The sequence below is a fragment of the Myxococcus sp. CA051A genome, assembly GCF_013336705.1.
In the GTDB taxonomy this organism is placed as follows: Bacteria; Myxococcota; Myxococcia; order Myxococcales; family Myxococcaceae; genus Myxococcus; species Myxococcus llanfairpwllgwyngyllgogerychwyrndrobwllllantysiliogogogochensis.
Genome location: NZ_JABUMS010000007.1, coordinates 115,107 through 345,792 on the forward strand (window position 1 = coordinate 115,107; position 230,686 = coordinate 345,792).

Here is a 230,686-nt window from a genome sequence, read left to right on the forward strand (position 1 = left end):
CCTCCCCGAGGGAGATTTCACGCTCTGGGCCATCGGCCCGCGAGGAGCACACCTGCAACCGGGAATCCCGGCGGGAACACAGGGGCTCCTGCTCCGGCTCGAGGAGGGCGTGTTCCTGGAGGGACAGGTCATCGACGAGGACCTCGCGCCCCTGCCCCAGGTCCAGGTGACCGTCGTGAATAAAGGGTCCACGCGCTTCTTCGACGGGGAAACGGACGCGGGCGGGCGCTATCGCATCGGGCCCCTCCTCGTCGGAGACGATCATGTCCTCGCCTTCGCCAAGGACGGGTGGCTTCCCTCCCTCCGAGCCGATGGGATGGAACAGCCCGTGAAGCTCGTGCGGCCCCGGCGCATCGTCGGCCGAGTGATGCTCCAAGGCACCCCCGTCCCCAACGCGACAGTCCACCTGTGGGACCTCACCCTCAAGGGGGAGAGTCTGGCCCCCCGTGGTCCCGGGACAACTGACACCACGGATGAACAAGGACGCTTCGCCTTCGAGGCGCTCCCCTCGCATCTGCTTCATCTCGAGGCCAGCCAGGGCGAGTCCCAAGCCAGGACCCTGGTCGACATGGCAACCCATGTCCCCGCATCCGAGGTCATCCTGGAGTTGAGTCGTGCGACCTTCCTGGAGGGAACCGTGCGCGACGAGTCCGGAGCCTCCATCGAAGGCGCCACCATCACCCTCCTGGAGCTTGTTGAACCCAAGTGGCGCACGGAGTTCTCCACGGATGCCATGGGCCACTACCGGCTCGGCCCGCTGCCCCCCATCCCCCACAACATCGCAGCCACCACGCCTCGGCATTTTCCGGCCAGCTCATCACTCAAGAAGCTGGGCCCCGGCACGAAGCGGCTCGACTTCGTGCTCCGCTTCCCCCGCTGGGTTGATGGCGTCCTCGTCGATGAAACAGGGCACCCCGTGCCAGACGTCCTCATCGATGTCGACACCGCCGCCATGTCCGACACCTATGACTCACATCTCCTCGCACCCTACGAGACCCGGTCGGATGAGCAGGGCCGGTTCCACCTGAACCTCCCCGAGCCCGGAACCTTCCTCCTCAAAATCAAGGACGACCCTCGCTTCAGTATGGAAGAGCTCCAGGTCCGAGCCCCGGATGCGAAGGTCCGCTGGGTCTTGAAACGGGGAGCGACGGTCTCCGGCACGGTCTTCAATGAGCTGGACACGCCCATGGCCGGGCTTCTCGTGCGCTTGTCGACCGTGCCTCCCGAAGGCACGACGAGTGAGCCGTGGATGGACTACACACTGGGAGAGACCCGGACGGACGCGCGGGGCCACTATGCGTTCGGCGGAATGCGGCAGGGACGCTTCGTGCTCGAAGCCGCCCACGAATCCGGAGCCGTGCAGCGCTTCGCCACCCAGCACGTGGAGCTGCGCGACCAGCAAGCGGCCCACGTGGATCTGCGCCTCGCGGCCGGCTGGACGTTGTCAGGCCGGGTCGAGGACGGCGGCGGACAACCTCTCTCCGGTGCGGGGGTCTTCATCCATGGGACTCCGGACTCCGCTCCCGCGTGGCGAGAGGGCCATCACCGCTCCACGGAGCCCTTCACTCAAACCCAGGTGGATGGTCGCTTCACGCTGCGGAACCTGCCGAGCCAGGAAGTGGAGTTGAGAGTGATGAAGGAGTCCTTCCACCTCGCCCCCCACCTGTCCACTGGAGGCAAGCCTGGCCTCGACTCAGTTCATGCCCGAGAGGGTGGACCGCCCGTCCGCCTCGTCATGTCGCGACAGGGACGCATCCACGGACGACTGGTGGGCCCAGACGGTCAACCGCTCACCCGATTCCAGCTCCTGCATCACACAGTGGAACATCCCCGCGGCGAGTTCTCCCTCGACGTGGAGGGCGCGGGCTCGTGGACTGTCGTGCTCCAGGCGAAAGACCTGGCGCCCGTGGTCCGCGAGGTCGAGGTGCATCATGACACGGAGGTGGTGAACCTGGGCGAGGTCCGGATGAGCCCAGGGCGCAGGGTGGCCGGACATGTGCTGGATGCGGAAACCTCCGCTCCGCTGGAGGGCGCCATGTTCTCAATCAACCCGGAGACACTGCGAGGCGAACCGCTGGAGCCGCACTGGACCGAGCAGCACACCCTTAAGGATGGTTCGTTCTCAATCCCTCACGTGGACGAGCGCTCCACCTCGCTGGACGTCTGGGCCCATGGGTACCCCACGAAGCGGTTGATGCTCGCCCCGGGTCCCCAGGAAAACCTCACGGTGCTCCTTGAGAAAGGCGCGCGCGTGGAGATCTCCGTCATGGACTCACGAGGTCAGCCCGCCGAGGCTTCCGTCTTCATGGACCGCGAAGGCGGGAGACTGTCCCGTACGAGGGTCGATGTCTCACCAAACGGCCCGCGCGTCGTGCGAGACCTCCCTCCAGGCCACTACCAGGCGCGAGCCAGCCCCCCTGAAGGGAGTTTCGAAACCTACGCGCCCCAACACGTCCAGATTCCCTCGAGCGGTGACGTTTCCGTCACCTTGAAGGCCCGCTCCGCGGGAGCCACCCTGGAGCTGCGCGTGAACGGCCCTTCTCGCCGCGTGACGGCCCTGCTCGCGGGCGAGGTCCCTCTCCTGGTCTTCACCCACGACATCGTCGAACTGCGTGAACGCTCGCTACCTCACGAAGGCAGCAAGAAGGGAACGATGACCTTCCGGAACCTTCCGCCCGGCAAGGCGACACTCTTCCTGGTGACCGACGACTGGCGGGGCGTCTATCGCGAGGTCATCGACCTCCCCGAGACGGGCATGGTGGTGCGCGAGGTGACACCCGTCTGGCAGCCCATCAAGCAGTAAGGCCCGGCCCACGCTCACCCTCACGTGGACGCGAACAAGACCTTCGTACAAGGGCTCGCATCATCTTCGAACGCGCGCGCGTGCCCTGAAACGCGGTCGACGTTGAGGACTCGGCATCCACCCCTGGTGGGCATCCTCGCTCGGTGGGTCCGGACTTATTCCGCACAGGTCCGACGCCGAAGAACGGAGAGCCACCCCACCATGTCCCGCATTGCGAGCACCGAGGTCGTCATCCCCCAGTCCCTGTCCGCCGAGCAGCGACGACACCTGACGGACGCGCTCTACGCCGTGCATCAAGAAATCTTTGAGGGCGTCACGAAAGAGGGCTTCGCCAGGTACGTGGTCGAGTCCACCGCCGAGCACACCTGGATTCAGCTCCACCGCAACGAAGAGGGCGCGCTCGTCGGCTACTTCGCGTTGCACGTCTTCGAGAAGCAGTTGGGCGGCGTGACGACGGCGGTGTTCCGCGCGGAAGCCGGCTCGCTGCGCGCGTACCGGGGCGGCAACACCAACACGCGCTTCGGGCTGTTCCACATGCTGAAGTATCTGCTGCGTCACCCGGGCCGCCCCGCGTACTACCTGGGCGCGCTGGTCCACCCCTCCAGCTACGCCCTGTTCGCCAAGTACTGCACCGAGCTGTGGCCTCGCCGCGAGCAGCCCATTCCCTCCCCACTGCGCGCCTTCCTCGACGAGCTCGGCTCGGAGTTCGGGCTCGCCCGCGTGGACCCGACGAACCCGCTCTTGCGCCAGGTGGGCTGGTGCACCCGCGACTCCGAGGTGGAGCGCGACTACTGGCGACAGTGCGACAAGCTCTCCGCGCGCTACTTCATCGAAGCCAACCCCGGCTACGCGCAGGGGCACGGGCTGTTGACGCTCGCTCCGGTGACTCGGGCCAACATCGTCGGTGTGCTGCGCGTCATGTGCGGGCGCGGCCTGCGCAAGCCCGTGGAGACGGCGATGAAGTGGGCGTACCGGCTGCCAGGAGGCTCCCGCCTGCTGCGCGGGAAGGTGGCGCGGCAGCTCAAGTCGTCGCCGCTGTTCGCCCACTTCGACACGCGCGCACTGAAGGCGCTCGCCGCTCGGGCCCAGATACAGGAACTGCCCGCGGGCCACGATGTCTTCCGCCAGGGAGAAGTGAGCGACGAACTGTACCTGCTCGCACGGGGCGCGGCGTACGTGCTCGCCCGGAACGGCACCGATGAAGACCTGGTGAATCAGCTCGGCAGCGGCACGGTGTTCGGGGAGCTCTCCACGCTCGTGGGAGGTCGGCGCTCGGCGACGGTGCGCACGGCGGCGACCTCCACCGTGGTGCGGATTCCAGGCGCCGCGCTGCGTCTGCTGTTGGAGCAGGACGCGGGCCTGAGCAGGAAGGTCTGGGGCACCCTGGCGGAGCGCCTCTTCGACGACATGCTGCGGGGGCAGCGCCGCTATGCGCACCTGGCCCGGAAGGAGCGACGCGCGTGGCTGCTGCGCGGAGAGGAGCATGTCCTCGCGCCAGGACAGGAGCTGCTGATGGCGCCGGGCTCCCATCTGTTCATGGTGGCGGGCGCGGTGGAGTTGACCCACGCGCCACCCCGGCTGACGGCGCGAGGCGTCCTGTTCCTGGAAGTGGAGCGGCCGCTGCCCCTGGTGGCGCTCGAAGCCACGCGGCTCGTCGTGCTGCCACGACTGGCGTCATCGGAGTATCAGCTCGCTTCTGATTTTCCGACGCACCTGCCGCTCCCCGCCGCGCCAGTGGCCATCCACGTGCGGGCGTGACACCTCTCCCAACTCCCTTGCCCTCCGCTCGCGGGCCTGTGGCACACTGCGGGCGCCATTCGACTCCTGTTCTCCATCCTCTTCTGGACGTTCCTCGCGCTCTCCAGCCTGGTGCTCTTCCTGGGTGCCATCGTGGTGTGGGCTGTCACCACGCCGTTCGACCGCAACGGCCGGGTGCTGCACCTGTACTCGTGCTTCTGGGCGCAGCTGTATTTCTACGTCAACCCGCTGTGGCACCTGCGGGTGGACGGCCGCGAGCACCTGCCGTGGCACGGGCCCGCCGTGCTCGTGTCCAACCACGAGTCGCTCGGCGACATCCTCGTCCTCTTCGGCCTGTACCGCCCCTTCAAGTGGGTCTCCAAGCAGGCCAACTTCCGGCTGCCGCTCATCGGCTGGAACATGAGCCTCAACCGCTACGTGCCCCTGGTGCGCGGCGACAAGCCGAGCATCATCAAGATGATGCGGCTGAGTGAGCGCTGGCTGGAGCGCGGCGTCCCCATCCTCATGTTCCCGGAGGGCACGCGCTCCGCGGACGGCCAGCTCAAGCCCTTCAAGGATGGCGCCTTCGCGCTCGCCCTGAAGATGCGCTGCCCCATCATCCCCATCGTCCTCACCGGCACGGCGCGCGTCCTGCCCAAGCATGGACTGGTGATGCAGACCTCCGCCCACTGCCACGTCCAGGTCATGCCCCCGGTGGACGTCAGCGGGTTCGACGACGTCGCCGTCCTGCGCGACCACGTCCGGGACCTCATCGTCGCGGAGAAGGCCCGCCTGGAGTCGCTCCCCGCCCGCGCCTGAGCCCCCGGCGACTTCGCCCCGAGCGCCCTGCTAGCGTGGGCCCCCGACGGGAGGGGACCATGCGAAGGCCAGCCGTGGTGGCGCTCATGCTCGGGGTGATTGGCCTGAGCTCGGTCATCGCCGTCGTCACCTTCCGCGCCCCCGACGACGGCGACGCCACGCCCACCGTCTCCAGGCCCTCCTCCCGGGAGCTGCCCGGCCCCAGCGAACCCACGCCTCCGCCGCGCGGCTCGCTGTCCCTCCGAGGCCGCGTGCTCACCGAGGACGGAGCGCCCGCCCAGGGGGTGGAGGTCTCCGCGTCGCGGGCCCTGCCCGGCGAGTCCCTGTCCGGCCTCCCCTGCGGCAAGGATGTCGAGACGCCCCTGTCCTCCTCCGCCTGCGAGGACCCGAGGGCCCTGCATGACTTGCGAGGACTCATCGACGAAGGCCGGGGCACGGCCCCCCTGCTGACGCGCGCCACCACGGCCCAGGACGGCACCTTCGTGCTGGAGGGACTGCCCGAGGGCAGCGTCGCGCTGTGGGCCGTGGGGCCCCAGGGCTCCGCGCTGGAGCTGGACGTGGAGACCCACGCGCAGGACGTGGAGTTGGTCCTCCAGCCGAGCGCCGTGTTCTCCAGCCGCGTCGTGGACGAGGCCGTGAGGCCCGTGGTGGATGCGAGCGTGACGCTCTTCCACGCCGAGCACTCGCGCTACTTCGAGACCCGCACCGACTCGGAGGGCCGCTTCCGCATCGGACCGCTGCCCGAGGGCGACTACGCGCTGGTCGTCTCCAGTCCGGGGTTCTTGACCGCGCACCAGACGAACCTCGTTCCGGAGGAGCTTTCGGCCGAGGACCTGGTGCTGCACCGGCCCCGGCGCATCCTGGGTCAGGTGCTCCTGGACGAACGTCCCGTCCCGGGGGTCCAGGTCCGCGCCCACGATTCCGACTACGAGCCCGAGAGCGACTCCGAGGACCCCCTCACTTCCATCACCGACGCGGACGGGCGCTTCATCCTGGAGGACATGGCGCCGGGCAGCTACGTGCTGCGGGCGCGGCGGGGCGACCAGCAGGGAGAGACGGAGACCACGCTCGCGGAGGAGCAGGCCGACGTGGAGGTGACGCTGCATCTGGGCACCGTCGTCAAGGTGGTGGGCCAGGTGCGCGACGAGGCGGGACAGCCCATCCCGGACGCGCTGGTGACGCTGAACACCCACGGCGACGTGTCCACGAGCACCGATGTCACCACGGAGGCGGATGGGCGCTTCGTGTTCAATTCGGCGACGCTGGGCCACAACGACTTCACGGTGTCCGCCGTGGGCCACCAGTTCCTCTCGGTGAGCGACGTGGTGGTGACGGCGACGCCGGCGCCCCTGGACTTCACCCTGAAGCGCGCGTTCGTCATGGAGGGGCTCGTCACCGACACGGAGGGCAACCCGCTGACGGAGGCGGAGGTCATCGCCATGCCGTCGCGCCACGACTCGAAGCTCCGGCGCGACGGCACGCCCGCCTCCTTCGAGGCAGGGGACGTGGACGACCCCTTCAACAACGCGGAGAGCGTCTACACGTCGACTGACGAGAATGGGCGCTTCGTGCACAACCTGGCCGAGCCGGGACTCCACCGCCTCAAGGCGCAGGCCCTGGGCTTCCTGGACACGGAGTGGCAGCAGGCCCAGGTGCCCTCCCAGGACGTGCGCCTGGTCATGAAACGCGGCGCGAGCGTGGAGGGCACCGTGGAGACCACCGACGGCGCTCCGCTGCCCGCCATCCAGGTCTCCCTGGTGGAAGACGGCAAGGACTCCGCCGGCACCACCGAGGCCGTGACCGACGCGCGCGGCTCCTTCAGCCTGCGGGGAATCGCTCCGGGCCGGTACTCCCTCCGCGCCATCCGCAACCGGGGCGGCCCGCCCCGCGCCTCGCTCTCCGTCGTGCTCGTGGGCGCGGAGACGAAGACGGTGACGCTGCGCCTGGAGCCGGGGCTGTCGCTGTCAGGGCTCGTCGTGGACGAAGCCGGCAAGCCGATGCCCGGCGCGGAGATTCACGCCTACGTCCCCAGCGAGGATGGCGCTCGCCCGCGATTCTTCCACCACGGCCGCTCTCCCTTCCATGACGCCTCCAGCGCCATCACGGATGAGCAGGGCCGCTTCACGCTCGAACACCTGTCGCCGGCCCCGTGCAGGCTCAGCGTCAGGAAGGAGGGCTATCAGCTGATAGCGGAGCCGCTTCAGGGAGACGAGTCGGCCCGCTCGCGAACTCCCCAGGTCATCGCGGCGGCCGGGTCGACGAACGTGAAGCTGGTGCTGCGCTATCAGGGGGGCATCCGGGGCCGGCTGGTGCGCGAGGACCGCACGCCCATCACCCGCTTCGAGGTCAACGAGGAGTTCTTTCGCGAGCCGGACGGCACCTTCCACATCCCCGTGGAGGAGCCGGGCCGCACGTGGTTGACGCTGGAGGCGCCGGGCCTCGCGCGCGTGCTGCGGGAGGTCCACGTGGAGCCGGGCCAGGACACGGACCTGGGTGACGTGGTCCTCAAGGCGGGGCGTCGGCTGCGCGGCCGGGTGCTGGACGCGGCGACGTCCGCGCCGGTGGTCGGCGTGGAAGTGCAGGCGTACCTCCCCCTCACCCCGTCCGCGGGGGAGGAGGACCCCGAGGAGCAATCCCTGGCGCACGCGCGCACCGCCGCCGATGGCGCCTTCGAGCTGCCTCCCATGGAGTCGGGCGCATCCTTCCGCCTGGAGGCCTCCCATCCGGACTACCTGCCACTGAGCCGGCAGGTGGGCCCGGGAGAGACGACGCTGGAGCTGCGCGTGTCCACGGGCGCCCGGCTGGACGGCACGGTGAAGGACCGCGAGGGCCGGCCCGTGAGCACCTTCCTCTACCTGCATCCCCTGTCTCCGGCTGGCGCGGAGGCCGTCATGTTGGAGGAGGACAGCGGCGACTTCCACGCGACGGGACTGGCGCCCGGGGAATACACCCTCATCGCCCGGGAGACGACGACGCAGCAGGGAGACACCGTCCGCTTCATGCCCCTGCGCGTGAAGCTGGGGCCAGGCGAGCGCAAGGTGCTCCACCTCCAGGAGCTGGACGGCGGCGCCACGCTGAAGCTGCGACCTTCGCCCCTCGCCACGAACCCGACGCATGCCGTGACGGTCATCCGCTACCACCTGTTCGCCGGCACCGTGCCGGCGCCAGGCAGTTGGGAAGAGCTGGAGCACCTCGCGGAGACGCTGGGGATTCCCACCGCGTCGGACACCACCTCCACGTTCGAGCACCTGCCCGCGGGCCGCTACACCTACGTCCTGATGGGCAGGAACCACCTGACCCCGCACTGGGTGATACACCGCGCGGAGGTGGACCTCCCCGCGCAGGGGGTTGTCACTCCGGACATCCAGCCCACCTGGCTTCCCCTGTCGAGCAGCGACCCCTGAGGTCCGACGCGCCCCGTTTGCATCCCGCGAGGGTGCCACTTAAGGCTCCGCGACATGGGCAACAAGCCTTGGGCGGGAAACGACGCGGAGCTGGAGCTGGACTGGGGCGCGCGCGCGCCGCGTCCCACGGCCGACGAGCAGGGTGTTCCCCAGGAAGACCCGCCCCAGGAGATGCTCGCCGGAAAGGGCCCTCCGGGAGACCCGCGCTACATGAGCGTGGAGCTGCGCCTGTCGTTGGAGGCCGTGCTGACGGCGGCCCAGGTGCGCATGCGCCAGTTCCGGGAGGCGCTCGAAATCCTCATCGGCTGGGAGGGGAAGAACCGCTACGAGGTCTGCGACGCGGAGGGCCGCGACACCGTGTACGTGGGCGAGACGGGCGATGGCTGGGCGTCACAGCTCCTGCGCAACTTCTGGCCCTTCTACCGCGCGCGGCTGGAGTGCATGACGGTGGGCGGCACGCTGGCCCTGGCGGTGGAGCTACCCTGGCACATCTTCTTCGCGCGAGCGGAGGTGATGGCGTGGGACGACCGGCCCATGGGCACCATCGTCCAGCGCTTCCGCTTCTTCAGCCGCCGGTTCGACATCCTCTCGCCCGCGGGCGTGGTGATGGCCACCGTGGAGGGGCCCTTCTTCAAACCCTGGACGTTCCGCATCCTCCAGCGGGGTGAAGAGGTCGCCGTCATCCGCAAGAGGTGGAGCGGACTCTTGCAGGAGACCTTCAGCGACGCGGACAACTTCAGCCTCGACTTCCAGCCCGCGTGCAACGACGGCAGGCTGCGTCAAATGGTGCTGGCCGCCGCGCTGCTCGTGGACCTGACGTACTTCGACAACCGGAAGAACAGCTCCGGCGGGGGCGTGGACCTGGGCTCGTAACCGGGCGCCAGGCTCGGTGGCCTCGCGGAACAGCCGAAACCGAGAACTCCCGGACCCCATCGCTCCCCCGCTGTCCAGGCAGTCGGCTTGTGGTAAGTCCCCAGGCCCATGTCGACGAGCGATGCGCTGAACGCAGCAGACCTCGAGCGGTTGGCCCAGGCGGAGTCGCCGGACCTGGCCGATGCCGTGCTCGCCCTCCTCGAGCAGTCGGAGCCGGAGCCCGAGGAAGGCAAGGCCCCGCCCAAGGACGCCTTCACCTTCGAGAAGCTGCTGCGCTCGCTCTCCCAGGCACAGGCCCGGTACAGCTCCGAGAGCCGCCGCGAGGCCTCCTCCGAGGCGTGGCAGCGCTTCAAGGCGCAGAAGGACGTGCCCCAGCCCGCGCGGCTCGCGCTGGCGGACCTGCTCGTCTCGCTCTACGCGAAGAACACCGACGCCTCCCGCGCCATCATCCTGGAGCTGGCGCGCAAGGCGGACTTGAAGTTCGGCCTGTGGGGCGGCCTCAAGCGCATCTACAAGCTGGCCGAGGCCAACCACGACGCGGAGCTGTTCGGCGTGCTCGCCTGGCGCTTCGACGTGGAGCGCCGCCAGTCGTACCGGCACGAGGTCTCCGGCGGCACGCTCCAGTACCTGCGCCGCCGCGCGTGGCGCTACCTGCGCCACCTGGGCGCCGCCGTCCCGGAGCTGTACCCGCAGTTCGCCGTGGAGGTGCTGCGTCACTACGACGAGGACACGTCCTGGCACTCCGTCTGGGTGGCCCACCACATCTGGGCCACTGAAAGCGGCAACTACACCGCCAGCGCCTTCCCCATCCAGCCACCGAACGACACGCTGAAGCACCGCGCGTTCCCCGACGCGTGGAAGCGCTCGCCGGACGCGCTGATGCGGCTGTTGGACACGTGCCTGTCGGACCCGGCCGCGCGTTTCGCCATCCAGGGCCTGCGCAAGGACTTCCCGGAGGCGCTGCGCAAGGTGACGCCCGCCTGGTTGGACAGGCTCGCCCGCCGGCCGCTGGGCAGCGCGCACGACTTCCTCGTGGAAACGCTGCAGGGCTCGCCGGAGTTCCACCAGGGCAAGCTGCGCGCGCTCGGCCTGCACGAAGCGGTGCTCGCGTTGCTCTTGTCTCCCAGTGGCAAGGCGCGCACGTACGCGATTGAGTACGCGCGGGCGCACGCGCAGGACCTGGCGGCGGACCGGCTGGCGGAGCTGGTGGCCCAGGGCGAAAGCGACGTGAAGTCGTTCGCCGCGGCGGTGCTGGAGAAGCGCAACCCACGCGAGCTGGGGCTGGAGCTGCTGGGGCGGCTGTTGTCGTACAAGTCCACGGCGGCCTTCGCGGCCAAGTCCCTGGAGCAGTCGTTCGACCGCGCGGAGCTGACGTCGGGCTTCCTGCGGGACATGTACCTGGGCACCTCCGAGCAGCTCAACTGGGCCAAGGGCTTCGTCTCCTCCAAGTACGCCGCTGGCGAGATGCCGGTGGCCTTCTGGAAGGAGCTGCTCGAGGACCCGCGCCTGAAGAAGAAGCGCTACCCGGTGGAGGGGTTGGTGGTGAAGGCGCTGTCGGCCTACACGCCCGCGGTCATCGGTCCGGAGTGGATGCTGGACAAGGCGGCGAACCCGAACTTCGGCGACCAGATGGCGACGTGGCTGAAGCGCGCGGACAGCCTGCCCGGGCTGGACGTGGAGAAGGTGAAGGGGCTGGTCTTCAGCGCGAAGCACCGGGAAGTGGCGCTGGCCATCCTGGGCAACCGCAAGCTGTTCACCGCGCGGCAGCTCACGGTGCCCTGGCTGCTGGCGCTCGCGCGCCGGGCGGACCCGACGCTGCACGACTTCGCCCACCGCTACCTGCTGGAGTACGTGGTGCCGGCGGACTTCAGCGACACGGGTGACGCGGCGGCGGGCCTGGAGCGCCTGTTCGAGCTGGCGCTGGGGGCCAGGCAGCCGGTGCCCGTGCGCACGTTCGCCCAGACGTACCTGCGCTGCCACCACCCCGTCATCGGCCCGGAGCAGCCGGAGTCGAAGTCGTACGAGCTCAAGCCGAAGGCGCCTCGCAAGGCGTACACGCCGGAGAAGCTGTGGCCCGCGCTGTTCGACGCGCGCGACGACGTGCGCCGCTTCGCCCTGGCCATCACCCGCGCGGAGCTGCGCGCCTGGGGCTGGCACACGCGGGTGTACGAGCTGGCCGAGGCCGAGGCGAAGGAGATTCGCAACCTGGCCTATGACGCGCTGTTGCGCGCGGGCGAGGACGGCGCGGACGCTCGCTACGTGCTGCACCCGGAGGAACTGGACGCCGTGAAGGTCTTCTCCCTCACGGAGAGCACCAAGCGCAGCACGCGCGAGGTCGCCGTGGAGCTCATCCGCCGGCACTACGCGCGGCTGGGCGGCGCGGAGCGGCTCGCGTGGCTGATGCAGAGCGCGGACCGTGAAGTGGGCCTGTTCGCAGTGCGTCTGCTCTGGGAGAAGCACCGTCCCACGCACCTGCCGGAGGGCTGGAAGCCGGCGGGCGCGAAGGAGGCTCCGTCGGCGGGTGGCGGCGAGCGCTTCGCGGATGTCGCGGCGCTGCGGGACTTCCTGCGCAAGATGCTCTTCGGTCTGCCTCCGGGCCGGGCGAAGGAAGCGCGCGAGGGCGAGGTGCAGAAGCGCCTGTCGGCCAGCGTCGCCAAGCGCCGCGTGATTGAGCTGGTGAGGGACCTGGGCCTGGATGACGAGAACTTCGCCCGCGTCGTGTCGCCCGTGCTGGGGGAGTTCACCGGCTCGATGGCGAAGGGTGAATGGCAGAGCTGTCTCGCATCCCTGGTCCAGCTGCGCACGGCGCATCCGAGCGCGCAGCTCGGGGGCCTCTGAGCCTCGCGTCACTCGCCTCCAACGAGTTTCGAAAGAACACCATGTCCGTCCTTTCCATCGGCAACATCGAGAAGCTCCGGGCCCTCGCGGCCAGCCCCCGGGTGCTGCTGCTCGGCGGCGCTCGCGCTTCCGTCTCCAGCCGCGTCACCGCGTATGAGCCGGGCACCAACAAGGTGCTGTGGAGCACCGAGCTCCCCTCCGCGGTGAATGCCCTGGCCCTGTCGGGCGAGCGCTTCGCCGCCGCCTGCGCGGACGGCACGCTGCGCTTCGGCACCCACGCCGACGGCAACGTGCAGTGGCAGCTCGAGGGCGCGCACCCCGGCGGTGTCACCGCGCTCGCCTCCAGCCCGGACGGCAAGGTCCTCTTCAGCGCGGGCGCGGACGGCATCGTGCGCGGCTGGGAGTGGGACTCCACGCGCAAGCTGCACGAGTGGAAGGCGTCGCCCCAGTCGCTGCGCGCCGTGGCGGTGGACCCGTCCGGGACGTATGTCGCGACCGCGGGTGACGACGGCGTGGTGCGCTCCTTCACGCGCGCCTCCGGTGAGCGCCGGGACATGGTGGGCCATGAGGGCGCGGTGCGCGCGCTGGCCTTCACGCCTCGGGACGGTCGGCTCGTGTCCGGCGGCGACGACGGCAAGCTGCGCCTCTGGTACCTGGTGGGCGCGGTGGAGTTCGAGGTGCGCGGCGACAAGGACTCCGGCCATGCCGGCTCCGTGCTCGCCCTGCTCTTCCCGCCCACGCCCGCCGCGAAGGATGACGAGGAGCCGTCGGACCGCGTCTGGTCCGCGGGCAGCGACGGCAAGGTGAAGGCGTGGCGACTGGACGAGCGCCGCAAGCCGCGCACGTTCGACTGCGGCAGCAAGCCCACGAACGCGCTGGTCTTCCTGCCGCCCGCGAACCCGCGCGCGGCGCGCACGGCGCTCGGCTCCGTCTTCACCGCGAGCGACGACCGGCGCGTGCTGCGCTTCGGCATCGAACTGGACGGCAAGCCGGGCAATGACCAGGACACCTCGCAGCACGGCCTGGACCTCCTGACGGAGTCGGTGAAGGCGGGCCGCCCCAAGCGCGAGGCCGCCGTGCGCGAGGCCGCCGCGCTGGACGAGCCGGAGGCGCTGGAGTTCGTGCTCCAGGTGCTCGGCACGGACAAGGAGGCGGAGGTGCGTCGCCTCGCCGCCCGCGAACTGGGCGCCAGGGGTCGCATCGCCGCGCGGCCGAAGCTGCGCGAGCGGCTCAATGACGACCATCCGCAGGTGCGCGAGGACGCCCTCAAGGCGCTCGACGTGCTGGAGACGGAGTCGCCCCTGGCCGCGCCCCGCGCCGCGCTGGATTCGCGCTTCGTGGACATGCGCGTGGCGGGTCTGCGCCGGCTCGCGAAGCTGGGGGGCACGTCCCCGCTGGTGCCCGGTCTCATCGCCGGCAAGCTGAGCGAGACCGAGGCCGCGGTGGGCCTGGCCGCGCTGGACGCGCTCTGCGAGGTGACGCCGGGCGGTGACACCGAGCCCCTGCGCGCCGCCTTCGAGCGCGGCCCCGCGCGTCTGCGCGCGGAGGTGCTCATCCGCGCGGCCGGAGCGGGTCTGTTGGGTCATGCGCAGCTCCAGCCGCTGGTGGCGCGGGCGCTGGACGACGCGGATGCTGACGTGCGCCGCGTGGCCTTCACCATCCGCGTGATGGAGCGCCGGGCCCTGGCCCACGCCCTGGAAGCCCGCGACGAGGACTTCGCCCGCTCCGTCAAGGACGTGGCCCGACGACTGGTCGCGCGCACGCGCGGCCCGAGCGGCGCCGCCCTGGCCATCACTGACGCGGACCTCCAGGCCGCTCGCGACACCATGCCCGCGCAGGGCGCCGTCAGTGGCGCGCTGGCGGAGAGTGACTTGGAGCCGCTGCTGGCCGCCATGGCCTGCCGCACGCCGGACACCGCCGTGCGCGGTGCTCGCGGCCTCGCGCAACTGGGTGACGCGCGGGCGCTGGGCGCGCTGCTCCAGCTCTCCCGCGAGCCGGAAGCCCCCATCCGCCGTCAGGCCGCCGCCGCCCTCCAGGCGCTCCAGGATGCCCGCGCCCGCGAGCGACTGGTGTGGATGCTGGACGACGAGGATGCGGACGTGCGCGCCGCCGCGCTGGACGCGGTGGTGACGCTGGACGTGGAGGCGCCCCTGTCCTCCGCCGAGGCGGCGCTGCGCTCCGGCCACGAGGACGTGCGCGTGCGCGGCCTGGACCGGCTGGTGAAGCTGGGCGCGGCGACGCAGGGCGCGGAGCCGCTGCTCGGCGACGCGCTGGAGGACGAATCCGCCAAGGTGCGCGGCGAGGCGTTCCGCACACTGTGGGCGTGGAACGAGAAGGTGCCGGAGAAGGCGTTGGACCGCGCGCTCGCCGGCCGCTTCCCGGACCTGCGCAACCGCGCGGTGGAAGTCCTCTCTCAGCGCGGCACCGAGGGCTGGGCGCAGGAGCGCCTGAAGAAGTCCGTGGAGGACCGCGACGCGGGCGTGGCCACCGCCGCGTACGAGGCGTGGGTGAAGCTGGTCGGCAAGGAGAAGCCGGAGCCGCACCTGGCGGCCCTCGCGTCCACGCATCCGTCGGTGCGCGTGCTGGGCGCCAAGGGCTCCGTGCATGCCCCGGTGGAGACGCTGCGCTCGCCGCTGCTCAAGCGCGTGCAGGACGAGGAAGTCGTCGTGGCCGTCGCCGCGCTGGAGGCGCTGGACAAGCTGGTGCCCGGGGAGAACGGGCCGTTGCTCGCGGGCATCGCCGCTGGCGAGTTGCAGGTGCGCGTGCGCGCCGCGGAGCTGCTCGCCCCGCGCGGCGCCGAGGACATCATCGAGCCGATGCGCGGGCTCATCACCGACAAGGACCTGGAGCGGCTCTACACTCCGGCGTACCTCATCCCGCTGCGCATCCGCGCCGCTCGCGCGCTGGCGTCGCTGGGCTCGCGGCGGCTGCTGTCGTTCTTCGCCACCGTGCTGGTGCCCAGCGAGCTGGGCGACCTCCAGGAGCAGGGCGCGCGCGGCCTCGCCACCGCGGGCCGTCGGGGCGACGAGGGCTACCTGCTGGACACCCTGGGCCACGCCAACGTGGCGGTACGCTCGTGGGGCGCGGACGGCCTGTCGCGCCTGGGTGACGCGCGCGCGCTGCCCGTGCTCACCGGCAACCTGCGCAATGACCACCTGCCCATCCGCCTGGGCGCCATCCTCTCCTTCGCGGCCCTGGGCCCCGAGGGCGACGGTGGCCTCTTGCACGGCCTGGAAGACCGCGCCCGCGAGGTGCAGGAGATGGTGTTCGCCATCGTCCTCGCCCGTGACTTGCGCGCCAGCCGTCGGGGCGAGCCGCCCGACCTGCTCGCCAGCGCCCTGTCCAGCGGCAGGCCGGAGGTGCGCTACGCGGCGGCCCGCGCGCTGGAGCTGCGCACGGAGACGGACGCGTACCGCACAAACCTCGTCGAAGGCCTGTTGCCGCCGCGTCCGGAGAAGGTCGGCGACATGAAGGAGTGGCCCGCCGAGGACGAGCGCGCCCGGCGCATGGTGGGACTCGCCGAGGCCCTCTCCAGCGAGCAGCCCGAGCAGCGCTACGCGGCGGCCCAGGTGCTGCTGCTGCGCAACAAGCCGCTCGACTACTTCCGCGAGGCCCAGAAGGTCGCCCGCCCGCGCACGCTGGAGGCCCCGTGGAAGCCGGAGACGGCCCCTGGCACCTCGCCCGTGCAGGCCACGCCCGCCAAGAGCTGGCTGCGGCGGCTCTTCTCGGCGGTGAAGCCGGGGACGCCGGGCACTTCGCCGGAGGCCAGCGCCAGCGCGGAGCGACAGCACCTGCGCCGGCTCGCCTTCGGCGCGTACGTGGGCCTGCTGCGACAGGTGTCCGCGGGTGACGATGAGAGCCACCGCGTCCGCCGCGATGCCGTGGACCGCGTGGTGAAGCTCACGCTGGAGGGCTTCGCCGGGACTCCCGCCGCCGTCGCCGCGCTGCTGCGCGCGCTGGAAGATCCGCACCAACTGGTGCGCAAGGCGGCCCTCACCGGCCTCAAGGAGCTGTTCCCCGCGGGCAGCGATGAGCCGTTGTCGTTGGCCCTCGCGTCGCTGGCGCCGGACGTGGCTCGCGCCGCGCTGGACGAACTGGCGGAGCGCGGTGACGCCGCGAAGCCGCGCATCACCGCCGCGCTCAACTCGCCCCTGGCGGACGTGCGTCGCTACGCCTTCGAGCTGCTGGAGAAGCTCAGCCCGGCCGGAAGCCTGGAGCCGCTGCTGGCCGCGCTCGGCAGCGAGCACGCGGACCTGCGCGTGGGAGTGATTGAGCGGCTGGCCGGTGCCAACGACTCGCGCGTCACCGAGGCGCTCGGTCGGGCCATGGCCAGCGAGCACGAGGACCTGCGCCTGCGCGCCTCGGAGCTCCTGGCGTGGCGCGGAGATGACCGGGCGGTGGAGGTGCTGGCCTCCTTCCTGCGCTCGGAGACGTCCGCCGTGGCGAAGCGCGCCTCGGAGGCGCTGGCCCGGCTGGCCACGCCCTCCGCGGTGAGTGCCCTGGCCGCGCGCGTGGCCGTCGCCACGGAGGCGAACGAGCGGCTGCGATTGGTGGCCGCGCTCGGACAGACGAAGCGCGCGGAGGCGCTGGACGTGCTCGCGCGACGAAGCACGGAGGACGACGCGAGCGCGGTGCGCGTCGCGTGTGTCGCCGCCGCGATGAACATCGCGGGCACGGACGTGAAGAAGCGGGACGCGGCGCTCGCGGTGCGCTTCCTCCGCTCGCCGGTGAAGTCCAACGACGTGGCGGTGCGACTGGCGGCCCTGAAGGAGCTGGAGCACGGCGCGGAGGCCGGTCAGGCCGAGCTGCTGGTGGGCCTGTTCTCTGACCGGGACCTGGCGGTGCGCGCGGAGGCGGTGGCGCTGTACTCCAAGCGCGTCATCGAGCACGGCATCCCCGTGGGTCCGCTGGAGGACGTGCTGCGCGGTGGGGCGCGTGAGCTGATGCTCCCGGCCGCCGAGGGCGTGGCGCACCTGCGCGGCATCAGCGCGCTGCGGCCCCTCTTGCTGTACTCCCGCGCGGGTGAGGATGGACAGCGCGAGCGCGCCCTGCTCGCCCTGGGCACGCTGGGTGACCCGCGCGCCTTGAGCGAGCTGGAGACGGTGGCCGCGGGTGGCACGCCCGAGGCTCCCACGGAGCCGTCCATGGTGTGGGCGGCGCTGGAGGGCCTGGGCCGCCTCGCCGGTCGCCTGCCCGAGGGCGAGGAGCGCCGTCGCGTCGAGGAGAAGGTGGAGGCCGCCGCGGTGGAGGGCTCCACCACGGAGCTGCAGCAGGCGGGCGTGAAGGGCCTGCGCGCCATCGGCGGCGAGCGCGCCCGAGTGAAGCTGGAGGCGCTGCTGCTCGACACGGGCACCCGCGACGAGGTGCGCATCACCACGGCGCAGGAGCTGGGCAAGCTCAAGGACGTGGAGGCGGAGGCCACGCTGGCCACCATCCTCGACGACGGCGACGACGACCTGCGCCAGGAAGCGCGCAAGGCGCTGGACGCGCTCTTCCCGAAGGAGCGCACCCGCGTCGAGTTCCTCGCCGTGGCCAGCATCAACGAGGACATCTCCGAGCCCGCCGCGGCGTACCTGTCGCGCGAGGGTGACCCGGTGCTGCTCGTGCCCCGCCTGGCCACGCTGACCAACGAGGAGCTGCGGCTGCGACTGCGCCGGGGACTCGCCCGTCGTGGCGCGCTGCCCGTGACGGAGACGGTGGCCCTGCTGGCCCACGACAAGCCGGAGGCGCGACAGGAAGCCGCGCTGCTGGTGGGCACGTGGACCGGTGAGGCGCGTCAGGCCGATCAGGTGGATGTCGCGGCGCTGGCTCGCGCGCTGGTGTCGGCCGAGCGGAAGACGGCGGCCGACTGGACGGCCTCGCCCCCGGGCAAGAAGCGCGAGTCACTGGCCACCGCGTGGGAGCGGCTCTTGTGGGCGGGCTCTCGACTGGGCGCGGCCAGCCTCGCGGACTCCGCGCGCGCCATCCTCCAGGGTGGCGAGTTGGCGTCTCCGGCCACCGTGCGACAGGAGGCGGCGCGCGTGTTGTCGCGACTGGGCACGGCGGGTGCGACGCTCAAGCTCGTGGGCCAGGACACCGGTCCCGTGCTGACCAACGCCAAGGAACTCGCGGCGTCGGCGGAGGCGCTGAAGGGCGCGCTGGTGGACCCGGACGCGCAGGTGCGCTCGGCGGCGGCGGACGCGCTGGCGCGACTGGCGCCCGAGAAGGCCTCGGCGTGGGCGCTGGAGGTGAAGCCCTTCGACCCGGTGGCCCTGGGCCCCACGGGCGCGAAGGTGCCGGCGGAGGCATTCACGACGTCCGAGGGCCGTCGCCTCGCCGAGCCCGCGCTGCTGGCCCACGGGAACATCGCTCCGCTGAAGGCCCTGGCGGAGAATGCGAAGCCGGAATTGAAGCAGGAAGCGTGGGCCGGTCTGGGTAGGCTCGGCGGTGAAGAGGCGGCGAAGCTGCTGCACGAGGCCGCCTTCGACAAGTCTCAGTCCGTGGAGCTGCGCAAGGCCGCGTGGCGCGCCCACAAACGTGCACGTCGCGCCGTGGAGCGCGCGCGCAACCGGAAGGAAGGAACCCCGTCGTGACGACCGCCACCCGACACCCCGTCGAGCTTCGCTACGCCACCGCGAGCGACGTGGAGTCCACGTCGGACGCCTCCCGCGTGCTGCTGGCCCTGGAGGGCTCGCGCGGCACCGTGGGCGTGCGTGGACGGCTGAAGGACCCCGCCCTCTTCCGCGACGCGCTCACCGCCGCCTTCGGCATCCTCTCCAGCGACTTGCGCTACCGGGGCAAGGACCGCACCGCGTACCTCGCCTACCTCATGTCGAAGGGGAAGCGGGCGAGCGCGCAAATCTGGGAGGCGCAGAAGGCGTTCCTCGACAACGCGCTCGACGGTGAGGAGAAGCAGGACGAGGTGCTCGACCCCGTCCTCACCGTGGACCCGGACAGCGTGTCCCTGGAGGTCTTCTCCCGCGACGAGAGCGCCTACGCGCGCCTGTCCTTCGACAACAGCCTCTTCGAGGGCCGCGAGGCCGCGCACGGCTCCACCTTCCTGGACGTCCCCGCGAACCTCTCCTCGCGGATGGACCGGCTGCGCACCTACCTGCCCGTGTCGCTGGAGGCCCACGTCGCCCTGCCCGCGAAGGCAACCCGCGAGCCTCGCAACGTGGAGGTGCCTCACGCCTGGCTGCGCGGCTTCCTCCAGGTGCAGTCCGCCGCCACGCTGCCGGCGAACTCCTGCGTGCTGGCGCCCATCGACCTCTACAACCTCCTCTTCGCGCTGCGCACCCGCAAGGCGAAGAAGGCCCCGCGCGCGCTGCGCTTCGAGCTGGTCCCCGGCGCCCCGCCGCGTCTGGTGCTGGAGCCGTGGGAGCTGGTGCTGGAGTGCCATGGCGGCACGTACACCGGCACCGCGCCCGCCGTGGTGCGGACGTTCGGCCGTCAGCGTCTGGTGGCGCTCGCCCGACTGTTGCCCCACGCGAAGTCGGTGCGCCTGCAGCTCATGGGCCCCGGGCTGCCGGTGTTCTGGGTCATCGACATGGGCGCGGCCACGCTGACGTTGGGCCTCACGGGCTGGACGGAGAGCGGCTGGTCCTCCGCGGCGGCCTTCGATGTCCTCATGCCCCGCGCGGTGCCGGACGGGCTCGCGGAGAAGCTGCGCGGCAAGCTGCGCGCGGACGGGCCCCTGCCCTTCGACACCCTCGTCGCCGCGGCGGGTGGCGCGTCGAAGGAGCACGTGCGCGCCGCGCTCCAACTGGAGTGCCTGCGCGGCAGAATCCTCTTCGACGTCGCCAAGGGCCAGTACCGCCCCCGCGAGCTGATGGCCACGCCGGTGGACGAGTCCGTCATCCGCTTCGGCAGCGAGCGCGAGGCGCGGGCCCACCGCCTGCTGGGTGATGGCGGCCCGGGCGCGGGCGAGGTGAAGCTGACGAAGGTTCACGACATCGTCGGAGAGGGCACCCGCATCCACGGCGAAGTCGTGGACCGCGAGGCGGTGCGCAGCTTCTTCCCGAGCTTCACGTTGGACCTGGAAGGCCGCGTGAAGGACGCGTCCTGCGGGTGTCCGCACTTCCGCCGCTCCGGCATGCGCGAAGGCCCCTGCGAGCACCAGCTCGCGCTGCGCCTGGCCTACGCGCGCCGCCGCACCGAGGAAGAGGCCCTGCGCAAGACGCCCGAGGGGCGAAAGCTCATCCGCGCGGAGACGCGCTCGTACGTGCGGCGCGACGCGGAGAGCGGACAGGAGATGGTGTATCGCGTGTCTCTGGACGGTCAGGTCGTCGCCGTGGAATGGGGCCCTCGCACTGGCGAGGCGCGTCATCAGCGGCTCTGGTTCGACACGGACACGGAGGCGCGGACCGCGTATTTCACGCGCCTGGAGAAGCTTTCGGCTGAAGGCTACATCGACGCGGCGTCAGCCTTGGTGTAAACCCCCATTCACGGCTCGGCCGCTCACGCAGCGGCCAAAAGGGCAGGTGCGACGGAAGACACGATGAGACGCGCTTCACGCGCGAGCAGCCGAGAGAGGTCTGGAGTGCATCAGCCTGAGCGCCTCGAGCGCGGGAGCGGCGTTGCGCCGCTCCGGTTGGAATGCAGGACACTCTCCGCAAGGTAGCCTGTTCTTGGCTCTCTCCCTCCTAGGCACTACGGCCTGCGGGGGCAGCTGAGCCAACGACGCGATCGCCGTTTGCCCCCGCAGGCCGTAGTGCCTAGGAGGGGAGAGCCGGTGAGGCTACCGTGCACCAGGTAAGATGGTGGTGCTTTCCTGGCCTCCCTCGACTGCTCGTGATGATTGCCCGCCTCGTCCGACGCCGACGCGCCCCCTCGAGGTTCTGACATGACCGCCAGGCTGGAGTCGTTCGTCCCCGCAGCAGCGCCGCAGGCCGTTGCCACCCCTGCGCCCCAGGCTCCCGCCGCCAACGCGGTCGCCCAGCGCGAGGCCCGCCGCGCCGCGCATGAAGCCCTGCTCATCCGCTGGAAGGCCATCGTCGAAGCAGGCGGCGCCGAGTCGTGGGCCCAGGGCCAGCTCGTCTCGCGCGGCCTCGCCGTGGCGGACCTGGACTTCTCCGGCGCCTCCGAGAAGGAGAAGACCGCCTGGAAGGAGAAGAAGAAGGCCGAGGCCGCCGAGCTCCGCGCCCTGGGCCGCCAGGCCCATGAGGCCTGGAAGGCCACGCACATCAGCCATCTGGGCGCTGGCGTGCACTGGAAGGAAGACGCCGGCTCCGACAAGTTCGACGTCGCCCACCGCGAGGAGCGCGCGAAGTCCAACGGTCTGCCGGAGCTGGGCACCGTGGACGCGCTCGCCAAGGCGCTCGGACTCAGCGTCTCCAAGCTGCGCTGGTTCGCGTTCCACCGCGAGGTGGACACCGGCTCGCACTACATCAGCTGGGGCATCCCCAAGCGCGACGGCGGCACGCGCACGATTACGTCCCCCAAGCCGGAGCTGAAGCAGGCCCAGCGCTGGGTGCTGTCCAACGTGGTGGAGCGGCTGCCCGTGCACGGCGCGGCGCACGGCTTCGTCGCGGGACGCTCCATCCTCACCAACGCGCTCGCCCACCACGGCGCGGACGTGGTGGTGAAGGTGGACTTGAAGGACTTCTTCCCCACCGTGACGTGGCGGCGGGTGAAGGGCCTGCTGCGCAAGGGCGGCTTGCAGGAGAACACCGCCACGCTGCTGTCGCTGATGGCCACCGAGGCGCCTCGCGAGACGGTGCAGTTCCGCGGCAAGACGCTCTACGTCGCCAAGGGTCCCCGCGCGCTGCCGCAGGGCGCGCCCACGTCTCCCGGCATCACCAACGCGCTGTGCCTCAAGCTGGACAAGCGCCTGTCCGCGCTGTCGAAGCGCCTGGGCTTCATCTACACGCGCTACGCGGACGACCTCACCTTCTCCTGGACGAAGACGAAGCAGCCCAAGGCGAAGCGGGCGCAGGGCCCCGCGGTGTCGGTGCTGCTCGCGCGCGTGAAGGAAGTCGTCGAGGACGAGGGCTTCCATGTTCACCCGAACAAGACGCGGGTGAGCCGCAAGGGCACGCGTCAGCAAGTCACGGGGCTGGTGGTGAACAAGGCCCGGGACGGCGTGGCGTCCGCGCGAGTCCCGCGCGACGTGGTGCGCCGCCTGCGCGCCGCCATCCACAACCGCCAGAAGGGCAAGCCCGGCCGAGAGGGCGAGTCCCTGGAGCAGCTCAAGGGCATGGCCGCCTTCGTCTACATGACGGACGCGGACAAGGGCCGCGCCTTCCTCAAGGACGTGGAAGCGCTCGAGGCCCGCGAGAAGGAAACCCCGAAGGTCGCCTGACCGTCGTCGTCAGGGCACCGCCGGGGCCGCGCTTCCGGCGGCACCCTCCCCGCCCGACAGCAGCGCCGCATCGAAGAAGGCGCGCAGTCGGCGGGGATACTCCTGGGGCTCCACGTCGCTGAAGCCTCCATGACTCGCGCCCTGGATGCGCCATGTCTGGGCGTACTCGCGCACGTGGGCGAACAGCTCGTCCGCGAGCGGCTGGCCGGACTCCTCCGTGCCCATGACGATGAGCAGCGGCCGGGGACGGATGTGGTCCACCGCGTCGATGGTGCGCACCTCGTCGAGCGCGATTCCCCGGCGCCAGAAGGGCACCAGCGCGCCGGACTGGGACACGAAGCCGAAGCGGCGAAAGTCATACGCCGCCGCCAGCCACAACGTGTTGAACGGAGACAGCAGCACCACCGCGCGCACGCCCGTGTCCTTCGCGGCGACCTCCGCCACGGCGGCCGAGCCAATTGAAAAACCGAGGGCCGCCACCTTCCCGGGGTCCACGTCAGGGCGAGCTCGCACGAAGGCCAGCGCGGCGCGCACGTCCAGCCGCTCCTTGTCACCCCACGTGGATGTCTCACCCTGGCTCTCGCCATGGGCGCGCAAATCGAACAGCAGCACGCCGTAGCCCGCGTCGCGCAGGATGCGCGCCTCTGGCAACAGGTCCGCGCGTGTCTGGGATAACCCATGCGCCATCACCACGGCGGCGCGGTTGCGCGAGGGCACATACCAGCCACGCAATTCCAGCCCATCCTCGGTGAACAAACGCACGTCTTGCGCCTGCGCGAAATCAGCGGGCCGCGTGGGAGGCGTGCGGGGATAGTGGAAGTACGCCTCCGAGTGGCGCAGGGCCCGTCCGAAGAGGGCCAGGGCGACGAGCACCCCCAACACCAGCACGCCCGCGACAACCCTCCAGCCCTTCATGAAACACCTTCCCCGGGTCATGCCCGGCTGCCCGTCCAGCTTCACGCGAGTCACCCGCGACACAGGGGGGCGTCCATGGTCAACCTCGCGCGTGCCAGCTTACACTGGCGTGATTCAACTCGCGGTGACGCATACCGCGCATCACCTTTGCACTCGCAGGGATGCTGTGAGCACGTCCAAGAAGACTTTCGATGCGGTGGTGGTGGGCTCCGGAGCGTGTGGCGGCTGGGCAGCCAAGCAGCTCACGGAAGCAGGGTTGAACGTGCTGGTGCTGGAGGCCGGGCGGAGCGACCGGGCGGACCGCCTGCTCTGGGTGTGGCACCGCCTCCGTCAGAAGCTGCTCGGCTACCAGGCGGAGACGGACACCACGCGCAAGCAGCGCCAGTCGGTGCAGTCCACCACCTTCGCGTGGCCCTTCCATCCGCACGCGTTCGTGGATGACGTCGACAATCCCTACACGACGCCGGGCGACGCGCCCTTCACGTGGATTCGCGCACGGCAGGTCGGCGGGCGCACGTCGGTGAAGGCGCACGGCCGCCAGTTCTACCGGCTGTCTGACTTCAACTTCAAGGCAGGCGGGCTCGACGGCCAGGGTCCGGACTGGCCCCTGACGCTGGCGGAGCTGGCGCCGCACTACGAGACGGTGGAGCGGTGGATGGGCCTCTCCGGCAACACGGACGGGCTGGACACGCTGCCCGACTCCGTCTTCGCCTCCTCCATCGCGATGAACCCCGCCGAGCAGCACCTCAAGCAACACGTGGAGCGCCGCTGGCCCGAGCGCCGCGTCGTCGTCCGTCGTACCGCGGGCGCCCCCATCACCCTCCCCGCCGCGATGAAGACGGGCCGCCTCACCCTGCGCACCCACGCCGTGGTGAACCAGGTGCTGCACGACGCGAAGACGGGCCGAGTCACCGGCGTCACCTACGTCGACACCGAATCCGGCAAGACGCACGAGGCGCACGGCCGCGTGGTGATTCTGGCTGCGGGGACCATCGAGACGACGCGGCTGCTGTTGCACTCGAAGAGCGCGGCGTTCCCGGACGGGCTGGGCAACTCCTCGGGGCAGCTCGGCCGCAACCTGATGGACCACACGTACCTGCTCGGCATCGAAGCGAAGATGAACCTGCCGCCCGAGCAGCAGCGCGCCGAGCAGAGCTGGGCGTACATTCCGCAGTTCCGCAACGTCACGTCCCGCGAGGAGGGCTTCGCGCGAGGCTATGGCGTGCAGGTCTTCACCTTCGCGGACAGCTGTCACTTCGTCCCCTTCGGGGAGATGGTGCCGCGCGCGGGCAACCGCGTGACGTTGAGCGCCACGGTGAAGGACCGCTGGGGGATTCCGGCGGCGCACATCGACTGCCGTCACTCGGAGAACGAGCTGCGGATGTGCAAGGACGCCGTGGCGGCGTGTCAGGAGATGATGAAGGAAGCGGGCTTCACGGTGGAGAAGGTGAACGACACCCTGTCCACGCCGGGCATGGCCATCCACGAGGTGGGCACCGCCCGCATGGGCACTGACGCGAAGACGTCCGTGCTCAATCCGTGGAGCCAGAGCTGGGACGTACCCAACCTCCTCGTCATGGACGGCGCGAGCTTCCCCTCGCAGGGGCCGCAGAACCCCACGCTGACGATGATGGCCCTCGCCGTGCGAGCCAGCGCGCACCTGGTCGACGAGCTGAAGGCCGGCAAGCTCTAGGGCCCTGACGCGAGGGACGCGGCCACTTCGCTCCACGTGGCCGCGTCCTCGAAGCAAGCCTCACGCGTCGGGCTTGGTGTGCTTCTCGTGCTCCTTGGGCTTCTCGCGCAGGCTGATTCTCGAGCTCCACATCGCGGGCGTCATCACCACGATGAGCAGCGTCAACAGCACGGTGCCAATCATCAACTCCCAAATCATGTCCATGGTCTCGCTCTACTGAAGGCGGGCTGACGGCATGCCGGAGCGACAGACCTCTCGCACACGGCTCCTGAATGCATTCCGGAGGCGAGGGCGCGCTTGCCCCAAGACACGGGGACGCGACCTCGCCCAGGGCACGGAGCCGCAAGTCGTGGGCCTCGACAGGAACCGAGGACACACCACGAGCCAGCCCCGTGCGCCGGAGCGCTCAGAGGAGCAGCGTGCGGATGCGGAGGAAGACAGGAGGCCCCTGTGACGGGGGCACGTTCCAGAGAGACAGGGAGCGTTGCGAGCCCCACTCGGGCGCCTTGAGCGGCAGCCAGGCGACCGGCGGCACGGCGACGGGCGGCGCGACGAAGGGACTGGCACTGGAGAGACTGCCCTCGGTGGGAGCAGGCAGGTCCCAGTGCGGCTCCTCGCAGCAGTCCCACTGGAGCGTCGGCTGACCGTGGGAGTCCGCGTGGGAGGAGTCCGCTTTCGAGTGCTCATGGCAGCGGCACTTGGAAGCGCGCGTCTGGACCTGCTTCTCGCAGTAGTGCCCCAGCCCCGCCACACCGCTGGCGGCGACCTGCCAGCCGAGGAGCAGCACGAGCGTGAGGAGACGCGACAGTCCAGACACGATGCCTCGGGTATACGCCCCGCCAGCACCCTCCGCAACGCGCGCACCCGGAGCGGACCGCGCCACACTGACAGGGCCCATTCGAGAAGCTCGCGGCCTCAGTAGAGCAGTCCGTCCTTGGGTTGCACGGGCTGGGGAAGCTCCGTCTCCCCGAGCATCTGTCTCAGGTTGATTTCGATGGTCCGACTGAGGGCCGTCATCGGCGTGTCGCTGAGGTCGTCCTCGAACGGTGTCTCGATATCCCGCCCGACGGCGTCCAGGCCGATGAACAGGAACGCGATGATGGCGGTGACGGCCGGAGTGAGCCAGCCCAGCTCCTCCACGACACCGAGCGGCAGCAGCACCAGGTAGGCGCGCGTCATCGCGAACAGCAGGCTGTCGTACTGGCGCGGCAGCGGCGTGTTCTTGATGCGCTCACAGGCGCCCAGCAGGTTGGTCATCTCGGTCAGTGTCCGGTCCATCGTCACGTGGAGGAACAGCACCTTCTGCGGGTCTGACACCTGGCCGTAGATGCGGCGCAGGCGCGTCGCCATCCACAGCAGAATCGCGGAGGGGACGTTGTGCTCCTCGCGCAGGGCGTCGATGACGTCGGGCCGGAAGAAGGCGACAATCTCCGGCAGCGGGTCCTGACGGCGCAGATGACAGCGCAGCGCGTGTACGAAGCCCATCTGCGCGTAGACCAGCTCGCGTGCGTCCTCGGTGATGTCTTCGACCATCCGGGTGATGACGCCGCGCGGCTCGCCCTGGGCCTGAAGCGGAGTACCGAGCACCGCGACCTCGCCCGACGTGTCGCGCGCGCCGGAGGGCACCCGTGCCTGACCGAACCTGTCTCGGACCGCGCCGTCGCTCGCCCGAGTGCCGCGCACCGTCAGCAGGGCACTGGGGCGGTCCACCGCGCTGCGCAGCAGGCGCGAGGGCACCGCGGCCAGCTCCAGCTCCGTGAGTTCGTCACCCGGCTGGCGTCCGGGACGGGGGAGCAGCGTGAGCACCTGACGAGCGAAGGTCCGAGACCAGTTCACCACGCCGCCCCACAGCGTGCGGGCCTCCCACCAACGGTCGTAGGCGGAGTTGTTGCGGAAGGCGAGCAGCACACCCAGCGCCGCGGCGAGCACGGAGATGGGCATCGTGGGCACCGCCATCCAGGACGCGCCGAACACGCGATAGCCCACGACGATGGCCAGGGCGAAGAAGACATGCACGGCCACGGGGATGCCCGTGTAGCGGAGGATGATGTGCCAGGAGAGCCTCCGGCCGACAATCATTGCGCGAGCGCTCCAGGGTGAGAACTGCCTGCCCGGAGCGTCTAATTCCGGAGGTGCGGGCCGACAACGGCCAGCCGCGCACCGCCGCGAGGATGTGTCACGCAGACGCGCTGTCGGGTGGCGCACTGTCCTGGAGCGAGCAGAGCCGCTTCGGCGGTGGCCCCTCTCCGCGACGTCCTCACCCCGTCACGGCCCGCGATGGGCACCCATGCAGTCCGCGAGCGTCGTCGCGAGCAACACCTCCGATGACCCGCGCGCCGCCGCGTCAGTACCGCTCGCCCCGTCCACCGAGCACCGCGCCGCCGCGTCAGTACCGCTCGCCCCGTCCACCGAGCACCGCACCACCGCGTCAGTACCGCTCGCCCCGTCCACCGAGCACCGCGCCGCCGAGCAGCGCCACCGCCATCACCAGCGCCACGGGCCCCAGCCAGTTGCCCCACCTCCGCGCCAGGAAATAACCCGCGGTGTGCCAGGGCACGCGCATGACGGCGGTGCCGCGCTGGCCATCGCCAATCTCCGTCAGGATTTCGCCCGTGTCGTCGATGAGCGCGGAGACGCCCGAGTTCGTCACCCGCACCTGGGGCCGGCGCGTCTCGATGCTGCGGAAGACCGCGTGCGTGAGGTGCAGCCTGGGCCCGGGCGTGCCCCCGAACCACGAGTCATTCGACAGCGTGAGCAGCAGGTCCGCGGTGGCAGTCGCCTCATCCGCGACATAGGAGGGGAAGAGGGTGTCGTAGCAGATGAGCGGCGCCACCCTGAGTATCCGCCCGTCGCGCCGCTTCAGCAGCACCGTTCGCGGCCCCGAGCCCGGCGACCAGCGCCCCGTCCACGGCAGCCACTCGCGCAGGCCCGGAGAGTCGATGAGCTCCGGCACCCACTCCGTCAACGGGAAGAGCTTCGACTTGCGGTACACCTTGCGCGTCGGTGCCTCTCCTTCTTTGTCTCCCGGTGACAGGAACATGGCGGCGTTGAACTCCTTTCCGCCCTCCACGTCATACGAGCCGAAGATGAGCGGCACGTTCCGCGCGGCGACATAGGCGGAAATCTCGGCGTCTAGCTCCGCGCCCGCCTCGCTCTTGGGCACGCCGAAGGGCGTCGGGTACACCGTCTCCGGCCAGATGAGCACATCCAGAGGAGCCTCGCGCAGCAGCGAGTCCGACAGCGCGTAGTGCGTGTCGAGAATCATCCGCACCACTTCGTAGGTGCCGTGCTCCGCCTTGAGCTTCTCGTAGTTGATGATGTTGGCCTGCACCGCGCCCACCACCAGCGCCGTCTGTGTGCTCCGCTCCACCACATACTGGGCGAGGCGGAAGGAGCCATAGCCCAGCATCACCACCACCAGCGCCACCGCCGCCACCAGGGGCTTCAGCGCGCCCGGAGCCCCGCGCGTCCTGAACGCGCGCCCCATCGCGAACACACACTCATTGACGAACAGCAGCGCCAGCGTGAGCCCGGGCGCGCCCGCGACGTCCGCGAACTGCCGCAGTCGCTCCGAGTAGACGAAGCCCTGCCCCAGCGTGTCCGCGAAGGGCTTGGGCGCGAGCCACTCCACGCCCACGTACACCAGCACGCTCACCATGGGCGGCAACCACCCGGCCCGATTCCCCACCGCGCGCCGCGCCAACTGCCGCGCCAGCGCCGTGACAGGGAACTGGAGCTGGAACACCGGCGCCAGGAGCAGCATCAACAGCCAGCACAGCCACAGCGGCGCGCCCGAATACGACTGCAGCGCGCCCGGAAACCACCCGAGGACGGCGGCGCTGAAGGTGACGCTGAGCCCCGCGCCCAGCAACAGGGCCTCGCGCGAGGAGCGGGCCCGGTCCACCACCACCAGCCACGGCACCAGCGCCACCCAGCCGAGCAGGGTCCACGGCATCCGGAGCAGCGAGAACACCCACAACGCCAGGGTGGTGGCGAGGACGGCGCCCAGGCCCCCGGAGAAGCGCCGGCCGGACGACGCCTCCTCTCGCCCCAGCAGCGTCAAGGCGCGTCCTTGGACTCGTCGGACTTCGGCAGCTCCAGCATGCGCACGGGCATGCCTGGGGGCGCCAGCTCCGCGGGCACCACGCGATTCTCTGGAATCTCCAGCGGCTGCCCGTTCGCATCCACGGGTTGGTGGTCCGGATGGAACATCAGGATGGCCTCCACGCGCTCACCCTCGTCCGTGGACTGGTAGTGGCGCACGTAGCCGGGAGGCAGCTCGAAGCCCTCGGGCACGACGAGGCCGCGCTTGAGCGGCTTGGTGCCAGGGCGATAGAGCTGAATCCCCGTGGGGCCGGAAGTGGGCACGTCGGGCTCCGTGGCGGGCGCGGGCGGGGCGGTGGGCTCCCCCATGACGGGCGTGGCATCCCCCAGCAGCGGCTCCTTCGCCGGCGGCCTGCGCACGGGCGCGCGCGCCACCACGGGCTCAGGCGCGGTGACGGGCGGCGGCGGGGCTTCGACATAGGGCGTGTCCTCCACCTCCACCTCCACGTCGGAGGCGCTCAGCCACGCGCTCAGCGCGATGCACAGCACGGTGAAGACGAGCGCGCCGCCCACCAGCCACCGCGCGACACCGCCTCCAGGGGAAGCGCGAGTCGGGGCGACATGGGTGACGCCGTCACGGTCGACACGCCGTTCAGGGGATGGTTGCTGCGGCCGCATGCTCGCCGTGAGACCTCCGCGCTGCGTATGCTACGGACACCCTCTCGCCGAGGCAATGTGGCCACTCCCGGCGACCACTCCCCGCCCCTCGCGCCATGAGCTCCCCTTCCGTCGACACCCTCCCTGTCAGCGCGCCGCCGCCCACGGCCTCGCCCACCGTCGAGCCCGAGCGCTTCACGCTCCATGCCTGGACCTCCGCGCGACGCGGCGTGGCGATGTCGGCCCGCTTCGTCACCGTGGGCAGCCTGCTCTTCTTCACCGCCTGGTTGCTGTGGGACATCCTCGAGGGCGCGGAGACGCTCAAGGCCGAGCCCCTCGTCTGGAGCCTCGTCCTGGGCGGAGGCCTGCCCGTGGCCCTGGTGGCCGCGCTGCGCTCGCGCGCCCGCGCCACGCTGGAGGTGGGCGCCAGCACCCTGACGCTCACGCTGCGCGACGGCGCCCGGCTGGAGATTCCGCTCGACGCCGTGGAGTCCGTGCGTCCCTGGCGCCTGCCACTCCCTGGGCCCGGGCTGACGCTGCGCCTGAAGTCAGGACGCGCGCTCGGCTACGGCCTGGAGGCCGAGGACGCGGTGCCGCTCCTGGAGGCGCTCGCTCGACGCGAGGGCTCGCTGGGCGCGGCGGTGACACATCCGCTGGTCCGCTATGGGCGGGCGCGCCGGGAGCTGTGGCGCAAGCGCTGGTATCACCTGGTGCTCAAGCTCGTCGTCTTCCCGCTCGTGCCCGCGGGCATCTTCTTCCGGGCGCACCAGTACATCGCCTTCGGCGGTCCGTTCGGCGAGTACCAGCTCAACGGGCTGAAGGCCTATCTGCTCTCGTTCGGTCGCTACTACGCGCCGGTGACGCTGAGCCTGCTGCTCATCGCGTGCTTCTGGCGGGGCGTGGCGGAGCTGGTGTCGTTGGCCGCGGCGCGCTTCACGCCGTCGTGGACGCGGGGCGTGCGCAGGGGCGTCGAGTGGCTCTGCCGGCTCGGGTACTACGCGGGCATCATGGCCTTCACCGCGTCGCGCTTCCTGATGTGACATGAGCGGCGCCGGAAACGACGAAGCCCCCGACTCTTCGCGAGAGTCGGAGGCCTCGAGGTGAAGCTCACCCGCCCGACGCGGGTGCGAGCATCAGGGAGCGGTGGGGTTGAAGCGCGCGCTCTCCCAGCCCATGCGCTCGTGGCCCGTCTTGTTCCACTCGGGGTTCTTGCCGTCGACCACCTGCGCGTCCGTGAACTGGGGCGCGCCCGTGCCGGAGCCCGAGCCGGAGAAGATGCTCACGCTGATGGTGGTGCCGAAGTACGTCGGGTGGGTGTTGTCCGACTGGATGTAGTCGTAGCTGGTGCTGGCGTTGACGAAGTGCGTGTTCGCGTCGCGCAGCGTGGAGCGCAGCGCGCCGGTGATGCGAGCGACATACGCATCCTCCGTCTCACCCGCGACGTAGCGCAGGGCGGCCGAGTCCACCTGGCCGTCGCCGTTCGAGTCGTAGTCCGCGCCCATCATCTCCGCGAAGGAGTCCGCGCACTGGAAGCCGTACCGCGCCGCCAGGTTGCAGGTGCGCCAGTTGCTGCGGGCCAGCAGGGGGAGGAACTTCACCTGCTTGTTGATGGTGGCACCCGTCGCCGAGTCCTTGCAGGCCGTCTGGACGTTGTCCGCGGCGAAGCCCGGGTAGTAGATGTTGGAGACAATCTTGACCTTGGCGGAGGTCGCGTACTGGTTGATGGCCTGCATGGCCCTCTCCGTGTACGTGGTGCAGGCCGCCAGCGCCGCCTCCAGGCCGCTGTAGTTACAGGTGCCCGTCTGGTCCGTGAAGGCGCTGCGCGCCTGCAGGTAGTCGTTGCCGCACATCTCGAACATCACGGCGCGCGTGTTGGCCGTCTGCATGTACGAGCGCTCGGAGACAATCTTGTTGTTGTAGATGTCGTCGGCCCGCGCGCCGGACTTCGTGCGGCGGATGACCTCGATGTCCGTGTTCCACAGCTTCGCCAGGTACTCGCCCTGGACGACGGGGGCCGCGCGGCGCGCAACGCCACCGATGCCACCGTTGTAGCCCGCATAGATGGAGTCGCCGTAAGCCACGACGCGATACTTCGTCGTGGACGTGGACCGGTCGATGGTCCACGACGTGTTCTGGTTGATGGTGCTCGCCATCGCGCTACCACTCACCGTGGCGGCCGCGACAACGGCGACGAAGGACAGCCCATTGCGACGGAAGGACATGCCCGCTCTCTTTTCTTCCCGCTGGGGGAATGTAGGGGGAAACCGAACGCTACACGCCGTCGATTCGCGAATCACCCGCAAACTGGAATAACGCGAGCAGTCAGAATTCGCGGATTGCATGGAACCCAAAGTGTCGCGCCCTTGGGTTGTCTGATTCCTGACGCGCCGCGACGTATGACGCGGTGTTTCACGATGTTTCAACAGTCTCGGAGGGAGGCGCGGTGAGGTGGACGGGAGGAGCGCGAGTGCTGGGGCAGTGGTTGGTGCTCGGGGCGTTGGTGGGGGTGGTGTGCGGCGTGGCGTCTGCGGGGTTCCTGTGGCTGCTGGACGCGGCGACACAGCTGCGTGAGCGACAGGGCGCGCTGGTGTACGCGCTGCCGTTGGCGGGGTGGGTGTTGGGGGCGGTGTACGCGAAGTGGGGCGGGCCGGTGCGCGGGGGGAACAACCTGGTGCTCGACACGGTGCACACGGGGGATGCGCAGGTGCCGCTGCGGATGGCGCCGATGGTGTTGGTGGGGACGGTGCTGACGCACCTGTTTGGCGGCAGTGCGGGGCGCGAGGGCACCGCGGTGCAGATGGGCGGGAGCCTGGCGGACTGGGTGGCGCACCGGTTCCGGGCGGGGGCGGATTTGCGGCGGGAGCTCTTGGCGGCGGGAATCGCGGGGGGATTCGGGTCGGTGTTCGGGACGCCGGTGGCGGGGGCGGTGTTCGGGTTGGAGGTCGTGGTGGTGGGGCGGCTCGGCTACGAGGCGCTGCTGCCGGCGCTGGTGGCTTCGGTGGTGGGTGATTTGGTGACGCGGGGGTTGGGCATCCACCACACGGTGTATCCGGTGCCGGGGGTGTTGCCGCTGACGGCGCAGGTGTTGGGAAAGTGGTTGGTGTTCGCGGTGGGGGTGGCGGCGGTAGCGGTGGTGTTCGTGGAGGGGCTGCACCGGCTGAAGGCGTTGTTGGAGCGGCGGGTGCGGTGGTTGCCTTTGCGGATGGCGATGGGTGGGACGGCGGTGGTGTTGCTTTGGTTGTGGGTGGGGACGGATGAGTATCTGGGGTTGGGGGTGCCGGGAATCATCCGAGCGTTCGAGGACCCGGCGCTGCCGGTGTCCGCGTTCGCGTGGAAGCTTGCGTTCACGGTGGTGACGCTGGGCTCGGGGTTCCTGGGCGGAGAGGTGACGCCGCTGTTCTTCATTGGCGCGAGCCTGGGGAACGTGCTGGCGCGGGTGCTGGGATTGCCAGTGGACCTGGGGGCCGCGGTGGGGATGGCGGCGCTGTTCGCGGCGGCGGCGAATACACCGCTGGCGTTGTCCATCATGGCGGTGGAGCTGGTGGGCGCGGGGGTGCTGCCGCACGTGATGATTGTGTCGACGGTGGCGTATCTGCTGACGGGCCACCGGGGGATTTATCCGTCGCAGCGGATTGGACGGAGGAAGCACGGCGGGCCGCTGCTGGAGCGGTGGGTGCCGCTGCGGGAGCTGGAGGCCCCCGGGCCACATGGGCCCGGGGATTCAGGACCGGGAGGTCACGGCTCCGGGTAGTGGAACACGCGGCCGTCCTCACCGACGATCCACAGGTCTCCGGCTGCTGTGATGGCAATGTCGTTCAACGGCACGTTCGCCAGGCTCCCGGTCAGGTCCGGGCCCTTGGCCCAGCCATACGGTGTCAGCCGGTGCAGCTTGCCGCCCGTTCCGCCCGTGCGCTTGTCCACCATGTAGCACTGCTCGTTCAGCGGGTTCTGTGGGCTCTGCGCGTCGTACCGCATCACCACGCTGGTGAAGTCGAACGCCGATGGGGCGTCTGTCTTGTCCCACGTCGTCGCGCCGTCCCAACGCCACGCAGCCCCGCCATCTCCCACCGCGCAGGCCTTGTCCGCGTCCCCCATCCACACCGCCTTGGCATAACCGCCCACGTTGTTGGGAATGAGCGTGTGCGTGCTAGGAGTGGCAGGCCCCCCAGCCGTCACGGCGTAAGACACGATCTTCTGCCCACTGCCCCCTCCCGTTCCTCCCCCCACCGCGAGCAGGAACTCCTCACGCAGAGCATGGAAGCCGTAGTAGTTGAGATTGTTGTTATGCAACTCGGTGAACGGATTCGGACCCGGCACCCACCTGTACAAGTGCCCGCCCGAGTTGCTGACATAGAGAGTCGTCACCCCACCAGACTCGAAGCCCACCATTCCCGTGATGTTATCCGTGGTGGGCAAAGTCCCAGGAGCGCAGACCACACTCGTCCCAGAATGCTTGGTCACCCATCCTCCCTCCCCGCCCAAGTACACACTGCCTGCGGAGTCCACCCAGGAGACCGTCCAGTTGTGGTCCCCGCAGTGGTTCGTGTTGAGCGGAGGGCTCCCGTCAGGGGGCGACGGATTCGCGGTGTCCCCGTAGCTGAAGCTCTCGAACTTCAGATTGGGCGCCTTGCGCACCGCCAGCTTGCCGGCTCGGCCCGCCACCCAGACGGGATATCCCCCCTGCCCCACCGCCACCGTCCTCCAGTCCTGGCTGTCTGAACTCAGGTGATAGCTGACCACATCCCTCAGCGTGCCACCACATGACAGCGGCTCGTCGCTCACGCCCGCGTTGCAGTTGTTGTCGATGGCGTCACACACCTCCGCGAGTCCCGACCTCGCCGCAGGGTCCACGTCATCGCAGTCTCCGTGGACGTTCTCCACGTGGCCGACTTGGGGCGTCTCGTTCGCGCAGACTTCGTCCACCGTCGCGTTCTGGTCTCCGTCTCCGTCTCCGTCACGGTCGGGATAGAACAACCTCGGCGCCCTCGCGTTGCACTCGACGGCCACCTGGTCCCCCGTGCAGGCCCACGTCCCAGCGCAGCTCACGCTGGGGAGGTTGCACGACGTGCCCTTCGTTGGAAACACCTCATCCGCATTCCCGTCGCAGTTGTTGTCGGCGTTGTCGCACGACTCCACCCTGCCCGGCGTGTTGTTGCCGTCATGGTCATTGCAATCGAAGGCCTCGCTCTGAAACCGTTGACGATAGGAGGCGTCAGGCTGACCACACTGGACCTTGACCGTGGCCACACTAAGCGAACCATCCTGGTCGCCGTCTTGGTACCAGTTCTTGTCGCTGCCCTCGTCAGTGGCCCCGTCGCAGTTGTTGTCCTTGTCATCGCAAACATCTGTCTTGCCTGGGATTACGGCCGGATCATCGTCCCTGCAGTCCCCGCCAGTGGTCGCGTACCCCCACACACCGCTCGTCGGCACGCAGTGCTGAATGGCCTCCCCACCAACCCCGTCGCCGTCTGCATCACGGAACATGGCAATTCGGGTCAGGCCCTCATCAGCCCCACCGACGCAGTTGTTATCCTTGTCGTCGCAGATCTCCGGCAGTGAGGGGTTCGTCCTGACGTCGCCGTCATCACAGTCCGTCCCCCCTCTACTCCCCCCCAGCGTGGCAACGTACCCGTCACCGTCCACATCAGGAGTGGCGAGCACCGCCGCGAGTGACCTGCCGACCTCCCCCACCAGTTCCACCCGGTCCACTGCCTTGCCCGCGCAGGTCTGCTCGTGCGCGGTGAGGGTCACCCGCACCTTCTTGCTCCAATCCCCCCTGCGGAGTGCCCTCAGCTCCAATGGCGGCGTCTGACGAGAGAGCGCGCTGCTCTCGACGGTCTGCTCCGTGAAGTTCGCCGGATTCGCTTCATCCTGGGTTCGCATCACGATGCACCCGGTCTTGAAGCTCGGCGAGTAGTCGACCGTGATGCGAACGCCCCTCTCGGCCTCGAGGTCCTCGAGGCTCGGCACGGAACAGCCTCCGAGCACCAGCAGGCTCACGACGACCAGTCTTCCCATGCGGCTCATCGCGCACCTCCCTCGGCCACGGTCGCTTCGGAGGAGTCCATCAAGAGCCACGTCGCCAGCGCGCCCACCGCTGCAGCCGTCGCCGCGCCGAAGAGGATGTTCGCTGTCTGCGCACTGCTCTGTGCCCGTGAATGGTGGGACTCAAGGTCCTCCTGGAGTTGAGCAGACCGCGCATCGTCGATCTGACTGCGCGATGACAGGCCGAACACCGTGCCCACTCCACCCGCCGCGACTCCCGCGCCCAACAACGCCCAGCTCACCACTGGCACCCGTCGTCCTGCGACGCGCACACCTTGGGAGGCTCGCGCCAACTCTTCTTCCACGACGCCTGGTGCCCACGCTTCCGGGACTCCGTCCTCCTTGCTGGGAGGCATCAGGTGAGTCACGGCGACCTCGGTCTCCTTGGTCGGGGGCTTCGCGTCCACTGGCGCGACCTCCACCGCCGCTGCCGTGGGCGCTGTCGGCGAATCCGCGCGTCGACCGGCCACTGACGCGCGGACCTTCGTGCGCTGCGTCTCGAACTCGCGACTCACCTTGGGAGAGACTTGCAAGGGAAGCTGGATCTCAAGCTGGCGTTGGAGCGCCTCGCGGAAGTCCTTGCGCGCGGCCTCCCACCTTCCCATGTCCGCTTGGACAATTCCTCGCAGCAGGGAGAGGGAGACCGCTTCGTCAGGGCCATGCGGCAGGCGACTGGCGTGCTTCAGTCGCTCCAGCGCTCGCTCGTATTCGAGGTCCTCGTAGAGACGGATGGCCTCTGTGATTTGACGTTGGACCTCGCCTTCGGCCCCGTACGCGCTCAGCGGCATCGCCACTGACACGCAAACGAAGACCGCCAGGCATTCCCCCCACAGGCATGACTTGGACATGCCTGGATTCTAAGTCCAAACACAGGCCTCCAGAAAATCCAGACAGGACTTTCCTGTCCAGGTCACCACGCTCCGGCCATTCAGGCCCGAAGCGTGGCGGAGGCCGACAGCGACAGTTACGGCTACGGCTCCGGGTAGTGGAACACCCGGCCGTCCTCACCGACGATCCACAGGTGTCCGGCTTCCGTGATGGCGATGTCGTTCAGCGGCACGTTCGCTAAGCTCCCGGTCAGGTCCGGCCCCTTGGCCCAGCCATACTTCGTCAGCCGGTGCAGCTTGCCGCCATTTGTGGCCGTGCGCTTGTCCACCATGTAGCACTGCTCGTTCAGCGGGTTCTGTGAGTTCTGCGCGTCGTACCGCATCACCACGCTGGTGAAGTCGAACGCCGATGGGGCGTCTGTCTTGGTCCACGTCGTCGCGCCGTTCCAACGCCACACAGCCCCGCCCTCACCCACTGCACAGGCTTTGTCCGCGTCTCCCATCCACACCGCGGTGGCCTTGCCATCCACGTTGGCGGGGTTGGACGTGTGCAGTGTCGGTGTCCCGGTCGGGGTCGTCCCTGTCGTCACGGCGTAGGACACGAACCGCTGCCTATCCGCCCCCCCGCCCGTGCTGTGTCCCACCGCGAGCATGAAGTCCTCTCGCAGGGCGTGCAGGCCGTAGAGGTTGTTGGTGTTGTCGTTCAGCTCCGTGAATGGGGTACCGGCTCCCACCGCCCACCTGTACAGACGCCCATTCGTGTCAGACAGGTAGATGGTCGTCATCCCGCTGGACTCGAAGCCCACCATTCCTGTGATGTTCTGCGTGGTGGGTATCTGCCCTGGCCCACAGGCGGCACTCGTCCCTGCGTGCTTGGCCACCCATCCTCCCTCGCCCCCCAAGAACACACTGCCTTGAGAGTCCACCCAAGAAACCGCCCAATCGTGATTGCCACAATGGTTCGTGTTGAGCGGAGGGCTCCCATCAGGAGGCGACGGATTCGGGGTGTCTCCGAAGCTGAAGCTCTCGAACTTCGCGTTGGCCGCCTTGCGCACCGCCAGCTTGCCGCCTTGGCCCGCGACCCAGACCGGATATCCTCCCTGCCCCACCGCCACCGTCTTCCAGTCCTGGCTGCCTGAAGTCAGGTGATAGCTGACTACGTCCCTCAGCGTGCCACCGCACGACAGCGGCTCGTCGCTCACGCCCGCGTTGCAGTTGTTGTCGATGGCGTCACACACCTCCGCGAGGCCCGAGTTGGCCGCGGGGTCCACGTCATCGCAGTCTCCGTGGAGGTTCTCCACGTGGCCCAGTTGGGGCGTCTCGTTCGCGCAGACTTCGTCCACCGTCGCGTTCTGGTCTCCGTCTCCGTCACCGTCACGGTCGGGGTAGAACAACCTCGGCGCCCTCGCGTTGCACTCCACGGCCGACTGGGCCGCATTGCAGACCCACGTCCCAGCGCAGCTCACACCGGAGAGATTGCACGCCGTATTCTTCGTCGGAAACGCCTCATCCGGGTTCCCGTCGCAGTTGTTGTCCGCGCCATCGCACAACTCCGTCTTGCCCGGCGTGTTGTTGCCGTTGGCGTCGTTGCAGTCGAAGTCCTCGTTCTGAATCCGTTGACGATAGGAGGCGTCAGGCCGACCGCACTGGACCTTGACTGTGAGCGCGCCAAGCGAACCATCCTGGTCGCCGTCTTGGTACCAGTTCTTGTCATTGCCCTCGTCCACGACCAGGTCGCAGTTGTTGTCCTTGTCATCGCAAACGTCCGGCTTACCCGGGGCGATGGCAGTATCTCCGTCCCCGCAGTCACCGCCAACAGTTGCATAACCAGTGACACCGGCTGCCGGCACGCAGTGACTAATCGATGCGTTACCAAACCCATCTCCATCCCCATCAAGGAACATGGGCACTTTGGCGAGCCCCTCATCAGCCTCTTGACCGACGCAGTTGTTGTCCTTGTTGTCGCAGATCTCCGCCTGCCCGGGGTTCCTCATGGCGTCGGCGTCGTCGCAGTCCGTTCCCTTCTTGTCGCCGGCCATGGAAACGAAACCGTCGTCGTCCGCATCGACGGTCACAAGCGTCAACGCGGCCATGTCCTTGACGTCTTCGCTGGGGAATTCGAACACCCTCTCAGCGATATCGACCTGCTGGCCAACAACGGCCAACGGCTCTTCGGTTCCAGCACACGGTCTCTCGTACGCGGTGACCGTCACCTTGAACTTGTTGCTCCAGCCGTCCTTCTTGACCACGGCCACCGTCAAGATGGGGGACGGAACTTCCGAAGTGGGCGTCGCCCGCTGCTTCGGAGCAACGACCTCCTCCAGCTTCAAGTCCGGGTTCGCATCATCCTGGACGACGACTTTGAAACACCCCTTCTGAAATCCAGAGGTGTACTCAACGGGGATTCGGACCGCCGCCTGCTCCTTCGACTTGGAGCACGCGAGGACCAGCAAAGGGAGCAGGCACAAGGCAAGGCGACGCATGGGGCGCACTCTACCGCAGCCTCCCCCCCGCTCGCGCTCCCCTCTTGCTTCCCGCCTCCTCGCCCTCACCCCTCTCGGAAAACTCCGGCCCGGCCGTCCAGGCACACGGGCCCCTGCCCCCCTCTCCCAGCATTCCAAGATTCCGAGCCCACCCACCCGCACCCGGGACGCCAGGGGCTCCTCGCCCCCGGCATCCCCAAGGCTGACGCCTACTTACAGGTGAAGGACCAGCGACACGTCCCCGACTGGCACTCGCGCCCGGAGCCGCACGCCGCCCCTCGGCCCTTCTTGTTCTGGCACTTGCCGGAGTTCAACCCCCAGCCACAGTACTGGCTCGCACCACAGTGCGAGTCGCTGTCACACAGGCAACTCCCCGTCGGATTCAGATAGCAGTCCGCGCTGCACCGGTCCGTCGTGCACTCGTTATCCGACTTGCACGTCTGCCCGTACGCCTTCGACCTCGGCGTGAAGCACCACCCCACCGCGTCCGCGCACCCACCACACGACCCCGACTGGCACTGCCCATCCCGACTGCACGACGTCCAGTCCGTCTTCTTCGGCACGCAGTCGTTGTCCGCCGGATTCCCCGGCGTGTCCTTCTGGCAGTACCCCACCCCGCCGCAGTCCTCGTCCCCGTTGCACACGCACCGTCCATCGAACGTGCTGCACAACACCGACGTGCACTGCTCGCTCAAGCACTCGTCGTCGAACCGGCACTCCTGGTTCATCTCCTTGCTGTCCGGCGAATAGGCCTTCCCACACACCGTCGGGTACGCCGCCTCCCGGTCCTCCGGCTTCACCCACGCCGCCACACCCGTCGTGTCGATATCCAGCGCCGCGTCCGCCATCCCCGTGCGAGTCACCGCCGTGCGCTCCCACATCCGGATGAACGTCTCCGCCGAGCCCGTCAGCCCCGCCGTGTTCACCCCCAGGTTGCTCAAGTCACGCACCATGTCCGGCAACAGGCCCACGTGCGCCAGGCCCTGCTCGTCGAACGCCGTCCCCAACCGCCCCGGCCCCTGCAAGGTCTGTTGCCGCGCCTGCGCGTCCGCCTCCGCCTGGAACCCCGCCGAACACGCCCCGTCATCTCCAAACCGCGGCCGCGTCTGCTGGATGAACCCGTTGAAGTCCGCACCAAACGCCATCGGAACCTTGAGGCCCTGACGACCGAACTCGTACGCCTGCGCGAATGAACGCGTGGACCCCTGGCAGTTGTTCGCCACGCCGGACTTCGTATACGTCCGCGTCTCGTCGTGCGCCGTGCGCAGACCGAACATGCCGCCCGTGCGCCGCAACATCTGCACCACCCACGCCGGCGTCGTCTTCTCGTTCTCCGCCAGCTTCCCGTTCATCACCTCGCGGAAGTGCCCGTGGCTCACATAGAGCGGGTAGTACTTGTTGCGCTCCGCCACCGAGTACGCATCCCGCACGCTCTTCTCCGACAGGTGCGCCAGGTCGATGAGCATCCCCTTGTCCATCATCGCCTGCATCAGCGACTGCCCCTCCGCCGTCAGGCCCTTCACGTTGCGGCAGCTGCCGTCCACGTCGAAGCCCAGCGTCATCCCGCCCACCGTCAGCCCACAGTCCGTGTCGATGTGACAGTTCTCGAGGAACTGCGCCGCCTGGAAGATGGCGTTGTGCGGCGCCGCGCCACCAAACCGGTTGTCCAACTGGTGCACCGGCTGCAACGTGCGCACGCCCAGCCCGTGGAAGCGCTCCAGCTCCGCGCGCCAGTCCTTCGCTCCAAAGAGCTTGCTCGTCTCGATGGAGAGCACCATCGCCAGCTTGCCCTCGGAGATGATGCGCCGCGCGTCCGCCGGAGTCAGCGCCAGGTCCACCCAGTCGCGAGTCGCCGCGAACTCGCGCGCCTTCTGCAACTGCACCTCCACGTCCATCATCTCGTCACACGGCCGCGTGCGGTTCTGCGGCGGCAGCGCCTCACACAAGAAGCCGTTGCTCACCGCCGACACCACCACCAGCGACATGCCGCCCTGGTGCGCCTGCCGCAGCCACCCCTCCCACGACTGCTGGTGCGCAATCGTGTCCCAGCGCGGCCACTCCGTGTTCGGGTTGCGCCGCCCGTCATGCAGGCCCGTGTCGCCCTGAGTGCCTTCAATCTTCCCCAGGAACTCCGAACCCACCGCGCCCGCGACGCCGAACAACTGCGACAACACCGGCACCCCGCGCAGGTCGATGTTGCTCGAATTCGGACACAGGTTGAGCAGATGGCTCAGGTCCATCCGCACCCGAGCGTGGTCGCTCTCCGGCCACCCGCCGTCACACCGCGTGAGCGCGTCCGTGACGGTGCCGTGGAACCAGCCCCCGCCAAACGCCTCCTCCGCGAACATGTGGTGATGCAGCTCCGCGAAGCCCGGCACGCCCAGCTCCTGCTGCTGGGTGCCCACGGGCTCGGCGGGCGCTTGCCCCTCCTCCACCGGCACGCACGACAACGCCATGGCCAGTACCCAGGTGGAACACCATCGAAGACGACGCGAAAGGGACATGGGGGACTCCCTGCAAGTGGAAACCCCCACTTAGCGCCAGCCCACACCCCAAGTTCAAGCCGGACGTCGCCATGCCGTGACTGACGCAACGGTGCTGCACCGCGTCGCGAAGTCCAGGGGCTACGGCGGCGTCTGGGTCGCCAGGCTCCGAGTCCCAGGAGCGGGCGGTACGAAGGCCGTGCGCTGGCGCAGCTCGGAGGAGGCCACGGCGAAGCCCTCGGGCAGCATGCGGAGGATTCGCTCCCGCCGGTGCTGGGAGCCGACGAGACGCTTCTCCAGAAGTGCCTTCTCCGCGAGCGTCGCCTTGTCCAACGGCGCGGGCCGAGCCGCCAGCGCCGCGAGTCGCTCCCTCACCGCCTCCAGCTCCCGGTCGATGAGCACCGGCTGGATGTTTCGTCGCTCCCGGGCCTTGCGCCCCACCGCGTTGTTCTCAATCCACACCGGCAGCACCGCCACGTCTCCCAGCACCACGGGCGCCCCGGGCACGGAGCGCGCCAGTGAGACTCGCAGCAGCATGGAATCCCGCTTGTCCCCCGCCTCGCCCTTCTTCCCCGGCGCGTGGCGGTAGAAGCGGTCCTGGTTCGCCACCAGGTTGCCCAGGGAGAAGGCGATGAGCCCTCGCCGCCCGTCCGCCGTCGTGTAGCCCTCCAGCGGCTGGAGCACGTGCGGATGGTGCCCGATGACGGCCAGCGCCCCGGCGTCCAGCAGCGCGCGGCCCAGCTCGCGGTCCTGGGGGTTCGGGGTGTCGGCGTACTCTGTTCCCCAGTGCACCAGGACCACGAGCGCGTCACAGCGCGCGGCCACGGCTCGGACCTGTTCCACGGCCTCGTCGGTGGTGAGCCCCCGGTGCAGGCGATGAATGGGATACGGCACGAAGGCCACGTGCGGCGCCTGCGCGTCCTTGGGATTGCTGAAGCCATTGAGCAGGCGCGTGAAGGACAGGAAGCCCACCTTCATCCCGCGCACGTCCATGAAGACAGGCTCCCAGGCCGCGGCCTTCGTCGCGCCCGTGCCCGTGTGGCGCAGCCCTGTCGCATCCAGGTGCCGCAGCGTCTCCACCAGCCCCGTGGGGAGCTGGTCCCTCGCGTGGTTGTTGCCGGTGGAGACGAGCTTCACGCCCGAGGCGGCGAGCGCTCGAGCCATGGCCGACGGCGCGTTGAAGAGCAGCTCCCGCGTCACCGCCTTCTTGTTGTCCGTGACGGGCGTCTCCAGATTGATGACGCCCACGTCCGCGGTGCGCAGCACGTCCGCGATGGGACCGAAGACATGGTCCCATCCTTCGTTGTTGAGCGACGGCGCCACGCCGCCCGTCGGTGGCACCGGCCCGGTGCGCGCGTGCAGCTTCGCCACCGTCTTCACTTCGCCGTGCGGAATCACATCCCCGCCGAACACGAGCTCGACATGAGTGGCGGGCGCGGCGGCGAACAACAGCGGGATGAGCAACAGCGCGGGCGAAGGCACGCCCGCCACCTTAGTCCACCCTCTCCACGGACGCGGAATCCCTGGCCGTTGACCCGGGTGCTACAGGCCCCGCTCCGTGGAATCCACTCCGGCACGGTGACGTCTCGACACCACCACGCACCGCGTCTCGCGCTCGTCGCATGCAGCGCGCCCCATCCAGGGGAAGCGCCGTGCCTTCGCGCACGGCGCCATCCTCCGGTCAGCGTGCGCGTGGGCTGGCGTTCACCTCGACGAGCAGCTCACCGGGCGCCTTGCAGTAGACCATCGTGCCCCGGTTGTTGCGGATGACGTCACTGACCTCGAGCCCCTCGGCGCGAGCCCGCTCCTGGAACCCGAGCACGGTGGCTTCGTCGTCGACGAGGAAGCCGATGTGGAAGCCCTCCGGGTACTTCTCCGTGGGCGACTTGAGGCGCTGGAGCACGAGCACCAGACCCTCGCGGTCCGTGAGGATGGCGATGGCCGGGGAGGCGCGGTTGCTGGTGTGCTCGAAGTCGAAGAAGTGCTCGAAGAACGTCGCGGTGCACTGGACGTCGGGGACCTGCAGGTCGATGTGGTTCAGCTTCATGGTGAGACCCTCGGGGCATGGCGATGCCCACAAGGCCGGGGGTTCTCATCCGTGAAGGAGGAACAAGCGCTCCCACCATGGGAGTGACCGGGGCTCACCGAACCGGTCCGCCGTTTTTCGACCGGGCGCGAGTATAGGACAGGACCGCGCACCAAGGCGAGGCAAGCCTCACCACCCGCCCCGGCACGCACCCCGTCGGTCAGAGCACCAGCGAGACGACGCCCGCGACGTCCGTGACGCCCTCCGCCGTGAAACACCCCAACACGTCCGTGTTGAGCAGCGTCAGCGTGCGCACCACCGTCGCGCCACGAACCGACCGCTCACCACCGTCCCGGTGAGGACGACAACGACCTCACCCGCCGGCTTCACGTTCATCGCGGTGGTGCCCGACGCGACGCTCACGGTGTCATCACTCCACTGGGTGTGAATCGTGGAAGTTCCCTGGCCGAACCCACAGCCGAGGATGCCATCCCCCTCCGTGGTGACGATGGCGGAGGGCAGACTCAGCGGCAACCCCGCGCACCCGTCGGTGCCGAGGGCGGAGACATGGGTCTGCCTGGCATCGTTGGTCAGACCCGGCTCGAATTCGGTGACTTCCGAACCCAGACACGCGAGGAGGGCGGTCTGCGCTTGCGCCTCCATCGTGGCGAACAGGGACAACACCACGAACAACCCAGACACGGACTTGAAGAGGATGGTGGACTTCCTGACGACTGCTCCCGCTCGAGGTGACGAACCCCCACGGACGTGAGGATGGCGCCAGTCATCACGGAGTCCGTTGCCGAGCCCACCTGCCGACAAGCGTGTTTGCCTTCACAGCCCCGAGAGAAAATTGGACTTGAAGCGTTCCCGGAAATGTCAGACCGACCCGGTATGAATCTCCCCGCGCGGCGCCATTCAGGGCGTCGCCAGAAGGATTGCCTTCGCCATGAATATGTCATTGATTTCCCTCGGGCTTCTGGTCGGAATGACAGGGGTCGGCTGCGCGGGTCTCGACGATGCCGAGGCGGTGGACTCCTCCGTGTCGACGGACGAGACCTCCCAGGTCACCCATGCCCTGGTCACCCATGTCACCGGCACCAGCCCGGTCACCTTCGTCACCATGTCGGGCAACGAGACGAAGCCATACAACCAGTCCGCCACGTCGGTGGTGGCATACATGCGGGACTCGACGACCGGGGCGTTCACGGCCTATCCGGGCACGGGCTCCGCGGACGGCACCATCTCCGTGCCGAACGTCCCTTCCGGCCGCATCTACCTGAAGCTGGGCTCGCGCTACCTGGTGAGCACCGGCCGCGCGTTCGACCTGGGCTCCACGGAGTGGGGCCGCGATGGCACCTTCGTCTCGCTGCCCACTCCCGTGATGGTGTCCGCCACCGGCCTGTCTCCCTGGCAGCCAGCGGACTTCCTGGACATGTATTCGTTGAACCCGGGGGCGTTCGGCCACATCAACGGCAACGCCACGGGGTTCCCCCTGTCGGGCGCCACGTCGCTCTCCGGGCTGAGCTTCGATTACGCCAACATGATCAACCCGGTGCTGCTCGACAGCGGCCAGGGGGATGTGTTCTCGCTGGCGCAGATGCGGTTGCAGTCGAGCGCGAATGGAGTGCCCTACCGCGCGATGCACAAGGTGCTCGACGCGAGCGTGACGCAGGTGGAGGGCCAGCCCGTCACCGTCAGCGGAACCTTCACCCAGCCCGTCGCGACAGGCACCTTCGCGGTGGACTGGAGACGCTCGGCCTTCGAAGCCATGCGCACCCAGGTGAACCCGGGCGCGGTCAGCACGTACAGCGAGATCTGGATGTCCGCCCGGCCGGCCGCGCTGAGCTCGGCGCTCGGGTCCATCAGCGGGTCGCCCGTGCTCGTGAAGCTCAATCCTGACTCGCAGCGGACCGACATCGTCACGGGGAGCATGACCTACAACAACCCGCTCCCGGCGACGTGGCAGAAGGTGGCGCTCGCCGCCGCGGGCTTCACGAAGAGCTACGCGCTGGGGACCGCGACGCCCTACACCATGAGCGTGGACATCCGCATGGACCAGGAGGCGAGCGCGTTCACCGCCGCGCCCGTGCAGCCCCTTGTCGGGCCGGTGCAGGCACCCCTGGTGAACACGCGCGGCGCGTTCCAGAACCTCACGGGCGTGGGGACTGACGCCTCGCTGCGCTGGTCGAAGCCGCTGGTCGGCACGGCCACGAACTACGTGGTGAACATCTACCGGCTGGGCACGAGCAACGGCTCCACCACCGCGACGCGCGTGGCGGTGCTGCACACGGATCTCCAGAGCGTGTACCTGCCCCCGGACGTGCTGCAGGCAGGCCAGACGTACTTCGCGGAGATCCAGAGCTGGCACCAGCCCGGCTCGGACCTCGCGACGAGCCCGTACAAGCGCTCGCTGCCTCGAGGCCGCGCCAGCGTGCTCACCGGCATGTTCAGCCCGTAGACGCTGAAGTTCTGGGGAGAAAGGGAGCCCGCTCAAATCCATCGAGCGAGCGTTCGACTCCGCGGGTTTCGAGTACGACTGACCACGGTGGGCGCGAAGCACTGCCCTTCGCGCCCACCGTGAAACCACCGTCAGCTCACAGCGGGCAGTTCGGCTCGCCGCCGCCGCTGACACCGGACGGGTACGTGATGGACCCGACGTACGACGGGTGGCACGGGTAGCACGCGGCCCCCACGTCGGCGCTGGTGGCAGCGCCCGTGAAGACCTGGTCCGACTGCCCCGCGCGCTTCACCGTCACCGAGTAGGGCACGGGGTTCTCCGACGACGCGGTCGGCGAGAAGCCCGCCGCCTTGAGGCAGATGTCATACGTGCCGTTCGGCGGCGTGAAGCCCGGGTTCCAGACGACGTTCTCCGGCCCCCGCCCACTCGACGCGTCCTGGTCCAGCTCGCCCCCATCCGTGCTCGGCCCAGGCCCGCGGTTGTCGTAGAAGATGATCTTCCCCGTCGGCGTCCGGACCACCAGGTCCGCATCCCCGTCACGGCCCCACATCGCGGTGACCTGCAGCGCGATGCCCCCACCACCGCCCGTGCACACCCCCGCGTTGCAGGTCTTCCCCGCCGCGCAGACGTTGCCGCAAGAGCCGCAGTTTTGCTCGTCCGACCACACGTCCACGCACTGCGAGCCACACTGGACCCGAGGCGGCGCGCAGGTCGCCGGCTGGCAGTAGTAGCTCCCCGGCGTGTTCACGCACTGCTGGCCCGGCGGGCAGTGGGCCGTCCCGTTGGTGCACTCGTTGATGTCATTGCACGTCCAGCCATCCCCCGAGTAGCCCGGCTTGCACGTGCAGGTGTAGCTGCCCGGCGTGTTCGTGCAGTAGGCATTCGGCGAGCACTGCGCCGTGCCGTTGGTGCACTCGTTCACGTCGTGGCAGACGCTGGGCTGGCCCTGACAGGTGTAACCCGGCTCCACCGCGCAGTTGGCGCTACAGCCGTCCCCCGCCCCGCGGTTGCCGTCGTCACATCCTTCGCCGGTGCCCACCATGCCATCACCACAGACCACCGTGTTCACGATGCTCGTCGCCTCCACCGCGTCCACCTGGAAGATGGCGAGCAACCCGGCGCGCAGCCTCACGTAGCGGTAGGGCGTGGGGTTGTTGAAGGACACCACCGTCGAGTGCGTCCCCAGCCCCAGGTCCAGCAACTGCGCCTGTCCCGTGGAGATGACCTGCATGTTCGTCCCCAGGAACTCCACCTGCGCGATGACCGCCAGGTTCAGCCCCCGGTAATAGATGCGCAGCGGCCCGGTCCCCTCTTCACCCGCGCCCATGTCCAGCGTGAGCGAGGCCCCCAGCAGCCCCAGGAAGCTGGCCGTGGTCCCATTCGGCGCGCCCACCGCGTTCTGGGGGTTGTTCACACCGAGCAGCCCGTCCTGCACCACCGCATCGGCATACGGGTCGCCCGCGAACGCGGACACCTCGCTCGAACTCTCAGCATCGAAGAGCACTTCTTCATCGGAGCTGGCGCCACACGCACCGAACGCACCGACAACGACGAACGCCAGGGCCGCGCTCAACCAGCGCGTCATAGACATACCGCGACTGACTTTCATGTTCTGCTCCATTCCATCCGGCTGAAGGGACGAAGCGCTCCGGTGAAACCATCCACCTCGAGCACCCGCCTTGCGTATGGAACGCATGAAAGGTTTTTCCGTGAGTTCCGCCCCCTAATTTACCTGCTTTACCCGTGTTCCACTCGACAAGCCAGACGGAGAATGGCCGCGCGGAGCAAGCCAGGCGACACCCTTCCCGCCCAAAGCATGACACGAAGTACGTGGGTGTCCTTAGCGCCCCGGGGCCTGGACAAGCCATGCGTCGGTCTCCACCCAGCACTGCGAGACAGGGTTCCCGTTGGACTCTCCACCAGCCCGCGCGGGGCGACACCCTCTCGCGGGCCGGTGTCTGTCATTTCTCGTGTCTCAAGGATAGGTAATGGAGCCGACGTAGCTGGCGAGGCCAGGCGCGCAATCTTCCTCAAACGAGCGCGCCGTGAACGTGCCAGTGAAGTCGACATCCGGCTGGCCCGGGCGCCGCACCTTGATGGCGTAGCCCAGGGGGGCCGCAGGCGAGGGTCCGGGGAAGAAAAACTGCGTCAGCAGGCAGACGTCGTAGGTGCCGCTCGGCGGTGTCCGGCCCGTGGCCCAGAAGATGTTCTCGGGTCCCCTCCCTCTTGAATCCACGTCCAGTCGTCCAAAGTCCGTCCCCGCGTTGGGGCCTATGTTGAGATAGTAGATGACCTTGCCCGTGGGCGTCCTCACGGCGATGTCCGCGTCTCCGTCCCGGCTCCAGGTCGCGGTGAACTGGAGATTGCCCGAGCCCACGCACACGCCCGCGGCACAGGCATTCCCCTCGCCACAGACGTTGCCGCAAGCGCCGCAGTTGTTGTTGTCCGTGCGCGGGTCGACGCAGACCTCGCCGCAGACGATACGGGGCGGCTCGCAAACGGGCTCCTCACACTCGAAGCCTCCGGGCGTGTTGACGCACACCTCTCCCGGCGCGCACGTGTCCGTGCCCAGCGCGCACTCGTCGATGTCCGTGCACACGCTCGGCTGCCCCGCGCAGGTGTAGCCCGGCTCCACCTGACAGACGATGCTACAGCCGTCTCCGGAGAGCTGATTGCCGTCATCACAGACTTCGACGCCTCCCAGCACCCCGTCACCACAGAAGGGACGGATGGACGTCTCCACCGCGTCCACCAGGTAGAGCGCGAGCAGCGCGCCCCTCAGGCGCACGTACCGGTAGGGCTCACTCCCAGGGTACGTCGCCACCGCCACATGTGTCCCCACGCCCAGCTCCACCAGGTGCACCGGGCTGGAGCCAATGAGCGTCCCATTCGCCCTCAGGAAGTCCACCTGCGCCACCAGCGCCAGCGACAGGCCCTGGTAATACACTCGCAAGTCTCCCGTACCTTCCTCACCCGCCCCCAAATCCAGCACCAGCGCCGTGTTCAGCAGGCTCAGCAGCGTCGCCGCCTGCCCGTCCGGCGCTCCCACCGCCGCGCTCGCGTTGAGCACCGTCCCCGTCGTGCCAGACGCCACCGCGTCCGCGTACGGGTCCCACGCCAACTCCTGGCTCGTTTGCGTCACCTCCCCATCACCTCCGGGACGCTCCGCTCCATCGAGAGATTCCACGCCGCAAGAACCCAGCAACAACGCCAACGTCGCGCTCAGTCCCCACGACCACAGCGCGCTTGTACGGATACTCATGGGATGACTCCCCGAGGAACTGAATGAGACCCGGAATGGGCCACTCTTCCTCGCGGAATGAATCTCATGACCGCTCGCGCCCCACAGCTCACACACGCGACATGCTGGCTGGCAACGTCCTCCGGCCAGCAGCAGACATGTGCGAAGGGACAATGGACGGGAACCCAACCCCGTGTGTTTCATGATTCATGCATCAGCGGTGCGGGGCACGTCGCCAGCCTCCGAGCAGCGCCAGCGAGCCCGCAGGCGCGACTTCTCGCCAGCGCCTGCCTCCAGCAGCTCAATGGCTCCGCGAGACGAGCGATGCTCCGTCCATCCACCACCGGCCCGCGCGGGACACCATTCCCTCGCGGACCGGCGTCTGTCATTTCTCGGGTCTCATGGATAGGCAACCGAGCCGACGTAGGTGGGGTCTCCTGGGATGCACTCCTCGATGAACACCGCTTGGGTGATTGAGCCGGAGAAGTCGACGTCCGGCTGACCGGGGCGCCGCACCCGGACATTGTAGTGCACGGGAGCCTCTGGAGTGGGCTCCGGGCTGAAGAGGAACGCCATCAGGCAGACATGGTAGGTGCCGCTCGGCGGCGTCCGGTTCGGAGCCCAGAAGACGTTCTCGGGCCCATCCCCACCTGTGTCATCCACGTCCAGCGCGCCGAAGTCTGTCCCTACGTTGGGACCTCGGTTTTCGACGTAGATCATCCGCCCGGTGGGCGTCTTCACATAGATGTCCGCATCCCCATCCCGGCTCCAGGTCGCGGTGAACTGGAGGTTGCCCGTTCCCACGCACACGCCCGCGGCGCATGCCTTCTCCTCGCCGCAGACGTTGCCGCAGCCGCCACAGTGGTTGTTGTCGGTGTTCGGGTCCACGCAGGCCTCGCCACAGACGAGGCGCGGCGGATTGCACGAGGGCTCCTCGCACTCGAAGCCTCCGGGCGTGTTGACGCACACCTCCTCCGGCGCGCACGTGTCCGTCCCCAGGGCGCACTCGTCAATGTCCGTGCAGACGCTCGGCGCTCCCGCGCAGGTGTAGCCCGTCTCCACCTGACAGACGCTGTTGCAGCCGTCCCCGGAGAGCGGATTGCCGTCGTCACAGACCTCCACGCCACCCGGCACGCCGTCACCACAGATGGGCCGCAGCGACGTCTCCACCGCGTCCACCAGGTAGAGCGCGAGCACCGCGCCCCGCAGGCGCACGTAGCGGTAGGGCACGCTCCCCGGGTACGTCGCCACCGCCACATGCGTCCCCAGGCCCAGCTCCACCAGGTGCAGTGAACTGGAGCCGATGAACGTCCCATCCGCCTTCAGGAAGTCCACCTGCGCCACCAGCGCCAGCGACAGGCCCTGGTAGTAGACGCGCAGGTCGCCGGTGCCTTCCTCACCCTGACCCAAGTCCAGCACCAGCGCCGTGTTCAGCAGGCTCAGCAGCGTCGCCGCCTGCCCGTCCGGCGCACCCACCGCCGCCTGCGCGTTGAGCACCGTCCCCGTGGTGCCCGATGCCACCGCGTCCGCGTACGGGTCCCACGTCAGCGAGGACTCCTCGCTCGTGTACGTCAACGCACCGTCACTTCCCCCGGCATCGAGGGACTCCACACCGCAAGAGCCCAGCAACAACGCCAACGTCGCACCCAAGCCCCACGACAACAGCGCACCTGTACGGCTTCTCATTAAATGTCTCCCCAGAGGGATGGGATGAAACCCGGAATGGGCCATCCCCCTCATGGAATGAATCGCACCACTGCTGACGACTTGCTGCTGCTCACGACGCGGGGCCTTCAATCCGGCCCCGCGCCAGTCCTGGGCCTATTGGCAGACGTAGCTGCCCGGCGTATTCACACACACAGTGTTCGCGGGGCACGCGTGAGTCCCCAGCGCGCACTCGTCGCGGTCCACACAGACACTCGGTTCTCCCGAGCAGGTGTAGCCCGTCTCCACCCGGCAGATGCTGTTGCAGCCATCCCCGGAGAGCTGGTTGCCGTCGTCACACAGCTCCCCGGTGCCGTAAATCACGCCGTCACCGCAGATGGCCCGGCGGCGTGCCACCACGGCGTCCACGTTGAAGGGCTTTCCGGCCACGCTCCGGATGACGACGTAGCGATAGGGAATGGTCTGCGAATACCAGACATACTGCATGTCCACCCCCTCCCACCGGCTCCGCAGGTACAGCACGCCGCTCGAGAAGTAGCCCCCGTCCGCCGTCAGGAATTGCACCGTCGCCTGGGCGGACGAGCCCACGGGGCCCTGGGTGTAGACTTCCAGGATGCCGCTGGACTCCTGCCCTTCACCCAGGTCCAGCATCAACCCTTCGCCGGCCTCGCTCGGGAGCGTCGCGAAGACGCCGTCCGGCGCGCCCACCGCCGCCTGCGGATTGAGCACCAGCGCCGTCGTGCCCTCACCCACCGCGTTCGCGTAGTTCGGGTCCTCCAACGAAGACGTCACCGTGCCCGTGACGTCTTCCTCCGCGACCTGCTCGACGCCACACGCGCCCAACAGCAGACACGAAAGCACCACCCACGCAGAGCCACTTCCCATGCGCATCATTGAAGCCCCCCATCCCCGAGGCGGGAGAGAGCTCGGCATGAGCCCTCACTCCCCCGGCGAAGTGGGGCGGCAGACTATTCCTGGATTTCCTGCTCTCGTCTGTTCAAGCCCGCATGTCCAAGCCAGTGTTGGCCCGCCAACAGTCAGCGGTGTCTGGAGCGGCGCCAGCCTCCCAGGAGCGCCAGCACGCCCGCGAGCGCAATCCCTCCCGGAGACGAGGAACAGCCCTTCGCGGAGGCGTCCTTCGTCACACACGACACGGTGGCGGAGAGGACCAGGTCGCGCTCCTCTCCATCGACGGAGACGATGAAGGTCTCCTCCTCGAAGCGCTCCTCCGGCTGCACCTTCATGGGCAGGGACAACCCGCGCCCGTCGGAGAAGTAGAAGGAGGCCTCCTCCTCCGGCAGCAGCTCCTCGTCACACCGCCCGCCTTCGCACTGGACGAGCGGCCAGCCCTTCAGCGTCACGGGCTCGTCACAGGCATTGCGGACGGTGCTCGCGCCACAGGTCGCACGAGAGGAGATGACGAGGCACGGCATCTCCGACACCACGCTCTGGCGCTCGGTGATGCACTCACACTGCTCGCTCCTGGCGTGGGCCACCAGCGAGCCACCCACTCCCGCCAGCAGCATCCATCCGAACCACGCGGCCCCAACGCGGGGCCTGAAAGTCCTCGCTCGCATCCTGTCTACCTCCGTCTCGAAGTCCTGGCCCCCCCTGAGGCGCGCATCCTGCCGCTCGACGGGAATCAACGCCAAGTCATCGTTGCCGGAGGCAACTACCCGGGGCGGCTACTTGGTGCCGAAGAGGCGGTCCCCCGCGTCACCCAGTCCAGGCAGGATGTAGCCGTGCTCGTTGAGGCGCTCGTCCACCGCGCCGGTATAGACATGCACGTCCGGGTGGTGCTCCCTCAGGTTGGCCAGGCCCTCCGGACACGCCAATAGACAGACGAAGCGCAGCGAGCCGGGCTTGCTCTTCTTCACCCGCTGGAGCGCCGCCACCGCGGAGTTGCCCGTGGCGAGCATCGGGTCACACACCACCACGTCGCGGTCCGCGAGCTGCCCCGGCACCCGGTAGTAGTACTCCACCGGCGTGAGCGTCTCCGGGTCCCGATACAGGCCGATGTGGCCCACGCGCGCGGAGGGCACCAGCTGGAGCATCCCGTCCAGGATGCCCTGGCCCGCGCGCATGATGGCCACCAGCACCAGCTTCTTGCCCTCCAGCACCGGCGCCGTCATGGGCGCCATGGGCGTCTGGATTTCCTCGTCACGGACCTTCAAGTCCCGCAGCGCCTCGTAGGCCAGCAGCAGGGAGATTTCCTGGAGCAGGGCCCGGAAGGAGGCGGTGCTCGTCTCCGCGCGGCGCATCAACGTCAGCTTGTGCTTCACCAGCGGATGGTCCACCACGGTGCAGTTGGGGAACTCCATTGCGTCCTCCCTCTTGGTCAGCGGTTGTCAGAACACCGTTCCGTCGCTCTCCACGCGAATCGGCGGCACGCCTCCGGGGCGTCGCTCGGCGGCCACCTTGCGCCCCGCCGTCCACGTCCCGCCCTGCAGCACCTTCGCCAGCGGCAGCTCCTCCGCGCTCATCCCCAGCCGGCCACGCACCAGCGCCGCCACGCGGTCCAGCAGCGCCACCGTCAGCGCGCGCCACTCGACGATGGGCTCCTCGCTCGGGTGCAGCGCCTCCTGGGTGAGCCGCGCGTCCTTGGGCACCAGCACGCCCAGGTCCACGAAGAGGCCGCCGTTGCGGTACTCGGGCAGGCCGGTGAGGCCGTCCAGCTCCACCACCCGGAGTCCCGCCTCCGCCAGCGGCTCCACCAGCGAGTACGTCAGCCACTGCGACAGCTTGTGGAAGGGCACCAGCGCGTCCACGCTCTCCACCGGGCCCAGCGCCGAGTGGGGCCACACGTCGCCCAGGTTCACCGCGTCCACCATGACGCGGCCCGGCCAGATGGGGCCCAGCGACTCCAGCACCACGCCCAACAGCTCCGAGCCGCGCACGCTCCTGCCCTGCGCGGCGACGATGTCGTGTATCGCGCCGGGTCGGGGCAGCACGCGCGACAGGCCGTGCATCAGGTGCAGCCGTCCCTCCAGCCCGTCCAGGGGATTCGTGTCGGAGACCTGGAGCCCGCGCGCCAGCGACTCGCGCGACAGCCGGCCCAGCGCCTCTGCGTCCGCGCGCAGCGGCCGGTCCGGGTCCGAGGAGAACACGCCGTCCATGAACATGCGGAAGCTGGCCACGGCCAGCCCCTCCGAGCGCGCCCACGTCGTGCCGCCCTGCTCGCGGTAGCTCCACTTGGGGCCGCTGCCCGCGTCCAGCAGCACGCTCACCACGGCGAGGTCCAGCTTCGCCCGCGCGCGCTCCTGGGGCGTGACGTCCTTCAGCCGCGCCTCCAGCTCCGCCACGCGCTGGACGCCGCCCGCGTCGAAGTGGCGCCAGCGGCTGTGCAGCGGGATGTCCAGCGTGGGGTACGCCTCGCGCGTCACCTCCAGCACCGTGTCCACCACCGTCGGCAGCCGCGAGGGCTCCACCCGGAAGTGGGACAGCTTGCCGGCCAGTCCCAGGTCCAGCAGTTGATGGCAGCGCTCGCGGATGGCGGCCGGCGTGCGCAACCACGCCACCGCCGGGGACACGTCCGCCCTCGCCAACGGCCGCTCAGACATCGAGGCCCCGTCCCTTCACCTGGGTCAGCGCCGCGGCGTCCGCCACGGGCCCCTTCGTGAAGTAGCCCGCCGCCTTCTTCGCCTCCATCTCCACCTTCGCGTCGGCGGGGACCAGCTCCTCGGGGATGGGCACGCGCTCCAGGATTTCAATGCCCGAGCGGACAATCGCGTCGTGCTTCATGTCGCTCATCGACACGAAGCGGTGGATGCGGGTGATGCCCAGCCAGTGCAGCACGTCCGGCATCAGCTCCTGGAAGCGCATGTCCTGCACGCCCGCCACGCACTCGGTGCGCTGGAAGTAGGTGGCCGCGGAGTCGCCGCCCTCCTGCCGCTTGCGCGCATTGTAGACGAGGAACTTCGTCACCTCGCCCAGCGCGCGGCCCTCCTTGCGCAGGTAGACGATGACGCCCGCGCCGCCCGCCTGCGCCGTGCGCACGCACTCCTCGATGCCGTGGGCCAGGTACGGACGACAGGTGCAGATGTCGCTGCCGAACACGTCGGAGCCGTTGCACTCGTCGTGCACGCGCACGGCCAGGGGGATGTCCTTGTTGGACACCGAGTTGATGTCCCCGAAGGCGTACAGCGTGAGCCCGCCGATGGGCGGCAGGAAGACGTGCAGGTCCGGGCGCGTAATCAGCTCCGGGAACATGCCACCGGTCTGCTCGAAGAGGCCCCGGCGCAGCGCGTTCTCCGTCATGCCGAAGCGCTTGGCGATGCCCGGCAGGTGCCACACCGGGTCCACCGCGGCCTTCACCACCTTGATGTCGCCGTTGGCGGTGAGCAGGTCCCCGTCCGGCTTGAGGCGGCCAGCCACCACCGCGTCGCGCAGCTCCGGCAGGTTGATGTGCGCGCGCGTGACGGCGATGGTGGGACGGAAGTCGATGCCCTGCTCGGACTGCGCGCTGAACGCCTGCGGCGCGACGGCGCCCCACGGGTCCAACGACACAATCCGGTCCGGGTTGCTCCAGGACGGGTGCGGGCCAATCCGCGCGGCCGGCGAGGTGTCCTTCAGGTCCGCGCGGTGGTCCTGCGGCAACATGCCGGCGGCCACGGCGAGCGCGCGATACACGGCGTAGGAGCCGGCGTGCGTGCCGATGACGTTGCGATGCGCGGGCTCGGTGAGCGTGGCCACCACGGGGCCGCGGCGCGTCGGGTCCGGGTCACCCCAACGGATGGAGACGGCGTCCCCATCTGGATGCGAGGTGAGGCGGATGTGATTGACGGGCTTCTTGTCTGCCATGGGAGCGCCCTCCTTGCGGGCGCGTTTTGGAGCTCGAGCGAAGCGGACGAGAGGGGCGCGCGACTCAGCTCATCCAGGAGCCGTCGGTGCGCGCCGACCACTTGCGGGTGACCTTCTTGAGCTGCGTCCAGAAGTCGAGGCCGGACGGCCCGGTGATATCCCCGTGGCCGAAGCGCGACTCGCCGGTGCCGCCGAAGGAGAACGGCTCACGCGGGACGGGGACGCCCACGTTGACGCCCACCATGCCCGCGCGCACGCCCTCCACCACCGTCTGCGCCACCACGCCGCTGGTGGTGAAGATGGACGCCGCGTTGCCGTAGGACGACGCGTTCTCCACCGCGAGCGCCGCGGACAGCGTGGGCACGCGGATGATGGACAGCACCGGGCCGAACAGCTCGCGCCGCGCGGCCTCCATGTCCGGCCGCACGTGGTCCAGGATGGACGGCCCCAGCCAGTTGCCCTGGGCCCACGCGTCGCCCTTGGGACGACGACCGCGCCCGTCGAGCACCAGCTTCGCGCCCTCCGACGAGGCCTGGTCGATGGCCGTCTCCAGCCGCTCCACCGCGCCCTTGTCGATGATGGCGCCCATGCCCGGGCCCATCTCGATGCCGCCCGCGCGGCGGACGATATCCGCCAGCAGCGACTCCACGTTGCCCACCGCGAGCACCACGCTGCCGGCCATGCAGCGCTGCCCCGCGCAGCCGGTGAACGAGTCCACCACGGCCTGCGCGGTGAGCTCCGGGTCCGCGTCCGGCGCGACGATGAGGTGGTTCTTCGCGCCACCCAGCGCGAGCACGCGCTTGCCGCGCTTGCTGCCCTCCGCATAGAGGTGCCGCGCCACCGCGGACGAGCCGACGAAGGCCAGCGCCTTCACGTCCGGGTGCGCCACCAGCGCGTCCACCGCCTCCTTGCCACCGTGCACGATGGAGAAGACCCCGGCGGGATAACCCGCCTCGCGCATCAATTCGCCGAGCGCGCACGCGGTGAGGGGGACCTTCTCCGACGGCTTGTGGATGAAGACGTTGCCCAGCGTCACCGCGATGGGGAACATCCACATGGGCACCATCGCCGGGAAGTTGAAGGGCGTGATTCCCGCGACGACGCCCAGCGGCTCGCGGCGCAGCTCACACGTGACGCCCCGGCTGACCTCCATGTGCGCGCCGCTGTCCAGGTTCTGCAGCGACAGCGCGAACTCGCACACCTCGATGCCCTTGAGCAGCCCGGCGCGCGCCTCCGCCACCGTCTTGCCCGCCTCGCTCGCGGCCAGGTTCGCCAGCCGCGCGAGGTTCTGCTCCAGCAGGTGCCGGAAGCGGAAGAGCAGTTGGGTGCGCTCGCGCAGCGGCGTGGCGGCCCACGAATCGGCGGCGGAACGCGCGGCCTCCACCACCTGGGATACACCCGCGGCGGAGGTGAGTGGAACTCGGCCAATGACGGTGCCGGTGTACGGACTGCGTACGTCCAGCAGCGGCGAGCCTTGAGGCAGCTGCCACTCGCCTCCCACCAGGTTTCGACACGGAACGACGCTCTCGGGAAGCTCTACGAACGACAAGCGCACCCCCAAAAAATTCAGGTGAGGACGTGCACCTCATCGTATCCGGGAATGCAGACAGATCGGCAACCCACCCCCCAGAAAGCCTGTCAGCGCGGCGGCCGAGTGTCCGGCACCCCAGCACTTCTCCTGTCGGAAACAGGACCGGCTCCCGCGAGGCTTCACCGGACTTCAATGCATGGCGTCATGAAGGCCGCGACGCGTCATGAATTGAACGAGGGTGAGAGTGGACTCAGGTGGGAGGGCTGTCTTTCAAGCGCGCGCCGAGGGCCCGAGCCAGGCGCGCAACCGGGTGAGGACGGCGGTGTCCTCGTCGTCGTGGGGACGTCCCAGGGCGCGTGATTCGGCATACAGCGCGAGCGCGTAGTGGAAGCGCGCGGTGGCGGTCCGCGTGTCGCCCTGGTCCTGGTGCAGTTCGCCGTCCTCGGCCACGAGCCGGGCCAGCACCTTCACTCGCAAGGGGTCTCCGAGCATCCGCGAGGTGGAGGCGGCATCCACCATCAGCAGCGCGTCGTACTCCATGCCCAGTGTGTCGAGCGCGGTGGAGCGCATGAGTTGGGCCGCGTCCGCGAAACGCTTCTCCTGACGGGCCTTGAGGAGCCGGGCCAGGGCGGCGGCGAACTGCTCGACGAGGCGCTCGATGTAGTCCTTGCGGATGGACATGGGAGGTGAAGGCTGAGGCCTGGGTGGAGGCGACGCAAGCGGTATGGGAGCGCCCTCTCGGCGGGGCCCGTCGCCGACGGGAGCGCCCCACCCGGGAGGTCGTGGCGAAGCCCACATGCCCCGAGGACCGATGCGGCACGGCCTCGTGACGCGGGCCCCATGACAGGGAAGCCCCGCAACCAGCCCCCGGGTCCGAAGACCTCGCATAAGCCCGTGCCCCGCCGGGCCTTCGCGAAGAACACCTGCCTCGCGCTAACGTGCGGCGCCTTACTCACGGATGGGGCGGTGCATGAGTCAGAGCGGAAGCAGTGCAGAGGGTGCGCGCGTGCGGTGGCTGGTGGCCGGGGCCTTCTCCTCCACGCCCTCGGGTCGTCGCTTCCACGTGACCTCGGACACCTTCGCCAGCGAGCTCGCCAAGGCCTCCAGCCACGTGCGCTTCATCGTCCCGGACCGGCTCGGCGCCGAGGACACCTGCGCCCTGGAGCTGTCGTTCGAGCGGCTGCGCGACTTCGGCGTCGCCGACGTGCTCACCCGCATCCCCGCGCTTCGTGACTTGCACGCGCTGCGCGACAAGCTCACCCCCGCCCTGTCGCCCGAGGAGGCGGCGAAGCGCGTGGAGGCCATCACCGGCCCGGGCCGCCTGCCCGAAGCCGTCGCCGCGGCCCTGCGTGACGCCGCGCCTCCGCCCCCTCCCGCCCCCGTGCCCACGCCCACGCCCGATGACGTGGCCCTGATGGAGACGCTGCTCACCGCGTCCGAGCCTGGCTCGCCGGCCACCGCGTCCCGCGCCGTCGATGCGTTCTTGAAGGCCCTCAACCCGCGCGCGCCGGCCTCCGCGTCGTCGACGTCCACCCCCGCCACCGCCGCGCGCAAGTCCGTGAGGGATTTGCTGGACGAGACGGTGCTGCGCTGCGCGACGGACGTGCTCATCGCGGAGCCCGTGGCCCGGTTGGAGTCCGCGTGGCGCGGCCTCAAGTGGCTGGTGGACCAGTGCCCCACGGCCGCGGGCATGGCGGTGGAGGTGCTGGACGTGAGCCGCGGCGACCTGCTCGGAGTCCTGGACGGCGCGCTCGCCAGCGAGCCCTTCGACCGGCCCGACGCCGTCTTCGTGGTGGACACGAACGATGACGTGGCGGTGCTGGCCCGGCTGGCCGCGATGGGCGAGCGCGCGCAGTTGCCCATCGTCGTCGCCGTGGCGCCGTCGCTGTTGGGCCTGTCTCCGGACGAGCTGTCCCTGGGCCTGGAGGAGGGTCGGGAGCAGGTCTCCGAGTCGTGGACGGAGCTGCGTCAGGACGAGTCCTCGCGGTGGCTGTGCGCCGTCGTCAACCGCGTCGTCGTGGCCAGCGAGGCCCGGGCGAAGCGCGCGGCCTTCACCAGCCCCGCGCTCGCGGTGGCGGCGATGCTCGCGTCCAGCTTCCGCGACACCAGCGCCTTCGCGCGCATCTTCGGCCAGGCCGGAGGCGTGCGCGCCCCGACGACGTGGGAGATTCCCTCCGGTCGCGAGAAGGGCCTGTCCATCCCCACCGAGGTCTTCCTGCCCATCCGCGCGCAGGCGAAGCTGGAGGAGCACGGCGTGCTCGGCCTGGGCAGCGGGCGCAACGCGGACGCGGTGCTGCTGGCCGCGGCCCCCACGGTGTTCGGCGGCGGCTACGCGGTGCCCCTGCCCGCGCAGGTGCTCACCGGCCGAATCGTCCGCTTCGCGACATGGGTAAGGGACCAGCTCCCGCCCGGCTCCGGCAGCGCGGAGGTCTCCTCCATCTTCTCGCAGGCCGCGGAGGTCTTCCTCTTCCGGGGCGCCACCGAGGACGGCCAGCTCAAGGGCGAGGTCGTCTCCACCGGCAACGGCCACGGCGTCCACGTCACCGCCACCGTCCGGCCCGAGCACGCCGGCACCCGCTTCCAGCTCGCCTTCACCCTGCCGCTGCGAGCCTGAGCGTTCAGGCAGCCAGGCGGCGCTGACGCATGGCGGCGGAGAACTCGGGTTGTAGCGAGAGCTTCGCTACACTCCGCCCCGAGGTGCGCCAGACATGACGAGGAAAGACACAGGCGGGCGGGACGCGGGCACGGGGCCGGGGGAGGACCTCTCCGGTACGGGGCCCGACGAGGCGCGCCGCGCCGCGCCGCCCTTCTCCCAGATTGGGCGGTATCTGCTGCTGCGGCGGCTGGGCCAGGGCGGCATGGGCGTGGTGTACGCCGCCTATGACCCGGACCTGGACCGCAAGGTGGCGCTCAAGCTGCTGCATCCGGACGGTCGCCATGACCACTCGGAGGAGGCGCGCTCCCGGCTCTTGCGCGAGGCGCAGGCCATGGCGCGCGTCTCCCACCCCAACGTCATCCCCGTCTTCGACGTGGGCATGTGGGGCGACCAGGTCTTCGTGGCCATGGAGCTGGTGGATGGCGGCACGCTGGCCTCGTGGCTGAAGGCGTCGCCGCGCTCCTGGCGCGAAATCGTGACGCGTTATGTGGAGGCGGGCCGGGGCCTGGAGGCCGCGCACGCCGCGGGGCTGGTGCACCGCGACTTCAAGCCGGCCAACGTGCTGGTGAGCCGCGCGGGCCGCGTCTACGTGACGGACTTCGGCCTCGCGCGGACGATGGGAGACCTCCCCCAGGAAGAGGAGCCCCTGACCGAGGAGACGCGGGAGGCGCTGGCGTCCTCGGCCGGTCGTCGCATGCTGGAGACGACGCTCACCGAGGACGGCCTGCTGGTGGGCACGCCCAACTACATGTCCCCGGAGCAGTTCCGGGGCACGACGTTGGACGGACGCACGGACCAGTTCAGCTTCTGCGCCGCGCTCTATGGCGCCCTCTTCGGCGCGCGCCCCTTCGAGCCCGGCAGCCTGCGGGCGTATGCCTTCTCCAGCACCAGCGTCAGCGCCGAGTCGGAGCGCACGGAGTCGCTGGGCGCACAGCGGCCCTCGGCGGTGCCCTCCTCGCCCGCGACGATTCCGGTCCCCGCCGTGCGCGAGCCACCGCGCGACTCCAAGGTGCCCGGCTGGGTGCGCGACGCCGTGCTGCGCGGACTGTCGCTGGAGCCGGACGCGCGCTTCGCCTCCATGGCCGTGCTGCTGGAGGCGCTGTCGCAGGAGCATCGCCGGACGCTGCGGCGTCGGTGGGTGACGGCCGCCAGCGCGCTGGGCGCGACGCTCGCGCTGACGGGCGGCGCGGCGTGGCAGCAGTCGCGCGTGTGCGTGGATGCCGGGGCGCGGATGGACGACGTGTGGTCACCCACGACGCAAGCGAAGCTCTCCACCGCGTTCCAGGCCACGGGCAGGCCCTTCGCGGAAGGCATGGCCCAGAGCGTGTCACGGGCGCTCGGCGACTACGCGGACATGTGGAAGCGCCAGCGCGTGCAGGCGTGCGAGGCCACGCGCGTGCAGGGCGTCAAACCCGAGGAGCAGTTGGACCGGCAGCTCGTGTGTCTGGAGCGCCGCCGCAAGGACTTCAGCGCCACGGTGGAGCTGCTGTCGAGCGCGGACGCGGCCCTGGTGGAGAAGTCCCTGGACGCCGCGCTCGCCCTGCCCTCGTTGTGGGAATGCGAGGACACGGAGGCCCTGGCCGAGCGGCAGCGCATGCCCACCGACCCGCTGCGCCGCGCGGATATCGAACTGCTGGAGGAGAAGCTCTCCCACGTCCGCGCGCGGATGGATGCCGGCAAGCATCCGCAGGCGCTGGAGGCGGTGAAGGCGCTCGTCGCGCCGGTGGAGGCCACGGGCTATCTGCCGCTGCGCGCGGAGACGCGCTTCTTGAATGGCTGGCTGCTGGAGCAGGTGGGCGAGTCGCCCGAGGCCGCCAAGCTCCTGTCGAGCGCCGTGTTCGACGCGGAGGCAGGGCACGCGGACCGGCTGAAAGTCACCGCCCTCAACAAGCTGCTCTTCGTGGAGGACGGGCTGAAGCACTACGAGCCCGCGGCCCGCTGGGGCTCCCTCGCGGAGGCCACGCTGGAGCGGATGGGCGGAGACCCGGTGCTGCTGGGCGACGTGCGCGTCAACCAGGCCAACCTCGCCATCTCCCAGGACTTGTACGAGGAGGCGAAGACCCGCGTGGAGGAGGCCCAGGTCCTCTACGAGAAGTCCCTGCCCGCCGAGCACCCCAAGCGCGCGCGGACGACGTTCCTCCTCGCGCACGTGGTGCACTCGCTCGGAGACTCCACGCGCGCGCTGGCGCTGATGGAGGACGCGCTCCAGAAGACCACCGCCGCCATGGGCCCGCAGCACCCGGACGTGGCCCGGCGCCATGGCCTCTTGTCCATGACGCTGCGCGAGCTGAAGCAGGACGCCCAGGCGCTGCCACATGCTCAGTCTGTGGCGGACATCTTCCAGGCCATCTACGGCGCGGACAGCCCGAAGTTCGCGGAGGCGCTCGACGAGGTGGGCATGTGCCAGCTCGGCATGGGCCGCTTCGAGGACGCGCTGAAGACCTATGAGCGTTCGCTCGCGCTCAAGCGCAAGACACTGCCCGCGGACGACGAGAAGCTCCAGCCGTCCTACGACGGCGTGGGGCAGGCCCTGCTGGGCCTGGGCCGCGTGGGTGAGTCGGTGGAGCCCCTGCGTCTGGCGGTGACGTTCGCTTCCGCGCCGCCAGATGCGCTGGCGGAGTCCGGCTTCGCGCTGGCGAAGGCCCTGGTCCAATCGGGTCAGTCCCCGGAGGCACGGGGCGAGGCCACGCGCGCCCGGGGCTGGTTCACGGAAGCGGGCCTGGACACACGCGTGGGGGACGTGGACACCTTCCTCGCGGCCCTGCCCGTGCCCGCACCCGTGAAGCCCGCCCGTGTGAAGCCCGCCCGTGTGAAGCCTGCTCGCCCTCGCGGGAAATGAGGCACGCGACTGACGGGTGGCGGCCTTTCCGGGCCGTGCTACCGTCCATGGGGTGTCAGTGCCGCCGGATGACGACGAGATGAACCTGGATGCCACGGCCACGTTGACGCGGGGCCGGGCCGGCCAGGTGAAGATGGTTCTCAAGGTCCTCTCGGGCCCTGACTCCGGCAAGGTGCATCCGCTCAAACAGGGCGTGTACACCGTGGGCAAGGCCCCCACGTGCGACATCGTCCTGGATGACAAGGCTGTGTCACGCCAGCACCTCCGCCTGGAGGTGCATGACGAGCACGTGGTGGCCACGGACCTGGACTCGCACAACGGCTCCTTCTGCGAGCGGCTGCGCTTCACGTCCCTGGAGCTGCGCCCCGGCATCGTCATCACCCTGGGCACCACCGAGCTGAAGCTGATTCCGGAGGACACCCGCGAGCGCTCGGTGCTGCTGTCCTCGAAGGACCGCTTCGGCGCGCTGGTGGGCAACAGCCGGAAGATGCGCGAGGCCTTCACGCTGCTGGAGCGGCTGGCCCCCGGCGGCGCGGACGTGCTCATCCAGGGCGAGACGGGCACGGGCAAGGACTTGTGCGCGGAGGCCATCCACCAGCAGAGCCCGCGCAAGAAGGGCCCCTTCGTCATCGTGGACCTGGCGGGTGTGCCGCCCACGCTCATCGAGAGCGAGCTGTTCGGCCACGTGAAGGGCGCCTTCACCAGCGCGCAGGGAGACCGCGCGGGCGCCTTCGAGCGCGCGCAGAATGGCACCGTCTTCCTGGACGAAGTGGGCGAGCTGCCGCTGGAGCTTCAGCCTCGCCTGTTGCGCGTGCTGGAGCGCCGGCAGGTGAAGCGCGTGGGCGCCAACGACTACCAGACGGTGAACATGCGCGTGGTGGCCGCCACGCACGTGAATCTGGAGCAGGCGGTGACGCAGGGGAAGTTCCGCCGGGACTTGTTCCACCGGCTCGCCGTGCTGCGCGTGAGCCTGCCGCCCCTGCGCGAGCGCCCGGAGGACATCCCGGTGCTCATCGACCACATGCTCCAGACGACGGGCCGTCCGCCCAGCGCGCTGTCGGACCAGACGCGCGCGCTGCTCGCCCAGTACCCCTGGCCCGGCAACGTGCGCGAGCTGCGCAACGTGGTGGAGCAGGTGATGAACCTGGGCGAGGAGGCCCTGCCGGATTTGGAGTCCTCCGGCGAGGGGAGCACCAAGGTCGAGCTGGACCTGCCCTTCAAGGAGGCCAAGGAGCGGCTCATCGAGGGGTTCGAGCGCGACTACCTGAAGAACCTCCTGGAGCGCTGCGAGGGCAATATCTCCCGCGCTTCCCGCGAGGCGGACATCGACCGTGTCTACTTGAAGAAACTGCTGCGCAAACACGAGCTGGATGCGGGGCGGGAGACTTAACGCCCGGCCGGTTTCCGGGTAGGTTGGCCTTCCACGCTCTCCCTGTGCCCAGGAGCCCCCCGTGAGTGTCACCCTGCCCCCGAACCTGGCGAGGACCCCCGTCGAGCAGTCGCGCACCGGAGTCGTGCGCGTGCCCGTCGCCGGCCCCTCGGCGGAGACAGAGACACAGCCCGCCGCCCCCGTCGCGAAGCTGGAAGAGCAGCCCGCTGACGCGTACGGCGCGCAGGAAGCCTCCCGGCAGGCCTGGTCCCAGCGCTTCACCGCTCCCGCCGCCGCGGGCGAGGTCTCCCCCGCAACGGCCCGGATTGTCAGCTGCGTGAAGGACATGGCCGAGGCCGCGCCGGCGCTGGGCGGCTGGGATGAGGACAAGGACCCGTCGGTCCTGGAGCAGACCAAGGACGCCAACTGCGGCTCCGCGGTGGCGGTGATGCTGGGCAAGGCGAAGGGCACCGGGACGACGGCCGCCGCGTCGGACCAGCAGACCATGGACGCCCTGGAGTCGCGCTTCACCGACGGCAACGGGACGACGGCGCACGAGCTGTCGAACATGATTGCCCACGAGGGCGCGCAGGTGACGCAGAGCGCCTCCACGTTCGACCGGGGGCTGATGGACGAGGCCCTGAAGCGCGACGGCAAGGCCGCCGTGCTGGTGGACTCCAACAAGGTGGACCCGTCGCTGAAGGACGCCGGCAAGGGCCGCGCGCACTGGGTCACCGTGGATGGCAAGGACGACCAGGGCAAGTACAAGGTGAAGGACCCTGGCACCGGCAAGACTGTCTCCCTGGATGCGGGCGAGCTGGAAGACGCGGTGGGCACCAGCTGGCGCGAGCACCAGGGCGGCGGAATGCTCGTCATCGACAAGGCCGAGGGCACCACCGAAGCGCAGCGCGCGGAGCAGGGTGGCCACAAGGTCGCGGCGCTCGGCAACACCGAGGGCGGTGGCTCCCGGTCCAAGTCGAACTTCGCCCGCGAATCCTCCTGACGGAGAGGTCGCGAGCGGAGGCCGAGACGCTGTTCACCTCCGTGCGGTTCGACCCGGTGGCGGACCTGGCACTGCGTCCCTCGTCGTTCCGCGCCTGAGCGCGGGAGTCGCTTCAGACGTGGAGCATCGCCACGGCCTGGAGGCGCAGGAGCTGTTTCGCCAGCTCCTGCACGCGCTCCACTTCCGCGTCACCCAACGGCTTGCGCAGCGCGTTCTTGAGGTCCGTGGCGGCGCGCAAGAGGAACTGCCGCACCTGCGCGTTGCCGAGCATCGGATTGAGGCGGCGCAGGTGGCCCACCAGCGCGCCGAGCTGCGTCAGCGTCAGGCCGGCGACCATGACCTGCGTCGCGGTGCCCTCCTCGGGAGACAGCGCGACGGCGAGCTGCAGCGGCGACAGCAGGAGCGAGCGGGTGAACTCCGGCTCGCAGGGAAGCTGGAGGCGGGCGCACTCGGCCGCGAGCGGTCCGGTGTCGTGGCCGGAGATGACGGGCTGGATTCGCGCGGCCTCGTAGCGGGTCAGCACCTCTTCGTAGCGCGCGCGGGCCTGCTTGCCGGAAGGTGAGCGCTGGAACTCATCGAAGGCCGCGTGGATTTCCTGGCGGAGCGTCTGGAGCAGCAGCGCGTCGTCGGCGGTGACGGGCAAGCCGAGCGATTGGGCCAGGAAGTTCCGGTCATCGGACTGGACGCTGACGAGCCTCCAGAACTCGTACGTGACGGAGCTCTCGCTGAGGACCACCGGGAGGGTGACGACGCCCTGGCGGCCGGGGTTCTCCAGGAACGTGGCCAGCTTCTGTTCGACCTCGGTGAGTCCTCGGACCAGCCGTTCCAGCACGGCGCCGCGGAGCATGGCGCGGCCTTCGAGCGCGCCGCGTGCGTCCTCGCGGGTTCCTTCTTCCGCGACGTCTCGCTCGCGCGGGGACTCGGTGGGGACAGCGGGGGCCTGACGCGCGAGCTTCTCTTCCGGGAGTCGCGGCGCCTGTGAGGGATTCGAAAGGGACTGGGGGTTGGGCGCGGAGGGGGTGGTGCCTCGGGTGGTGCCGGGTGCCAGCCCTTCCGGAGTCCCTCGAGGAGAACCCCCGGCCAGTCCCTCCGCGGAGCCGCGCTGGGTGCCGGACTCCATCCCATCGCGATGGACGCCACCCTGCGCGCTGTCCTTGTCGCCCTCGGTGGGGCGGGCACCGACGCGTCCTCCGGTGGCAGGCTTCCCGGTGGGTCCCTTCGCGGCGGGCTTGTTCGAGGACCTGGCTTCAGCGGGCTTGGACTGCTCGCGAGCGGCCTCTTCCCTGGCCTGCCGGGCGGGGACCCCGGGTCGGGGGACATTCTGGGGCCAGCGGACACTCATGAGGGCGAGGGGGCTGACGCGGGGGCGTCGAGGTGGCTCAGGTCAGGTTCTTCAGGTGGACAACGAGGTTGCTGTCACCACTTCCCAGCGTGCTCGCGTCGTCCTTGGGGATGACGTAGCCCTGGTCCGCGCCGACGTGCTTGCGGAAGAAGTCTACCACCGACGAGTCCTGCACATCCGAGGTGGTGGTCTTCTTGATGCCGTACGCGGAGCCGTCCGGTCCCTTGGCCTTCACGGCGTCGGGGGCGGAGGAGAGCAGGTTGTCGAGGGTTCCCGACTTCCGGCCACCGCTCTCCGGCTGCATCGTCATGGCGGTGTTGTGGCCCTCGATGTAGCTGACGTCGTAGTAGGTCTGACCCATTCCGCCGTTGAACTTCACCTCACCGAGCGTGGCGTTCTTGCCGTCACCGGCGTCGCTGCGGAAGTTGCCGGACCAGCCCTCGGGGAACTTCACGGTGCGGCTCTCGCCGGGCTGGAGGGTGACGGAGTCGACGGCCTTCTCGCCCGCGTTGGGGGTGAAGTTCACGGTCATCGGCTTGTCGCCGTCGTTGTTGAGCGTGAGCGTGTTGCCGTCCTTCTTCACGCCGTTGGGCTGCGCGGCCTTCTGGCTCGCGTCGACCGGCGTGGCGCCCGCTGCGGGCTGCTCGGTGGGCGTGCTGGCGAGGGCCTTCTGCTGGGGGACGGGCGCGCCCGGCATCGGGGGCAGCATGCTGTCCGGAATGCCCGTCTCCGCGCCCAGGTCGGGCACACCGCCGAACTGCGAGCCCTCACCACCGAGGTCCGGCACACCGCCGAACTGCGAGCCTTCACCACCGAGGTCGGGCACGCCGCCGAACTGCGAGCCTTCACCACCGAGGTCGGGCACGCCGCCGAACTGCGAGCCCTCACCACCGAGGTCCGGGATGCCGCCGAAGGAATCGAGCCCGGCCGGCTGAGCGCCCGCGACAGCCTGATCCGCCAGCCCGCCCATGCGCGGCGCGCCCTCACCCATCGAGCCAGGGTTGCGCACTCCGCCCACCCGGCCCAGGGGAGCGGAGTCGCCGAGCTTGCCCGGGCCGCCCTTGTCGCCACCGAGCGCCTGCGCCAGCTCGCCCAGGGACTGCACCTGCGCGGCGAGCATCTTCACGAGCTGCTGGAGACCCTCGGCGCTCTTGAGGCCACCCGAAGACTCGAAGCCATCCTTCTGGAAGAGCGACTGGACCGAGGACTCCTTCGCGCGCGGGGGAATCGCCTGCGACGACAGCTCCGTGCGGGCGGGGAGCGAAGGAGCGGAGAGGGAACCAACGGGGCGGGAGATGGGGGAGAGCGCCATGACGATGTTCCTCGGGGGATGGGTGGCGAAGGGACCGGGTGAGGTCAGCCGATGCAGGACCCTTGAGCACATGGTGTGCCAGGGTCTCCACGCAGGGCCTCGGAGGCCAAGCCCCTGGAAACACGGAGGAAGTACGAGACGCCGAGCCCGAAACAGGGGCGGGCCTGATGACAGACGTCGGGGGGCTGATGACCGTGGTCATCAGGGCGGCGACTCAACGGGGCTCGGGCGAACGCGCTCCAGCAGTGAGCGCGGCACGAGACCCGGAGTCGATACAGCGAGGAGCAGGCTCCCTCGGGCGCGAAGCAGCGAGCGCGCGGCTCCGAGCCCGAAGGTGCGCTCGCTAGTGCGTGGTCTCCTTGAAGCGCATCACATACGCCTCCAGGTACACGCTGGGCAGGTCGAGGTCGCCCGAGGGCTCACGCAGATAGCCACGGGCCATGTACATACGAACAACCCCGGTCGCGCCGCGACGGACATGCAGGCACACGGCGTCGACATCCCAGCGTCGAGCCATCGCCTCGGCGGAGTCGAGCAGGAGCTGCGCCAGCCCGGAGCCATGGAACTTCACGGCGGTGGCCAGTCCTCGCAGGTCCACTGCGCGAGGCAGCCAGGCTTCGGAGCCAGGAGCATCCGGGGGGAAGAGGGCCACGGTGCCCACGATTTCGCCCTCCACCTCGGCCACCAGCAACGTGGCGATCTTCCGACGGGCGGCCACGTCCCGCAGCTCCCGCTTTCGCTCGTCGGTGTAGACGACGTCGGGGAGCTTCTTCGCGTACTGCGAGGTGAAGGCTTCAATCAACAAGTCACCCACCGCCACGTCATCCTCGGGCCGTGCCTCGCGGATGACGGCCCTACCCACCAAGTCCCGGATGCTCATGCGAGCAGCCATTACCACGCGCACGTGTGACGTGCCTCCGCCCCGCGTCCCGCTCCAGGCCGCCCCTTAAGCGGAGGTTGGGGCGCACGTGAGCGAGTCATGCGACACCGACGACGCGGCTTCACGCTGAGCGAAGACTCGGGTGGGGCCGTGCCTGCCACCGGGCCAGCGCGGCAGGGCGAGGAGGCTTTCGCGCTTGTGCAGAGCACTGCGCAATCCGCGCACCCCTGGTGTTGTCATCTCGCGCGGTTTCATCCGGCACACCGCTTGCCTGGGGGCGGCACCATGATTTTCCACACCCGTCGACTCGTCATCCTCACCGCGCTCTTCGTCATCCCGGGCCTGGCCTTCGCCCAGGAGGACGACACCTCCCGTGAGCCTCTGCTCATCGAAGACACGAGACAGGACACCGCGTCGTGGGGCACGGCGCTCCACTTCGGGTTTCACGGCCACTCCTTCGAAATGGACGAGGGCCCCACGCGAACGCCCGTGTTCATGGTGAACATGGAGCAGCAGTTGCAGCCAGCCTTGACGGTGTTCGGCGGCACGCACCTGGGGCTGGACATCAAAGCCGTGGGCCTTCAGCTCGGCAGCCGCATCTACTTCAGTCAGCAGTCCTTCCTGGGTGTCTTCGTGTCGGCGCAGGCGAGCCACACCCTCTTCGACCTGGACGAAAACACGGAGGGGACCCGCACCTCGCTGAGTGGCCTCGTGGGCTACGCCCATCCATTCGGGGACCGGTGGCACTTGTCGGTCAGCGCGGGAGCCCAGACCACGCATACCCGGACGGAGACCACGCGCGAGGTCACCCGCTGCTTCCTCATGATCTGCGAGACCACGGACGTGCTGGAGAAGGTCGAGGAGCAGGAAGCAGTGGAGCCCCTCGTCCAGATGGCGGCCACCTTCCGCTTCTGACCGGAGCACACTCGCGCGCCGCTCACCCTGGGTTCGTCAGAGATAGTCGCCGATGAACCCCGGGAGTTGTTCGCCCAGGCGCTGCAGCAGGCCGCGGCGGCGCCACCCATCCCAGTGAATCTCCCGCGAGTGACGCAGGTCCTTCTCGAACGCGGCGGCGAGCCGTGCCGCCAGCGCCTCGTCCTCCACCACCAGCGAGCACTCGTCCGACGTACTCAGCGCCAGCGGGTCCAGGTTCGTCGAGCCCACCACGGACAGGTCCTCGTCCACGAGCATCGTCTTCGAGTGCATCATCGACAGCTCGTACTCCCAGATGCGCACGCCGCCCTCCAGGAGCCGCGCATACGTCGCGCGCTGCGCCGCGTGCACGGGCGCGATGTCGTGATGACGCCCGGGAACCACCACGCGCACGTCCACGCCCTGCTTCACCTTCTCCAGCAGCATGTCGCTGATGGCCTCGGACGGGATGAAGTACGAGTTGGCGATCCACAGCCGCCGCCGCGCCGCCGCGATGGTGAGCAACGTCATCCGCCGCGCGTCGGAGAGGAACCGGTTCTGCGTGCTCGCGACGAAGCCCGCGCGAGCCCCACCGCGCACGGCGAGCTCCGGAAACGCCTCCACCGGAAGGAAGTCCCCACCCGCCTCCTGCCAGTTCTGGGCGAAGGCCACCTGCATGTCCCGCACGACAGGCCCTTCGACACGCACGCTCATGTCCCGCCAGAACTCCTCCCCCTCCGCATCACCGAGCCAGCTCTTCCAGATGCCAAAGCCCCCGGTGATACCCACCTCGCCATCACGCACCACCAGCTTGCGGTGCATGCGCGTCTTGATGCGCGCCGCATCGAGTGACGGCAGCGCTCCCTGCATCGGCCGGAAGACGCGCACCTCGCAGCCCGCGTTCGACAGCTCCATCCCCACGGGCTCGAAGTTGACGCTGCCCAGCGGGTCCACCAACACGCGACACGCCACGCCGGGATGCCGCTCGCGAATCGCGCGCACCAACTGCTCCGACGGCTCTCCCGGACGCCAGATGTAGCTGGCGATGTGGATGCTGGAGCGCGCGGCGCGAATCTCCGCTTCGAGCACGTCGAACACGTGCCCGTTCTCCACCAGCTCCACGCCATGCCCGGGGGCCAGCGGAACACCGAGCGACTGGAAGAACGCGAGCGAGCGCGTCTCTCCCGCTCCGGTGGGCAGAGAGCGCAGCCGGAGGTCATGCCGGTGGTTCGGAGCAGGGCACCCGGCGACGAGCAACGCGAAGAGCACGGAGCAGGCCAGCTTCACCGTCCGAAGCTAGTGGCTCCCCGCCCGGTCGGCACCTGCCACCGGACACACCCCGGGCCGTCCAGCCGCCAACACCTCGGGACGAGCACAGTGTGCGACGCAGGGCACTCGGGCCATGTGCCCGGTGGAGCCAGGGCCCGCGAGTGAGCACCCTCCTCGTCCGCACCCGGCCCGCGAGCCCCATGCCAAGACCGCCTCCGAGAGCACGTTTCCTCCTGAGCACCTGGCTCCTCGCGCTCCTGCTCGGAACCCCCTCCGCGTCCGCGTCACCAGGCCACTTCGCCGCGGACGCACCGCTGCGACGAACGGATCCGCGCGATACGAACGCCGAGGGGCCGCGCGCGCCGCACGACCCACGAAGCGCCCTCTCCCTCCGCGACGACACCACCTCCGCGGCAAGCCCCGACGGAACGCGCCTGCCCGGCATGAGCGGTGTCCCCGTCCCCTCGGCCCCGGAAGACCTCCCGCTGTCCACGGGCGCATGGGTCGCCCACGGAGGACTGGCCCTGCTGCCACTCGGTGGCGTGTGGGGCGCGACGCGCGTCGGCGGTGACACACGCCTGGGCGCCACCGCGTCGGAGACCGCCGCTGGAATGCTCGCGGGCTACCTGCCCTCACGCCTGCTCTTCCTCCGACCCACCACGCCGGGCGGAGGACGCTGGGCGGACCTGGAAGTCGCCGCATTCGGCGGAGGACTCCTGTTCACCCCGCCCCTCGCCGCGCTCGGCACCTGGGGAATGGGCGAGCTCGCCTTCGGACGCAGCCAGGACCAGACCGACGCCTACCTCGGAGCACTCGGCGGCGCGGCCGCGGGCACCCTGCTCGCCGCCGCTGTCGACGGCCTGCTGTCCAAGCTGGCCGAGCCCAGCACCCGCCTCAAGAGCGCACGCGCCCTCATCGGCCTCGCCCTCATCGGCGCGGGTGCGACCCTCGGCTACCAATGGGCCGGCGGTGGGCCTCGCTCCAACCAACACACTCGATAGTTACAAGCGCGCCACACCACCGCTTTGAGCAGCGATGTCTCACCGGCTCGCTGCGTGCGAGTCTTTCCGGCAAAGCCACACGCCCAGAGCTATTCTTGATTTCTTAGTTGTTATCAATTGCGTTCAATACCATGCTTGCCGGGCCGTACAGACACGCAGTCTGGAGACACACCCCCATGTCGGCTCTCAAGAACCTCCGTGTTGCTGCCGCCCTCACCGCGCTCGTCGCTGTCTTTGGTGTGACCACCGGTTTCACGACCGAGGCCCCCAAGTCCGAGTGCGCTCCGTTCTGTTACAAGCACCCCATCACCGGCCAGCTCATCTGCACCGGCCCCTGCCCGTAATTCCCGGGGTCTAGACGTTCAAAGGGGCCCTGTCCGCTGTACGCGGGCGGGGCCCCTTTTCGTGGGACACGGCGGGACTGCGGGTGGCGCATTACTCCGTGCGCATCGCCTCCACGGGGTCCAGCTTCGCGGCGCGAGCGGCCGGATAGATTCCGAACCCCAGCCCCACGCCGCTGCTCATCGCCAGGGCCACGCCCACCGCCCAACCCGGCACCTCGGTGGGCAGGCCGAGCACCCAGCGCGCCAGGTGCGCCAGCCCCACACCCAGGGCGACTCCCAGCACTCCGCCGGTCAGCGACAGCACCACCGCCTCCGTGGCGAACTGCGCGAGGATGCGCCGCTTCTTCGCGCCCAGCGCCTTGCGGATTCCAATCTCCCGGGTCCGCTCCGTCACCGCCACCAACATGATGTTCAGGATGCCGATGCCGCCCACCAGGAGCGACAGCAGGCACACGCCGAAGCTGGCCACGGAAATCACCTGGGAGATGTTGTTGAACATCTCCGTGGAGCTCTCGTTGGAGAACACGAAGAAGTCGTCCGCCTCCAGCGGCTTCAGCCCGTGACGCCGCCGCATCAGCACCGTCACCTCGTCCTGCGCCCGCTTCAGCACCTCCGCCGAGTGCGCCTGCACGCTCACCCGGAAGTTGTTCAGGCCGTACAGCGGACGGAACGCCGTCAGCGGCATCATCACCGTGTTGTCCTGGCCGCCACCGCCCAGGAAGCTGCCCTTGCGCTTCGTCGTCCCCACCACCGTGAAGTTGCGGCCCTGCAGGCGGAACGTCTGCCCCAACGGCTCCATCCCCGGCCACAGCGTGTCCGCCAAATCCGGCCCGATGACCGCGACGCGCCGGCCATCCAGGTACTCGGTGTCCGTGAAGGCGCGGCCGGTGGCCACCACCACGGAGTTCGTCTGGAAGTACTCCGGCGTCCCGGACCACACGCCGATGTTGGCGCGCGTCTCGCGCTGCTGCGTGGACAGCTTCTGTCCACCCTTGGAGTCCTCCCCCGCCGCCGTCAGCACCGAGGGCAGCTCGCGGATGGCGTCCAGGTCCTCGAAGGTGAACCGGGGCCGGCGCGACAGCTCCGCCAGGGACAGGTTGCCCGCGCCGAAGGGCAGCCGCTGCACCTGGAAGCAGTTGGCGCCCAGCTCGGACAGGTTCTCGTTCACCTGGTTCCGCAGGCCCTCGATGAGCCCCATCATCGCCACCACCGTGGTGGCGCCGATGACGATGCCCAAGAGCGTCAGGAAGGAGCGCAGCGGGTTGGAGACGAACGTCCCGAACGCCAGCCGCAACGTGTCCAGCAAGGCCATCATCGCGGTGTCTCCTCAGTCATGGCGGAGCGCTTCCACGGGGTCCAGATTCGCCGCGCGCGCCGCGGGCCAGATGCCGAACAGCAGGCCCACCGTGGCGGCGAAGCCCACGCCCGCCACCACCGTCAGCGGCTCCACCGCCGCCGCCAGCGGCGTGATGAACGACACCGTCTTCGCCAGCCCCAGCCCCACCAGCGTCCCCAGGGTGCCGCCCACGGCGGACACGCTGGAGGCCTCCAGCAGGAACTGGATGATGATGGTGCGCTTCTTCGCCCCCAGCGCGCGGCGCACGCCAATCTCCCGCGTCCGCTCGCGCACCGACACCAGCATGATGTTCATGATGCCGATGCCACCCACCAGCAGCGTGATGAGCCCCACGCCCGTCGCCGCGCCGTACAGCGCACCGGTGAGCTTGGCGTACATGTTGGCGAGCTGCTCGGGCCGGTTGATGGCGAAGTCGTCCTTCACCCCGGGCGGCGTCCCGCGTGCGCGACGCAGCGCCGCGGTCATATCGTCCACCACGTCGAGCGTGTTTTCGGGCGAGTCCACCGACACCATGATGTTGGGCGAGTTGCGCTTGCCGAAGTGCTCCTGGAAGGTGCGGTACGGAATCAGCACCGTCATGTCCTGATTCTCACCGAGCACGGTGCCCTTGGGCTCCAGCGTGCCCACCACGCGGTAGGGCCTGCCCGCCAGGAGGATGCGGTGGCCCACGGGGTCCAGCCCGGGGAACAGCGTGCGCGTCAGCTCCGCGCCAATGACGACCACCGGCGAGCGCGTGTTCACATCCGCGTCGGTGAGGAAGCGACCCTTGTCCACGGTGTAGGAGGAGATGATGGAGTAGTCCGCCGTGGTGCCCGCGGCCAGCACGCCCGTCATGCGCCGGTCCAGGAAGCGCACCTCCGCCCTGTCGTAGAAGATGGGCGCCGCCGCCACCACGTGCTCCGAGGACTGGAGGATGGCGGGTATCATGTCCACGGTCAGGTTCTTCCGGTTGCGGTACTCCCACCAGTCACCGCCCATGGCCCAGGGGAACTTGGACACCTGGATGGTGTTGGCGCCGATTTGCGCGAGCTGGTCCGCGAAGGACTGGTTGATGCCCTGGATGATGCCGACGATGGCCAGCAACGTGCAGACACCCACGCCAATCCCCACCGTCGTCAGCACCGTTCGCAGGCGGTTGGCTCGCAGCGAAAACAGCGCGATGCGCCCGCCCTCCCACACGTCGACCCTGATGCTCACGTGAAACACCCTCTCGCGTCGGCGGTGGCGCCGCACCGGCGGCACGCTCCGGTACCACGCCCTACGCCGGAAGCGGGGCGATGATTGCACGGAGATTTCAGCCCGCCACCTGTCTCCACCCGCGCGCCAGTACAACCACCGCCTGATCCACTTCTTCCGGGGAAGTGTCGGGCCCCAGGGAAAGGCGCACCGCGCCCAGGGCGTCCGCTTCCGGGATTCCCATCGCCCGCAAGACAGGCGAGGCGGACTCACCCCCGTCGTGACACGCCGACCCCGTCGACGCGGCCACCTCCGGCGTCGCCGCCAGCACCGCTCCACCCCGCACCCCTGGGAAGCGCACATGGAGCGTGTTGGGCAGCCGCTCGGCCCCCTGCCCGCTCAAGACGATGCCCGGCACCGCCTCGCGAAGCCCCGTCCACAGCCGCTCCCGCAGGGCCCCGAGCGCCGCGCTCCCACCCCGCGCCAGCCGCCTGCCCGCCAGCTCACATGCGACGCCCAGCCCCACCGCGTACGGCACGTTCTGGGTCCCCGGCCGCAGCCCGCGCTCCTGTCCTCCGCCGAGCGTCACCGCGCGCAGCGGCGTGCCCTCGCGCACGTACAGCGCGCCCACGCCCTTGGGGGCTCGCAGCTTGTGCCCCACCAGCGTGAGCAGGTCCACGCCGAGCGCATTGACGTCCACCGGCACCTTCCCCACCGACTGCGCCGCGTCCGTGTGCACGGTGGCGCCGTGACGGTGGGCCCGCGCGGCGACATCCGCCACCGGCTGCAACACGCCCGTTTCGTTATTGGCATACATCAGTGACACGAGTGCGGTCTCTTCGCCCTCGGCGGCGAGCGCGCGCTCGGCGTCCTCCACGCGCACGCGGCCCTCGGCGTCCACCGGCAGCCAGGTCACGCGCCAGCCGCGCCATTCCAGCGCGTCGCAGGGCAGCGTCGTGGCCGGGTGTTCGATGGTGGAGGTGAGCAGGTGGCGCCGCTCCGCGCGGGCCTCGGCGGTGCCCCGGATGGCCAGGTTGTTGGCCTCCGTGCCGCCGGAGGTGAAGAGGATTTCGGAGGGCTTCGCGCCGATGAGCGCGGCCACCTGCGCGCGCGCCATCTCCAGTGCCTCATGGGCGCGGCGTCCATACGGGTGCGCGCTGGACGGGTTGCCGAAGTGCTCGCGGAGGTACGGCAGCATGGCGTCCACCACCTCCGGGTCCACGGGGGTGGTGGCGTTGTGGTCCAGGTACAGCGGGCGCTCGGGGCTCATGGCCCCGCAGGATTACGGCAGCACCGTGACGGTGTCTCCCTCCAACCGCACCGGGAAGGCCACGGTGTTGGGGTGGACCGTTCCCTCCTCGACGATGTCCCGGGTGTCCACGCTGACCTGGAACGAGTACGTGCCGTCCGCCACGTCGGTGATGTCCACCCACTGGCACGGGGTGTCGAGCGTGTAGATGTCCGACCAGCCCGCGGAGATGCCCATGGGCTCGTGGAAGGTCGAGGCCGCCGCGTCCGAGCAGTAGCTCTGGACGTCCACCAGATAGTAACCCTGCTTGCGCCCCGTCATCACCGCGTTGCCCGCCGAGTCGCGCAGCTCGTACGCGGCGAAGTTGGTGAGGTGGTCATGCCCGTGGCACTCGTCGAAGACGTAAAGGTCCGGGTTCTCCTCGATGGGCGGGAGGACCGCGGCCTTGTTGCCCAGGTTCTGGATGGAGGTGCTGAAGCGCAGGAGCTTGCGGCGACCCGGCGCGAGCACGCACTGCTCCTTCACCTCGCAATCCTCCTCCTCGAAGTTCCTCCACACCACATGCACCGTGCGCTCGAGCACGTCCTGGTCCACGGTGAGGTCCGGCTTGCCGTTCACCTCGTCCACCTGGAGTCCACAGGCCTGGGGCGACGGCAGGTGCGGTGGCGTGGCGGGCGTCGCGGGCACCTGCCCTCCGGCATGGATGGACACCTCTCCCATGGGCACGTCGAGGATGTCCCCGAACTCGGTGGTGGCCACCACCAGGTCATCGTAACCGTCGCCGTTCAGGTCCCCGGGCACCGCGATGGAGTAGCGCCGGTAGGTCCCATAGCCGCTGGGGACCGCGTCCGCGCGCGGCCAGGCCCAGACGGGGTGCATCGACTGGGAGATGCCGTCCTTCGGTGAGAAGAGGTACAGCCGTCCCGAGGAGTGCAGCACGAAGTCGTTGCGCACGCCGTCCCCATCCATGTCCCCCACGGAGGCCAGACCGGCGAAGCTGCTGACGTAGGGGAACGCGGGGTCGCCCTGGGTGGACCAGGCGGGCGTGGGGGAGAAGGTGCCGTCCGGCTGGGAGAAGTGGAACTGGAACGGGCCCGACTCCGAGAACGCGAAGGTCTCCGGATGTCCGTCGCCATTCAGGTCCGGGTGGAGGTTGCCGCGTCCGACCAGGGTCTCGATTCGCCAGGGTTCGGCGGAGATGGGGCCGTCGCACGCGAAGGCGCTCCCGGGCTTGCAGCCCAGGAAGTAGCCCAGGTTGCCACCGCCAAACCCCAGCGACACGTCCTCGGCCCCGTCTTTGTTCAGGTCTCCCACGAACGAGGCCCTCAAGTACCCCGTGCGCGTGCGAGAGAGAGTGAACAGACCGCCCTCTCCTCCCGCCCCTGGCGTGGACAGGTAGAAGCGCTGCGAGGCGCTGTGATTGGCGACGAGGTCGTCGAGCCCGTCGCCATTCAGGTCCACGAACAAGCTGTTCTGGAAGGTGCCATTGCCTGGCACGCGAAAGGACGGCGCGGACAGCATCGCCGCCAGGTCCGCCTGGCCCAGGAAGACGGAGACGCCGTAGCGGCCATACACGAGCAGGTCCGCGTAGGCATCTCCATTCACTTCGCCGGCCTCCACGCGGAGCTGTTGTCCGGAGGCGTTCGGGTGCGTGTTCTGCCAGCTCAGCGCGGCGGACACGGCCTGCGTGGAGAAGAACTTCTCCTGCCCCACGAAGATGGACAGGCGTCCCGGGTTGCGTGAGCTGACGAGCAGCTCCTGACAAGCCTGCGAGCTCACCGCCAGATCCTTGCGACCATCTCCATCGAAGTCCGCGAGGGCCACGGAGCTGCCGAAGCACTCGTCGGGGAAGCTTGGGTCCGCCTTCACCTGCCACAGCGGCGTCTCGGAGAGCGTGGGCTTCGGCACAGGAGGCGGCTCCTCGTCCTTGCAACCCACCAGCGACGACAGCAGGCACACGACGACCAGCGACCTCGAGGACACACGCATGAGCGACTCCTCTGTGACCAGGAACAGGATTGAAGGCCGACGCATCGCGGGCGTTCCTCTCGAGCGCCGGGGAGTAGAGGGGCCCAAGGCTATTCCCGCAGCTCCGCGACTGCTGCCAGATGCTTGTCCCATGACCAGCATCTCTCCACGCGCCAGGCGTCTGTCATCTCGCCAACGCGACCTGTGGGAGCGCTGGCACATCACGCGGACAGCGCCCAAGTTCGCGCGAACCCTTCGCACCGAAGGGCCTGCTCGCGAACATGGCTCCGTCCGCCGCGCCCACGTCTCCGGATGCAGCGCCCGCCGCGTTCCCCGCGTTCACCCGCGCACAGAAGGTCTTCACGATGCTGGGCGCGCTGCTCGGGCTGCTGCTCGCGGCGCTGGACCAGACGATTGTCGCCACCGCGGGCCCGGCCATCCAGGCGGACCTGGGGATTTCTCCGGCGCTCTACCCGTGGCTCACCACGTCGTACCTCGTCGCCTCGACGATGATGGTGCCCGTGTGGGGGAAGCTGTCTGACCTGCTCGGCCGCCGCGCGGTGCTGGCCGCGGGCATCGTCGTCTTCCTGCTCGGCAGCTTCCTGTGTGGCGTGTCGCGCTCCACGGTGTCGCTCGTCCTGTTCCGCGCGGTGCAGGGGCTGGGCAGCGCGGCGCTGTTCACCGGCGCACTGTCGGTCGTCGCCGACCTCTTCCCGCCCCGCGAGCGCGGCAAGTACCAGGGCCTGTTCGGCGCGATGTTCGGCCTGTCGAGCGTGGTGGGCCCGCTCGCCGGTGGCTTCATCACGGACCGGCTGGGCTGGCACTGGGTGTTCTTCATCAACCTGCCGGTGGGCACGGTGGCGCTCGCGCTCGTGCTGCTGCGCATGCCGAAGCTGCGTCCGGAGGGCGTGTCCCGGGGGAAGCTCGACGTGACAGGCGCGGTGCTGCTCGCGCTGGCGGTGGTGCCGCTGCTGCTCGCGCTCAGCCTGGGACGGGGCTCGGACCAGGTGGCTCATGGGGGCGGCTGGGCGTGGGGCTCCTGGCAGGTGCTGGGGATGTTCGCGCTGGCGGCGGCGGGCACGGCGCTCTTCATCCGCGAGGAGCGACGCGCGCGGGAACCCCTGTTGGACTTGAAGCTGTTCCGGCAGAGGACGTTCGGCCTGGGGAACGCGGCCGTGTTCATCATCGGCGCGGTGTTCCTTTCGGGCGTCGTGTTCCTTCCGCTGTTCATGGTGAACGTGGTGGGGCTGTCGGCGACACACTCGGGGCTGACGCTGACGCCGCTGACGTTGGGCGTGGTGGCGGGCAACGTGCTGAGTGGACAACTCGTGTCGCGCCTCGGCCGTTACAAGGGACTGATGCTCGGCTCGCTCGTGTTGCTGATGGTGGGCTTCACGGTGATGGGCTTCACGCTGACGCCGGACTCCACGCAGGCGGAAGTCACGGTGAAGATGGTCCTCGTGGGCGTGGGCCTGGGGCCGTCGATTCCGCTCTACACCCTGGCCATCCAGAACTCGGTGTCACCGCAACAGATTGGCGTGGCTACGTCGGCGGCGACGTTCTTCCGACAGCTCGGGATGACGCTGGGCGTGGCGCTGATGGGCGCGGTGTTCGCGACGACGCTGTCCCATGAACTGGGGACCCGCGTGGCCAGCGCCACCGAGGGACTTCCACCCCATCTCCGCGCGGAGCTGGTGTCCGAGGTGCCTGGCGCGGGAGGCGAAGGGGGCTCGGCGCGAACGGCCTTCCACGCGGAGGAGGTGAAGCAGCGGGTGCGCGCGGAGCTGGAAGCCGAGCGTCAGCGGGTGAAGGCGTCGGACAGCGCGGTGGCGGGTGTGGATGCCCAGGAAAAGCGCGCGCTGGAGGCCGTGGACCGGACGGACCGGGCGCTGAAGGAGTCCTTCACGCGCGCGGTGAAGGCGGTGTACCGCTGCGCCATCCTCGTCGCGTTGCTCGCCTTCCTGGTGACGCTGCGACTGCCGGAGCAGCCGCTGCAACGCGGGAGGGTGCGGACACCGGCGAAGTGAAGCGCGTTCACGCGAAGGTGCGCGCGGAGGACTCCGATTCGAGCGTGTAGATGTGCACGGGGTGGGGCACGCCCTTGACGGGGTGGTGGCCCAGGTCCTTCACGCCGCCGCGGTAGTGGGCGACGAAGGACTCGGAGAGCAGCACGGGCACGTTGTGCCCCGCGCACAGGCCAGCGATGCGGCTGGCCAGGTTCACCGCAGGGCCAATAACGGTGAAGTCGAGCCGGTCCGAGGCGCCAATGTTCCCGTACATCACGTCGCCCACGTGGAGCGACGCGCCGAACTCGTAGGGCGTCAGGCCCTCGCGGCGGCGGTTGGCGTTGTCGCGCGCGCAGACGGCCACCGCCTGGTGGATGGTGCGCGCGGCGGCCTCGCACCGCTCCTCCACCGGCGAGTTCTCGTCGATGCGGTAGATGGCCAGCACCGCGTCGCCCATGAACTTGAGCACCTCCGCGCCGTGCGAATGGAAGGCGCTGACCATCGTCTCGAAGTAGGCGTTGAGCAGCTCCAGCAGCGCCTCGCGAGGCAGCGCGTCCGACAGCGCGGTGAAGCTGCGCAAGTCGCTCAGACAGATGACGGCGGACGTGGTCTCTCCGTCACCGCGTCGAATCTGTCCCTGGAGGATGCGTCGGCCGGTGTCGCGGCCCAGGTACGTGTCGAGCAGCACGCCCGTCATGTCCCTGCGAGCGATGACCTCCAGCACCAGTTCGAGCAGCGGATGCAGCGCCTGGAGCATGACCCGGTGTGCGTCGGTGAAGCCTCCGGGCGCGGACGTGGACCAGGAGACCGCGTGGCGCGAGCCGTCGCTGAAGCAGACGGGCAGCGCGAGGTACTCGGTGAGGCCCTCCGCGCGCAGCTCGGCGAACATGGGGAAGTCGTCCTCGCCCAGAGGCGCCTCCAGCCGACGGTCGATGATGGGCAGACCTTCTTGCAGGGCCTTGAAGGGGCTGCGCGAGAAGGCGGGCAGGTGCTGGAGGCCGTGGGGGTGGACCTCCGTGGTGCCGTGTTGACCGGGGCGCCAGCGGAAGCTCTTCGCGTGGAGGAGGGGGTGCAGCGTGAAGAGGACGATGGACACCCGGGACAGCGGCACGCCGAGCGCGAACAGGCGCTCGCACAGACCTTCGAGCAGCGGGGCGGGACTGGCCAGCCGCCTCGCCTCCGAGGTGAGCCAGGCCATCACTTCCCCGGCAGGGGTATCGCGGCGAGGCCGCGAGTCTCCAGCAGTCACAGTCACGAAGCACTCACCACTTCCCCGGCGGGGCCGTGTCGGGAGAAGCGTCACGGAACCATGACGTCACCAGGGCGTCAACGACGTGCCAGGGGAGCGGGCAGCCAGGTGCCCGCCCTCGCCCCATCCCGGACTCAGGGAGGAAGGGGCCTCGATTCGAGCCACACGTCGAAGGCGGTCGTCGCGAAGAGATGCCCTTCCGCGAGGTGCTCCAGGTACTTCGCATCCGTCACCTCGACGGCCAGGTCGAAGCGGTGCATGCGCGCCCAGGCGGCCTCCAGGAACAGCCACCGCCCCTGGTCCTGGAGGGGAGAGATTTCCTCGAAGGTCTCCCGGAGCTTCTCCTCGCCGACGTCGTTGTACCGCTCCAGGACGGAGGTGCGCTCCACGAAGCGGGGCGTATGCCGAGCATGCCACTTCGCCTCGAAGACGTTGGCGTTGCCCGCGTCCTTGTGGAGCGACGAGGGCGCGTTGGCGGCCTTCTCCGCCAACGCGAGGTGCGCGTCAGCCACGGCGGGTGGCGCGCTCCTCACGAGATAGCGGGTGTCGCCCGCGCGCTCCTTCGCATCGAGGAGCAGCATCAGCGCGAAGGACCGGGTGTTGGCGTAGTCCGCCAGACCTCCCGCGAACCCCGTCAGACACTGGAACGTGACCTTCCGCTCCTCGACCTTCCCCACTCGAACGTAGAACGCCTCGGACATGAGCCCCTTCTGGGATGAGTCAGCAGGGGCGGCATCCTAGGTCATGATTGCCACCAGGATACAAAAGCAAGTGGCACAGCATTCGAGAGAGCCCGCGCGAACGAGCCTCAGTGCCCCGCGCTGGCCTTCTGGGGAGCGGCCACGGGCGCCGAGCCGGGCGGCGCGGCGGGCGCCTCCGGGCGGACGAGCGTGTCCGGGGACTCGGCCAGGGCGTACGTCACCCACGCGGTGGCGGCGGTGCTGCGCGCCAGGTCCTGCGGGTCCACCTTGTCCAGCGTGTCCGCATGCGTGTGGTGCACGTCGAAGTAGCGGCTGGAGTCCACCTCCACGCCGAAGAACGGCACCCGCGCCGGCAAGAGCGGGCTGATGTCCGCGCCCCCCGCCTCACGTGCGGAGAAGTTGGCCGCGCCCAGCGCCACTAGCGGCGACAGCCAGGGCTTGAGCAATTCCTGCCCACCCGCGCCCGCGCGCAGGCTCACGCCCACCGGACGCCCACCGCCCGCGTCCATCTCCATGGCCGCCACGTGCCGGGACAGCTCCGCCGCGTGCGCCTCCGCGTACGCGCGCCCACCGCGCAGCCCGTTCTCCTCGTTCATGTAGAGCACCACCCGCACCGTGCGCCGAGGCGCCTGCGGCAGCTTCGCGATGAGCCGCGCGGCCTCCATCACCATCACCACCCCCGCGCCATCGTCATGCGCACCCGTGCCCACGTCCCACGAGTCCAGGTGCGCGCTGATGAGCACGATTTCCTGCGGCTTCTCCCGGCCCCGAATCTCCGCGACGACGTTGTGCGAGTCCGCGTCCGGCAGCTCCGAGCACCCCAGCACCAGCTTCACGCGCACCGCTCCCTTCTCGAGCTGGCGGTGCAGCAGATCCGCGTCCTCCGTCGTGATGGACGCCGCGGGGATGCGCGGGCCCTCGTCCTCGAAGCGCGTGGACCCCGTGTGCGGCGTACGCAGGGACGCCGTCGCCAGCGAGCGCACCAGCGCGCCGGCCGCGCCCGCCTTCGCCGCCAGCGCGGGGCCTCGGCCACGCAACCCGGCGAAGCGGCCGTAGTCCGCGGCCACCGCCATCGTGTGATTGAAGAAGACAATCTTCCCCTTCACCCCGTCGCCCAGCGCGGCGAGCGACTCCAGCGACGTCACCTCCACCACCTCCGCCGTGAGCCCCTCCGGCGCGGTGGGAGGACTGCCGCCCAGCGCGAGCAGGAACAGCGGATGGCCACGCGTGCGCTCGGACGCGAGCACCTCGCCGCGCTCCTCCCCTCGCACCCAGCGCGGCACCTTCACGGGCTCCGTCCACGCCTTCACGCCGTCCGCCTTGAAGCTCCGCAGCGCCCACTGCACCGCGGCCGCCGCGCCCTCGGAGCCCGACAGGCGCGGTCCAATCCCATCCGTCAGCTCCGCGAGCCGCGCATAGGAATGGCCTTCCGTCAGCGCGGGCCCCACCAGCTTCTCCGCGACGGCCAGGGGCGGCGTGAAAGCCTTCGCCGTCTGGGCGGGCTTCGTGGGCGCGGACTTCGTGGCAACCGGCGCGGCCCCCGAGACGAGTTGCAACGCGAGGGATGAAGACAGGATGAACGTGGAGACGGGCAAGAGGACCTCCGAAAGAGGCGCCCACTCTCCGCCCGGCCCTGGGGGCTCGCAAGCGAGATGCACTCCACGCGGGGTGCGAGCGAGGCGTGCCTGCCTGGTGATTTCGAGGAGCTTGCCGGGAATCCCAGGGGCCACCGCGCGCCGAGAGGGGGAACGCGGCGCGCGGGGCTCAACTGGGACTTCATACGGCGATATCGCTTTTGGGGGAGGCGATTACCGCCGCTGCGTCTCACTCTTTGGGAGGAAACGTGGCGGGCATGTTGAAGATCATTCTCAACGACGTCAAGCCCGGTACCTCACTCAGCGTACAAGCGGACATAATTTCCCGGATGAAGGTTCACTTTTACAGCACCGCTGACAAAAAGCGGGTGTGGAAGTGTGTTCTAGGCTGGCGGGGGAGATCAAAGCCTGCCATCCGGACGCGCGCCTCCGCCCCACGACGTCTGCCCAAACCTCCACCCTTCCCTGACGTGGTGGATATGGGTTGCCGTCCTGGAAGACAGACGTGGTGCGCACTGAAGCCCTGCGCACCCAGCCTGCGGTGGATTCGCACCCCCCTTGGCAACCTGAACAGCGCTTCGACAATGCGACAGGAATTGGCACGCGCCGTCACCGCTCGGCTCCGTGGTTGCCCAGCACCCGGGCACACGTCCGCGCGCCCGGTCCAACGAATTACGGACATGCATTTTTTCCTGAAATGGTGTCTATGTCCGTGAAGACTCGTTTATCCCCGTCATGCACCAAGCGACGTACGGCCCCCTCCCCCCCAGGGCCGTGGCGTCTCGCGCCCCTGGGCGTTGAAGGAACGCAATGTTGATGGAGCAGTGGGCTCACCGCTTCTTCGAGCTCTCCACCGAGTTGTTCGTGGTGCTGGGCGCGCAGGGTCGGATTCTGGAAGCCAATCCGGCCTGGAACGTGACGGTGGGTTGGTCTCCCACGGAGCTGCGACTCGAAGGCGCCCGGGGCTTCATCCACCCGGAGGACCTCTCGGCGGTGGAGGCGCGGCTGGAGTCGCTGGCGCGGACCACGGGCACCATGCGCTTCTCCTGTCGGTGGCGGTGTCGGGACGGCACGTGGGCCTGGCTCGTGTGGAGCGCGGCCTGCTCCGCGGCGGGTGGGCCGCTGTACTGCACGGTGAGAAGGCTGGAGTCGCCTCCCGCGCTCGACAAGGAGCGCGGCGCCGTCGCGGAGGCGACTGGCCCGGTGCCGCCGTGGGCGATGAGCGACAGCCTGCCGCTGGGGCTGTACGTGGTGGAGGTCCGCTCCGGCACCGTCCTCTACGCCAACCACCGCTTCTGCCAGCTGTGGGGCATCGAGTCGCTCGAAGGCGCGATGCGCAAGGGCCAGGTCTCCCACGAGGACGTGCTGGGCCACTGCCTGCGCGCGGGTGAGGCCGCGGCCTTCCTGCGCCTCAACCCCACCACCACGGAGTCGGACGCCCCGCCGCCGCTGCACGGGGACGAGGCGGTGCTCGCCAACGGCCGGATGCTGCGTCGGCTCTCCACGCCCATGGGCGCCAGCGGCGACGAGTCGCGCTACCGGTTGTTCGCCTTCGAGGACGTCACCGAGCGCAAGCGCACGGAGGAGGCGTTGCACCGCTCCGAGCAGAGCTTCCGCAAGCTCATCGAGACGGCGCCCGAGGCCATCTTCGTCCACCGGGACCAGCGCTTCATCTACGTCAACCCGACGCTGCTGCGCGCGTTGAGGTACGACCACGCCAGCGAGCTGATGGGCCGGCCCATCTGGACCATCGTCCATCCGGATGACCTGGACGTGGTGCGCCAGCGCGTGCACGCCGTGGTGGCCCGGGGCGAGCTGGCCCCGCTGCGCGAGATTCGGTACATGCGCCGCGACGGCACCTGGTTCGACGCGGAGAGCGCGGGCCTGCCCGTCGACTTCGACGGCGTGGGCGCGGTGGTCGTCATGGCGCGCGACATCACCGAGCGCAAGCGCATGCAGGCCCAGCTCCTCCAGTCGGACCGCATGGTGCTCGCCGGCACGCTGGCGGCGGGCGTGGGGCACGAAATCAACAACCCGCTCACCTACGTCATGGCCAATCTGGAGTCGGCCATGGAGTCCATGGTGCGGCTGGGCGGGGAGCTGGGGCGGATGCTGCCGGATGGGGCGCTCGCGCCGAGCTGGTCCGTGTCCCTGAAGGACACCGGGGAGCTGCTCAAGGAGGCGCTCGAGGGCGCCACGCGCGTGCGCAACATCGTCCGGGACTTGAAGTACATCTCCCGCCAGGAGGAGGAGCGGCGGGAGCTGCTGGACGTGAGGGAGTCGCTGGAGTTCTCCCTCAAGCTGGCCTCCAGCGAGCTGAAGCCCCGAGCCCAAATCGTCAAGCGCTACGAGGACGTGCCGCTCGTCCACGCGGATGCGTCCCGGCTGGGGCAGGTCTTCCTCAACCTCGTCGTGAACGCGGCGCAGGCCATCCCCGAGGGAGACCCGGCGAACCAGCAGGTGACGCTCTGGGTTCGCCCCGGCGTGAATGGCGGCGTGGCGGTGGACGTGAGCGACACCGGCTCCGGCATGCCACCCAGCGTGCTCGCGCGCATCTTCGACCCGTTCTTCACGACGAAGGCGGTGGGCTCGGGCACGGGGCTGGGGCTGTCCATCTGCCACGGCATCATCCAGGGGCTGGGCGGTGAAATCACCGTGCGCAGCGAGCCGGGGCGGGGAACCACGTTCACGGTGCAGCTGCCACCCGCGCCCGCGGACGCGACGCCTCGCGAGGTGCCTTCCGTGGCCGCGCCGTCCTCGGAGCGCAGCGGCCGGCTGCTGGTGATTGACGACGAGCCCGCGGTGGGCCGCTCACTGGCGCGCATCATCGGAAAGCGGCACCAGGTGACGGTGGTGGGAAGTGGCGAGGAGGCGCTGACGAAGCTGACCTCCGGCGGCCCGTTCGACGCCATCTTCTGTGACCTGATGATGCCGGGCATCACCGGCATGGATGTCTACGAGCGGGTGCGGGAGCGGGAGCCCGGGCTGAGCCTGCGCTTCATCTTCATCACCGGTGGCTCGTACACCACCCGGGCGCGCCAGTTCCTGGAGCGCATTCCGAACCCGCGCATCGAGAAGCCCTTCGATGCGCAGATGATTCAACAAATCGTCGGAGAAGTGCTGGCGGTCGACGCCTGACGTCGCCGGGCTTGCCACGAATGAGTGAGACTTCACCGCGCCGGATTTCCCGGTGCGCATCCGAAGGGAGTTCCTGGTGATTGGCGGCGGTTTCGTCATCGATGCGGTTACGCATGCGTACAACCTGCACCCGTCCAACTGGCGCGCGGGGAAGTACGCCGAGTCCCTGGCACAGCTCATCTTCGGACTGCACAGCGGGTTGTCCAACGACTCGCACCGCGTCCCGCAGGCCGACCAGTTCATGAAGGACTGGTCCGTGGACGAGCTGGCGCACATCCTCTTCGTGGAGAGCGACATCGACCTGGCGGTGCACCACGTGCTGCCGCTCCAGACGCTCTACACGGATGGGCTGTGCTCGTACGAGAAGACGGTGGACATCAAGCGGCGCTTCCCGGACCGATTCCTCGTCTACGCGGGCGTGGACCCGCTGCGGGGCACGGCGGCGCTGGAGGACCTGGAGCGGCAGGCGGAGGAGCTCAAGCCCACGGGCCTGAAGCTCTATCCGGCCGCGTGGCTGGGAGACTCGTTCAAGCACACCGGCTGGCGGATGGATGACCCGAGCATCGCGTTCCCTCTGTTCGAGCGGGCGCGCAAGCTGGGCATCAAGAACATCGCGGTGCACAAGGGCCTGCCGATGGGGGCGGTGCCGCTGGAGCCGTACAAGGTCGACGACATCGGCGGCGCGGCGGATGCGTTCCCGGACCTGAACTTCGAAATCGTCCACGGCGGCATGGCGTTCCTGGACGAGACGGGCATGCAGCTGTCGCTGTTCCCCAACGTGTACGTCAACCTGGAGGTGACGGGCGCGTTGCTGGTGAAGCGGGAGCGCTGGTTCGCGGAGTCGCTGGCCGCGCTGCTCAAGTGGGCGGGCCCGTCGAAAATCATGTGGGGCTCCGGGACGGTTTTCAGCCACCCGCAGCCGGCGCTGCACAAGTTCTGGCACGACTTCCAACTGCCCGAGGAGCTGGTGCAGATGGCGGGCATGCAGGTGACGCCGGAGGTGAAGCGGATGATTCTCTGCGACAACTACGCGCGCTACGCCGGGGTGGACATCGAGGCGGTGAAGAAGCGCATCGAGAACGATGAGTTCTCGCGCAAGCGCGCCAGGGGCGACATCAAGCCCTACAGCTACCAGCAGGAGGCGCGGCCGTGACGATGGAAGCGGCGCTGCGCGAGCGCATCCAGTCGATTCCGGACCCGTGCAGCCTGGCGACGGGGGTGCCGCTGGGCATTGGAGAGATGGGGCTCATCCAGAGCGTGGAGCACCGCGACGGCAAGGTGACGGTGCGGCTGCACATCACGTCTCCCATGTGCATGATGGCGGCGTACTTCATGCGGGAAATCGAGCAGCGTCTCACGGGCCAGGAGGGCGTCGAGTCGGTCCACGTGGAGTTCGACCACGACCTGAAGTGGACGCCGCAGGACATCCAGCCCGAGGCGCGTGAGCGACTGGCGGCTCGGCGCATCACCATGCTGGGTGGTCGTCTGTTGCCGCGCACGGAAGCACCGGCGACAAGCGGGAGCTGAGCGACGCGGACGCGCGGCGGGCCCGAGGGTCCGCTCGTCGCGGCGCGCGGTGAGGTCGAGGCGAGGGGCTTTCGCCTCGACGCCACGCGTGAACTACAACACCCGCCGCACGAGCTGCGGGAACACCTTCGACACCTTCCCCAGCAGATAGTCCCCGTAGGTGCCCTCGAACGCGTGGACGCTCGCTCCGTCCCAACGCCGAGCCCGGTCCTCGTCCACATCCGCCGAAGCCACATTCGGCAGCGGCTGGACCTCCGCCGCGAAGTCCGGGTCGAAGAAGAGCGGGAACGAGAGCCTGTCTCGCCCACTCACGTTCTTCACCCGATGCGGCGTGGAGCGATACCAACCACCCGTCAGCCGGTCGAGCATGTCGCCGATGTTGCACACCAGCGTCCCCTGCAGCGGCGGCGCCTCCACCCACCCGCGTCGCGACTTCACCTGCAGCCCACCATTCGAGTCCTGCGCGAGCAACGTCAGCAACCCATAGTCCGTGTGCTCCCCCACGCCCCAGCGCTCTTCGCCATCCGCGGGCTCCGGCTCCGCGGGGTAGTGGAAGACACGGAACAACACCGTGGGGTCCGCCGTGTACGTCCGGTGGAAGTAGTCCCGCTCCAGTCCCAGGCTCTCCGCCACGCCCTCCATCAACGCATGCGCCGCGCGCGTCACACTGGCCATGTAGTCGAGCACCACCGCGCGCAGCCCCGGCACCTCCGGCGGCCACAGATTCGCACCATGCAGCGGCCAGCCCGCCCTCACTCGAGGATGCTCGGGCCCCAGCTCCGTGCCCAGATAGAGCCCTTCCTTGCGGTCCGGCTTCCCCGACGTCAGCTCGCCTCCCAGCGGGAACCAGCCACGCCACGCAGGCCCGCCATGCGCCATGGCGATGGCCTCCTTCGCCTCACGCGGCAGCGCGAAGAAACGGTGACTCTCATCCTCCAGCCGCGCGAGAACCTCGTCCGAGACCCCGTGGCCGGAGACATAGAAGAAGCCGGTGTCACGACACGCCTGCTCGATTTCACGCGCCACCCGCTTCCGTGCCTCGGAAGGGGACGCGTCGAACAGCGGGGACATGTCGATGACGGGCAGACGCTCCGGCGCGGTGGTGACTCCAGCCATACCCGGAAGCCTACACCGACCCGCACTCGTGGAGCCCGACCTCACACCTGTCCTCCACGAGAACCCCTGCGCACTCCCTTGCCCGGCGTTACTTCCCTCACACCCATCGACCTCGCGGCTTCCACGCGCGCGGTGCTCCCACGCGCCCCCCGACCACCAGGACTAACAGGCGCGATGAGAGCCTCACGCGCTGTTGAACCCGGGCGCACACCTCACAGCCTCCACACGCGCAGTGCTCCCACGCACTCCGCACCCAGCAAGCAGGCGTGACGCGCCTCACACGCCGCTGGACCTGAGCGCACTCCAGGAAGAGAGTGCGCCGCGCCTCCCATGTCGACACGAGCACCCTCGGAACCGTCTCACACCACCCTCAGCTCCGGGCTGGTGTGGCTCATGGCCGCCGCCTCCGGCGCCACCGCCGCGAACCTCTATTACAACCAGCCCCTGCTCGGAGACATCGGCCGGGAGCTGAACGCCTCTGGCAGCTCGCTCGGCCTCGTGCCCACGCTGACCCAGGTCGGCTATGCGGCGGGCATGCTGCTCATCGTCCCGCTCGGTGACAGCCTGGAGCGACGGCGCGTCATCGTCACCATGTCCGCGCTGGTGAGCCTGGCCCTCGTCGGCGTCGCGCTCGCGCCCACCCTTCCGTGGCTCGTGCTCGCCAGCTTCATCGTGGGCGCCACCACCATCGTCCCGCAGCTCCTCGTGCCCTTCGCCGCGCACCTGGCCCCCGCCGCACAGCGCGGCCGTGTCGTCGGAACCGTCATGAGCGGCCTGCTCATCGGCATCCTCCTGTCGCGCACCGCCGCCGGCTTCGTGGGCACCCACCTGGGCTGGCGCGCCATGTTCTGGATCGCCGCCGGGATGATGCTCCTGCTCGCGCTGCTGCTGCGCTTCACCCTGCCCTCGCAGCCGGCCGTGGCCGCCATGCCCTACCCGGAGCTGATGCGCTCGCTGGTCCATCTGGCTCGCACCGAGCCCGTGCTGCGCATCCACTCCGTCCTCGGCGCGCTCACCTTCGGCGCCTTCAGCGTCTTCTGGTCCACGCTCGCCCTGTACCTCCAGAGTCTCCCCCAACACTACGGCCCCCAGGTCGCCGGCCTCTTCGGAGTCGTCGGCGTCGTCGGCGCGTTGATCGCCCCCCTCGTGGGCCGCTACGCGGACTCGCACGGTGGACGGCGCATCAACATGCTGGCCATCGCCGTGTTGCTCCTGTCCTTCGTGCTGATGTGGCCGCTGGGCCAATGGCTGTGGGGCATCGCGCTGGGCGTCGTGCTGCTCGACCTGGGCGCCCAGGGCAACCACATCTCCAACCAGACGCGCGTCTACGCCCTGCGCCCGGAGGCTCGCAGCCGCCTCAACACCCTCTACATGGTGACGTACTTCGCGGGCGGCGCGGGCGGCTCCTGGCTGGGCACCACCGCGTGGACCCACTGGGGCTGGGCGGGCGTATGCGCGTCGGGCGCGGCCCTGTGCCTCGTGGGACTCGCCGTGCTCGGACTGAGCCGAAACAGCGCTCAGCCCTCCGACGACACACAGCCCCACCACCACTGAATCGAGCGAACGGGCAGCGGCGCCAGCGTCGTGATGTCCACGAAAGGAATCTCGAGCGCCACGACGTCATCCCTGGAGGAGCACACGAAGTGCCCCAGCCCCTTCAGGTACAGGTGGGAGTCCCGCCACTGTCATTCCACTCCCGGACAAGGGACGTCCGGGGCCTGATTTGCCCGCACCGTCGCTCGACTCAGGCCGGCGGCTCCTTCGGCTTCGCCTCCGGCGTGAGCACCACGAGCAACTGCTTCGCGGACACCTGTCCACCCGCCGAGGCATTCACCGCCTCGACGACACCGGGAATGTCCGCCGCGAGCTGGAACTCCATCTTCATCGCCTCCAGCACGAGGAGGACGTCACCCGGCTTCACCACGTCGCCCGGCTTCGCATCCACGCGCAGGATGCGTCCGTCCATCGGCGCGAGCAGTCGGCCTGTGCCCGCCCCCTCCGACGACTTCGCCGGACGAAACGTCACGTCCGTGAGGCGGCGTGCCCCGACGCCCAAATCCAACCAGAGCGAGTCCCCGCTCCGGAGATAGCGCGCACGGCCTCGCGCCCCGGCAACGGAGTAGTCGAACACGCTGTCCGCCAACCCCAACACGCCGACTTCGAACGACTCGCCGCCCGCGCTCACCTCGTACCGCGACGGAGACACCGGCCGCACGGAGACCTTCGACTCACCGTTCCGGTCCTCCAGCGTCATCGCCACCGGATGCGTGTACGCGGTGTTCCAGTTCACCAGCGAGCCGTCCAGCCCGCTCCTCTTCGCGAGGACCTGCGCCTCATCGTGGAAGAGGGCCGTCGCCGCCAGCGCCCGCTCACGGGGAGTCGTCTCGTACAGCCGCGTCAGCGTCGCGCCGTCCGCATGCTTCCCGATGAAGCCCGTGTCGTAGACGCCGGAGCGGAATGTGCCGTCCTCCAGTACGTGGAGCAGCAGGGCCTTGTTCGTGGTGACACCGAATACGGTGAGCTCGTGCAGCGCCTCCACCAACCGCCGCCGCGCCTGCTCCCGGTCCGAGCCGTACGCAATCACCTTCGCCTGCATGGAGTCGTAGAAGGGCGGAATGTCCTGCCCCTCGCGCACGCCATGGTCGATTCGCACGCCCTCGCGCGAGGGCAGCCGCCACGTCAACAGCCTCCCCGCCTGCGGTGCGTATTGTTTCGCCGGGTCCTCGGCGCACAGGCGCACCTCGATGGCGTGCCCCTTCCACGTGATGTCCTTCTGCTCGCGCGGCAGCACCTCGCCCGAGGCCACTCGAAGCTGCCACTCCACCAGGTCCAGGCCGGTAATCTCCTCCGTGACGGGGTGCTCCACCTGGAGACGGGTGTTCATCTCCATGAAGTAGAACTCGCCGCTCGGCGCGAGGAGGAACTCGATGGTGCCCGCGCCCTTGTAGGCAATCGCCTGGGCCGCGGTGACGGCCACCTGTCCCATCCGCTCTCGCAGCTCCGCGCTGACGGCGGGGGACGGGCTCTCCTCGACAATCTTCTGGTGACGGCGCTGCACCGAGCAGTCGCGCTCACCCAGGTGCACCACGTTGCCGTGCTCGTCCGCGAAGACCTGAATCTCCACGTGCCGCGCGTTGATGACGGCCCGCTCCAGGATGAGCTCACCGCTGCCGAAGGCGTTGGTGGACTCCGAGCGTGCCCCGCGCAGCGCGGCGCGGAGCTGCGACGCCTCGTGCACCAGTCGCATACCGCGCCCACCACCACCGGCCGCCGCCTTCACCATCAGCGGGAAGCCGATGCGCTCGCCCTCCACCGCCAGCGCCTCGTCGTCCGCATCCGATGCCTCGTAGCCGGGAATGCACGGCACGCCGGCGGCAATCATCCGCAGCTTCGCCTGACGCTTGTTGCCCATCAGGGTGATGGCCTCGGCGTCCGGGCCGATGAAGACGAGCCCCGCCTCCTTGCACGCGCGAGAGAAGGCCGCGTTTTCGGAGAGGAAGCCGTAGCCCGGATGAATCGCCTGTGCCCCCGACGCCTTCGCCGCGCCGATGAGCTTGTCGATGACGAGGTAGGACTCCTTCGCGGGCGACGCTCCAATCGGCACCGCCTCGTCCGCCGCGAGCACGTGCGGCGCGCCCTGGTCCGCCTCGGAGAACACCGCCACCGTCCGATAGCCCAGCCGCTTGCACGTGCGAATCACCCGCACGGCGATTTCGCCCCGGTTCGCGACGAGGACCTTGCTGAAACGCTCCATCCCGTTCGCTCCTCTCACAGGCGTGCGACTCCGAAGCTGTTGGGATTGACCTCGCGTCGCCCCGCCTCGCGGCAGATGGACAGGACGAACCCGAGCACCCGTCGCGTATCGCGCGGGTCGATGATGCCGTCGTCGAACAGCCGCGCCGAGGCGTTGAAGGGGTGCGACTCCTTGTCGAACTGGTCGACGATGGGCTGGGTGAAGGCGCGGATGGCCTCCTCGTCCACCACCTCACCGCCACGCGCGAGCTTCTCGCCGAAGACAATCGACATCACCTTCGCCGCCTGCTCGCCGCCCATGACGGCCGTGCGCGCGTTGGGCCACGCGAAGATGAAGCGCGGATGGAACGGACGGCCGCACATTCCATAGTTGCCCGCGCCGAACGAGCCACCCACCAGCAACGTCACCTGCGGCACCGTGGCGTTCGCCACCGCCTGAATCATCTTCGAGCCGTGCTTGACGATGCCGCCCTGCTCCGGCTGCGTCCCCACCAGATACCCCGTGGTGTTCTGGAGGTAGACGATGGGCGTGCCCGACTGGCAGCAGAGCTGGATGAACTGCGCCGCCTTCGTCGCGCCCTTCGGGCTGATGGGGCCGTTGTTGCCGATGATGCCAATGGGCGCGCCGAAGAGGTTCGCCCACCCGCAGACGGTGTGCGCGTCATAGGCGTCCTTGAAGCCCGTGAAGTCGGAGCCGTCCACGAAGCGCGCGATGATTTCGCGGCAGTCGTAGGGCTTGCGGTAGTCCGCCGGGATGGCGCCACACAGCTCGTCCGGCGAGTAGCGCGGCTCCTCGTAGAGCGTGGGCGCGGCCGCCGCCAGTCGCTCGTTCCAGCCGAGCTTGGACACGATTTCCCGCGCCATGCGGATGGCGTCGGCGTCGTCCTCGGCCAGGTAGTCCGCGGTGCCCGCGACGGTGGCGTGCATCTCCGCGCCACCCAGGTCCTCGTCGGTGGCGACCTCGCCCGTCGCCGCCTTGAGCAGCGGCGGGCCCGCGAGGAACACCTTCGCCTTCTTCTTCACCATCACCACGTAGTCGGACAGGCCCGGCAGGTACGCGCCGCCCGCCGTGCTGGAGCCGTGGACCACGGTGATTTGCGGGATGCCCGCCGCCGACATCCGCGCCTGGTTGTAGAAGGTCTCCCCGCCCGGGATGAAGATCTCCTGCTGGTACATGAGATTCGCGCCGCCGCTCTCCACCAGCGACACCATGGGCAGCTTGTTCTGCAGCGCGATGGCCTGCCCGCGCAGCGCCTTCTGCACGCCCCAGGGAGACGCGGTGCCACCCTTGATGGCGGAGTTGTTGACGAAGACGAAGCACCGCACGCCAGACACGTAGCCGATGCCCGCGATGCTGTTGCCGCCCGCCAGCGAGCCGTCACTGTCGTCGTGGTAGCCGTACCCGCACAGCGTGGACAGCTCCAGGAACGGCGAGCCCCTGTCCAGCAGCATCATCAGCCGCTCGCGAGGCAGCAGTTGGCCGCGCTTGTGGAACTTCTCGGTCGCCTTGTTCTCGGTGGCGCGGACCTTCGCCTCCACGCCCCGCAGCTCCGCGAGTCGCCCGAGCATGTCCGCGCGCTGTGCCTGGAACGACTCCGAGCCCGTGTTCACCCGCGATGTGATTCTTGGCATCGGCCTCAACCCTCTCCTTCACGAAGCAGCGACTCGGGGATGTCCACATGGCGCGAGCGAAGCCACTCCCCCAGCGCCTTGCCCTGCGGGTCGAAGCGCGTCGACGACGACACGCCCTCGCCCAGAATCCCGTCGACCACGAAGTTCACCCCTCGGAGCTGGGGGAAGTCGTGCCGCTCAATCGCGAAGGCCGCCGTCTCCGGTAGCAGCTCGCGCAGCTTCTCCGCCGTGAGGAAGTGCGCAAGCCACCGCCAGGCCGCGTCCGTCCGCGCCCACACGCCAATGTTCGCCGTGCCGCCCTTGTCCCCACTGCGCGCCGCGACGATGCGCCCCAGCGGTGCCCGCCGCGTGGGACCCGAAGGCAGCGCCTCCGGCAACGCGGGCTTCTCGACAGGAGCCAGCTTCAGCGACTGCTCCGTGGGCGCGATGACCGTGCGCGCGCCATCCGGCAGGACGGCGACGTGCTCCACGCGTTTCGCATCGACATAGGCCGGCGTGTAGACACCGTAAGGCGCGCCATCCGACGGCGGCGCCGTCATGGTGAAGCCAGGATAGGTGCCCAGCGCCAGCTCCACGGCGGCGCCACTGAAGGAGCGCCCCACGAGTTTCTGGTCCGCGTCCTTCACCACGACGCGCAGGAAGGCCGCGGCCTGCTCCTCCGTGGCGGCGTCCTCGCGGTCCGTGCGCACCAACGTCCAGTGCGTCTCCTTCGGCTTGCGCGTGAGCGCCGCTTCCATCTGTCCTCGGATGAGCGCCGCCTTCTCCTCGATGTCGAGCCCCACCAGGATGAACGTCGCCTCGTTCTTGTAGCCACCCAGGTGGTTGAGACAGACCTTCACGGTGGGCGGAGGCGGCTCACCCTTCACGCCCGAGATGCGCACGCGGTCCTTCCCATCCGCCGCCAGGGTGATGGAGTCGAACCGCGCCGTCGCGTCGGGCCCCGCGTACCGGGCCCCGGTGATTTCATAGAGGAGCTGCGCGAGCACCGTGTCCACCGTCACCGCGCCGCCCGTGCCCGCGTGCTTGGAGATGACGGACGAGCCATCCGCGAACAGCTCCGCCAGGGGGAAGCCGGGCCGGCGGACATCCAGCTCCTTGAAGAAGGAGTAGTTGCCACCCGTCGCCTGCGTGCCGCACTCCAGGACGTGGCCGGCCACCATGGCCCCGGCGAGCTTGTCCCAGTCGTCCCGCTTCCAGCCGAAGTGCGCGGCGGCCGGGCCCACCACCAGCGAGGCATCCGTCACGCGCCCGGTGACGACGACGTCCGCGCCCGCGCGCAGGCTCTCGGCGATGCCCCAGCCGCCCAGGTACGCGTTCGCGGTGATGGGAGAGCCGAGGCCCAGTTCGTCCGCGCTGCCGGAGAGGTCATCCCCCTCCACGTGCGCGATGCGCGCCTTGAGGCCCAGCTTGTCGTTCAGCTCGCGCAGCGCCGTCGCGAGGCCCGACGGGTTCAACCCGCCCGCGTTCACGACGACCTTCACCTTCTTGTCCAGCGCGAGCCCCAGGCACTGCTCCATCTGCCGGAGGAACGTCTTGGCGTAGCCGGTGGACGGGTCCTTCATCCGGTCCCGGCCAAGAATCAACATCGTCAGCTCCGCCAGGTAGTCGCCCGTGAGGACGTCCAACTGGCCGCCTTCGAGCATCTCCCGGACGGCCGAGAACCGGTCTCCATAGAAGCCCGAGGCATTGCCGATACGGAGGGGGGACTCGCTCATGCGCTCTCCACGTCCAGCCTGAATGCGGGCAGTCTGGGAGCCCATGCCTAAAAAAGCAAGCGCGCTTGCTTTTTTCGAGGATGCCTTTCAAGCTGACTTCGTGAGCGACGCACCGCCGCCGGGCAGACAGGAACAGGAGCGCAGCCGCGTGACACGGCAGCGCTTGATGGAGGCCGCCATTGGCGCCCTGTCGGAGCTGGGGTGGGCGGGCTCCACGATGACGGTCATCGCCGAGCGAGCGGGCGTGTCTCGCGGCGCGTGCCAGCACCACTTCCCCACGCGAGGCGACCTGGTCGCGGCGGCGGTGGAGTACGTCGGGCACCAGCAGGTGGAGGAGCTCAGCCGGAGAGCGGCCCGCCTGCCAGCGGACGTGCGGCGGACCGAGAGCATCCTGCACATGCTGGCGGGCTTCTACACGCAGCCACTCTTCGCCGCGGCGGCGCAGCTCTGGGTGGCGGCGAGCGCGGACGCGGAGCTGCGCGCGCAGTTGTTGCCGGTGGAGGCGAAGGTGGGGCGGGAGGTGCACCGGCTCACGGTGGCGCTGCTCGGCGTGGATGACCGCGAGCCGGAGACGCGCGAGCTGGTGCAGGCGACGCTGGACCTCATCCGGGGCCTGGGGCTCGCCAACCTGCTGCGGGACGACAGCGCGCGCAGGAAGAAGATTCTCCACCGCTGGGCGCTCACGCTGGAGGACGCGCTGCGTTCCCGGCGCGGGCGGAAAGCGGGAGACTGACGCCGCGAGGCGACCACGGACACCACGGGCCCTCTCGCCACGCACGGGGCCACTTCGGGAGACGACATGGGTTACCGCTCTGTATTCGCACCGGGTTGTTTCAAGGGACAGAACATCGTCGTGACGGGAGGCGGCAGCGGAATCGGGCGCTGCACCGCGCACGAGCTGGCGGCGCTCGGCGCGCACGTCGTCCTGGTGGGCCGCAAGCTGGACAAGCTGGAGAAGGTCGCCGCGGAGCTGCGCGAGGACGGCGGCGAGTGCTCGCTGGAGACGGTGGACATTCGTGACGAGGAGGGCGTGAAGGCCACGGTGGCACGCATCGTCGCGGCGCGCGGGCGCATCCACGGACTGGTGAACAACGCGGGCGGGCAGTTCCCGTCACCGCTCGCGGCCATCTCCAAGAAGGGCTTCGAGGCGGTGGTCGCCACCAACCTCACGGGCGGCTTCCTGATGGCGCGCGAGGTGTATCTCCAGTCGATGAGCAACCACGGCGGGTCCATCGTCAACATGCTCGCGGACGCGTGGGGCGGGATGCCGGGGATGGGGCACTCGGGCGCGGCGCGCATGGGCATGCTCAACCTGACGCAGACGGCGGCGGTGGAGTGGGCGGCGACGGGCGTGCGCGTCAACGCGGTGGCGCCGGGCTGGGTCGCGTCCAGTGGCATGGACAGCTACCAGGACGAGGGCGTCAAGGCGCTCATCCCGCTGTTGAAGAAGGAAGTGCCGTTGCAGCGACTGGCCACGGAGGCGGAGGTGAGCGGCGCCATCGTGTTCCTGCTCACGGACGTGGCGGCGTTCATCACCGGCGAGGTCATCAAGATTGACGGTGGCGCGTCGTGCAACACCAAGATTTTCCCGCTGGAGGAGACCTCCGCGTCCAAGCCGTACGAGGGCTTCCACCGCGCGGCGGCACCTCGCATCCTGGCGGGCGACGAGAAGAAGTAGCGGCGGAGACCTCGGGACTTCCCGCGGGGATGCCGAACTTCACGGGGAGGACTGACGAGTCCCCTCTCGGCGCGTCTCTTCTCCTTCTCTTGGCGTTCATGCCAGAACCCCGCGCATGAAATTCCACGTTGTCTTGATGAGTCTGGTCCTGGCGCTCTCCACCGGCTGCGCGGGCTCCCGCGCGCTGTGTCCCCGTGAAGGCGGGCGGACCTGGTCCGAAGTCCAGAGCGAGCACTTCCGCATCCAGACGAACCTGACGCCCCAGTCGGCCACCACGACGGCGCTCGAGCTGGAGAAGCTCCGCCGCGCCCTGCTGCTGGCGTGGGGAACGGACTTCAATCCCCCCGGCTCCGTGGACGTCATCCTCCTGCGCAACACCAACGAGCTGAAGGAGTTCATCCAGGGCGACTACGTGGGCTTCGTGGCGCCGACGCAGCAGGGCACGCTGCTCGTCATGTCGGGCGAGGGCTACGTGCTGGACGACGGGCCCGAGCAGGAGCTGCAGACGCACGAGCTGGCGCATGAGCTGAGCCGACACGTGCTGCTGCGCCAGTCCCGGTGGCTGGCGGAGGGGCTCGCCCAGTACCTGCAGACCACCCACGTCAAGGTCAGCACCCAGGAGGCCGTGCTTGGCCGCGCGAACAAGAACAGCCTCGCCTATGTACGTCAGCACGGCTGGCTCGACGTCGACGACCTCTGGGCCTGGGACCAGAAGGAGTCGATGAGCGCGGCGGAGACGCAGCAGCACTACGCCTCCGCCTGGGTCTGGGTGCACTACCTCATCAACATGCACACCGAGCGCTTCGACGAGCTTCAAACCCGGCTGGCCCGCGCCGAGGACCCGCGCACCGCCTGGGACATCGCCTTCAAGGACGCGGGGGACCTGCGAGGGGACCTGCGCACGTTTGTCTGGAGCGGGCGCTCCGCCATCCTCACCCTGCCCCTGCCCCCCGTGCCCCGAGACGTCACCGTGCGCGAGCTGGACTCCGCGGACGTCCACGCTCTGCGCGGGCGCTTGCACCTGCATGGCATTGGCGCGCGGCCCCAGGAAGAGCGAATCCAGAAGGCGCGCGCCGAGGTGGAGCAGGGCCTGAAGGAGGACCCTGTCAGCGTGAGCGTCGCCGTGCTCGCCGCGCAGCTCCAGCAGAACCCCCAGGAGCACCTGGCTCGCGCCCGCACGCTGGTGCAGGCACACCCCGACGATGGTCGCGCCTGGGACCTGCTTGCGGAGCACCTGGACATGAACAGCGAACGCCAGGCGCTGGAGCAGGCCCGACAGCGCGCCGCCGAGCTGCTGCCCAACGACTCACGCATCCTCGCCAGCCTCGCGGCGCACTACCAGCAGACCCAGCAGCCGGAGAAGGGCCTCCCCGTGGCCCGTCGCGCGGTGGAGCTCGCACCGGGAGACCCCTACGCGCTGACGCTCCAGGCGGCGATGTCCTTCCAGTTGGACCGCTGCAAGGAGGCGCTCGGACTCCAGCGTCGCGCGCTGGACATGCTGCACGAGTCCACCCCGGACTCCTACCGCAAGCAGCTGCGCGACAGGCTCCAGCTCTTCGAAGCGAAGTGCGGGACCAACACCCGCGGCGCTGCGCCCTGAGCACGACAAGCGCGGCCGTCCTTCGTATTTCACTTCCACCGCGCGGCGGCGCCTCGCATCCAAGAAGTAGCGTCTCGGACAGCGAGGAGAGAAGCGGGCCCTCTGATCAATGGCCCGCCAGGTCCTCCTGTGAGGTGGCCAGCAGAGAGTCGAGGAGTGCTGCAGACAAAACGCTCCCGACCTAGAGTAGGGCCATGGATATGCGGGACCTGCTCCGGCAGTCTTTTCCCAGCTATGGCCCTCACTGGGACGCCGCCATCGATGCGGGCGTGGACGTGTCCCTTCTGCTACAGAACCTCGAGCTCACTCCGACGGAGCGCATCGAGCAGTTACAGCGCATGACGGAGCTGTACGAAGCACTCCGCCCCAAGGATGCGAGCAGCGATGCAGCGGACTCCTGAGATTCTGACGCTGTTGCTCGATGCACAGGTTCAGTTCGTCATCATCGGAGGCGTCGCGGCGGTTGCCCACGGGTCGGCCACCTTTACCCTGGACCTCGACATCGTCGCGCCATTCACCGAGCACAACTTCACGAAGCTGTTCGATGCGTTGGCTCCGTACCATCCTCGCTATGCCCTGGCCGTTCCCAAGCGCCCTGTGACGGAGCCACCCACGGAGCTTGCGACCTACCAGAACCTCTACCTGCTGACGGACCTGGGGAGGCTCCACGGCGCAGCCTGTTGGCACGTATGACGACGTGGCATCCAAAGCCGTGTCCATGGAGCTGTACGGGCATCCGTGCCGAATCATCGGTCTGGATGATCTCATCGCCATCAAGCAGCACGTGGGTCGCGACAAGGACCGCATGGTTGCACGTGAGTTACTAGCGCTCCGTGACCGTCAGGCAACGAAGCCGCGCTGACTCCACCACTTCACGAGAGCGTCCTGGCATTCCTCGCGATGGTGAGCGTGATGGAGAGCCACGCACTCGCACGGATTGGCTCGGTCTCGATGCCGTGGCGCTCCCCTTCCGACGCCAGGAAGGAGAGCTCGTCCTCCGACAACTCACTTCCATGGACACCGCTGTACAGGACCGTCGTCCTCCTGGAGGACCCTGGCGGATAGCGCGGGTCATCCAGCCTCCACGGCAGCAGGCAGCTCGTGCCGTGCCCCTCCGGGTCCACCCACCCACATGTGTCGACTCCTATCGGGCTCGCCCACATCCAGTGTGGGCTCCTTCGCCCCCGTGAGACTGTTCCCCTTCACGTCACTTGAACTTGACCACTCGTCCAACAATCATTATTTGAACGATCGTCCAAGAACGCGCGGGCCCCTCGGGTCTCGCGAGGAGCAGGCATGGGGCGACCCAAGACTTTCGACGAGGACGCGGTGCTGGACCGCGCCATCGAGCAATTCTGGACGACCGGCTACCACGCCGTGTCGGTCCGAGACCTCGAGACGGGAACAGGTGTCCTGAAGGGCAGCCTCTACGCGGCCTTCGGTGACAAGCGCGCGCTGTTCCTCGCCTCGCTGCGCCGCTACGCGGACCAGAGCGCCGTGCAGATTCGAGAGCTGCTGTCCCACGGCGCCGACCCTCGCGCCGGCCTGGAGCACTACCTGCGCGTGCGCGGCAAGGGCTGCACGGGGCCAGGACGGACGCGTGGCTGCCTGCTCGCCAACACCGCGGCGGAGGTCGCGCCGCATGACCCCGAGGTTCGTGCCGTGGTCGGACAATCCTTCGCCAAGCTCGCCGCCGCGCTGGTGCCCGCCATCCTGGAAGCCCAGGAGCAGGGACTCCTCAGTCGACGGCATGACGCGCGGGAGCTGGCCGCGCACCTCGTCGTGCTCGTGCAGGGGATGAGCGTGGTGGGCAAGACGGAGCCCGACTCCGCGCTCGTCCGCTCCTCCCTGCGCTTCGCCCTGTCGCTGCTGGAAAACGATTCCCCGGAGAAGTCCCGATGACCCACACCCTGTCTCGCATCCTCGTCGACCCGCGCACCGCGGACCGCTCTCTCTCCACCGGCCTGCTCGTGCTGCGGATCCTCACCGGTGGACTCATGGCCCTGCATGGCGCGGGGAAGATGGTGACGCCCTTCACGTGGATGGGCGAAGGCGCGCCCGTGCCCGGCGTGCTCCAGTTCCTCGGCGCCGCCGCCGAGTTCTTCGGAGGCCTGGCGTGGATGGTGGGAGTCGCGACACCGCTGGCCACGCTCGGCGTCGCCGTGACGATGCTCGTGGGCATCGTCATCGCGCACATTCCCTTTGGCGACCCGTTCATCCGGCTCAGCGTGATGGGACTCACCACGGGCCCCGGTGAGCCGTTCGGTGGACTGCCCACCTGGCTCGTCCGCGCGGGAGGACGCAGCGCGGGTGGCTCCGGCTCCTCGGAGCTGGCGACGCTGTACATCGCCGTCTCCGTGCTGCTGCTCACCGCCGGGCCCGGGCGCTTCTCGCTCGATGCACTGCTGTCCCGAAAGCTCGCGGCCCGCGCCACCGCGTGAAACACCCTGCGGGGTACGCTGCGGGCTCCGCGCGTTGGACGTATGTACAAGCGCGATGACTCACAACCGATAGGGTCCCCAAGCCACGTGCGACCGCCGTGCGATGCACCGTTACGGTGTCTCCACCTCCAACTCCAAGGCGGACATGCGCGCACGACAATCCTGGCTGTGGCTCACGACGTTCTTCCTGGTCTCCAGCACCCTCTCTGCTTGTGGCACCGACGCCCCACCGACGCCTCCGCTCGAATCCACGCTGGAGTCCAGCGAGGCGCCGCTCCTCGGCACCGTGACATGTCTGCTTGGGACGACGACCATCTCCTTCTCACCGCCCCTCACCAACACCCCACAGGACACGTCTGTCTCAGGCGTCGGCAGCCTCACCAACTGCATCTCCCTGCTGACCAGCCCCGTGACGTCCGGCACCACGAACTTCCCCGCCGCGCTCCGACCGGGCCTCGCCTGCGATGACCTGCTCGGCATCCGCGGCGGCACGGTGAACATCGTCTGGAACACCGGAGAGACGTCTCAGCTCTCGCTCACCCAGGTCGTCATCAGCGGAGGTTCCTCCGTCAAGGAGACAGCCCAGATTGGCACGGTCGTCTCCGGCAAGTACGCGGGAGCCACCGCCGTGCGCACCCTGACCTTCGTCACCGCCGACCTGGAGAATGCCTGCGCCTCCCCTGAGGGGCTTCCTCAGTACACGGCCCTCCAGACGCTGGCGCTGACCCTCATCCCCTGACTCGCGGCAGCACACCGGCTCCGGGGGCCACACGCCTCCCCGGGGCCGTCACGCCCGATTCAGCGGAGCGCCGCTCCCGCATCCGTGCCGCCATCCGTCCACCAGGAGGGAACAGGCTGGAGCGGCTTGCCCCACGTCGTATCGCCCACGGGGATACCGGCGTCCGGGGACATGCCCGAATCAGGCTCCGTTCCCGAATCGGACTCCGTGCCCGCATCCGGCGGCACCGGGTCCGGCGCTCCGTCGAAGCGGCGTCGGAGGATGCGCCCATCCATTCCAATGGCGTACGCGGCGCCACCATCCAACATCCGGGGCTCCGCTCCGCACGCGGAGGGGTTCGCGGAGATACTCACGAAGAACACGTCCCCCTGTCGGAGCACGCGATAGAGGTACGACTCCTGCCGGTTCCAGCACGAGCGCCCGCGCGACTCCAACGGCAGGAGGTCCTCGGCGGCAATCGAGAGCGCGCCCAGCATCGCGCCATCCAGGACATAGGCCTGTCCCTCCGCGCCCAGGGAGATGGCGTCCTGTCCCAGCGCCTCCGGGAACTGGATGGACGGGTCCTCTGGCGGATTCGCGGTGCGCGCGCCCGCATGCCGGACGCAGCTCGACAGGAGCACCAGTAGCGGAAGGAGCAGATGTTTCATGGTGTATTGCTCCTTTCGCACGGCGCGCTTCCTTTCTGGACCGAGAACGTTCGTGTATCAGCGTCCGACCAGCGCACCGAGCCCGTCTGTTCGCACTGCCAGTTCGCCCCACTGCGAGACCACTTCAACAACTGCCCGGTCAGCGGGATGTACTGGTGGAAGCCGTCGCACGAAGGCTCCGCTGCGTTCCGGGAGAAGAAGGCGACGACGGAGAGCCGCAAGCGCCCATCCTTCGTCTCGCTCTCGAAGCCGTGCGCGAGCCCCTCCGAGACAATGAACCGGATGTCGTTCTCCGTCAGGCTGCTGCCATAGGGATGGTTGTGCAGGGCGTAGATGTATCGGATGGCGTCAGGCGGATAGCGGGGGTCATCCACCCAGGAGGGGAGCAGACAACTCTTGCTCCGCTGCAACGGGTCGACTCGCGACTGGTCCGTCAGCTTGCTCACGACGTATTGCTGGTCCGGCGTGTAATACATCCAGGCGCAGTACTCACTGGAGACACGCCACCGGATATCGAAGTCCTGGTGGTCCCGAGCCCCCGCGCTCGAGTGGGGCTTCGTGAGAATCTTCCGGCAGGCCGCGAGCAGGGCGCTGGAGGGCGAGCTGAACGGCCCCAGCATCGGCCCCGGGAGCTTGTCCAGGAACGGCGCCCCCGGCGCGGGACGCACGATGTCGGGGTCAGCCACTTGCGGCGACGAGCACCCGCACACCCCCAGGGCGGCGATGGCCAGCGCGACCCCTGGCCCTTGCGCGTTCACCCACATCTTCCACGGCCTCCCCAGGTGCCCACCGACGGTGCTCGGGCAATCTAGGAAGGACTACACCTGTCTTCAAGACAAAGCCGACAAACCGCGAATAGACGGAAAGCACGGGAGCGCTCGCGGGTGGCCTTTTCCGGCCGGAGCGGTCTCGGGCTCCAGGGACACGCTCGCCCCCGGAGCCCGAGTCACGTCACCCGACGCTCAGTCGCACTCGTGCGTGTGCGTGTGCGCGGTGGCCTTGGGGCTCCAACCCTCGTTGCCGTCCTTCTCGAAGTAGAACTTCGCGCGCTGCCGCTGCCGCGTCCCCACCTCGTTGAGCGTGGCCGCGTCGAACAGGCGGCCGTTCACCATGGTGAAGCGCACCGAGCGGCTGTTCATCAGGTCCTCCAGCGGGTTCTTGTCCAGCACGATGAGGTCCGCGAGCTTGCCCTCCTCCAGCGAGCCCAATTCCCCATCCATGCCCAGGTAGCGCGCGCCACCCAGGCTCCCCGCGCGCAGCGCCTGCAAGGGCTTCATCCCGCCCTGACCGAACATCGACAGCTCCCAGTGCGCCGCCAGGCCCTCGCGCTGACCATGCGCGCCCAACTGCACGTTGACGCCCGCGTCGTTCAGCTCACGCGCCGTCCTCGCCGCGTCCACGTGGTTGAGTTCGTCATCCGGCACCATCGTCCGCCGACGGCTGCGCGAGTCCACCACCCGGCGCGGAACGAAGGACAACAGCCGCTCGTCCTGCCAGACGTTCGTCTTCTGGTACCAGTAGTTCTCGCCCCAGTTGCCGCCGTACGCCACGCCGAGCGTCGGCGTGTAGCCCGTGCCGCTCTTGCCCCAGAGCTGCTTCACGTCCGCGTAGATGCGCGCCACCGGAATCGCGTGCTCCACGCCCGTGTGCCCATCCACCACCATCGTCAGGTTGTGCTGGAGCAGCGAGCCGCCCTCCGGCACCACCAGCATGTTCAGCTCCCGCGCCGCCTGGAGCACCTTCTGCCGCTGGTCTCTCCGAGGCTGGTTGTAGCTCTTCACGCTGAAGGCCCCCATCGCCTTCATCCGCCGCAGGTGCGAGCGCGCGTCGTCCAGCGTTTCAATCGGCGTGCGGTACCCCACCCCCGCCGCGCCATACAGAATCGTGCCCGTGGAGAAGATGCGCGGAGAGATGAGCGCTCCGGCCCGGCCCAGCTCACTGGCCGCGAAGACCTCCTCCGAGGAGTTCGACGGGTCATGCAGCGTCGTCACCCCGAAGGCCAGCGACGCCGCCTGCACCCAGCTCTGCTCGGGCATCAGGCCTTCCACGCCCATGGCCCCGTGCCAGTGCACATCCACCAGCCCCGGCATCAGCGTCTTGCCCTTCACGTCCACGACCTTCGCGCCCGAGGGCACCTGCACCTTGCCCACCGGCCCCACCGCGATGATGCGGTTGCCGCGCACCACCACCACGCCCTGCTCGATGACCTCGTCACCCTTCATGGTGATGACCCGGCCGCCCACCAGCGCCAGCGTGCCCTCCGGCGCGTCCGCCTTCACCTGGAAGGACAGGTCCACGCCCTTCTCCGGCACCGCGGGCAGCTTCTCCGGCGCGCCGTCCACGAAGGAGAAGGACTGCTTCAGCTCCCGCGTGAAGAGCTCCGGCCCCAGCGCCCAGTGCAGGCTCTTGCTGTCACCGGACCAGTGCAGGTACTCACCCGCGTCGCGGCTCACCTTCGCCACCGGCAGCGCCTTCGCCTCGGGCCCCACCGTCGCCGCCTTGGCGCCCTTCGGGAAGGGCGTGACGAAGGCGTTGAAGTTCTCCCGGAACGCCACCCACCGCTCATCCGGCGAGACGCGCAGCTCCGTCGCCTCCGCGCTCGTCACGTGCGTGCGCTCCTCGCCGCCATCCAGGCCCACGCTCTTCAGCGAGCGCACGTCCTCCTTCTCCTTGTGCTCCACATGCAGGAAGTACACGCGGTCCGAGCGCGCCCCGAAGTGCGGCTGCTCGCCATCCCGCGCCAGCCTGCGCGGTGTGCCACCCGACGCGGGCTGCACGAAGAGGCCCGTCTCCCGGCTCCACTGCCCCGGCATCAGGTAGCCATCTCCCGTGGCGCGGTACACCAGGGATTTGCCATCCGGGCTCAGTGACGGCTCCACGTAGTAGCCCGGCTTCGACGTCACCACCTTGCCCTCGCCGCCCGTCGCGGACACCACGCGGATGGCGCCCAGCTTCTCGTCATCCCACGTCGTGTAGACGATGGAGCGCCCGTCGCGAGAGAACGACGGATAGAACTCCAGGTGGTCCTCCTGCTTCGTCAGCCGCTTCGGCGCGCCGCCCGGCAGCTCCTTCACGTAGAGCTTGCCCAGCGTCTGGTACACCACGCGGTCTCCCTTCGGAGACACCTGCACCCAGCGCAGCATCTTCGTGGCGAAGCGCTCCGGCGCGACGGCCTGCGGCGAGCGCACCGCCTCGAAAATCGTCCGCGTGCCCTTCACGTGGAAGGGGATGGGCGTCAGCTTCTTCGTCGCCACATCCAGGCGCTGCAGCTTGCCGCCCGCCCAGAAGACAATCGCCTTGTCGTCCCGCGTCCACGCCAGCGTCGGGTACACGCCGTGGATGGCCCACGTCTCCTGCATGTCCCTGTCCAGCCCGTCGTACAGCGGGCGCTCCGCTCCGGAGGCCACGTCCGTGACGTAGAGCACCGACTTCGTCCGCACCCGGCGGATGAACGCCAGTTGCTTGCCATCCCGCGACGGCGTCGGACGGATGGAGCCACCCGGCCCGGAGACGAACGGGTCAATCTCCTTCGTCTCCACATCCAACCGCTGGATGGCGTAGATCTCGCCGTTGGGGTCCTTGTTGTATTCGAACGTCTTGCCCGGCGTGACGTCCTGGCTGAAGTAGACGTAGCGGCCGTCGGGAGAGAACACCGGCTCGCCCAGGTCCTTCTGCTCGTTGGCGCGCTCGGTGAGCTGCACGCCCTCGCCGCCGGAGCGGTGATACATCCACACCTCACCCGCGCCCAGCGAGCGCCGTGAGGTGAAGTGCTTGCGCGCGATGAGGAACTGTCCGTCCGGGCTCCACGCGGGGCTGTTGAGCAGGCGGAACTTCTCCTGCGTCACCGGCTTCGCGTCCGAGCCATCCCGCTTCATCACCCAGATGTTGTCGCCGCCACCCCTGTCGCTGGTGAAGGCGATGGACTTGCCGTCCGGGCTGAAGCGCGGCTGCATGTCCCACGCGACGCCGGAGGTGAGCGCGCGCGCCTCGCCGCCCGCCAGCGGCAACACGTAGATGTCGCCCAGGAGGTCGAAGACAAGTTCGTCTCCGCTCGGGCTCACATCCACGTTCATCCACGTCCCCTCGGTGACGTCGATGTCCACCTGCCTCGCGGGGAAGCCGGGAGCGTCCACCTTCCAGGCGTCCTTCTCCTTGTCCTCCTTCGCACCCGGCTCGGCGGACGGCGCGTTGGGGTCCACCTCCACGGCGCGGCCGGCTTCGCGCGCGGCCTCGTCCTTCTTCTGGGGAGCAGGCAGCGGGTCCTGCCGAGCGGAGGGAGGGGTCGCCACGGGCTGCGCGGCGAAGAGCGTGCCCGGTACCAGCAGGGCGACGCAGAGGGCGGAGGTCAGTCGTTTCACCGGAGGTCCTCGTGATGGGGGACTGCGCGAGACACGGCCGTGCGGGGCGGGGAGACTACCCGGCCCAGGGCAGACAGGCTCGACGAGCGTGAACAGGGGACCGGGCAGCCCTCTTCCTGAGCGGCCGACAAAGGCTCGACGCGAAACGTCACGCGCCATCCGGACCTGATTCTGTTATCCGCTCCCCATGTCGGACTTCACCCTTCCCGAAGACAAGGCCGAGCGGATGGAACGCGCCGCCCTGTTCTACTCGGACATCGTCCCCCACAACCACGCGCTGGGCCTGAAGCTCCTGGACATCGGCCCCGCCGAGGCCACCGTCGAGCTGCCCTACGCGGACTTCCTCGTCGGCAACCCGGAGACGGGCGTCATCGCCGGCGGCGCCGTCACGACGCTCATCGACGCGGCCTGCGGCTCCGCCGTCATCCTCAAGCTGGGTCGCATCCAGCCGCTCGTCACGTTGGATTTGCGCATCGACTACCTGCGCCCCGCCCGCCCCCACGTCTCCCTCATCGCCGTGGCCGAGTGCTATCGCAGCACGCGACAGATTGCCTTCGTCCGCGCGCTCGTACACCAGGGTGACAAGAGCAATCCGGTGGCCTCCGCGCAGGGCACCTTCATGCGGCTGGAGGAATGACGTGAGTGACGCCAAGTCCCCCTCCGCCCTCGCCGAGCTGGTGCACCACGTGCGCAAGACGCGCGAGTACGGCCAGCTCACCGACGCCATCCCCTACACGCGCTTCATGGGCATCGGCGTGGAGAACCTGGCCGGGGAGATGCTCTGCCGGATGCGCTACACGCCCAAGCTCATCGGCAACAGCTTCATCCCCGCGCTGCACGGCGGCACGCTGGGCGCGCTCCTGGAGTCGTCCGCCATCTTCGAGCTGCTGCTCCAGACGGAGACGCCGCGCGTGCCCAAGGTCATCTCCATCACCGTGGACTTCCTGCGCTCGGGCAAGGCGCAGGACACCTTCGCGCGCGCCTTCATCACCCGCCAGGGCCGCCGCGTGGCCAACGTCCGCGTCGAGGCCTGGCAGGACGACCGCACCCGTCCCATCGCCAGCGCGCACGCCCTGTTCCTGCTCGCGGAGCCCTGAGGCTCGGGGCCGTTCCGGGGACGGAGCCCCTGTCCGCTCCCCTGGTGTTCCCTGGCCACCGGCGCTTCCCCATCGCCACCTTGCCTCCTGGAGTTCCACTCTCGGGAGGCTGGCGATGATGCGATGGCACGGTTGGATGCTCGTGGGTTCGCTGGTGCTGGGTGGCACCGCGGGGGCGCAGGACAACCAGGACGCGAAGGCGTCGGACACACCGACGACGCAGAACAATGGCACCGGTGACAGCCAGGGCATGATTCGCATGGGCGAGGCGGACGCCATCGACCATGGAGAAGACATCCAGAAGGACCCGAGCGCCTGGCCCGGCACGGGCGGCTCCGGGCAGCCCGACGCGCAGGCCGCGAAGTGGATGCGCGAGGGCCTGCTGCCCATCCCCACCGAGGAGAAGGCCTTCCTGGAGGAGCTGCACCACGCGAACCAGATGGAAGTCCAGATGGGGAAGCTCGCGCAGAAGAACGGCAGCTCCAAGGGAGTGAAGGACTTTGGCGCCCGCATGGAGCGCGAGCACGGACAGGCCGATGAGAACCTGCTCGCGTTCGCGAAGACGAAGAAGCTCCAGTTGGGAGAGCCGAAGGCGGACTCGTCGCTCGCCAAGGCGATGCAGGGCGCGGAGCACGCGACGATGGAGAAGCTCCAGGCGCTCCAGGGCCCCGCGTTCGACCGCGCGTTCCTGGCGGCCATGGTGGGCGACCATGACGTGGTCATCGCCAAGGTGATGGCCGGACAGCAGCAGTTCGTCGACAACACCGCGCTGAAGACGATGCTCGACAACCTGCTGCCCCAGCTCCAGCAACACCGCCAGAGCGCATACCGCCTGCTGGGCCAGGAGACGCCGCGTCAGGCGAGACAGGCTCCGCGCGGCGGACGCTGACCGCACCACGGGCTCGAAGACCGCGAACGGACGACGTGTCACCGGGCCGAGCTTCCGTTCGCGGGCCACCGCCGCACCGAGGCTTCGACGGCGTGAGTCCCCTCCTCTCCCGCGCGCCGCGTCCGAGGCGAACGCAGCCGCGTTCCATCGCTACGCCGCGCGTCGGGTGAGGCCCCCGGACCTTGGACAGCAAGGCGCTCCGCGCGCACGGGCACGGTGGGTGCAACTCCGGGCGCCAGCCTTGCTCCCTCCTGGCGTCCCGGAGAACCCATGACCCAAGCCTCGCGCCCCAACATCCTCCTGCTGACGGTGGACCAGCTGATGTTCCCCCGGTTCGCCTATGGCCCGGAGGGGGGCTTCCTTCCCGGCATCAAGGACATCCTCGGCTTCATCGACGAGGGCGGTGAGGACAATCCCTACCGGAAGTACTTCCCCGGCTTCACCGCGCTGCGGAAGAACGCCGCCGTCTTCCGCAACCACACCATCGCGACCTCGGCCTGCACCCCCAGCCGCGCCGCCATCTACACGGGCCAGTACGGCACGCGCACCGGCGTCACGCAGACGGACGGCCTGTTCAAGAGCGGCGACGCCTCGGCGTTCCCCTGGCTGGAGCCCGATGGGATTCCCACCATCGGCCACTGGTTCCAGAAGGCCGGCTACCACACGCACTACTTCGGCAAGTGGCACGTCAGCAATCCACCGGACCACTCGCTGAAGCAGTACGGCTTCGATGACTGGGAGCTGTCGTATCCGGAGCCGCACGGCTCCTCCGTCAACAACCTGGGCACCTTCCGCGACATCGGCTTCGCGGACCTGGCCTGCACCTTCCTGCGCAGGATGGCGCTGGGTCAGCCCTACAACCGCGCGCTCGCCCAGCAGTCCTATACGGCCCCGCTCGGCGAAGCGCCCTCCACCGAGCCACAGCCGTGGCTCGCCGTCGCGTCCTTCACCAACCCCCACGACATCGCGACGTATCCCATCCTGCCCCGGCAGTTGGACTCCGAATCGCGCCCACTCGGTCCGCTGCACGTGCCGACACAGACAGCGCGCTCCGTGACTCCCGTCTCGGGGAGCCTCTCCTTCTTCCTCAACCCCCAGGACTTTCCGCAGGAGAACGCGCACCTGCCTCCCAACGTGCACGACTCGCTCGTCAACAAGCCGAGCTGTCAGCGCGACTACGCATACAAGATGGGCCTGGCGCTCGCGGCCAAGACGGGGCTCGTCCTGCATCAGGCGAACGAGAACATCGACCCCGTCGCCGTCACCCTCAACTCGGGCATCCCCTTCCAGCTCACGGCCGCTCCGGACGTGTCCACGCTGCGCTTCAACCAGTACTACACGTGGCTCATCCACGTGGTGGACGCGCACATCGCCCAGGTGCTGCGGACGCTGGATGAAAGCGGCCTGCGCGAGAACACCCTCGTGATGTTCCTCTCCGACCACGGCGAGTACGCCGGCTCGCACGGCTACATGATGGAGAAGTGGCACACCGCCTATCAGGAGGCGCTGCATGTGCCCCTCGTCGTCCAGTTCCCCGTGGAGAAGGACGTCGCTCCGGAGACGCGGCAGATTGAAGCGCTCAGCAGCCACGTGGACGTGCTGCCCACGCTCCTGGGACTCGCGGGCATCGAAGGCGCCGCGCTCGACGCGATTCGCACCGACCTGCGACTCCACCGCCCGGTGCCTCCCTTCGTCGGCGCGGACTTGAGCCCGCTGGCGCGCGGAGAGACCAACACCGTGACGGAGCCCGACGGCACGCCTCGCGCCGGAGTGCTCTTCATCACCGACGACGAGATTACGGAGACGCTGCCGCACACCGGCGACCCGCACCAGGCGCATGACGATGCGCTGTTCGCCGTGTTCACGCGCTCCGTCGACGCCCTGCGCGAAGGCACCACGAAGGCGGGCAAGGTGCCGGACCTCAAGCCCGGCGCGGTGTGCCAGCCCAACCACGTCCGGTGCGTACGCACGCCGCGCTGGAAGCTCGCGCGGACGTGGGACCCGTCGGGCGAGCACGCCGACCAGTGGGAGCTCTACGACCTCCAGAGCGACCCGCTGGAGCTGGAGAACCTGCTCGTGTTCGACGGGGCGTTCCCCACGGTCATCTCGACGCTGCCCAAGGGACTCGGCCACGCCGAGGTCGAAGCCGCGGCGCGCGCGACGCACGCCCTGCTTGGGAAGTACGAGACGCAGATGCTGTCACCGTGGCCCGCGTAGCTTCCGCGAAGGCTGTGACGATGCGGCCCGACGGTGTTCCCGTCGGGCCCGTGTCCACCGCGTCGTGGTCTTGAAGGCGTGGGTCAGGGGCTCGTGACGGACACGGTGTAGAGGCCCCGCTTCCCATCGCGGGTCCAGACCAGCAGGTGGGTGGCGCCGGAGGAGAGCGGCGTGAGCAGCAACCCGTTCTCCACGGACTGGATTTCGACGAGGTCCGAGCGCCCGATGGCGACGCGACTGAGTCCGGGCAGCTCCAGCTTGCGCGCTTCCCCAAGCAGCATCGGGAAGAAGACGTTGCCGCTGGCCTTCCGCGCGGACTCCACCTCCGACAGGAAGGCCTCGCTCTCTTTCGGAGCGAACTCCGGCTGGAGCCACGCCCGCGCCCACGTGCCCGCTCCGAGGAGCACCACCAGCACGAGCGCCATGCCCCCCAGCCACTTCTTGCTCACGGACGAGGGCCCGGAGAGCGCCTGGAGCAAGGCCTCCATCGAGGGGTGGCGTGCCTCCGGTTCACTCGCGAGCCCTCGCGCCAGCGCGGCCCGCACGTGCGCCGGCAACCTGGGGCCCTTCTTGCCGCGAGCCTCGACGGAGGTCCGCTTCGACGACCTGTCGGGACGCTCGCCGTGGAGGGCTTCGTAGAGCGCGACACAGAAGCTGTACTGGTCACTTCGCGCGTCCACGGCCCTGCCCTGGCGCTGCTCGGGTGACATGTACGCGGGCGTGCCCGGCGTGGTGCCCTCTCGCGTGAGCGCGGTCTCCTCCTGGTCCGTCGCGAGCGGCAGCGTCGTCGTGGAGACCTCGGCGGCGGCGCGTGCATCACTGTCTTCGCGCCGCCATCGACGGGCGAGGCCGAAGTCCGTCACACGAGGACGTCCATCCCTGCCCACCAGCACGTTGGCCGGCTTGAAGTCGCGGTGGACCAGCCCCTGTTGATGCGCGGCAACCAGCCCCGCTCCGGCCGCGAGGAACAACTTCAGCACGTCACGCCAGGGACGTTCCCGCTCGCGCAGCCAGCCCGCGAGCGTCGTTCCCTCCACCCACTCCATCGCCAGGTAGTCCCGTCCATCCACCGAGCCCAGCTCGAAGACAGGCAGCACGTTGGGATGGGACAGGCGCGCCATCGCCTGCGCCTCTCGCGACAGGCGCACCCGATTCTCACCCTCGATGCCCTCGCGGAGGGGACGCAGCAGCTTCACCGCGACCCTTCGCTCCAGCCTCGGGTCCTCCGCCGCGTACACCACGCCCATGCCTCCCACGCCCAGCAGCTCGCGCAGGACATAGGGCCCCAGTCGCGTCCCTTCGAGCAGGAGCTCTCCCGCGACGCCCGGCTTCTCCCCTTCCGGGGATGGCACCCTCGAGTCCAGCCGCGTGGGCCCCTGGGACAGCCCGCCTGGATTCGGCGCGGAGGATTCTGCCGCCACCGCGGCGACCAGGGCTCGACAGTCCTCGCAGACGTCCAGGTGCGCGGCCATCGCCGGAACATCCGCCGGAGGCAACACGCCACTCGCGAAGCCGGCGAGCGCGTTCTCATCCGGACACGCCGGGGACGCGGAAGTGGGCAGCGGGCTCATGTGCGTGCGTCGCATCTTCACCACCTCGCCCCCCCAGAAGGAAGGAGAGAGGGGCCCGGCAAGGACTCGGGCCCTCCTCCCCATGCACCACGACACACCCGCCGCGCGGCCTACTTCTCCTTCGCGGCGCCGTCCGTCACGACGATGGAATACTCCAGCCGCTCGCCGCTCTTCTTCCACACCAGCAGCTTCGTGGTGCCCGCCTCCCTGCCGGTGACTTCAAGCTGCCCCTTGCCCAGCGTCTTCACTTCCGCCGTATTGACGTTTCCCAGCGCCACCCGCGTCAGGTCCTTCAGGTCGAGCACTCGCTGCTCGCCCGGCTTGAGCTCGATGCGCTCTTCCGCCGCCGCGCTCGTGCCCACCAGCGCCAGCGCCATCAACGTGAATCCCACCAGTCCGTTCCGCATGAGGTGTGTCCTTCCTTGAGTGAACCGAGGCGCGTTTGCCCCGCCTTCATTCCGGTGACACCGCTCCCCGTGACGTGTTGCACGCGGACCGCGAAAAAAGTGGAGAGCGCCTCTGGGCCTATCCGGGCCCGGGCTCGCCGCGCAGCAATCCCGACAGGCTCATGTCGAGCTGGCTGCGCACCGCGTGCATCAGGCTGTGCAGCTCGCCCGACGACAACTGGAGGCGCTCCGCGAGCCGCTCCCGCACGCCCACCAGCACCGTCTGCCTCGCTTGCGACATCCAGCGCGACACCGTGGACTTGTGCGCCCGGTACATGACGCCAATGGACTCCAGGCTCACCCCGTCCACGACGTGCAGCCGCAGCACGGTGCGCTCCCGGGCGGACAGGGTCGCCAGCGCTCCCGACAGGGCGTCACGGAAGTCCTGCTGGTGACGTCGGCGGAGGTAGTCCAGCTCGATGTCCCGGCCGGCCTCGCCCACCCGCTCGAACATCGTCCCGTCCCCGTCCTCCTCCGCGCGCGCACGCCGGCCCTCCGCGCGCTGGAGGTTGAGCGCCGTCCGCACCGCCGCCGCGCGCAGCCAGGCCGCCAGCGGACCTCCTCCCTGGTACTCGGCGATTCTCGGCTCGGCGCCATCCTGGGCGGGGACCAGGAGTCGCTGACGCAATTGCTGGAGCACTTCCTTCGCGTCCACGCCACCACCCCGCACCCGGGAGATGGCACTGGCCACCTTGGGGAAGAAGTGCCGCTCCAGGGCCGCGTGGGCGGCGGGCAATCCTCGCGCGCAGGCACAGGCCAGATAGAGGTCCGACACGGGCACGGCGGCGAGCGTGTCCACGGGCTCCTGGCCCGGCACGAGCCGCTGGGCGACATGGCGGAGGAAGTCCTCTTCGGGAAGCACCACGTCCGGCCACGTGTGTCGTCCGGCGGACACCCACGACTCCAGCAGGGCCTCCAGTCCGGGCACCTCCGCGCAGCGACGCGCGGCGGGCGGCAGGTGCTGGACGAAGAGGTGCGAGCGGCTGTGCTGCTTCGACATGCACACCTCGGAACGGGCCACCGCCGGTACACACCGGGCTTTCATTGTTACAGCGCGGGGCGCCTTTTCTACAGGCTCTCCCTTAGGTCGCGAGCCTCGATGCGCGGGGCGCCTCGCCCTGGAGTCCCCGGTGGATGCTCGCTCGAAGACGGGCTTTCGCGCCATGAGCCAGTGTCTCCGGTGGACAGTGGACCGTTCGAGCGTGCGCGGGCGCCACGGCATGCCGCCTGCTTTCCCCCGCAGGGCATCCGTTCCGGAGGACAGGACGATGAGCGAGCGCGCACAGGCCCAGTTGAGAGCGTTGAAGGAAGCCGCGCAGTTGTTGTTCGTCCAGGAGCGGTACGCCGAATGCGCGGAGGTCCATTCGCGCATCCTTCGGATGGTGCCCAAGGACCCGAACGCGCGGGTGCGTCACGCGGAAATCTGTCGCCGCACGGGGGACCGGCAGGCCGCCATCGCGTCGTATCGCACGGCGGCGGAGCTGTTGCTCGCGCAGGGCTGTGAGGCGCGGGCCCGCGCGTCGCTTCGCGCGGCGCTGGAGCTGGACCCGAGGGACCCGGTGCTCCTGTCGGACTTCACGCGCATGGGACAGGCGTCGCTGCCGCCCTCGACGGCGCTGGAGGACGAGCGGCTCTACAGTCACGCGGCGGGGCTCGTCACGGTGAGCGAGGCCCCGGTGGCGGTGGCTCCGCGCACCCCGGACGCGCGAGTGAAGACACCGCCTCCTCCGCCGCCTCCTTTCGTGCTGCGAGCCGCGGAAGAGACTCGAGTGCCGGGGCCGCTGCCCTCGGCGCCGGCCATTGCGCCGGTGAAGGTGAAGCCACCTGGGCCCGCGACTCGGGCACCCGTGCCCTCCGCACCGACGATGCCGAGCTCGTTTCCGCCGCGCGGTGCTGTCGCGCCACGACAGGTGGAGGCGCCGCGTGAAATCGCCGTGCCCGTGGTGCGCGGGACGCTCGTCGCGGCACGGGACACCACGGCTCTGCGGACAGGCGTGACCCCGACTCCCGCGCAGGCACCACGCGCCACTACGATTGCGCCCCTGTCTCCCGCGCAGGCATCAACGGCCACCGCGAGCGCACCTCGGGCTCCTGCCCAGACACCACGCACCACAACAATCGCGCCCCTGTCTCCCGCGCAGGCAGCAACTGCCACCATGAGCGCGGCCGTGTCTCCGGCTCAGGCACCACGCACCACTACGATCGCGCCCCTGTCTCCCGCTCAGATACTGCACGCCACCGGCAGCGTGCCCCTGTCTCCCGCCCAGGCACCACGCGCCACTACAATCGCGCCCCTGTCTCCCGCTCAGGCACTGCACACCACCGGCAGCGTGCCCCTTTCTCTCGCCCAGGCACCACGCACCACTACAATCGCGCCCCTGTCTCCCGAGCAGGCAGCAACGGCCACCGCGAACGCACTCCGGTCTCCCGCCCAGGCGCTGCACGCCACCGCGAGCCCGCCCCTGTCTCGCGCGACAGTGCTGCACACCACCGCGAGCGCGTCCATGTCTCCCGCCCAGGCACTGCACACCACAGTGAGCGCGTCGGCTCCCGTGCCTCGCGAGACACCCAAGGTCGAGGTGAGCGCGAGTCTCTGGACCACCGGTGGCCCCGTGACGGTGACGCCCGTGGCGACCTATCGGCCCGAGCTTCGATGGCTGAGCCCCAACAGCGTGGCGATGAGAGTCTCGCCTCAGTCCCACTGGGTCATCATCCGCGCCGAGGGACCGCTGTCGTTGAGCCGCGCGGAGTCCCTCCCGCTGCCCCCTCGAGACGTGTCCTCACACCCCCGCGACGAACCCATCTCGGACACCACTCCGCTCATCGCGCACTGACACGGACACCGCCAACCCGCGCAGCACGAACGGGTTCGGCGACCTCTCCTGGCAACCGACCTGCCCTCGCGCTCGCGACTCCACGGTGCGCCGGTCCCCGCCGTGAATCCTGGCGCTGAAGCTTGCCCCTCGCGGTCCCCGCCGACCACGATGCACGTCACCGCCATGACGCCCCTCACCCTTCGCGAGACGCTCGCCTTCGTCGCTCCCGCCCTCTCCGCGCGGCGCCGTGTCCTGGAAGTCGGCTGCGGTGACGGCTCCCTCGCGGGTCAGCTCGCCGCTCAAGCCCATGACGTCGTCGCCATCGACACTCGCCTGCGCGACACCCCACGCTCACCGCGCGTCCGCTTCGAGGAAACAGACCTGCTGCGCTTCACCTCCGAGCAGCCCTTCGACGCCGTCGTCGCGGTGACCGTCCTCCACCACCTCACTCCGCTCGAAGCGAGTGTGGCGCGGCTGCGCGAACTGATCGTCCCCGGGGGTGTGCTCGTCGTGGATGACTTCGACCTGGCCGCGCCGGACGAGACCACCGCGCGCTGGTACTACGACACCCAGGACCTGCTGGCCGTCGCCGGACGCTTTCCCGCCGAGGCCGTACACGGCGCCCCCTCCGAGCCACCCCTGGAGCGCTGGCACCACGAGCACGAGCACCACGACGAGCCACTCCACACCGGAGCCGCGATGCTCACCGCGCTCCGCGACGGAGGCTTCGAGGTCTCCCAGGTGACTCGCGGACCCTACCTGTTCCGTTATCTGGCGAGAGGCGCCATCGAGGCCCACGACAACACCGTCTCCGGTGAGCGCGTGGCCGAGCACCTGCTCACCGTCGAGCAACGTCGCCTGGACGAGCACTCGCTCCAGCCCGTGGGCCTGCGCATCCTCGCCCACCGTCGCTGACACGCGTCTGGCGGAGCGCCCCACGACACGGAGGCGCATCCAGCCTTCACACCAGGACTTGCGCGGCGCTCGCGGGCTACATCGGCACGGACTTCTTCGGGTCGAAGCGCTTCTTCTCGTGCGTCGCCGGAGGCTGCGGGGCCTTCTCCTGCTCCGTCGTCTTCGCCGGCTCCGACTCGCGGCTCTCCAGCACCGGAGCCTCCGCCTTCTCCTCCGACACCTGCGCCTTCACCGGCGCCTCGCAGTGCTCACCCTTCCGGTTGGGATGGCAGTGCCGAATCCCATACACGTGGTGACAACCGCACGCATCGACGCGCTTCTTCGCGCAGATCGACGGATTGAACACCGGCCCCGCCAACGTATCCGCCGGCACCGCCTGCAACGCCACCGCCAGGAACATCCCACCGAGGAAACCCATCGCCCACCCCCTGCCTGGATGGGAGATGGATGGGCCTGGAGCCGGAATGCGGCAAGTCCTCGGCCGATCCAATTCCCGCGCTTCGCACGCGAGCCGACTTTCGGTCGACTGTCCGGGTGTGCGAACCAGGCCTCGGGGCCACCACGAGGATGCGTTGCCTACGTCGAGACGGCAACAGCACCCGCCCTTCTTCATCGTCCCAAGGTCCGGGGCAGGCGCCACCCACACACCGCGTCGCGCCCTGGCGCCCTCCCCCGTTCTCCGAGGGAAAACCCCGGAAATTCGCTCGCTTTCCCGCCCGCTCTCCCAGCATCCTCGGAGGCACGGAGAAACCCGGGCGCCAGGGTCAGCTTCTTTCGGACGCTCCCGTCCCTCGCGCGTGTTCACCCCTGTCCAGGGGCGTCAGGGGAGGCAAAGCCATGAGTTGGAAGCAGCGTTTGGAAAAGGCCGCCGAAGGCCATTACGTCCTGCCGAAGACCAAGACCATGAAGGTCGACGCGGACCTGTTCCTCTCCGACAAGCTCCTGTGGGGAGAAGGCCCCGACTTTCCCGGCATGGAGGACGCCGTCTTCGACCAGGTGGTCAACGCCGCGTCCTTCCCCGGCGTCACCCGCGTCGCCGTCACCCCCGACTGTCACGTGGGCTACGGCGTCCCCATCGGCACCGTGGTGGAGACCGACGGCATCCTCCTGCCCACCGCCGCCGGCTACGACATCGGCTGCGGCATGGTGCAGCTCCAGACGTCCCTCAACGCGGAGGACGTGGCGGATCCGGCGAAGCGCCGCCAGTGGATTGAGCAGGTCACCCGCCGCATCGCCGTGGGCGTGGGCGCCAGTCGCGTGCAGGCGCAGCGCAAGGTGTCCGACCGAGCCTTCGCGGAGGTCGTCCGCCACGGCGCCAAGGCCCTGGGCCGAGGCTCCGCCATCACCGAGCGCGACTTCATCCCCGTGGAAGACGACCGGGTGGACATCCCCGACCGGGCCTACGAGAAGCGCGGCCAGTTGGGCAGCCTGGGCGGTGGCAACCACTTCACCGAGATGCAGGTGGATGAAGAGGGCCGCGTCTGGGTGATGCTCCACACCGGCAGCCGGGGCTTCGGGTGGAACATCGCCAAGACGTTCTTCGTCAAGGGCGCCGCCCAGTTGGGCCTGAAGAGCCGCAGCGAGGACTTCGTCTGGCTCGACGCCGACAGCCCGATGGGCCGCGAGTACTGGAACCTGCACAACATGGCGGCCAACTTCGCCGTGGCCAACCGGCTCATCATCGGCGAGGCCGTGTGCGCCGCGCTGGAGGACGTCTTCGGCGGCACCGCGAGCGTCTATTACGAAATCTCCCACAACCTCATCCAGAAGGAGGCCGGGAAGTTCGTCGCCCGCAAGGGCGCCACGCGCGCGTTCCCCGCGGGCCACCCCGCGCTCAAGCGCACCACGTGGGAGGACACCGGCCACCCCATCCTGATTCCAGGCTCCATGGAGACCGGCAGCGCCATCCTCTTCGCCGAAGAGGGCGCGTCCAAGTCCATCTACTCGGTGAACCACGGCTCCGGCCGGCGCCTGTCCCGAGGCGAGGCCCGGCGCGTGCTGGACCAGGGCGCCACCGACGCGCGCATGGCGGAGTCCGGCATCATCCTCAACACCCGCCAGACGCCGCTCGACGAGTCCGGCCCCTGCTACAAGAACCTGGACGACGTGCTGGAGACGGTGGAGATGGCGGGGCTCGCCCGAGTCGCCCGGCGCCTCAAGCCCGTCGCCTGCATCAAGGGCGCGGATTGACCCACACGCGAGGGGCGCGTGGACTTCCCGGGGAGCCTGCTACAGTGCCGGCCCTCTGGAGTCCCAAGAATGACCTCGCCGTCCCCTGCCGCCCGCGTCCCCCCGTCGGGCCCCCGTGAGGCCGAGCTGGCTCGCGCCGAGAGCGAGCTGTCCGCCCAGGAGTCCCGCCTCGCGGAGCAGGTGACGCGCGCCCTCGCCGACGCCGCCGCCCTCACCTCCCGACTCGACGGCGTGCGCGCCGCGCTGGCCCGTGCCCACCAGGAACCCGACGCCGACCCGCAGGTGGGCGAGCAGGCGGCCAGGCTCCAGGCCGCTCGCGTGCCGTCCCTGGACGTGGAGGCCGCGCGCGCGAAGGCGTTGGAGGCGCGCGAGAAGGCCCTGGAGGCGCGCAAGCGGATGGGGACGGAGGTGCAGGCCGCGCTGCGCATCCAGCAGGAGCAGACCGCGCAGGTGTCACGCGCCGTGGCGGACGCGGAGGCCGCGCTGAAGCAGCAGGTGGAGGCCAGCGCCGCGCGGACCCGGGCCCGACAGGAGGCCGCCACGCGCGCGCAGCAGGAGGCCGCTCGCGTGCGTCAGGCGGATCTGGCGCAGGCCGCCGCCACGGTGAAGTCCCAGGGCCTGGCGCTGCCCTCCCCCCCGGCGCGGGGAGCGGCGAGCGCGGACGGCCAGGAGGCCCGGCGCAACGGGCGCGTGCGGATGCACACGTCCATCGACATGCGCAGCGACTCCAACTTCTTCACCGGCTTCTCGATGGACATCAGCGAGGGCGGCGTCTTCATCGCCACGGTGGACGCGGTGCCTCGCGGCACGCAGGTGGAGCTGGACTTCACGCTGCCGGGTGGCCGGCCCATGAAGGTGACGGGCGTGGTGCGCTGGGTGCGCGAGTCCAATCCCCGCATGCCGGAGCTGATGCCCGGGGTGGGCGTGCAGTTCACCGGACTGCCGCACGAGGTGGCCTCCGTCATCTCCTCGTTCGTCATCACGCGGGACCCGATGTTCTATCCAGACTGAGTCAGGCCTCACCCTTCGTCGGGTAGTCGACCCAACCTCGCGCGAGGTGTCCATGAGCGGCGGTGTCTGGATGGAAAGACAGACATCCGTCCCGGGCCTCGTGCATGGTGGATTCAAGACTCCGCGTCCTGATAGGAGAGACCCCGGAATGAGCGCACCCCCCCGAAGCCCCAGCTCCAGTTGCGCGCGCCCGCCCCGCTGGGACTCCCGCCGCCGCGTCGAGTCCGACACCGCGGAGGCGGAAACGAATGAAGTGAGCACACACATGGCATCGCCGAGCGTGGACAAGGTCAACCTTGCCCAGAAGCTGACCCTGTTCTCCGAGCACTGGTCCCCCAAAGTGGTGGGTGAGCTGAACGGACAACATGTCCGGCTGGCGAAGCTGATGGGCCCCTTCACCTGGCACCACCACGAGCACGAGGACGAGCTGTTCCTGGTCCTCCACGGCCGGCTGCGCATGGAGCTGCGCGAGCGCACCGTGGAGGTGGAGCCCGGCGAGTTCATCATCATCCCCCGGGGCGTGGAGCACCGGCCCGTCGCGGAGGAGGAGGTCCATGTCCTCCTCTTCGAGCCGGCCACCACCCTCAACACCGGCAACGTCCGCGAGGAACGCACCGCGGACACGATGGAGAAGCTCTAGCCTAGGTCGCCCCGGGCGGAGCCGGCTCCATGGCGTCGTCCTCCAGCTCCGCGCCCAGCTCCATCAATGGCAGCTCCACCGTGAAGGTGGAGCCCTCGCCCGGCGTGCTGTCCACGTGGACGGAGCCCGCGTGCGCGTCCACCAGTTGCCGGACGATGTAGAGCCCCAGTCCGAAGCCCGCGTGGCGGCCCGCGGAGGGCACCCGCTCGAAGCGGTCGAAGATGCGCCGCTGCGACTCCAGGGCGATGCCCTCGCCGAAGTCGCGCACCACCAGTCGCGCCCGCGCCAGCCCCGCGCGCTCCACCCGCACCACCACCGGATGTCCCGCGCCGAACTTCAGCGCGTTGGACACCAGGTTCGTCACCACGCGGTCCAATCGCAGCCGGTCCCACTGGCCCACCAGCCCCAGCTCCGCGTCGAAGACAAACTTGCTGCCCACCTCCGCGGCGTGCGCGGCGAAGCGCTCCACCACCTCGTGCGCCAGGTCCGCCAGGTCCACCGGCGCCACGTCCAGCACCAGTCGCCCCGAGGACAGTCGCGACAAGTCCAGCAGGTTGAGCAGCAATTGCCCCAGCCGCTGCGTCTGCTTCAGCGCCGTGCCCAGGCCGTCACGCACCTTCTCCCGCTCCACCGCCTGGTCCGTGCGCAGCAGCCTGCGCAAGAGCAACTGGAGCGTGTTGAGCGGATTGCCCAGGTCATGCGCCGCCACGCCGATGAGCTCCACCGCCTCACGCGCCTCGCGCAAGAGCCGCGCGTTGTCCAGCGCCAGCGCCGCGCGCCCGGCCAGCTCCTCCATGAAGACCTGGTCCGACAGCGTCAGCCGCCGCTCCGGCAGGGACATCAGCAGCACCAGCACCCCCTGCGTCCGCTCTCCGGCGCGCAGCGGTACCGCCAGGTACGAGCGCACGCCCACCTGCTCCATCAGTCTCAAGTGCTCCGCGTCCTGCGCTCCCTGCGTCAGCATCTCCGGCGACACGTCCGGCACCCACTGGGAGCGCCCCGTGCGCACCACCTGCCAGAGGCCCTGGGGGACATCCGGCGGAGGTTGATAGCGCCGCACCGCCTCCCACAGCGAGGGCTCCTTCTGCGCCACCACATGCTTCACCGCCCGGGGCCGCAGCTGTCCGGACGGGGTCAGCATGTACAGCAGACAGACATCCGCCACCTCCGGCACCATCATCCGCGCCAGCTCCGCCACCATCAGGTCCGGGTCCAGGTACTGCTGGAAGACGCGGCCGGCCTCCGCGAACAACCGCTGCGTGCGCTCGGCGCGCTGCCGCTCGGTGATGTCGCGCGTCACCGCCGCGTAGCCCCGCACCTCGCCGTCGTCGTCGAGCAGCGTGTTGATGAGGGCCTCCGCGAAAAAGTGCGTGCCGTCCTTGCGCGTGCGCCACCCCTCCGTGCGCAGCCGCCCGTCCCGCCGCGCGCGCGCCAAATCTTTCTCCGGAAGCCCCAGCGCCACCTCGTCCGGAGGGTAGAAGCGGTCCACCGACTCGCCCACGACCTCCGCCGCCTGATAGCCGGTGATGCGCGTGGCGCCCGGGTTCCAGCTCGCCACCCGGCCCCGCTCGTCCAGCAGCAGCAGCGCGTAGTCCTGCACCCCCTCGACGAGCAGTTGGAAGCGCTTCGTGCTGGCCTCGGCCTCCTCCCGCAAGGGACGCAGCCGCCGCAACAACACCCACGCCAGCACCCCGGCCAGGGCCAGGCCCAGGCTCGCCGCCACCAGGGTGAGCACCAGCACCCGCTCGTCCACCTCCACCGCCGCCTGGATGCCCAGCGCGAGCCGCTCCTCCACGCTCGCGGAGAGCTGCTGGAGCGATTCATAGGCGCGCAGGCGCGTGTCCCCCACCCGCTCCTCGAAGAGGGTCTCCAACCGAGAGCGGGGCACCTGGCTGGCATGCGCCACCACCAGCTCCCGCACGGCCTGCTCATGCTCCTGCTCCGCGCGCATCACGGACTCCAGGAGCGACGCCGAGGGCTCCGTGCCCAGCCGGGGCTTCAGCCGCTCATAGGTGGCGATGAAGCGCTCGCGCGACGCCACCATCTCCTCGGCGAAGAGCGCGTCACCCGACAGCGCATAGCCCCGCTCGCTGGACACCTTGTCGCTGAAGGCCCGGCGCAGGCGCTCCACCTCCAGCAGGTCCATGGACAACTCGAGCAGGCTCGCCTTGTGACTGGAGCGCACCGACAGCAGCGTCACCGCCGACGTCACCGCCAGCGCCAGCGCCACGAGCAGGGACGCGATGAAGCCAGCGCCGACGCGCTGTGAGAACGTCCACGGCCGCCCCACGCCGCCCCCCTCCGGACATCAGCCTCCAGCCCGAACCTCACCCAGCCCACAAGGTGGCGCTGCCGGCCATGAGCCCACACCCCCGCCCATGGGACGGCTTGGCGTCGGGTGGCGGGCAGTCGGGCCCGCCGCGAGTCAGGGGAGTGCCTGGAGCGGAGGGACTACCGCGAGCCCGCGGTGGACGACGGGGCCGCCGCTTCCGGGGCGCCGGTGGGCGCGGGCGCCACGTCGCCGGACGGGGCCTTGAAGCTGCCCGTCTCCGGCTCCACGGACCACGCGGAGAACTTCTGCTGCTTCACGTCCCGCAGCTTCCCGTCCTCGTAACAGACCGAATAGACGAGGAAGAACTCCTTCTCCACCGACGGCGCGCCGTGGCGGTAGCAGTCCGCGCCCGTCGCGTCGCGCTCGCGCGTCATGGGGCGGCCCAAAAGCGCCATCACCTGGTCCGTCGTCATGCCACCGTGCATGGACTTGAAGCCATGGGGCGTGACGACCTGGAACGTGGGGCGCTGCTCGCGCACCATCGTCCAGAACACCACCGCGAGCACCACCGGCACCAGGGCGGCCAGGAGCGCCAGCGCCCAGCGGCCTCGGGACGCCTTGCGGTCCTCCTTGTCATAGGCCGTGAAGAGGTTGCCAGCGTCCGTCGGCGCGGAGACCAGGGAGGCATTCAAGGGGTTCTCTGTCGGGCTCACGTCGACTGACATGCCGTTCCAACAGCGCGGATGCAAGAAACTCCACGCGGGGCTTCCGGTAACGCCCGCCCGGCAACTTCCCGGGCGTGTACCGTGCGCTGGAGGGCTTCCTTTCGTGACATCGAAGTTCACAATCGGTGGGAGGCCGGCCTGCTACATCCCCGCCGAGGTAGGAACCAGGAGTCGTGAAAGATGGCGAAGCGAGGCGCCGCCGGACGCAGCGTCCCCCCCCAGAAGTCCTTGGAGCGGGATGCCCTGCCAGCGGGGGCGGAGATGGATGAGGGGCTCTTCTTCAATCGCGAGCTGTCCTGGCTGGCCTTCAACGACAGGGTGCTCCAGCTGGCGGAGTCCGCGGACGAGCCGCTGCTGGAGCGGCTCAAGTTCGTGGCCATCTACGCGCGCAACCTGGACGAATTCTTCATGATTCGCGTCGCGCGCCTGCACGAACAGGTGCGCGCCAACGTGGCTCGGCTGGTGCCGGACGGCGCGGCCCCGGGCAACACGCTCGACAAGCTGCACGAGGGCATCTTCGAGCAGAGCAAGCGCCACAGCGCCATCTTCGAGAAGCTCCTGCGGCCCGCGCTCGCGGAGAAGGGCCTGCGCATCCTCAACGCGAAGGAGCTGGACGCCGACCAGCGCGCCCAGGTGGATCAGCGCTTCCGCGAGCAAATCTTCCCCGTGCTCACCCCGCTGGCCATCGGCCTGGGCCGGCACTTCCCCTACATCTCCAACCTGTCGCTCAGCCTGGCGGTGCTGCTGAGAGACCCGGAGGCCGGCGAGGAGAGCGTGGCCCGGGTGAAGGTGCCCAAGGAGCTGCTCCCCCGCTTCCTGCCCCTGAAGAACAACGTCTTCGTGCCGCTGGAGGAGGTCATCGCCCAGCACCTGGGAGACCTGTTCCCCGGCATGGAGGTGCTCAGCTGGAGCCTGTTCCGAGTCACCCGCGACGCGGACTTCACCGTGTCCGAGGACGCGGAGGACCTGCTCAAGGCGGTGGAGACGGAGCTGCGGCAGCGGCGGTTCGGCGACGTCATCCGCCTGGAGGTGCAGGCGGGCATGAGCCCCAAGCTGCTGGAGCCGCTGGTGGAGGCGCTGGGGCTGGAGTCGCGGCAGGTGTACGAGGAGCAGGGCCTCTTGGGCCTGGGGGACGTGCAGGCCATCGCCTTCGCGCCCGGCTTCCCGGAGCTGAAGGACCCGCCGTGGGTGTCCGTCACCCAGCCCCGGCTGCGTCCGGACACGGACTCGCCCGAGGGCGTCACGGTGATGGCGGCGATGCGGCGCGGGGACTTGCTCGTCCACCACCCCTACGACTCGTTCGCCTCGTCGGTGGAGCGCTTCGTCACGGAGGCGGTGGCGGACCCGGATGTCCTGGCCATCAAGCAAACCGTCTACCGCACGTCCGACAGCTCGCCGCTGGTGCCCGCGCTGATTACCGCCACGGAGAACGGCAAGCAGGCGGTGTGCATGGTGGAGCTGAAGGCCCGCTTCGACGAGCGCACCAACATCAAGTGGGCCAACGCGCTGGAAGAGGCGGGCGTGCACGTCGTGTACGGCATCCCCTCGCTGAAGACACACGCGAAGGCCATCCTCATCGTCCGGCGCGAGGGCGAGCGGGTGCGGCACTACGTGCACATCGGCACCGGCAACTACAATCCGAAGACGGCGCGCCTCTACACGGACATGGGCCTGTTCACCACGGACCCGGACATCGGCGCGGACGTGGCGGACCTGTTCAACTACCTCACCGGCTTCGGACGCCCCAAGAGCTTCCGCAAGCTGCTGGTGGCGCCCCTCACCATGCGCGAGGGCCTGCTGGAGCACATCAAACGCACCGTCGTCGCCCACACGCTGGAGCGCCCCTCGCGCATCCAGATGAAGATGAACGCGCTGGTGGACCCGGGCATCATCCGCGCCCTCTACGACGCGTCGCGCGCCGGAGTGAAGGTCGAACTCAACGTGCGAGGCATCTGCTGCCTGCGCCCCGGCGTCCCCGGCATTTCGGAGAACATCCGCGTCGTGTCCACGCTGGGCCGCTTCCTGGAGCACGCGCGCGTCTACATCTTCGAGCGCGGCACGGAGCTGCGCTGCTACATCGGCTCCGCGGACCTGATGCCTCGCAACCTGGACCACCGTGTGGAAATCCTCGCGCCGGTGGAGGACACCACGCTGGCCGCGCAGGTGCGTGACTCGCTGGAGCGCAGCCTCGCGGACAACACCCACGCGTGGGAGCTGCAGGCCGACGGCGCCTGGCGCCGGCTGACGCCTCCCGCGGGCGCGGAGAAGCGCTGGGCCCAGGGAGAAGTCATGGAGCGCGCCACCCGCCTGGCCCAGTTCCAGGGCGGCCGTCCCCTGCCTTGAACCACGGGGCCCCGACGTCCGGAGCCCCACCGACAGCCCGCTTCAGCGCGCCGACGAGGGCCGCCGCGTCGTCCACCACGAGCACTTCGCCTTGCGGCGCGGAGTGCGCAGGGGCGGACGCTGACGCGCCCTCGGCGCACACACCTGCTTGGGCGTCCTCGAACACCGCCAGACCCCACGCGCCTGGGACCAGCGCGGTGAGTGACCAGCAAAACGGATGCACCAGGTGGCCACGCGAGAACTCGCTTCCCTCAGGGATGTGGAAACAACGGACAGACCGGATAATCAGGTGCGCCTGTGCCACAACTGAAGGTTGGAATTCAAGCATTACTCACAAAATGATGCCGACGCTGTAATTCCGTAAGTCAGCCTCCGAGGTCCCTGGAGACCTCCTCACGACGATGGGCCTCCACCTCGAGGACCTCCTTCCACTGAATCCACCCGGAGCGGGCCGCGTGGCGGGCAGCCGTCGTGGTGTCGTCCACGACGAGCAGCTGGCTGCCGGCGTCGCGGATGTCGGCGGCGATGCGCTCCAGCTCGCGTGCGCGGTCGGGGTGGCCGGGCACGTTGCGGATGTAGACGCAGAGGACGCGGCCGGGGAACTCGCGGACGATGGTGCGGTAGTGCTCCGCGTCCTCCTGGCCGCTGTCGCCGATGAGGATGAAGGGCAGGTGCTCCAAGTCGCCAAGCAGCCCGCGCATCTTGTCCAGCTTGTGGCCGTGGCCGCCGCCGGGCGCGAAGCCCTGGCTGGACAGGCCCCAGTCGCGCAGCAGCAGCGGGCCGGTGGGGATGTGGTGCAGCGCGAGGAACTCGTCCAGGTGCTCGTACAGATTCCACGGGCTGCTGGAGACGTAGAAGATGGGGTTGTCGCCCGTCCCCTCGGCGCCCGCCTGGAGCGCGGCGTAGAAGGCGTCCACGCCCGGGAAGGGCAGGCGCACGCGGTGCTCGGTGAGGAACAGGGCCCAGGCGCGCTTGAGCGGGTCCGTCACGCCAGTGACGATGACGGTGTCGTCGATGTCGCTGATGACGCCGTAGCTCGCGCTCGCGCCGGCCACTCGCACGGGGGCCGCCACGCGAGGCACTCCTTCCGGCTCCGGCGACAACAGCTCCAGCTCCACCATGTGCCAGCCGGAGCGCACGCCCTCCGGAGGGGTCACCCACAGCTCCAGGAAGCCCTCCTCGTCGGTGGTGCCCTCCCAGCGCTTGTCGCCCCAGCGCACCGCCACGTGGGCGCCCGCGATTTCGCGCGTCATGTAGCGCTTGTAGGAGGCCACCGCGCTGCTCCACAGCGTGTGGCGCTGCTTCTGCGGGCGGATGTGGCGGTCCTCCAGGACGCGGGCCTTGATGACGGCGCGCTCGGAGGTGCCATGGCCCCGGTAGGGGAGGATGCGCAGCGGCGGGGCGATGCCCAGCGAGCGGCGCAAGCTCCGGCTCATCGCGTCATAGTGGGCGTCGACGCGGACGGCGAGTCGGTAGAAGGCGAGTCTTGGGTCGGCCATGGCGCGGAGCGTAAGGAGTGGGGGAGCCCGACTGTAGAAGACTCCGGGGCGGCTCGCGGGGCAAAGCCGCGAGGAAGTCGCCGTGGCCGGTGGAGCCGTCGGCCCGCGTATCCCTGGTGCCGTGCCTCTTTCGACAAGGAGTCCTGCCTTGCTGCGTCGTCACTTCCGGTGGTTGCTGGCCGCTGTCTCGCTGCTCGTCGCCTCGGTGGCCGTGTCTCAAACGGCGCCGAGCATCACCTTCCAGTCCCCGTCCCAGGGCTGGAATGTCTTCGCCTCCTCCAACCCGCTGCCCTTCGGCGGCGCCGTGAGCATCGTCTACGACGCCTCGCGATTGACGCAGTGCCGGGGCAACATCAACGCCAACACGCCGGGGTGGACGATTACCGGCCACTACCAGTTCAACAACGGCCCGGTGCAGAGCTTCTGGGTGGCGGGCTTCTCGTCCACGCCCAACCCGCCCGCGCCGTCGATTCCGCTCAACACGCGCGGCGACCTGGCCATCTGGTTCGAGAACACCAGCCGCTGGGGCTGCCAGGCGTGGGACTCCAACTTCGGCAACAACTACCACTTCAACGTGCAGTGACGTGACTCGAGCGCGCGAGGCTTCACGGGCCTCGCGCGCTCCAAAGTCATGAGGGCCGGGTGACGAGCTCCGCGCGGCCGATGGGGCTCTCTCCCTTGGCGAGCAGCGCGCGGGCGGCGAGCACGGACACGCAATCCTCCGTGCTGTGGATGTCGCCGTAGAAGGTGAGCAGCGTGGCCGGGTCCACCACGCGCACGCCGCGCGCCTCCACCGACGGGACGCTCCGGACGAAGACGTCGAGGATGACCTTGCCGCCCGCGTCATGCCGCGCGTAGCGGTAGAAGTGCGTGCTCGTCGCGTCGAAGCGCGTCCAGATGCGGTGGTAGCCCCGGGCGGTGAGCACCGGGACGACCTCCGGGAAGCGCGAGGGCTCCACGAAGAGGTCCACGTCCTTGTGGTCGTGGTAGAGCTTCAGCTCCTCATGCGGGGGCGCCATGAAGTGCCACGCCCAACCGCCGGACACCGTCACCCACGGCGCCAGCGCGAGCACTTCCTCCTCGCTGACGCGCAGTCGCTCGGGGTTCCAGGGCTCGTTCGCCCGCTTCGGATTGCGTGGGTCTCCCATGGCCGTGTCCTTTCGTGCGCCGGCCGGACGCGGGCGGACAAGGGCGGCTGACACGGGTGGAGACGCGCCGGGCGCCGGGCCTCACATGCCGGCGATGCCGCCGATGCCGGGCTTGAAGCGCCAGATGAAGTAGGGGCCGTTCGCCGCGATGTGCGCCTTGGACTGGAGCATGTGGTGGGGAATGGCGCTGTCGGCCACGTAGAGCCAGCCGTCCGGCCCGTGGTTGAGCGCGTCCGCCCAGCGGATGCGCGGGGACTTCACCAGCGTCTCCAGCCGTCCCTCCGGACTCATCCGCAGCACGGCCCCGTGCTCCACGTCGGTCATCAGCACGTTGCCTTGCGCGTCCGCGCTGAGCCCGTCGTTGAGCGGCTTGCGGCCCACGGCCTGGAGCCGCTGGGCGAGCGCCTCGTCATCCAGGCTGGCGTCGCGCAGGTCCTGGGTGCGCACCCGGTACATGGTGTCGTGGTTCATCGCGGCGAACCACAGCCACTCGTCGCTCGGGTCCAGGGCGATGCCGTCCACGCCGCACTTCAGCGCGGCGAGCCCGCCGAAGAACACCATCTCCTTGATGGGATTGCGGATGACGAAGTCGCGCGGGAAGACGGACTCGTGTTTCTCCAACACGCGGCGCGCCTGCTTCGCGGCCACGTCGTAGACGATGAGCGCGGGCGAGCGGCGCCAGAAGCCCACGTCCGCGATGAACACCGTGCCGCCCTGGGCATCGACCCGCAGGTCCTGGAGGAAGGAGCCTGGCGGCGCGACTTGCGGCGGGAAGTCGAACTCGTGCGCGAGGTGCCCGTTGGCCAGGTCGAAGGCGAGCAGTCGCGGCACGCCGAGGCCGTGATTGCCATGGTCGATGGTCCACAGCCAGTCACGCCGGTCGATGGTGATGCCGAGCACCGTGTCGAAGAGCCTCTTCTGGAGCGCCTCCGCGGGGAACGGCACGGCCTTGCCGTCCACCCACTCCCACAGCTTCGCGCCCTCCGGCCGACTCTCCGGGTGGAGCGTGTAGAACAGGCGCCCCGTCGAGGACACCGCCACGTTGCCGATGGGCTCCGCGCTGCGCACCACCTCTTCGAGCGCGCTGTCCGGCAACAGGGGCATGCCCGTCACGTCCGGGTACGGTTCGCCTCCCCCGTAGCGAAGGCGCACGCCGAGGGTCGCGAGCACCAGCAACCCCACGACGGCGACAACGCCCTTGAGGACGCGGAGGACACGAGCGCCGGGTGCGGGGGAGGACACGGGGACGGACGGAAGCGGAGCGGCCATGAAGGGAACCGGAGAGGTGAGCCCACCTGACGCGGTGGAGCCTCACTCTCCCTCAATACGGAGGCCGACGACGAGTGGTTCTGCGTCCCGTCAGTCCTTGCGCCCCAGCGTCCGGTCCAGGTTGTACGCGGCGCTGATGAGCGACAGGTGGGTGAGCGCCTGCGGGAAGTTGCCAAGCGACTCGCCCGACATGCCCGTCTGCTCCGCGTACAGCCCCACGTGGTTGGCGTAGCCCAACATCCGCTCGAAGGTGAGCCGCGCCTCCTCCAGCAAATCCGGCCGCACCGGGTTCGCTCGCGTCATCGCCTCCACCAACCAGAAGCTGCACAGGTTGAAGGTGCCCTCGCTGCCGGCGATGCCGTCCAGCGTGGCCTCCACGTCGTAGCGGAACACCAGCCCGTCCGACGTCAGCCCGCCCTTCGATGGCGGCTGGCGCATGTGGTCCAGCGTGGAGATCATCCGCGGGTCCACCGGCGACAGGAAGAACACCAGCGGCATCAGCAGATTCGCCGCATCCAGCGTGTCCTTCCCATACGCCTGGATGAAGGAGCCGCGCTCCTCGCTCCAGCCCCGCGCCATGATGTCCTCGAAGATGGCGTCGCGCGTCGCGAGCCACCGGGGTCGGTCCGCCGGGAAGCTGCGCTTGTCCGCCAGCCGGATGGCCCGGTCCACCGCCACCCAGCACATCAGCTTCGAATACACGAAGTGCCGCCGCCCTCCGCGCACCTCCCAGATGCCCTCGTCCGGCTGGTTCCAGTGCTCGCACACCCAATCCACCAGCCTCCGCAGGTGCCGCCAGAAGTCGTAGGAGATGGGCGCCGCGTACTTGTTGAACAGGTACACCGAGTCCATCAGCTCGCCATAGATGTCGAGCTGGAGCTGGTCCGCGGCCCCGTTGCCGATGCGCACCGGCTTCGCGCCGCCATAGCCCGCCAGGTGCGGCAGCTCCACCTCGTCCGGCACCCGGCTGCCATCCAACGAGAACATCAGCGGCAGCGGCCCGTCCCCCTGCTCCGCGCACCGCGCCTCCACCCACCGCATGAAGGCCGCCGCCTCCTTCTTGAAGCCGATGCGCAGGAACGCATAGACGGTGAAGGCCGCGTCCCGCAGCCAGCAGTAACGGTAGTCCCAGTTGCGGGTGCCACCGGGTGACTCGGGCAGACTGCACGTGGGCGCCGCGACAATCGCGCCCGTCGGGGCGAACGTCATCAGCTTCAGCGCCAGCGCCGAGCGCTGCACCGTCTCCCTCCAGCGCCCCGTGTACTGACAGCCCGACAGCCAGTGGCGCCAGTACTCCACCGTGGCGCGAAAGACCTTCTCCGCCGAGTCGTGGCTGTGCACCAGCTCCTCGCACGACACCCGCATCCCCTCGCGCAGCGTGAAGACGGCGGACTCGTTCTCCCGCAGCACGAAGCTCGCCGTGACACCCCGCTCCGCGCGCCGCATGGGCACGGAGGACGCCAGGGTGAGCTGGAGCTTCTCCGACTCGAAGGCGGCCCCGCCGGCGATGAGGTGCGTCGTGTGCGTGTCCCGCGCGTAGTTGAAGGCCGGGAAGCACTCCATCTCGAACGCCATCTCTCCGCGCACCACGCGCACGCGCCGGAGCACCTCGCGCACGTCCTTCTCGTCATCCCGCCCCATGGGCATGAAGTCGATGAGCTCCCCCACGCCGTCCGGCGTGTAGAAGCGCGTCACCAGCACGTTGGTGTCCGGCCAGTAGAACTGCTTGCACATCACTCCGTCCGGCTGGGGATGGAGGCGCCAGTGGCCACCCTTCTCCGGGTCCAGCAGCGCGGCGAAGACACTGGGACTGTCGAAGTGCGGGTAGCACATCCAGTCGATGGTGCCCTCGTTGCCTATCAGCGCCACCGTGCGCAGGTCGCCAATGACGCCGTGGTCCTCGATGGGCACCGAGCCCCCCGCCACCGAATGTCTGCCTCCCTGCATACGCACCTCGCCCTCAGCTGAAGGTGATGACCTGCTTGATTCCCTTGCCCGCCTTGCCCGTCACCACGTCGAGGAAGGCCTCCGGCGGATGGCGCGAGGTGATGAGCCGCTCCAGCCCCCCCGGCCAGCGCGCACGGAAGCGAGCCAGGTCCTCCAGCGCCGCGTCGAAGTCCGTGGCCGCCGCGTTCACCGTGCCCAGCAGCACCTGGTTGCGCAGCACCACCTGCTTGAGGAACTCCGCGCCCTCGAGCGTCAGCGGCTGTTTGTCCGACGGCACCCCCGTGAAGATGAGGACGCCGTTGTTCGCCAGCGCCTCGAGCGCGTCGAACGCCGGCTTCACCACGCCGGTGGCCTCGTAGATGACGTCCGCGGGACCCACGCGGCGGACCAGCTCAGCCGGGGACACGTCCTGGGTGGAGAGGTAGGGCGCGCCCACCGCCTCCGCCGCGTCCGCCTTCGGGTTCGGCTTGCGGCTGTGCGAGTACACCGTGGTGGCGAAGCCCCGCCGCAGCAGCGTCAGCACCGCGAGCTGTCCCACCGGACCCGCGCCCAGCACCACCGCGCGCCCCGGTGCGGGCCGCCACGGCAGGCGCTCCTGGATGTGCTCCCACTGGCGCAGGCCCTTCTCGGCGATGGTCAGCGGCTCGGTGAGCACGGCGACCTCGCGCAGCTCCGTGGGCACTCGGTGCACATACGCCACGTCCTCCACGAAGTGCTCCGAGCAGAAGCCATGGGCCTCCTTGATGCCGCGCTCGGTGAAGTCCCCGGTGATGCAGAAATCGGGATGACCGCCGCGACACGCGGGACAGGTGGCGTGAGGACACGGCCTGCGCACGCGCGGGACGACGAGGTCCCCGACTTGAAGCCCCTTCACGGCCGAGCCCACCTCCACCACCTCGCCCAGACACTCGTGGCCGAGGATGAGGAAGTCCGAGCCCGGAGGCGGCGAGCCGTAGGTGAACGAGACGATGTCCTTGTCCGTGCCGCACACGCCCACCTCGCGGGTGCGCACCTTCACCTGAGTGGGAGACTGGAGCTGGGGCTCTGGCGCGTCGATGACGCGCACCTCTTTCTTCCCGGGAAAGACGGCGACGGCCTTCATGCGCGGCTCCTGCCCATTCGAGTGCCGAATCCTGGTTGAGGTGTTCACCGCGCGGCTGGGACACCAGGGTCAAGGGTTGGGGGGTACACAGCGCCCGGTCGCCCGCTGACCGGGGGCGGCTGTCGACGAGTGCACGAAACCGCTGCCAGCCGGAGGCTCCCGGTCTATGAGTGGTGACCGTGAGCGAGCCCCTTCCCGCTGCCCCCACCGACGACACGCCCCTCGCCAGCCGCTCCACGGCCATTGGCACCGCGGCCTTCCTCCTCCTCGCCCTGCCCTTCCTGGTGTTCGGCCTGTGGCTCCTGGACGGAAAGTCGCGGATGGACCTCCGCTGTGAGCCGGGTGGGCCCTGCACCCTCACTCGCTCCGGGTGGCTCACGCGCGAGCCTTTGGCCACGCTGCCGCTGGACGCGATTCAGGCCGTCAAGGTGGAGCGCAGCCGCAGCGCCCGCCGCGCGTCCGTGCCCATCTTCCGACCCCAACTGGAGACGACGCAGGGCAAGCTGCCCCTCTTCGCGCAGTGGGCCACCGAGGAGGCCGAGGCCACCGCCGTGAAGGAGCAGGTGGAGCGCTACCTCGCCGCGCCGGGCGCGGGACCGCTGGAGGTGACCCGGGATGACCGGCGCGCGTCCCTGCGCGTGGGCGGCGCCTTCACCGGCGTGGGCGTGGCGCTGTTCATCTTCAGCCTGTGGCTGGCGTGGCGCACGCGGACCCACCGCCGCGTCGAGCGGGCCGCTCAGGCTTCAGCGGCCTGACACGGTCACTCCGCACCCGGTCAACCCCAGACATCCAGCGCGTGTCCCGTGGGCTCGCCGCCCCAGGGGGGTGGATTCCTGTCCACGGCCTCCGTGCTAGCTTTGCCAGACATGGAAGCTTCGACGAACCCGAGAAGCTGGGGGGCCTGGGTGGTGGTGCTGTGGGCCTGGCTCGCGCCGGGACTGGCCACCGCGAATCCCCCCGACGCAGAGAACTCTTCAGGGCTCTTCCGCCACCGCATCGAGCGCGCGGGGACGCTGTACGAGTCGCTGGAGTACGAGAAGGCGCTCAACTGGCTGACGCAGGCGAAGCAGGTCGCGTCCACCACCGACGAGCAGGTGGAGGTGGCGCTCTATCGGGGGCTGGTGCTCGCGGACCTGGGCCGCAGGAAGCAGGCGCTGGAGGAGTTCCGCACCGGCCTCACACTGCGGCCCCTGGCGAAGCTGCCTGTCGCGGCGGCGCCCAAGGTGGAGCGGGACTTCGAGTCGGTGCGCAAGCAGGTGCAGCTCAAGCAGGGCACCGAGTCCGCGAAGGCCGCGCCCGTGGAGGCCCCTCCTCCCGTCGTCGAGGAGCCGAAGGCCGTCGCGCCCGCGCCCGTGGAGAAGCAGGCGGACGCCACGCCCGAGCCGAAGCCGCTGCCCATCCACGAGTCGAAGCCAGGCTTGCGTTCGCGCCTGGGCGCCGCGGGCTCCTCGCTGGGAAAGAATGTCGGCTCGGCGCTGGGCTCCGCGCTGGATACGGTGATGGGCCCGAAAGACAAGCCCGCGACTCCGCCACCATCCGAGCAGCCCGCCGCCGCCGCGAAAGATGAGCCGTAAGCGCTCCGTCCCGCCGCCCGCCACGCGGGATGAATCTCGGCTCAGTCCTCCTGCAACAGATTGAGCTTGAAGACATTGGCCACGCCCGCCTTCACCTCGAAGCTGCGCGTCACCTTCTTCCCCAATCGCGGGTTGGAGGCCGTCACGGTATGGATGCCCGCCGGGACGTCGATGACGGCGAGCGGTGTTTCGCCCAGCAGCCTTTTGTCGAGATACACGACGGCATAGGGGCGGATGCGAAACTCCACCGAGCCCAGCGCGCGCTTCACCGCTGGTGACGCGGGCTCCTTGCTCTCCACATGATTGTCACTCGCGGGAGGCACCACGGGCGCGAGCAGGTCGAAGTCGTCTGTGTCGGGGGGCCCTTCGTCCTGCTCCCGCTTCACCGCGAGCTGGGCCTCCAACTCGGCCTCGTCCGGCTTCTCCTCCACGCCCTTCGTGTCCTTCGTGTCCGCGGGGACCGTGGGCGCGGCGGCCACGAGCGCGGTAGCCCCTGGTGCCTGCGTCGCCGCTCCCGGCTGAGCCTGGGGCACAGGGGACGGAGTTCCTCCGAGCAGCGCGTAACCACCCCCCGCGACGAGCAGCGCCGCACCCACGAGCGCCACCGGCACGAGCCTCTTCTTCCGCGCGGCGCCCGCCTCCGAGCGAGGACGCTGCTCCGTGTCCTGTTCGAACACCGAGGGAGCGGGCGGGTCCTGTGTCTCGGGGTGCTGCCTTCGTGAGGGGCCGGAGGGCACCGTGCGCTCGGGCGTCTCCACCCGAGCGTCCCGCAGCTCGGGCCGAGACGACATCGGCGCGGGCGTCGGAACGAGGCGCTCCTCCACCACCTGCCCGACGGCCTGGGCAATCTGATACGCGCCCACCGGCTCGCCCAGGGACAACACGAAGCGCTCCAGGTCCGCATGAAGCGCGCGACAGTCCGCGTAGCGGTCCTCGCGGTCCTTGTGCAGCGCCCGGGTGATGATGGCTTGAAGGGCGCTGGGAACATCCTTGCGATGACGGCTCACGGGCACCGGTTCGCTCGAGACGATGGCCTGCATCATCGCCAGCTCCGAGGGCCCATCGAAGGGCAGACGTCCCGTGAGCAGCTCGTACAGCACCACGCCGAGCGCATACACATCCACGCGCCGGTCCAGCGGGTCCGCCCGCACCTGCTCGGGCGGCATGTACGCGACCTTGCCCTTCACGATGCCGGTCTGCGTGCGGTGCTTTTGTCCCGCCACCTTGGCGATGCCGAAGTCCACCACCTTCACCGCGCCCTGCCGGGACACCAGGATGTTGTCCGGGCTCACGTCGCGGTGAATCAACCCGAGCGGCTGGCCCGTCGTCGGGTCCGCGAACTCATGCGCGAAGGCGAGGCCCTCCGCCGCCTGCGCCACGACCTTGGCGCAGATGCCGGGGGCCAGCGGCTGCCCTCGCGTCGCGGCCTGTCGCTGCCAGCGCCGCAGGTTGGGCCCGTCGATGAGCTCCATCGTCAGGAAGTAGCTGCCCTCGGCTTCACCGAAGTCGAAAATCTGGACGACGTTCGGGTGGTTGAGCCCCGCGACGAGCCGCGCTTCGCCGAGGAACATCTCCACGAAGGACGGGTCCTCCGCCAGATGCGGGAGGATGCGCTTGAGCACCAGCGTCTTCTCGAAGCCCCCGGGCCCGGCCGCCTTCGCCAGGAACACCTCCGCCATGCCTCCGGTCGCCAGCTTGCGGACGAGTTCGTATTTCCCCAGGTGCATTGGCGGGAGATTCCCCCAGGTCTCTCTCCAAGGGAACCCCCACACCTGCCCTCCGGTCCGGGACAGCCGGGCGGGCACCGGAAGCAAGCGCCTCCGGAGTCCCTACGTTTCAGAAGCCGAGGTCACGAAGTGCTTGTACCCACGTCCAAGCACCGGGCCTCCCTGGTTGCTGGACGAGGAAGCAGGATGGCGAGCGCTCTCGAAGCGGCTCGCCACCCCCTTCCGCCCTGCCCACATGTGCCTAGTTTGTGGCCGATGCTGCGTGCCCTCCTTGGCCGATGGCGAAGCTCGCTGCGCCTGCTCCGGCCAGCGCACGTGGAGGCCGACCACGCGAAAATCTCCGTCACCCAGCTGGGCCACCGCTACGCCAACAAGGTCGTGGCGCTCCAGGACGTGGACCTGAACGTCCGCTCGGGGGAGCTCGTCTGCCTTCTGGGTCCTTCGGGCTGCGGCAAGTCCACGCTGCTCTACGCGCTGGCCGGCCATGTGCAGCCCACCGGCGGCACGGTGTCCATTGATGGACAACGCATCCGAGGCCCCGGGCCGGACAGGCTCCTGATGTTCCAGGAGGCGGCCCTCTTCCCGTGGCTCACGGTGCGCGGAAACATCACCTTCGCCCTGGCCGCGCGAGGCGTGCCGCGCTCCCAACGCAAGGAGCGCGCGGACCAGTACATCCGACGCGTGCAGCTCCAGGGCTTCGAGGAGACGCTGCCGCACCAGCTCTCCGGCGGGATGAAGATGCGCGCCAGCCTGGCGCGGGCGCTCGCGGTGGACCCGACGGTGCTGCTCATGGACGAGCCCTTCGGCTCGCTGGACGCGCAGACGCGCATCCACATGCAGGAGATGCTTCAGTCCATCTGGATGCGCACCCACAAGACGATTGTGTTCGTCACGCACGACGTGCACGAGGCGCTGATGCTGGGCACCCGCGTCGTCCTGATGGCGCCGAGGCCGGGACGCATCGTGAGGGATTTGGAGGTCCACCTGCCCATGCCGCGCCACCCGGAGGACGCGGCGCTCACGGAGATGGTCCGCCATGTCCAGGGCCTCTTGCGCGAGGTGGAGCGAAACGCCCTGCCGGAAGCGACACCGCCGAGGGCAACCTCGTCCACGACGGCGTCGACCCACACGCTGCCCGCGTCGGGACTGCCTCGGCCCGTGAGGTGAGCCATGAAGCGCGATGCCCCCTTGAAGAACTACGGGCAGAAGCTGGGCCTGATGCTGTTGCTGCTGGGCGCCTGGGAGGGCCTGTCCCGGCTGGGCATCTGGTCTCCGTACCTCTTCCCCGGGCCAGTGACGGTGGCCAAGAGCCTGTGGAGCATGGCGGTCGACGGGCGGCTGTTGGATGCCACGCTGCGCTCCCTGGGGCGACTGGGCCGTGCCTATCTGATGTCGGTGGCCATCGGCGTTCCCCTGGGCCTGCTGATGGCGCGGCTGGCATTCTTCCGCAACGCGGTGAAGCCGGTGGTGATGGGGTTGCAGGCGCTGCCGTCCATCTGCTGGCTGCCGCTGGCGCTCCTGTGGTTCGGGCTGACGGACACGTCCATCCTCTTCGTCGTGGTGATGGGCAGTGTGCTGGGCATCGCCATCGCCACGGAGGACAGCGTGCAGGGCGTGGACCCGCAGTTGTTGCGAGTGGCCAGCACGCTGGGCGTTCGCGGCCTGCGCTTCCAGTTCGGCGTGTTGTTGCCGGCGGCGCTGCCGGGCATCGTCACGGGGCTCAAGCTGGGGTGGAGCTTCGCGTGGCGCGCGTTGCTGGCTGGCGAGCTGCTGTTCGTCTCGGGGGGCCTGGGACAACTGCTCACGGTGGGGCGTGAGTTGATGGATGTTCCTCAAGTGATGGCGGTGATGGTGGCCATCATCCTCATTGGCATCACCGTGGACCGTGTCTTCTTCCAGACGGTGGAGGGGCGGTTGCGGCGTCGGTGGGGGCTGGAAGGCACGCTGTGAGGCGTGGGACGTGAAGCGCCCGACGCTTGTGCTTCGACACCCGTTGCCAACCCGTCCCGCCGTCCCTCTTCTGGGTGCCTATGCGCGCGTTTCGTTCCCTGGCTGTCCTCGTGCTCGCTGGCCTCATGGGGCTGGGGGTCGGTTGCAAGCGTGACGCGTCTGGCGGTGCCGACGCGCCCTTGCGCATGGGGTTCTTCCCCAACATCACGCATGCGCAGGCGCTGGTGGGCAACGCCGAGGGCGCCTTCGCGGCGGAGCCTGGCGTGGGGAAGCTGGAGGTGAAGCAGTTCAACGCGGGGCCCGCGGCCATGGAGGCGCTGGTGGGCGGCTCGCTGGACGTGTCGTACGTGGGCACGGGGCCCGCCATCAACACGTACCTCAAGGCGGGCAAGGACCTGCGCATCATCGCGGGCGCGGTGAATGGCGGGGCGGTGCTGGTGACGCGCACGGCGAAGTCGGCGGCGGAGCTGAAGGGGAAGAAAATCGCGACGCCCCAGCTTGGCAACACGCAGGACATCGCGCTGCGCCACTGGCTGAAGCAACAGGGCTTGAGCACGAACCTGGATGGACAGGGTGACGTGCAGATTGTGCCGCTGACGAACTCGGACATCCTGGTGCAGTACCTGCGGGGAGGAATCGAGGGCGCGTGGGTGCCGGAGCCCTGGGGCACGCGGATGCTGCTGGAGCCGGAGGGCGGCGGGCAGATTCTCGTGGATGAGAAGACGCTGTGGCCGGAGGGGCGCTTTCCCACCACGGTGATAGTGACGACGCGCAAGGTGTTGGAGACGCAGCGTCCGCGCATCGTGGCGCTGCTGCGCGCGCACGTGAAGCTGACCGAGCGGTGGCAGCAGAACCCGAAGGGCTTCACGGCGGAGGTGAACCAGGCGTTCGGGAAGCTGACGCAGAAGCCATTGCAGCCGGCGATTCTGCAGGGTGCGTTCTCACGACTGGAGCCGAGTCTGGACCCGGTGCCCACTGCGCTGAGCACCGCCGCGAAGCATGCGCAGGAGCTGGGCTTCATCCCCACCTCGGACATCAACGGGCTGGTGGATTTGAGCGCACTGAATGAGGCGCGCGGGAGCGGGGCGAAGAACTGAGGGGCTGGCTCTGGTCCGACACGAAGGGCCGCGAGGGGCCTCAGGGAACGGGGGCGTCAGCCGGGGGATAGACGAGCACCCGAACGGAGGGGATTCGCGCGAAGGACTCCTGGATGAGGGGGAAGACCTCCGTCCACGCCAGGCCTCCGTTTCCGCAGCCCAGGGCGGGAACGGCCAGTGATTGAATCCCCTGGCGTTGGACCTCCTCGACGAGGGACTCGAGGCCCGTGCGAATCCACTCCAGGCGCGAAGGCTGGCGCCAGCTCCGCTTCGTCGGGAAGTTGATGATCCACCGCGGGCCCTTCAGCGCTCCCAGGTCGAAGACATGGACGCGGCCCGTCTCGAGGCGACCTGCCTTCGCCTCGCGTTCGTACTCCTTGAACATCGCGGGGAAGGCCCGCTTGAACTGGAGTGCGATGCCCTTGCCCATCACTCCTTCCGTGTTGACGGCGTTGATGAGCGCCTGGACGTCCGCTTGAAGGAGATTGCCTTCGGCGAGTTCAATCATGGGTGCTCCTCTTGATGGGTTTTCGCGGCGGGAGCGACACCTTCCTGTCTGGCGCACCACCTGGAGGACCCCTTGTGGAGAACGGTGGATAGCCTTCCTGCTGGTACATCAGGCGCGTGTCATCGTTGGTGAGCCGGTCGGGATTGAAGAGCACTTGAATGTACGTGTGGTGCTCGTCCACGGCGCAGACCTTCAGGTTCACCCATACAGGGGCCTTCCCATCCACCCAGAGGTAACGGGCGGCCTGCTTCTCCTCCACTCCCATCAGCACCTCTGGCCGCAGGAGCCGGCCTCCCAGGAACTTCACGCGGCCATCCTTCTCGGGCGGCCACTCCGCGGCCTTGAAGTCGAAGCGCAGAGAGGGAGGGAGCGTCTCCGTCACCAGCATCTCCCCAAGCTGACGGCACGATTCCGCGGCACGGTGCAATCGGTCCCAGAAGTCCTTGAAGTTGATGGGGCGGAACTCCTGCGCGACTGGAGTGTCCTTCTTCACGCCCGCGAATGACCCTCCTGTTCCCTGGAAGGTCACCACACCCTCCTCCAGGACAGGCTCTCCCGGTGGAGCGGTGAAGACTTCGTGCGGCGGCTTCCTGCCTCGGAACAAGACCCGGTGCCACATCCCCACGGCTTCACACAGCACGGCCTGGGCGGAACCGCGCCATTCGCGGGTGGTGCCCGGAGGAAACTTCACTCCCACCAACACTCCACTGCGTCCCTGTGACGGGGCTTCACAGAAGAAGGTCGTCGTCCGCCGTGGCTCCGGTGTGGACACGGTCATCGACCAGAAGGGTTCCACCGTGACGGCATGCTCGTCCACGACGACTCCGGGCCACTGTTTCTCCGCGCAGAGTCGAATCGCGGTCTTCAACCACACGGGCTCCGCGGGGACCTCCACAGCGTATCGATTCGCAACCAGATGACCCCGGTCCCGAAGCATGCGCAGTTGCTTCAGTCGATACCCAGAGACAATCGCGGAGCAGAGGCACCCGAGGACGAACTCCGTGAAGGCATCAGGGACAGGTTCGGCGGTGATGAGGTCGATGTCGACGCCACCATCTACGAGTGGAAGCAAGTAGATGCCGACGGCGCACTCACCGTTCTCGTCGAGAACAGCGCCTTCCACACTTGCCCACTTCTGCATCTCCAGGTCTTTGGAGACCAGGATGTACCGAGGGAAAGGGTTCGGGATCCGTCCCTCTTCGAAAAGGATTCTCCAAGCCTGGCTACACACGAGCTTGGGCCACCTTCGTCTCAGTCCGCGGACGAATCGCTGAGCCACCGACTGCGCGACTTCGCCACTGACGGCGAAGTCATTGTCCACGCCGCTCTCAGCCATGCGCACTCCCCCACCAGGACTCCACCCTGAGCAGTAGTGCCACGCGTGCGGAGTCTCTGTCCATGCCTCCAGCCGACGCCTTCAACGGAACGTTCATGAGGGTTCGACCCGGATAGGCCTCGACGTTCGGCGGGCCTCCGCTGCTGGATATCGGCGCCACCTACGCCATTGATGTCACAGGCTGGCGGATCCTCTCCGTGCAGCAGTAGCGACTCAGTGACCCAGGCTGTCCACGCCGCGCAGTGGGCGCATCAGCGCGGAGATGAGCCGCTCGCGTCGCACGACGAATTCCGCAGTGCCCGTCATCCCCGGACGCAGCCGCACGGGCACTCCCGCCGTGGAGCGGGGCTCACCGGGGACTTTCACGTCGACGCGATAGGGCGCGGCGCCCAGCGTGTCCTCCTGCCGCCGCGTCGTGTCCCCCGCGATTCGCGACAGCTCCCCCAACAGAACGCCGAAGTCCTGGAAGGGATACGCGTCCAGCTTGATGCGCACCGGCTGCCCGTCTCGCAGGAAGGCGATGCCCTCCGATGCCACCACCGTGCGCAGCACGAGCCCATCCTCCGATGGCACCACCAGCGCGAGCACACTCCCCGCCTGCACCACGTCCCCTCGGTCGAACACCGTCAACCCCTGCACCGTGCCCGCTCGCGGCGCCACCACCTCCAGCCGCGCGGCCTCCAATCGCGTCTCCTCCAGTTCCCCCGTGTAGCGCTCCAACTCCACCTTCGCCGCCGACAGCGCAGCTCCATCAGAGAGCGAAGCCACGCGGGAGTCACCCTCCAGCCCACGCTGCTCCAACTCCAATCGCCCCAGGCTCGCTTCCAGCTCGCGCACGGAGGCCTGCGCCGCCACCACCTGCGAGCGCGCCACCTCCGCTTGCACGGACGCGTTCTCCGCTTCCACCGAGGCGACGAATTCCTTCTCGCGCAGATGTTCAGCGTTCCGAGCATCCCTTGAGCGCGCCTCCGCCTCACGCTCCTTCGCGTGGATGAGCGCTCGCGCCGCCTCCAGCCGAGCCGCTGTCTCCAACGCCGTCGCCTTGCGCACGCGAACCTGCATCCCGAACGACTCCGTCCGCGACGCCACCAGCGCCTCCAGCATCACCACCCGCGAGCGCGCTTCCACCACCTGCTGCTCCAGCAACCTCACCCGCGAGCGCACCTGCGCATCGTCCAGTCGAAGTAGGACCGCTCCCTGCTCCACCTGCTGTCCCTCGCGCACCGCGATGTCCAACACCACACCGGAGCGCGGCGCCTGCACTCGCGCCGTCTCCCCCACGGGAGCCACCACGGCCTGGCCCCGGACCACCACATCCATCTCGACGAAGAACAGCGCACCGAAACCCAGCAGCGCCAGCGCCGCGCACACCGCATACAGCCCACGCAGCACGCGGCGCGTCCGAGGAAAGTCGAGGACCGGCAACAACTCCCGATAGGTGTCCTCAATCACCGCCATGAGCACCCTCCGCGCCATGGAGCCTTCCCAACAAGGCGCCGAGCCCCCGCCCCATTCTCAGTCACCGCCATGAGCACCCTCCGCGCCATGGCGCTTCCAATTCGGCGTCGCCTGCGCGAGCGCGCTGTACAGCTTGCCCTGCGCGGACATGAGCGACTCGTGCGTCCCCATCTGGGAGATATGTCCCTCGTTCATCACCACGATGCGGTCCGCGTGCTGCAACGTCTGGAGCCGGTGACTGATGATGAGCGTGGTGCGCCCCCGGACGATGTCGCGCAGCCGGTCATGAATCGCCTGCTCCGCCAGCGGGTCCAGCGCCGCCGTCGCCTCGTCGAAGATGAGGATGCGTGGGTCCGTCACCAACGCTCGAGCGATGATGACCCGCTGACGCTGTCCCCCCGACAACGTCAACCCACGCTCCCCCACCAGCGTCTGGAACCCATACGGCAGCTCCGTGACGAAGTCATACGCCCCCGCGAGCCTCGCCGCCCGCACCACCGCTTCCTCCGTCACCGGACGCCCACAGGCGATGTTGTCGAACACCGTCCCGGAGAACAGCTGCGTCTCCTGCGTCACCATCCCTATCTGCCCACGCACCGACTCCGGCGTCACGTCCCGCAGGTTGTACCCATCAATCGAGACCGTCCCCTCGCTCGGGTCATGCAACCTCAGCAGCAGCCGCACCAGCGTGCTCTTTCCACACCCCGATGGCCCCACCAGCGCCACCACCTCCCCAGGCGCGAACTCCAGGTCCAGCCGCTCCAATGTGTTGGACTCACGGCCAAGCCCATAGCGGAAGCTCACCCCCCGGAAGCGGATGTGCCCCTTCACCTGCGGCAGCTCCAGCACCGCCGACGCACGCTTGTCCCCCTCCCCCGCCACGTCCTGCACCGCACCCACTCGCTCCAGATGCGCCTGCACCCGCTGGTAGTCCCGCCACTGCGTCGCCAGTCGCACCACCGGCCCACTCATCTGCCTTGCGAACAAGGTCGCCGCGATGAGCGCTCCCACCGTCAGCTCCCCCCGCAACACCGCGCGCGAGCCCACCCACAACACCAACGCACTGCCCACCAGGTCCAACGTCTGCGACACACTCGCGCCAATCGCCCCGTGCATCGAGGCCTTGAAGCCATGCTGCAGCGACGGCGCCAGCAAGCGCTGCATCGTGCGCAGGAACGGCAACTCCAGCGCATGCGCCTTGAGCGACTCGAAGCCCTTGAACGAGTCCATCAGGTGCGTCTGGTACAGGTCATGCTGTGACAGGTACGCCACCGTGTGGTTCCGCACCCAGCGGCCCACCACGGCCGACACCAAGAGGTGCAGCGGCATCAACCCCAGCGCGAGCACCGCCAGCGTCGGCGAGTACATCATCAACACCCCCGCCGTACTCAACACCAGGGCCACATCGATGGTGATGGCGATGGCGTTGTCCACGATGAAGCCTCGAATCAGCCCCACCTCCATGAACCGGTTCAGGATGTCGCTCGTCGTGAAGCGCTGAAACAACCCCGACGCCCCGTCCAGCACCCGTCGATAGAGCGTCTCCACCACGTCGCGTTCGATTCGCGTGGACACCTCCAGCACCAGATAGCTCCGCGCGAAGGCCAGCACTCCCGACAACAGCGCCGTGCCCACCAACCCCGCCAACAACACATCGAGCAGCTGCGCATCCGCCCGCATCAACACCCGGTCGATGACCACCTGGCTTCCCAGTGGAAACGCCAGCGCCAGCACCTGCAACAACAACGACAGACCCACCAGCTCCGCGATGACCCCTCGGTACGGGCGCAGCAACACGGAGAAGCGCGCCAGCGCGGACTTCTCCTGCTGCTTCGGCGGAAGCGCCGCCACCGCCGTCGCCATCCGGTCCGACGGCTTGAGCAACAACAGCACCCCACGCCAGGAGCGCAGGAACTCCTCCTTCGGAATGAAGCGCGTGGAGAACGACGGGTCTCCCACGACGACACCCTTGCGGGTGACTCGCCACACGACGACGAAGTGGTGCCGGTCTTGAAGATGCGCGATGGCCGGCAGGTCCACCGAGCGCAACAGCTCCCAGTCCGCCTGGACGCCCGTGGTGATGAACCCGAGCTGCTCACCCGTGCGCGACAAGTCCAACAGGCTGGTGCCATACCGGCTCACACCCGCGAGCTTCATCAGCGACGGGTAGTCCAGCTCGTGCCCGTAGTACCGCGCCACCATCCGCAGGCACGCGGCACCACAGTCCATGTGCTCCTGCTGCCGATAGAACGGCACCTGTTTCCACGGCGACGCGGCCGTGGGGCGCTCCGGCAGCTCCATCGAGGACTCCTCTTCGGGAGGTGCCTCGGGTGGAGCATTCACGTCCGTGAGGACCACGTGCGGCCAGCGATTGAACTGCGCGCTGCTCCTCGCCACACGTCGACCCAGCGCGCGTCGCACGCCCGGGAAGCGCAGCAACACCTCCGCCGCGGCGCCTCTGGGAGCGGACAGCAGGGTGCTGGTCTCCAGCGCTGTCGCCGCCGCGAAGACGGGTGCGTCCAGCAGCAGCGCATCCAACGCGAAGTCCTCGCCCGGCCCCAGGGCCCGCTCGCCATAGCGCACCGAGCCCTGCCTCAACACCCACCACTCCGCCGCCGTCGCTCCCGCCGGCATCAACACCGTGCCCTCCGGCACCGTGCCCTCCCGGAAGCACGCCGCGAGCCGCAGCACACCCTCCGGCTCCACATCGTCCCCGAACAAGTCGAGCAGCGCCCGGCGCAACGCGGGACACAGCAGCGCCGTCAGCCCACCCGTCTCGTCCAGCGCCAACGCCTCCCGGAAGTCCGCGCCGGACACCTCCAGCACGCGCGTCCCTCCACCCGTCACGACGTCGAAGCCGTGCGTCGCTCCGTCTTCACGCGCATGCGCGCCATACAGCTCGCCCGCCGCCACATGCGTCACCCGGAGGAAGGCCCCGTGATTGGCACCCAGGTGCCCCATCACCAACATGCCCTCAAGAACCAGGCGCACCGTGTCGCAAGGCTGACCCCGATTCGCGACGAGTTCCTGCGACACGTACTCGCGCATGCGTCCCGTCTTCATCAAGTGTCGGCGCACCTCATCCGGCAGAATGCGCAGCACGCCGGACACGCGGCGCGCGTCCAGCGGGGAGACCTCAACGGAGTCCGCTAGCACACTCATCTCGGGTGGACTCAGTCCTCCACGGTGAAAACCGTCGGCCCTTCCTCCGGGCCGTAGAAGTCGAGCAGCTCGCGGTGGTAGGCCATCGTCAGCCGGCAGAAGGTGATGAGCCGTCGCCGGATGCGCGCCTGGTCCGCCGCGGTGAGCGGGCCCGCGTCCGCGAAGGGCTCGCGACCGAACTGGTCATGGTCGTCGCTGCAATCCCCCACGTCGTGGTCCCGGAATGGCCCGAACGCCTCCACCGGCAACACCGCGTGCTCCGTGAAGCGCTCCCAGAACTTCCCCACCGTGGCCAGCGCCGTCGGGTCTCCCTCTCCCACGCCGATGCAGGCCGAATACGACAGCGGGTCCGCCATCCCCAGCCAGCGCAGGTGGTTGATGAGCGCCTGCATCGCGATGAGCGGCGACGCGCGCTCCAGGTCCGCCTCCGTCAATCCCGCCGCGAGCAACCCGCGCTTCAACCACGCGTGATGCCAGTACTCGAACGACAGGTGCTCGCTCAGGATGGTCTTCAGCCGCTCCGTCGGCTGCGACGCCACCGCCGCGCTCTGATGCGACGAGGCCGCCGCCGCGAAGTGGTAGTTCTCCAGCAGGTAGCCCACCGCCAGACGCCGCGACACCGGCCCCGTCCAGAACCGACGCAGCATCGACGACGGCCCCCAGCGCTGCTGCGCGATGCCCGCCAGCGAGCGCAGGTGCTCGTAGTACGTCAGCGCATCCACCTCCAGCCCGCTCGTCTGCACCAGCACCGCGCGGTGATACAGGTCCTGCGCCACCGACGACACCAGCTCCAGCCCCAGCCGCGTCTCCTTCGCGATGTCCGCCAGGGTCCGCTTGCCATCCAACAACTGAATCACGCGCCACGCCTGGTCGGCGCTCTCGCTGTCGATGGTCATCACCTCCCAGGGCTCACCCTCCGCCGCGCCGAGCACCAGCTCACGCCGCGCCAGTCCCTCCGGGCGCACCCAGTTCGCCAGGGCAAGTCGAGTCGCCGGCAAGAGCGGCCCCGGCTCACGGGTAGAGGGATGCCAGGCACGTCCGATGATGGGAAGGTGGCCGTTGTTGTCACTCATGGGTTTCACCGCCTGCGGATGGGTTGCTTGTGGAAGGGTGGGCGACGAGCGAGACGAGCTCCTGCTCGGCGAAGGCACTCAGCGTGTCGCGGGTGATGGACCGGGCCAGCTCCAGCGCCCAGCCCCGCTCGCTGTGCAGCGCCTCCGCCACCTGGGCCACCGTCCTCACGCCGTCACAGGCGCGCCAGACGGCGTCGGTGCCTTCGTCCAAATCGAAGTAGTAGTTGTCGAGGATGAGGTGCACCTGCCCCTCGGCTCGACGGCGCCGCACACGCAGGTGCGTGACGGGAACGAGCGTGTCCAAATCCATGGCGCTCATTCCTCGATGACATCCGTGAGCTGGTTGCACAGCCGGATGCATGTCTCCAGATAGGTCTTCAAATCCTCCGGACGCTGACGCAGCCGCGCGCCATCCGGGAACTGGAGTTCCCAGAAGCGCTGCTCGAACTTGCGCGCCTCTTCGTCCCCACTCGCGACGAACTGCCCCAGGATGCGTGTGCGCCACTTGCGCCGGATGTTCGTGCTACCCCGGTAGTGACAGAAGGCGTCGCAGGTGGAGTTGAGCAACTCCCGCGCGCGCATCAGCGCCACGTCCGGCTGCTCCATCATCCCGTAGAGGTCCTCGAGCGCGTCGTCGACCTCGCGAATCTTCACCTCCAAGAGCCACCGCGACAGGCGACGGAAGTCGAAGCGCGAGCGCAGCCTGTCCAGCCGGCCGTCATGCATCAGCGCCACCCCCGTGCGCACACGGTGCAGGAAGACGATTTCGTCCTCCGTCATCCGCCGCTCCATCATCACGTTGTCCCGCCCGCCTTCTTTCAGGTCCAACGCGGCGAGCTTCGCGGCGAGCACCTCCACCGACGCCTCGCTCCAGTACTCGAAGTCCACGCGGCGCTTGCCGAGCATGTGCACGGAGAAGAGCGCGTCCCCGGCCTTGTGCAGGCTGGTACCCGTCGGTTCGCCTCCGCCGACGACGAACACGTCGATGTCGGAGAAGGCATTGCCCATGCCCTCCACCAGGGAGCCGGACAGGAACACGGCGGCCTCGATTGCGGGCGTCAGCGACTCCAGCGCCAGCAGGTGGCCAAGGTCCACGCCAAGCAGGTTCATCAGTTCGTCACGCGAGGGCTGAGTCATGAGGGCGGCGACACCAGAAGCGAGAAGAGGAAGGAAGGCGCGAGCCGGGTTCAGTGGCCCGCGCCTCCCCTGCATGAGCCTCAACGGCTCACGCGGTCAGCCTTCACCCGGCAATCACAGCACCGGGAAGACGCGGCCCGGCCCGATGACGATGGGACCGGGCAGCGTGACGATGGGGCCGGGCAGCGTGACGACGGGACCCGGGATGGTGGAGATGGAACCACCGACGACGCACTTCATGGTGTCGGCGGACAGCTTGATGGCAACGCTACGGGGCTTGTTCATGGTGTTGCTCCTTGAGGTGTCTGCGTTTCACTACGTGCTGCGTGCTGCACCTGGCGCGGCCAGGACTCGGGCCGCTTGAATCGGAAGAGACGTGGGAGACACACGACACGGCGGCCATGCGAGGATGGGCCCCTGGAACCCGGAGGTCCGTCGATGCGTGCCCCTGTGCCGACACCCCTGCTGCGCGTGGGTCTCAACAAGGTCGCCCTGCTGCGCTCGTCGCGCGGCGGCGCCGTGCCTGATTTGACGGAGGCCGCGCGCACGCTCATCGAAGGCGGCTGCCGCGCGCTGATGGTCCACCAGTGGTCCGACCACCGGCACGTGAAGCCCCACGACATCACCGCGCTCGCCGCCCTGGACGCCGTGCGCGAAGGCCACGCCACGCTGCATGTCGGCGGAGACCTGCGCGAGGACCTCGGCGCGCTGCTGGAGCGCACCCCCGGCGTCGGCTGCTGGGTGGTGACACCCTTCGAGGCCCAACACCTCACCACCCAGCGCGGCTGGCGCCCCGAGGACGACCAGCCCCGGCTGGCGCACTGGGCCCAGACGCTGCGAGGCCGCACGCGCATCTCCGTGTTCGTGGACCCGGAGCCAGAGGCCGTGGACCTGGTCGCGCGTGCCGGCGTCGCCGCCGTGGAACTGAACTGTCGCGACTATGTGGAGGGCTTCGGCACGCCCACGCAGGAGCGCGCGCTGGAGGCCCTGTCGCGCGCCGCGGACCGCGCACGCGAGCACGGACTGGACGTCAATGCGGCGCATGACCTGGACCGCCGCCACCTGTCTCCGCTGATTCGCGCCGTGCGCCCCACGCTCGTCTCCGTGGGGCACGCCTTCGTGGCCGCCGCCGTCATCGCGGGCCTGCGGGCGGTGCTGCCCGGCTTCCTCCACGCGGCCTCGCGGGACTGAGCGCTTCTTCGCGACGCGCGTCATCGCGACACCTCCGCACCCCGGGTGCCGTGACGCTCCAGCGCCTCCGCGAGCAGCCGCACGCCCGTGGCATGCAGCACCAGCGCGATGTCCTCGGTGCGAGGAGTCACCGGCGCCAGTTGGAACGGCGCGTTGGCCAGAAGCAGCAGCGGCGTGACGAAGTCCCACCGCACGCGCCAATCCGTGTCCCCTCGCGCCAGTGCCCGCGCGGGCAGCTCTTCACCCAGCCACACATCCAGCGCGGCGAAGCGCTCCAGGGCGGGACGCGCCCACAAGGCCCACTCCCACGACAGGCGCCCTTCCTCCTCGGACACCCGGGCCGCGCCAGCGCGCGCCAAATCGTAGAGGCCGCTCGTGCACGTGCGCAGCTTGGCCAGGTCCTCCAGGTAGTCGCTGTCGGAGTCCCCCGTGGCGGTCGAGCCCCTCGGGTCCAACAACAGGAAGCGACCCGTGGCCGGCTCCAGCAGGACGTTGTCGAACTTGAAGTCGCCGTGGAACCGTCCCACCCGGGGAGGATGCAATCGCGCGAGCAGCGCCGTGTCTCGCTCCAGCTCACGCACCAGCTCGGCCGCGCTCCGGTGAAGCCGGCCGTTGAGGTCCAGGCTCCCCGCGGCGCACAGCCGGTCGAAGCGGGCGGACAGCCCCCGGCCCGCGCTCGCGCGACGCCAGTACTTGTCCACATAGCTGGCGTGGAAGAAGCCCTCGGGCGCGGGACGGTGGTGGTCCGCATAGAGCGTGTCGAAGGCGAAGGACACGATGCTCCGCGTGCCGCTCACGGCCTCACCCACCGTCAGCGTGCCGTCCACCAGCACGCGCGACAGCTCCGGCCACGGACAGAAGTCCATGTCGTATTCGGCCCAGTCCGCGCCGGTGCGCACCTCCAGCACTCGAGGGAAACGCTCCGCCGCGCGCGGAGGCAGCTCGCGCAGCCACGCCACCTCACGCAGCAGCTTGTCGCGCCCATGCGTGGCGCGCTTGGTGACGCGACTGCCCGACACGCGCACGTCGCGCACCACCCCGCGCCAGTCGCCCTCGGCTCGCGCGCCGCTCACAGGCCCGCCTCCCGCTGGTGCCGGAGGACATCCAGTCCCTCGGAGAGAGAGAACGGCGTCTTCAGTCCCAGCGCCGTCAGTCGCGTGGACACCAGGCGGTTGTCCCGAGGCCGCACCGCGAGCGACGACTCCTTGCGCGCGCGCACCAGCGACACATCCAGGTTGAAGGCATGGGCCAGCCGCCGCGCCCACGCGTACTTGGTGGTGGCCTCGGCGCCACTGAAGTGCAGCACGCCGCGCACGCCGCCGCCCGCGAGCCGCGCCAGCAGTCCCGCCACCTCGTCCACCAGCACCGGGTAGCGCACCTGCTCGCCGTCCACGTACACGGGCAGGCCCGTGGACAAGTGCTCCAGCGTGGACGTGACGAAGGTGGACTTCTCGTCCGGGCCGGTGAGGCCGTAGAGCAACGGCACGCGCAGCACCAGCGCGTCCTCCAGCGTCAGCGCCAGCAATTCCCCCTCGCGCTTGGTGACGCCGTAGTGCTGGAGCGGCCGGGGTGCGTCCGTCTCCACGTACGTGCGGGCGGGGGCACCATCGAAGACATGGTCGGTGGACACGTAGAGCAGCCGCGTGCGCGTGCGTCGGCACGCCTCCACCACGTGGCCCGTGCCTCCCACGTTGATGCTCGTCGCGGCGGACCGGTGACGCTCGCAGTCGTCCAGGTTGCAGCGCGCCGCCGCGTGGATGCACACGTCGAAGCCGCCCTCCACGAAGGCCGCGTCCACGGCGCGTGCGTCGGTGATGTCCAGGCGCATGAGCCCCTGGCGCGGCGTCGTGCTCCAGGTCCCCTGGGCCTGGACGCCCTCCATCAACAGCGCGCGCATCACCCTGCGCCCCAGAAATCCGCTCGCCCCCGTGACGATGACCTTCATGGCCAGCCCCCCGTGTCCCCGCCGCCGCTAGAGCAGCGACAGAGACGCGCCCCCGCTCGTGCCCAGTCCCACACCCAGCAGCGCCAGCCGGTCCACTCCCGCGCGCGGCCCCGGGACGCCGCACTTCACCGCCGCCACCTTCGTCGCGAAGCGCAGCGCCTCACCAAAGCCATGCCCCGCCTGCACCGCCGCGATGTAGCCCGCGTGGAACGCGTCCCCCGCTCCCGTCGTGTCCACCACCTCGCAGCGCTCCGCCGCGACGCGGTGGTGCTCACCCTGCGCCGTCCACCCCTCGCAGCCCTCCGCGCCCAGCGTCCCCACCACCACGCGCAGTCCCCCGGCCAGCAGCGTGCGCGCGGCGGCGGACAGCTCGCGCTCCCCCGTCAGCTCGCGCAGCACCTTGCCCGGCGCGACCAGGCTCGTGAGGTACGGCAAGAGCGGCCGTGCCTCCTCCGCGACCTCCGCGTCCGCCAGCACCGGCAGTCCCTGGGCCCGCGCGCGCCTCGCCAGCGCCCGCGAGAAGGCGGGCTCGTGCCCGTCCAGATACACCAGCCCGCATTGCTCCAGCGGCGCGGCGTCCGCGGGGATGCCGTCCATGCGCAGCCGCGCGTCCTTGTGCATCACCAGCGAGCGCGTGCCGTGCGTGGTGTCCACGATGATGGCGGCCGAGTGCTGCGGACAGTCCGCCACCGTGAGGCTGCCCTCCACCACCACGCCGGACTCCACCAGCGAGCCGCGCGCCAGCCGCCCGAAGTCCCCGCCCCCGAAGACGCCGAAGTAGCGCGTGCGCACGCCCAGCGCGCCCAGCATCGCCGCGACGTTGGCGCCCTGCCCGCCTCCGAAGAAGCGCAGCCCGTCCGCCTGCACCTTGCCGTCCGTCACCAGCGCGTCGCGCGTGGAGAAGACGATGTCCACCGTGTTGTTGCCGATGACGAGCACTTCCATGGTGCCTTCCCGTGCCTGCATTGCCTGCCCTTTCCTGGCGCTGCGCCGCTCCCCCGCCCTGGCCACCTAGCGAGCCACCACCGGCCGCACCTGCGCCGGGGCCTCCGCATGCAGTCGGCGCAGCACGTCCGTCGCGATGCGCTCCGCCACCTGCTCCGGCCGCAGCTCGCTGGTGTCCACCACCGTCCAGCGCTCCTCGGCGGGCAGCAGCGACACGAGGTACTCGTCGTAGGCCTGGTGCCGCTCCGGGTTGTCGCGCAGGTACGTGTCACGCACCGACTTGGAGGGACGCAGCAGCGCCCGCTCCCGCTTCGCCTTCGGCGTGGACGTCAGGTAGTAGTTGAACGCGAACGGCAGGTGCTCATCCCAGATGAGCTGGCTGGGCAGCCCCGACACATCCGGGTGGAAGAAGCGGTTGCGCCCCACCTGGCTGAGCCAGTGTCTGTCCTGGACGAGGAAGCCCGACGGCAACCCGCGGTGACAGCGCGCCAGGTCGAGCAGGATGTTCGCCGAGTAGAACCAGTCAATCTCAAGCAGGTCCGGCGTGCGCTTCGCCTCGGCCAGGAAGTGGTCGAGGATGGGCATGTCGAACACGTAGCAATGCCCCAGCCGCGCCGGCAGCCCCGCCGCCGTCAGGCGCGCGCCCAACAGCTTGCACACCGTCGTCTTGCCCGCGTAGTCCGTGCCTTCAATCAGCAGTCCGTGAATCATGTGCGCCTCGCTCGGGCTTCAGGGTTGGAGGACGACCTTCAGCGCGCCGGCGGGAGGGCCCTGACGCCGGGCGCCCACGTCACAGCCCACCAGCGCCAGTCCCTCGCGGAACGACGCCAGCGGCAGGCGGTGCGACACCAGCCGGCGTGCGGGCACCACGCCCGAGGCGATGAGGTGCAGCGCGGTGGCGAAGCTGCCATCCAGCGAATCGATGGAGCCCTGCACGGACAGGCTGCGGTCCGCGATACCACCCACGTCCAGCGCCACCTCGTGTCGCTTGAGGCCCACCAGCAACAGCTGCCCGCCGCGAGACAGCTTCGTCAGCGCCTCACCCGCCAGTCGCCCCGTGGTGTCCACCACCACGTCCAGCGGCGTCGCATCCGAGGCGTGGCGTGCGCAGACCTCGTCCAGGGACTCCGCCACCGTCCAGCGCCGGTCCACCACTTCGCGGCACAGCTCCCGCCGCGCGGCCGAGCGCTCCACCAACGTGCCCGTCAACCCCAGGCCCGCCAGCACCCACGCGTACAACACGCCCATGGGCCCACCGCCGAGCACCACCGTGCGCAGCGACGGACGCAGGCGCAGCTGGTTGGCGCCCGTGACGGCGCAGCTCAGCGGCTCGGTGAGGCTGGCCTCCTCGAAGCCCACGTGCGCGGGCAGCGTGTAGAGGAAGCGCTCCGTCGTCTTGTGCAGCGGCGCCATGGTGCCGTCGGCGCTGACGCCCGTCTCCGTCTCACCCTTGCGCTGGCAGTGGTTCTGCCGTCCGGTGCGGCACAGCCGGCACTGGCCGCAGTGGAAGGTCGGGTCGATGACGACGCGGTCCCCCACCTGGACGTGGCGCACGGAGGGGCCCACGGCGACGACTTCGCCCGCGGACTCGTGGCCCAGCACCACACCGGGCTTCGCCGCGTACTCGCCGCCAATGATGCCCAGGTCCGTGCCGCAGATGCCGGTGGCGCGAACGCGCACCATCACCTCGTCGTGCACGGGCGCGGACGGCTCGGCACGCTCGCGCAGCTCCAGCTCCCAGGCTGTCGTGTACACCACTGCCCTCATGTGCTCCCCCTCGAGTCCCGACTCAGCCCACGTCCGCGAGCGCGCGTGACAGCCGCGCGACGATTTCTTCCAGGTCGTCCTGCGTCGCGATGAGCGGAGGCCGCACCTTCACCACGTTGCCGAAGCTGTAGCGGGAGCCGCGCAGCACCAGTTGGTGTCGCTCACCCGCCACGCGGATGAGCGCCAGCGTCTTCTCCACGTCCGGCGAGCCATCCGCGCGCACGATTTCCAGGCCCCACATGTACCCGAGGCCCCGCACGTCGCCGATGCACGGATAGCGCGTGGCGAGCTGCCCCAGCAGCTCTCCCAACACGATTCCGTTGCGCCGCACGGTGGCCAGCAGGTGGCCGGACGTCATCGCCTTCAACGTCGCGGACGCCGCGGTGAGCGCCAGCGGATTGCACCCCGAGGTGAAGGAGTGCTCGTGGCTCTCCATCACATCCAGCGCGCCCTCGAAGAGCACCGCCGCCACGGGGATGCCGATGCCGCCCAGGCCCTTGGCCAGCGTGACGATGTTCGGCTTGAAGCCGAGCGCCTCCGACGCGAACAGGTGCCCGGTGCGCCCCATCCCCGTCTGCACCTCATCCGCGATGAGGAGGATGCCCTTCTCTTCACAGAGCTTGTTGAGCGCCTGGAAGTAGCCGGGGGGAGGCACCACGTTGCCGCCGTTGCCCAGCACGGGCTCCACCAGCATGCACGCCACCGAGCCGCTGCTCGCGTACTCGACGAAGTCGCTGATGCGCTCCACGCACAGCATCCCGCAGCCGGGGTACTTCGCCTTGTAGAAGCAGCGATAACAGTACGGTGCCGGCACCTTCACCGAGTGCGGTGACACCGACTCCGGGAAGCCCTTGCGACGAAACGCGTTGCCCGAAATCGCCGTGGTGAACTGCGTCTGTCCATGGTGGGAGAGAAAGAGGCTGAGGATGTCCGTCTTCCCCGTGGCCTTCTGCGCCACCTGCACCGCGCACTCGTTGGCGGTGGAGCCGGTGATGTCTCGCATCCACCCGGCCGTCAGGTGCGCGGGCGCATGCGCGAGCAGCTCCGAGAGCACCTGCTTCGCCTGCCCCGCCATCAACGAGGAGCTGGCGTGCGCCATGCGCCGCAGTTGCTCCATCACGGCGTTCGTCACCTCCGGATGGTCGTACCCCAGAGGCACGTTGAAGGTGCCGGAAGCCGCGTCGAGGAAGGCCGTGCCATCCTCGCGGATCAACCGGATGCCCCGCCCCCGGACGAACTCCTCCCCCGAGCGAGCCCCTCCTGACGCGACTTCGGACGCACCCTCTCGTACATCCGGCCCTTCCCCAGAAAGGACCTTCAGGTTGAGATTGGACAAGCGTGTTCCCCCAACGGCGTGAAACGTCCCCCCTTGGACGTTTCAATTCCCCGCGCTGCTGGAGAGTGAACGGAGCCTCGAAAAATCCTTCGGTGAATCAACGGGGGTTGGCCACGCGAAGGCGTCCGGCCAGGATGTCACGCCATGAAGATGGAGCACGTGGAGCAGACGCTGGAGCGCATCGCTCGCGAGGCGCGGGCCACGCCGGGGGGCCTCCTGGCGTTCGACGGAGACGGCACGCTGTGGAGCGGTGACGTCGGGGACGACTTGTTCATGGCCGTGACGGGGCGCGACGCCGTGCGCGACGCGGCCCGCCCCCGGATGGAGCAGGTGGCCGCCGCGCACGGCCTGGAGCTGGAGGGCAGCAACAGCACGCTGGCCCGCAGGCTGTTCACCGCCTTTCAGGCCGGCCGCATCGCCGAGCACGACATCTGCGAGATGGCGACGTGGCTGTTCGCCGGCTGGGAGGTGGAGGAGCTGCGCGCCTTTGCTCGCGGCGTGGTGGAGTCACACGGCGTGGCCGAGCGCGTCCACCCGGAGGTGCGCCGCGTGGTGGACTGGGCCCGTGAGAATGACGTCCCCTGTTACGTGGTGAGCGCCTCGCCGCTCGCCGTCGTGGAGGCCGCCGCGCGCGTGGTGGGCATCCCCTCCGAGCACGTCATCGCCAGCACCCCCCAGTCCTCGGGCGGCACGGTGCTGCCGGACGTCATCGCCCCCATCCCCTACGGCCCCGGGAAGGTGACGTGTCTGAGAGCGCGCACCGAGCGGCCCTTGTATGCCGCCTTCGGGGACAACGTGTTCGATTTGGAGCTGCTCACCGAGTCCCGGGTGCCTGTCGCGGTGCGTCCCAAGCCCCGCCTGCTGGAGCGCGCGGACCGCCTGCCCCCGCTGGTCCAATTGCACCCAGTGACCGCCCGCTGACAGCGTCGGCTGGGGAACGCGTCCGGCGAGCTTTTGGCGGCGCCCTCGGGCGCGTCCGTGCTAACTCAGGCGCCGCACTTACTCGAAACAACCGCCACGGAGAGACACAGTCATGCCGCTCATCGCCCTGCGTCCCCTGCTCGACTACGCCGCCGCCAACAACTTCGGGGTCGCCGCGCTCAACGTCAACAACATGGAGCAGATCCAGGCCATCATGGAGGCCGCTCGCGCCACCCAGAGCCCGGCCATCATCCAGGCGTCGCGCGGGGCGCGGAAGTACACCAATGACTTGTTCCTCCGGAACCTGATGCAGGCCGCGGTGGAGCTCTACCCGGAGATTCCGGTGGTCATGCACCAGGACCACGGCAACTCGCCGGAGACCTGCATCAGCGCCATCCGCATGGGCTTCACCAGCGTGATGATGGACGGCTCGCTGGAAGAGGACGGCAAGTCGCCCTCCACCTACGAGTACAACGTCGCCGTCACGCGCGAAGTCGTCAACGTGGCCCACCGCTTCGGCGTGTCGGTGGAGGGTGAGCTGGGCGTGCTGGGCTCGCTCGAGAGCGGCATGGGCGAGAAGGAGGACGGCCACGGCGCCGAGGGCAAGCTCACGCTGGAGCAGCTCCTCACGGACCCGGACCAGGCGGTGGACTTCGTCAACCGCACGGGCATCGACGCGCTCGCCGTCGCCATGGGCACCAGCCACGGCGCCTACAAGTTCTCCCGCAAGCCCAGTGGTGATGTGCTCGCCATGAGCCGCATCGAGGAGATCCACAAGAAGATCCCCAACTGCCACCTGGTGATGCACGGCTCCAGCTCCGTGCCCAAGGAGCTGTGCGACATCATCAACGCCAACGGCGGTCGCATCAAGGAGACCTACGGCGTGCCGGTGGAGGAGATTCAGCGCGGCATCCGCGCGGGCGTGCGCAAAATCAACGTCGACACCGACAACCGGCTCGCCATCACCGGCGCCATCCGCAAGGCCTTCTTCGCCAAGCCGGAGGAGTTCGACCCGCGCTACTACCTGACGCCCGCGCGCGCGGCCATGCAGGCCATCTGCGAGGAGCGGATGAAGCAGTTCGGTCAGGCCGGCCACGCGAAGAAGGTGCCGCACGTCACGCTGGAGCAGATGGCGCGCGACTACACGGCCGGCAAGTTCGGCGAGAACGCGCGGCCCGACACCGTCGTCGGCGCCCAGAAGAAGTAGTTCAACACGTCGGGAGCTTCGGGGGAGGACCGCCTGCCGTGGCGGCTCCCCCGAACTGCTTCATGAGGCGACCGTGGCTCACTTCTTCTCGCCCGCGAGCGCCGTCGCCATGTTCTGCGTCTCGTTCTCCACCTGGTAGTCGGCAATCACACGCCGGCCCTCCTCGGGAGTCTGCTTCAGCCTGAGTGCCTCCAGGCTCAGGGGCACCACCGCGCCCTCGTCGGGTTGGACGTAGAGGACGCTGCCCTCCAGCGCCACGACGTCGCCCTCAATCTGACGGGTGCGCTTGGGGTCTGGCGTCAGGTCCACGTCGGGCCCCTGGACGATGCGGGTCATGCCCTGGGTGGGCGTGACGTCGGCGCCAATCATGCCGCCCACGTTGAGCGGGGGGACGTTGCCGGCGAGGTTGCCCGTGCGGTCCAAATCTATCTCCAACTGCTCCTGTTCCGCCGTGTTCTGCTGGGGGTCCCTCGCCAGACCCGCGGTGGGCGCCGCCAGTGCCGCCAACACCGGGGCGGCCAGGGCGATGCGCTTCCACCGACTGGACATCGTTTTTCGCGTCATGACTCGTACTCCGGCTGGGGGTCCTTGGACCCGTCTCCCCCGAAGGTAGGCCACGACGTGACGCTCACGCCTGGACCGTGCCCCGGCCACCTCCCAGCGAGGCGGGCCACCGCTCCCGCCGAGTGTTCAGCCGTCGAACGCCACCGCCCCAGGGGGCCGGGAACAGGCTAGGGTGCACCCGCAGGGCCCGGCGGGCGCCCTCCTGACGGAGGAAGCGCCGGGGCTCCATCCGCGCCGCACATCGGCGCCCTATCGCGCCGTACACCGGCGCCTATCGCAGAGGCCGCACGTGAACGGTCGCACCAACGAGCACCGCATCGCCCTTTTTCTCGACTTCGAGAACCTCGTCACCAACACCGGTATCAGCGCTTCCAACTTCGACCTCCAGCCCTCGCTCGACCGGCTGCTGGAGAAGGGGAAGGTGGTCTTCCGTCGCGCCTACTGCGACTGGTCCCGCTTCAACGAAGCGAAGATGGGCCTGCACCGGTTCGGCGTGGAGCTCATCGACGTGCCCCCCTCCACCCGCGCGGGGAAGAACGGCGCGGACATGCGCCTGGTCATCGACGCGCTGGAGCTGTGCTACGCGCGCGAGAGCATCGACACGTTCGTCATCGCCTCCGGCGACAGCGACTTCTGCCCGCTCGCCTACAAGCTGCGTGAGAACGGGCGCACCGTCATCGGGTTGGCGGTGAAGGAGTCCACCTCCCCCCTCTTCGTCAACGCGTGCGACGAGTTCATCTACCTGCGCACCACGCGCCAGCGCTCGGAGAAGGGCGACAAGGGCCGTCATGGCGCGGCGGCCGAGGAAGCGGGGCATGGCAAGCGGGGCCGCCATGGCCGCGACGCGACGGGCAAGGCTGGCAAGGCCGAGGTGGAGAAGGCCGCGCCCTCGGGTGGCAAGGGCCACTCCAAGACGGAGGTCCCGGAGATTGCCCGCGAGGTGGTGCAGAACCTGATTGCCCGCGCCACTGGCCCGGTCAATCCCTCGCTCATCAAGGAGACCATCGTCCGCAAGGAGCCGGACTTCGACGAGCGCGAGCACGGCTTCCCCACGTTCGCCAAGCTGCTCGCCGCGCTGGAGACGGAAGGCGTGCTGCGCCGCATCCAGCAGGGCCGCCAGTGGTACGTCGTCGGTCCGGACGCGGACCTCGCGGGTGGCAGCGAAGCCAAGAGCGAAGGCAAGGGCAAGAAGCAGGGCCGGGGCCGCAACACCGAAGAGTCTGAAGACGAGCTCGAGTCGTACCCGGACCCCGAAGAGGACGACGGGCTCTAGTCGTCGCTCCCGCTCCGCCTCCCCTGAGTCAAACCTCGGGGAGGCGTGAGCCCAGGGCAAAGGTCGGGCCCGCGCTGCCCCAGGACCTGCTGGAGCACATGCGGGCCCAGGACTGGCACTGTCCCGTGCTCACCCAGCGGCGGCTGATTGAGGTCTCCGAGGAGCTCTTCAAGGAGCTGAAGAAATCCAAGAAGTTACGGCGACGTTCCTGACGTCGTCTGTAACACGCGACGCTACAAGCGCCCCGCCGTTGTAACGGCGGACGCTACAGCGCTTCCGAGTCTTGCTCGGAAGACTTCATTGGCACGTCCACTGCTCTGTGCGGGGTAGCCGGTTCTCTGTCCCCCCGCCGGCTTCATCCCCAGAGCAGGAGTACACATGTCACAGGGTTATTTCCGCCGCCGCCTCACCCAGGCGTTGGTGCTGATGGGAGCGCTGAGCGCTCCCTCCGCCTTCGCCGTCGTGCAGGACTCTCACGGCGCTCGCAACCACGACGCCCGCATCGCCCACAACGTCGGCGTGAAGAAGGCCGTGAGCGCGCTGCAGAAGGACCGGGAAGCCTCGCTGCGCCGCGACGTGCCCGAGCTGCGCGTGGAGCATGACGCCTCCACGGGCCTGGTCCGCTCGCTCGTCAACCCGGTGGGCGCGCTGTCCGGCCGCAGCAGCGGTGACGCGCTCGCCATCGGCCTCTCCTTCGTCCAGTCGCAGCGGGAGCTCCTGGGCCTGGAGCTGACGGACCTGGCGAACCTGGAGGTCACCGACCGCGTCTACTCGCGGCAGAGCGGTGTCACCCACCTGTACCTGCGCCAGACGCACCAGGGCCTGCCGCTCTACAACGGCCAGCTGCAAATCAACGTGGACGGCGAAGGCCGCGTGGTCAGCGTGCACAGCGACTTCCTGCCCTCGCTGGCCCGCGCCGTGCCGAGCACCCAGCCCCGCCTGGACGCCGCCGCCGCCGTCTCCGGGGCCGCGCGTCACCTGGGTCTGAAGCCGCTGACGGCGCCTCGCGCGCTGGAGAAGGACACAGGCCCGCGCCAGCGCACCCGCGTGGAGCAGTCCGGTGTGTCCACCGAGCCCATCGAAGCGCAGCTGGCGCTCCTGCCCGTCAACCAGGGCGACGCCCGGCTGGTGTGGAACTTCCAGGTGCACACGCCCGACCGGCGCCACGTCTACGACCTCACGGTGGACGCCACCACGGGCGAGGTGTGGACGCGCTTCGACTGGATTGCCTCGGACGCCTACTCCGTCTATCCGCGCCCCGTGGAGAGCCCCATCCACACCACGCCGCTGCCGCCCATGGACGCGCGGTTCAGCCTCCTCAACCCCGCCAACACCACGGCGTCGCCGTTCGGCTGGCATGACACCGACGGCGTCGTCGGCGCCGAGTACACCCTCCACCGCGGCAACAACGTCCATGCCTACGACGACATCGACGACAACAACCTGCCGCCCGCCGTGGAGCCCGACTGCGGGACGGCGCTCACCTGCAGCTTCCTGTTGGACTTGAGCCTCGGCCCGAGCGCGTACACGTCGGCGGCCGTCACCAACCTGTTCTACTGGAACAACATCATCCACGACATCCAGTACCAGTACGGCTTCGACGAGGCGGGCGGCAACTTCCAGGTCAACAACTACGGCAACCCCGGCCTGGGCAACGACTACGTGCGCGCCGAGGCGCAGGACGGCGAGGACGTCAACAACGCCAACTTCTACACCCCGCCGGATGGCCAGCGTCCGCGCATGCAGATGTACACGTGGACCACCACCTCCCCAGGCCGGGATGGTGATTTGGACAGCGGCATCATCGTCCACGAGGCCGGCCACGGCATCTCCAACCGCCTCGTCGGCGGACCCAGCAACGTGTCCTGCCTCAACAACAACCAGGCGCCGGGCGAGGGCATCAGCGACTTCCTCGCGCTCGTCTACACCGCGCGCTCCACGCACACGGGCCCCCAGGGGCGCGGCATGGGCACCTACGCGCTGGGCCAGCCCACCACCGGCCTGGGCATCCGCGCGAAGCGCTACAGCACGAACCAGACGGTGAACAACTGGACGTACGCGAGCATCAGCGGCATGGCCGTTCCGCACGGCGTGGGCTCCGTCTTCGCCCAGGCGGCGTGGGAGGCGTACTGGGCCCTGGTGGACCGCTGGGGCTTCAACAGCAACCTCTACAACGCGACGGGCAGCGCCGGTAACCAGCGCATGATGCTGTACCTGACCGAGGGCCTGAAGAACACGCCCTGCAGCCCCACCTTCACCCAGGTGCGCGACGGCATCATCGCCGCGGCGACGACGCTGCACGGCGGCGAGGACGTGTGCCGGCTGTGGACGGCCTTCGCTGGCTTCGGACTCGGCTCGAACGCGGTGTCGGGCACCGCCAACAGCACCTCGCCCACCAACGGCTTCGCCGTGCCCGCCGCCTGCGAGACGGACGTGTGGGGCAAGGACAAGCCGTGGGACACGGGCAACGAGCCGGATGCCGCCACCGCGTCCAACGGCATGTGGGAGAGCGAGGACATCTGGGTCCGCAACTCGACCACCAACGGTCCGCACGAGAACCCGGAGTTCGGTCAGACGAACTACGTCCACGTGAAGGTGCGCAACCGCAGCACGGTGGCCGCGCACAACGTGGTGGTGAAGGTGTACGGCACCAACGCGGCCACCAGCACCTCGTGGCCGGCCGGTTGGACGGAGCTGGGCCAGGCGACGGTGGTGTACCTGCCGGGCGGCGCGGATGACGAAGTCGTCGTCGAGTGGAACCCGGCCGTCCAGGGCCACTACTGCCTGCTGGCGCGGCTGGTGACGCCGGCGGACCCGATGACGACGTTGGAGATTGGCAACCCGGACTACAACACCCGCCAGAACAACAACATCATCTGGCGCAACACCAACGTGGTGAACATGGTGCCGTTCGGCTTCTCCAACGCCACGTTCATCCTGCGCAACACGCTGCGAGAGGCGCGCCAGTTCAACGTGCGCTTCCGTGAGCTGAACGTGGACGTGAAGCGGCCGTTCATCGGGCGCGGCACCATCGTCGTGGACCTGGGCCAGGAGCTGACGGCGCTGTGGGAGAAGAACGGCGGCAAGGCCGAGGGCATCGAGCGCGTGGGTGAGACGCAGTTCCGCGTCGCCGACCCGACCCGCGCGGTGTTCCAGATTCCCCTGCAGCCGCTGCAGGAGTTCAACGTCGGCCTGGAGTTCAAGGACAACGAGTTCACCGGCAAGCAGACGGAGGACTTCGAGCAGTTCGACTTCGCGGCGGTGCTGGAAGACCCGGCGGCCGAGGGGAAGACCCGCGATATCGGCGGCGTGACGTACTACCTGCGCGTGGCGAAGCAGTAGGCGCCTCGCCAGCCGCTTGAAATGAATGAGGCCGGGTGGAGCCGTTCGGGCCACCCGGCCTTTTCATGTCCGCCGACCCAGGCCCGCGGTCAGCGTTCCGTCGGCCCGCTCAGGACGCGGCGCGGGGCGTGGTCGCCTCGCACAGGTGCTCCAGGAACTCGGGCAGCAGGGCGGAGGAGATGATCCACAGCTTGCCCTCGCCCAGGTCGGCCAGGGCGGCGCGCTCGACGTACTCCACGCACGTGGACTCCACGTAGTGGACGAACACGCGGCGGCCGCGCGGCCGGTACCACTCCGCCGCGTGAGCCAGGAGCGCCAGCATGGCCCGCTGCGCCTCCGGCAGCGCGTCATCCACCAGCGGGAACAGGCGCACGCCGTCCAGCACGTTGAAGAGGTTGAGGCCCGGCTGCGCGGACTCCAGCACCGCCAGCGCCACCGCGCGGCCGTCGACACGGGCCACGCGCAGCTCGCGCTCACGGCCCAGGCCCGCCTCGCCCCACTTCGTCCGCGCGCGCGACAGGTCGAAGCGCTCCTCCACCAAATCGAGCGCCTCGCGGTAGGCCACCGGACGGGTGCGCTCCACTTCCTGGAAGAAGCGCGCGCGCTCGGCGTCGGTGGGCACTCCGACGTCGACGTCCGCGGGCACCTCCCACTGGCGCTCCACCTCCGCCTCCATCAGCCGGAAGGGCGTGAGGGACGCCTGGCCGGTGTGCTCGTACCAGTGGGCGAAGTCGAACTTGGTGAAGCGCACCCAGCGCACGTTCGCCTCGCAGAAGGCGATGAACCACTTCACGTCCGGGTCCACCTGCGTGGGCTCGTAGCCGCGCAGGTAGATGTCGCGCAGCGCCTCGCGCGCCGAGGAGCGCTGACCGGGCACGGCCTGGCGCGCGAGCTGATGCGCCATCCACGTCCCCTCGTACGGCTTCACCACCGACAGCGTGGCCTCCAGCGAGTCACCCGACGGGCGCACCACCCGGTAGCCCAGCTTGGTGCGGCCTTCGAGCCGCTCCTGCGTGGCGTCGAACCAGGGACGCTCCTCCACGAAGTCCTCGGGCGACTTGCCCGGCAGGCCGAAGTAGCCGGAGCCCTGGAAGAGCTTCCACGTCGCGTCGCCCCAGTCGCCCTCCACGCGGGTGGACGGGTGCATCTGCGCCTCCACCAGCGCGCGCCACGCCCGAGCACCTTCCGCGTCCAGCGGCCGCACGGACATGCCGCACCGACGTCCCGCCGCGGTGCCGGAGATGTTGCGCACCTCCGCGCGCAGCCGCACCGGCGCCAGGCCCTCCATGGCCACCTCGAGCACCGGCTGACGCAGGCCCGGGTACAGCAGGTCCTCGCCCGGCTCCGTCATGAAGGCCAGGCCCTCGTAGGACAAGTCGAGCACGGGCCGCTTCACATGCACTTGCGGCCACATGGGGTGGTTGAAGGACAGCGTGCACGGGCTGCTCGGCGGCGCGCGACGCAGCCAGCGGTGGCGGTAGCGCACCAGCTCCGAGGGCACCGGCATCACCACCCAGCCGTCCTCCTCGCGCGCCTCGCTCACGTCCAGGTGCACCACGCTGCTGTAGCCGAACGCCTCCAGCACGAAGGGGCCCTGGAGCATGGGGCCATCGAAGCGCCAGCCCATGCGGTTGTTGAGCGCGTCGAAGAAGACCGCCGTGACGGAGACCTTCTGCCCGTCCGCGGTGCGCGCCATGCCTCGCGCCTGACGACCCGCGAGCGCCTCGCAGATGCGCGCGACGCGCTCCTTGCGGTCGATGCGCTCCTTCCACACCGGCCGCGTCTCCGGCGGCAACAAGAGGCCGTTGTCGCGCAGCGCCTCCAGCACCGTGACGATGCGACGGCCCGCGTCCAGCGGCGGCGACACGAAGCGAAGGCTGACCTCCGGCCTTGTGCCGCGCACCTCCATCACCTCCGCGTCCAGCGACGTCGCCCAGCGCTCACCCTGGCCCAGCACCACCGACGCGGCCTGCCCCGGACGCGGCAGCGCGTTCGAGTCCAGGTGCAGCGTCAGGTGCTCCAGCGAGAGCTGAATCAGCCGGCCCGGCGTGTCGCTGTTGCCGAACGAAGCCACCGCGGTCAGCTCCGTCCCCACCCGGTAGCCGAGCACCGACTCCCGGCCGCGCGTCCCGTCCCGTGTGTCCGCCTGCATGCCAGCTCCGTTGTGTGAATGGAGACGAGTGTACGACTTCGGGCGAAAGGAAGCAGTCCCCCGGTATGGGTACCACCAGGGTGAACCGGGGTTCATATAGCCTGACCATTCTCAACAGGCTGGAAACTTGTTCCTCGGTACAGGCGTGGCGGAACCACATTGGGTGCGGGCCACCCCTGGGATTCAAGGACAACGCGGCTCGATGAACGAGGACAGACCGTCCGGACCGGCGTCGGGTCTGCTTCCACCCACGGCATAAACGCGTCCGTCGGCGCCTCCCACCAGGGTATGGCCCAGACGGGGCGTCGACATTGACGCAGCGGGAGTAAAGCGCTCCGACGCGGGGTCGAACCATGCGGCAGAAGCCCCTTCCCTGTCCTCGACGTACACCCAACCGTTGCCCGCGAGAACCGCGCGTGGCGCGGCGCGAGGTGCGTCCATGGAGGACAGCTCCCGCGCCCTCACCACCCCGGCATTCCGCTCCAGGAGGAATGCGCGCGAGGACGGGACGATGCCGCCTTCGCGTCCGCCGAGGATGAGCGCCCGTCCCGACTTCAGCTCCACCACCGCGGGCGACATCAGTGAGGTGGGCAGGAGCGGCCCGGCGCCGAGCAGTCCTGGGGGTGCCACGACATCCGTCCGCTCGGAGGGGGTGAGGCTGGTACAGCCTCCCGCGAGCACGAAGGCGTCTCCCAGCACCGCGCCTCCCGTGGGGCATTTCAGGGAGAGCCGGCCCAGACTCTCCCAGGCCCCCGCGTTCTCGCCGCGCAGCGTCATGCGGATCGCCGAGTCCGTCGTGGGCCTGCCGAGCCCCGCGGTGAGCTCTCCTCCGGCGATCACCCCATCGGCTCCGAGCCGGCCCACGAGCACGCGGCGAAAGCCCAGGGGTGGGGAGAAGGGGATGAGGGTGGTGCCGCCATCGGTGTCGAGCCACTCGGCGCTCGGCTCGAGCACGTCTCCCTCTCGCACGCCGCCGAGCACCACCACGGCGCCGTCATCCAGCACCAGCGCGGCGGCCTCCGCGCGGCCCACGGCGAGGTCGCTCGCGATGAAGCGGCCGGTTTCGGGGAAGAAGATCTCCACGGTGGAGACGGGCTTGCCCGCGCCATCGCGGCCTCCCAGCATCACCAGCGCTCCAGCATGGGGGCCCGTGGAGGGCGCGACGACCAGGGGGTCCGAGCGACGCGCGAAGCCCGGGCGTTCGGTGATGACGCCCGTGACGCCACCGGGACAGGCGCACACGCTGTTCGCGCAGACGAGTCCTCCGGGCTGACAGCTGGCGCCGACACAGTCGGGGTCCGCGCAGTCACCGAGCCCGTCACCGTCGTCGTCCACGCCGTTGTCGCAGGACTCCACGGGAGGACCGGCGTCTGGCGGCTCGGGGACGGCGGGCAGGGTGAGCGACAGCCTGGCGCCGGAGCCGGGAGTGAGCGCGGCTTCGCCAGAGGCGGTGGACTGGATGATGCCGGAGCGCTCGGCGGTGGCGCGCACGAAGACGCGGGTGCCTTCGGGCGTGGCGGGGCCAGACTCGAAGTTGAAGGTGGCGGGGAGGCGGAGTGCGGCGCCCTCCAGCGTGGCCACGGCGAGGGGCGTGCCATCTGGAAGGGAGGCGATGACGGACAGACGGTCGAAGTCCACGACAGGCGTCAGCGGACCATCGACCACCACATGGACGCCACCGGGCGTCTTCTCGCACGCGAGCAGCGTCGACAGCAGAGCGAGCGTCAGGACTCGGAACGCGGCACGCATTTGCCCCACTGTAGTGCAGCCCGGCGCGCGAGCGAGGGCCCCCTTGCGAGAGGGTCGTGCCTCTCGGGACAGCACAGGCTCTCTCACGAGAGTATCTGCCTCATCGGGCCGGTAGCTGGCCTCCGCGAGAGTGCCACCCTCGAACCCGGTGCGACTCCTCTCGACAAAGCATCTGCCTCCTCGAGCCAGGACCGGACCGGCCCCCACGAGAGTGCCGCCTTGCGGCCGGTACGACTCATCTGACGTGCGGGCGCCTCGCGGACGAGGGAGCGTGCGTGCCTTCCCCGCCTCGCCGCGATGGAACGTCGTCGCGCGACGGGTTAGTGGAGGGATTCCTTCCCGTTCCGAGGCCCCATGCCCCTGTCCACCCTCTGCCTGCGCTGCGGCATGTGCTGCGACGGAACCCTCTTCACCCACGTCTCGCTCCAACCAGAGGAAGCCCAGGCCCTGGAGCGGCGCGGAGTACCCCTCGACCGCCGCGAGGACGGAGTTCCCGCGCTCGCGCAGCACTGCTCCGCGCTGGATGGGCGCACGTGCACCGTCTACGCGGACCGCCCGGGGAGCTGCCGCCGCTACCACTGCCAGCTCTTCGCCGCGCTGTCGGAGAAGGAAGTCACGCTCGACGAGGCGCTCGGCATCGTCGACCAGGCACACGCATGGGTGGACGCCATCGCACGAGAGCTGCCTCCCGCCACCGAAGGCGAGCCTCGCTCGGTGATGCAGCGAGCCCGCCGCGCCGCCAAGGCCCACCCCGAGCAACCCCTGTCCTCCAAGGCCCAGGACGCCTACGCGAGCGCCGAGTACTACCTCGACAAGCACTTCCGCGGACGCTTCGGCCGTCGCGGCTGACATCGGTGGGAATCCAGGTGCCTGGTGGGCCCGCGTGGATACGATGCGCATCCGCTTCCGCGCCCGGGACTGTCACGCGCTCGCATGCATGCGGCACCCGCGCCCTCACGAGGTCCCTTTCATGAAAACGCAGCTTCCCGCCCTCGCCGTGACGACCTTCGCGCTGCTCGGCGCGCCGCTGGCCCAGGCCGGTGACGAGCTCCCCACGCAGTCCGCGTCCGCCGACCTGAATGGCGACGGCAAGCCGGAGGCCATCGCCGTGAAGTGGAAGGAGGGCGACGAGGAGTTCGTCCTCACCGCCGGCACCGCCACGCTCCGTGGCAAGACGGACTCGGAGGTCCTCGGCCTCTCCATCATCGACGTGGACAGCGGAGACAAGCGCAAGGAAGTCGCCGTGCACACGGGCATGACGGACAACGACAGGCTCACCACCGTCTACGCCTTCGATGACAAGAGCCTCAAGGCGCTGGGCAGCGTCCACGCCCTCACCGAGGTGAAGGGCAACGGCATCATCCTCTCCGACAGCTGGGAGCAGTTCTGGAACCGGCGCGACAAGTTCGCCCTGGATGCCAAGGCCGGCAAGCTCTCCCTGGTGCCGCAGGAGCTGTACTACGTCGGCCAGGAAGCCACCGTGCGAGAGGGCTTCCCCATCACCCACTCGCGCACCGACAAGAAGCCCGTGGCCACCCTCGCGGCGGCATCGAAGATTCTCGTGCTCGCCGCCGCGCCCGTCTCCGTGCAGGGCGGACGCTCCACGTCGTTCGTCTACCTCGTGAAGTCCTCCACCGGGCTGCTCGGCTGGGTGAGCCACGACACGCTGCTGGCGAAGACCGAGGGACTGACGGTCGCCGGGTAGCCTCGCTCACCGTGACGCGTCGAGCGACGCGCGCGCGAGCAGGGCTTCTTCCAGCAAGGGCAGGCGCTCATCCTCGGGCCTTGCCTGACGCAGCCACTCCAGCGCGCGCTTCGCCCGGCCCAGGTCTCCCTCGAACACGAGGAAGCCCGTCGCCTGCAAGCGCTGCTCGGCCGTCGCATCCTTCGCGCCCAGCACCGCCTCCCAGCTCAGCGCCGCCTCATGGGGCGCGCCCAGCTCCTGGAACAACTTCGCCCGTGTCTCCGCCACCGACGCGGCCTCCACCCCACCCGGCGTCCCGCGCGGGAGCCGGGCCAGGGTGTCACGCGAGCGCTCGAACAACGCGCGCAGCTCCGGGATGACGGTGTCACCCGGGGACATCGACTCCAGGCGCTGAAGCTGTGTGAGCGCGGAGTCGAAGCGCCCCGCGCGCGCGAAGGCCATGGCCAGATTGAGATGCCCTCTCCGGTAACCGGGCTGCTGTAGCACCATGTCTTCAAAAAGGGTGATGGCCTCCGCGTGCTGGCCCAGCTTCGTCAGGCACAGCGCCAGGTTGTTGTAGCCCTTGATGCCCGTGAAGCGACTCTTCTGGCGCACCGACTGGCGCAGGTGTCCGAGCGCCTCCTCGTATCGGTGCGCTTCCATGTAGAGCCCACCCAGTTGCTGCTGGACGAAGGCGTCATCGGGGCCAGACACCTGCTCCGCCACCCGCCACAGCCGAAGCTCGTCCATCCAGTCGCGGTTGCGCAGGTGCGTCGCCCCGGCGAAGGCCGTGAGCGTCACGACGGCCACGGCCAGCCCCTCCCTCGGACGCAACCGGGCGGCTCGCTCGAGCGGTGCCGCCAGCGCCACCACGCCCATCGCCACGGGCACGTAGAGGAAGCGGTCCGAGGCCAACGTGTGCAGGCCCAGGGGAATGGCATGGAGCACCAGCGCCAGCGCGCACGCGGCCGTCGCCAGCGCGGCCTTCTCCAGCGGCGTGAGCCGGCCTCCCCACTTCCACAGGGACAGCCCCAGCGCGACGAGGACCCCCGCGCCCAAGAGGACCCAGGCGAGGGGATGCTCGCCCAGGACTCCCTGCTGGAGACGCGGGCGCAGCGCATCCACGAGCATCACCGCGTAGTGCCCCAGCGCGGCGAGCCCCGCCTCGGCGCGCTCGAGCAGGGACAGCCCCGACGAGGTCCCCGCGTCCAGCTCCCGCACGTCCGAGCGCAGCGCGTTCAGCCGCAGGCCGCCATACAGCGCGAGCGCCACGCCCATGGGCAGCAGGTTTCGCACGGCCTGTCCGAAGCGGCGCTCCCGCGCGCGCACGGCGGTGAGCTCCAGCACGACGAGCCCCACCACGCCGGCCACCGCCACCTCCTTGCAGAGCAGGCCCGTCAGCACCAGCGCCGCCGCGCCCCATCGCCGTGAGGCCGTGTCCGCGCGGTACACGAGCAGCGCCCCCAACGTGAAGACCGCCGCCAGCACATCCGTGCGTCCGGCAATCCACGCCACCGACTCCGTCAACCGGGGGAAGACACCAAACGCCGCGGCGCCCACCGCCGCGCCCCAGGGCGAGGCACCCGTACGCCGGCACAGCAGGAACACCCACGCCACCACCACCAGGTGGAAGAGCAGGTTCATCAGGTGGAAGCCCTCGGGCGCGCCTCCAAAGAGCGCGTACTCCACCGCGTAGCCGAGCGTCACCAGCGGCCGGTAGTAGCCGCGAGAGACGCCCATCGGGTCGCTCCAGAACATCCGCGTGAAGTAGTCCGGCAGCGGCGCCAGCTCGCGCACCACCTCCTGCTCCTCGATGAGCGAGTGGTCGTCCCAGACGAAGCCGCCTCGCACCGCGTTGCCGTACGCGAGCACCACCAGCAGCAACGGCAGCAGCACGGCCCGGCGCCGCAAGCGGGCGCGCGCGTCCTCGACGACGGGAGGGGAGGGTTCGCTCATGAAGAGGGCGGGAGTCTATCGCCCCCCGCTCGAAGGGCGGCGACCTTCCCTTGGGGGGCGAGCGGGAAGCCCGCCGTGCGTCCGCCTACTCGACCAGGGACAGCTCCACGCGGCCAAGCTGCTCGTCGGTGGCGGCCACCTTCACCTTCACCGGCATGCCCACGGTGAAGGTCCGCGTCTTGCCGACGAGGGACAGCTCGCGCGCATCCGGACGGAAGGGGCCGCCCGGCAGTCCTTCCGCCGGCAACATCCCCTCCACCAACATGCCGTCCAACTGCGCCACCAGCCCGAAGGGCCGCACCCGGACGAGGCGCGCGGAGAACTCCCTGCCCACGTGCCCCGCCAACCACCGCGCTTCCAGCACGTGGTGCCGGTCCGCCTCGGCGCGATTCGCGGCGCGGGCGCGCGCGTTGATGTGCACCGCCAGCGCCTCCATCTCCGGGTCCTCGTCCAGGTAGTCGCGGCGGCCGTGCAGGTAGCCCTTCAGCGTGCGATGCACCGCGAGGTCCGCGTACCGGCGGATGGGCGACGTGAAGTGCAGGTACAGCGGCGCCGCCAGTCCGAAGTGCGGCCCCGGCTTCACCGTGTAGCGAGACGGGCCCAGCGAGCGCCGCAACACCGAGCGCAGCGCGGGCTCCGCCGCCGCGCCCGCGATTTGCCGGTCGAACGCCGTCAGCGCCAGCGGCGTCAGCTCGCGTCCGAAGCCCGCCGCGAAGCCCGAGTGTTCCGCGAACGCATTCAGGTCCGCCACGCGCAGCGGGTCCGGCTGCTCATGCACGCGGAACACGCCCGGCAGGCCGCGCACCAGCATCCACATGGCGATGGCCTCGTTCGCCGCCACCATGAAGCGCTCAATCATCCCGTGCGCGGACGTGGGCTGCTCGTTCACCAGTCCGGAGAGTTCGCCCGTCGCCGCGTCGAAGGTGAACCGCGCTTCATCTCGCGCGAACTCCATGCCGCCACGAGCGCCGCGCGCCACGGCCAGTCGCGCCGCCGCCAGCCGGAACCACGGCATGACGTCCCGCACCGGCTCCATGGGCGCGGACACCTCGCCCCGGTCCAGGAAGGCCGCGACTTCTTCGTAGTTCAGCCGCGCCCAGGAGCGGATGACGCTCTCGTACACGTCCGCCGCCGTCACCCGGCCCTGCGGGTCGATGCGCAGCTCCACCGTGAGGCAGCGTCGCTCCTTGCCCGGCACCAGGCTCAGCCAGTCCGAGGACAGCGACTCCGGCAACATCGGCAGCACGCGCCCCGCCATGTACACACTGGTGGCCCGCTCGCGCGCCTGCGAATCCAGCGCGGTGCCCTCCTTCACCAGCTCGCTCACGTCCGCGATGGACACCAGCAGTCGCAGCGCTCCATCCGGCCCCGCGGGCAGCACGGAAATCGCGTCGTCGATGTCTCGCGTGGACGGCGCATCCACCGTCACCGTCGGCACGTCGCGCAAGTCACGTCGCGCGCCCACCTCGTGCGGCACCTCGCGGGCGACTCGCGCGTCCTCCAGCGACTCGGGGGAGAAGTCCTTGCTCAGCGCGTGCCGGGCGATGATGCGCTCCAGCGAGCGGTCCTCTCCAGGCTCGATGCGGTAGAGCAGCGAGAGCTTGCCGTCGGTGATGCTCGCCACCACCGCGTCGCCGTGCTGGACGCGGGTGGTGCCCGGGTCGAGCACCCAGTCCGCGTTGCCCACCTCGCGGTCGATGCGCAGGAAGAACGCTCCCTTGCGGGCGACGACTTCACCGTAGACGCGGGTGCGGGGCCGCTCCACCAGCGTCAGCCCGCTGGCCGTCCAGCGCCCGTCCGCGCCCGCCGTCACGGTGCCGGTGACGATGTCTCCGGCCAGCAGCGGGTTGAGGTCGGGGGGAGGAATGAAGGCGGACAGCACCTCTTGCGTGCCGGGCGCCTGCACGGTGAGGAAGCCGAAGCCCCGGGGGTGAACGTCGATACGGCCGGTGACAGCGCGGGGAGAAACAGAAGTATCCATGGAACCTTGGGAGCGCGTCTTAGCCCAGGTCCACCGAGGGACGGGCAGGAGGGACGCGCGGAGTGTGAAGTGAAAGGGGGGCAGCTCCGGGGCCGACTCTCGTAAGGAGCCTGTGCTCGCCGGGGCGCGGAAACCTGAGATGAACGCCGGCCAGGACGCGCGGCCACCGTCTCTCCTGACGCCCCTACTCCTTGGGCTTGTCGAGCATCGCCTGTCGATTCTCGAGCGGGCCGAACAGCGTCTCCACCATCTGCTTCATGGAGACACCCCGAGGAAGGGGCGGGGCGCGCATCCCCTCCTCCGTGTAGACCACGCGTCCCTCCTCGACGACCCGGAACCACGCGCCCCACCAGGCGTACAGGGTGACGTGGCCCTCGGGGTGACGCTCCACCTCGAGCTCTCCCTCCTCCGGTCCCTCGCAGATGACGTCGAGGCGGCCTCCCGGCGGGATTTTGAACGGCATCCCCGAGGGCTCGAACCAGACGTCGACCGACGTGTCCCGCGTGTTCTCGAAGTCGAACCGCACCGTCTTCACACCCATCGCCGAGCCCTCTTCCCGGGCCACTCCCTCCAGCGGCCGTCGGTCCGTTCTCACACAGGTGTTCTCCGAGGTGCCACCCAGGCCTCGGACCACGAGCCCCGGCCCTCGTCCACGGCCTCACGGGTACACCTCCGTCACACATGGCGCCGCGACAGAGTCTTCACGGAGGGTGCGTCCCGCGAGGAGCGCGGAGTAGGGTGCCCTTTTGCGGTGGCGAGCGAGCCCCGCGTCCTTCCCGACGGGCGACGAATGAAGACCGAGCTTGGAGTCCACCTGGGCCTGTCCGCGCGGATGGCCCGAAGGAACCTGGGACTGACCCAGGCCGCCGTCGCCGAGCGCCTCGGTGTGGCCCGTGAGGTGTACGCCCGCCTGGAGCGCGGCCACATGCTCCCGAGCATCCACACCCTGCGCGGCCTGTGCACCGTGCTCCACGTCCCACCCCACGCGCTGCTCGCCCTGGACGCCACCATCGAAACGCCCCCCGGCCGCAAGCGCCCACCCCAACCCGCCCGCACCGAGCCCACCGCCCTGGTCGACCTCCGCAAGAACCTGCGCGGCCTGTCCCGCTCCGACTTGCGCCTCCTCAACGCCCTCGCCGTCACCCTCCCCGCCTCCCCCGCACGCCGCCGCTCCCCACCCGAGGAGTGACATCGCGAATTCACAGAAAAGTCAGAGATGTCGATATTCGTGGACTTTTCTTCGACCCTGACTTTCGCGTCCGTCCGGGTGCCAGTGTAGATTGGGCACCTTCCGATGAGTGGGACGACGCTGCCGCTCGCGCCGGATGCCTCCAAGGGCCGGTCGCTGGGTAAGTATGAGGTTCTCAGCCGCCTATCCACGGGCGGGATGGCGGAGATCTTCCTAGCGTCGCAGCGGGGACTCGCCGGCTTCCGCAAGTTGGTGGTGCTCAAGCAGATTCTGCCGGACATCCGAGGCGAGGAAGAGTTCATCCGGATGTTCCTGGACGAGGCCAAGGTGACGGCCGCGTTCAACCACCCGCACATCGCCCAGGTGTTCGACCTGGACATCGCCGAGGGCGAGCTGTTCCTGGCCATGGAGTTCGTGCCGGGAGCCACGTTGGTGGAGGTGGCGCGCGCGTGTCGGCAGGCCAGCCACCCCATCCCCGTGGGCTTCAGCCTGATGGCGGTGCGGGACACGGCCGTGGCGCTGCACTACGCGCACACCTTCACGGACCCGCTCGGCCACCCCTCGCCCGTCATCCACCGGGACGTGGCCGAGAAGAACATCATGGTGACGTACGAGGGCGTCACCAAGCTGTTGGACTTCGGCATCGCCAAGAGCCTGGCGCGCGCCAGCCGCACCGCGGTGGGCATGGTGAAGGGCACCAGCGGCTACATGTCGCCCGAGCAGATCATGGGCGAGCCCCTGGATGCCCGCAGCGACTTGTTCAGCCTGGGCGTGGTGCTGCACGAGCTGCTCACCGGCATGCGGTTGTTCTACGCGAAGCAGGCCGAGGCGATGATGAACGCGGTGCTGAAGTGCGAGGTGACGCCGCCTTCACGCGCCAACAAGCAGATACCGCCGGAGCTGGACGCCATCGTCCTGCGCGCGCTGTCGAAGCGCCGTGAGGACCGCTACGCCTCCACGCTGGAGTTCGCCCGCGCCCTGGAGCGCGCGGTGGGCCCGCTCATCTGGCACCCCGAGCAGAGCAGCGAGGTGATGCGCCGCCTCTTCGCCGACCGGCGCGAGCAGACGCGCCAGCTGCTCATCGCGGGCCCCACGGGCGACACCACGGGCGAGACGAGCGTGGCGGCGATGCTGGCCATGGGCGGCTCCAACAGCGTCCCCGAGGCCCCCGAGCCGCCCACCGTCAACACCAACTCCGGCCCCCCGGACTCCCCACCATCCCGTCGCTCCGCCGTGGCGACGGCGGCGAAGCAGCCCGCTCCGGCGGCGACGCCTCGGCGCGCCACCAGCATGCAACCGGCGACGACGCCTCCCCCGCCGCCGCCCCCCGACCCGCAGCCGCGCAAGGCCGTGCTCCAGGCGCCGCCCCACAAGCGCCTTGCGGGACGCGGCGCCCCCTCGGAGTCCGCGCGTCCACCACCGCCGCCCCCACCGGACGCCCTGCCCCCGCCGCCTCCGCAAGAAGCGCCGCACCTGGCCCGCACCCTGCCGGGGCGGCCCGCGCTTCCTCCTTCGGGGCACACCGTCCGCGCTCCCGCGCCGGCCCCGCGCGCCGTGCCCGTGTCGGAGGAGCCCGTGCCCCGGAGCGAGGCACGCCCTCGCACCGGCCGCACCGTGGACACGCTGCGCGCCGTGGCCCCTCCCCCGCAGCCTCCCGAGCGCAACCAGGAGACGGCGATGGTCCGCGTGCCCTCGCTCTCCGCGGAGCCCGGCAGCCACGCCGGTGTTCCCTCCCGACGCGCCGCCGGAGCCGCCCGTCGCCGGCCCCAGCCCCAGCTTCCCGCCGCCTTCCCCGACGCCGAGGTCACCACCCGACCCTCGCGCGGCTTCCAGGAGAACCGCCGCAAACCCGAGGACGAGGTCCCCGACGACGAGGACTCCCACGTCCACACCCTGCGCGGAGTCCCCGCCGTGGGCTCCGAATCCCGAGGCGGGCGCAAGGTCCTCGCCGGCGTGCTCGTCCTCGTCGCGGTGGCCGCCGCGGTGGTGGGACTGGGGCTCGATGGAGGCGTGGTGTCCGCCTGGGCCGCTCCCCTGCTGGGGCTCGAGCAGAAGCCGCCGCCGCCGGCGCCTCTCGGAGACAGGGACAGGCAACGCGTCCCGCTCCCTCGGGAGCAGACGAAGGCCCCACCCGTCATCGTCCCACCCGTCGTCGTGGAGAAGGTCCCACCCCCACCCGAAGTGCTGGCGGAGACCGTCGACCCCGACCCGGAGCCCTCCAACGCCCCTCCCACCCTGGACGAGGTGGAGGACAAGCCCGCGCGCAAGCCGGGTCGCTCCACGGGCAAGCGGACCACCAAGGAGTCGACGACCCGGAACGGCAAGCGCGCGACGTTCGACTCGGGTGAGGACAGTGCGGCCACTCCCACCGGAGAGCCGGGCTTCCTCACCCTGGTCACCGAGCCCTACGCCAAGGTGTATCTGGGCGGACAGTCCCTGGGTGATACCCCGCTCTTCAAGGTGAGCCTGCCCTCCGGCAAGCACACGCTGAAGCTCGTGGACGGCGACGGGAAGGCACTCAAGCTGTCGGTCGACATCAAGCCCGGCGACACCACCGCCGTGCGAGTCCCGCTGGAGATGCTCTCCCGCCAGTAGTTGCCCCAGGGGTGGCAATCGCTCGGAGCGCCGCGCGTAGCCGCCATGACGGGGCCCCTGCCGGGTCCCATGCCTTGGGAGCGCGCCATGAAGACCGCCCGGATGTCCCTGCTCGTCCCGCTGCTGATGTTCGCGGGAACCTCCTTCGCGGAGGGCTCCCAGAAGGGTGAGGCGCGAGATGTCCCCGACTTCGAGAGCCTCGCGGTGGGCCACGGCATCAAGGCCCAGGTGAAGGTCGGCCCCAAGTCGGTCCGCGTCGAGGGGCCCTCGGAGCTGCTGTCCCGCCTGCGACTCGTGGTGAAGGACGGACAGCTCACCACCCAGGTGGAGCGCGACGGCCTCTTCAGCCAATTCCAGGGCGGCAAGGTGCGCCTGTACGTCTCCAACCCCCACCTGGACGGCGTGGACGTCAGCGGCGGCGGGAATGTCGAGGCGGAAGTCTCCCCCTCCGGGGACGAATTCTCCGCCGAGGCCAGCGGCGGCGCGGCCCTCACGGTCCGGGGCGTGGACACGAAGAAGGTGGAGGTCGAGGCCAGCGGCGGGGCCGCCGTCAACCTGGCGGGTCGCGCCCAGGAGCTGGACATCGAGGCCAGCGGCGGCGCCGTCATCAAGGCCATGGACCTCAAGGGCGTGAAGTCCCTGGAGGTCGAAGCCAGCGGCGGAGTCCACGTGGAAGCGGACCCCTCGGAGAGCCTCTCCGTCAACGCGACGGGCGGCACCACCGTCCAGTGCGTCTCCCGTCCTCCCCGCACCGAGGTGAAGGCGCGCGGTGGCACCCGCGTCGTCTACCTGAAGGACTGAGCGCGGCGCTCCAGGCGTCCGGGCACGTCCCGGACGCGGGTGGGGGCCCCCCTGGGTAGGGACGGACACTGTCCCCCAGGGCGCGGGCCACCTTGCTCCAGTCGTCGCGGACGATTGGAATGCGGCTCCCCCACCCGCCGGAGACGCCACACCATGACGGACCCGATTCCTCCTCCTTCCACGCAGGGCTCATCGGGACGCAAGGCAGCGCTGTGGAGTGGCGTGGGACTGGTGGTGGCCCTGGTCGCCGGAGGTGCCCTGTTCTTCCGGGGCAGGCAGTCGCCTCCAGGCCATGACGCGCATGACCACGGCGAGCACTCCCCCAAGAAACAGGGCGCCGCGAAGCCCACCGTGTCCCCGGAGGTGCTGCGCCACACGGACCGCGCCGCGCGCGCCGCCGCCACGGGTGAGTTGAAGAAGGCCCGCGAGTCGCTCGGCGAGGCGCTGATGCTGGCACCCAGGCACGCACCCGCCCTGCTCGTGCACGCCTGTCTGGCGCTCGAGGAAGGCAACGACGCGGAGGCCGCCACCGTGCTGGGCCAGTTCGAGGCCGTGGCGCCGGGGAGTCCGGAGCTGAAGTTGCTGGAGACGCTGCGCGAGCTGCGGCGCGCGCCGGGTGTCTCCTGGCAGCAGGCCTTCCAGGACGCGTGGGTGACGCTGGGCCGCCCCAACCTCGGAAAGAGCGAGCTGCTTCCAGGCGCCACGCCCCTGCCGCCGGACCCCACCGCCTCCGACTGGGAGAAGCTCGCGTGGGAGCGGGCGCCCTCGGACGACGTCAAGCTGAGGCTCGCGCTCGCCTCGCGCAAGCTGGACGCGGACAAGTCCCTCTTCCTGCTGGCGCAGGTGCCCCGACTGGAGAACCCGGACCTCTACCTCGCGGTGCGGGACGCGCTGAGGGGCGAGTCCCTGCCGGAGTCCGAGCACGAGCGGGCGCGCAAGACGTTCCGCCAGAAGCTGGAGTCGCTGGCCGCGGCGCACCCGCGCTCGATGCAGCTCCAGTTGCTCCTGCTACTGGGTGACACCGAGTCCGGTACGGAGCTGACGGCCGCGGAAATCGACGCGCTGGAGCGCGTGGCCACGTTGCCCGCGTGGCGGGAGACCTCGTTTCACGATGGCTACCGGGAGACTCGCCGGCTCTTGAAGGAAGCAGGCGTGCCGGACGCCAGCGCGCTGGCGATGGCGGTGTCCCTGCGAGGCATCAACGAGCGGGGGACGTGGATTCTGCGCACGCGCAACGTGGCCACGCGCGGCGCGCTCTCTCCGGAGGGACGTCAGCGCCTGGGTCGCATCACCCGGGACATCGGCGCCAGCCTGGTCCAGCAGGCCACCGTGGTGGAACGGATGACGGGCCTGCAGTTGGTGCGTGGCGGCTCGCAGGACCTGGAGGACGACGCGGGCCGGACGCTGGCGATGAATCAAATCAAGGAGCTGGAGCAGGCCATCGCCGTGTTCCAGCAGACGGCGATGGAGCGGTGGCCGCTGAACTCGCTCACGGAGGAGCTGCTGGAGGAGAGCACCCGGGACGAGCTGCGCTACCTGCAATCCTTCGGGGCGAAGGCGCCCGCGGGCGCGGCCCGGATGGGGCCCTAGTCAGTGACGAGGTGACTCGGGCCCCAGGGAACGCGCTTCTCCCCGGGGCCCGAGCGGGCCCCCCACGATGCAACGGAGCCGCCGCACGCCGGACCTCCAAGGTCGTCCGGGCAACCGCACTCCTTCCACACAAGCGCCGGGACCAAGGGGTGCATCCCGGGCAGGCCTCGCGTGGGCAATGTGGAACACGTCTACGTCTTTCAACGCAACGATGGCCGAAGAATATCGGGTACGCGGGGCATGTCCACCCGCAGGGTCGGTGACGCGGGGTGTGCCGTGTCAGGCCGGGTTTCTCCAGGTTCCAGGGCGGGTCCCGTTCACCACCCGTCCTGGAAATCTTTCAGGAAAATTCGAGGACGACCGATTGACAGCGCGCCCGAGCGCCGTTTTCGGCCCGTGCGCGACACCCGTCATGACACCTGACGCGTGATTCATGACGCACCGAGGCCGCCGACTCAGAGGCCCGGTGAAACCCACCCGCACGCAGAAGCCCTGTGGAGAAGTTGGGGACGACAACCCGGGTTGTCGGCGCTGTCCACGGAGTTGACGGGAGGCTCGCGTCGAATCCGCTGAATCCCTGGCGTTCCAAAGGCTTGCATCCCCGGGAGGCGCTGGCCGTGCCGTTGCACTGAGGCCCGGCCATGCACGTCGCCTTCTACCTGTTGCTCGCCATCGGCCTCCTGGGGGCCTTCGACGTCCTCTACTTCCACCTCTGGCGCGGCCGGCTCCACGAGCGCCCCGAGTGTCAGCGCGAGGTGCTCTGGCACACCGCGCGCCACCTCATCTACGCGCTCCAGTTCCTCTGGGTGCCGCACGTGCGCTTCCAGGGGTGGGCGCTGGGGTTGCTCGGGGTGTTGTACGCCGCGGATGTCTTCGTCGCCCTCGCGGATGTCTGGGAGGAGCGCGACAGCCGAGCGTCCCAGGGCGGTGTTCCCCGGGGTGAGTACTTCATGCATGTGGTGCTGAGCGTGCTGGTGGGGCTCTACCTCATGGCGACCTTCCACGCGGTGTGGGCGGACAGGCTGCTGCCCACGGGGCTTCGCGTGGACCCGCCCTTGGTGCCCGTGGCCTTGCGCGCGCTGATGACGGTGATGGGCGTGACGGCGCTCATCGTCTTCGCGAAGGACCTGGCGCGGTGGTTCGCGTTCCGGCGGCGGCCGGTGGCCACTCCATTCCGACAACCCCGGCTCCAAAGGATTGTCGCGGAGGTGTTCATCCCCGCGCCCGTCGAGGTGGTGTGGGAGCGCACGCAGGACCCAGCGCTGCACACGGCGTGGGACGTGCGCTTCACGTCCATCCGCTACCTGCCGGAGGCCGATGCCCGGGGGTTCCACCTGATGGACTACCGGACGCACCTGGGCTTCGGGCTCGAAATCATCGGCTGGGGTCGCTACCTGGCGAACACGCCGCACCTGCGCTCGACGTTCGAGTTCGGCTCGGAGGACTGGCGGAGCATCATCCTGCGCGGTCGCGGCGTATGGCTCTACGAGCAGCGGCCCGGAGGGACGTTCTTCAAGACGGTGTTCGACTACCGCGCGCGGTACGGAGTGGTGGGGGAGGTGCTCGACGCGGTGCTGTTCCGTCCCGTCATGCGGTTGGGCACGGAGTGGGGCTTCGAGACGCTGCGCCAGTGGTGCGCCGGGGATGAACACGCTCCGACGCGAGGGCGCTCACGGTGGCGCTTCGGGCTGTTCATCCTCGCGCGAGTGCTCGGACGGGCGCCGGCGCCGGGTGCGGCGCGGAGCTGGCTTGGCCGAGGCGTCGAGGACCGCGAGTCCACCACGGCGTATCCCTGTGGAGAACTTGTGGAGGTCTCTTCATGAGCGCCGAAGCCGTGGAGACACATCCGCGACGGAAGCCGCTGCGGACCCGCTTCGAGACGCGAGTGGAGAACACCGTGTTCCAACTGAACTCGATGGCATCACCGCACCAGGATGCGCGACTGGAGGCCTTGCTCCGTTCGGAAGGCTCCCCGCTGGCGGACGCGCAGTTGGAGGCCCTGCTGCGGTCGGGAGAGCTGCACCCGGGGGACTCCCAATTGGAGGCCCTGCTCCCGAGGGACGCGAAGCGGGAGGCCCGGCTCCACCCGGAGGAGCTCGACGAAGCGCGGACGGCCCTGCCTGATGCGCCGCTCGGGGAACTGCGGGACTTCGCCATCCGTCACCGCGCCTGCCGACTCTCCCTGGGCCTGCTCGCGGACTTCTACCGCGCGCATCCGTGCCGCATGGCGAAGGTGCACCTGCTGGCCGCGAGCGCGGTGACACTCGGCCGCTTCTGGGGGGTGTCGGAGCCCTTCGCGCGACTGGGCGCCGCGGTGATGCCGGTGGATGAGCGTGGATTTCCCCGCACCCGGGAGTGGGCGTCCTATGCGCGCGCCTGCGAGGACCAGCTCCCGCTCGAAGTCCGCGACGAGCGCTGGATTGAAGCCCACATGCGAGACGTGGCCCGGGCCCGTGACGTCGGGTACGAGGCCGCCTTTCTCGAAGAAGCCCGCGTCCACGGGAACGAGCCGCTGTGGCGCCTGCTGGTGCAGCACGTGGAGATGACGCTCGGCGCGCGCCTCTTCGACCAGCCCGCCCTCGCGGGCGCCGTGCCGGGTGAGACGGCCATCGCCCACGGCCTGGCGCTGTCCCTGTCACGCATGCTGAGCGCCAGTTGGAGCCTGCTGCGCCACTACGCCTTCGCCACCGTGCGCGCGCTGTGCCTGCCGCGCTGGCGCCACGACACCGGCCTCGTCGATGAGCGGCGCACGGCGTGGCTGCTGCTCACGAGCTTCATCACCGCGTGGACGGCGGCCAGTGTCTACCGTCGCGGCGTGAAGGCCGTGCACCGGGGCCAGCGCGCGAGGCCCTCGGATGTCTGGCCCCTGCTCGCCACCGTGCTGGGCCCGGACATGTCCCGCGTGGACCCGCGCGTCATGCGCTTCTACGCGAACCCCGGTGCATGGAGCGCCCGAGCCTCCGTCACCTTCGCCTCGCGCACGGCCCGGCTGCTGGCCTGGATGGCCACGTGCCTGTCCGGCCAGGGCCTCTCCGAGCACGGGGCACGCACCTTCCCCGGACGCTTCCTCACCTTCCGCCGCGCGGATGGCTCCATGCACTTCGTCCGGGAGCTGTACTGCGACGGCGTGCTGCGCAGGTTCGACTCGGACTTCATCCTGCGCGACGGCCGACTCCACGAGGTCTTCGTCGAGCACGGCCTGGACCTGGAGCTGGACGTGTCCGTCCTCGAGGACGGCGGCATCCGCTTGCGAGGTGGGACGCTGCGCTGGCACGGCCTGGTGCTGCCACCGTTCGGCCGAGGCGTGGAGTTCCGCATCCATCCCGTCTCGGATGCCACCGAGCGCGTGGACATCATCGGCACGTTTGGCGGAGGACCCACGGCTGGAGCCCCCCTGGGCCGCATCCACTACGAGGCCTGGAGGCACAGCGACGCCGTGCCTCCGGTGACGACGGATTGAGGACCGCTCAGCTTCCCTGGTAGGCGCGCTCCAGGGCGGCGATGTCAATCTTCTGCATCCCGAGCATCGCCTGCACCACGCGTCCCGCCTTCGCCGGGTCCTTGTCTCCCATCAGTCGCATCAACGTGGTGGGGATGATCTGCCAGGACACCCCGAACCGGTCCTCCAGCCAGCCGCACTTGCTGTCCTTTCCGCCCCCCGCCGTGAGCTGTTCCCAGAGCGAGTCCACCTCCGGCTGCGTCTCACAACTGACGAACAGCGAAATCGCCTCGGTGAACTTGAACCGCGGCCCGCCGTTGAACGCCATGAACGGCTGACCTTCCAGCTCGAAGGTGACGGACATGGCCGCGCCGTCCGGGCCCCGCGCAACCGAAGTGATTTTCGAGTTCTTGAACACCGACGTGTAGAGCTTCGCCGCCTCTTCCGCCTGGTTGTTGAACATCAGGAACGGGGTGATTTTCTGCATGGGGAAGTCCTTGGTGGGTGCGACACCTGGATGGCGCCGGCCTTGCCCTACGTCGGAACCGCGCCCGGCACTTCGACACGCCCCCCGTGTTTTCTTCAAGAAAAGGGCGCTCCCCGTCCCAACCTCAGTGGTCGGCCCCCTCGTGGTGGTCATGGCCCGGCCCGCCGAAAGTCCCCGGCCACGGCTCCTTCGCGGGCAACAGGCCCGGCATGGGGAAGCGCTGGAAGCGCGACTGGCTGTAGGCAAACGGTGGGTCACACTCGCCACAGGTGGTGGCCCCGTCCATCAACAGCAGGGCCCCGGGTGCCAGCTCCAGCAACTGCGGAATCGAGCGGGGCGCGTAGTCGAGCTCGCACTGGAACGCCTCGCCGCCGTCGGTCATGCGCACGCCCACCAGCAACTGCCTGTCGTCGCCGTCCGTGGCCGTCGTGAGCACCAGCGTCCGGGGAGGAAACCCGGGCGCATCCGGCCAGGACGCGAGCCGCAGCTCCTTCGAGGTGAGGAGCTGTCCCGAGCGCAGGGAGTACGTCCACGCGGGACTCAGCGCGGGCAGGCCGTAGCCCTTCAGCTCCGTGGCCACGGGCAGCACGCCGCCCTCGTTCACGTTCACCGTGGTCCCCGGTGCGCTGGGCACCAGCCGCTCGCGCGTGGCCACCGCGCGGCCGAACTGCTGGGGAAGAGTCCCAGCCACCGAGCCGTCCGCCGTGCTCAGCGCCTGCGTGCCCCGCTCGGGGAACAACAGCCCGTTCACCACCGCCAGCTCACCAGCGCGCTGCGCCTGTGACTTGCGCCAGCGCGGCACGCCGTCCGACGAGAAGGCCATCAGCAGCGAAGGAGCCCCCGCCTGGAGCGGGGCCCCCACGTTCAACGTCTGCGAGAAGGAGACATACAAATCCCCCACCGCGTCGGAGACGACTCCGAAGGGGTGCGGGTGGTTGCACTCGGACAGCAGGGGGTCCGTGAGCTCCTGCGCGGACACCATCTGTCCATACGCATCCAGCACCACCAGGAAATACATGCGACACAACGTCTCGCGGTTCAGCGCCACGGGGTAGGCCTCGAAGAGGGCCGCCAGTCGGTCCGGAGCCATCACCGCCAGCCGCGCCAGGAAGAGGCTGGACGTGCGCTGCGCGATATCCGGCCGCGCGCTCGCCAGGGTGAAGGTCCACCGGGGCGCGCCCGTGTAGCGCTCCACCAGGGACACCGTGCCGTCATCCGGCAGGTCCATGCACAGCAGCCTGTCGTTCCACAGCATGCACCGCCGGGCCGCGTCACCGCTGAGCATGGGCACGGGCGCCGCGGCGTCCAGCAGCGCGGACTCGTAGAAGCCCGCCAGCGTCACGTCACCTTCCGGCCCCACCAGCAGGTCATGCAGGTTCATGCTCCGCACCCGCGCGTCCAGCACCCAGTCCGGCGCGAGCGACACCGCATCGGGCCGCTCGCACACGGGCCCCTTGCAGCGTCCCTCCGCCTGACACGGGCTGGCCGCCGCGCAGACGAAGCCATCCGGCAGGTTGCGCCGCGCGCACGCGCCTTCCACGCACACGTCGGCGGCATCACAGCCGCGCTCCGTTCCACAGAAGGTGCCATCGGGCGCATCCGCCAGGCCGCAGCCGAGCTTCGCGTCGCACGTGCCCACCTGACAGGCCCCCGCTCCGGGACACGGCGGCGCGGGCACGGCGCGACAGCCGTCCAGCGCGTGGCACACGTCCGTGGTGCAGGCGTTGGCGTCGTCACAGGAACGCTCCAGTCCCTTGCACCGTCCCTGCTGACACATGGCCGTGGTGAGACAGGCATTGCCTGGGTCACACCCGGTGCCATCCGGGAGCACCGTCTCCACACAGCGCTCGGACACGGGGTCGAACACCGCGGTGGAGCACGTCACCGCCTGACACTCCGGCGTCTGTCGCGCCTCGCCCGCGAGCACCAGCTCCGCGCGACCTCCATCCGACGCGGTGCCGATGAGACGGGCCTCGTACGTGCCCATGGCCTGGGGGCTGAAGCGCAGCCGCACCGGCACCTCGCCCGCGCCCACGCGCGAGGGCAACGCATCCACCAGCGAGAAGGGCGCTTCCACCGAGGTCCAGGTGACGTCCAGCGGAGCGCGCCCCGCGTTGAGCACCCGCACCTCCGCCTCGCGGACACCGCCCGGGAAGGCCGGGGGGAAATCCAGCCGCGACAGCGACAGCCTCAGTCGGCCCTCGGCACCCACCAGGGGAGGGTCCTCGCGGCACGCCGTCAGACAGGCGCCGAGCACCGTCGCCCACAGGATGAATGCCCACCCCACCCCGCCTGCTCTCGTCGCGCGTGCCATGGGTGCCTCCCGTGCTCCAGCCCTGGCGTATAGTCCTCGCGCCCGGAGGATGCGAGGGGTGCGCCTCGCCGCGCTGTCGGCCACCCTCCCTCCCAAGACCCTCCGGGAATGCTTGCGTTTCGGCTGCTGAACGCTCGCGCCTGTAGACTCCCGGCGTCCGTTCTCCACTGGAGTCCTCCATGTCCCCGCGTCCCACCTTCGTGCTCGTCCTGGCCGTGCTCGCGCAGTGGGCCCTCCCCGCAGCCGCGCAGGACGTGCCGCGCACGATGACCTTCCAGGGGCGCCTGGTGCGCGCGGACGGCACGCCCGAGAACTCTCCCCAGGACCTCGCCTTCGCCCTCTACGCCACGCCCACCGGCGGCTCCCCGCTGTGGCAGGAGAACCACCTGGCCGTGCCGGTGACGAATGGGTACTACGCGGTGGTGCTGGGCTCCTCGGCGCCGCTGGGGGACGACCTGGTGCGACGCTCGGAGATGCACCTGGGCGTCGCGCTCGCCAGCCAGTCGGAGCTGACGCCGCGCTTCCGCCTGGCCTCGGTGCCCTTCGCCCTGCGCGCCAGCGACAGCATCCGACTGGAGGGCCGCGCCGCCTCCACCTTCGCGCCCACGAGCCACACCCATACAAACGCCACCACCACGGCCCCCGGCTTCATGTCCGCGGCCGACAAGGTGAAGCTGGACGCGCCCGCGCCCACGTATGGAGACGGGCTCATCGCCTCGGGCACGCCCCTCGCCGTGCGCGTCAGCTTCCCGACGGCGGGCGGCACCAATGGCTCGGCGCGCATCGCGGCCCGCTCCGACCACACCCACGCGAGGCCCCCGCTGACATGTAGTTACAAGAGTGCCACGGGCAACGATACGCTCGACCCTCGCGCCGCCACCGCGTGGTGCGGCATGGGGGAGACGCTGATGGGCGGCGGCTGCAGTGGACTCGAGGACGGACCCGCGCCCGTGAGCGTCGCCTTCCAGCCCGCGGGCGTCACTTTCGAGAACGGCCTCACGCAGACCCCGGGCGTGCCCGGCTATCGCTGCCGAGGCCACCTCACCAGCAGCACCGCCCCCACCGCCTACGCCATCTGCTGTCGCATCCCCTGATGACAAGCCGAGCGTCAGCACGTCGAACACGACGGCGCGTTTGACCTCATCCACCCGCGCGAAATCGCAGTCTCGTCAGAGAGCTGAACGTCGAACGGAATCCCCATCCGCTCGGGATTGGAGCCGAGCGAGCACAGGAAGCTCTCGCTTCTCCGCAGACACTTCAGGCGTCGGGTGGCAAAACCCTGTGTTTTTTTCAGATGGTCTCTTCGGACCCACTGCAACCGCGCGGAATGGTTGGATCCGAGAAGGGTACGGTTCTGGCAGTCGGAAACGGCATGACCTCCGTCTCCACCGCGGGCTCACCATCGTCACAGGCCTTCACCGTGCTCATCCCACGCAGCCTGCAGGGCAGCGTGGATGGACTGTCTCCGGAGACACGGCAGGCCCTGCTCTCGGAGCTGTTCCGCATGGCCTCGCTGGCGCATCAGGAGCGCGGCCTGCTGCCCATGTCGGAGCCCTATGCGTTGAACCTGGACCTGGATGGATGCCACGTCGTCGTGGAGATGGATCCATCCCGCTCGCGGCTGACCCTCTCGGGGCTCACGCGCGCTCGAGCGCTGGGCTGAGCCCGGCGATACGTGAAAAGCGATGTCTCGACGGGCCGGCTACGAAGAATCCTGGGACCTCACCTACCTGGTGGAGCAGTTGCGCGAGCTCATCAGTCGCGACCTCCAACTGGATGAGGCACTCGCGGAGGAGCTGGAGGACACCCTGGCCCGGCTCGTCCTGCGCAACCAGCGTCTGCGGGGACTTCAGCGCATGGTGAACGCGGAGCGTGACGCGGAGGACCTCGAAATCCTCCGCAACGCGCTGGAGCGCACGGACCGCGAACTGCTCGCGGGACTGCCAGCACTCCTCGAACGCCTGCGCGAAGCGCACGCCTGAGCCGTCCGCCCTACGGCGTGGCCCCTGGATAGAGCGTGTGCGTGGGCCCCCGCGCGGGAGTGCCCCCCAGGCCCATGCCCACCGAGCCAGGCCCGGGAGGAAGCACGCCTCCCGCGGGCACCAGGTTTCCCAGCTCGGCGCGCACCGGTCCCTCGCAGACCCCCGCGCGACAACCCTCCAGCCCCTGACACGGCTTGCCCGCGCCACACACCACCGCCTGACACACGCCCGCGCGGCACACCTGTCCGGAGGCACACGGGCCCACCGCCGCGCAGGCCTCCGTGGCGGACAGGCATCCACCGGCGCGGCACACCTCGCCCGGGCCGCACTGCTCCCCGGTGGTGCAGGACAGCGCCAGGCACGCGCCCTCGCGACACACGCGCTGCGCGGGGCAACTCACCGCGGCGCAACCCGAGCTCGACACACAGCGGCCTTCCGCGCCACAGCGCTCATCGGACGCGCAGGCGAAGTCCGCCGAGCACGCGACACTCCGGCACTGCCCTCCGGACCGGCACACCGTGCCCTGGGGACAGGCGACGCCGAGACATCCGTCCCTCACGCACTCCGAGCCCACACAGCGCTCCGTGGGGAAACACGTCGCGGTGCCACCGCAGCTCACGCGCCGGCACGTGCCCTCGCGACACACCTCGCCCGCCGCGCAGCTCGTCCCCAGACACGACGGATCCACGCACGCGCCGCGCTCGCACACGCGCCCCGCGCCACAGGCCACGCCCTGACATGTGGTGGCCAGACACCGGCCCTCCACGCAGGCCTGGCTGTCCGGGCACACCACGCTTGTGCACAACTCGGGCGGCACCAGTGGGGTGCTCTGCTCGCAGCCGCCTGGCATGACGAGCGCGCCCAGCACCACGAGGAGAAGCCCCCACCGCGACGTCCCCAGGCTCATGGCAAACGCTCCGTGCGGTCCGCCGCCGGCAGCGCCAGGGACTCCGGCCGCGTCAGCACCACGCCCAGCACCACCCCGGCCGCCGCCAGTCCCACGCCCCCCACGACATAGGGCCAGAACGCGCGCCGGGGAGCCTCCTCCAACGACGGCTCGGCCGCGGGGGACGTCGCCGCGTCACGCGCCGAGGCCACCGCCGGCGGCAGGTGCTCGGTGGCCTCCAGCCGCAGCGGCGCGCGCGGACTGCCCTGCTCGAAGAGGACGAAGCCTCCGGCATCCCGAGCCAGCGCATAGGCCTCCACGGCCCGCGCCGCGGGCGCCTTCACCGCCACGGGCCCCGAAGGCGGGCCCACCGCCGCGGAGAAGCCCGCCGCGCCCGGCAGGCGCACCGCCACCATCACCTCCGTGGCCACCTTCCGGGGCTGCTCCAGCACGGCCACCACCCGGCCATCCGCCAGCCGCGTCACCGTGAGTGTGGGCCGCTGGCCCTCCATCGCCGCCCGCGCCGCGAGGAACGGCACCTGGACCTTGGGCCCCAGCGAGTCCTTCACCTGGGCGGAGGGCTCCAGGACGAGCAAGGACTCGAAGGCCGCCTGAGCCTCCTGGCGCTGTCCCATGAAGGCGCGAGCCATGGCCAGCCCCCGCCATGCCCTCAGACGCTCCACGCGCGTCCCAGGGCCCTCCAGGGCCTCCAGGAAGGACGTGGCCGCGGCATCGAACTCCAGGGCGTCGAATTGTTGTTCGGCGCGCACCAGCGGCGGCTCCGCGCCCCAGGCCTGGGAGGCGAACAGCCAGAACATGAAGGTCCACGCGCGCACGGCCCATCAGTCTACAACCGTGTTGCACCCGTCCACAGGTGTTGTCCCCAGCGGCCTGCTGCTTCTAGAAAAGCTTTATGTAGGTATTGATCAAATAGTGGAAGCAGTAGAGGGCTCGGATTTGGGGATAAGTCAGCAAGCTCGCGGGATGACTGACGAATTCGGCCGATGCTACATGTGGGTAAACTGGCGGTTTCCCCCGGCCTCCCACAGGCGCTGATCCACGCCACCGTTTCTCCACAACCCACCCCCCGCTATCCACAGGCCATCCACAGGTCGCCGGTGGATGAGGGGGCGACCGTGCGTGACGGTGCATTCTCACCGCACGTCCGCGCCCTACAAGCCTGTTATCCTCCGTTGCGGTGCTGCTCCGGTGTCGGGGCGCTGTCGTGGAGGTTGCACCCATCGATTTCTATCGGGGCGAGCGCATCGGGAAGTACGAGGTCGTCACACAACTGTCCGTGGGTGGCATGGCCGAGCTGTTCCTCGGCTTCACCTCGGGTCCGGGTGGCTTCCGTAAATACGTCGTCGTCAAGCGCATCCTGCCGGACGCTCGGGACAACGAGCAGTTCGAGCGGATGTTCCTGGACGAGGCGCGCATCACCGCGGCCTTCAACCACCCGAACATCGCGCAGGTGTTCGACCTGGGGCAGGAGGAGGACGGCCTCTACCTGGCGATGGAGTTCATCGCCGGGCAGAACCTGAACCAGATTACGAGCGCGTGTCTGCGCAGCCAGCAGCCGGTGCCGCTGGGCTTCACGCTGTCGGTGGCGCGCGACGTCTGCATGGCGCTGCACTACGCGCACACCTTCACCGCGCCCTCGGGCGAGCCCAGCCCCGTCATCCACCGCGACGTCGCCCAGAAGAACATCATGGTGACGTACGACGGCATGGTGAAGCTGCTCGACTTCGGCATTGCCAAGGCGAAGGGCAGCCTGGAGCGCACGCACGCGGGCACGGTGAAGGGCACCACCGGGTACATGTCCCCGGAGCAGGTGCGCGGCGACAAGCTGGATGGCCGCAGCGACCTGTTCTCGGTGGGCGTGATGATGCACGAGATGCTCACCGGCGCGCGCCTGTTCGCGGGCAAGACGGAGCGCGACGAGATGATGAAGATTCTCGAGGCGCCCATCCCCTGGCCCTCGCACGTCACGCCGCACGTGTCCGAGCAGGTCTCCAAGGTGGTGATGCAGTCTCTGGAGCGCAGCCGTGAGAAGCGCTTCGCCAACGGCCGGGACATGGCGCGGGCGATTGAAGCGGCGGCGGGCTCGCTGATTCAGGACGCGGACCACCGCGGCTCGCTGATGAAGGAGCTGTTCACGGAGCGGATGGCGGCCACGCGCGCCCTGCTGGAGAGCGCGGACGGTACCGCCAACAGCCTCATGCTGGAGGCCGCCAAGCGCGCCCTGCGTGGGGACGACGGGCCGTACCTGCCGGTGCGCGAGAACCAGGCCACGCCGAAGACGGGCAACCCCTCCGTGCCGGGTGCCAAGAAGGTCTCTCGCAAGGTGTCGACGGTGAAGCCCCGGGCAGGTCAGCCCCCGGCGGACACGGACCTCACGCCTGGACAACGCCGGGGCTCGAACATCCTGTGGGGCCTGGTGCTGCTCGGCATCCTCGGGGGCGGTGGCTACGGCGCCCTGCGCTTGAGCAGCGCGCTGGACGCGACGATGGAGCCCGTCGTGGAGCTGAAGCCGTACAACTCGGGGCTGCCCATCTTTACGGAGCCGGGAGACGGTGGCGCGCTGGCGAAGGCGCCGGAGCCGGTGAAGAAGCCGGAGCCGGTGAAGAAGCCGGAGAAGGTCAGGACGACCTCATCGCGTGAGGACGAAGACGAGGACAGGAAGCCGGAGCCCGCCGTCGTGAAGTCCTCGCGGGGGATGGGCAAGCTGACGTTCAGCGTGCATGGCGACAAGGCGCCCCTCAAGGTGGACGGCAAGGATGCGGGAGAAATCCCCGTGTTGGGTCTGTCCCTGCCGGCGGGCACGCGCACCCTGAAGGTTCGCGACCCTCAGGGGAAGTGGCGCACCCTCAGGGTGGACATCGTCGCGGGAGAAGCGACGACCCGCAGATTCGATAGCTGGCAGGATTTGCCGTAGGGCGACGCGGGCTCGCTCGCGCCCCCCATGAAGCTGGGGATGTGACACGCGGTCCTGTTATCTTCGCGCACCCTTTCAATCACCTTCGACGAGACTATGGCCGCGCTCACCATTGGCTTCCTGATGGACCCGCTCGAGACCGTGCGAGTGGACCATGACTCCACCTTCGCGCTGATGCTGGAGGCCCAGAAGCGCGGCCACCGGGTGCTCTACTTCGAGCAGGGCTGGCTGCGGTTCAACGGGCGCTGCGCGGAGGCGCGCATGCGCCATGTCACCGTGCGCCGGGAGATGGGCCGGCACTTCGACGTGCTCGACGAGGCGACGCATCCGCTGTCGAACCTGGACGTGCTCTTCCTGCGCAAGGACCCGCCCGTCGACTCTGAATTTCTCCATGCGACACAGCTGGTGGAGCTATGTCAGGGCCGCAAGCCCGTCTACATCAACGACCCGGCGGGCATCCGGGATGCGAATGAGAAGCTCTTCGCCCTGCGCTATCCGGACCTGATGCCGGACACCCGCATCACCCGCGAGCTGCCGGTGCTGCTGGACTTCATCGCGCGCAACGAGACGGGCACCATCCTCAAGCCCATCGACGGCTTTGGCGGCAAGGGCATCCTCTTCCTGTCGCGGGGTGACAGGAACGCGCGCTCGGCCGTGGAGCTGCTCACCCAGGGAGGCCGCGAGGCCGTCGTCGCGCAGGCGTACATCCCGGAGAGCCGCCTGGGCGACAAGCGCATCCTCCTGGTGGATGGCGAGCCGGTGGGCGGCGTCTTGCGAGTGCCGTCCGGAGATGACCACCGCGGGAACATGGCCGCCGGTGGGACGCCTCACAAGGCGGTGCTCACGGCGCGCGACTTGGAAATCTGCGAGCGGCTCAAGCCCGAGCTGCGCAAGCGCGGCCTCCTGCTCGTGGGCATCGACGTGCTCGGCGACTACCTCACCGAGGTGAACGTGACGAGCCCCACGGGCCTGGTGGAAGCCAACCACCTGGATGGCGTGTGCGTGGAGGCCCGAGTCATCGACGTGGCCGAACGCCTCGCCGCCGAGCGCCCCGCGTCCTGAGTCCGAGCTCGGTGCTCGGCGCTCGGTGCTCTGACGAAGGGCGCCGTGCATGAGGTGCCCTGCCCCGCCGGTGCGTGGACCCCAACGGTCCGCGCGCTCGGCTGGGGAAAGGCGGTCCTGTCACCGGGTGGTGCGCCGAGAGGCTCCGGAGTCGTCCTCGTGGAGGTCGGCTGCCGTGAGCCTGACGGAGGACGTTGTCTCGGTGTTTCGCGGGTGACGGCGGCCGGGGTCGGATTCCCGAGCGGAACGTGAACTGAAGAATGGTTCATGTTTCATGGAAATTCGACGCAGTGCATAAAATGAATCCTGGTTCATATTTCACCGTCGAGGCGACGCGGCGCGCCTTGAACCCGGGAGATGCGGGGGAGTCACGTTGCGGCCCGTGGCCGTCTTTTCCCCCCGGCGGCCCGGGAGGCACCATGTCCTCGCAGCGTTCCCGATTCACTTCGACGTGTTCTCGATTCACCCTCGCCGCGTGGTTGTTCGCGGGAGCCGTGGGCTGTGGTGGGCTCGACGCCGAGCCCTCCGTGCAGGCCGAGCCGGAGCTGGGACAGTCCGAGCTAGGGCTGACGCAGGTGACGGGCTTTGGCAGCAACCCGGGCAACCTGGCGATGTATCGCCACGTGCCGACGGGTGTGGCGGCGAACGCGCCGCTGGTGGTGGTGCTCCACGGCTGCACGCAGAACGCGACGGGCATGGAGCTGAGTGGTTGGACGGCGGCGGCCAACATCTACAAGTTCTACGTGGTGTATCCGCAGCAGGCGAGCGGCAACAACGCGACCAGTTGTTTCAACTGGTTCGAGCCGGGTGACATCGCGCGTGGCTCGGGCGAGGCGCTGTCCATCAAGCAGATGGTGGACGCGATGAAGGCGGCGTACTCCATCGACGCGTCGCGGGTGTACGTCGTCGGCTTCTCGGCCGGTGGGTACATGGCTCCGGCGCTGCTCTCCGTGTATCCGGACGTCTTCTCCGCGGGGGCCATCAACGCGGGAGGGCCGTACAAGTGCGCCACGTCGATGAACGCGGCGTTTTCGTGCATGAGCCCGGGCACGGACAAGACGCCCGCGGCGTGGGGGGATTTGGCGCGGAGTGGCTACGCGGGCTACACGGGGCCGCGTCCGCCGGTGTCCATCTGGTACGGGACGAGCGACTTCACCGTCCGGCCGATGAACGGCACGGAGGCGATGGAGCAGTGGACCAACGTTCACGGCATCGACCAGACGCCGGACACGACGGAGACGGTGTCGGGCTTCCCGCACAAGGTCTACCGCGACGGCGCGGGCCGGGCGCTCGTCGAGACGTGGGAAATCACCGGCATGGGTCACGCGGTGGCGTTCGACGCGCAGTACAACTTCCCCGGGAGCACCACGGCGTGTGGCTCCACGGGCGCGTACGTGACGGACGCGAACATCTGCGCCGTGTATCACCAGGCGAAGTTCTTCGGCCTCACCGGAGGCGGTGGCGAGCCGAGCGGTGACACCACTCCGCCCACGGTGAACGTGACGTCTCCGGCGAGTGGGACGACGGTGAGCGGCGCGGTGAAGGTGGTGGTGAGTGCCTCGGACGCGGTGGGTGTCGCGCGGGTGGAGTTGCTGGTGGATGGCAGCCCGGTGGCGACGGCCTCGGCGGCGCCGTACGAATTCACATGGAACAGCCAGGGCGTGGGGAACGGGGCGCACACGCTGGGGGCTCGGGCGTATGACGCCGCGGGGAACCAGGCGACGGACAGCGATACCAGCGTCACGGTGAACAACACGGGGACACCGACGCCCACGACGGCGACCTTCACGAGCATCGCGGCGGAGGATGGCTATCTGAAGGCGAACGCGGACGGCAGTGCGGCGGTGCTGGGGACCCTGACGAACCTGGCGCTGGGGCGTGGGACGGATGGGAAGTACAACCGCTCCTTCGTCTCGTTCGACACGTCGAGCCTGCCGGATGGGGCGACGGTGACGCGGGCGTATCTCACGGTGAGCTACTCGTCGGGCTCGGGAGACGCGTGGTCGACGCCGGCGGGGAACACGGTGGTCATCGACGTGAAGGCGGGGACGTTCAACGCCGCGTCCACGGAGGTCACGGACTGGGCGGCGGCGGCCGATGCGAGCGCGGTGGCGAGCATCGACAAGTTCGCGAGTGGGGCGAAGGCCTCGGCGGACTTCAGCGGCGCGGGCCTGGCCTCCATCAACCGGACGGGGAGGACGCAGCTTCGGCTGCGCTTCAGCCTGGAGCAGACGGCGACGCAGTACCTGTTCGTGAAGGACTCGACGAACGCGGTGCTCACCGTCGTGTACACGCCGTAGCGTGAAACGGAGGGGACGGTGGTGTGCCCACTGTCCCCTCTTCCGCCGTGGATTCAGCGGCTCTGCAGGCGGTTCCAGCCGCGTGTGAGCTGTGCCACCAGCGTCCGCGCCTGCTGTCTCTGCGAGAGGCTCCACAGTCGGGGCTCGATGAACAGCGCACCGCCGCTGCGCAGGGCGACCTCCCAGGCGAGCGCGGGACGGCGTCGCATAGGCTCTGTCTCCAGGGCCGTGGCCAGTCCCTCCACCGTGAGACGAGTACCCCGCAGGTAGCGCTCCGTCTGAGTCAGGCTCGCACGTCGCCCCGCCCACCAGTGCTCCACGGCGTGGGCATCCACGCGCCCAGGGAGGACTCGGGGCCCGGGCAGCGTCTCGCGCAGATCCTCTGGCGCGGGAGCCTCGGCGTCCTCTTCCTCCTCGGCCGCGTCTTCCTCGGAGAGTTCCTCCAGGATGAAGGGCGGTGCGAGCGGAAGGCCGGTGATGGCGGCGAACGACGAGGCGGCGAGCAGTCCCCAGTCTTCGTCATGAAGCAGGGGGAGCAAGGCCTCCACCGCAGCGGGCTTGCCGCTGAAGCCCAATGCCCAGATGACCTCCTCGCGGATCTGCTCATCCGCGAGCCGACCCACGAGGTCCGCGAGGTCCTTCGAGTCTCCCGCCACGGCCAGCGAGAGCAGCGCCGCGCGCGGAGAGGGTTCCTGGGACATGGCCCGCTCACGAGCCACGGTCCAGGCGTCACGTGAGCCGAACAGCAGGCCCACCTCCAGCGCGGCGTCGCGCACCAGGGCGCTGTCGTGTCCGAGTCCGCGCTTCACCTGGGTGTCGCCCAGGGCGGTCCGAGGCACGTAAGGCAGGGCGCGGAGGACCTCGGCCTGAAGGGCGTCATCTCCGTTCAACGTGTCGGGCAAGGCGAGCCGCTGGAGTCGTCTCGCTCGGACGATTCCCGCCTGGACCTCCGGTGGAAGTCCGGGCAGTCGCTTCAGGAAGGCCGCGTGGAGGTCATCACGCGCGAGCAGCTCCAGCGCGCGAAGGATGCCGGGACCCGCTTCATCGGGAGTGGCTTCGAGGGACTTGAAGACGGCTTCGTGCCCGCTCGGGTCTTCGGAGGAGAGCAGCACCCAGGTGGCCACGGCGATGCGAGCGGGCTCCTCGGAGGCGAGGGCGGGCACGAGGAAGCGTCGGGCCGCGGGAGGACCGCCCAGGACGAGCGCATCCAGATGGGCGAGCAGGCGCCCCTCGTCTCCGTCCGAGACTTCCGAGAGGATGAGCTCCGGACTCCAGAGGGCCTGTTCCCACTGCGTCCAGAGGAACTCGGCCTCTTCGAGGTGATGTTCGAGCAGCTCCCAGCGAACGGTGGGCCGGCGAATCTTCACAGCTCCTTTTCGCAGACCAGGCACTTGGCCTTCATCTCGTCCTGGCCGAGCGCGACGACAGGCCCCTGGAGCAGCGGCGCGGGCGGGGTGTTCTTGTCATTGTGGAGCATGAGGTCGAAGGTCCGGGCCACGCTCTTGCCTTCGAACTTCACGTCGAAGGAGTAGTTGACGAACTCGGCCTTGCCCTTGGTCTTGCTGGAGGCGACGCCGCCGCCCGCGGAGCCAGCCTCGTCACCGCTGCTGGTGCTGAAGTTGGAGTCCTCGACGCAGACGGGCTTGCCGTCCACGGAGACCTTCTTCGTGCCCTTCGCGGTGTCGGAGGACATGGCGATGTTGGGGTACGGGATGGGGACGGGGCCGGCGGGGCTGGGCGTCTTGCACACGTCCGGGAAGGCGATGGTGTTCCCGTTGGTATCCTTGTGGACGACGGACAGCTTGTTGACACCGACGGTCGCGCTCATGACGGGTGACTCCTGACGAGGCCGGGGCCTCGTGTGTCTCAAGCCGAGTGTATCGCTCCCGGAGCGCTGGTACGAGCGGGGGTGGTGGTTCGTGGTGACGCCTCGTGGAAGACTCTGTTTTCAGGCGACGGAGGCCGAGGCGCGCATGGTGGGATGGGTCCAGGTGATGGGAATGTCGTCGTCGTTGGGGGGACTGGTGCCCGCCTCGGCGGCGTTTCGAGCGGGGATGGCCTGGCCATCGGCGGCGCCCGACTTCGAGGTCTTCCTGAAGGGTGACGAGGAGCCGAGCCCCGTCACGGTGCACGCGGCGGGAGACGCCACCCTGGGTTTCTCCGGAGTGGGGAGGCTGGTGGCGTTGCTGGCGGAGGCGCTGGTGGACCTGGGAGCGCGGGAGGACCTCCGGGCGATGGGGCCGCACGTGGGGCTCTACCTTGTGTTGCCGGATCCGGAGGCTCGGGGTTTCACGACCCAGAAGGACCCGTTTGAGGAGGACCCGGACGAGGCATCGGAGCGCATCGCGTTGCTGGTGGACCGGCTGGTGAAGGGGACATGGCAGGCGTTGGGCCTGCCGGCGTGGAGGGGCTCCGTGAAGGCGTTCCACGCGGGGAACGTGGCCTTCGCGCAGGCGTTGGCGGCGGCGGGAGAGGACCTGCGAGGTTCGAAGGTGGAGCGCGCGCTCTTGTGCGCGGTGGATAGCTTTGTCTCGCCGGAGACGCTGACGTTGTTGCACCAGCGGGAGCGGCTCAAGACGCCGGGGATGGCCACGGGGCTGATGGCGGGAGAGGCCGCGGTGGCGCTGTTGCTGGTGCGTGAGCCGCCGGTGGAGCCGAGCCTGGCCGTCGTGAGGGTGACGCAGGGGCGTGATGCGGCGACGCTGGATGGGGAGCAGCCACCGGATGGGCAGGAGCTGACGCGGCAGGTGCTCGCGGCGCTGGGGCCATGGGGGGCGGAGGTGTCCGCGCCGTTGCTCGTGTCGGACCATGATGGCCAGTACGCGAGGGCGTTCGAGTGGGGGATGCTCCAGGTGCGCCTGAGGGACACGGATGCCCGCTTCGAGCGAAGCGCGGTGTGGATGCCAGCGAAGAGCTTTGGGCACACGGGAGTGGCATCAGGGGCCGTGGCGACGGCGCTGACGTTTCGGGCACTGGAGCGGGGCTACGCGCCGGCGCCCATGGTGCTGGTGCTTTCCTCGGCGGATGCGGGAGAGCGGGCGGTCATCCACCTGACGGCGGGGCGCAAGCGGGGCACGTAGGCGGGGCTCAGAGCTCCAGGCCATCCCAGCCTTCGGCCTCATAGGTCCTGAAGCCCGTCAGCCCCGCCTGTTCGAAGGCGGCGAGGACGTCTTCGCGAATGAGGATGAGGCGGAGATACGTGGTGCAGCGGAACATCTTGGCCTGTGGGCTGATGGTTCCAGGCTTGAGGACGAGATTGTTGATGCGATCAATCTGGTCCTTCGCAATGGCATCCATCCTGTAGTCAGAGCGCTCCAGGTCGATGGCATCTTCGGCGCCCTGCAAGTTGAGGAAGGCGTAATCCGGGCCGACGACACTTCCCTGTTGGTCCTTGACCACGACGGGGAGCCACTCGGCGTTGGTGACTTCCAGTGACTCGATAATCTTGCGTGCCCGTCCTGAAACCAGGAGGCCGCTCATCAGGTTGGGCTGGAAGTCGTAGAGGCTCCGGTCGTCGGGGTAGTTGTCCGAGAAGGAAACCTCGCCTCCCATGGGGAACTCTCTGGCGAGGCTGATTCCTTTCGAGAACTTCCATTTCGTTGGGCTGCCACGAGGGTATTCGTCGACGAACCCCGCTTCCACGGCCATGACCTTGAAGACGAAGTATTTCACAGCCGGTCCTGTGATCGAGCGCGCTTCATGATTCTTCTTCGGACTCTTCCATCCAACGAAGGAAGCGCATGGCGCCCACCAGTGCGAGGACGGGTTCCCCCTCTTCATCACTGAAGCGGATGGCGTCATGTTCGTCCGACAGGCTGACCTGAATGCAGTACATGGCCATGTCCTTGCCGGGTCGGACCAGGTCCTTCATCCGCGCGTCGATGACGCGAGAATGCAGTTCCAGAACCTCGGTGTAGACCTCGTCCAGGGGAAGCAGAACCCCGCGGACTCCCTCGCGCGCTGTGACGAAGCACGGCACCTGTTCCTCGAGGATGCGAGCAACGATGTCAGCGGGCTGTTCTTCGATGCAATTGGCTTCGAACATGATGAACTCAGATTTCCACGCCGTCCCAGCCTTCGGCCTCATAGACCCTGAAGCCCGTTAGCCCAGCTTCATTGAAGGCAGCGAGGACGTCTTCTCTAATGAGAGTGAGGCGGGTTTCCGTCGTGCAGCGGAATATCTTGGCCTGAGGGCTGATGGCATCGGATTTGAGTACAAGCTTCTCGATGAGGCCAATCTGGTCTTTTGCAAGATGATTTATATCGTAGACGGAGCGGGCCATGTCGATGGCATCTTCGGCACCCTGCAGGTTGAGGAAGGCATAGTCGGGACCAACGACGTTGCCTTTGTGGTCCTTGACCACGACGGGAAGCCACTCGGCGTTGGTGACCTCCAGCGATTCGATGAGCTTGCGTGCCCGTCCTGAAACCAGGAGGTCGCTCATCAGGTTGGGCTGGAAGTCGTAGAGGTTCCGGTCATCAGGATAGTTCTTGGAGAAGGAGACCTCGCCACCCGTTGGAAACTCCTTGGCGAGGCTGATTCCCCTGTCGAACTTCCAATCCGTCGGGCTTCCACGCGGATAACTTTCGATGAACCCTGCTTCTTCAGCCATGACCTTGAAGACGAAGTAGTTCATGGGCGTGACGGACTTGGTTCTCGGAAGAATCAAAGGTTCAGGCCGTTCCAGCCTTCAGCATTGTAGACCTTGAATCCCGTCAGGCCCGCCTGGACGAAGGCGGCATGGACGTCCTCACGAATGAGAGTGAGACGGCGCTGCATGGTGCAGCGAAACATCTTTGCCTGGGGATTGATGGCGTCGTATTTGAGGGCCAACTTCTTGACGCGGCCGATCTGATCTTTCGCCAGGGAATCCATCCTGTAGACAGAATTTTCCATGTCGATGGCAGGTTCGGCACCCTGCAAGTTGAGGAAGGCGTAGTCGGGGCCAACGACATTGCCCTTATGGTCCTTGACGACGACGGGCAGCCACTCGGCATTGGTGAGTTCCAGCGACTCGATGATTTTGCGTCCTCGCCCTGAAACGAGGAGATCGCTCATCAGGTTGGGCTGGAAGTCGTAGAGGTTCCGGTGGTCAGGATAGTTATCAGAGAAGGACACCTCGCCACCCATGGGAAACTCCTTGGCGAGGCTGATGCCTTCATCGAACTTCCAGTCAGTAGGGCTCCCTTTGGGATACTCATCAATGAACCCTCCTTCGACCGACATGACCTTGAAGACGAAATACTTCATAATGACTCCTTTTTCCTTATCTCAGTAAAGAGAGCCCCACTCATAGCGGCTCTTTGCTTTCTTGTCTTTCGGGGCATATCTCACAAGCGGATGTTTGTACTCTTTGCCCGCCGTGACGGTGGCGACGACAGCCCTGCTCAAATCGACGAGAATGTCCCAGTAGTCGTCTTCCAATTCTTTTAGTTTGTTGAATATATCCGTGACCAAGAGTCCGTGGTCTTTCTGTTTATCAATCTCCTTCTGTAGGTTCTTGGCGATGACTTTCATGTCCTGCATCACCTGCTGCGTGTAGTTGGGATGGTCGCCCGGGTGTTGCAGGAGCGCGTGGACCGGCACTGCCCATGCCTGGTCCGGCAACATGATGATGTTGTGACCGTGATTCAGGTTGTACTCGGACTGGAGAATCAGCCGGAGCTGCTGGTACGTGAAGGCGGTCCCACTCTTCAGCTCGTAATAGAACGCCGAGCCCGGGAGGATGTGGTGGGCCTCCCATGCGTACGGGTACTTCTGAAGCGCGGGCTTCTTCTCCTTGTCCTTCGCCCTCGGATTGAAGTTCTCCGGCGGTCCTCCCGGGAACTCCGCTGTCTCGCGCACCATGTCCCGGATTTCATCCAGGTGCGGATGGTCGAACACTCGGTACACGCCGCGCCCGTCCAGCGACGCGATGTAGTTCGAGCCGTTCTGCGCATAGTAATTATCCTTGCCGAGCACCCCGCGCGGCTGCGCGTTGCTGTCCACGTGGTCCGCGTCGTCCGCAGACTCCTCCGCTGGCTTCGGCTTCTTCTTATTCGCTTCCTTGGCCGCCGCGTACTTCCGGTCCCGGCTTCGCTCGAAGATGGCCAAGAGGCGCTGCGACAGCGCCGTGTTCATCTCGTTCGCACTGAGGTTGCTCATGCGCACACCCACCTGGAGCGAGGATGGCGCAAGGTCGCCACCTCTTGACGTCAATGCTGCCCGAAGGCTCGTTTCCAGGCTACGCTCACCCGCACTTCTCCCATGGCTCGCCTGATTTCCCTTCGCGCTGACGCGGCTGACTCACTGGGTGAAAAACTGAGCCGGTTCGACCCCGGTGCCGACCGCCCCAGTCTCCTCACCCGGCTTGACGGTATCTCCCTCGACCTGCACCTCATCGCCGTCGCCACCCTGCTCGTCGACGGCAACCCCCAGGGGTTCTTCCTCAACCTCTGCCGGATGGCCGAGAACGCTCGCCGCCTCCACCTCCTCCTCGAGGCTCGCGGACTCCCTCCTCCCCCCGCCCGGCGCAATACCCCCTTTCTGGGTGCCCTCGCCGCCGGCCACTTCCCCCTCGCGGAGGCCGTCGCCGCCACCTCCAGTACCCAGTGGCAACAGGGCGCCGAGTACGAGGACGAGTTCCTCTGGGCCTCCACCCTCCAAGTCCTCGCGCGCACCCCACCCGCCTCGTCCGTCGCCCTGGAGCGGGTGCTTGTTCCCCTGGAGAAGGTGGGCAAGGAGCCCTACGCCAGCCGCGTCGCCGTCGTGCGGGCCCTGGCCTCCGCCGACCGGACCGCTTTCGCCGAGGCCTTCGCCACCGCGTGTCTCGAGTACGGCCTCTCCACCGAGAAGCGTGCCCGCTCACTGTCGACGCCCGTGACGTCCTTCGCGCCACATCGGTTCATCTGGCTGGAAGGACTCGCCCTGCTGAGACTGGCCGAGCGCGCTGGCATCGCTCCCGTGGACACCAGCTTCCGCTATTGCCCTCCCCTCGCCCGCGTCCCCATGACGGTGACCTACACAGGCGATTGGGCCCTTCAGACGACTCCGACGGAGTAGCCCGCGTCACCTCGGGCGATGGGCTGCCCGGCGACGCCCCGCCCTCGGTTGTCACCCGGGCAGGCGTGATGGCGGGAACGAACCCCGCCGCGCCGTCGCACGTCACCCCAGCCCAACAGATTGCCTGCAAGGGATCTCTGCCGCGCCGTCGCGCGTCACCCAGTCCGACGGGTTGCCCGGGAACGACCCCTCCGCGCCGCTGGACGTCACCCCGTCCCGACGGATTGCCCGGAAACGAACTCCTCCGCGCCGCTGGACGTCACCTCGTCCCGACGGCTTGCCCGGGGACGAGCCCCTCTGCGCCGTCACACGTCACCTGGATGGAGCGCAGCTCTGTCGGCTCGCGCTGCAAGGTGAACGTCCCTCGCCACACGAGGAACAGCTTCATCGCATCCGTGTCGATGACGACCGTGTCCAACTTCAACTCCAAATCCGCGTCATCCAATCCCCGTGCTCGCGGTGCCAGCACCCGTGGCGCCGCCAGCGCGGGCAGCTTGAAGCCCATCACCCCTCCGGGTGCCACGTGCGCGAGCAACACGGACTCACCGCCCCGCAGGTACTCCGTGACGAGCTGGTCCTTGGGCGCCCCATTCAGGAAGCGCCGGTCGAAGTCCTTCGGCAACAGCGGGCTGCGCGACTTGCGCCACGCGTCGTCATACGTCCCCGCATAGGACGCGCGAGGTTGCCAGTGCGGCTCGATGAAGCCGAACCCCGTGGGCGTCGGGCACTGGCCCCACATCTTCAACACATCCGTGGGCGACTCCAGATTCGGCAGCCGAAGCCCCTCCTCGAACCGACTCCCCTTGGCTCGAAAGCCCGTGCCCAGTGGATTACGAGGCTCGAACGTGTGTTTCGCGGCGTCCTGCGCGCTCTTGTCCCAACCCCCGAAGGACCGCTCGTAGCGCAGGGGGATGCGCTCGAACGCCAGCGGCTGGGTGATGCCGATGCCACCCAGGCTCTTGAACCACGTCCTGTCTCCCACCACGCGCACCTGCTTGTGGATGGGCCCGACATGCAACTCCGCGAGCAACTCGCGCGTCCCAACCTTGGGCGCATGCGCGTGTCCCAGCAGCACCACGTCCGTGCCGACCTTGGTGAACGCGCTCTCGGGCTCCAGGCGCGGACTGGAGGTCTCTGCTCCGTCCCAGCGCTCGCCCGCGACCATCAAGGGCGCCTGCTCCTCCGCGAGCACCGGCGCACCGCGAGGCTTCAAGTCGAACGTGGCCTTCACCACGGGCACGAACAGGGGCCGCAACACCTCATCGGTGAGGAACAGGGGCTCGAAGATGAAGGGGGTGCGATTCTCGGTGGACGGGTGCCCCATGTTTCATCTCTATCAGTCCTCGTGAGCCCGTGACAGGACACCCGCGCCACCCCAGTGGACGCGTGTGCGACGCGGATGCAAGCTTGCGGGACCCACCCCGTGACGCCCTCCCACCTCCAGCCCGGCCCGGACGAGACGCTCGACTCCATCGGTACGGCGGGCGTGCGCGTGTTTCAACGACGCAATGGCTACCGCTTCACGCTGGATGCCGTGTTGCTCGCGCACTTCGCGGCCACCGAGTCCATCCCGAGCCCCGCGAGTCCTGTCCTCGAACTGGGCGCGGGCAGCGGCGTGGTGTCATTGCTCCTGGTGAAACAATTCGGCCTGGGGCCCGTGGATGCCCTTGAACTCCAGCCCGCCGTGTTCGCTCGGCTCACGCGCGCGGTGGCGCTCAATGCCTGTGAGGCCCGGGTGCGGCCGGTGCTCGGGGACCTGTGTCGCATCCGGGAGTTCGTCACCAGCGGCGCCTACGGCCATGTCGTGTCGAACCCTCCCTTCCGAGTCGCCGACGCGGGAGTCCGCAGCCCGGATGACGAGCGCGCCATCTCCAAGTCCGAGGTGGCTTGTGATGCGCAGGCCGTCATCACGGCGGCACGCTACGCACTCGCTCCCGGGGGCTTGGTGAGCCTGGTGTATCCCGCGGCGCGCGCGGCCGAGGTCCTGGGGTGGCTGGCCCAGGCGAAGCTGCATCCTCGTGTCCTGCGCTTCGTCCACTCGCGCGTGGATGCCCCCGCGACGCGGTTTCTCGTGCAGGCCGTGCGTGACAGGGACAGGGGCCTCACCGTGCGCCCACCGCTCGTCGTCCACGGTGAAGGACCCGGAGGCTACGCCCCCGAGGTCGCCGCGCTGATGGACCCGCCCCTCGCGGAGCAGGCACCGCCTCCGAACGAGAGCGACTGAGCGTCTACCCGACCGGAGGTGCGGTGCGGCGCATCACCACGGCGCTGGCGGGACACGCGCCTCGAAGCTCTTCGGAGGCCTGGAACTCGGGAGGGAGGTTGGCTCGCTCGATGCGAGTGAACCCGAAGCGCGGGAAGTAGTCCTCCGCCGTCGTGGTGAGCAGGAACACCGTGCCGATTCCCTCTGCCTCCGCCTTCTGGACCAGCCGGTGAATCAGCTTTGCGCCCAGCCCCTGTCCCTTCCGCGCGGAGGCGATGACGACGGAGCGGAGCAAGGCGCCGGTGGCGTACACCTCGAGACCGGCGGCCCCGACGATGGCTCCCTCGTATTCGGCGACAAGGAACGCGGGCAGGTGGCGTGCGACTCCCTGGAGCGGAAGTCCCGCCGAGGTCAACAGGGCTTCGACAGGGCCCAGGTCCTCGGGTCGGGCAGGCCGCAGCGTGACAGTCATCGTGACCACTCCTCTCGGGACAGGAAGTCGACCACACGGGCACGGACTTCGTCTCGAATCTCGCGCACCCGCTCGACGGGCTTGCCCTTGGGGTCTTCCAGCGGCCAGTCGCCTCGCTTCAACCCCGGGACGACAGGACACGCATCGCCACACCCCATGGTGACGAGCCACTGGGCGTCTTGCGCCAGCGCGTCCGTGAGGAGCTGGGGCCGAGCCGTCGACAGGTCGATGCCTACCTCCGCCATGGCGGCGCGCACCTCGGGATGGACCTGCGTTCCCGGGTTCGTTCCCGCCGAGAGGGCCCGTGCCTTGGTGGGGTCCGCCATCGCGTTGAAGAAGGCCGCCGCCATCTGCGAGCGCCCCGCGTTGTGGACACAGGCGAAGATGACGAGGTTCATGTCGAGGCCTCTGGAAAGAATCCGCGCCGGAGCCACAGCGACAGATAGACGAGGGAGATGAGCGCGGGCACTTCAATCAAGGGCCCCACCACGCCCGCGAGCGCTTCGCCCGAGGCCATGCCGAAGACACCCACCGCGACGGCGATGGCCAGCTCGAAGTTGTTGCCCGCCGCGGTGAAGGAGAGCGAGGTCGTCTCCTCGTAGTTGAAGCCCAGCTTTCGCGAGACGAAGAAGGCGCTCGTGAACATGACGGCGAAGTAGACGAGCAGCGGCAGGGAGATGCGAACGACGTCCAGGGGAAGGCGCGTCATCTTCTCGCCCTGCATCGCGAACATGAGGACGATGGTGTACAGCAGCCCCAGCAGCGCCGTGGGCCCCAGTCGCGGGAGGAAGCGCTGCTCGTACCACGCCTCGCCCTTCCACTTCGTGAGCACCCCGCGAGTCAGCGCGCCCGCCACGAGTGGCACCCCGAGGAAGATGAGCACGCTCCGGGCGATGCTCCACATCGACACGTCGAACACCGCTCCCGTCTGGCCGAACCACCCCGGGATGACGGTGAGGAAGAGCCAGCCGAGCACCGAGTAGAAGAGAATCTGGAACACCGAGTTGAGCGCCACCAGGACGGCGGCCACCTCGTTGCTTCCACAGGCGAGCATGTTCCAGATGAGGACCATGGCGATGCAGCGAGCCAGTCCGATGAGGATGAGGCCGTTGCGATAGTGGGGCAGGTCCGGGAGGAACAACCACGCCAGGGCGAACATCAGCACCGGGCCCACGACCCAGTTGAGCACCAGCGAGGTGGCGAAGAGCTTGCCGCGCGTCTTCAGCTGCCCGAGCTCGCCGTAGCGCACCTTCGCCAGCACCGGGTACATCATCCACAGCAGTCCCAGGGCGATGGGCAGTGAGACGGTGTCCAGCTTCACCGTGTCGAGCCGTGTGCCCAGGTCCGGGAATGCTCGGCCCAGGCCGATGCCCAGGACCATGGCCGCGACAATCCACACGGGCAGCAGCCGGTCGAGGAGGGAGAGCTTTCTGGCGACACCGACGGGGACTGTCGGCGAACTCATGGGGGCCTCAGGTGCATGCATCGGGGCCACACGCCTTGAGCAGTCGCGCCACTTCACGGCGAATCGCATCCCGGGAAGCGAAGGCCGCGACGAGCGCCTTCACCTGGGAGTCGCACAGCGCATCCAGTTGAGGCGAGAGCCGGTAGTACACCCAGCTTCCTTCCCGTCGTGACTCGACGAGGCCCGCGGCCTTGAGGACGGCGAGCTGCCGAGAGGTGTTGGACTGCGGGAGTTCGAGCGCGCGCTCGAGGTGACAGACGCACAGCTCCGAATGCGACAGGAGCGCGATGATGCGCAGGCGCGTCTCGTCCCCCAGCGCCTTGAGGGTCCGACTCAGTGGACGGACTTCGAGAGTCGAGGCGGTGACTGGCATGATGACATGACGATATTCAAATATCGTCATGTCGGCAATCGAAACTCCCGTGTCACGCGGGGGAGGCGTGCCTGGTTGCTCGGACAGGTGACTTGGCTATTCGGCGCCCAGGGGCTTCGTGTTCGTCACCTGGAGGCCGCCACCCTCCGACGCGGTGATGAACACCTCGCTCCTCGCCGGCACGTCGAGTGTCAGTCGGCGCTGCTGCTTGCCCAGGGTGAACATCACCTTCAATTCACGCCGCCCTGGTTTCACGTCCTGGATGACTCCACCCGAGCCTCCTTCGTCACCCTTGCGAGCGCCGTCCAGTGACACCTCACAGGACTTGAGACAGCGGACATGGAGACGCGAGGCGTCCGCGAGTCCCGCCTTCTCACGGGCCTCTTCGACATCCGCGAGCGCCCAGTGCTCCGTGAGGATGACCCGGCCCTTGGAGTCCCCCTGATACCTGGCCTCCGTGCCCGCGGGCACGTCGATGTAGCTGGCGAAGAGCTTCCGCTGGAGCAACTCGGCCGTGCCCTCCACTCGGCGCTTGCCGGGCTCCACGTTCCGGAACTCCCAGGTCCGCTCGTCTCGACGCGTTCCCCTTCGCCCGTCGAGCATCACCGCGCAGTCTTCCAGACAGCGCACGATGGCCACGCTCTTCGCGGTGGAAGGTGGAGGCGGCGGCGGGCTCGGGGTGTGTTCGGAGACACGTGTGACTCGCGAGCTTCCCTCCACCCATTCAGGCGTGCCGGGTGAGGAGGTGCTCTCCTTCCGCACGACGATGCGCTGGTTGCTGACGAGATAGACGGTCGCCAGGGCCGTGTCGGGGATGTCCGCGAAGCCGCTCGCCAGGGGCCGGCCCAGCACACCCGTGGCCTCCACGCGCCGTGCTCCCGGGGCGATGCCCTGGAACTCCCAGAGGGCCTCGTTCACTCGACGTCCTCGCTTCCCGTCGAAGACCACCGTGCACGTCTCCGTGCAGCGCACGCTCACGGTGACGCCTTCTTGCGCGAGGGCCGGAGCGGACAGCGACAACGCCAGGGACAGGAACACGTCGCGGAGGGCCATGGACTCGCCAGTCTGGCGCCGGCCGTGCTCCGGGTCGAGCCACCTTGATTGGTGGCCGTGAAGGGCGGAGCGGAGCGGCCGTGGGTCCGCCTGCCCTCCGAGGGAGGGGAAGGTGGCCACCCGTGCGACGCGCGCGGTCCGTTCCCAACGTACCCAGGTTTCCCGGATGGGCCCATGCATGGCCCTCCAGCAAGGAGAACAGGGCATGAACGCGGTGATGCTGACCGAGCAACCCGACATCCTCAAGGCGGCGGCCTTGCTGCCTCCGCGCCTGTCACTTGGCTCGACGATGGTGGTCCATGGGCTGGCCAAGCTGCGCAAGGAAGGCACCGAGCAGCACGCGGGCTTCTTCGAGCAGCTCGGGCTCACTCCCGCCCGGCCCCTGGTGCTGGCCACCGGTGTGACGGAGGTGCTCGCGGGTGTGAGCGCCATCCTGGGCTTCGCCACCCGGCCCGCCGCGTTGGCCGTGCTCGTCACCCAGGCTTTCGCCATTGCCAAGGTGCATGGCTCCAAGGGCTTCGACAACACCAAGGGCGGGTACGAGTTCAACGTCGCGCTGTGTGCCATCGCCCTCGGGTTGTTGCTGCGTGGACCGGGGCAACTGTCGGTGCACAGCGCCGTGGAGGGGCGGGTGAAGCGCAAGGAGCTGCGTCGGCTGAGGCTGCTGCCTCGCCAGCGCCGTCGGTCCTGGCTCCTGGACCTGCTCGGCTAGGGGGCCCGTGGGGGGAGTGAGGGTGCCCGGTGACGCACATGCCAGCGCCGGGGGTGGGGGGCGTGTGTCGCCTGCCCGGCTGCTGATGGGCCGGGCACATGTGGGCTGTCCCTGGAGGGCCCGGAGCCTCGTAAGATGCGCGGGCCCATGCTTCCGTCCGCCTTCGTCCTGCTGGCGCTCGCCACCTCGCCGGGTACCTCCCCGGCGCACGAGCCCGCCCCCGCCCACAAGTTCTCCACAGCGTCCGTCACCGAGAGCGCCGAGCTGCTGTCCTCGGCGGGCTCACGGTCCGTGCGCGCCGCGCTGGGTGCGGAGGCATCCGTGGATGCGGTCGCGAAACGCGCAGGAGATGGATCCGCGCGGGCGATGATGAGCGTGGCCTCAGCCGCGATGAGTGCGGGAGATGGATCCGCGCGAGCGGTGATGCGCGCGGATCATCAGAGCGTGGCCACCGCCATGCTGAGCGCGGGCTTGGGTTCCGTGCGCTCCGTCGCGAGCCAGTCTCCGTCGAGCGTGGCCACCGCCATGCTGAGCACGGGCTCGGGGTCCGTGAGCGCCGTCGCGAGCCAGTCCCCATCCAGCGTGGCCTCCGCCGCGCTCCGCACGGGGACTCAGGCCGTCAGCACCGCGCTGGTCCGGAACACTCCCGTAGCCACGGTGCAGCCAGCCCTGGCTTCTTCGTCGGACACCCCGCCCACCGTGCAACCCGCTCCCGCGCAGGGCACCGTCACCGACCTGGGCAGCGCGGCGGCCCGAGCCGGCGCTGGCGCCCTCCGTGCCGCGGCCTTCGCCCTGGGCTCGGGCTCCTCGGCCATCCCCTCCCCCGCCGAAGCCGAGGCCCACTACGCCCGAGGACTCGAAGCCCTCAAGTCCAAGGACACCGCCACCGCCATCACCGAACTCTCCTCCTGCGTGAAGGGCCTTCCCTCCCGCGTGGACTGCCGCTGGGAACTGGGCTGGGCCTACTCCGTCGAAGGCCGCTGGGCGGACTCGCTCACGCAGTGGACCGAGGTCCAGAAGCTCGCGCCCGAGCACCCCGACCTGGAAACCGCGCTCGCCCAGGCCCGAGGCCAGGCCGCCCTCCAGGCCCGGCTCTCCCAGTCCCCCCTGGCCAGCACCCGCCCGCCCCCGCCCGCCGACGCCAAGGTGCGCATCCGCGCCGTGGGCGACATGATGCTCGGCACCACCATCCCCGAAGACAACCTGCCACCCGATGGCGGCGGTAGCGTGATTGCGGGTGTGCTCCCCTTGATGCAGGACGCGGACATCACCTTCGCGAACGTCGAGGGCCCCCTCTGCGACAACGGGAAGACCACCAAGTGCCGCTCGTCCGGCAACTGCTACGCGTTCCGCTCGCCCACCGCCTACGGCCAGTTCTTCAAGGACGCGGGCGTGGACCTGGCTTCCACCGCCAACAACCACTCGGGTGACTTCGGTGAGCTGTGCCGTCGCGAGACGGAGGCCACGCTCGATGCGCTCGGCATCGCCTGGAGCGGACCTCCGGGCTCCGTGGCGACCGTGGACCGCAACGGCCTGCGCATCGGCATGGTGGCCTTCCACACGTCCCCCTCGTGCAACCACCTCAACAACCTGGCCACGGCCACGGCGCTGGTGCGCGCGGCGGCGGCGGAGCACGACATCGTCCTCGTCTCCTTCCACGGCGGCGCCGAGGGCGGCAAGGCGCTCCACGTCCCCAACGGCCGGGAGATGTTCTTCGGCGAGGACCGCGGTGACTTGCGCGCCTTCACCCACGCGGTGGTGGACGCCGGCGCCCACGTCGTCATCGGCCACGGGCCCCACGTCGTGCGAGGCCTGGAGTTCTACAAGGGCCGCCTCATCGCGTACTCGCTGGGCAACTTCGCCACCTACGGCCGCTTCAACCTCAAGGGTCCGCAGGGGCTCGGCATGGTGCTGGAGGTGGAGCTGAACAACGCGGGTGACTTCACCTCCGGCCGCGTCCTCGCCACGAAGCAGGTGGACAAGGGCCTCGCCGTCCCCGACGAGAAGGGCGCCGTCATCCAACTGCTGAAGGACCTCACCGCCGTGGACTTCCCCGACTCCGGCGCCCGCATCTCCGACGACGGCACCCTCCGCCCCGCCGGCAAGGGCCCCGTCTCCTCACGCTGACGTCACCCGGGCGCGCGCTCGAATCCGCACGCGCGCACCGATGCCCCGACAATCACACACCCGCGCCCACGCAATTCCTCGCAGGGCTTTCATGAAATGCGTCGTATCAGGACATGCCTGAGCGACTGTGCCGTACGCCGCGCGCGTGAGCTGTGTCACAGCCCTGTCGAGCGAATCGTCCGCGTCGTCGTCATCCATCGCACGCTGAAGGCTGACTGCTGGGCCCACTGCGCCTCTCGTGATTGCGGCACCAAGCATGACGCGTCTCGTGGAAGCGCATCGCAGACGCGTGCGGTACAAGGGTTTCGCCGTGCGCGCACTTCGACTGCCCCATCTCTCCTCGCTTCGCGCTTTCGAACACCCCGGCTATCTCGCTGTCTGGCTGGGCGCACTCATCTCCAACATCGGCACCTGGATGGAGACGGTGGCGATGGGCGTGTACGTCACGCAGGAGACGGGCCGCGCCGAGTGGACCGGCGGCATCGTCGCCCTCGCCTTCCTTCCCTCCGTCGTGCTGTCGCCCCTGGGCGGCGCGCTCGCGGACCGCTTCGACCGCCGCGCCTACGTGGCGCTGGGCACCGGCGTGCAGCTCGCGCTGGCCGCGGTGCTCACGGTGCTCGCCTTCACCGGCCAGCTCAGCGTGCCCATCGTCGGCGTCGTCACGCTGCTCAACGGCTGCGCGAGCACGCTCACCAACCCGGCCTTCTCCGCGATGCTCGCGGAGCTCGTTCCGCCCCGTGACTTGCACAGCGCCATGAGCCTCAACTCGGCGCAGTTCAACCTGGGTCGCATCATGGGCCCGCTGCTCGCGGCGCTGGTGCTCCAGATGGGCGGCGCGCCGTGGGCGCTGTTCGTCAACACGCTGTCCTTCGTCGCGGTGCTCGTGGCGCTGTCGCGCGTGCGCATGCCCACGCGGGAAGCCGCTCGCACGAAGGAGAGCCTCTGGGCCGGCATCACCCGAGGCGTCTCCGTGGCGCGCGGGGACGAGGACATCTCCCTGGTGCTGTGGGGCACGCTGTTCGTCGCCGCGCTGGTGGCGCCCTTCATCGGCCTGGTGCCCGTCTTCGCCATCAACGTCTTCGGTCAGGGCGCCGCCGCCACGTCGCTGCTCGTCGCCTGCCAGGGCGCGGGCGCGGTGGTGGCCGCCGTCGTGGTGGGCACGCTCGCGGACGCGCTCGGTCATCGCAAGCTCCTGGGCTTCGCCGCCATGTCCATTGGCGTGGTGTCCGCGCTCTACTGGATGTCGCCCACGCTGACGGTGGCCGCCGCGGCCATCTTCGTGCTCGGCGCCAACTACCTCACGCTGATGAGCGGCCTGCACGCCTTCGCCACCTCGCGCGTCCCCCGTGAACTCCAGGCGCGCGTGAGCAGCCTGTACAGCATGGTGCTCGGCGGCGGGTACGCGGCGGGCGTCTGGGCCCTGGGCGCGCTCGCGGACCGCGTGGGCGTGCGCTTCGTCACCATCAGCGCCAGCGTCCTGTTCTTCGCCATGGTGCTGACGCTGCGGCTGCTCAGCCCGCGCAGCTTCGAGCGCTCCCCCAACTGACCTCCCGCACCCGGGGTGCCCACGCCCTCCACGATGAGGGCGTGCCCCGGTCCACCTCCGGACATGAAGGCCGGTTCAGGTGTCGAAGGCCCTGCGTCCTCGCGCCCCACGCGCTACACACGGACGCTGTCGCCGCGAGACACCGACCCCTTGCGAGGAGCCCGCTTCATGTCCGTCCGTCCCTCCCTCCTGGCCCTGACCGCCCTGCTGCTGTCGGCTCCGCCCGCCCTCGCCCAGACGAAGGGCGCCGTCGAGCCGCTCGGCACCGCGCTGGAGGGCCTGCCCTCCGCCTTCCCCGTGCAGCAGCTGCCCCTGACGGTGGAGGGCCAGGACGTGCGCATGGCCTACCTCGACGTGAAGCCCACCGCGCGCGCCAACGGGCGCACCGTGGTGCTGCTGCACGGCAAGAACTTCTTCGGCGCGTACTGGGAGGCCACCATCCGCGCCCTCACCGCCGCGGGCTATCGCGTCGTCGCGCCGGACCAGCTCGGCTTCGGCCGCTCGTCCAAGCCGGACATCCACTACAGCTTCCACACGCTCGCCTCGCTGACGAAGCAGTTGCTCGACACGTTGGGCGTGAAGCAGGCCGTCATCCTGGGCCACTCCATGGGCGGCATGCTGGCCACGCGCTTCGCCCTCATGTACCCGGAGACCACCGAGCGGCTCATCCTCGAGAACCCCATCGGCCTGGAGGACTACCGCGAGAAGGTCCCCTGGCAGCCGACGGAGGCGTACTACCGCGAGCAGCTCGCCGTGACGGAGGCGTCCACGCGCAAGTACCACCAGACGTACTACGTGAAGTGGAAGCCCGAGTATGACGTCTGGGTCCAGGTGCTCTACCGCCAGACGCTCAGCGGCGACTATCCCCGCCTGGCCCGCGTGGCCGCCGAGACGTCGCAGATGATTTACGAGCAGCCCGTGTCCCACGAGTTCCCGCTCGTGAAGCCGCGCACGCTCGTCGTCATCGGCCAGGAGGACCGCACCTTCATTGGCCGGGGCAAGGTGCCCGCCGACGTCGCCGCGACGCTCGGCCAGTTTCCCCAGTTGGGGAAGAAGACCGCCCAGGCCATTCCCCAGGCCACCCTGGTGGAGCTGCCCGCCGTGGGCCACATCCCCCACTTCGAGGCCCCCGAGAAGTTCCACGCCGCCGTGCTCGACTTCCTCGCGAAGTAGGCCCGCCTCGCCCCTCCTCCGAGCCTGTGGGCAACTTGGGGACGCAGGACACACTCCCCGCATGGGCTCCCGGCTACCGGGTTCCGGACTAGAGTCCGTGAATCCGGGGCTTACGGCCCTGGTGCAGACCGGGGGGAGCACATGAAGAAGCTGCTCGGGCCGATGCTGTACGCGAGGAATCAGCCATCCGAGGACACGTGGTCGTTCTTCGTGAACCTGTACCTCTCTGACTCGGACCCGGCGAGGCCGCCTCCGTTGCGGCTTCGCTTCCAGGGTCTCGACGGCGTGGAGGTGGCGGGTGCTGTCTCCACTCCGCCGACGTCGGTCGCGGACTTCTCCTCGTTGAACAGCCCGGCCGCCGGTGTGTTGTGGCGGTGGGAGGTGACGCTCACTCGCGAGGCCACGCCCCGGCGGGTGACGTACCGCTTCGAGCCCGGGGAAGGCTGTGCCGCGCTGGAGCAGGTGGACTTCTCCTCGCGGGGGCATGCGGTGAAGCCCTGGGGGGAGGAGGACGTGAAGACGGTGGTGGTGCCCGCGAAGGGCGCCCTGCCTCGCGCGGCCTTCTTCTCCTGCAACGGCGCGAGCGACGCGAAGACGTGGGGCTCGGTGATGCGGATGAAGCGTCCCTTCGGCTGCTGGGCGGACATGTTGGCCCAGCACGAGGAGCCAAGAGAAGGCGGCTTCGAGTTGTTGCTCGGCGGTGGAGACCAGGTGTACGCGGACTCGCTCCTGGACCATGAGCCGCTGGTGGAGTTCCGCAAGCGGGAGCTGGAGCAGAAGCTCAACCGGGACTTCGGGCCGCCTCCGGGTTTCCACGAGGAGATGCTGGCGCGCTACGTGGAGCTGTACTGCGAGCGGTGGAGCGGCTCGGCGGGACTCGCGCCCATGCTCGCGCGGGTGCCAGGCCTGTTCACCTGGGATGACCACGACATCTTCGACGGCTGGGGCTCGCACGAATCGCTGCAGTCCTGCGAGTGGTTCGAGTCCATCTACAGCGCCGCCGCGCTCGCCTTCGAGGCCTTCCAACTGGGCGAGCTGAAGACGGCGGAGAAGAAGCCCGCGAAGCGCAGGCCCTGTGACGCGCACTATCTCCAGACGCTGCATTTCGTGGGCACGGAGTGCGACGTGGACCTGGTGGCGTTGGACCTGCGCAGCGGGCGCACGTACCGCAAGCAGGTCAACGGGAAGATGGCGCACGAGGTGATGAGCGCCGGGCAATGGGACACGTTGGATGCGTGGCGACAGGAGCACGGGAAGGACGCGGGGAAGAAGTCCAGGCACGTCATCGTGCTGTCTTCCATTCCGTTGGTGCACCTGCGCTTCGGTCCCTCGGTGGAGACGCTGGGCGGCGACACGGCGCTGCACGACGACATGCTGGACCAGTGGGAGTCCGTCGCGCATCGAGGCGAGCGCATCCGGTTGATGGTGGACCTGCTCCAACTGGCGAAGGTGTCGCACTGCGCGGTGACGGTGGTGTCCGGGGACGTTCACGTGGGGGCGCGGGGGCTCATCCGCTCGCGCAATCCGGAGCACATCCCGGCGGGGCTCGCGGAGGCCGCGATTGAGCAGGTGACGTCCTCGGGCATCGTCCACCCGCCGCCCAACATTCTCCAGTTCATGGGCATGCGGCTGTTGTCGGAGGAGTCGGTGGATGACCTGCCGTCGTACATGCAGACGGAGATGCTCCCGGTGGGCAAGAGCCGCTATCTGCGCGAGCGCAATTGGTTGTCATTGAAGGTGGAGCCCGCGCGCTCGAAAGTCTCGCGTCCGAAGCTGTGGCTGCGCTGGGAGGCCGAGCACACCTCGCTCTCCATGCAGGTGGTGGTGGAGCCGCCGCCGCTCGTCTCGACGCAGACCTAGCGACCCGGGCCACCTCGCCCACCACCCAGGCGGGCGGGCCCCGCTGTCGTCGCACGGAGCTTGGTGCCCGTGGTTGTCGCTCCGACATTGAGCCCTGTGTGGAGTCGGCGTGGGGATGCACTCCGCGCCCTTCGACGAGGAGCGCGACATGGGCACGGGCAACAAGAAGAACGACCCCTCGAAGGGTGGCGGGGCTGGGGGCCACCACAAGCCGACCTTCGCGAAGGACCGCGTGGAGCGAGGTCTGGAGGCGGATGACACCCTGCCCCTCTACGCCGCGGACTCCATCCGCAGCACGCGGGAGCAGAAGTTCGCGCTCGACAGCGACGGCCCCGTCGGCGGCGACGTGCCTGACATCCGCAGCCCCATCGATGAGGCGGACGAACTGGAGCGCGAGCGGCAGGGACGCGAACGGGCCCTGGAGCGTCAGGTCGAGGAGGAGGACTGACGCCCTCGCTGAAGAGGCCCGACGCGTCCTTCGTCGACGCGCCGGGCTCGTTGCTGGACTGACGACTACGGGCGCGCGCTCGCGCTGCCCGGCTGCGTGTCCGGCTCCACCGCCATCAGCTTGCCCAGGTTGAGCGGAGACACCTGCTCCTGGATGAGCAGCGGGTCTCCCACGAGGATGATCTGCAGCGTGGCCGGGTCCAGGTACTTCTCGGCCGCGCGCTGCACGTCGGCCGCCGTGGCGGTGCGCAGCCCCTCCACGGTGCGGTTGAACTCATCCAACGGCCGGCGCTTGCGATACAGCTGCGACGCGCTGGAGCCCAGGCCCTCCACCGACTCGAAGGCGCCGGGGAAGGCGCGGATGAGGCCCTCGCGCGCGGCCGCCAGCTCCTTCTCGGTGATGGGCTTCGACTTCAGGCCATTCAACTCGCCCATCGTCTCGTTGAGCGCGGGGCCCGTCACGTCCGCGCGCACCGACGTATAGGCCGTGAGCGGACCGACGCCCAGGCGCGCATCCGTGCTCGCCCCCGCGCCGTAGCTGTAGCCCTTGGCCTCGCGCAGGTTCATGTTGAGCCGGCTGCCGAAGAAGCCGCCGAACACGGTGGTGGCCAGCTCCAGCGAGTACTCGTCCGGATTGCCCGCGGCGATGGCGGGACGGCCCAGCATCATCACCGTCTGGTCCAGGCCGGGCTTGGGCACCACGTACACCATCTGGCGCGCGGGAGTGGACGGCGCGGGCGGCGCGGCGGGCGGAGTCGCGGGCGCCTTCCATGCACCGAAGTGCTGCTTCGCGAAGGCCACGGCCTCGTCCAGCGAGATGTCACCCGTCAGCACGAGCGCCGCGGCGGCCGGGCCCACGTGCTTCTTGTAGAAGCCCTGGATGTCCTCCAGCGAGAGCGCCTGCACGGTGTCGGGCATGCCCGCGGACGTGTGCCCGTACGGGTGCGTGCTCCCGAAGACGGAGGACAGGAAGACAATCTGCCCCAGCGCGCTGGGCTGACCCAGCCGGCGCACCAGGTCCGCGAGCTGCTGCTTCTTGCGCCGCTCGAAGGCCTTGGGAGCGAAGGTGGGCCGCAGGGTGACGTCCGCCAGCAGGGCCAGCGCGGCATCCACGTTGCGCGTCAGCACGCGCACGCCCACCTGCGCGCCATCCGGAGACACCTCCTGGAAGGCGGACACGCCCAGGTCCGAGAAGGCGTTGTCCAACGCCACCGTGTCGCGGGTGCCCGCGCCCTCCAGCAGCATGCGGTACGTCAGGTCGGCGAGGCCCTTCTTGCCCACCGGGTCCTGCGCGCTGCCCGCGGCGAAGGTGACGCCCGCGAAGACGAGCGGCAGCTCACGCCGGGTGCTCACCAGCACGGTCAGCCCGTTGTCGAGCGTCGCCTTCTGGAAGGTGGGCAGCACCAGCTCCGGAGGCTTGCCCGGCTGGGGCGGCGTCGCGCGGAAGGCCTCCGCGTCGGCGGGCGCCGCGGGGTTCGGGGACTGGGGGGCGGCGGTGCCCTGGGGCTCGGTCGTCGAGGGCTTCTGCTGGCTGGCGCAGCCCGCGAGCGAGACGGCGACGAGGGCGGTGATGAGGCGGCGCATCAGTGGCGCTCCTTCGGTTCGACGGGTGCCTGCTTCCGGGCGGGAGGCACGGCGTGGAGGATGACGCGAGCATCGGGGCGCAGCGTGTCGCGAGCGAACAGCTTCACGGACTCGGGCGTCACTGTCTCGTAGCGCGCCAGGTCCTGCGCCACGTAGCTGGGCTCACCGACGAAGTGGTTGTAGTTCTGCAGCACGTCCGCCTTGCCACCGAAGCCGCCGATGGACTGGAGGCCCGCCAGCGTGCGCGTGTCATAGCGGGTGCGGGCGCGCTGGATTTCCTCCGGGGTGATGCCGTTGCGACGGATGTCTTCCAGCACCGCGTCCACTTCCTTGAGCAGCGCGTCCGTGGAGACGCCGGGCCGGGCCACCACGTCGAGCGTGAAGACCGACTGCGCGCCCTGGCTCTGCTGGGTGACGTTGACGCTCTGGGCAAGCTGCTTGTCCAACACCAGCCGGCGGTAGAGGCGGCTGGCCTTGCCGGTGCCGAGCGCCGTGGCCAGCACGTCCGCGGTGGCGTCCCCGTCCTCGAAGTACCCGGGCGACAGCCACTGGATGGACAGCAGGGGCAGCGTGGCCACGCGCTCCTCGTGGCGGATGACCACGGGCTGCGCGAGCTTCACCGAGGCGACCTCGGGCTTCGTCGGCTTGGGGTGGCTGGGCAGCGAGCCGAAGTACTTCTCGATGAGGGCCTTCGTCTTCGCCACGTCGAAGTCACCGACGACGGCGAGCGTGGCGTTGGACGGCGCGTACCACTTGCGGAAGAAGTCCTTCACGTCCTCCGGCGTGGCCGCGTCCAGGTCCTTCATCGAGCCGATGACGTCACCGTGGTACGGGTGCGGCAGGGGGAACAGCGCGTGCCAGGACGCCTCGCGGGCGAGGCCATAGGGGGCCGTCTCGGTGCCCTGGCGGCGCTCGTTCTTCACCACCTCGCGCTGGGTGGCGAGCTTCTCCGGGGAGAGCGCGTCGAGCAGGAAGCCCATGCGGTCGCTCTCCAGCCAGAGGGCGGTCTCCAGGTGGTGGGTGGGCACCGTCTCGAAGTAGTTGGTGCGGTCGAAGCTGGTGGTGCCGTTGAGGTCGGTGGCGCCCAACTGTTCGAGCATGGAGATGTGCACGTCATCGGCCACGTTGCGCGAGCCCTGGAACATCATGTGCTCGAAGAGGTGGGCGAAGCCGGTGCGGCCGGGCTGCTCGTGGTAGGCGCCGACGTGGTACCAGACGTTGACGGAGACGACGGGCAGCTTGCGGTCGACGGAGAGGATGACCTCCAAGCCGTTGGGCAGCGTGTACTTCTCGTAGGGGATGGCGACCGCTTCGCGACCGGGCTCCAGCGGCTTCGCCTCTTGTGCTGAGAGGGCGAGTGCCGGGAGCCCGAAGACGACGAGGGCTGCGGCGACGAGGGCCTTCATTCGGGACAAGGTTCCTCCGGGGCTTCCGTGCCAGGGACTCACCTCTCGCGCTTAGCACGCGTCCCTCGCCGGGTGGGCAAGGAATGACAAGCGGAATGGGCGGCGGGTGGCAACTGTTGAGGGCCGGCTCCGAGCGGGATGAGGTGTCCGTTGACTCGCGTCCCAAGCGCGCGGCGCTCCATGAGACACTGGAGCGCATGGTTTCCTTGGTCGGTGTCACGCCTCGCTGCGCTCTCCACCCGGAGGTGGAGGCAGGGGGGACGTGTCAGCGCTGCGGCGGCTTCGTCTGTGAGGAGTGCTCCACGTGGGTGATGGGCGTGCTGTATTGCGCGGCCTGCTCCCTCCGCCCGGAGGTGAACTACCTGGAGACCTTCCGGCTGAAGCTCTGGGGGCGGCGCGACACGAATGCGTGGCTGGTGGGAGTCGGGACGCTGGCGGTGCTCGCGGGCGTGCTGACGGCCTTGTTGCAAGGCGTCTGGCCCATGGCGCTGGTGCTGCTCGGCGCCGCGGTCGTGGGTGGGGCGTTCTACCTGGGACAGCGCTGGGCGAGGACGGCCCTGGTCTTCACGCCGGTGGTCGCGGGCGTGGCGGGCGCGGCGATGTTCGGCCCCGCGCTGCTCGTGGGCGGGTTCCTGCTTTTCGTCACCGCGTTGCAAATCTTCCTCGACACGAGGAACCGGCTCTTCTTCCGCGTGGACGTGTCGGAGAAGGAGCTGCGACGGTTGTGGGATTTGCGGGTCAACAACCCGATGGCGAGACATGCGCTGTCGTTGGGGTTCACGACGTTCATCTTTCCGGTGCTGGGGCCCGTGGCGGTGGTCTTCGGCCTCATCGCCTTGCGGAAGGTGGATTCGCGAGCGCGGCCTCCCATCGGTAAGGGGTGGCAGGCGGTGGCGGGCATCCTGCTGGGGGTCGGGGGCACGGTGCTGTGGTTGCTGCTCTTCGGGCCGCTCGTGAAGGGCTTCCTGGAGCGGCTTCCCGCCTGAGTGCCGGCCCGCCGCCCCGGCGCGCGGCGGGGGCATGCTGTCTTCTGGGAGGGAGGTGTCCACGGTGAGTGGGTGGGAGTCAGCCACCACACCCGGACAGGGGAGGGCCACGACATGGCGAATGAAAACGAGGGACGACCAGAGGCAGGCGAGCGCCCGAGCACGTCGACGGAGGAGCTGCGAGCGAAGCGGCGCGAGTCGAGGACGTCGCGGACGTACACGCTCTTCTTGAGGGACCTGGAGGCGAAGGCGGGAGTCGACCGTCCGCTCGCGGAGCGGGCCGCGGAGTCGGTGCTCTGCACGCTGGAGCAGCGGTTGATGGGCCAGGAGGTGGAGCACCTGGAGGCGCAGTTGCCGCAGAAGGTGAGGGACTTGTTGCAGCGCTGCCCGCGACACGAGGGCCTGCCTCCCCGCAAGTTCAAGATGCTGGAGTTCCTCCAGATGGTCTCCGACGACCTGGACACAACGCCGAACGAAGCGGAGCGCCTCACGCGCGCAGTGTTCGCCACGGTGCGAGCGCATATTTCCGAGGGAGAGGCCGAGGATGTGATTGGCCAGCTCCCCGCGGACCTGCGCGCGCTGTGGGTTCCGGAGGCGTGAGCCGCGCCCTACTCCGCGAGCAGTGATGAAGCCAGACGTCTCACGTCCTCGGAGTCATCGCGGGCGACCACGTCGCGCAAGAGCTCACCGGCCAGGTGCTCCACGGTGAGCAGTGTCCCCAGCATCCGCACCACCTCGGCGCGGACCTGGGGCTCGGGCTCCGCACGCAACACCTGCGCCACCGCGCGCAGGTGCGGACCGGCCACGCGCCGCGAAATCATCACCGCCGCCTGCACGCGCACCCGCGCCTCCGGGTCCTCCAGCAGCACCGTGTCCAACAACACATCCACATCCGCGCCCGCCATCGCCCCCAACGCCTCCGTGGCCACCACGCGAACCTCCACCGAGCGGTGAGCCAGCGCCGTGCGCGCATACTCCAACCCTCGAGCCGAGCCCGTCCGCGCCAGCGCCCGCAAGCACGTCTCCACATCCAGCCGTTTCGTCTCGCAGCGCCCCATCAACCCATCGAGCACCCCGAGCGCCTGTCCAGGCTCCGAGCGCTCCAACCCCTTCGCCACCGAACCGAGCGCGAGCACCACCGCGCGCTTCAGCTCGCCTTCCTTCGTCGCTCCCACGGCCCGAGCCAACGCTTGCGTCAACTCCGCCGACGGCCGCGCCACCTTCCCCGCCGCCGTGGCCACCAACGCCCGTGTCGTCACCCTCAGCCGTGATTCCCCCAGCAGCCGGGCCAGCTCCCGCTGTGCCTCCGGAGTCCCCGCGCTCCCCAGCGCGTCCAACACCTGAGCCACCCCGCCGTCTTGCGCCGCCGCCACCCGCCGCACGCGCCGCGCCGCCAACACCGCCTTCGTGGGCAGCAGTCGGAACAGCGCCGCCAGTCGCTCCCGGGCCTGAAGCAACTCCTGCTCCCGCGTCTCCGTCTCCAGCACGCCGAGCAGGACCTCCAGCGTCGCATCCCCCACCAGCCGACGGTCCCCCTCCACCGTCGCCGCCCCCATGCGCGCGGACTCCATCGCCGACAGGGGTTCCGCGTGCAGCCGGCTCCGGGACTCTCGAAACACTCGCATCGACAGCGATGTCCGACGCGGCGTCTCCAGTCGAGTCAGCGCCACCCGGGTCTCCGCGCGCGTCTGGGGCAGTCCCGTCGCGCCGCCTCCCAGCTCCACCACGTCCGAGCCCGTCACCTCTCGCAAGAGCCCGTCCTCGTCGAGCATGAAGTCCAGGTGCCCCCGCAGCCGAGGCACCACCAGGCCCGGACCCCGAGGCCCCGTCGGCGCCCACAACGGCAGCGCCGTCCGCAGGTAGCGCCGCTTCGTCTTCACGTACGTGTTCGCGCTGCCCCCCGCGCGGTACTCCGACTCGTAGTCCCCGGTGGTGTCCGTCTCCTCCGTGCTCCAGCTCCGCCCGTCCTCCGCCACGAACTGGGTGGCCGCCAGCAGCAAGCGCACGAACCGCCTCTCCCTCTCGGCCAGCTCTCCGTCGAAGTGCACCGAGAGCACGCGTCCACGGGGGTCCTGGGCCACGTACACGGGCCGCTCGAAGCGCGAACGAAAGGCGCGCAGTTCGTCTTCGCCGAGTGGCTCCTCCACCTCCACCCGCGAGGGCTCCACCCGAGCGGAGAAGAAGTGCTGCCCTCCCTCCTCGCCCAGATACGTCAGCTCCAGCACTCCGCTCCAGCCGGTGTGCCGCCAGGTGCGTCCCGTCTCCGCGCCGGGGAGCTGCTCGGCCGAACGCGCATCCAGGTCGAACGAGTATCGGTGTTCCAGGCCGGGCGTCAGCACGCGTTGTCGGCCTCGCTTCCCGGGTGGGACTGTCTTTGGGACAGCGGTGGGAAGGGGCTCGTCGGAGCGCGGTGCGGGGTGGCTCACCGAGATGACCTGGGTGGGCGCGGACGGCTTCCAGCCTCGCTGCGCCTCGAAGCTCCACAGGGCCATCACCGCCAGCAAGACGATGAGGGGCACCAGGCTCTTCAGGCGAGGGGACACGGCACCTGGGATACGGAGCCACCCCCCATTCCTGGTCGTCGGCCCGGCGTGACGCGGTGCCTCAACCCGGGGAGGAGGAAGACCGAACGCTCACTGACCGCCGAGCCGCAGCTCCAGCTCCGCCAGCTCCCGCTTCACGGTGGGGTCCGACTCCCGCAGCCCCTCCACCTTGCGCACGGCGGAGATGACGGTGGAGTGGTCCTTGCTGAAGCGGGACGCAATCTCCGGGTAGGAGCTCTTGGTCAGCTTGCGGCTCAGGTACATGGCCACCTGCCGCGCATGCGCCAGGGCCTTGTGACGGCGGTCTTCCTTCAACGACTCCACCGTGACTTTGTAGAAGCGAGCCACCTCGCGCTGGATGGCTTCCACGTCCACCACGTTCTGCGCGGGGAGGATGTCGCGCAGCACCTCCGCGGCGAACTCCTCCGTCACCGGCTGGCGCGTCAGACTGTGCACCGCGGACAGCTTCACCAGCGCGCCTTCGAGCTCACGCACGTTCTTCTGGATGTGCTTGGCGATGAAGTGCGCCACCGAGTCCGGCAGGTCCAGGTTCTCCGTCAGGGCCTTCTTCTGGAGGATGGCCACCCGCGTCTCGTACGTGGGCTCGCGGATGTCTGTCATCAACCCCATGGTGAAGCGACTGCGCAGCCGCTCCTCCAGGCCCGGAATCTCCGCGGGCACCGTGTCGCTGGTGAGGATGATGGCCTTGCCCAGCTCGTAGAGCGTGTTGAAGGTGTAGAAGAACTCCTTCTGCGTCTCCTCGCGCTTGCCCAGGAACTGGATGTCGTCGATGAGCAGCACGTCGCACTCTTCCCGGAACTTCCGCCGGAAGTCCGTCATGCGGTGCTCGCGAACGCTCTCCACGTACTCGTTGGTGAACTGCTCGCTCGACAGGAACACCACCCGCTGCGTGGGGTCCTTCTCCCAGATGTGATTGCCCACCGCCTGCAGCAGGTGCGTCTTCCCTAGACCGGTGCCGCCGTAGATGTAGAGCGGGTTGTAGTGGTGGCCCGGCTTGTCGGACACGGCCTGCGCCGCCGCGGCGGGGAGCTGGTTGCTGTCCGCCACCACGAAGGTGTTGAACGTGAAGCGGCTGTTCAGCCTCGAAGGACGGCCAATGCTCACCTTCACGGTGGGTGTGGGCGGGAAGAAGCCTTCCGGGACAAGTCCCTCCACCACTTCGTAGGCGACGGAGACGAGTCCGTCACCCAACCGGGCCAGGTGTCCTTCGAGCAATCCGCGGTAGTGGTCATCCACCCAGTCGCGGAAGAAGCGATCCGGAACACCGAGGACGAGCGCCCCGTCACGGACCTCCAGCGCGCGAACCCGGTCCAACCACTGGAGCGCGTACTGACGGCCTTCCTGACGGATGGCCTCCAGCATCTTGTTCCAGAGAATTCCAGCACTTGGAATGGAGGGTGCGGCCTGAGCGAGGGCGTTCAAGTGTGTCTCAACCGTGCAAAGCGGAGGGAGTTGCGAGCGTCTGGCGGTGCTAACAGACGCTTCCGGGTGGATCAAGCTACCGACCCAAAGCGGCGCCGTTGAAGGATCTTTTCCGAGTCCGGATGATCGGCAACGGCCATGCCGCCCCGGCGCGATTGTGGAGATCCGCCCGACGCCCCCCAACCGCTGGGGTTCCCCTGTCCCGACTTGACTGTGGGTACGGAATGCAAAAGGGCGCGGTTTCGCGCGTGCGCGCCCTCAGGGGCTCCCGGTGGATCCGCTGGAGGGCACCACGCCCAGCGCTTCGTGGCTCTGGGCATCCAGCTCCGGGAAGCAGAGGTGACACGGCCCTGGGGGCAGTCCGCCGACGCGCGCGAAGCCCCGCGCATCCGTGCGTCCCTTTCGCTGGGTGCCGTCCGCGAGGATGACGATGAAGCGCTCGTTGGCGATGGGCATGTCGTTCTCTCCCACGAGTTCGAGCTCCACCCAGCCCTCTTCCAGGGGGCACGCCTGCACCGCGGCACTGTTGTCTTCGAGGCCCATGTCCTAGGTCCCTCCGTTCCTGAAGCGCTGTCGTGTCTGGGCGTTGCGTTCTTCGCGCTGCTTCCTACGCGTCGCCTCCAGGTGCAGGCGGCGCATCCGCTCGTGCGGCTCGGTGACGTCCGCGTCATCGAGCATCTGCGAGGCCCAGCGCAGCTCGGGACGTGACTCGAAGTCGAGCCCGTGCATCGCCGTCACATCCACGTACCAGGTGAGGCCCTGTCTGGACGTGAGCGAGCGCGCCTTCGCCTGACTCAGGCCCTCTCTCACGTGCGCCGCGAGCGCCGCGTCGTCCAAGGCTCGCAGCTCCTCGGGGAAGTGGCGCCGCAGGTGCTCGCGCAGGTCCGCTTCGAAGCGCTGCTCCGAGACGGCGCCGAGCACTCTCAGCTGGTTCTCTCGAATGGTCAGCATGGGCGAGGGCATCCGTTAGAGCGTGGACTCCGCTTCGGAGCTGGGGAGCTTCGAGTCGGGAGGCTTCGAGTCGGGAGGCTTCGAGTCGGGAGGCTTCGAGTCGGACACGGGGAGCTTCGGCTTCGGAGGCGCCTTGTGGTGCTGTGCGCCGGAGAGCTTTCCGGTGACGGTCCGCGCGCCGAGGGGGTTCTGTTGTTTCATCGCGTCGTCCCGAGTGGCGAAGACCTCGAAGCTCTCGTCGCTCACGTAGCGCACGGGGATGCCGCCGGGGCGCTCGTCGGTGGCCCACAGTTGAGCGAAGGCGAGCAGCTTCGCGTCGAAGGCGCCCCAGTCCCAGACCTTCTCCTCGCTCTTGTACGCGTCGCGGCTCGCCGGGTTCACGCTGATGCGAATCTCCTCCACGTCGTGGGCCCACTCGACGAGCCCGTGGATGTGGGCCTCGATGTAGGGGATGGCGGCCTTCTTCTGGGCCGCCCTGCGCAGGCCGTCGTTCTGTCCCCGCCCGGCGGCGTAGAGCTTCAGGTGGTCTTCCTGGAAGCGCAGGCCGCTGATCTGCTTCAAGAGGGTGAACGGGTGGGTGGGCGTGCAGAGGTCGTCGGGGAACACGCCCACGCTGAAGGTGTCGTTGTGCGTGAGGGTGATGCGCCGCCAGAGGTGGGGCTTGAGGATGTAGGCCGCATCGCCGTACTTGGGGCACGCGCCGGACGTCGTCTGCGCCAGGTTGATGGCGGCGTACTTGGGTCGGCGCGCGCGGTCGAAGCCAGGGGACTCGCAGGGGGTCTGGTACTGGACCTTGAAGCGCTCGGCGTTGTCGCGAGGCACCGAGTCCGTGCTCGCGCCCACGCGCTGCTTGCCCGTCTTGAAGAAGATCTCCCAGTACTGGGCCAGGTGCGCCGGCAGCTTCGTGCCCCGGTCCACCGCGTCGATGACCTTCTCCAGGTCATCGCAGTTGAGGTTCGCCGTGAGCTGGAACTGCACCAAATCCCGGCCGAAGTTCTCGACGGTGTAGTCCGTGGAGCCCGTGGTGTTGAAGGCCGTCAGGGCCTCGGTGGCGAGGGCGTGGTCGCGCGTCACGCGCTCGATGGTGTTGATGCGCGCGCGGACCAGCACCAGGCGCTCCTCGGGCGTGAGCTTCAGGAACTGGGCGTCCTTCGGGTCGAAGCAGGCGTGGAAGTAGTACTGGTAGAAGAAGGGAAAGGACCGAGGCTTCTGGACGATGGCCTCGATGAGCACCGATTCGTGGGCCTCGAAGTAGCCGCCGAACTGCTTCGTCACGCCCCGGAAGGACTTGAGCCCTTCCTCGAAGTGGACCCTCCCTGGCCCCCCGGGCTTGCCGTCGTCTCCGTCTTCGGGCGGCACGGCGATCTTCTCGGTGATGTGGACGAACCAGGCCGCGTCCGCGATGAGCTGCTCGCGGAACTCCTGCTTGCGTCCCTCCGCCAGCTTCACCCTGTCCAGCCGCTCATCGGTCAGGAACAGCAGTCGCTCTGGCAGGAACTTCTTGTTGTTGAGGACGCGGTGGATTTCGAGCGTGTCCGCGTCGTGGACAATCTGCTCGTTGAGGTCTCCCAGCCTCGGGGGCTTGGGCTCATCCGTGCGAGCGGTGTTCTTCGCGTCGCCCTTCTTCGCGGAGCGGCTGTCCACCTTGCTCACGGTGATGACCTTCGGGACGGAGACGCCCTTCTCCTCCGGGGGCTTCGGCTTCTCCTTGCGCTCGTCGTCGTTCTGCTCGTTCTTGACGATCATCCTCGCGACGTAGGCGGCGTACTCGTTCCCGTAGCCGGACTCGCGCAGGTAGTAGAAGCAGTTGCGCGCGCTCTCGTGCTCCCAGACGTCCTTGCCTGAGCTGGCGCGGGCGCAGTCATGCATGCCGATGCCGTAGGCGATGGCGGAGATGTCCACCTCATCCAGCTCGGGCTCGGGCATCCGCGCGAGGGCTTCGTCGCGTTGCCCGTCGTCATTGGCTGGTTTGGTGCGCAAGCTCTCCGGTCGCGTGTCCCCGGGCAGGAAGCGCGGCTGGCCATGGCGCAGGTAGAAGTTCGCCATGGCCATGCCGAGTATCAGGCTGCGCGCGATGTGCTGGTGGTTGTGGTGGAAGTCGGGAACGTTCTGCTCGTAGTGCGCCAGGAGCGTGTTCATGTCCTGGCGCTGGAACTGGAAGAAGGTGGGCTGGAAGCCCTCCGCGGGCACGCGCTTGAGGAGGCTCTGCGTCCGGTCCGTCTGGATGGCCTCGGAGTCGTCTGGATGGAGTCGGGGCTCCAGCGTGAAGCCGCCCTTCTCCACATAGGTGGAGTACTTGGAGACGAACCCGCCCCCCTTGGGCTTCCGGGGTGAGGGGACGCTCGACGACTCACCGAGCACCTCCCAGAGGGTCCGTCCTTCGTCCACCAGGGTCATCAGGCTCTCGGCGCGCTCGCCGTTGATGACCGTCAGCGCGCTCGGGCTGGTGTGGATGAAGCACTTGGTGAAGTCCCGGTCGTTGTTCGTCGCGAGCAGCAGGGCCGTCTTGAGCTTCTTCTTCCGGCTGCTCTTCGTGCTCATCAGCGACTTCTTGAGGATGACGTCCGAGTCGCTCTTCTTCGTGGGCTCGGGAGGCTTGCGCTCCTTCCGGGCAGACGACTCGCCCCCGAGCGGAGGCGGTGGCTGGGCCAGGGGCGCGGGCGGAAAGAGGGGCTCGAGCGCCCTCAACATCTGTCCCCGCAGCAGGTCGCAGCTCGCGCTGGTGATGAGGCCGAGCTGGTTCGCGGAGAGCGTCTGCCCCGCGCGCATCAGGGCCCGGGCGAACTGGATGACGTAGAGGCCGCAGTTGTAGCCATCCTCCTGACGCTCGACGTCCGCGGAGGTCGTGAAGTCGAGCGCCCGGGAGAGATAGCCCTTCGCGTGGAGCTTCTGGATGAGGGCCCGGGCCGCGCCCGCGTTGCTCTCCCCCAGGGAGTCGTAGTGCACGAAGGCGCGGGTCGCCGCGGAGAAGACGAGCAGGCTCCAGTGGGTCTCCTCGGTGTTGACGGGAAAGAGGAGCACCGGCGCGTCCTTCGGCAGCTGGGTGGTCGCCAGGTCCAGGTGCCGCGCGGCGCCCAGCTCCGCGCCCAGGGAGTTGCCGAAGGCCTCGTCATCCCCGTCCTTGCCCGCCTTGACCACGGAGGGGGAAATCCACATCACCTGGTGGGCGTTCAGCGCCCCCAGCCCGTCGTCGTAGCCGGTGACGCCGTGGTCGATGAGGGTGTCCGTCATCCAGCCGGTGTCTTCACGCAACTGGAAGAGGTCGTAGCGGCTCAGGAGGTTCCGCGTGGCGCGCAGAACGGTTGCGTCACTGTCGATGTAGAGAATCCACTCGTGGGCCATGAGGGCTTTCGCGGGCGCGATGTTGGACGGTGAAGGTCAGGAGCCGTGGATGGCGATGAGCTGGGTGCGCGTGCGGTCGTCGACGGTGGTGACGCGCTCGTACGCGTCGTCGTCACACGCGAGCAGGTCCTCCGGCGTCAGCTCCAGGCCGCAGTGCTCGCGCTTGAAGGCGATGACGGCGACGGCGAGCTCGTCCTCGTCCCCTTCGACGTCCAGGTAGCCCAGGTTGATGAGCCGCTGGCGCACGCCGCTGGCCTCCGTGGCCGGGTCCAACCGGCTCAGCTTCAACTCGTAGCGCTCCTCCCCCTCCAGCTCGAGCGTGGCCTGCTGGCTGCCCGGCATGACCCAGAACGTGACGTCCCCGTCGGGCCCGGTGGTGCCGGAGAGGGCCTCACCGTCGACCTCCAGGAGGTACCGGGCGTCCTTTCGGGGCTCCGAGCCGCTCAGGAGCCGCACCTGGACCTGCACGGGCACGCCCTTGCGGCGGAAGCAGTAGCGTTTGCCCGTCTGGGCGGCGTGGCGGACCTGCTGGAGGGCGGGAATCGTCAGGACATCGCCGGCCAGGAGCACATTGGGGTCCTGGCGCAGTTCACGGAGTTCAGCGTTTCCCGGGTCATTCCAGATGGCCTCGGGGAGCAGGCCGTAGCGAGCCGCGATGTCATTCAAGCACTCATGTTCCTGGGCGACATGCACCTGGGGCATCACCCGACTCTAACGCGGCGCGAAAGGTCGTTTGAGCGCATTGCAGGGCTTGGCGGAAGTTCCGAGCCCCGGGGTGATCGGCCGGGCAGCCTGGACTTCCGTTTCCGGACCCATGTAGGCAGGCAGGCGCCCCCTCTGTGGGCAGGGGGCGACGGTTTCGTTCCCAGGATCGGGAAAATGGGGCGGGTGGAGGTGATCCTCCGTTGACTTACCCTGGAAATGGGGTATGCCCCCGGCCCTTTCCCTAGTTCAGGTCGCGCCGGAGCAGCAGGAGGCGCCGCCTTCATCATCAAGGAGTTCGAGCCGTGTCCAAGCGCACGTACCAGCCGTCGAAGCTGCGCCGCAACCGCACCCACGGGTTCCGCAAGCGCAACGCCACCAAGTCCGGCCGGGATGTCCTCAAGCGCCGCCGCGCGAAGGGCCGCAAGCGGCTGGTCGTGTCGGCTGCGAAGAAGTAAGCGAGTCCGCGTGTGAGGGCCGAGGGTGCGACGCCGGGGCAGCAGGGCCCGGCAGACCAGCGCTTCCCCAAGGCCCTTCGCCTGCTCAGCAGGCGTGAGTTCCTCGAGGTGCAGGACGGTGGGCAGAAGCTCCCCTCCGACTGTCTCCTCGCTCTCTACAAGCGCAATGGCCGGACGTACTCCCGTGTTGGCCTCACCGTGTCGAGCAAGGTGGGAAACGCGGTGGTACGGGCGCGCCTGAGGCGGGTGCTGCGGGAGTTGTTCCGCAAGCGCCGCATGCAATGGCCCCCGGGCCTGGACGTTGTGTTGGTGGCGCGCTCGTCCGCGAAGGAAGCCTCCTTCGTGGCTCTGTCCCGCGCCTTCGACGGTGTCACCCGTAAGCTGCAGCGGCTCCCGCCGGCCGCCGAGCCGAAGCCGAAGGAGCCTCCCAGATGAGCCCGCTCGCCTTCGCCATCTCGCTGCCCATCCGGTTCTACCGGAAGTTCCTCGGGCCGCTCTTGCCGAAGGTGTGCCGCTTCCACCCCTCCTGCTCCACCTACGCCATGGAGGCGCTGGAAAAGCACGGAGGCCTCAAGGGCTCCTGGCTCACCCTGTGGCGCTTGATGCGCTGCCAGCCTTTCCACCCCGGTGGCATCGACCCGGTGCCGTGACGGGGCTTCCACCCCTTGCCGCACCCTCCCCCGAGGGGAGGGACCTCTATGAACGATCCGCTTTCGCCCCAGTCGAACGACTCCCAGAAGCGGCTGCTGGTCGCCCTGCTGCTCTCCTTCGCCGTCACCGCCGGATGGATGTTCCTCTTCCCGCCCCCGCCGGCCGCCCCCGGCGCCGACGACGCGGGTGTGACGACCACCGGCACGACGCAGGACGCGGGCACCACGGCCCAGGCCGCCCTCCCGCCGTCCGGTGAGGGCACGCCGCCGCCCACCGGAACTCCCTCGGACGCCACCCCTCCCCCGCCCGCGCGGCAGGTGGAGATGATGCGCAAGGACTCCGTCTACCGCTTCTCCTCGCTGGGGGCGGGCCTGACGGAGGCCCAGTTGCAGGGCGTGAAGCTGCGTGAGCAGCACTCGCTCACGTTGGCCCAGGGCTGGCAGTTGCTGGTGGGCAAGGAGGTGCCTCCCGCGCCGCAGATGAACCTGGCGCAGCCGGTGCCCAACGAGCCGCTGCCCCTGTCCGTCACCATCGAGGGCTCAAGCCCCCTGCCGAAGAACGTGCCCTACACGGTGGAGGAGAAGAAGGGCGGCGGCGCCGAGTCCGTCACCTTCACCGGCCGCCAGGGCCCGTGGGAAGTCGTGAAGGTGCTCCAGTGGCCGCACGAGGGCTTCGAGCTCACGTACACCATCCAGGTGAAGAACACCTCCGGCCAGCCTCAGAACGGCGAGCTTCAAGTTCACTACGGCCGCGCCATCGACCCGAACTTCGAGCACGCGCCGTCCTTCTTCGGCGGCGTGGGCAACCTGAGCCGCTCCGCGTGCTGGGTGGACGAGAAGCTCCACAACATGAACCCGGGCGACGACAAGCCCGAGGACACCAAGGGGCAGATCCACTTCTTCGGCATCAACCAGCAGTACTTCCTGTCCGCGCTCTACCCGCTGGACGGGCCGCGTCCCGGTCACTGCATCCTCACCGCCACGCCCACCGCGCGGCAGGTGACGGCGGCCTTCCCGCTGAGCGTGGGCGCGGGCGAGACGGTGACGCTGCGGCTCGGTGGCTACCTGGGCCCCAAGGACCCGGACCTGATGGCCGTGGTGCCCGGTCCGGAGCTGCGTCAGGCCGCGGGCCTGGGCGAGGCCGTGTTCCACCCGAAGCTCGAGGACACCGTCGACTTCGGCATCTGGGCGGTCATCTGCAAGATTCTCCTGGGCATCATGAAGTTCTTCCACGGCCTCA

Annotated in this window: 182 protein-coding genes (2 of these 182 only partly in view); 83 read left to right on the top strand and 99 right to left on the bottom strand. The window is 69.2% G+C overall.

What is annotated here, in order from left to right; translation table 11 throughout:
* The 9 genes from HUA74_RS21205 to HUA74_RS21245 all read left to right on the top strand — a co-directional run.
* Positions 1 to 2,803: the 3' portion of a carboxypeptidase regulatory-like domain-containing protein gene (locus HUA74_RS21205; protein ID WP_174455975.1), read on the top strand. Its footprint begins 440 nt before the window's first position; only the last 2,803 of its 3,243 coding nucleotides appear in the window; its start codon lies off the left edge, out of view; the stop codon is at positions 2,801 to 2,803.
* A gap of 201 nt (positions 2,804 to 3,004) precedes the next feature.
* A complete protein-coding gene (locus HUA74_RS21210) occupies positions 3,005 to 4,561 on the top strand; it encodes a cyclic nucleotide-binding domain-containing protein (protein ID WP_174455976.1) in 1,557 nt (518 codons plus the stop codon).
* A gap of 111 nt (positions 4,562 to 4,672) precedes the next feature.
* Positions 4,673 to 5,359 carry a 1-acyl-sn-glycerol-3-phosphate acyltransferase gene (locus HUA74_RS21215; RefSeq protein ID WP_141644511.1) on the top strand — a complete coding sequence of 229 codons (687 nt, stop codon included), beginning with the start codon at positions 4,673 to 4,675 and terminating at the stop codon, positions 5,357 to 5,359.
* 59 nt (positions 5,360 to 5,418) lie between these two features.
* Positions 5,419 to 8,763: a carboxypeptidase-like regulatory domain-containing protein gene (locus HUA74_RS21220; protein ID WP_174455977.1), complete on the top strand. Its 3,345-nt coding sequence runs from the start codon at positions 5,419 to 5,421 to the stop codon at positions 8,761 to 8,763.
* 54 nt (positions 8,764 to 8,817) lie between these two features.
* On the top strand, positions 8,818 to 9,636 hold the full coding sequence (locus HUA74_RS21225; protein WP_174455978.1) for a phospholipid scramblase-related protein: 819 nt from the start codon (positions 8,818 to 8,820) through the stop codon (positions 9,634 to 9,636).
* Positions 9,637 to 9,744: 108 nt separating this feature from the next.
* On the top strand, positions 9,745 to 12,474 hold the full coding sequence (locus HUA74_RS21230; RefSeq protein WP_174455979.1) for a hypothetical protein: 2,730 nt from the start codon (positions 9,745 to 9,747) through the stop codon (positions 12,472 to 12,474).
* A 41-nt stretch (positions 12,475 to 12,515) separates the two neighbouring features.
* Complete coding sequence (locus HUA74_RS21235; RefSeq protein WP_174455980.1) at positions 12,516 to 19,046, top strand: HEAT repeat domain-containing protein; 6,531 nt, start codon at positions 12,516 to 12,518, stop codon at positions 19,044 to 19,046.
* Complete coding sequence (locus HUA74_RS21240) at positions 19,043 to 20,887, top strand: SWIM zinc finger family protein (protein ID WP_174455981.1); 1,845 nt, start codon at positions 19,043 to 19,045, stop codon at positions 20,885 to 20,887. The genes HUA74_RS21235 and HUA74_RS21240 overlap by 4 nt, the downstream gene beginning before the upstream one ends.
* A 408-nt stretch (positions 20,888 to 21,295) precedes the next feature.
* On the top strand, positions 21,296 to 22,753 hold the full coding sequence (locus tag HUA74_RS21245) for a reverse transcriptase family protein (protein WP_174455982.1): 1,458 nt from the start codon (positions 21,296 to 21,298) through the stop codon (positions 22,751 to 22,753).
* A 9-nt stretch (positions 22,754 to 22,762) separates the two neighbouring features.
* Here HUA74_RS21245 and HUA74_RS21250 read toward each other — a convergent pair whose 3' ends face one another.
* Positions 22,763 to 23,668, bottom strand: coding sequence for an alpha/beta hydrolase (locus HUA74_RS21250; protein ID WP_174455983.1), 906 nt, complete (start codon positions 23,666 to 23,668; stop codon positions 22,763 to 22,765).
* 166 nt (positions 23,669 to 23,834) lie between these two features.
* Between HUA74_RS21250 and HUA74_RS21255 the strand changes: the two genes are divergently transcribed.
* A complete protein-coding gene (locus HUA74_RS21255; protein ID WP_174455984.1) occupies positions 23,835 to 25,361 on the top strand; it encodes a GMC family oxidoreductase in 1,527 nt (508 codons plus the stop codon).
* Positions 25,362 to 25,421: 60 nt separating this feature from the next.
* Here HUA74_RS21255 and HUA74_RS21260 read toward each other — a convergent pair whose 3' ends face one another.
* The 5 genes from HUA74_RS21260 to HUA74_RS21280 form a co-directional block, all read right to left on the bottom strand.
* On the bottom strand, positions 25,422 to 25,565 hold the full coding sequence (locus HUA74_RS21260; RefSeq protein WP_174455985.1) for a hypothetical protein: 144 nt from the start codon (positions 25,563 to 25,565) through the stop codon (positions 25,422 to 25,424).
* A gap of 202 nt (positions 25,566 to 25,767) precedes the next feature.
* Complete coding sequence (locus tag HUA74_RS21265; RefSeq protein ID WP_371745645.1) at positions 25,768 to 26,178, bottom strand: hypothetical protein; 411 nt, start codon at positions 26,176 to 26,178, stop codon at positions 25,768 to 25,770.
* Positions 26,179 to 26,276: 98 nt separating this feature from the next.
* Positions 26,277 to 27,440 (bottom strand): bestrophin family protein, encoded by a 1,164-nt coding sequence (locus tag HUA74_RS21270; protein ID WP_174455987.1) that lies wholly within the window; start codon positions 27,438 to 27,440, stop codon positions 26,277 to 26,279.
* A gap of 349 nt (positions 27,441 to 27,789) precedes the next feature.
* Complete coding sequence (gene lnt / locus HUA74_RS21275) at positions 27,790 to 29,424, bottom strand: apolipoprotein N-acyltransferase (protein ID WP_371817280.1); 1,635 nt, start codon at positions 29,422 to 29,424, stop codon at positions 27,790 to 27,792.
* Positions 29,421 to 30,083, bottom strand: a complete 663-nt coding sequence (locus tag HUA74_RS21280; protein WP_174455988.1) for a hypothetical protein — start codon at positions 30,081 to 30,083, stop codon at positions 29,421 to 29,423. The genes lnt and HUA74_RS21280 overlap by 4 nt, the downstream gene beginning before the upstream one ends.
* 95 nt (positions 30,084 to 30,178) lie before the next feature.
* On the opposite strand from HUA74_RS21280, the gene HUA74_RS21285 reads away from it, so the two are divergent.
* Positions 30,179 to 31,102 carry a hypothetical protein gene (locus HUA74_RS21285; protein WP_174455989.1) on the top strand — a complete coding sequence of 308 codons (924 nt, stop codon included), beginning with the start codon at positions 30,179 to 30,181 and terminating at the stop codon, positions 31,100 to 31,102.
* Positions 31,103 to 31,195: 93 nt separating this feature from the next.
* Here HUA74_RS21285 and HUA74_RS21290 read toward each other — a convergent pair whose 3' ends face one another.
* A complete protein-coding gene (locus HUA74_RS21290; RefSeq protein WP_141644499.1) occupies positions 31,196 to 32,284 on the bottom strand; it encodes an SGNH/GDSL hydrolase family protein in 1,089 nt (362 codons plus the stop codon).
* A gap of 221 nt (positions 32,285 to 32,505) precedes the next feature.
* Between HUA74_RS21290 and HUA74_RS21295 the strand changes: the two genes are divergently transcribed.
* On the top strand, positions 32,506 to 33,813 hold the full coding sequence (locus HUA74_RS21295) for a chloride channel protein (RefSeq protein WP_174455990.1): 1,308 nt from the start codon (positions 32,506 to 32,508) through the stop codon (positions 33,811 to 33,813).
* Here the strand turns inward: HUA74_RS21295 and HUA74_RS21300 are convergent.
* The 7 genes from HUA74_RS21300 to HUA74_RS21330 form a co-directional block, all read right to left on the bottom strand.
* Positions 33,798 to 36,089 carry a putative metal-binding motif-containing protein gene (locus HUA74_RS21300; protein WP_174455991.1) on the bottom strand — a complete coding sequence of 764 codons (2,292 nt, stop codon included), beginning with the start codon at positions 36,087 to 36,089 and terminating at the stop codon, positions 33,798 to 33,800. The genes HUA74_RS21295 and HUA74_RS21300 overlap by 16 nt on opposite strands.
* Positions 36,086 to 36,955 (bottom strand): hypothetical protein, encoded by an 870-nt coding sequence (locus HUA74_RS21305; RefSeq protein WP_174455992.1) that lies wholly within the window; start codon positions 36,953 to 36,955, stop codon positions 36,086 to 36,088. The genes HUA74_RS21300 and HUA74_RS21305 overlap by 4 nt, the downstream gene beginning before the upstream one ends.
* 122 nt (positions 36,956 to 37,077) lie before the next feature.
* On the bottom strand, positions 37,078 to 39,417 hold the full coding sequence (locus tag HUA74_RS21310; protein ID WP_174455993.1) for a putative metal-binding motif-containing protein: 2,340 nt from the start codon (positions 39,415 to 39,417) through the stop codon (positions 37,078 to 37,080).
* 209 nt (positions 39,418 to 39,626) lie between these two features.
* Positions 39,627 to 41,921, bottom strand: coding sequence for a membrane dipeptidase (locus tag HUA74_RS21315; RefSeq protein ID WP_174455994.1), 2,295 nt, complete (start codon positions 41,919 to 41,921; stop codon positions 39,627 to 39,629).
* A gap of 120 nt (positions 41,922 to 42,041) precedes the next feature.
* Entirely contained in the window at positions 42,042 to 43,382 is a 1,341-nt protein-coding gene (locus tag HUA74_RS21320; protein WP_174455995.1) for a CapA family protein, read from the bottom strand.
* A gap of 199 nt (positions 43,383 to 43,581) precedes the next feature.
* Positions 43,582 to 43,947, bottom strand: a complete 366-nt coding sequence (locus tag HUA74_RS21325) for a VOC family protein (protein ID WP_174455996.1) — start codon at positions 43,945 to 43,947, stop codon at positions 43,582 to 43,584.
* 282 nt (positions 43,948 to 44,229) lie between these two features.
* Positions 44,230 to 44,628 carry a hypothetical protein gene (locus HUA74_RS21330; RefSeq protein ID WP_174455997.1) on the bottom strand — a complete coding sequence of 133 codons (399 nt, stop codon included), beginning with the start codon at positions 44,626 to 44,628 and terminating at the stop codon, positions 44,230 to 44,232.
* Positions 44,629 to 44,875: 247 nt separating this feature from the next.
* On the opposite strand from HUA74_RS21330, the gene HUA74_RS21335 reads away from it, so the two are divergent.
* Positions 44,876 to 46,387 carry an ABC transporter substrate-binding protein gene (locus HUA74_RS21335; protein WP_174455998.1) on the top strand — a complete coding sequence of 504 codons (1,512 nt, stop codon included), beginning with the start codon at positions 44,876 to 44,878 and terminating at the stop codon, positions 46,385 to 46,387.
* 136 nt (positions 46,388 to 46,523) lie between these two features.
* Here HUA74_RS21335 and HUA74_RS21340 read toward each other — a convergent pair whose 3' ends face one another.
* The 10 genes from HUA74_RS21340 to HUA74_RS21385 form a co-directional block, all read right to left on the bottom strand.
* Entirely contained in the window at positions 46,524 to 47,978 is a 1,455-nt protein-coding gene (locus HUA74_RS21340; protein ID WP_254623918.1) for an EGF domain-containing protein, read from the bottom strand.
* A gap of 384 nt (positions 47,979 to 48,362) precedes the next feature.
* Positions 48,363 to 49,649 carry a DUF4215 domain-containing protein gene (locus HUA74_RS46860; RefSeq protein ID WP_174456000.1) on the bottom strand — a complete coding sequence of 429 codons (1,287 nt, stop codon included), beginning with the start codon at positions 49,647 to 49,649 and terminating at the stop codon, positions 48,363 to 48,365.
* A gap of 378 nt (positions 49,650 to 50,027) precedes the next feature.
* Positions 50,028 to 51,314: a DUF4215 domain-containing protein gene (locus tag HUA74_RS46645; protein WP_305794100.1), complete on the bottom strand. Its 1,287-nt coding sequence runs from the start codon at positions 51,312 to 51,314 to the stop codon at positions 50,028 to 50,030.
* 135 nt (positions 51,315 to 51,449) lie between these two features.
* Positions 51,450 to 52,178 carry a DUF4215 domain-containing protein gene (locus tag HUA74_RS21355; RefSeq protein WP_254613995.1) on the bottom strand — a complete coding sequence of 243 codons (729 nt, stop codon included), beginning with the start codon at positions 52,176 to 52,178 and terminating at the stop codon, positions 51,450 to 51,452.
* A gap of 152 nt (positions 52,179 to 52,330) precedes the next feature.
* A complete protein-coding gene (locus tag HUA74_RS21360; protein WP_174456002.1) occupies positions 52,331 to 52,870 on the bottom strand; it encodes an MXAN_0125 family MYXO-CTERM protein in 540 nt (179 codons plus the stop codon).
* A 108-nt stretch (positions 52,871 to 52,978) separates the two neighbouring features.
* Positions 52,979 to 53,614 carry a uracil phosphoribosyltransferase gene (upp, locus tag HUA74_RS21365; RefSeq protein WP_141646699.1) on the bottom strand — a complete coding sequence of 212 codons (636 nt, stop codon included), beginning with the start codon at positions 53,612 to 53,614 and terminating at the stop codon, positions 52,979 to 52,981.
* A 27-nt stretch (positions 53,615 to 53,641) separates the two neighbouring features.
* Positions 53,642 to 54,853, bottom strand: a complete 1,212-nt coding sequence (locus HUA74_RS21370) for a URC4/urg3 family protein (protein ID WP_174456003.1) — start codon at positions 54,851 to 54,853, stop codon at positions 53,642 to 53,644.
* Positions 54,846 to 56,093, bottom strand: a complete 1,248-nt coding sequence (locus tag HUA74_RS21375) for a GTP cyclohydrolase II (protein WP_141646701.1) — start codon at positions 56,091 to 56,093, stop codon at positions 54,846 to 54,848. The genes HUA74_RS21370 and HUA74_RS21375 overlap by 8 nt, the downstream gene beginning before the upstream one ends.
* Before the next feature lie 64 nt (positions 56,094 to 56,157).
* Complete coding sequence (locus HUA74_RS21380) at positions 56,158 to 57,642, bottom strand: CoA-acylating methylmalonate-semialdehyde dehydrogenase (RefSeq protein ID WP_174456004.1); 1,485 nt, start codon at positions 57,640 to 57,642, stop codon at positions 56,158 to 56,160.
* A 252-nt stretch (positions 57,643 to 57,894) separates the two neighbouring features.
* Positions 57,895 to 58,305, bottom strand: a complete 411-nt coding sequence (locus HUA74_RS21385; protein WP_141646703.1) for a hypothetical protein — start codon at positions 58,303 to 58,305, stop codon at positions 57,895 to 57,897.
* Positions 58,306 to 58,594: 289 nt separating this feature from the next.
* Here HUA74_RS21385 and HUA74_RS21390 point away from each other — a divergent pair, with 289 nt between their 5' ends.
* From HUA74_RS21390 to HUA74_RS21405, 4 genes are all read left to right on the top strand, one after another.
* Positions 58,595 to 60,238 (top strand): type VI secretion system contractile sheath domain-containing protein, encoded by a 1,644-nt coding sequence (locus tag HUA74_RS21390; RefSeq protein ID WP_174456005.1) that lies wholly within the window; start codon positions 58,595 to 58,597, stop codon positions 60,236 to 60,238.
* Between the two features lie 94 nt (positions 60,239 to 60,332).
* Complete coding sequence (locus tag HUA74_RS21395) at positions 60,333 to 63,119, top strand: serine/threonine-protein kinase (RefSeq protein ID WP_174456006.1); 2,787 nt, start codon at positions 60,333 to 60,335, stop codon at positions 63,117 to 63,119.
* A 79-nt stretch (positions 63,120 to 63,198) separates the two neighbouring features.
* Entirely contained in the window at positions 63,199 to 64,509 is a 1,311-nt protein-coding gene (locus HUA74_RS21400) for a sigma 54-interacting transcriptional regulator (RefSeq protein ID WP_174456007.1), read from the top strand.
* A 61-nt stretch (positions 64,510 to 64,570) separates the two neighbouring features.
* Positions 64,571 to 65,491: a hypothetical protein gene (locus HUA74_RS21405; RefSeq protein WP_174456008.1), complete on the top strand. Its 921-nt coding sequence runs from the start codon at positions 64,571 to 64,573 to the stop codon at positions 65,489 to 65,491.
* A 112-nt stretch (positions 65,492 to 65,603) separates the two neighbouring features.
* On the opposite strand, the gene HUA74_RS21410 is transcribed toward HUA74_RS21405, so the two are convergent.
* From HUA74_RS21410 to HUA74_RS21420, 3 genes are all read right to left on the bottom strand, one after another.
* Complete coding sequence (locus tag HUA74_RS21410) at positions 65,604 to 66,833, bottom strand: hypothetical protein (protein WP_174456009.1); 1,230 nt, start codon at positions 66,831 to 66,833, stop codon at positions 65,604 to 65,606.
* Positions 66,834 to 66,870: 37 nt separating this feature from the next.
* Positions 66,871 to 68,217, bottom strand: a complete 1,347-nt coding sequence (locus tag HUA74_RS45745) for a hypothetical protein (protein WP_254625168.1) — start codon at positions 68,215 to 68,217, stop codon at positions 66,871 to 66,873.
* A gap of 271 nt (positions 68,218 to 68,488) precedes the next feature.
* Positions 68,489 to 69,025: a GNAT family N-acetyltransferase gene (locus HUA74_RS21420; RefSeq protein WP_141643967.1), complete on the bottom strand. Its 537-nt coding sequence runs from the start codon at positions 69,023 to 69,025 to the stop codon at positions 68,489 to 68,491.
* A 285-nt stretch (positions 69,026 to 69,310) separates the two neighbouring features.
* Between HUA74_RS21420 and HUA74_RS21425 the strand changes: the two genes are divergently transcribed.
* Positions 69,311 to 69,940, top strand: a complete 630-nt coding sequence (locus HUA74_RS21425; protein ID WP_174456010.1) for a DUF3575 domain-containing protein — start codon at positions 69,311 to 69,313, stop codon at positions 69,938 to 69,940.
* 36 nt (positions 69,941 to 69,976) lie between these two features.
* On the opposite strand, the gene HUA74_RS21430 is transcribed toward HUA74_RS21425, so the two are convergent.
* A complete protein-coding gene (locus HUA74_RS21430) occupies positions 69,977 to 71,224 on the bottom strand; it encodes a phosphatidylserine/phosphatidylglycerophosphate/cardiolipin synthase family protein (RefSeq protein WP_141643965.1) in 1,248 nt (415 codons plus the stop codon).
* Positions 71,225 to 71,367: 143 nt separating this feature from the next.
* Here HUA74_RS21430 and HUA74_RS21435 point away from each other — a divergent pair, with 143 nt between their 5' ends.
* Together HUA74_RS21435 and HUA74_RS21440 are read left to right on the top strand one after the other, a co-directional pair.
* On the top strand, positions 71,368 to 72,207 hold the full coding sequence (locus tag HUA74_RS21435) for a hypothetical protein (RefSeq protein WP_371817281.1): 840 nt from the start codon (positions 71,368 to 71,370) through the stop codon (positions 72,205 to 72,207).
* A gap of 176 nt (positions 72,208 to 72,383) precedes the next feature.
* Complete coding sequence (locus tag HUA74_RS21440) at positions 72,384 to 72,551, top strand: hypothetical protein (protein WP_174456011.1); 168 nt, start codon at positions 72,384 to 72,386, stop codon at positions 72,549 to 72,551.
* 91 nt (positions 72,552 to 72,642) lie between these two features.
* On the opposite strand, the gene HUA74_RS21445 is transcribed toward HUA74_RS21440, so the two are convergent.
* From HUA74_RS21445 to HUA74_RS21460, 4 genes are all read right to left on the bottom strand, one after another.
* The gene (locus HUA74_RS21445; RefSeq protein ID WP_141643964.1) at positions 72,643 to 73,866 is read right to left on the bottom strand and encodes an ABC transporter permease; all 1,224 of its coding nucleotides are present in this window, start codon (positions 73,864 to 73,866) and stop codon (positions 72,643 to 72,645) included.
* A gap of 12 nt (positions 73,867 to 73,878) precedes the next feature.
* On the bottom strand, positions 73,879 to 75,105 hold the full coding sequence (locus HUA74_RS21450; RefSeq protein ID WP_174456012.1) for an ABC transporter permease: 1,227 nt from the start codon (positions 75,103 to 75,105) through the stop codon (positions 73,879 to 73,881).
* Positions 75,106 to 75,202: 97 nt separating this feature from the next.
* Positions 75,203 to 76,354, bottom strand: a complete 1,152-nt coding sequence (locus HUA74_RS21455; protein WP_174456013.1) for a cysteine desulfurase family protein — start codon at positions 76,352 to 76,354, stop codon at positions 75,203 to 75,205.
* 12 nt (positions 76,355 to 76,366) lie between these two features.
* Positions 76,367 to 78,322 (bottom strand): FG-GAP-like repeat-containing protein, encoded by a 1,956-nt coding sequence (locus tag HUA74_RS21460; RefSeq protein WP_174456014.1) that lies wholly within the window; start codon positions 78,320 to 78,322, stop codon positions 76,367 to 76,369.
* 260 nt (positions 78,323 to 78,582) lie between these two features.
* Here HUA74_RS21460 and HUA74_RS21465 point away from each other — a divergent pair, with 260 nt between their 5' ends.
* Positions 78,583 to 80,328 (top strand): DHA2 family efflux MFS transporter permease subunit, encoded by a 1,746-nt coding sequence (locus HUA74_RS21465; RefSeq protein WP_174456015.1) that lies wholly within the window; start codon positions 78,583 to 78,585, stop codon positions 80,326 to 80,328.
* A gap of 7 nt (positions 80,329 to 80,335) precedes the next feature.
* On the opposite strand, the gene HUA74_RS21470 is transcribed toward HUA74_RS21465, so the two are convergent.
* The 3 genes from HUA74_RS21470 to HUA74_RS21480 all read right to left on the bottom strand — a co-directional run bounded on the left by HUA74_RS21470 (position 80,336) and on the right by HUA74_RS21480 (position 83,852).
* Positions 80,336 to 81,505: an adenylate/guanylate cyclase domain-containing protein gene (locus HUA74_RS21470; RefSeq protein WP_174456016.1), complete on the bottom strand. Its 1,170-nt coding sequence runs from the start codon at positions 81,503 to 81,505 to the stop codon at positions 80,336 to 80,338.
* Positions 81,506 to 81,690: 185 nt separating this feature from the next.
* Positions 81,691 to 82,257: a hypothetical protein gene (locus HUA74_RS21475; RefSeq protein WP_174456017.1), complete on the bottom strand. Its 567-nt coding sequence runs from the start codon at positions 82,255 to 82,257 to the stop codon at positions 81,691 to 81,693.
* A gap of 107 nt (positions 82,258 to 82,364) precedes the next feature.
* Positions 82,365 to 83,852 (bottom strand): M20/M25/M40 family metallo-hydrolase, encoded by a 1,488-nt coding sequence (locus tag HUA74_RS21480; RefSeq protein ID WP_174456018.1) that lies wholly within the window; start codon positions 83,850 to 83,852, stop codon positions 82,365 to 82,367.
* An 816-nt stretch (positions 83,853 to 84,668) separates the two neighbouring features.
* On the opposite strand from HUA74_RS21480, the gene HUA74_RS21485 reads away from it, so the two are divergent.
* Genes HUA74_RS21485 through HUA74_RS21495 form a run of 3 tightly spaced genes read left to right on the top strand, consistent with a single transcriptional unit; the run spans position 84,669 to position 88,517 of the window.
* Complete coding sequence (locus HUA74_RS21485; protein ID WP_254625169.1) at positions 84,669 to 86,990, top strand: PAS domain S-box protein; 2,322 nt, start codon at positions 84,669 to 84,671, stop codon at positions 86,988 to 86,990.
* Between the two features lie 52 nt (positions 86,991 to 87,042).
* Positions 87,043 to 88,143, top strand: a complete 1,101-nt coding sequence (locus HUA74_RS21490; RefSeq protein ID WP_246137280.1) for an amidohydrolase family protein — start codon at positions 87,043 to 87,045, stop codon at positions 88,141 to 88,143.
* Positions 88,144 to 88,145: 2 nt separating this feature from the next.
* Positions 88,146 to 88,517 carry a metal-sulfur cluster assembly factor gene (locus HUA74_RS21495; RefSeq protein ID WP_141643972.1) on the top strand — a complete coding sequence of 124 codons (372 nt, stop codon included), beginning with the start codon at positions 88,146 to 88,148 and terminating at the stop codon, positions 88,515 to 88,517.
* A 93-nt stretch (positions 88,518 to 88,610) separates the two neighbouring features.
* Here the strand turns inward: HUA74_RS21495 and HUA74_RS21500 are convergent, their stop codons facing one another.
* Positions 88,611 to 89,633: an isopenicillin N synthase family oxygenase gene (locus HUA74_RS21500; protein ID WP_174456020.1), complete on the bottom strand. Its 1,023-nt coding sequence runs from the start codon at positions 89,631 to 89,633 to the stop codon at positions 88,611 to 88,613.
* A 393-nt stretch (positions 89,634 to 90,026) separates the two neighbouring features.
* Between HUA74_RS21500 and HUA74_RS21505 the strand changes: the two genes are divergently transcribed.
* Positions 90,027 to 91,187, top strand: a complete 1,161-nt coding sequence (locus HUA74_RS21505) for an MFS transporter (protein WP_371745668.1) — start codon at positions 90,027 to 90,029, stop codon at positions 91,185 to 91,187.
* A gap of 190 nt (positions 91,188 to 91,377) precedes the next feature.
* Here the strand turns inward: HUA74_RS21505 and HUA74_RS21510 are convergent, their stop codons facing one another.
* The 3 genes from HUA74_RS21510 to HUA74_RS21520 are packed head-to-tail and all read right to left on the bottom strand — an operon-like array spanning position 91,378 to position 96,733.
* Positions 91,378 to 93,387 carry an acetyl-CoA carboxylase biotin carboxylase subunit gene (locus HUA74_RS21510; RefSeq protein ID WP_174456022.1) on the bottom strand — a complete coding sequence of 670 codons (2,010 nt, stop codon included), beginning with the start codon at positions 93,385 to 93,387 and terminating at the stop codon, positions 91,378 to 91,380.
* A gap of 14 nt (positions 93,388 to 93,401) precedes the next feature.
* Positions 93,402 to 95,018, bottom strand: coding sequence for an acyl-CoA carboxylase subunit beta (locus tag HUA74_RS21515; RefSeq protein WP_141643951.1), 1,617 nt, complete (start codon positions 95,016 to 95,018; stop codon positions 93,402 to 93,404).
* Positions 95,019 to 95,023: 5 nt separating this feature from the next.
* On the bottom strand, positions 95,024 to 96,733 hold the full coding sequence (locus HUA74_RS21520) for an acyclic terpene utilization AtuA family protein (RefSeq protein ID WP_174456023.1): 1,710 nt from the start codon (positions 96,731 to 96,733) through the stop codon (positions 95,024 to 95,026).
* Between the two features lie 166 nt (positions 96,734 to 96,899).
* On the opposite strand from HUA74_RS21520, the gene HUA74_RS21525 reads away from it, so the two are divergent.
* The 8 genes from HUA74_RS21525 (at position 96,900) to HUA74_RS21560 (ending at position 103,191) form a co-directional block, all read left to right on the top strand.
* Entirely contained in the window at positions 96,900 to 97,466 is a 567-nt protein-coding gene (locus HUA74_RS21525; protein WP_217439456.1) for a TetR/AcrR family transcriptional regulator, read from the top strand.
* Positions 97,467 to 97,532: 66 nt separating this feature from the next.
* Positions 97,533 to 98,411 carry an SDR family oxidoreductase gene (locus tag HUA74_RS21530; RefSeq protein WP_141643948.1) on the top strand — a complete coding sequence of 293 codons (879 nt, stop codon included), beginning with the start codon at positions 97,533 to 97,535 and terminating at the stop codon, positions 98,409 to 98,411.
* Positions 98,412 to 98,526: 115 nt separating this feature from the next.
* The gene (locus tag HUA74_RS21535) at positions 98,527 to 100,011 is read left to right on the top strand and encodes a DUF1570 domain-containing protein (protein WP_174456024.1); all 1,485 of its coding nucleotides are present in this window, start codon (positions 98,527 to 98,529) and stop codon (positions 100,009 to 100,011) included.
* 194 nt (positions 100,012 to 100,205) lie between these two features.
* Complete coding sequence (locus HUA74_RS21540; RefSeq protein ID WP_141643946.1) at positions 100,206 to 100,412, top strand: hypothetical protein; 207 nt, start codon at positions 100,206 to 100,208, stop codon at positions 100,410 to 100,412.
* On the top strand, positions 100,396 to 100,704 hold the full coding sequence (locus HUA74_RS21545) for a hypothetical protein (RefSeq protein WP_174456025.1): 309 nt from the start codon (positions 100,396 to 100,398) through the stop codon (positions 100,702 to 100,704). The genes HUA74_RS21540 and HUA74_RS21545 overlap by 17 nt, the downstream gene beginning before the upstream one ends.
* A 603-nt stretch (positions 100,705 to 101,307) precedes the next feature.
* On the top strand, positions 101,308 to 101,913 hold the full coding sequence (locus HUA74_RS21550) for a TetR/AcrR family transcriptional regulator (protein ID WP_174456026.1): 606 nt from the start codon (positions 101,308 to 101,310) through the stop codon (positions 101,911 to 101,913).
* Complete coding sequence (locus HUA74_RS21555; protein ID WP_174456027.1) at positions 101,910 to 102,452, top strand: DoxX family protein; 543 nt, start codon at positions 101,910 to 101,912, stop codon at positions 102,450 to 102,452. Before HUA74_RS21550 ends, HUA74_RS21555 begins: the two co-directional genes overlap by 4 nt.
* A gap of 103 nt (positions 102,453 to 102,555) precedes the next feature.
* Positions 102,556 to 103,191: a hypothetical protein gene (locus HUA74_RS21560; protein ID WP_217443525.1), complete on the top strand. Its 636-nt coding sequence runs from the start codon at positions 102,556 to 102,558 to the stop codon at positions 103,189 to 103,191.
* Positions 103,192 to 103,250: 59 nt separating this feature from the next.
* On the opposite strand, the gene HUA74_RS21565 is transcribed toward HUA74_RS21560, so the two are convergent.
* The 3 genes from HUA74_RS21565 to HUA74_RS21575 form a co-directional block, all read right to left on the bottom strand.
* Positions 103,251 to 103,838 (bottom strand): hypothetical protein, encoded by a 588-nt coding sequence (locus tag HUA74_RS21565; RefSeq protein ID WP_174455901.1) that lies wholly within the window; start codon positions 103,836 to 103,838, stop codon positions 103,251 to 103,253.
* Positions 103,835 to 104,596, bottom strand: coding sequence for a hypothetical protein (locus tag HUA74_RS21570; RefSeq protein WP_371817282.1), 762 nt, complete (start codon positions 104,594 to 104,596; stop codon positions 103,835 to 103,837). The genes HUA74_RS21565 and HUA74_RS21570 overlap by 4 nt, the downstream gene beginning before the upstream one ends.
* 204 nt (positions 104,597 to 104,800) lie before the next feature.
* A complete protein-coding gene (locus HUA74_RS21575; RefSeq protein WP_174456030.1) occupies positions 104,801 to 108,196 on the bottom strand; it encodes an amidohydrolase family protein in 3,396 nt (1,131 codons plus the stop codon).
* Between the two features lie 187 nt (positions 108,197 to 108,383).
* Here HUA74_RS21575 and HUA74_RS21580 point away from each other — a divergent pair, with 187 nt between their 5' ends.
* From HUA74_RS21580 to HUA74_RS21595, 4 genes are all read left to right on the top strand, one after another.
* Positions 108,384 to 108,833 (top strand): PaaI family thioesterase, encoded by a 450-nt coding sequence (locus HUA74_RS21580; protein ID WP_141641895.1) that lies wholly within the window; start codon positions 108,384 to 108,386, stop codon positions 108,831 to 108,833.
* A gap of 1 nt (position 108,834) precedes the next feature.
* Positions 108,835 to 109,293 carry a PaaI family thioesterase gene (locus HUA74_RS21585; protein ID WP_141641894.1) on the top strand — a complete coding sequence of 153 codons (459 nt, stop codon included), beginning with the start codon at positions 108,835 to 108,837 and terminating at the stop codon, positions 109,291 to 109,293.
* Positions 109,294 to 109,408: 115 nt separating this feature from the next.
* Entirely contained in the window at positions 109,409 to 110,182 is a 774-nt protein-coding gene (locus HUA74_RS21590) for a DUF4142 domain-containing protein (RefSeq protein WP_174456031.1), read from the top strand.
* 270 nt (positions 110,183 to 110,452) lie between these two features.
* Positions 110,453 to 112,399: a sulfatase-like hydrolase/transferase gene (locus HUA74_RS21595; protein ID WP_174456032.1), complete on the top strand. Its 1,947-nt coding sequence runs from the start codon at positions 110,453 to 110,455 to the stop codon at positions 112,397 to 112,399.
* An 83-nt stretch (positions 112,400 to 112,482) separates the two neighbouring features.
* Here the strand turns inward: HUA74_RS21595 and HUA74_RS21600 are convergent, their stop codons facing one another.
* The 3 genes from HUA74_RS21600 to HUA74_RS21610 all read right to left on the bottom strand — a co-directional run bounded on the left by HUA74_RS21600 (position 112,483) and on the right by HUA74_RS21610 (position 115,416).
* Positions 112,483 to 113,985: a protein kinase gene (locus HUA74_RS21600; protein ID WP_254625170.1), complete on the bottom strand. Its 1,503-nt coding sequence runs from the start codon at positions 113,983 to 113,985 to the stop codon at positions 112,483 to 112,485.
* Positions 113,986 to 114,080: 95 nt separating this feature from the next.
* The gene (locus tag HUA74_RS21605; protein WP_174456033.1) at positions 114,081 to 114,377 is read right to left on the bottom strand and encodes a pilus assembly protein N-terminal domain-containing protein; all 297 of its coding nucleotides are present in this window, start codon (positions 114,375 to 114,377) and stop codon (positions 114,081 to 114,083) included.
* 118 nt (positions 114,378 to 114,495) lie between these two features.
* A complete protein-coding gene (locus HUA74_RS21610; protein WP_174456034.1) occupies positions 114,496 to 115,416 on the bottom strand; it encodes a sigma-70 family RNA polymerase sigma factor in 921 nt (306 codons plus the stop codon).
* Between the two features lie 268 nt (positions 115,417 to 115,684).
* On the opposite strand from HUA74_RS21610, the gene HUA74_RS21615 reads away from it, so the two are divergent.
* Both HUA74_RS21615 and HUA74_RS21620 read left to right on the top strand, forming a co-directional pair.
* Positions 115,685 to 117,250, top strand: a complete 1,566-nt coding sequence (locus HUA74_RS21615; protein ID WP_174456035.1) for a bacterial transcriptional activator domain-containing protein — start codon at positions 115,685 to 115,687, stop codon at positions 117,248 to 117,250.
* A 165-nt stretch (positions 117,251 to 117,415) separates the two neighbouring features.
* Entirely contained in the window at positions 117,416 to 118,147 is a 732-nt protein-coding gene (locus HUA74_RS21620) for a bifunctional 2-polyprenyl-6-hydroxyphenol methylase/3-demethylubiquinol 3-O-methyltransferase UbiG (protein ID WP_174456036.1), read from the top strand.
* A gap of 76 nt (positions 118,148 to 118,223) precedes the next feature.
* Here HUA74_RS21620 and HUA74_RS21625 read toward each other — a convergent pair whose 3' ends face one another.
* On the bottom strand, positions 118,224 to 118,565 hold the full coding sequence (locus HUA74_RS21625; RefSeq protein ID WP_174456037.1) for a hypothetical protein: 342 nt from the start codon (positions 118,563 to 118,565) through the stop codon (positions 118,224 to 118,226).
* A gap of 419 nt (positions 118,566 to 118,984) precedes the next feature.
* On the opposite strand from HUA74_RS21625, the gene HUA74_RS21630 reads away from it, so the two are divergent.
* From HUA74_RS21630 to HUA74_RS21640, 3 genes are all read left to right on the top strand, one after another.
* Complete coding sequence (locus HUA74_RS21630) at positions 118,985 to 120,337, top strand: RtcB family protein (protein WP_141641885.1); 1,353 nt, start codon at positions 118,985 to 118,987, stop codon at positions 120,335 to 120,337.
* Positions 120,338 to 120,406: 69 nt separating this feature from the next.
* Complete coding sequence (locus HUA74_RS21635) at positions 120,407 to 121,348, top strand: TIGR02266 family protein (RefSeq protein ID WP_174456038.1); 942 nt, start codon at positions 120,407 to 120,409, stop codon at positions 121,346 to 121,348.
* 265 nt (positions 121,349 to 121,613) lie between these two features.
* Positions 121,614 to 121,988 carry a cupin domain-containing protein gene (locus tag HUA74_RS21640; RefSeq protein WP_174465237.1) on the top strand — a complete coding sequence of 125 codons (375 nt, stop codon included), beginning with the start codon at positions 121,614 to 121,616 and terminating at the stop codon, positions 121,986 to 121,988.
* 1 nt (position 121,989) lies between these two features.
* Here the strand turns inward: HUA74_RS21640 and HUA74_RS46650 are convergent, their stop codons facing one another.
* Together HUA74_RS46650 and HUA74_RS21650 are read right to left on the bottom strand one after the other, a co-directional pair.
* Positions 121,990 to 124,278 (bottom strand): ATP-binding protein, encoded by a 2,289-nt coding sequence (locus HUA74_RS46650; protein ID WP_174456040.1) that lies wholly within the window; start codon positions 124,276 to 124,278, stop codon positions 121,990 to 121,992.
* A gap of 161 nt (positions 124,279 to 124,439) precedes the next feature.
* Positions 124,440 to 124,952 carry a hypothetical protein gene (locus tag HUA74_RS21650; RefSeq protein WP_174456041.1) on the bottom strand — a complete coding sequence of 171 codons (513 nt, stop codon included), beginning with the start codon at positions 124,950 to 124,952 and terminating at the stop codon, positions 124,440 to 124,442.
* Between the two features lie 213 nt (positions 124,953 to 125,165).
* Here HUA74_RS21650 and ppk1 point away from each other — a divergent pair, with 213 nt between their 5' ends.
* Entirely contained in the window at positions 125,166 to 127,328 is a 2,163-nt protein-coding gene (ppk1, locus tag HUA74_RS21655) for a polyphosphate kinase 1 (protein ID WP_174456042.1), read from the top strand.
* Positions 127,329 to 127,693: 365 nt separating this feature from the next.
* Here the strand turns inward: ppk1 and HUA74_RS21660 are convergent, their stop codons facing one another.
* Positions 127,694 to 128,827, bottom strand: a complete 1,134-nt coding sequence (locus tag HUA74_RS21660; RefSeq protein ID WP_141641880.1) for an App1 family protein — start codon at positions 128,825 to 128,827, stop codon at positions 127,694 to 127,696.
* A 148-nt stretch (positions 128,828 to 128,975) separates the two neighbouring features.
* On the opposite strand from HUA74_RS21660, the gene HUA74_RS21665 reads away from it, so the two are divergent.
* A complete protein-coding gene (locus HUA74_RS21665; RefSeq protein ID WP_174456043.1) occupies positions 128,976 to 129,410 on the top strand; it encodes a DUF6209 family protein in 435 nt (144 codons plus the stop codon).
* A 46-nt stretch (positions 129,411 to 129,456) separates the two neighbouring features.
* On the opposite strand, the gene HUA74_RS21670 is transcribed toward HUA74_RS21665, so the two are convergent.
* From HUA74_RS21670 to HUA74_RS21685, 4 genes are all read right to left on the bottom strand, one after another.
* A complete protein-coding gene (locus tag HUA74_RS21670; RefSeq protein WP_174456044.1) occupies positions 129,457 to 129,975 on the bottom strand; it encodes a hypothetical protein in 519 nt (172 codons plus the stop codon).
* Positions 129,976 to 130,056: 81 nt separating this feature from the next.
* Positions 130,057 to 131,244 carry an L-dopachrome tautomerase-related protein gene (locus HUA74_RS21675; protein WP_141641877.1) on the bottom strand — a complete coding sequence of 396 codons (1,188 nt, stop codon included), beginning with the start codon at positions 131,242 to 131,244 and terminating at the stop codon, positions 130,057 to 130,059.
* Positions 131,245 to 131,334: 90 nt separating this feature from the next.
* On the bottom strand, positions 131,335 to 133,191 hold the full coding sequence (locus tag HUA74_RS21680; protein WP_174456045.1) for a glycoside hydrolase family 15 protein: 1,857 nt from the start codon (positions 133,189 to 133,191) through the stop codon (positions 131,335 to 131,337).
* A gap of 13 nt (positions 133,192 to 133,204) precedes the next feature.
* Positions 133,205 to 134,293, bottom strand: a complete 1,089-nt coding sequence (locus tag HUA74_RS21685) for a glucose 1-dehydrogenase (RefSeq protein WP_174456046.1) — start codon at positions 134,291 to 134,293, stop codon at positions 133,205 to 133,207.
* A 179-nt stretch (positions 134,294 to 134,472) separates the two neighbouring features.
* Here HUA74_RS21685 and HUA74_RS21690 point away from each other — a divergent pair, with 179 nt between their 5' ends.
* Together HUA74_RS21690 and HUA74_RS21695 are read left to right on the top strand one after the other, a co-directional pair.
* Positions 134,473 to 135,048 (top strand): hypothetical protein, encoded by a 576-nt coding sequence (locus HUA74_RS21690; protein WP_174456047.1) that lies wholly within the window; start codon positions 134,473 to 134,475, stop codon positions 135,046 to 135,048.
* A gap of 111 nt (positions 135,049 to 135,159) precedes the next feature.
* Entirely contained in the window at positions 135,160 to 135,867 is a 708-nt protein-coding gene (locus HUA74_RS21695) for a tetratricopeptide repeat protein (protein WP_174456048.1), read from the top strand.
* Positions 135,868 to 135,908: 41 nt separating this feature from the next.
* Here HUA74_RS21695 and HUA74_RS21700 read toward each other — a convergent pair whose 3' ends face one another.
* A complete protein-coding gene (locus tag HUA74_RS21700; protein WP_174456049.1) occupies positions 135,909 to 137,594 on the bottom strand; it encodes a serine/threonine-protein kinase in 1,686 nt (561 codons plus the stop codon).
* 255 nt (positions 137,595 to 137,849) lie between these two features.
* On the opposite strand from HUA74_RS21700, the gene HUA74_RS21705 reads away from it, so the two are divergent.
* From HUA74_RS21705 to HUA74_RS21715, 3 genes are all read left to right on the top strand, one after another.
* On the top strand, positions 137,850 to 138,761 hold the full coding sequence (locus tag HUA74_RS21705) for an ABC transporter ATP-binding protein (RefSeq protein WP_254614001.1): 912 nt from the start codon (positions 137,850 to 137,852) through the stop codon (positions 138,759 to 138,761).
* 3 nt (positions 138,762 to 138,764) lie between these two features.
* Entirely contained in the window at positions 138,765 to 139,544 is a 780-nt protein-coding gene (locus HUA74_RS21710) for an ABC transporter permease (RefSeq protein WP_371745670.1), read from the top strand.
* An 80-nt stretch (positions 139,545 to 139,624) separates the two neighbouring features.
* Positions 139,625 to 140,641, top strand: a complete 1,017-nt coding sequence (locus tag HUA74_RS21715; RefSeq protein ID WP_174456050.1) for an ABC transporter substrate-binding protein — start codon at positions 139,625 to 139,627, stop codon at positions 140,639 to 140,641.
* Positions 140,642 to 140,681: 40 nt separating this feature from the next.
* Here the strand turns inward: HUA74_RS21715 and HUA74_RS21720 are convergent, their stop codons facing one another.
* The 8 genes from HUA74_RS21720 to HUA74_RS21755 form a co-directional block, all read right to left on the bottom strand.
* Positions 140,682 to 141,149, bottom strand: a complete 468-nt coding sequence (locus HUA74_RS21720; protein WP_174456051.1) for a macro domain-containing protein — start codon at positions 141,147 to 141,149, stop codon at positions 140,682 to 140,684.
* Complete coding sequence (locus HUA74_RS21725) at positions 141,142 to 142,272, bottom strand: hypothetical protein (RefSeq protein WP_174456052.1); 1,131 nt, start codon at positions 142,270 to 142,272, stop codon at positions 141,142 to 141,144. The genes HUA74_RS21720 and HUA74_RS21725 overlap by 8 nt, the downstream gene beginning before the upstream one ends.
* A gap of 426 nt (positions 142,273 to 142,698) precedes the next feature.
* Positions 142,699 to 143,961 (bottom strand): HlyD family efflux transporter periplasmic adaptor subunit, encoded by a 1,263-nt coding sequence (locus tag HUA74_RS21730; protein WP_174456053.1) that lies wholly within the window; start codon positions 143,959 to 143,961, stop codon positions 142,699 to 142,701.
* Positions 143,962 to 144,000: 39 nt separating this feature from the next.
* Positions 144,001 to 147,105 carry an ABC transporter transmembrane domain-containing protein gene (locus HUA74_RS21735; RefSeq protein ID WP_174456054.1) on the bottom strand — a complete coding sequence of 1,035 codons (3,105 nt, stop codon included), beginning with the start codon at positions 147,103 to 147,105 and terminating at the stop codon, positions 144,001 to 144,003.
* A gap of 11 nt (positions 147,106 to 147,116) precedes the next feature.
* Positions 147,117 to 148,178, bottom strand: a complete 1,062-nt coding sequence (locus HUA74_RS21740; protein ID WP_141641865.1) for a hypothetical protein — start codon at positions 148,176 to 148,178, stop codon at positions 147,117 to 147,119.
* Positions 148,171 to 148,488 carry a hypothetical protein gene (locus HUA74_RS21745; RefSeq protein ID WP_174456055.1) on the bottom strand — a complete coding sequence of 106 codons (318 nt, stop codon included), beginning with the start codon at positions 148,486 to 148,488 and terminating at the stop codon, positions 148,171 to 148,173. The genes HUA74_RS21740 and HUA74_RS21745 overlap by 8 nt, the downstream gene beginning before the upstream one ends.
* A 5-nt stretch (positions 148,489 to 148,493) precedes the next feature.
* A complete protein-coding gene (locus HUA74_RS21750; RefSeq protein ID WP_174456056.1) occupies positions 148,494 to 149,315 on the bottom strand; it encodes a hypothetical protein in 822 nt (273 codons plus the stop codon).
* A 114-nt stretch (positions 149,316 to 149,429) separates the two neighbouring features.
* On the bottom strand, positions 149,430 to 149,600 hold the full coding sequence (locus HUA74_RS21755) for a hypothetical protein (protein ID WP_174456057.1): 171 nt from the start codon (positions 149,598 to 149,600) through the stop codon (positions 149,430 to 149,432).
* A 153-nt stretch (positions 149,601 to 149,753) separates the two neighbouring features.
* Between HUA74_RS21755 and HUA74_RS21760 the strand changes: the two genes are divergently transcribed.
* On the top strand, positions 149,754 to 150,506 hold the full coding sequence (locus tag HUA74_RS21760; protein ID WP_174456058.1) for a pyridoxine 5'-phosphate synthase: 753 nt from the start codon (positions 149,754 to 149,756) through the stop codon (positions 150,504 to 150,506).
* 20 nt (positions 150,507 to 150,526) lie between these two features.
* Here HUA74_RS21760 and HUA74_RS21765 read toward each other — a convergent pair whose 3' ends face one another.
* From HUA74_RS21765 to HUA74_RS21790, 6 genes are read right to left on the bottom strand one after another with little or no spacing between them, the layout of a single operon-like run.
* Positions 150,527 to 151,579, bottom strand: coding sequence for a phosphotransferase (locus tag HUA74_RS21765; protein WP_174456059.1), 1,053 nt, complete (start codon positions 151,577 to 151,579; stop codon positions 150,527 to 150,529).
* Positions 151,576 to 152,451, bottom strand: coding sequence for an SDR family oxidoreductase (locus tag HUA74_RS21770; protein ID WP_174456060.1), 876 nt, complete (start codon positions 152,449 to 152,451; stop codon positions 151,576 to 151,578). The genes HUA74_RS21765 and HUA74_RS21770 overlap by 4 nt, the downstream gene beginning before the upstream one ends.
* A gap of 27 nt (positions 152,452 to 152,478) precedes the next feature.
* The gene (locus HUA74_RS21775) at positions 152,479 to 153,417 is read right to left on the bottom strand and encodes a carbohydrate kinase family protein (RefSeq protein ID WP_174456061.1); all 939 of its coding nucleotides are present in this window, start codon (positions 153,415 to 153,417) and stop codon (positions 152,479 to 152,481) included.
* Positions 153,418 to 153,462: 45 nt separating this feature from the next.
* Positions 153,463 to 154,107 (bottom strand): hypothetical protein, encoded by a 645-nt coding sequence (locus tag HUA74_RS21780; RefSeq protein ID WP_174456062.1) that lies wholly within the window; start codon positions 154,105 to 154,107, stop codon positions 153,463 to 153,465.
* Positions 154,108 to 154,125: 18 nt separating this feature from the next.
* Positions 154,126 to 155,163, bottom strand: a complete 1,038-nt coding sequence (locus tag HUA74_RS21785; RefSeq protein ID WP_141641857.1) for a zinc-binding dehydrogenase — start codon at positions 155,161 to 155,163, stop codon at positions 154,126 to 154,128.
* Between the two features lie 22 nt (positions 155,164 to 155,185).
* The gene (locus HUA74_RS21790) at positions 155,186 to 156,499 is read right to left on the bottom strand and encodes an aspartate aminotransferase family protein (protein ID WP_217443527.1); all 1,314 of its coding nucleotides are present in this window, start codon (positions 156,497 to 156,499) and stop codon (positions 155,186 to 155,188) included.
* Between the two features lie 144 nt (positions 156,500 to 156,643).
* On the opposite strand from HUA74_RS21790, the gene HUA74_RS21795 reads away from it, so the two are divergent.
* Positions 156,644 to 157,420, top strand: coding sequence for an HAD family phosphatase (locus tag HUA74_RS21795; protein WP_174456063.1), 777 nt, complete (start codon positions 156,644 to 156,646; stop codon positions 157,418 to 157,420).
* 112 nt (positions 157,421 to 157,532) lie between these two features.
* Positions 157,533 to 158,627 carry a class II fructose-bisphosphate aldolase gene (gene fba, locus HUA74_RS21800; protein ID WP_174456064.1) on the top strand — a complete coding sequence of 365 codons (1,095 nt, stop codon included), beginning with the start codon at positions 157,533 to 157,535 and terminating at the stop codon, positions 158,625 to 158,627.
* Positions 158,628 to 158,705: 78 nt separating this feature from the next.
* Here fba and HUA74_RS21805 read toward each other — a convergent pair whose 3' ends face one another.
* The gene (locus tag HUA74_RS21805) at positions 158,706 to 159,191 is read right to left on the bottom strand and encodes a hypothetical protein (RefSeq protein ID WP_174456065.1); all 486 of its coding nucleotides are present in this window, start codon (positions 159,189 to 159,191) and stop codon (positions 158,706 to 158,708) included.
* A 289-nt stretch (positions 159,192 to 159,480) separates the two neighbouring features.
* On the opposite strand from HUA74_RS21805, the gene HUA74_RS21810 reads away from it, so the two are divergent.
* A complete protein-coding gene (locus tag HUA74_RS21810) occupies positions 159,481 to 160,464 on the top strand; it encodes an NYN domain-containing protein (RefSeq protein WP_141641853.1) in 984 nt (327 codons plus the stop codon).
* Positions 160,465 to 160,842: 378 nt separating this feature from the next.
* Complete coding sequence (locus HUA74_RS21815) at positions 160,843 to 163,806, top strand: M36 family metallopeptidase (RefSeq protein WP_254625171.1); 2,964 nt, start codon at positions 160,843 to 160,845, stop codon at positions 163,804 to 163,806.
* Positions 163,807 to 163,915: 109 nt separating this feature from the next.
* Here HUA74_RS21815 and HUA74_RS21820 read toward each other — a convergent pair whose 3' ends face one another.
* The gene (locus HUA74_RS21820; protein WP_141641851.1) at positions 163,916 to 165,958 is read right to left on the bottom strand and encodes a PilZ domain-containing protein; all 2,043 of its coding nucleotides are present in this window, start codon (positions 165,956 to 165,958) and stop codon (positions 163,916 to 163,918) included.
* Positions 165,959 to 166,141: 183 nt separating this feature from the next.
* The gene (locus HUA74_RS21825; protein ID WP_174456066.1) at positions 166,142 to 167,707 is read right to left on the bottom strand and encodes a hypothetical protein; all 1,566 of its coding nucleotides are present in this window, start codon (positions 167,705 to 167,707) and stop codon (positions 166,142 to 166,144) included.
* 354 nt (positions 167,708 to 168,061) lie between these two features.
* Here HUA74_RS21825 and HUA74_RS21830 point away from each other — a divergent pair, with 354 nt between their 5' ends.
* Positions 168,062 to 168,556: a YkgJ family cysteine cluster protein gene (locus tag HUA74_RS21830; protein WP_141641849.1), complete on the top strand. Its 495-nt coding sequence runs from the start codon at positions 168,062 to 168,064 to the stop codon at positions 168,554 to 168,556.
* A 121-nt stretch (positions 168,557 to 168,677) separates the two neighbouring features.
* Positions 168,678 to 169,412 (top strand): hypothetical protein, encoded by a 735-nt coding sequence (locus HUA74_RS21835; RefSeq protein WP_174456067.1) that lies wholly within the window; start codon positions 168,678 to 168,680, stop codon positions 169,410 to 169,412.
* 6 nt (positions 169,413 to 169,418) lie between these two features.
* Here HUA74_RS21835 and HUA74_RS46420 read toward each other — a convergent pair whose 3' ends face one another.
* The 3 genes from HUA74_RS46420 to HUA74_RS21850 all read right to left on the bottom strand — a co-directional run bounded on the left by HUA74_RS46420 (position 169,419) and on the right by HUA74_RS21850 (position 173,923).
* The gene (locus HUA74_RS46420; protein ID WP_174456068.1) at positions 169,419 to 171,347 is read right to left on the bottom strand and encodes a tetratricopeptide repeat protein; all 1,929 of its coding nucleotides are present in this window, start codon (positions 171,345 to 171,347) and stop codon (positions 169,419 to 169,421) included.
* Positions 171,348 to 171,432: 85 nt separating this feature from the next.
* Entirely contained in the window at positions 171,433 to 173,328 is a 1,896-nt protein-coding gene (locus HUA74_RS21845; RefSeq protein ID WP_174456069.1) for a ribonuclease R family protein, read from the bottom strand.
* Between the two features lie 184 nt (positions 173,329 to 173,512).
* Positions 173,513 to 173,923 carry a hypothetical protein gene (locus HUA74_RS21850; protein WP_174456070.1) on the bottom strand — a complete coding sequence of 137 codons (411 nt, stop codon included), beginning with the start codon at positions 173,921 to 173,923 and terminating at the stop codon, positions 173,513 to 173,515.
* Between the two features lie 195 nt (positions 173,924 to 174,118).
* On the opposite strand from HUA74_RS21850, the gene HUA74_RS21855 reads away from it, so the two are divergent.
* The 6 genes from HUA74_RS21855 to HUA74_RS21880 all read left to right on the top strand — a co-directional run bounded on the left by HUA74_RS21855 (position 174,119) and on the right by HUA74_RS21880 (position 182,963).
* Entirely contained in the window at positions 174,119 to 174,517 is a 399-nt protein-coding gene (locus HUA74_RS21855; RefSeq protein WP_174456071.1) for a helix-turn-helix transcriptional regulator, read from the top strand.
* 105 nt (positions 174,518 to 174,622) lie between these two features.
* A complete protein-coding gene (locus HUA74_RS21860; protein WP_174456072.1) occupies positions 174,623 to 177,112 on the top strand; it encodes a serine/threonine-protein kinase in 2,490 nt (829 codons plus the stop codon).
* An 87-nt stretch (positions 177,113 to 177,199) separates the two neighbouring features.
* Positions 177,200 to 177,913 carry a head GIN domain-containing protein gene (locus HUA74_RS21865; protein ID WP_174456073.1) on the top strand — a complete coding sequence of 238 codons (714 nt, stop codon included), beginning with the start codon at positions 177,200 to 177,202 and terminating at the stop codon, positions 177,911 to 177,913.
* A 153-nt stretch (positions 177,914 to 178,066) separates the two neighbouring features.
* Complete coding sequence (locus tag HUA74_RS21870; RefSeq protein WP_174456074.1) at positions 178,067 to 179,503, top strand: hypothetical protein; 1,437 nt, start codon at positions 178,067 to 178,069, stop codon at positions 179,501 to 179,503.
* A 641-nt stretch (positions 179,504 to 180,144) separates the two neighbouring features.
* The gene (locus HUA74_RS21875; RefSeq protein WP_174456075.1) at positions 180,145 to 181,326 is read left to right on the top strand and encodes an SRPBCC family protein; all 1,182 of its coding nucleotides are present in this window, start codon (positions 180,145 to 180,147) and stop codon (positions 181,324 to 181,326) included.
* Positions 181,323 to 182,963, top strand: a complete 1,641-nt coding sequence (locus tag HUA74_RS21880; RefSeq protein WP_174456076.1) for a DUF4166 domain-containing protein — start codon at positions 181,323 to 181,325, stop codon at positions 182,961 to 182,963. Before HUA74_RS21875 ends, HUA74_RS21880 begins: the two co-directional genes overlap by 4 nt.
* 7 nt (positions 182,964 to 182,970) lie before the next feature.
* Here HUA74_RS21880 and HUA74_RS21885 read toward each other — a convergent pair whose 3' ends face one another.
* A complete protein-coding gene (locus HUA74_RS21885; protein ID WP_141647150.1) occupies positions 182,971 to 183,429 on the bottom strand; it encodes a VOC family protein in 459 nt (152 codons plus the stop codon).
* A gap of 124 nt (positions 183,430 to 183,553) precedes the next feature.
* The gene (locus HUA74_RS21890; protein WP_174456077.1) at positions 183,554 to 185,743 is read right to left on the bottom strand and encodes a tenascin-X; all 2,190 of its coding nucleotides are present in this window, start codon (positions 185,741 to 185,743) and stop codon (positions 183,554 to 183,556) included.
* A 179-nt stretch (positions 185,744 to 185,922) separates the two neighbouring features.
* Between HUA74_RS21890 and HUA74_RS21895 the strand changes: the two genes are divergently transcribed.
* From HUA74_RS21895 to HUA74_RS21905, 3 genes are all read left to right on the top strand, one after another.
* Entirely contained in the window at positions 185,923 to 186,837 is a 915-nt protein-coding gene (locus HUA74_RS21895; protein ID WP_174456078.1) for a hypothetical protein, read from the top strand.
* Between the two features lie 278 nt (positions 186,838 to 187,115).
* Positions 187,116 to 187,406 carry a hypothetical protein gene (locus HUA74_RS21900; RefSeq protein WP_141647153.1) on the top strand — a complete coding sequence of 97 codons (291 nt, stop codon included), beginning with the start codon at positions 187,116 to 187,118 and terminating at the stop codon, positions 187,404 to 187,406.
* A gap of 22 nt (positions 187,407 to 187,428) precedes the next feature.
* Complete coding sequence (locus HUA74_RS21905) at positions 187,429 to 187,725, top strand: hypothetical protein (protein ID WP_141647154.1); 297 nt, start codon at positions 187,429 to 187,431, stop codon at positions 187,723 to 187,725.
* A gap of 10 nt (positions 187,726 to 187,735) precedes the next feature.
* Here the strand turns inward: HUA74_RS21905 and HUA74_RS21910 are convergent, their stop codons facing one another.
* Both HUA74_RS21910 and HUA74_RS46655 read right to left on the bottom strand, forming a co-directional pair.
* Positions 187,736 to 188,632: a hypothetical protein gene (locus HUA74_RS21910; RefSeq protein ID WP_174456079.1), complete on the bottom strand. Its 897-nt coding sequence runs from the start codon at positions 188,630 to 188,632 to the stop codon at positions 187,736 to 187,738.
* On the bottom strand, positions 188,629 to 189,447 hold the full coding sequence (locus HUA74_RS46655; protein ID WP_174456080.1) for a hypothetical protein: 819 nt from the start codon (positions 189,445 to 189,447) through the stop codon (positions 188,629 to 188,631). The genes HUA74_RS21910 and HUA74_RS46655 overlap by 4 nt, the downstream gene beginning before the upstream one ends.
* 389 nt (positions 189,448 to 189,836) lie before the next feature.
* Here HUA74_RS46655 and HUA74_RS21920 point away from each other — a divergent pair, with 389 nt between their 5' ends.
* From HUA74_RS21920 to HUA74_RS21930, 3 genes are all read left to right on the top strand, one after another.
* Positions 189,837 to 191,546 (top strand): serine/threonine protein kinase, encoded by a 1,710-nt coding sequence (locus HUA74_RS21920; protein WP_371817283.1) that lies wholly within the window; start codon positions 189,837 to 189,839, stop codon positions 191,544 to 191,546.
* Positions 191,547 to 191,642: 96 nt separating this feature from the next.
* Complete coding sequence (gene gshB, locus HUA74_RS21925; protein WP_174456081.1) at positions 191,643 to 192,608, top strand: glutathione synthase; 966 nt, start codon at positions 191,643 to 191,645, stop codon at positions 192,606 to 192,608.
* 419 nt (positions 192,609 to 193,027) lie between these two features.
* Positions 193,028 to 194,908 carry a PHB depolymerase family esterase gene (locus HUA74_RS21930; protein ID WP_174456082.1) on the top strand — a complete coding sequence of 627 codons (1,881 nt, stop codon included), beginning with the start codon at positions 193,028 to 193,030 and terminating at the stop codon, positions 194,906 to 194,908.
* A 53-nt stretch (positions 194,909 to 194,961) separates the two neighbouring features.
* On the opposite strand, the gene HUA74_RS21935 is transcribed toward HUA74_RS21930, so the two are convergent.
* Positions 194,962 to 196,275 carry a TIGR02270 family protein gene (locus tag HUA74_RS21935; RefSeq protein ID WP_174456083.1) on the bottom strand — a complete coding sequence of 438 codons (1,314 nt, stop codon included), beginning with the start codon at positions 196,273 to 196,275 and terminating at the stop codon, positions 194,962 to 194,964.
* Positions 196,272 to 196,736 (bottom strand): DUF4150 domain-containing protein, encoded by a 465-nt coding sequence (locus HUA74_RS21940; RefSeq protein ID WP_174456084.1) that lies wholly within the window; start codon positions 196,734 to 196,736, stop codon positions 196,272 to 196,274. Before HUA74_RS21940 ends, HUA74_RS21935 begins: the two co-directional genes overlap by 4 nt.
* Positions 196,737 to 196,881: 145 nt before the next feature.
* Between HUA74_RS21940 and HUA74_RS21945 the strand changes: the two genes are divergently transcribed.
* A complete protein-coding gene (locus tag HUA74_RS21945) occupies positions 196,882 to 197,988 on the top strand; it encodes a hypothetical protein (RefSeq protein ID WP_174456085.1) in 1,107 nt (368 codons plus the stop codon).
* A 7-nt stretch (positions 197,989 to 197,995) separates the two neighbouring features.
* Here HUA74_RS21945 and HUA74_RS21950 read toward each other — a convergent pair whose 3' ends face one another.
* The 5 genes from HUA74_RS21950 to HUA74_RS21970 are packed head-to-tail and all read right to left on the bottom strand — an operon-like array spanning position 197,996 to position 201,053.
* Positions 197,996 to 198,580 (bottom strand): imm11 family protein, encoded by a 585-nt coding sequence (locus tag HUA74_RS21950; protein ID WP_174456086.1) that lies wholly within the window; start codon positions 198,578 to 198,580, stop codon positions 197,996 to 197,998.
* Positions 198,581 to 198,605: 25 nt separating this feature from the next.
* Positions 198,606 to 198,995: a hypothetical protein gene (locus tag HUA74_RS21955; protein ID WP_254625172.1), complete on the bottom strand. Its 390-nt coding sequence runs from the start codon at positions 198,993 to 198,995 to the stop codon at positions 198,606 to 198,608.
* The gene (locus tag HUA74_RS21960; protein WP_174456087.1) at positions 198,961 to 199,545 is read right to left on the bottom strand and encodes an imm11 family protein; all 585 of its coding nucleotides are present in this window, start codon (positions 199,543 to 199,545) and stop codon (positions 198,961 to 198,963) included. Before HUA74_RS21960 ends, HUA74_RS21955 begins: the two co-directional genes overlap by 35 nt.
* 29 nt (positions 199,546 to 199,574) lie before the next feature.
* A complete protein-coding gene (locus HUA74_RS21965) occupies positions 199,575 to 200,159 on the bottom strand; it encodes an imm11 family protein (protein ID WP_174456088.1) in 585 nt (194 codons plus the stop codon).
* A 21-nt stretch (positions 200,160 to 200,180) separates the two neighbouring features.
* A complete protein-coding gene (locus tag HUA74_RS21970; RefSeq protein WP_174456089.1) occupies positions 200,181 to 201,053 on the bottom strand; it encodes an AHH domain-containing protein in 873 nt (290 codons plus the stop codon).
* A gap of 102 nt (positions 201,054 to 201,155) precedes the next feature.
* Here HUA74_RS21970 and HUA74_RS21975 point away from each other — a divergent pair, with 102 nt between their 5' ends.
* A complete protein-coding gene (locus HUA74_RS21975) occupies positions 201,156 to 201,950 on the top strand; it encodes an immunity 49 family protein (RefSeq protein WP_174456090.1) in 795 nt (264 codons plus the stop codon).
* Between the two features lie 259 nt (positions 201,951 to 202,209).
* On the opposite strand, the gene HUA74_RS21980 is transcribed toward HUA74_RS21975, so the two are convergent.
* Positions 202,210 to 203,274 (bottom strand): DUF2169 domain-containing protein, encoded by a 1,065-nt coding sequence (locus HUA74_RS21980; RefSeq protein ID WP_174456091.1) that lies wholly within the window; start codon positions 203,272 to 203,274, stop codon positions 202,210 to 202,212.
* Positions 203,275 to 203,349: 75 nt separating this feature from the next.
* Between HUA74_RS21980 and HUA74_RS21985 the strand changes: the two genes are divergently transcribed.
* The gene (locus HUA74_RS21985) at positions 203,350 to 204,174 is read left to right on the top strand and encodes a tRNA1(Val) (adenine(37)-N6)-methyltransferase (protein ID WP_174456092.1); all 825 of its coding nucleotides are present in this window, start codon (positions 203,350 to 203,352) and stop codon (positions 204,172 to 204,174) included.
* Between the two features lie 4 nt (positions 204,175 to 204,178).
* Here HUA74_RS21985 and arsN2 read toward each other — a convergent pair whose 3' ends face one another.
* From arsN2 to HUA74_RS22010, 5 genes are all read right to left on the bottom strand, one after another.
* Positions 204,179 to 204,625: an arsenic resistance N-acetyltransferase ArsN2 gene (arsN2, locus tag HUA74_RS21990; protein WP_174456093.1), complete on the bottom strand. Its 447-nt coding sequence runs from the start codon at positions 204,623 to 204,625 to the stop codon at positions 204,179 to 204,181.
* Positions 204,622 to 205,023 (bottom strand): arsenate reductase ArsC, encoded by a 402-nt coding sequence (locus tag HUA74_RS21995; protein ID WP_141648265.1) that lies wholly within the window; start codon positions 205,021 to 205,023, stop codon positions 204,622 to 204,624. Before HUA74_RS21995 ends, arsN2 begins: the two co-directional genes overlap by 4 nt.
* Positions 205,020 to 206,090, bottom strand: a complete 1,071-nt coding sequence (gene arsB / locus HUA74_RS22000) for an ACR3 family arsenite efflux transporter (protein WP_217443528.1) — start codon at positions 206,088 to 206,090, stop codon at positions 205,020 to 205,022. The genes HUA74_RS21995 and arsB overlap by 4 nt, the downstream gene beginning before the upstream one ends.
* 7 nt (positions 206,091 to 206,097) lie before the next feature.
* Positions 206,098 to 206,493 carry a metalloregulator ArsR/SmtB family transcription factor gene (locus HUA74_RS22005; RefSeq protein ID WP_254625173.1) on the bottom strand — a complete coding sequence of 132 codons (396 nt, stop codon included), beginning with the start codon at positions 206,491 to 206,493 and terminating at the stop codon, positions 206,098 to 206,100.
* A gap of 66 nt (positions 206,494 to 206,559) precedes the next feature.
* Positions 206,560 to 207,516 carry a hypothetical protein gene (locus HUA74_RS22010; protein ID WP_174456095.1) on the bottom strand — a complete coding sequence of 319 codons (957 nt, stop codon included), beginning with the start codon at positions 207,514 to 207,516 and terminating at the stop codon, positions 206,560 to 206,562.
* A gap of 205 nt (positions 207,517 to 207,721) precedes the next feature.
* On the opposite strand from HUA74_RS22010, the gene HUA74_RS22015 reads away from it, so the two are divergent.
* The 6 genes from HUA74_RS22015 to HUA74_RS22040 all read left to right on the top strand — a co-directional run bounded on the left by HUA74_RS22015 (position 207,722) and on the right by HUA74_RS22040 (position 215,382).
* The gene (locus tag HUA74_RS22015; RefSeq protein WP_141648268.1) at positions 207,722 to 208,228 is read left to right on the top strand and encodes a DoxX family protein; all 507 of its coding nucleotides are present in this window, start codon (positions 207,722 to 207,724) and stop codon (positions 208,226 to 208,228) included.
* Between the two features lie 147 nt (positions 208,229 to 208,375).
* Complete coding sequence (locus tag HUA74_RS22020; RefSeq protein ID WP_254625174.1) at positions 208,376 to 210,355, top strand: CapA family protein; 1,980 nt, start codon at positions 208,376 to 208,378, stop codon at positions 210,353 to 210,355.
* 310 nt (positions 210,356 to 210,665) lie between these two features.
* Positions 210,666 to 211,901 (top strand): MFS transporter, encoded by a 1,236-nt coding sequence (locus HUA74_RS22025; protein WP_174456096.1) that lies wholly within the window; start codon positions 210,666 to 210,668, stop codon positions 211,899 to 211,901.
* Between the two features lie 168 nt (positions 211,902 to 212,069).
* Positions 212,070 to 213,074 (top strand): alpha/beta fold hydrolase, encoded by a 1,005-nt coding sequence (locus HUA74_RS22030; protein ID WP_174456097.1) that lies wholly within the window; start codon positions 212,070 to 212,072, stop codon positions 213,072 to 213,074.
* Between the two features lie 141 nt (positions 213,075 to 213,215).
* A complete protein-coding gene (locus HUA74_RS22035; protein WP_174456098.1) occupies positions 213,216 to 214,934 on the top strand; it encodes an alkaline phosphatase D family protein in 1,719 nt (572 codons plus the stop codon).
* Between the two features lie 148 nt (positions 214,935 to 215,082).
* The gene (locus tag HUA74_RS22040) at positions 215,083 to 215,382 is read left to right on the top strand and encodes a hypothetical protein (RefSeq protein ID WP_141648617.1); all 300 of its coding nucleotides are present in this window, start codon (positions 215,083 to 215,085) and stop codon (positions 215,380 to 215,382) included.
* Positions 215,383 to 215,447: 65 nt separating this feature from the next.
* Here HUA74_RS22040 and HUA74_RS22045 read toward each other — a convergent pair whose 3' ends face one another.
* Together HUA74_RS22045 and HUA74_RS22050 are read right to left on the bottom strand one after the other, a co-directional pair.
* Positions 215,448 to 216,965, bottom strand: a complete 1,518-nt coding sequence (locus tag HUA74_RS22045) for an insulinase family protein (protein WP_174456099.1) — start codon at positions 216,963 to 216,965, stop codon at positions 215,448 to 215,450.
* Complete coding sequence (locus HUA74_RS22050) at positions 216,965 to 218,371, bottom strand: pitrilysin family protein (protein WP_174456100.1); 1,407 nt, start codon at positions 218,369 to 218,371, stop codon at positions 216,965 to 216,967. Before HUA74_RS22050 ends, HUA74_RS22045 begins: the two co-directional genes overlap by 1 nt.
* A 197-nt stretch (positions 218,372 to 218,568) precedes the next feature.
* Here HUA74_RS22050 and HUA74_RS22055 point away from each other — a divergent pair, with 197 nt between their 5' ends.
* The gene (locus HUA74_RS22055; RefSeq protein ID WP_174456101.1) at positions 218,569 to 219,357 is read left to right on the top strand and encodes a DUF4190 domain-containing protein; all 789 of its coding nucleotides are present in this window, start codon (positions 218,569 to 218,571) and stop codon (positions 219,355 to 219,357) included.
* Between the two features lie 114 nt (positions 219,358 to 219,471).
* Positions 219,472 to 219,957 carry a DUF2267 domain-containing protein gene (locus tag HUA74_RS22060; protein WP_141648609.1) on the top strand — a complete coding sequence of 162 codons (486 nt, stop codon included), beginning with the start codon at positions 219,472 to 219,474 and terminating at the stop codon, positions 219,955 to 219,957.
* Between the two features lie 8 nt (positions 219,958 to 219,965).
* Here HUA74_RS22060 and HUA74_RS22065 read toward each other — a convergent pair whose 3' ends face one another.
* From HUA74_RS22065 to HUA74_RS22090, 6 genes are all read right to left on the bottom strand, one after another.
* Complete coding sequence (locus HUA74_RS22065; protein ID WP_371817284.1) at positions 219,966 to 221,900, bottom strand: HEAT repeat domain-containing protein; 1,935 nt, start codon at positions 221,898 to 221,900, stop codon at positions 219,966 to 219,968.
* Positions 221,901 to 221,990: 90 nt separating this feature from the next.
* Positions 221,991 to 223,343, bottom strand: coding sequence for a chromosomal replication initiator protein DnaA (gene dnaA / locus HUA74_RS22070; protein ID WP_141648947.1), 1,353 nt, complete (start codon positions 223,341 to 223,343; stop codon positions 221,991 to 221,993).
* Positions 223,344 to 223,601: 258 nt separating this feature from the next.
* Entirely contained in the window at positions 223,602 to 223,886 is a 285-nt protein-coding gene (locus HUA74_RS22075) for a hypothetical protein (RefSeq protein WP_174456102.1), read from the bottom strand.
* A 3-nt stretch (positions 223,887 to 223,889) separates the two neighbouring features.
* A complete protein-coding gene (locus tag HUA74_RS22080; protein WP_174456103.1) occupies positions 223,890 to 224,294 on the bottom strand; it encodes a hypothetical protein in 405 nt (134 codons plus the stop codon).
* Positions 224,295 to 224,309: 15 nt separating this feature from the next.
* Entirely contained in the window at positions 224,310 to 227,636 is a 3,327-nt protein-coding gene (locus HUA74_RS22085) for a DUF3626 domain-containing protein (RefSeq protein ID WP_174456104.1), read from the bottom strand.
* A 36-nt stretch (positions 227,637 to 227,672) separates the two neighbouring features.
* Positions 227,673 to 228,302, bottom strand: a complete 630-nt coding sequence (locus tag HUA74_RS22090; protein ID WP_174456105.1) for a hypothetical protein — start codon at positions 228,300 to 228,302, stop codon at positions 227,673 to 227,675.
* 341 nt (positions 228,303 to 228,643) lie between these two features.
* On the opposite strand from HUA74_RS22090, the gene rpmH reads away from it, so the two are divergent.
* The 4 genes in view from rpmH to yidC are tightly spaced (at most 48 nt apart) and all read left to right on the top strand, a layout consistent with a single transcriptional unit that may run on beyond the window.
* Positions 228,644 to 228,796: a 50S ribosomal protein L34 gene (rpmH, locus tag HUA74_RS22095; protein ID WP_141648952.1), complete on the top strand. Its 153-nt coding sequence runs from the start codon at positions 228,644 to 228,646 to the stop codon at positions 228,794 to 228,796.
* A 12-nt stretch (positions 228,797 to 228,808) separates the two neighbouring features.
* Entirely contained in the window at positions 228,809 to 229,231 is a 423-nt protein-coding gene (gene rnpA, locus HUA74_RS22100; RefSeq protein WP_141648953.1) for a ribonuclease P protein component, read from the top strand.
* On the top strand, positions 229,228 to 229,446 hold the full coding sequence (yidD, locus tag HUA74_RS22105) for a membrane protein insertion efficiency factor YidD (protein WP_141648954.1): 219 nt from the start codon (positions 229,228 to 229,230) through the stop codon (positions 229,444 to 229,446). Before rnpA ends, yidD begins: the two co-directional genes overlap by 4 nt.
* Positions 229,447 to 229,494: 48 nt before the next feature.
* Positions 229,495 to 230,686, top strand: the 5' portion of a protein-coding gene (yidC, locus tag HUA74_RS22110) for a membrane protein insertase YidC (protein WP_174456106.1). 629 nt of this gene lie beyond the right edge of the window; the window shows 1,192 of its 1,821 coding nt (coding positions 1-1,192); its start codon is at positions 229,495 to 229,497; the stop codon falls past the right edge of the window.

Coding starts and splice junctions, on each gene's coding strand:
- HUA74_RS21475 (WP_174456017.1), bottom strand. CDS start 82,257: ATGTCCGAGGCGTTCTACGTTCGAGTGGGGAAGGTCGAGGAGCGGAAG.
- HUA74_RS21535 (WP_174456024.1), top strand. CDS start 98,527: ATGAAATTCCACGTTGTCTTGATGAGTCTGGTCCTGGCGCTCTCCACC.
- HUA74_RS21720 (WP_174456051.1), bottom strand. CDS start 141,149: ATGATTGAACTCGCCGAAGGCAATCTCCTTCAAGCGGACGTCCAGGCG.
- HUA74_RS21945 (WP_174456085.1), top strand. CDS start 196,882: ATGGTGGGATGGGTCCAGGTGATGGGAATGTCGTCGTCGTTGGGGGGA.
- HUA74_RS21290 (WP_141644499.1), bottom strand. CDS start 32,284: ATGTCCTTCCGTCGCAATGGGCTGTCCTTCGTCGCCGTTGTCGCGGCC.
- HUA74_RS21250 (WP_174455983.1), bottom strand. CDS start 23,668: ATGAAGGGCTGGAGGGTTGTCGCGGGCGTGCTGGTGTTGGGGGTGCTC.
- HUA74_RS22030 (WP_174456097.1), top strand. CDS start 212,070: ATGTCCGTCCGTCCCTCCCTCCTGGCCCTGACCGCCCTGCTGCTGTCG.
- HUA74_RS21410 (WP_174456009.1), bottom strand. CDS start 66,833: ATGAGTGTCCGCTGGCCCCAGAATGTCCCCCGACCCGGGGTCCCCGCC.
- HUA74_RS21640 (WP_174465237.1), top strand. CDS start 121,614: ATGGCATCGCCGAGCGTGGACAAGGTCAACCTTGCCCAGAAGCTGACC.
- HUA74_RS21630 (WP_141641885.1), top strand. CDS start 118,985: ATGAGTTGGAAGCAGCGTTTGGAAAAGGCCGCCGAAGGCCATTACGTC.
- HUA74_RS21505 (WP_371745668.1), top strand. CDS start 90,027: ATGGCCGCCGCCTCCGGCGCCACCGCCGCGAACCTCTATTACAACCAG.
- HUA74_RS21730 (WP_174456053.1), bottom strand. CDS start 143,961: ATGGCGCGGAGGGTGCTCATGGCGGTGATTGAGGACACCTATCGGGAG.
- HUA74_RS21805 (WP_174456065.1), bottom strand. CDS start 159,191: ATGACGCGAAAAACGATGTCCAGTCGGTGGAAGCGCATCGCCCTGGCC.
- HUA74_RS21605 (WP_174456033.1), bottom strand. CDS start 114,377: ATGCGGAACGGACTGGTGGGATTCACGTTGATGGCGCTGGCGCTGGTG.
- HUA74_RS21685 (WP_174456046.1), bottom strand. CDS start 134,293: ATGAAGGCCGTCGCCGTCTTTCCCGGGAAGAAAGAGGTGCGCGTCATC.
- HUA74_RS21485 (WP_254625169.1), top strand. CDS start 84,669: ATGGAGCAGTGGGCTCACCGCTTCTTCGAGCTCTCCACCGAGTTGTTC.
- HUA74_RS21875 (WP_174456075.1), top strand. CDS start 180,145: ATGCACGTCGCCTTCTACCTGTTGCTCGCCATCGGCCTCCTGGGGGCC.
- HUA74_RS21760 (WP_174456058.1), top strand. CDS start 149,754: ATGCGTGCCCCTGTGCCGACACCCCTGCTGCGCGTGGGTCTCAACAAG.
- HUA74_RS21335 (WP_174455998.1), top strand. CDS start 44,876: ATGAATATGTCATTGATTTCCCTCGGGCTTCTGGTCGGAATGACAGGG.
- HUA74_RS22075 (WP_174456102.1), bottom strand. CDS start 223,886: ATGGGCCTCGAAGACAACAGTGCCGCGGTGCAGGCGTGCCCCCTGGAA.
- HUA74_RS21270 (WP_174455987.1), bottom strand. CDS start 27,440: ATGATTGTCGGCCGGAGGCTCTCCTGGCACATCATCCTCCGCTACACG.
- HUA74_RS21965 (WP_174456088.1), bottom strand. CDS start 200,159: ATGAAGTATTTCGTCTTCAAGGTCATGTCGGTCGAAGGAGGGTTCATT.
- HUA74_RS21315 (WP_174455994.1), bottom strand. CDS start 41,921: ATGTCCCTTTCGCGTCGTCTTCGATGGTGTTCCACCTGGGTACTGGCC.
- HUA74_RS21370 (WP_174456003.1), bottom strand. CDS start 54,853: ATGTCTGAGCGGCCGTTGGCGAGGGCGGACGTGTCCCCGGCGGTGGCG.
- HUA74_RS21445 (WP_141643964.1), bottom strand. CDS start 73,866: ATGATGGCCTTGCTGGACACGTTGCGGCTGGCGTTCGGGACGTTCGTC.
- HUA74_RS21985 (WP_174456092.1), top strand. CDS start 203,350: ATGCAAGCTTGCGGGACCCACCCCGTGACGCCCTCCCACCTCCAGCCC.
- HUA74_RS21670 (WP_174456044.1), bottom strand. CDS start 129,975: ATGGGAGACCCACGCAATCCGAAGCGGGCGAACGAGCCCTGGAACCCC.
- HUA74_RS21880 (WP_174456076.1), top strand. CDS start 181,323: ATGAGCGCCGAAGCCGTGGAGACACATCCGCGACGGAAGCCGCTGCGG.
- HUA74_RS21885 (WP_141647150.1), bottom strand. CDS start 183,429: ATGCAGAAAATCACCCCGTTCCTGATGTTCAACAACCAGGCGGAAGAG.
- HUA74_RS21930 (WP_174456082.1), top strand. CDS start 193,028: ATGTCCTCGCAGCGTTCCCGATTCACTTCGACGTGTTCTCGATTCACC.
- HUA74_RS21970 (WP_174456089.1), bottom strand. CDS start 201,053: ATGAGCAACCTCAGTGCGAACGAGATGAACACGGCGCTGTCGCAGCGC.
- HUA74_RS22015 (WP_141648268.1), top strand. CDS start 207,722: ATGAACGCGGTGATGCTGACCGAGCAACCCGACATCCTCAAGGCGGCG.
- HUA74_RS21470 (WP_174456016.1), bottom strand. CDS start 81,505: ATGGCCTGGCTCACCTCGGAGGCGAGGCGGCTGGCCAGTCCCGCCCCG.
- HUA74_RS21795 (WP_174456063.1), top strand. CDS start 156,644: ATGAAGATGGAGCACGTGGAGCAGACGCTGGAGCGCATCGCTCGCGAG.
- HUA74_RS22060 (WP_141648609.1), top strand. CDS start 219,472: ATGGCGAATGAAAACGAGGGACGACCAGAGGCAGGCGAGCGCCCGAGC.
- HUA74_RS21835 (WP_174456067.1), top strand. CDS start 168,678: ATGAAAACGCAGCTTCCCGCCCTCGCCGTGACGACCTTCGCGCTGCTC.
- HUA74_RS21775 (WP_174456061.1), bottom strand. CDS start 153,417: ATGCAGGCACGGGAAGGCACCATGGAAGTGCTCGTCATCGGCAACAAC.
- HUA74_RS21735 (WP_174456054.1), bottom strand. CDS start 147,105: ATGAGTGTGCTAGCGGACTCCGTTGAGGTCTCCCCGCTGGACGCGCGC.
- HUA74_RS21360 (WP_174456002.1), bottom strand. CDS start 52,870: ATGCGAGCGAGGACTTTCAGGCCCCGCGTTGGGGCCGCGTGGTTCGGA.
- HUA74_RS21545 (WP_174456025.1), top strand. CDS start 100,396: ATGCAGCGGACTCCTGAGATTCTGACGCTGTTGCTCGATGCACAGGTT.
- HUA74_RS21510 (WP_174456022.1), bottom strand. CDS start 93,387: ATGGAGCGTTTCAGCAAGGTCCTCGTCGCGAACCGGGGCGAAATCGCC.
- HUA74_RS22035 (WP_174456098.1), top strand. CDS start 213,216: ATGAAGAAGCTGCTCGGGCCGATGCTGTACGCGAGGAATCAGCCATCC.
- HUA74_RS21495 (WP_141643972.1), top strand. CDS start 88,146: ATGGAAGCGGCGCTGCGCGAGCGCATCCAGTCGATTCCGGACCCGTGC.
- HUA74_RS22010 (WP_174456095.1), bottom strand. CDS start 207,516: ATGGCCCTCCGCGACGTGTTCCTGTCCCTGGCGTTGTCGCTGTCCGCT.
- HUA74_RS21425 (WP_174456010.1), top strand. CDS start 69,311: ATGATTTTCCACACCCGTCGACTCGTCATCCTCACCGCGCTCTTCGTC.
- HUA74_RS21325 (WP_174455996.1), bottom strand. CDS start 43,947: ATGAAGCTGAACCACATCGACCTGCAGGTCCCCGACGTCCAGTGCACC.
- HUA74_RS21755 (WP_174456057.1), bottom strand. CDS start 149,600: ATGAACAAGCCCCGTAGCGTTGCCATCAAGCTGTCCGCCGACACCATG.
- upp (WP_141646699.1), bottom strand. CDS start 53,614: ATGGAGTTCCCCAACTGCACCGTGGTGGACCATCCGCTGGTGAAGCAC.
- HUA74_RS22055 (WP_174456101.1), top strand. CDS start 218,569: ATGGTTTCCTTGGTCGGTGTCACGCCTCGCTGCGCTCTCCACCCGGAG.
- HUA74_RS46645 (WP_305794100.1), bottom strand. CDS start 51,314: ATGAGAAGCCGTACAGGTGCGCTGTTGTCGTGGGGCTTGGGTGCGACG.
- HUA74_RS21590 (WP_174456031.1), top strand. CDS start 109,409: ATGATGCGATGGCACGGTTGGATGCTCGTGGGTTCGCTGGTGCTGGGT.
- HUA74_RS21440 (WP_174456011.1), top strand. CDS start 72,384: ATGTCGGCTCTCAAGAACCTCCGTGTTGCTGCCGCCCTCACCGCGCTC.
- HUA74_RS21960 (WP_174456087.1), bottom strand. CDS start 199,545: ATGAACTACTTCGTCTTCAAGGTCATGGCTGAAGAAGCAGGGTTCATC.
- HUA74_RS46860 (WP_174456000.1), bottom strand. CDS start 49,649: ATGAGTATCCGTACAAGCGCGCTGTGGTCGTGGGGACTGAGCGCGACG.
- HUA74_RS22045 (WP_174456099.1), bottom strand. CDS start 216,965: ATGCGCCGCCTCATCACCGCCCTCGTCGCCGTCTCGCTCGCGGGCTGC.
- HUA74_RS21715 (WP_174456050.1), top strand. CDS start 139,625: ATGCGCGCGTTTCGTTCCCTGGCTGTCCTCGTGCTCGCTGGCCTCATG.
- HUA74_RS21870 (WP_174456074.1), top strand. CDS start 178,067: ATGACGGACCCGATTCCTCCTCCTTCCACGCAGGGCTCATCGGGACGC.
- HUA74_RS21580 (WP_141641895.1), top strand. CDS start 108,384: ATGTCGGACTTCACCCTTCCCGAAGACAAGGCCGAGCGGATGGAACGC.
- HUA74_RS21210 (WP_174455976.1), top strand. CDS start 3,005: ATGTCCCGCATTGCGAGCACCGAGGTCGTCATCCCCCAGTCCCTGTCC.
- gshB (WP_174456081.1), top strand. CDS start 191,643: ATGGCCGCGCTCACCATTGGCTTCCTGATGGACCCGCTCGAGACCGTG.
- HUA74_RS21825 (WP_174456066.1), bottom strand. CDS start 167,707: ATGCGTGCCGCGTTCCGAGTCCTGACGCTCGCTCTGCTGTCGACGCTG.
- HUA74_RS21975 (WP_174456090.1), top strand. CDS start 201,156: ATGGCTCGCCTGATTTCCCTTCGCGCTGACGCGGCTGACTCACTGGGT.
- HUA74_RS21230 (WP_174455979.1), top strand. CDS start 9,745: ATGTCGACGAGCGATGCGCTGAACGCAGCAGACCTCGAGCGGTTGGCC.
- HUA74_RS21740 (WP_141641865.1), bottom strand. CDS start 148,178: ATGAGTGACAACAACGGCCACCTTCCCATCATCGGACGTGCCTGGCAT.
- HUA74_RS21520 (WP_174456023.1), bottom strand. CDS start 96,733: ATGAGCGAGTCCCCCCTCCGTATCGGCAATGCCTCGGGCTTCTATGGA.
- HUA74_RS21860 (WP_174456072.1), top strand. CDS start 174,623: ATGAGTGGGACGACGCTGCCGCTCGCGCCGGATGCCTCCAAGGGCCGG.
- HUA74_RS21305 (WP_174455992.1), bottom strand. CDS start 36,955: ATGTCCAAGTCATGCCTGTGGGGGGAATGCCTGGCGGTCTTCGTTTGC.
- HUA74_RS21955 (WP_254625172.1), bottom strand. CDS start 198,995: ATGAGGCCGAAGGCTGGGACGGCGTGGAAATCTGAGTTCATCATGTTC.
- HUA74_RS21770 (WP_174456060.1), bottom strand. CDS start 152,451: ATGAAGGTCATCGTCACGGGGGCGAGCGGATTTCTGGGGCGCAGGGTG.
- HUA74_RS21550 (WP_174456026.1), top strand. CDS start 101,308: ATGGGGCGACCCAAGACTTTCGACGAGGACGCGGTGCTGGACCGCGCC.
- HUA74_RS21695 (WP_174456048.1), top strand. CDS start 135,160: ATGGAAGCTTCGACGAACCCGAGAAGCTGGGGGGCCTGGGTGGTGGTG.
- HUA74_RS21515 (WP_141643951.1), bottom strand. CDS start 95,018: ATGCCAAGAATCACATCGCGGGTGAACACGGGCTCGGAGTCGTTCCAG.
- HUA74_RS21675 (WP_141641877.1), bottom strand. CDS start 131,244: ATGGCCGCTCCGCTTCCGTCCGTCCCCGTGTCCTCCCCCGCACCCGGC.
- HUA74_RS45745 (WP_254625168.1), bottom strand. CDS start 68,217: ATGTGCTCAAGGGTCCTGCATCGGCTGACCTCACCCGGTCCCTTCGCC.
- HUA74_RS21625 (WP_174456037.1), bottom strand. CDS start 118,565: ATGGGTTTCCTCGGTGGGATGTTCCTGGCGGTGGCGTTGCAGGCGGTG.
- HUA74_RS21940 (WP_174456084.1), bottom strand. CDS start 196,736: ATGAGCGCGACCGTCGGTGTCAACAAGCTGTCCGTCGTCCACAAGGAT.
- HUA74_RS21385 (WP_141646703.1), bottom strand. CDS start 58,305: ATGTCCATCCGCAAGGACTACATCGAGCGCCTCGTCGAGCAGTTCGCC.
- HUA74_RS21460 (WP_174456014.1), bottom strand. CDS start 78,322: ATGCGTGTGTCCTCGAGGTCGCTGGTCGTCGTGTGCCTGCTGTCGTCG.
- HUA74_RS21830 (WP_141641849.1), top strand. CDS start 168,062: ATGCCCCTGTCCACCCTCTGCCTGCGCTGCGGCATGTGCTGCGACGGA.
- HUA74_RS21225 (WP_174455978.1), top strand. CDS start 8,818: ATGGGCAACAAGCCTTGGGCGGGAAACGACGCGGAGCTGGAGCTGGAC.
- HUA74_RS21560 (WP_217443525.1), top strand. CDS start 102,556: ATGCACCGTTACGGTGTCTCCACCTCCAACTCCAAGGCGGACATGCGC.
- HUA74_RS21375 (WP_141646701.1), bottom strand. CDS start 56,093: ATGGCAGACAAGAAGCCCGTCAATCACATCCGCCTCACCTCGCATCCA.
- HUA74_RS21710 (WP_371745670.1), top strand. CDS start 138,765: ATGAAGCGCGATGCCCCCTTGAAGAACTACGGGCAGAAGCTGGGCCTG.
- arsN2 (WP_174456093.1), bottom strand. CDS start 204,625: ATGACTGTCACGCTGCGGCCTGCCCGACCCGAGGACCTGGGCCCTGTC.
- HUA74_RS21600 (WP_254625170.1), bottom strand. CDS start 113,985: ATGCGACGCACGCACATGAGCCCGCTGCCCACTTCCGCGTCCCCGGCG.
- HUA74_RS21245 (WP_174455982.1), top strand. CDS start 21,296: ATGACCGCCAGGCTGGAGTCGTTCGTCCCCGCAGCAGCGCCGCAGGCC.
- HUA74_RS21220 (WP_174455977.1), top strand. CDS start 5,419: ATGCGAAGGCCAGCCGTGGTGGCGCTCATGCTCGGGGTGATTGGCCTG.
- HUA74_RS22085 (WP_174456104.1), bottom strand. CDS start 227,636: ATGGCCCACGAGTGGATTCTCTACATCGACAGTGACGCAACCGTTCTG.
- HUA74_RS21400 (WP_174456007.1), top strand. CDS start 63,199: ATGAACCTGGATGCCACGGCCACGTTGACGCGGGGCCGGGCCGGCCAG.
- HUA74_RS21900 (WP_141647153.1), top strand. CDS start 187,116: ATGACCTCCGTCTCCACCGCGGGCTCACCATCGTCACAGGCCTTCACC.
- HUA74_RS22020 (WP_254625174.1), top strand. CDS start 208,376: ATGCTTCCGTCCGCCTTCGTCCTGCTGGCGCTCGCCACCTCGCCGGGT.
- HUA74_RS21525 (WP_217439456.1), top strand. CDS start 96,900: ATGGAGGCCGCCATTGGCGCCCTGTCGGAGCTGGGGTGGGCGGGCTCC.
- HUA74_RS21615 (WP_174456035.1), top strand. CDS start 115,685: ATGAGCGAGCGCGCACAGGCCCAGTTGAGAGCGTTGAAGGAAGCCGCG.
- HUA74_RS22080 (WP_174456103.1), bottom strand. CDS start 224,294: ATGCTGACCATTCGAGAGAACCAGCTGAGAGTGCTCGGCGCCGTCTCG.
- HUA74_RS21700 (WP_174456049.1), bottom strand. CDS start 137,594: ATGCACCTGGGGAAATACGAACTCGTCCGCAAGCTGGCGACCGGAGGC.
- HUA74_RS21910 (WP_174456079.1), bottom strand. CDS start 188,632: ATGAGCCTGGGGACGTCGCGGTGGGGGCTTCTCCTCGTGGTGCTGGGC.
- HUA74_RS21820 (WP_141641851.1), bottom strand. CDS start 165,958: ATGCAGGCGGACACACGGGACGGGACGCGCGGCCGGGAGTCGGTGCTC.
- HUA74_RS21995 (WP_141648265.1), bottom strand. CDS start 205,023: ATGAACCTCGTCATCTTCGCCTGTGTCCACAACGCGGGGCGCTCGCAG.
- HUA74_RS22005 (WP_254625173.1), bottom strand. CDS start 206,493: ATGACGATATTTGAATATCGTCATGTCATCATGCCAGTCACCGCCTCG.
- HUA74_RS21680 (WP_174456045.1), bottom strand. CDS start 133,191: ATGCAGGGAGGCAGACATTCGGTGGCGGGGGGCTCGGTGCCCATCGAG.
- HUA74_RS21780 (WP_174456062.1), bottom strand. CDS start 154,107: ATGATTCACGGACTGCTGATTGAAGGCACGGACTACGCGGGCAAGACG.
- HUA74_RS21745 (WP_174456055.1), bottom strand. CDS start 148,488: ATGGATTTGGACACGCTCGTTCCCGTCACGCACCTGCGTGTGCGGCGC.
- HUA74_RS21895 (WP_174456078.1), top strand. CDS start 185,923: ATGTCCCCGCGTCCCACCTTCGTGCTCGTCCTGGCCGTGCTCGCGCAG.
- HUA74_RS21905 (WP_141647154.1), top strand. CDS start 187,429: ATGTCTCGACGGGCCGGCTACGAAGAATCCTGGGACCTCACCTACCTG.
- HUA74_RS21530 (WP_141643948.1), top strand. CDS start 97,533: ATGGGTTACCGCTCTGTATTCGCACCGGGTTGTTTCAAGGGACAGAAC.
- HUA74_RS21280 (WP_174455988.1), bottom strand. CDS start 30,083: ATGCGGCCGCAGCAACCATCCCCTGAACGGCGTGTCGACCGTGACGGC.
- HUA74_RS21610 (WP_174456034.1), bottom strand. CDS start 115,416: ATGTCGAAGCAGCACAGCCGCTCGCACCTCTTCGTCCAGCACCTGCCG.
- HUA74_RS21555 (WP_174456027.1), top strand. CDS start 101,910: ATGACCCACACCCTGTCTCGCATCCTCGTCGACCCGCGCACCGCGGAC.
- HUA74_RS21420 (WP_141643967.1), bottom strand. CDS start 69,025: ATGAGCATCCGGGACTTGGTGGGTAGGGCCGTCATCCGCGAGGCACGG.
- HUA74_RS21635 (WP_174456038.1), top strand. CDS start 120,407: ATGACCTCGCCGTCCCCTGCCGCCCGCGTCCCCCCGTCGGGCCCCCGT.
- HUA74_RS21340 (WP_254623918.1), bottom strand. CDS start 47,978: ATGTCTATGACGCGCTGGTTGAGCGCGGCCCTGGCGTTCGTCGTTGTC.
- HUA74_RS21595 (WP_174456032.1), top strand. CDS start 110,453: ATGACCCAAGCCTCGCGCCCCAACATCCTCCTGCTGACGGTGGACCAG.
- HUA74_RS21540 (WP_141643946.1), top strand. CDS start 100,206: ATGGATATGCGGGACCTGCTCCGGCAGTCTTTTCCCAGCTATGGCCCT.
- HUA74_RS21660 (WP_141641880.1), bottom strand. CDS start 128,827: ATGGCCGACCCAAGACTCGCCTTCTACCGACTCGCCGTCCGCGTCGAC.
- HUA74_RS46420 (WP_174456068.1), bottom strand. CDS start 171,347: ATGAGCGAACCCTCCCCTCCCGTCGTCGAGGACGCGCGCGCCCGCTTG.
- HUA74_RS22040 (WP_141648617.1), top strand. CDS start 215,083: ATGGGCACGGGCAACAAGAAGAACGACCCCTCGAAGGGTGGCGGGGCT.
- HUA74_RS21890 (WP_174456077.1), bottom strand. CDS start 185,743: ATGGCACGCGCGACGAGAGCAGGCGGGGTGGGGTGGGCATTCATCCTG.
- HUA74_RS21465 (WP_174456015.1), top strand. CDS start 78,583: ATGGCTCCGTCCGCCGCGCCCACGTCTCCGGATGCAGCGCCCGCCGCG.
- HUA74_RS21980 (WP_174456091.1), bottom strand. CDS start 203,274: ATGGGGCACCCGTCCACCGAGAATCGCACCCCCTTCATCTTCGAGCCC.
- HUA74_RS21865 (WP_174456073.1), top strand. CDS start 177,200: ATGAAGACCGCCCGGATGTCCCTGCTCGTCCCGCTGCTGATGTTCGCG.
- HUA74_RS21310 (WP_174455993.1), bottom strand. CDS start 39,417: ATGCGTCGCCTTGCCTTGTGCCTGCTCCCTTTGCTGGTCCTCGCGTGC.
- HUA74_RS21845 (WP_174456069.1), bottom strand. CDS start 173,328: ATGGATACTTCTGTTTCTCCCCGCGCTGTCACCGGCCGTATCGACGTT.
- yidD (WP_141648954.1), top strand. CDS start 229,228: ATGAGCCCGCTCGCCTTCGCCATCTCGCTGCCCATCCGGTTCTACCGG.
- HUA74_RS21785 (WP_141641857.1), bottom strand. CDS start 155,163: ATGAGGGCAGTGGTGTACACGACAGCCTGGGAGCTGGAGCTGCGCGAG.
- HUA74_RS21355 (WP_254613995.1), bottom strand. CDS start 52,178: ATGGGAAGTGGCTCTGCGTGGGTGGTGCTTTCGTGTCTGCTGTTGGGC.
- HUA74_RS21565 (WP_174455901.1), bottom strand. CDS start 103,838: ATGAAACATCTGCTCCTTCCGCTACTGGTGCTCCTGTCGAGCTGCGTC.
- HUA74_RS21390 (WP_174456005.1), top strand. CDS start 58,595: ATGAGTCAGAGCGGAAGCAGTGCAGAGGGTGCGCGCGTGCGGTGGCTG.
- HUA74_RS21815 (WP_254625171.1), top strand. CDS start 160,843: ATGTCACAGGGTTATTTCCGCCGCCGCCTCACCCAGGCGTTGGTGCTG.
- ppk1 (WP_174456042.1), top strand. CDS start 125,166: ATGGCGAAGCGAGGCGCCGCCGGACGCAGCGTCCCCCCCCAGAAGTCC.
- HUA74_RS21235 (WP_174455980.1), top strand. CDS start 12,516: ATGTCCGTCCTTTCCATCGGCAACATCGAGAAGCTCCGGGCCCTCGCG.
- HUA74_RS21620 (WP_174456036.1), top strand. CDS start 117,416: ATGACGCCCCTCACCCTTCGCGAGACGCTCGCCTTCGTCGCTCCCGCC.
- HUA74_RS21855 (WP_174456071.1), top strand. CDS start 174,119: ATGAAGACCGAGCTTGGAGTCCACCTGGGCCTGTCCGCGCGGATGGCC.
- HUA74_RS21455 (WP_174456013.1), bottom strand. CDS start 76,354: ATGAGCCCCGAGCGCCCGCTGTACCTGGACCACAACGCCACCACCCCC.
- HUA74_RS21500 (WP_174456020.1), bottom strand. CDS start 89,633: ATGGCTGGAGTCACCACCGCGCCGGAGCGTCTGCCCGTCATCGACATG.
- HUA74_RS21705 (WP_254614001.1), top strand. CDS start 137,850: ATGCTGCGTGCCCTCCTTGGCCGATGGCGAAGCTCGCTGCGCCTGCTC.
- HUA74_RS21395 (WP_174456006.1), top strand. CDS start 60,333: ATGACGAGGAAAGACACAGGCGGGCGGGACGCGGGCACGGGGCCGGGG.
- fba (WP_174456064.1), top strand. CDS start 157,533: ATGCCGCTCATCGCCCTGCGTCCCCTGCTCGACTACGCCGCCGCCAAC.
- HUA74_RS21285 (WP_174455989.1), top strand. CDS start 30,179: ATGAGCTCCCCTTCCGTCGACACCCTCCCTGTCAGCGCGCCGCCGCCC.
- HUA74_RS22050 (WP_174456100.1), bottom strand. CDS start 218,371: ATGAAGGCCCTCGTCGCCGCAGCCCTCGTCGTCTTCGGGCTCCCGGCA.
- HUA74_RS21750 (WP_174456056.1), bottom strand. CDS start 149,315: ATGACTCAGCCCTCGCGTGACGAACTGATGAACCTGCTTGGCGTGGAC.
- HUA74_RS21260 (WP_174455985.1), bottom strand. CDS start 25,565: ATGGACATGATTTGGGAGTTGATGATTGGCACCGTGCTGTTGACGCTG.
- HUA74_RS21300 (WP_174455991.1), bottom strand. CDS start 36,089: ATGAGCCGCATGGGAAGACTGGTCGTCGTGAGCCTGCTGGTGCTCGGA.
- arsB (WP_217443528.1), bottom strand. CDS start 206,090: ATGAGTTCGCCGACAGTCCCCGTCGGTGTCGCCAGAAAGCTCTCCCTC.